This is a genomic window from Sorangium sp. So ce693 (genome assembly GCF_051521375.1).
Lineage (GTDB): Bacteria > Myxococcota_A > Polyangia > Polyangiales > Polyangiaceae > Sorangium > Sorangium atrum.
This window is the reverse complement of record NZ_CP150347.1, coordinates 10,110,198-10,340,883: the sequence shown is the minus strand read 5'-3', so window position 1 is coordinate 10,340,883 and position 230,686 is coordinate 10,110,198. Positions and strand designations below refer to the sequence as shown.

Here is a 230,686-nt window from a genome sequence, read left to right as displayed (position 1 = left end):
CTCCCGCGGCGCCCTGCTCCCGGCACCGCGAGAGCCGGCGCCGCAGCGATGCGCGCCTCCACGCGAGCCGGAGCGTCTGGACCAGCCCGAAGGAGAGCGCCGCGCCGGCCACGGCCAGGAGGAGCTCGGGCGGCATGTCGCGGAAATCCACGCAGCGCGGGTTTGCTCAGGAATCGGGATACCGGGCCAAGTTTTCTGCGCCGGGTCGCCTGCAGCTTGGCTGGCGCGCATGTCGACGCGCTCCTATGACAGGGCTGCAAGAGGCATACCGCCTGCTCGTGCTCTGGTGTGGTGGCGTCGTGTTTCAAGAGCGTGCCCGGCTGATCTGGTCAGGGATGCACACCCATCGTCCGCGAGAGTACCCTCATCCCGGATCCGAGGGTCGTCTGCCTGTGATCGAACACGAGGAGAGGCACCGTTCGCAGGTCCGCGCGCTGACCGAGGCCAGCCGCGCGCTCGCGTCGGCGTGTTCGGCCCGCGCGATTCAAGAGATCGTCCTCTCGGCGGCGACGCGCCTGAGCGGCTCCGGCAGGGCCGTCCTGATCCTGAACGACGAGGACGAGCGCCCGGTCGTGCGAGCGGCGCTGGGGCTGGATCCGGCGCTGCTCGCCGAGCTCTGCGGCCACCCGCTCCCGAGCGTCGACGACGGGATAGCGCGAGCGCTGGACGGGGCGGCCCACGTCGCCGCCGCGCCGCTGATCGTCGACGGCCGTGTCTCTGGCGTGCTCGCGGTCGAGCGGGACACCCCGGCCTCCGGCGGCGATGCCTGGCTGATCGAGGCGCTCGCCGATCAGGCCGCGGTCGCGCTCGCGGGCCCCGCCGCTGGCGCCGCGCACGCAGACGCCCGGGAGCAGCGCGCGCGCCTGGAGGCGGACGTGCAGGACGAGCGCTATCGCCTCCTCGGTCGAGCGATCAAGGACCCGATCTGGGACTGGGATATCCGGACGGACCGGGTCGAGCGCAACGCGACGTTTCATGAGGTCTTCCGCTACAAGCCCGAGCAGACGGCCCCGACCGGCGCGTGGTGGGTGGACCGCGTGCTGCCCGAGGATCGCGACCGCATTGCGCGCGCGCTCGAGGAGCTCATCCACGGGGACGCCGACACCTGGTCGGCGCAGTACCGCGTCTACCGCGGCGACGGCTCCGTCGCCCGCGTGTTCGATCGCGGCACGGTGCTCCGGGACGCGGGAGGCAAGGCGATTCGCATGGTCGGCGCCTCGGTCGACCTGACCGAGCGGTTCCGGATCGAGAGCGCGCTCCAGGACCGGGAGGATCGGCTCCGGCTGGCCACGTGGGCGGCGGACGTTGGCACGTGGCGAGTCGACCTGGTGACTCAGTACGACACGAGGGACGCGAGCCTGAACCGCATCCTGGGCCTGGATGAGCGCGAGACGACGCAGCCCATGGGCGACTGGCTGAGCCGCGTCCACCCGGAGGATCTCGACGCGGTGATCGCCATGCACGAGCGGTGCGTCCGCGAGCGGTGCATCTACGACCTCATCCACCGCATCGTCCGCGCCGACGGGTCGATCCGGTGGGTCCACGATCGCGGGCGCATCGTCGCCGATCGGGACGGCTCTCCGCTGTTCTTGACGGGCGCCGTCGTCGACATCACCGAGCTGAAGCAGCTCGAGCGCGAGCGCACGGAGCTGCTCCGCCGCGAGCAGCAGGCGCTCGCCCAGTCGGAGAAGGACCGCATCCGGGCCGAGGACGCGAACCGCATGAAGGACGAGTTCCTCGCGACGGTCTCCCACGAGCTGCGGACGCCGCTCACGGCGATCCTCGGCTGGGCGCGGCTGATCAAGGACAAGGACCTCGGCCCGGAGCGCGTCAAGCAGGGCATGGCGTCGATCGAGCGCAACGCCCACGCGCAGGCGCAGATCGTCGACGATATCCTGACGGTCTCCCGGATCATCACGGGCAAGCTGCGGCTCCGCACGATCGCCGTGGATCTGGCCTCGGTCATCGACGCCGCCGTGGACACCATCACGCCGACGGCGAAGGCGAAGGAGATCGAGATCCGCATCGAGCCGGGCGAGGGGCTCAGCCACGTGTGCGGCGACCCGGATCGCCTCCAGCAGGTCATGTGGAATCTGCTCTCCAACGCGGTGAAATTCACCCCGAAGCGAGGGCTGGTCACCGTCAGGGTGGGGCGGAGCGACGCGCAGGTCGCGATCTCGGTCACGGACAACGGCAAGGGCATCGCCACGTCGTTCCTGCCGTACGTGTTCGACCGCTTCCGTCAGGGCGACTCCTCGCCGACGAGGGCTCACGGCGGGCTCGGCCTGGGGCTCGCGATCGTCCGCCACCTCGTCGAGCTGCACGGCGGCACGGTGGAGGCGGAGAGCCCGGGCGAGGGGAGAGGAGCGACGTTCACGGTGGCGCTCCCCCTGCCCGCGGCGCCCTCCGCCGCGCACGAGGGGCCGCCGTCTGCGCCGGGGCGCGCCCTGCCGAGGAGCGGGGAGCCGCCGCCGCTCTTTGGCGTTCACGTCCTCGTCGTCGAGGATGAGCCGGACGCCCGGGAGATGCTCGCGTTCTTGCTGGAGGGAGCGGGCGCGCGGGTCACCACGGCCGGCTCGGCGAGCGAGGCCATGAGCATCCTGGAGCGGCTGAGGCCCGATGTCCTGCTCAGCGACATCGGTATGCCGGGGGAGAGCGGCTATGCGCTGATTCACCAGCTGCGCGCGGCGGGTCGGGACGAGATCCGGCGTATCCCCGCCGTGGCCCTGACCGCCTATGCCCGGCTCGAGGACCGGAGGAGAGCGCTGGCGGCCGGCTTCCAGAAGCACGTCGCCAAGCCGATCGACCCTGCCGACCTGGTGCAGGTCGTCGCGGACCTCACGGGCCGCTCGGGCAACGACGAGGCCTCCGTCCAGTCCCGGCGCGGTGCCCTCCTCGGTTGACGCTGCGCGGCGCGCGCCCGCTCTAGGCCAGCTCGACGCCGAGCAGCCACAGCATGAGTGCCTTCTGCACGTGCAGCCGGTTCTCGGCCTGATCCCACACGCGCGAGCGCGGCCCTTCCAGCGTCTCGTCGTCGATCTCCTCGCCGCGGTGCGCCGGCAGGCAGTGAAGCACGATGGAGTGCTGCGCGGCCTTCGCCATCACCTTGGCGTCCACGGTCCAGCCGGCGAACGCGGTGCGGCGCTTCTCCGCCTCGGCCTCGTGTCCCATGCTCGCCCACACGTCCGTGTTCACCACGTCCGCGCCCGCCGCGCCCTCGCGCGGATCGTGCGTGATCGTGACGTGGCCCGTCTTCCGCGCGCGCTCGACCTCGTCCGCGGGCGGCATGTACCCCTCGGGCCCCGCGAGCACGAGGTGGAAATCGAAGAGCTGCGCCGCCTCGAGCCACGAGCGCGCCATGTTGCTCGCGCAGTCGCCGAGGAACGCGATGCGCCGGCCGGCGACGCCGGTCCTGTCCCCGCTCGCCGCGAGCGCCTCCTGGATCGTGAAGATGTCGCTGAGCACCTGCACCGGGTGGCCGTCGTCCGAGAGCGCGTTGATCACCGGCACGCTCGCCTCCGCCATCTCGAGCAGGCGCGCGGTCGACGACGTGCGGAACGCGATCGCGTCGCAGTACCGGGCGAGCACGCGCGCCGTGTCGCGGATCGGCTCGCCGCGGGCGAGCTGGCTGCCCTGGGTGCTCAGCACGACCGGCTGGGCGCCGAGCTGCGCGATGCCGACCTCGAACGACACGCGCGTGCGCGTGCTCGCCTTCTCCAGGACGACCGCGATGGCCCGGCCGGCGAGGATCGTCGTGCGCCGCCCCTTCGGCTCCTCCTTCAGGCGAGCGGCGAGCCTGAGCACCCGGTGCGCTTCGGCCAGGGTCGTGTCCGTGATCTTGAGGTAATCGCGCTTCGCCATTGTCCCGCCTTCCGCGTCGCCGCCGTCCGGGCGCGCCGCCCTGCCGCGGGGCAGCCCGCGACGCAGGGCGCGCCGTACGCTCGTCGTGATGTGGCACAACCGGGACGCCGCCGTCAATCGGCCGTGGATCCGCCGTGGACCGCGCTCAGCGCCAGATCTCGATCTGCCACGCCGCGTCCGAGATCTGCTCGACCGACGCGCGGATCCCGAGGAGATCTCGGAGCAGCCCGAGGTGGGTTGTCGTGTGGGATGACGGGCGCACCGTCCGGAAGGCGCCGCGGCCCGCGAGGGCGATCGGCAAGAGCAGCTGATCGGCCAGGTGCTCGCCCACGGGGACGCCCGCGGCGAGGTAGTCGCGCGCCTCCTCGGCGGCCTTCGTGGCGACGGACTCCGCGCGCACGCCCTTCGCGCCGAACCCGGTGAAGACCTCGGTCACGTGCTCGCTCTCGACGGCGATGGTGAGCACGTTGCCTGGGCCGTTCCCGCCCTTCAGCACGCTGGGCTTGAAGCAGCCCGGCTCCCAGCCGAGCACCGCCGCCGCCGCGTCGAGCTCGCGCACCGCGATGGCGGCCGGGAGGTTCGACACCGTCGCGACCGCTCGCCGGCCGCGGATCTCCCCGCGCTCGAGGAGCTCGAGCGGCGCGAGCGCCGGCGCCGGCGCGATCGAGACGCGGGCCAGCCCGCCGCCGGCGGGGTAGAAGCCGGGCGTCACGAGCGTCGCGGTGACGTCCGGCCCCATCCTCCGCACGAGCGGCAGGTAGGCGAGATCCAGGAAGTCGAACGGCGGCGCCAGGGGGTTGTGCGTGCCGCCCTCGAGCGTGAGCGCCGACGGCGCGGGCGCGCGGAGCAGCGCGGGCAGGACGGTCTGCAGCACGAGCGTCGTGCTCCCCGCGCTCCCGACCTGGAACGAGTGCTCTCCGGGGACTATCGCGGTCGGTCGAAACACGATCTCCTGCGAGCCGAGCGCGGCGCCCGACACCTCGGCGCGGCCGATCTGGGCCGCGGCCCGGACCGAGGTCAGGTGTTGCCGCATCAGGCCCGGGCGCGCGCGGCCCTTGCGGATCGAGGTGATACGGACGGGCGTCTGCGTGATCAGCGAGAGGCCGAGCGTCGTGCGGAGGATCTGGCCCCCTCCCTCTCCGATGGATCCATCGATGGTCAGCATGGCGGTCGGCTCTCCCCTGGATCAGCGATATCACGGCGTCGGGGCGCACGGCTCACCCCTTCACGCAGACGACCTGCCGCAGGGTGTGGACGATCTCGACGAGATCCTTCTGCGCCCTCATCACGTCGTCGATCGGCTTGTAAGCCGCCGGCGTCTCGTCGATCACGTCCTCGTCCTTGCGGCACTCGACGCCTGCGGTCGCGGCCTCGTGGTCCGCGACGGAGAAGCGGCGGCGCGCCTCGCCCCGCGACATGACGCGGCCCGCGCCGTGGCTCGAGCTGCAGAAGCTCTCCGGGTTGCCGAGCCCGCGGACGATGAACGACCGCGCGCCCATGCTGCCCGGGATGATCCCGAGATCGCCCGCCTGCGCGCGGACGGCGCCCTTGCGGGTCACGAGGACGTCCTTCCCGTAGTGGTGCTCGCGCGCCACGTAGTTGTGGTGGCAGTTCACCGCCGCCACGGTCGCGTCGAAGGGCGGCAGCTCGCCCGAGCCGCGGAGCGCCTCGACCACCTGCGCCATCATCAGCTCGCGGTTCACCGCCGCGAAGTCCTGCGCCCACGACACCGCCTGCATGTAATCGTGGAAGTGCCTCGTCCCGTCCGGCAGGTACGCGAGGTCGCTGTCGGGCAGGTTGATGAAGAAGCGCCTCATCTCCTGCTTGGCGAGCTCGATGAAGTAGCTCCCGACCCGGTTGCCGACGCCGCGCGACCCGCTGTGCAGCATCACCCAGACGCGGTCCTCCTCGTCGAGGCAGAGCTCGATGAAGTGGTTGCCGGTCCCGAGCGTGCCGAGGTGCTCGATGGCATAGCCGCGCCCGATGCGCGGGTGCTTCTCGACGATCTGCCGGTACCGCGGCTCGAGCTCGGCCCACGCCGCGACCTGGGCGGGGGGCGGCGAGCGCCACGCGCCGCGGTCGTTCTTCCCGCCGTTGTCGGTGCGGCCGTGCGGCACGGCGCCCTCGATGGCCGTCCGGAGCCCGCGCAGCGCGTCCGGCAGCTGCGACGCGGAGAGGCTCGTGCGCGCCGCCATCATCCCGCAGCCGATGTCGACGCCCACCGCCGCCGGGATGACCGCGCCGCTCGTCGCGACCACGCTCCCCACGGTCGCGCCGATGCCCTGGTGCGCGTCGGGCATCACGGCGATCCACTTGTGGATGAACGGCAGCGCGGCGAGGTTCTTGAGCTGCGCCTCCGCGGCGGTCTCGAACGGCACGCCGACCGTCCACGCCTTGATGGGCACGCCCGAGTCCGTGGGGATGACGTTGTAGCTTCGCTCCATGGCAAGATCTCCGGTGAGGGGTCGAGCCGTCCGGCTCGCGCCGCGACGCTCGTTCTCGGTGGGGTCCGTCGGTCTTCGTCGGTCTCCGTCGGTCCGTCGTTCCTGCGCATCGCACGGCGCGTGCCACTCGAAATCCAGGCGATCGCGGGCCCCTGGCCCTGCGGATTAGACCTGTGTATAAAACGGTTAGAGAATCTTCTATGACACGCAAGACCACCGTGGTCCTCGGCATGCTCGGCCCGACGCTGGACACCGGAAAGACGCCGGAGCGCTGGTCGCGCTGGCGCCCGAGCGTGGCGCTCTGCCAGCACGAGGACCTGATCGTTGATCGGTTCGAGCTGCTCTACCAGCGCCGCTTCGAGGGCCTGGCCGAGACGGTGATGGGCGACGTGCGGCACGCCTCGCCGGAGACGGACATCCGCGCTCACGTGGTCGAGGTGGACGATCCTTGGGACTTCGAGGCGGTGTACGGCGCGCTTCACGACTTCGCGAGGGCGTACCCGTTCGCGCCGGACCGGGAGGACTACCTCGTCCACATCACGACGGGCACGCACGTCGCGCAGATCTGCCTGTTCTTGCTCACGGAGTCGCGGTACTTCCCGGGTCGGCTCATCCAGACGTCGCCGCCGAAGCGCGACCGTGAGGAGCTCGCGGCCGGGTCGTTCACGATCATCGATCTCGATCTCTCGAAGTACGACCGCATCGCGTCGCGCTTCCAGAAGGAGCAGCGCGAGGGGGTGTCGTTCCTGAAGAGCGGCATCGACACGCGCAACGCGGCGTACAACCGGCTGATCGAGCGGATCGAGCACGTGGCGATCGCGTCGCGCGCGCCCATCCTGCTGATGGGCCCGACGGGGGCGGGGAAGTCGCAGCTCGCGCGGAAGATCTACGACCTCAAGAAGGGTCGCCGGCAGGTGGGCGGTGACTTCGTGGATCTGAACTGCGCGACGATCCGCGGCGACGGGGCGATGTCGGCGCTGTTCGGGCACACGAAGGGGTCGTTCACGGGGGCGCTCCAGGACCGCCCGGGGCTCCTGCGCAAGGCGCACGAGGGGGTGCTGTTCCTCGACGAGATCGGCGAGCTCGGCGCGGACGAGCAGGCGATGCTGCTGCGGGCGATCGAGGAGAAGGCGTTCTTGCCGGTCGGCTCGGACAGGGAGGTGAGGAGCGAGTTCCAGCTGCTCGCCGGCACGAACCGGGATCTCGCGCTGGAGGTGGCGGCGGGGCGCTTCCGGGAGGACCTCCTGGCGAGGATCAACCTGTGGACCTTCCGGCTCCCGGGCCTCCGGGAGCGGGTCGAGGACATCGAGCCGAACCTCGATTACGAGCTCGACGCCTCGGCGCGGCTGCTCGGCGTGCGGATCACGATGAGCCGCGACGCGCGCGCGCGGTTCCTCGAGTTCGCGACGTCGCGAGAGGCGGTGTGGCCGGGCAACTTCCGCGACTTCAACGCGGCCGTGACGCGGATGGCGACGCTCGCGCCCGGGGGGAGGATCAGCGTGCCGATCGTGGACGAGGAGATCGGGCGTCTCGTGGAGGCCTGGCGGCGAGCGCCGGCGGCGGGCGGGCGAGCGCTCGCCGCGGGTGGCGCGGCGGGGGAGGGGAGCGATGGGGACGATCTCGTGGTCGCGGCGCTCGGCGCGCGCCGGGCGGCGGCGCTCGACCCGTTCGACCGGGTGCAGCTCGCCGAGGTGCTGCGGGTGCTGAAGGGCGCGCGGTCGCTGTCGGAGGCGGGACGGGCGCTGTTCGCGGCGTCGCGGGCGAAGAAGAAGAGCGTCAACGACGCGGACCGTCTGCGGAAGTACCTGGCGCGGTTCGACATCGACTGGAGCGAGGTGGCGGGGGGCGGGTAGATCCCTGACGTACAGGAGCAGGTGGCTGTCACTTCGTCGCCTTCAGCATCGACCACTGGACGTCGCCGAGGCTCACGAGCTGGTCGTGGAGCAACCGCGGGGGCCCATAGACGGCGACGCCGATCTGGGCGTCAAAGTACCGCGCCGCGGCGCGCTGCAGCTGCTCGGCGCTGATGGCGCGCACCCGGCGCTCCAGCGTCGCCAGGTGGTCGAGCGGCAGCGCATTCAAATAGAGGTCCACGAGAGCGCCGGCCAGACCCGGAGTCGACGACACAGCGGCGGCCGTCTGGCCGAGGAACCGCATCTTCGCCGCTTCTAGCTCGGCCAGCGTCACCGGAGAGCTCTTGACCCGCTGGATCTCCGTCAGGATCTTCTCCAGGCTCTCACCTGCGCGATCGAGATCGGCGCTGAGCTCGATCAAGAATTCGCCAGCGGTCCTGCGTTCATAACACGTGGTGTGCACCCCATAGCTGATTCCCGTGTCGTGCCGGAGCGCGGCTGCAGAGCGCGACACGGTGAGCCCGCCGATCAGCATGGCGATGAGATCGAAGGCGAGGGCGTCCGGGTCTGACAAGCCGGCGCATGGCAAAGCGATGACCAGGCTGGCGTCGGACGTGTCGGCCGCGATCGCGCCGATCTGGATCTTCCGGTCGCCGCGGGGGACGACCGCTGGCGGCGCTGGCTCAGGCGGCACCTGGCCCTGCGCGGGGGACCATGCGCCGAAGTGGCGGCGCGCGAGCGTGAAGATCGCATCGGCTTGCACGGCGCCCACGGCGATGAGGGCGCTGTCGCGCGGGCCGTATTGCCGCGAGTAAAAGCTCCTCACCTGATGTCCCGAGAAGCGCCTGAGATTGCTCCCGAAGGTCTTGAATGGAAGCGCCAGAGGGTGATCGGGGCCATACAGCCCCTCGAGGGCGAGCTCGTTCAGCTGGGAAGAGATACGGAGGGAGCGGCTGAACAGCTGCTGGGACTGCGCGCCGCGCGCGCTCGAGCGCGTCGGCCTCGAAGACGGGGTGCTGGACGAGCCGCGCCAGAAGCCACGCCGCCTTCTCGGCGCCAGACGCCAGCGTCGTGATCGCGATCGCGGTTCCGGCGGAGCCCACGCTCCACCCGGGGAGCTCACCGCTGATGCGGAGCTGGCGCAGGACCTCGCCGTTCTCCAGTCGGGTCCCCTCGTTCAACATCCGGGCCGTGAGCTCCGCGAGCCCGGCGTTGCGCGGCGCTCCATCGTCGCGGGCCGCGCGGTTGACGTAGACCAGCGTCACGAGCGGCAGCTCGGGCTGCTCGACGACGAGCGTCGTCATGCCGTTCTCGAGCTCGGTCGAGCGGACGTCGTGGACCCGCAGCGCTGGCTCCGCCGTGGGCGGCGGCGCGTTCGCGCGGAACTCGGCGTCCGGGGTCGGCGTGAGCGGGAGCAGGGGAGGAGGCAGCTCCACCCGCGAGCCGCAGCCTGCGAGCGCTGCCCCGAAGAGCGCTGCCCATCCCATGCTTGCTCGTCTCATGCGGACACCTCAGCGCGCGTCGACGGTCAACTTGCCCTCAGGGGACGCGAGATCCTCGGGCTCCACGCGGACGAGGCGGGCGACGAGGCGTCGATCCGCCGTGAAGTAGCGGCGCAGGCGCAGCACGTCGTCGGGGGTGACGCCGCCGATCTCAGCGATCCGCCGTGCCACGTTGAAAGGTAGCGACGTGGAGCGCAGCGACTGCAGGTGTCGGAACGCGCGCGCCAGCGGCTTATCATGCGAGATGAGCTCGCGGACGATCGCGGTCTGTTTCACCTCCGGGAGCACGGCGCCCCAGTCCATGCCCCACATCTGGCCGATTTCCCGCTCGATCGCCGCCTCGACGCCGTCGTGGGTCGCGTGCTTCGCCAGGGTCGCCGAGACGGAGAACACCGATCCCAGGTCCAGGTCATCGATGTCCGTATCGACGTGCGACAGGGGCCCCTGATCATCGACGAGGCGCGCCCGGAGCGACTGCGCCAGCGCGTCGGCGACGAGCCCCGCCGCGACCCGCTCGCGCGACGCGGCGAGCGGTGCCGCCCAGCACATCTCGAGCTGCTCACGATACACCGCATGCTCGAAGGTCACTCGCCGCGCCGCGGCGAAGGCGGGCGGGGCCGTCCGCCGGCGCACGAACGGCGCCTTCGGATTGACCACCGGGCCGAAGTACCGCTCCACGAGGGCGCGGGTCGCCTGTGGATCGATGTCGCCGACCAGGATCACGCGCGCGTTGCTCGGACGGTAGCCTTGCTGGAAGAACCACTGCGCGTGCCGGAGCTCGATCGCCTCGAGATCGTCGAGAGGGAGCTCTGCGCCCGAGTAAGGGTGGTCCTGCCCGAAGATGGCGCGCAAGGTGTGGCGCCGGAACATCCCCTCGATGCCATGGCTCTCCAGGAGCTCGTTGCGCACGATCTTCTGCTCGAGCGCGAGCGCCTGCTCGTTGAAGCGCTCGAGCGTGAATGCCATGCGCTCGCTCTCGATCCACAGCGCGAGGGGGAGCGCGGCCGCTGGCACGAGCGCGTAGTAGGCGGTGTAGTCGGGGCCCGTGATCCCGTTCATGCGGTGCACCCCTGCTCGCTCGAGCCGGCTCAGCGCCTCGAGCGGCTTCATGTGACGCGAGCCCCGGTACGTCATGTGCTCGACGAGGTGCGCCAGCTGGTCATAGCCCCGCGGATCATCTCGGCTGCCGATCTCGTACGCGACGACGACGGCCACCGTCGGCTGCCTGTGATCTTCCTCCAGGAGCACCTCGAGGCCGTTGGCCAGGCGGAAGTGGGCGGCGCTCTGCACCAGGCCCTCGATACCTCCCGCCACCGGGCCGGCGCCCGGGGCTCCCGAGGGGTCCGCCGCTGCCGCGAGGGGCGTGGCGACCGCCAAGAGCCCCGCTACCAGCCCGGCCGTCCTCGCTCGTCCCGGCGCCCGCAGTGTCGGCTCTTTCTTGGCGTTCAATGGTTCACCCCTCGCGTGCTGCCTCTTGGCGCATGGACGCTGGAACCGTCGTCGCTGTCAAGCGCGCCGTATCGGGCGGTATCACCGGAGCGCCCCCTGACGGCACCGCTCGTCGCTCGCCTGGCGTCGCGCGTGCTGGCTTGTGTGGGAGCGCCCGACGCGGATACCGTCCGTCGCGAGGTCCTGCCGTCCCGCCGGCGCCGCGGAGAACACCTCCGTATATTTACCGTTTCAGTTGACAATTCTGCCACCCAAAGCATTGTCATGAGCCACTGCGAGCCGTGGTGCAGCGAACTTGTATTTACCGGTTCATCTAATCGGCGTGGATCGATGACGGAGGTCACCTCCGCTGTTGATCGTGGCGCCGAACTGCCCCAGAGTGCCCGGCGCTGGAGGTCAGTTTCGATGGCTTTGCGTTCATTTCACCGGTCACCTTTCCTGGTCCTCACGCTGGGGGCGGTAGTCCTCCTGTCGGCCTGCTCGGATGACGACGGCGGCGGCTCGTCAGCGAGCTCCGGGGGCACGGGCGGCTCGTCCGCGAGCTCCGGGGGCTCCGGGAGCACCACCGCGCAGGGCACGGGCGGCGCGGGCGGCGGTACGAGCGGCGCCGGGGATACGGGTGGCGGCGGGGATACGGGTGGCGGCGGCGGTGGCACCGGCGGTGGCGGCGCCGGCGGGGGTACGGACGCGCAGGGGATCGTGCCCAATCCCATCATCTCTCGCGGCAAGCCGGCCTTCGCCTCGGCGGGGACGGCGTCGGTGATCAACGACGGCAAGTACAGGTCGGCAGGGACCTGGATCGCGGGCAAGCCCACCTCGGCAGCGCCCGCCTGGGTCGCCATCCAGGTCGGCACCGGGTACGAGCGGCTGCTCCTGAGCTGGACGGCCTCGTACAACTACAACTACACGGACGTGCAATACGGGGCGCCGGGCGCCTACCGCGTGGAGACGTCGAGCGACTCCACGAACGGCTCGGACGGCACCTGGACCAAGGTCGCGGAGGTGACCGACAACCCGGTCCGCACGCGCGCCCACAGCTTCGACTTCGGCGGCAAGAGCTGGGTCCGGCTCGTCGTGACCGCGGCCCCCGCGATGACCGACGACACCGGCGTGCAGCTCGACGAGATCGACGTGCACGACATCTCGAAGGGCGCGGAGGACACGTGGTTCTTCCTCGGCGACAGCATCACGGCGTTCGCCTACGACCGCGACACCCCGGCCACGCAGCCGAGCTTCGCCGAGAACGTGCACGCCGCGCACCCGGCCCACTATCCGGCGATGATCAACGGCGGCATCGGGAGCGAGCTCACGAAGAGCAGCGACAAGCCCAGCGCGCTCGATCGCATCGATGACGTCCTGGAGCTGAACCCCGACTTCCACTACTTCGCCATCGGTTACGGCACCAACGACTCCTGGGGCCAGACCGACCCGAGCACCTTCAAGGCGAACCTTCAGCAGATCATCGACAAGATCGAGGCAGCGGGCCGTGTCCCGGTGCTCGCGCACATCCCGTTCTCGCCGGACGGCAACCACGATGCTGTCCCGGTGTTCAACCAGGCGATCGACGAGCTGACGCAGCAGAACGGCCTCCCTCCTGGGCCGGATCTGTATACGTGGTTCAAGGACCACCCCGACCGGTTCACCGACAAGGTGCACCCGGATCCCGCCGGGCGGGTGGCCATGAACAAGCTCTGGGCCGACGCCGTGGACGGCCTCTACCCGGCCCAGCGGTAGCGCGACCAGGCGCCGGGCGACACGCGACCACGCGACCGAGCGCGCTCGCGGCGCCGGCGCGAGCCTTGACTCCACGCGGCCGCGGGGGCTAGCTCGAGCTGGCGCACGAACGGCAGGCCCGGGGAGCGGTGCCCTCGGGTGGGCTCGGCCGGCCCGCGCCCTCCAGGGGGTCTCCGATGAAGCTCATTCCCAAGAAGCTCATGGTCCTGGTCGTCGCCCTCGCGGCCCTCTTCACCTTCGCCGCCGCCGCCCCGGTCAGGGCCGACGACTGGGCCCTGACGGGCACCGGCGTCCGCGTCAAGACGATCGCGTTCATCGACATCGACGTCTACGAGATCAGCCATTTCATGAAGCAGACGCCGGCATCGCGATCGAAGCAGGCGGTGATCGACGCCGACGTCCCGAAGAAGTTCGTCTGGAAGATGCTGCGCGACGTGGACAAGGAGAAGATCCACGACGCGTTGACAGGCGCCTTCGCGATGAACGGGTACAAGGATCAGGCCAAGATCAAGGCGTTCGTGGGCGCGTTCCAGGGAGAGCTGAAGGAAGGGGCGCGCATCACCATCCAGTACGACCCGGAGAAGAAGACCACGACCGTCGCGGTCGGAGGCAGCAGCGCGAGCGTCGCCGGCGTGGACTTCATGAAGGCCGTGTGGAGCATCTGGCTCGGGAAGATCGATCAACCGAACCTGGGCGATCAGCTCATCGGCCGGCTGAAATAGCGGGCGCCGGAGCGGAGCCGTGATGGACGACGATCGGGACGAGCGAGAAGACGAGGACACGAAGCGGGACATCGCGCCCTACGTGCCGCGCCGCCCCGTGATGGCGGTCATCGGCAACGGCCTCGCGGTGGACGCGGCGACCGAGGTTGTGTGCGTCGAGCTCGGGCGGCGCGCCGTGGAGGCGGGGTTCCGGCTGGTCACCGGGGGGCTGGGGGGCGTCATGGCCGCCGTGTCGCGCGGCGGGCGCGCGGCGGCGACGTGGCGTGACGGCGATATCCTGGGGATCCTGCCAGGGTACGAGGCGTCGGCGGCCAACCCGTACGTGGACATCGTCGTCCCGACCGGCATGCAGATCGGGCGCAACATCCTGGTCGTCGCCGCGGCCGACGTGGTCGTGGTCGTCGGCGGAGGCGCGGGCACGCTGAGCGAGGTCGCCGTTGCCTGGCAGCTCGGCAAGCCGCTGCTCGCGCTCGCGACGAGCGGCGGCTGGGCGAGGCAGCTCGCCGGGGGGCGCGTGGACGACCGGCGCTCGGATCGGATCGTGTCGGCCGCGAGCGCGGAAGAGGCGGTGGCGACGGCGTGGGAGATGGCGGGCCGCGGCCGCGGCCGGGGGGCGTGACAAGGCGCCGCGCGGCGTCCGCGGGAGCCGGCCGCGAGGCCGCCCGTGCTAGCCTCCGCGCCGATGTCGGAAGCGGAAGAGGAGGAGATCCAGCGGCTGAAAGCCCGCGTCGGGACGACCCTCCACGGAAAATGGCGGATTGACGCGCTGATCGGGGCGGGGGGGATGGCGGCCGTCTACGCGGCCACGCATCACGTGGGGCACCGCGTGGCCATCAAGATCCTGCACCCGGAGGGCGCGGTGTCTCGCGAGCTCCGCGCCCGCTTCGAGCAGGAGGCGCTCGCCGCCGCGCGGCTCGGGCACCCGGCCGCGGTGCAGGTCCACGACATCGACGTGACCGAGCGGGGAGAGCCGTTCCTTGTCATGGAGCTGCTCGACGGAGAGAGCCTCCGCGAGCGCGTGTTGCGGCTCGGTACGATCTCATTGACCGAGCTCCTGGCCCACATGGACACGCTGCTCGAGGTCATCAAGGCGGCGCACGACGCCGGGATCGTCCATCGGGACATCAAGCCGGACAACCTGTTCGTGACCCGCGATGGGCGGCTCAAGGTGCTCGATTTCGGGATCGCGCGCATGAAGCAGGGCGGCTCGGGGCTGAAGACGCGGACGGGCGCGGTGCTGGGCACGACAAGCTACATGGCGCCCGAGCAGATCCTGGGGAGGAACGTGGACGGGCGGGCCGACCTCTACGCGGTGGGCGCGACGATGTTCACCGTCCTCGCGAACCGTCGAGTCCACGACGACGACGGGCTCACCGAGGGAGAGCTCCTCGTGAAGAGGGGCACGACGCCGGCTCCTCCGCTGTTGACGGTGGCGCCGGGCGTGGATCCGCGGGTCGCGCGCGTCGTGGACCGGGCGCTCGCCTTTCAGGTCGAGCGGCGCTACCCGGACGCGCAAACGATGCTCGCCGACGTGCGCGCCCTGCGCCGGGGCGAGGAGCCTCCCTTCGCGACGGGGGAGCAGGCCAGGATGGACGAGCGCACGCGCGCGTACGGCCGGGCCATCCCCGACGGGCCGCCGGCGGGGGCGCATTATCCGAGCGCGAGCCCGCCGGCCGGGGTGATGCCGGCAGCGGTGGCTGCCTCGACGGGGGCTCATCCGGGCCAGCCTTATCCGGGGGCGGCGGGGGCGGGGGCAGCGCCCCGGGGGCGGGGGCAGCGCGCACCGGGAGCGACGCAGATCGCCGTCGTCGGCGGGGTGGCGGTGCTGCTCTTCTGCGTGGGGGTCGGGATGGTGCTGCTGCTCTGGCCCTCCCGCGACCCGGGCGCCGGCGACGCTGGCGACAGCGGCGCGCCGGTGTCGCTCCAGGATGTCGCGCAGGCCCGGAGCGCTGCGGTGCTCGCGGTCGACCCCGCCGGCTGTCCGCCGGGCGTGCCTTGCACTTGCCCGGGGGGCGGTCCGGGAAAGGCGCCGGCGAGCTGCCTGCTCACGTGCGGCGACGCGCCCGGCTGCAGGCCGAGCTGCTCCGATCGAGAGAGCTGCGCGAGCCACTGCGCCGGCGACTGCCAGTCTTCCTGTGCGAAAAGCAAGGTGTGCAGCACGACGTGCGCAGACGGCTGCTCCACCGACTGCCGCAACGCGGAGACGTGCCAGGTGACCTGCGGCGCGGGGTGCTCGATCACCTGCGAGGACGTCAACAAGTGCGCTCACGTCGTGGGCGACGGGAGCGTCGTGAGGTGCAATCGGGTCGGAGGGTGCCAGGTGATGTGCATGGGCTCGTGCGCGGTGTCTTGCTCCAATACCGGGGGAGGATGCCCGGTGACCTGCGTTGGGCAGGGGCCCGCGGTGAAGTGCGGCGATGGCCGCAAGGCGTGCGGGGACGGCTGCGCGCTGCCGCGGTGAAGTGCGGCGATGGCCGCAAGGCGTGCGGGGACGGCTGCGCGCTGCCGCGGTGAGATGAGGCTGGCCGGGCGTTCGCCGGGGGACGAGCGTGGGACCGCGGTGAGCCGTCCAGGGGCCGACGCTCGGGCGTGCCCGTGTCCACACGTCGATGTACGTGCCTGCGAGCCCTCCCGCGCCTCAGAGCCGGGCCTTGCGCAGCGCGAGCAGCCAGTCGTTGAGCTCTCCGTGGTTGGGCGGCTCCTCCGGCAGCACGGCGTGATCGCGGGCCGCCTCGAGGGTCGTGAAGGCCCGGGCGATCTGCTCGGCCCAGCGCTCGGCGACGTCGGGAGCGAGCGGCGCCTGCTCGCCGGCGCGCTTGGCCTCGATCAACTCGCGCGCGGCGCTGAAGCCGTAGAGATCGAGGAGCGTGGTGACATCGGTTACGATCTCGCCCGTCCGGAGGGCGTGGGCGCCGGTCAACGTGGTCCTGAGGACATAGAGGAGCTTCTTCGCCGACGAGCGGCCTCCCGCCTCCCAAGCGCGGAGCTGGCTCGTGGCGAAGCCGATGTAGTGGCGGAAGATCCGGCGCGAGAGCGCGGCGGCGACGAGCGGGCGAAGCGAGGCCAGGTCGGGATCGACGTGGAGCTGGAGGGGGCCGAGGATCCGCTCGATGTAGTTGCCGTTGCCCTGGAGGACGCCGATGAGGACGGGGTGGAGCTCGTTCGAGGTGTAGTCGATCTCGACGCCGTCGATGACCTGCATCCGCTCGGGGCTCGCGTTGCTGCGGTGGAGGCCGAGCAGCTTCTCGGTCGGCTCGACGTGGACCGCCTTGAGGTCGAGGTCGCTGTCCGGCGAGGGGAAGCCGTACGCGTGGGCGCCGCTCAGGGCGATGACGAGGTGCGAACGCTTGGCCTCTTCCTCGGCGATGACGCGCGCCGCGACCTCCTGCTGCTTTGCTTCGAGCACCTGGGGGTTCATCCGTCGTCCTTTCTCTCCTCGTTTCCGGGCGTGGGGGCCGCGTCTCCGCCGTCCCAGGTTGCGTCTCCGTCGTCCCAGGTTGCGACCGGCGCGGGGGGAGCGTCCTTGCCGAGGGGGCCGGGCTCCGTCGCGAGGTGCCGGCGGGCGATCTCCTCGCGGACCCGCCGGAGGAGCACGTCGGCCCGGGGCACGTCGGGGTGCGGCGGCAGCTTGGTGGCGAGTCGCGCAGCCTCGAGGTCGGGCGTCATCGACTCGGCGAGCTCGATGGTGCGATCGAGCGGCCAGGCGCCGCTCTTGATGGCGAGGAGCGTCTCGCGCAGGTCTCCCTGCACCACGAGATCGACCTCGCCGTCGCGCAGCCAGCGGATGGCGGTCGCGATCAGGCGCACCAAGTTGTAGGCGTTCTTGGGGCGGAGGTCGCGGGCGGGATCGAGCGAGGCCCTGCCCGCGCGCGCGAAGGCCACGAGCGAGGCGAAGTCGCGGGCGGGCAGGAGGCCCTGGTCGTGGAGGGAGCGATAGAGCTGCTTGATGTACTCCTTCGCCTGGAGCTCCCGGTCAACCTGGGTCGGCGCGGCGCGCGGGCTGACGGCGGCGAGCTTGCGGGCGACCTCGGCGAGCGCCAGCGAGGGGTCGTCGGCGAGCCACTCGAGCACCCGTTCCCGGTGCTCGGCGAGGCGGTGCGCCTGCGAGAGCCGCTTCAGCTGGGAGAGCGCGTAGCGGCCGAAGCTGCCGTAGATGGCCGAGGAGACGAACGCACCACGCGCCTCGAGGAGCCACGCGCCGATGTCGTCGCGCGCCTCTGCGGTCCGGACGAAGAGCAGCTCGAGGGTGTTGGGGTCGGCGCGCAGGGCCTGGCGGATCGCCTTCTCGATCTCCCAATAGGAGGAGCTGCCGTCGGTGCTCACGAGGTCCCTGGGCGGCTCGGCGAGGCCTGTGGTCCAGGGGAAGGGGAGAGCGAAGGCGCCGCGCCTGTCGGTGTCGGAGCCCTCGTTCGCGAGCCCCCAAGCGCGCGAGCCCACGACGGCCTCGAGGACCACGGTGGGCCGGAGGGCGTCCCAGGCGGCGCTCCGCCGCTCGGCATGCCGCACCTGGCCGGCCTTACGCGGGACGAGCTCGTCGCGGTTGTAGCGGACGACGCCGACGCCGACGAGCATGACGTCGAGCTCCGCGCCGGCCGAGCCGACGACACGCCCGATGGCGCCCTGCGGGACACGTCGATCGCCGAGGAGGCGGTCGACCCGGGTTGTCACCTCGGTGCCATGGGGCAGAGGGACGGCGAGCGGGTCGAGGTGGGTGAGGCCGCGCAGGCGGAGCTCCATGAGCGGACGCTATCATGACGAGGGCCCGACCCAGGTTGGGGGCGACCGACCGACCGACGGATCCGACCCCGATGGATCCGACCAAGGTTTGGGCGACCGGCGAGCTCACCGGGTCCACCGGCGGGCTCACCGGGTCCGACCCAGAATGGCGGTGGGTCAGGTTGGCAGACCGAGGTTGGCATCCCCACCTGCATGGGACTAACAGCAACCCAGGTCAGGCTGGAGTAGGCAACGGCTCCAGCTCAGGTGGCGGACCGCCAGGCGGCCGTCACCCACGAAGCTTGGTCGAGCAGCGAAATGATTGACGAAAACCCGTGGCACAAAGCTTGTCATGGTGCACCTGTCATGAGCCAGCCCCGCGAGATCGCTGCCGGAGCCACCTACCTCATCACCCGTCGCGTCCTGCGCCGGCACCTGCTCTTCCGCCCGGACGCGGCAATCACCCGGCTCCTCGTCTACGTCCTCGCGGTGTCGACCCGCCGTTACGGCATCGAGGTCCATGCGCTCTGCGCCATGTCAACGCATCTGCACCTGGTCGTGACAGACACGAGGGGCGTCCTGCCGCGGTTCTTGCAATTCTTCCATCGCATCGTCGCGCTCGGCACGAAGGTGCTTCGCGGGTGGGAAGGCCCCGTGTGGGACCATGATGCCACGAGCGTGGTGCGGCTGCTGACGCGCGCGGCGGTGGTGGAGAAGATTGCTTACGTCATGGCGAATCCAGTCGCCGCTGGCCTGGTGCAGCATGCTCGCGAGTGGCCAGGCGCCAAGGTGGATGTGGACGAGCTCGGTCGCGGCGCCCTGCGCGCGGCACGGCCTTCGGTGTATCTCGACCCGGAAAACCCCCAGTGGCCCGAGGAGGTGACCGTCTCGCTCGCGCTTCCGCCAGCCATCGGGCAGGACAGCGCGGAGAGCTTTCGCCAGGATGTCTCTGCCGAGCTCGAGCGACAGGAAGCGCGGGCCCGCGCGGAGGTGCAGCGACGAGGACTTCGCTTCTTGGGCGCCGAGAGGGCCAGCAGGGTGTCCCCTTACGAGCGCGTGACGAGCTTCGAGCCGCTGCGCGACGGCAATCCGACGTTTGCGGTTGGTCGCAATCAGGGGGACGCGTGGCGAATCGCAGGTGCCGCTGTGCGTGCGTTTCGAGCGTCGTACCGTGCGGCACTCGAGCGATGGTGTGCCGGCGTGCGCAGCGCTGTATTCCCCGCAGGGACGTGGTGGATGCGCACGTTTCACGGCGCCAGCGTGGCCGACGTCGTGCTCACGGTGTAGAGCCTTAGCAGCGGCGCGGCAGGGAGGCGGGCAGGACGGGCAAGGGCATCCGCGCCTTGTCGTGGGGCGCGTCCGTCTGGGGCCGGCGGTGCAGCCGGCAGATCGTTGTGCGGTGGTGTACGCAATGGGATGTGCAGGGGCGATGTCGTCCCGAATGCGTAGGAGCGGGTCCGGAGGGGTTGCGATCGGCGTTATGTGAACGAGCGGGAAATTTCGTGCCGGAAGACGAGCGTAGCGAATAGCCCAGCTTGGCATCAAGCTTGTTTAGCCGGGGATCGAGCGTGCCGTGAGATAGCGTTCCGCTCAGCTGAAACTACGACGGTGCCGCAGCTCAACCCCGGTCCGGCGGGTTGGGTAGGGCCGCAACCTGGGTCGGGTCGGGTCGCCGCGCCAGGTCGCCTCAACCTGGGTCGGTCGCCGTCACCGCTCGACCAGCAGCACCGGGCTGCCCGAGAGGGCGAGCGTCACCTTGCCGCCGCTCGCGTCGGCGGAGGTCTTCGCGCCGTCCCATGCATGGACCTCGAACCCCGTTGCCGTCGCTAGCTCGGCGCTCGCGGACGCCTCCTCCGTGCTGCTCGCCGTCACGGCCCAGAGGGCGATCCGGCGCTTGCCGTCCTTCGTGAACACGGCGCCCCGAGCGCCCCCCGGCAGCGCGAGTTCCCTTGTCGTACGGTCATCGTAGGACGCGCCGAAGAGCACCTCGTTGAGGGTGGTGTACGCCTTGCCGAGGTCGGTCTTGGTCGCCTGATCCACGCTGGCGAGGGCGCCGACATCGTTGTAGAGCCCCATGTGCGCGAACACGTCGTCGCTCCCGTCCTCGCCGTTCGATAGAATGAACCAGTCGACGCCGCCGATGCCGTGCGCCTGCGCCATGATCATCATCTTGATGAGGTAATTCCGCGCGTACTCCGGGCTCCCCACCTCCGGGTACTCCGGCGTCGGAGCGAGCGGCGCGCCGTTCTCCGAGACATTCCACCTCTGCACTTCCGCCCCACCGTCGGCGAGCGTCGCGGCGAACGCATCTTTCGACGCGAGGAAATCGTCGACGGACGCATCCGAGCTCTTCGGGCTGAAGATCGGGTAATAGTGAAAATCGAGCACGTCGATGTAGGCGCCGCCCTTCTCCGGGTAATCTGGCGTGACCGCACCGCCGTCGGGGTTGTCGGTGTAGCGCAGGATCGCCGAGAGGAACGAGGGGTATCCGATGCCCCCCGTCGCGATCCGCGCATCCGGATCTGCCTTGCGCGCGGCCTCCTTCGTGACGCGCAGCATTCGTATATAGTCAAATATGGATCCGTTGAACCGGGGGAGATCGGCGGCCTTCGGCGGTTCGGTCTTCCATGTCTCGGTGACGCGCCAGTCGGCCACCCAATCGGGCTCGTTCCATACGTGCCACAGCTTGACCCAGGGCTTGTAGGTGTCGACGGTCCGATACACGTAAGAGGCCCACGCGTTGCCCTGATTCACCGTTCCGTCGGCCGAGAAGATCGGCTCGTAGAGGCTCTTTGGAATATAGTACTCGTTCTGCCAGTCCTCCGCGTCGGCCGGCGCCACCGTCAGATCGACCGACTCGGAGCCGATGAGAAATCCGATGTGATCCCCCATGTCCAGGGACGCATATGATTGAATGTCCCCGACCTCGATCTCGTATCCCCACCTCGCAAAATGGGCGGCGGGCAGCTTGATGCGGAGGCTGCGGACCCCCGCGAGCGCTGCGAGCGTGGCCTCCTTGTCGTCGCCCCAGTCCGCGTTGCGATGGCCGAGGTTGGCGCCATAGCGAAATGCGGGAGGGAGCCCGCCGTTTCCGCCGTTTCCGCCGTTCCCGCCGCTTCCTCCGTGCCCCCCGCTTCCGCCTTCCCCGGAGCTGATGCCGCCGCCGCCCGACGAGTCGTATCCCGGTGAGTCGTCCCCCGAACCACATGCAACGACAGCTGAAGCGCACAGCAGAACGGACCATCGACGCATGAACATTCCTCCTCCAGGCAGATCCCGGGAGGCCAGCGTAAGGGAGTTTCGCGTCCAATTTCAGGAAATTTGCGAATCAGATTGCGCTGCGCTCACCCTGGGGTCGTTCGCCCGTTCTGCAGCGACGGGCACGCCGAGGCCGAGGAGGCGCTCTCGCTGCCGGTCTAAGGGGGCGAGGCGCAAGAGCGCGAGGTGCTCGCCCGTCCGGCTCGCGCCGCGGCGTAGGTCGGCGATCCTGGCTGACGCAAGCGCGTCTCCCACCAAGCGCGCAGCGCATCGGTGACGCTTTGCTCGATCGCGCAGGAGGTTGCGCGTGCTTGCCTTCTGGCTCGCTCCTCGGAATGGCTGGGATGAACGAGCCTGTCGTCTACGCGCTCGCCATCGGTGTTCCCGCCTGATCAGGCCTCGACCGGCGCGAGCAGCGCTGCCCGGTGGCGCGCGAGGTAGCTCCGCACGTCCTCCGCGGGCTTGCCGGTGAGCTCCTCCACCGCCCTCGTGGTCACATCCAGCGTTCCGCGGGCGATCGCCTCGTCGAAGGAGGTGAGCAGCGTGGCCATAGCCGCGGGGATCCCGGCCTTCTGCATGCCTTGCTCCAGCGCGTCACCCGGCACGGGGACGTAGTCGATCGACTTGCCTGTGACGGCCGAGGCGATCTGCGCGAGCTCGCGCTGGGACACGGCCGCAGGTCCAGTGATATCGAGCACGCGCTTGCCGTCGAAATCGGCGGCCAACGCCGCGGCCGCGGCGCGGGCGCAGTCCTCGCGCGTGACATACCCGGCCTTGCCGTCGCCGGCCGCAGCGACGAGCTGGCCCGTCGCCAGCGCGCGCCTCAGCGAGGCCACGAGGAAGTCCGTATAGAGGTTGTTGCGCAGGACGGTCGCGCCGAGCCCGCTCTCCGCGAGGGCGTCCTCGGTGGCCTGGTGGTCGGGCGCGATCGTGATCGGCGAGCCCGGCCCGGGGTTGGTCAGCGACGTGTAGACCACGTGCCGCACACCCGCCTTCGCGGCGGCCTCGAGCGCGCTCCGGTGTTGCGCGATGCGCCGGCCCGGGCGGTCCAGCGCGTCGGTGCTGATGAGCAAGAGACGCGCCGCTCCCGCGAACGCCTCCGCGAGCGAGGCGGGAGCATCGAAGTCTGCGCGCCGCACCTCGACGCCGCGGGCGCGGAGCTCGCCGAGCTTCTCCGGGTGCCGGGTCGTGACGAGGAGCGGCCCTGCGCCCTGCGCGAGCAAGAGATCGACGACGCGCCGCCCGAGCTGGCCGTTGGCGCCGGTGACGAGGAGAGGCTGAGACATGATGAGAGCTCCCTGTGACGAGGTTGAGCGGATGTTTGCCTCTGTCTCGAATCTGGTGCAACACACAGATTTTGGCTACTGTGTGCCGAAATGGGAACAATGGATCTGAACCACCTCTCCGTCTTCGCGGCGGTCGCCGAGACGGCGAGCTTCACGGAGGCGGCGCGCCGGCTCGGGGTGCCCAAGTCGACGATCAGCCGGGGCGTCGCGTCGCTGGAGGCTTCGCTCGGCGTGCGTCTCTTGCAGCGGACGACGCGCAGCGTGGCGCTGACGACGGCCGGGCAGGCGCTGGTGGACCGCCTCGGCTCGCGGCTCAAGGCGCTGACGGAGGCGATCGAGGGGCTCCCGGAGCTCGAGGACGAGCCGTCAGGCACGCTGCGGCTCACGGCGACGGCGGACTTCGCAACCGAGGTGCTGGCGGAGATCCTCGCCGCCTTCTGCCGCCGCTACCCGCGCATCACGGTCGAGATGCACCTGTCGACGCAGCCGGTGGATCTGGTGAAAGAGGGGTACGACGTTGCGTTCCGGTTCTTCGCGAAGAAGCCGCGAGACTCGACGCTGGTCGCGCGCAAGGTGGGCGAGCTGCACCTGCAATTCTACGCCTCGCCCGCGTACCTGGCCGCGCGGGGGACGCCGAGGACGCTGGACGATCTCGCGGGGCACGATTGCGTGGCGCTCATCAAGACGAGCCCGTTCGGGCGAGACGAGGTGTCGCGCGCCCGCGCGCGGCTTCGTGTCCGGTGGCTCGCGAACGACGGGTTCTTCGCGCGCGAGGTGGTGCGCAACGGCGGTGGGATCGGCCTGCTCCCGACCTTCCTCGTTCAGCAGGACGTGCTCGCTGGAGCGCTCGTCCGCGTGCTGCCGCGCTGGACGGCGCCGACGGGCGGCGTCTTCCTCGTGTTCCCGAGCGGCCAGCACTTGCCGAGGAAGACCGTCGCGCTGCGTGATCACGTGGTCGAGGCGCTGCGGATGCAGCTCAAGGCGCGCGCGGGCCGCGTCGGCGAGGGCTAGCCGTTCCATCGGGGGTGGAGCCGGCCGAGCGTCGCCCAGACCATCGTCTCGCTCGGGATCGGGCTTGCTGGGCGCCCCGACCCAGGTTGAGGTTGCCCGACCCAGGTTGAGGTTGCCGCCCCGACCCAGGTTGAGGTCGCCGGACCTAGGTTGAGGTCGCCCGCCCTGCGCACGCGCCTGGCACGGGTCTCGCAATGGACTATCTCCGGAAGGAGGGCCCGCATGGATTACGACCGCTTCGTCGAGGAGGTGCAGCGCCGCGCCGGCTTCGAGGGCCGCGACGAGGCCGAGCGTGCGATCGCCGTGACAGCACGGACGCTCGGCGAGCGGCTGCTCGCGGAGGAGGCGGCCCCGATCGCCGGTAGGCTGCCGGGTCCGGTCGCCGCAGCAGTCCGGGGCGCCACGTACCAGGGCGACTTCGATCGCGACGAGCTCTACGACCGCATCGCCCGCCGCGAGGGCGCGCCACGCGGCTTTGGCATGGAGCACGCCCAGGCCGTGTGCCAGGTCATCGGCGAGGCGCTACCCGAGGCCGAGCGCCTGCGGCTCCAGCGGCACCTGCCGGACTGGGCGGACCTCTTCGCGCCTCGCTCGGCCGGAGCGCCCCCGCCGCGGCCGGCGCACGCGGCGTCTCCACCCGAGATCGGCCAGGGCTCGACGCTCGCAACGGGGCGGCCCGGTAGCCGCCACCCCTTGAGCGAGGCGCGCCCCGAGACGGCCCATGCGGAGTCGGTCGCCCGATCGGACGATCCCCACGCGGATACCAGGCTGTCGAGCAGCCCGGGGCTGACGCAGGAGCGCCTCCGAGAGACGCTGGCTGACGGGCGCCCCGGCCCCGAGCACCCCGTCAGCGAGGCGCAGCGCTGAGCAGCGAACCGCAGCGCCGACGGCCCCACCCGGCGCGGACCCTCCGGCGCCTGCTTGACAGCGGCCGTGCTCCCGCGAACACTTCGCCTCACGGGCCTCTCCGAGCCCGGCACCTCGCTCGCCGCCGGCACGGCTCCGCGAGGGGCGAAGAGGGCGCTGCCCTTCGGCGGTCTCCGCTCGTGATGCTGCCGCTCTTCCGTCGGTGCCGGCCGACAAGGACCGATCTCGGCAGATCACCTGGACAGGGCCGATGGGGAACCGCCACCACCACAAGAAGCTGCGCGCCGACGTCCGCGCCAGGATGTCCCGGACCGGCGAGAGCTACCAGAAGGCGCTCGCGCAGATCCTCGACGAGCGTTCCACGCCGAAGGCGGCGCGGAACGTCGATCTCGTGCCGATCGATTACTTCGGCGCGCCCGCCGCGCTCGCGACCTTCGAGATCGCGGGGCGGCTCGCGTGTCTCGTCGTCTCGAGCCGTCATCGCCTGATGCCGTTCCCCCAGAGCCCCCTCGTCGCCCTGGCGATGCGTGGGCCTCGGGCCATCCATTGAGTGATCTCCGCGATCCCGAGTGTCGCGAGGTCATGATGAGCACGTCAACGAGAGATCGAATCAATGCCTTTCGCGCGCAAGGCCTCTTCATCGCGCGCGCTTTCCTCGACATCGCCGAGCGCGCCGAGCTCCGCCGCGCGTGCGACGCCGCGCTCCTCCGCGCACGAGCGCTTTCCCGGGAGACCGGTCACTCGACCCCCAGGATATCGCTCCTCACGGACGGCGCGACCTGCTTTCAGGACGATCCCTGCGCGCTGGAGCTCATCTCCACGTTCGTCGGCTCCCGGCGCGTCTGCGAGCTGCTCGCCGGCCTCTCGCGTCCGGGAGAGGAAGACACCCCGCGCCTGAAGGACGCGCATTACTACCACGAGCAGACAAGGCGCGACTGGGACGGGGACTGGCACCGAGACAGCCAGTTCGGCCAATCCGATCCAGAGATCGAGCGCGCGATCGTCGCGACGACGACATCGGTCCACTTCAGGGTGGCGCTGGAAGACGACGATCGGCTCGAGATCGTCCCCGGGTCCCACGCCCGCTGGGACACGCCGGACGAGCTCCGGATCCGCAGGGGCGCCGATCGGACCGCGCTGGACATGCCGAACGCCGCGCGCGTCGCCTTGCGCGCCGGAGACGCATGCATCTTCCACGCGTGGTCGATCCACCGCGCGACTTACCGTCGAGCTCCTCCACGTCGCACGATCGACGCCCTTTACACCTTCGCTCGTCCGAGAGTACGTCAGTGGACCCCGCCGGCGACGTGAGGCGCGGCCGTCCGTCGCCCGGCCATCGCGGCGCCCGCCCTCTCGCCTTCTGAGCCCGGACCCGACCTCGGCTCGGGCGGACGTCGCGCGCCCTCGGCCTCGCTTCGCCGCGCCGCCCTCCGGTCACCCGCCGTCGATCTTCTCCGCGAACACCGCCGCGAGCTTCTTCGATCTCCGCCCCATCACGGCCTTCCGCACCCGCTCCACGAGCGGCGCGTCGTGCCGGTGCAGCGCGAGCGCGCTCAGCGCCGCGATCGCGTGCACCTCCGCCCCCTCCTCGACGAGCGCCACGAGCGCGTCGTTCGCCGCGTCCGTGCGCAGCAGCGCCATCCCGAGCAGCACGCTGTCGCGCAGCCGGCCCGCGCGCGCCGCCCCGGCGAGCTCGGCCTGCAAGATCGGCAGCGCCTCGGGCAGGCGCGATTCACCCAGCGCGAGCGCCGCCGCCTCCGCAGCGCCGTCGTCGCCTTGCTGCAGCACCTTGGCCACGAAGCCGAGGTACCGCCCCGGGAGCAGCCGCAGGAGCCCCCTGTAGCAGGCGCCGAGCACGTCCGGCTCCGGATCGCCGGAGAGCGCCTTCACGTGGAGCGCCGCCGCCGCCGCGTCGAGGCCGGAGTTGCCGAGCGCCGCAGCGGCCTCCGCGCGCGTGACCGGCTCGCGATCGGCGAGCAGCGGCGCGACCTCGAGCAGCGCCTCGCGGTGGCCGACGTGGACAAGCGCGTGGGCGCACAGCCCGCGCAGCCCAGCGGCCGTGTCGATCGGCTGCCCGAACGCCGGCTCGAGCTGCACGTGGCGCAGCCCCGCCAGGTAGGTGTCCGGCTCGTGCGCGTCGAACGCGAGCAGCGCCTCGACGATGCGGTTCTTGCCGGAGCAGCCCTTGTCGCTCTTGAGCGGCTCCTCGAGCAGCCGCGGGAACGCCCCCACCAGATCCGGCACGAGCTCCCGCAGCGCGAGGCGCCCCGCCATTGCCGCGGCCTCGCCGACCAGGTACCCGTTCCGGTCCGCGACGAGGCGGCGCAGCTCGGCCGCCGCCTGCGCGGGCGGCGCCTCCGCGAGGGCCGCGATCCTCGCGCGCTTCTCGTCGAACGAGCGGGGGGCTGGCACCCGGGGAGCTTACAGCAGCCGCGCGCGAGGTCGCCTATCCTTGCCGCCCATGGCGCCCCGCCTGCCCCTGCTCCACCGCCTCGCCGGCGGGCTGGAGACCCGCCCCGTCAAGGCCGCGATCTCGCTCCTGATCCTCGTCTCGGTCCTGCCCATCCAGGGCCTCGACGAGCAGCTCCGCCCGTATTTCCTGGCGATCTTCGGCGTCGAGCTCCTCTTCCGGGCCGTCCTCCTCCGCCAGCGCGGGGACGGGCGGTCGCGCCTCGACGTGCTCCTCTTCGCCTTCGACATCATCGCCTGGATCAGCTTCCTGCCGCTCGAGCGGATCCTCGACGCGCACGCCGCCCACGCCCTCCCCATGCTGCGGCTCTCGCGGCTCTTCCTGCTCCTGCGCTTCACGCGCGAGATCGCGATCGACCTCTACGCGATCATGACGCGGCGCGAGCTGCTCGAGCAGTTCGGGCTCGTCACGCTGGCCGTCTGGGGGCTCGCGTTCGGCGCCTCCGTGCTGCTCAGCCACCTCGCGATCACGCACGACTACGATGGCAGCGGCCCGACCCCGGACACCACCTTCGTCGACCGGATCTGGTGGTCTTTCCGGCAGATCGAGAGCGCCGACAACCTCGTCGAGAACCTCCGGGTGCACCCCGTCGTGGCCGTCGTCTCGCTCGGCCTCACCATGGTGGGCGTCTTCATCACGTCGTTCATCATCGGCATCGGCGCCAACGTGGTCGATCAGGTCGTGCGCGCGGCGCGGCGGCGGCCGGTCCGCTACGCGGGCCACGCGCTCGTGATCGGCCCGGTGCACGAGGCGGAGATGCTGGTGCAGGAGTTCGTCCGGCTGTACGAGCGCCACCGCGCGCTCCGGAGCATCCGGCTCTCGGAGCTCTGGCAGTGGCTCATCCGCCGCGGGCCCCCGCCGACCCGCCATGCGCTCCCGCGGATGGCGCTCCTCGGCACCGAGGACGACCCGCCTGCCTACCTCTACGCGCCGGGGATGCGCTGGGTGAGCTACCGCCAGGGGGACAGCGCGCAGCCGGAGGCGCTCGAGCTCGTGGGCGCCGCCGAGGCGAAGCGGGCGCTGATCCTCGCGCGGCCCGACGCGGGGCCCGACGCCGACGCGCTGACGGCCATGGCGCTCTCCTCGTTCCGGGCGCAGAACCCGCACGGCCACGTGTTCGTCGAGGTGCAGGAGAGCAAGAACCGCGACCTCATCCAGGCGGTGGGCGGGCCCGGGACCCATCCGCTCGACATGCAGCGGTTCCTCGGCTTCTTCCTCTGCCAGCACCTGCTCACGCCGGGCGTGGAGTCCCTCTACACCGACCTCATGACCGCGGACGGGTCGGAGTTCTACACGCACATCTTCCTGGGCGACGAGGCGGCCTGCGCCGTCGGCAAGCTCGGCGAGGCGCCGAAGCACGAGCTCTCGTTCTCGGACATGGCGCGCGCTGCCTACGAGAAGCAGGTGCTCCTCGCGGGCGTGTTCCTCGGGAACGAGGCGGCGGTGCCGAAGCGCGAGGAGGGCAGGCTCGTGTCGGTCGAGGGGCTCGTGCCGTGGCTGAATCCGCTGCTCGATCCGCCCGAGGGATCGCCGGCGTGGGCGCTCGGCGCGCGGGCGGGCCGGGTGCCGGCGCAGCGGCTCCGGGGGCTCATCGGCGTATCGGCGACGTATGCGCCGCTCCTGGACTACGGGCGAGAGCTCTACAGGGGGAGGGGGATCGAGCGCGCCGCGGCGTCGGGCGGCGCGACGGCGGCGCAGGCGTGGGCGGCGAAGCTCTCGCTGCACCTCAACGAGATCGAGCGGGTGCTCATCGTCGGGTACAGCGCCGCGCTGCCCTCGCTGCTGCACGCGCTCGCGCGGTTCGTGCCGGGCATCGAGGTGACGCTGGTCCTCGGGGAGCGCGGGGACGAGCGGATGCCGCTCGCCGACCGGCTCGCCTCGCTCGGCGTGACGCCCGGCCCCGGCGGCGCGCCGCCGGGCTCGGACGGGGCGATGCTCTCGCTCCCGCGCGGGGGCAGCGCGACGGTGTACACGCAGCACGGGCACGACCTCGCCTCGCTCGCGGTGCGCTGCGCGGCGCGCGGCGCGCCGCTCTCCGCGGCGGTGTTCCTGAGCGAGCCCGAGGGGCTCGATCGCGACGCGCGCACGGCGATGCGGGTCATCCGGTTCGCGCGGGCGCTGGCGAGCCGGGAGCTCGCGCACGGCAGGGGGCTGCATGTGCTCGCGGAGTTCTCCTCGGTGGCGAAGGGCGAGCACGTCCGGAGCCTCCTTGCCCCCGACAAGTGCGGCTTCGCCGTGCGGGTCAGCCTCGTCAGCACCGAGCGCATCAAGAACTACTTCATGGTCCACAGCGCCTTCGTGCCGGGAGTAACGGCTCTTTACGATGAGCTCCTCGGCGAGGGCGGGCAGGACCTCGTCCGCATCGAGGCGCCGCCGCCCGACGGAGCGGGGCAGGCGGGCGAGGAGCTCCGCTTCGACGAGATCCGGACGGCGCTCGCGCCCCGGGGCGCGATCCCTATCGCGCTGGAGGTCGAGGAGCCGAAGGAGGACCAGCTCGGGGGCGTGAGCCTCGTCGCGCAGCAGGGCGAGCCCCGGGGCGCGAGCCATGTCACGCAGCCGGGCGAGCGCAGGGTCGTGCACCTGAACCCGGCGCCGGAGAGGGCCTTCAAGACCGCGCGCATCCGCGTCGTGTACGCGCTCGCCCGGCGCGAGGATCTCGTGATCCAGGGCGCGCAGCGGCCGAGGCGGGGCGACGGCGGTGAGGCCGCGCTCGGCGAGGAGTCTCCGCGGATCAGCGCCTGATTGCCTCGCCGCCGCGCCTCTTTTTCGCGCCTCGCCCGAAGTCGCGCGATCTTCGCGGCGAGATCTGTATCCTGGAGCCGTGCCCGAGCGCCCGGACCTGGAGTACGTCGTCCCGATCCTCGCGCGCGAGCTCGCCGGCGCGACCGTGTCCGCGGCGCGGGCCGAGAACGCGGTGGTGCTGCACGTCCTGCTCGCGGAGCGCCTCGACGCGCTCTTGCCGGGCGCGGAGATCCGGCGCGTGGCGCGGCGGGCGCACGCCGTGGTCTTCGAGCTCGAAGGGGCGCGCGCGCTCGATCTCGTGATCTCCCCGATGCTGGCCGGGCGGTTCTCGATCACGCGCCCAGGAGAGACGCGGATCCCGACCGATCTCGCGTTCTCGCTGACCCTCGGGGACGGCCGCGAGCTCAGGGTCCGAGACGACGTGCAGATGAGCAAGGTCCACGTGCTCGCGCGGGGCGATTTCGACAAGATCCCCGGGCTCCAGCGCGTCGGCCTCGACGTCCTCGATCCTCGTGTGTTCACGCAGGAGGCGTTCCGCGCCGCCGCGCGCGGGCGGCGCGACCTCGCCAAGGACTTCTTGATGGACGGGACGGCGCTCGACTCCATGGGAGACTCGTACGCCGACGAGGTGCTCTTCGAGGCAAGGATCCACCCGAAGGCGACCGTCCAGAGCCTCTCCGAGGAGGAGACCGACCGCCTGCACACGGCGATCGCTCATGTCCTCGGCGACGCGACCCGGACGATCGCTCGGCGCGCGCCTGCGCTGGACGAGAGGCTGCGCGACTTCCTCAAGGTCCGCGGGCGTCCGGGCCAGCCGTGCCCGCGCTGCGGCGACAAGCTCCGTCGCGCGAGCGTCCACGGGCACGACGCGATCTACTGTCCGGCCTGCCAGCCGGAGGCGCGGAGGACCGCAGCGGGCGATCCGCGCCGCGCCAGGCGGGAGCCGGGCTGAGGCGAGGCCGGCTGCGGCGCCGGCCTGGGCACCTCGCCTGTCGCTGTCACCGCGACACGACGGGTCGACGCGGGAAAGCGCCGTTGCCACGTCGAGCTGCGTCGTGCGGTGTTGCGCTGGCGACCCGGCGCCACAGCGCTTCCGGCAGCGGCTTCGGCGGCGCGAGCCCCGCGCCCTCGGCCCTGCACGGGATGCTCACGCCCTGACAGCCACACTGGTTCTGGCCGCCGTCGGTGATATTTCCCTCTGTGCCGCTCACTCCGCGCCTCTTCTTCGGCGCCTCTGTGGTGCATTTTTCTTCTCACTGCATCGATGCATTTTTCTTCTCACTGCATCGACGTATCTCGCGCCGGCGCAAATCGGACCTTCGTGCGAGACGCGGTGACACCGAGCGGCGTTCTGAGCTACGCTGAGCGCCCCGCAGGAACCGCAGCATGCTTTGCAAATCCCATCTATCTGCACATCGCCTGGCCGGCGTCGCCGTGCTTCTCTTGTCGTTGCCGGGCTGCGCCCTCGAAACGAGAGGCACAGGCGGGTCAGGTGAATTCGAAGCTCAACCCGGAGGACCTGGCGGCGCTCCGGCGGAAGAACCCGGCGGAGCCACCGCAGGACAGCCCGACGGCGCTCCCGTCGAACAGCCGGGCGGCGCTCCCGCCGAAGAGCCTGGCGGCGGTCCGGCGGAAGAACCTGGCGGGGATCCGGCAGAAGAACCCGGCGGCCCTCAGGTCGAAGAACCCGGCGGGGATCCGGCAGAAGAACCCGGCGGCGCTCAGGGCGAAGAGCCCGGTGGCGCTCCCAGGCCGCTGTGCGGGGCGGCAGAGCCATCGCTGATCGCGTGCTTCGCGTTCGAGGGGAACCCCGACGACGCCTCGCAGCATCACTTCACGCCAGAGAAGGTGCGCAGCCTGGAGTACGTGCCTGGCCGGGCCGGCCAGGCGCTCTCGTTGACGATGGGGAGCAAACTCTACTTCCACCACGACGCCGCGTGGACCGCGTCCGCGATGACCATCGATGTCTGGATCAACCCCGCCTCGCTGCCGGAGAAGCGGCGATACACCGTGATCGACAGCGGCGGGAAGCCTTCGCTCTTCCTGATGCCGGGCGGACAGATCCGCTGCACCATGGGCGTCGAGCGGAACGTGGCTTACCCCATCGTTCCCGGGCAGTGGACGCACGTCGCCTGTCTCTCCGATGGCCAGACGCAGAGCCTCTACGTGAACGGCGTCGAGGTCGACAGGAGCCCCTCTGGCCCGGTGATCGCCTCCGGCGAACAGCCCGTCCACATCGGCTCGGACGAGCCGTCGGGGGAAGACGAGTTCAACGGGCTGCTCGACAGCCTCCGCATCTTCGGCCGGACGCTCACGCCCAAGGAGATCTGCGCGGCTGCCGGCGGCGGCTGCTGATCTGGCGCGCACCGAACGGGGGGCTCTGGCCCGCGGGTCGGCTCATGGCCGTCGCCGCGGGCCGGCTTCGTGGCCGTCGCCGCAGATCGGCGGGCGAGCCCCGGCGCGACCGGCCACGGCTGCCCGAAGGAGGCGCGCTCTCGGCGCGCGGAAGGGAAAGCGGAGGGAGGGAAGAGAGCGAGAGAGGAGAGAAACGCCTCAGAAGGGGGCGTCGCGGAGCGTCTCCTTGTACTTCGTCTTGTACAGATCGTGACAGGCCTTGCAGCTCGCCTTGGCACCGTCGATGTCGCCCTTCTTGGCCTTCTCGATGCCCTCGTTCGAGATCGCGGCCCACTTGTCCATGCCCTTCGGCGGCCTCGCCGCCACGTACTTCAGCGCCTCCGCGATCTTCGCGCCGTCGCCGCTCGTCGTCGCCGACTGCATCACCGACTTCATCCAGCCCTGCATCGGACAGGCCTTCTGTCCTTTTGCACCGCAGCCGAAATCCTTCTTCTCGGCGACGGAAGCGGGGAGGTCTGCGGTCCCGCCGGCGGCCCACGCGGCTCCAGCAAAGCCAATGCCGACGGTCATCAACACGGCACTCATCAGCTTCTTGCTCATCGACATCCGACGTCTCCTGTGGGTAAGGGCAAGCGCAGCGAGAGACATTGCAGTTCCGCGGGTGGAAGTCAACAGCCACCTTGGTCGCCGAGCCGGCTCGCGAACGCCGCGGAGTCCGAGACGGCGTCGGGGGACAAAAACTTCATCACAAACACCGCCGAGGCGAAGATAACGTCAGGAGAGAAAAACTTCATTCATGATGTCCGCCCAGCGCTGTCTCCGTCCTCGCTCGCGCCGCGCGGACGCCCTGGCGCGACGCGAGGAGCGGAGGCGCCGGCCCGCCGGCGCGCGCCTCGGGGTCGCCCCTCTGGGCGCGCGCCGCCTCCGCGCCGAAGGAGCGCGCCCACCCCCCGGGCGCCGTCGGCCGGGGGTGGCGATTCCGCGAGCGAAGGACGCGTCGAGCATCGCCTCACCGGGTGGGCTTGGCTCTCTCCCTGGTGCTCGACATGACGCGATTACGCAGGTTCATCGACATGGCATGATGCGCTCTTCGATGCCTTTCAGATGCCTTGAACCGAGCCCGCCGAACACGGCACCCGGCGGCGCCCTCTCCGGCGCCGGAGCCGTTCGCCCGTCACGGACGCCCTCCTCGTCGACGGCTTACCTGCGCTCGGTGCACCACCCGGACGGCCTGCACTCACGCTCGTGTCCGTCGAGATACCCTCGTTCGCACCGGCGGGCTGCCGGCGCGCGGAGCTCGGTCCTCCCAGGGCGCCCCGGGGGGTTCTTCGTGAGACTCCAGCCCTGACGCGTCGCATCGCGCGTTCGATTCGATCGCGGCCGCCGTGGAGGTGAGTCGCCATACCATCCCGGGCCTGTATCCAGACCAGGAGGGCGGCGCGCGTGATATCGCTGGATTCACGGCCGTTGATGCGCGTCGGAGAGATCGTCGACGAGCGGTTCCAGATCGAGGGCCTCGCGGGCTCGGGCGGGATGGGGCACGTCTACCGGGCGCGCGACCGGCGAAGCGGCGACACGGTGGCTCTCAAGGTGATTCGCCGCGCCGACAAGGGCGAGCTGAGCCGCTTCTCCTACGAGGTGGAGGCGCTCTCGGCGCTGCGCGTTCCCGGCGTCGTCCGGTACATCGCGCACGGCGTCGCGGCGGGCGGCAAGCCGTATCTGGTGATGGAGTGGCTCGCCGGGGAGACGCTCGCCGAGCGCATCGCGCGGCGAGCGCTCACCCCCGCCGAGAGCGTCGACGTCGTCGCGCGCATCGCGGAGACGCTCGGCGCCCTCCACGGGCAGGGCGTCGTGCACCGCGACCTCAAGCCGAGCAACCTGCTGCTCGTCGAGGGGCGGCTCGATCGCGCGATGGTGCTCGACTTCGGGATCGCGCGCTTCCGGATCGACCAGCAGCTCACCCTGCCGGGCACCGTCCTCGGGACCCCGGAGTACATGGCGCCCGAGCAGGCGCGCGGCGAGCGGCGCGTCGACGCCCGCGCCGACGTGTTCGCGCTCGGCTGCGTGCTCTTCAAGTGCCTCACCGGGCGCGCCGCCTTCCAGGGCGCCGGGGCGCTCGCCGTGCTGGTCAAGGTGCTCCTCGACGAGCCCCCACGCCTCCGCGAGGTCCGCCTCGACCTGCCGGACGAGCTCGACGCCCTCGTCGCCAGGATGCTCGCGAAGCAGCCGGACGGGCGGCCCCGCGACGGCGCGGCCGTCGCCGAGGAGCTCCGCGCGATCGACCTCAGCCGCGCCGGCGCGGCGGACGGCGCCCACCCTGCCGCGCCGGCGCCGGTCCTGGAGCTCACGAGCAGCGAGCGGCGCGTCACGTGCCTCGTGCTCGCGCACGAGCGCTCGGCGCCCGAGGAGGTGACGCGCTCGCAGGAGGAGGAGCAGGCGCGGGCGACGGGCCGCGCCGAGGAGCTCTACGCGCTCGCCGAGCGCTACCAGGGCCAGATCGAGCTCATCGACGCGAGATCGCCGCTGCTCGTGCTGACGAGCGCCGAGGCGGCCACCGATCTCGCCGCGCAGGCCGCGCGCTGCGCGCTCTCGCTGCGCGGGCTGCTCGGCGGGGCGCAGGTCTCGCTCGTGACCGGCCGGGCCGAGCTCACGTCGCGCATCCCGATGGGCGAGCTCATCGACCGGGCGGTCCAGCTCCTGCCGTCGCGCGGCGACCCGGGCGCGATCGCCGCGGTCCGCATCGACGAGGTGACGGCGGGGCTGCTGGGCGGCAGGTTCGAGACGAGCAGCGAGGGCGGCGCGCGCTTCCTCCACGGGGCCCGGGACGACCTCAAGGTGACGTCGGCGCCGGCGTTGCTCGGCAAGCCGATGGCGTGCTTCGGGCGAGAGCGGGAGCTCGGCGTGCTCGGCGCCGAGCTCGAGCGGAGCATCGACGAGTCGACCTCGGGCGTGCTGCTGGTGGTCGCTGCGGCCGGCATGGGCAAATCGCGGCTGCGGCAGGAGTTCCTCGAGAAGGTGTCGTCGCGCAACGCACGGGCGGCCGACGGCGCGCGCGACGGAGGCGGCGCCGACCTGGCGGACGGCGCCCGCGTGGAGGTGTGGGTCGGCCAGGGCGATCCGATGAGCTCGGGCTCGGCGTTCGGGCTGCTGTCGCGCGCGCTGCGGAGCGCGATGGGCATCGTCGACGGCGAGCCGCTGGAGGAGCGGCGGCGCAAGGTGAGGGCGCGGGTCGAGCGCCACCCCGAGCTCGACGTCGGGCGCGTCAGCGCCTTCCTTGGCGAGCTCCTGGGCGCGCCGTTCCCGGACGACGACATCCGGGTCGGCGCGGCGCGGCGCAACCGGCAGCTGATGGGCGATCAGCTGCGGCTGTCGTGGGAGGAGTTCATCCGGGCCGAGTGCGCGAGGCAGCCGGTGCTGCTGATCCTCGAGGACCTGCAGTGGGGCGACCTGCCCACCCTGACGATGGTCGAGGCGGCGCTCCGGAGCCTCCGGGATCTGCCGTTCCTGGTGCTCGGGCTGGCTCGACCCGAGGTGCACGAGGCCTTTCCGGGGCTGTCTCAGGGGCGCTTCGGCAACCAGATGATGCTGCCGCCGCTCACGCGCCGGGCGAGCGAGCGGCTGGTGCGCGCCGCGCTGGGCGACGAGGCGAGCGCGGAGCTCGTGGCCACGCTGGTGGACCGGGCCGACGGCAACCCGTTCTACCTGGAGGAGCAGGTCCGCGCGGTGGCGGCCGGCCACGGCGCGGACCTGCCGGAGACGGTGCTGGCGATGGTGCAGGCGCGCATCGAGGCGCTCGACGCGGAGGCGCGGCGCGTGCTGCGGGCGGCGAGCGTGTTCGGCCAGGCGTTCTGGCCGAGCGCGGTGAGCGCGCTGCTCGGGGGCGCCGAGGTGACGCGCTGGCTCTCGGAGCTGGAGCGCCGTGAGGTGGTCCACCGGCGCGGCCCCGGCCGGCTGCGGGGCGAGGTCGAGTACCGCTTCCGGCACGCGCTGGTGCGTGAGGCGGCGTACGGGATGCTGACCGAGGCCGACCGGCGGCTGGGCCACGCGCTGGCGGGCGCCTGGCTGGAGGGCGCGGGCGAGCCCGACGCGATGGCGCTCGCGGAGCACTTCGAGCGCGGCGCGGTGCCCGCGCGGGCCGCGGCGGCGTACCTGCGCGCGGCGCAGCACGCCCTGGAGGGCAACGATCTCGGCGCCGCGATCGCGCGGGCCGAGCGCGGGCTCGAGTGTGCGCCGGAGCCCGCGGTGGTGGGGGCGCTCCGGCTGGTCCAGGCCGAGGCGCATGTGTGGCGGGGCGATCTCGCGCTCGCCGAGCAGCGGGGGACCGACGCGGCGCGGCACCTCGCGCCCGGCTCGGCGCCATGGTTCGCGGCCGTCACGCAGGCCGTCGCGGCCGCGAGCAAGCTGGGCGGCTTCGACCGCGTGGAGCGGTGGATGGGCGAGGCGGTCGTCATGGCGGCCTCGCAGGGCGCGGAGAGCGCGAAGAGCACCTGTCTCTCCATGGGCGCCTCGACGCTGGCCTTCACCGGGCGGCTCGCGGTCGTCGACGCGCTCATCGCGGAGGTCGAGCGCGCCATGGGCGACGGGGCGTCGACAGGCGCCGGCACGGGGGCCGAGGTGGTCGCGGGGCTGCACCAGGCGCGCGCTTTCCGCGCCATGAGCGGGGGCGATCCCGGCGCCTGCGTCACCGGCCTGGAGGCCGCGCTCGTGGCGTACGAGCAGGTCGGCGACCGGCGCAACGCGTGCATCACCCGCGCGAACCTGGGCTATTCCTACGGGGAGCTCGGCGATTTCGGCGGCGCCGAGGCGGCGCTCCGCTCCGTGCTGGAGGCCACGGAGCGGATGGGTCTGCACGAGGTGGCGGCGGCGGCGCAGGCCAGCCTCGGGCAGGTCCTCGCCTACGGCGGCAAGCTCGCCGAGGCGCGCGCCGTCGAGGAGGCGGCCCTCGCGTCGAGCCAGCGGCTGGGCGACCCGCGCGCCGAGGTGGTGTCGCGCTCGTACCTCGCGAAGATCGCCCTGCTCGCCGGCGATTTCGCGGGCGCGGAGCGCGAGGCGCGCCTCGCCGAGGCGCTGGACAGCGCGTCGCCGTTCCGCGTAGCGGCCACGGCGATCCGCGCCCGGGCGCTGATCGGGCTGGGGCGCGCCGTCGACGCGCTCGCGGCCGCCGGCGAGGCCCTGGCAGCGCTCGAGTCGCTCGGCGGGATCGAGGAGGGTGAGTCGATGATCCGGCTGGTCCACGCGGAGGCGTTCTCTGCGGTCGGCGACGCGGCCAGGGCCGCTGTCGCCATTTCATCGGCGCGCGACAAGCTGCTCGACCGGGCCGCCAGCGTCCGCGATCCCGAGTGGCGCAGGCGCTTTCTCTCCCACGTCCCGGACAACGCCCGCACACTGGAGCTGGCGGCGCAGTGGGTCGGAATGGGCCCGAGCTGTCGGAACTGAGCGTAGCTGAACGGAATCTGGCGTAACCGGGCGTAACCGGGCGTAACCGGGCGTAACCGGGCGTAATCTGGCGTAACTACGCGCCGTTTTGCTACGGGCGAATCTGCATCGAGCGTCAATTTAAGAGCTGACAGCCGCGGTGAATCACCGTACTCTAGCCTAGACGTGGAGAGTTCCCGGCTGTCGTTGTGCTGAACGACGCACCGGAGGGCGTGCTGCGATCGGGGAGCGTGGGTGCTCCCCTTGGCTCGCTACCGAGGTCTCATCACGTGAAAATCAAGGCTGTACTTGGATGCGCAGGTGTCCTTTTCGTGGCTACTGGCTGCATGGCGCCCGAGCTGGAGCTCGAAGCGCATGCTGAAGAGACAGAGGAGCTCGACACGAGCGCTGACGCGCTCGCGAGCGGCAATGCGCTGAGCGCCAATGCGCTGACGGCCAATGCGCTGAGCGCCAATGCGTTGAGCGCCAACGCGCTCAGCGCGAACGCGCTGGCCCCGGAGGCGGCCTCTGCGCTCACGGATCCTGGCGAGCGGGGCGACCTCTTTCGGACGCTTGTGAAGTATACGGTCAGCTGCGCCCTCAAGGAGTCCCAGTCGTTCCGTTTCTCCTGGACCGACCGCGCGGGCGCGACCCACAAGGAGGTTTATCCCGGACATCTCGGCCTCGCGCCCCGGTGGGACCGGCGCCCGCTCGATAAGGAGGGCAAGCAGATGGTCTCCGCGTGCCTCGCCGCCCACACGAACCGTTATGGCGTCTCGGTCCTTGTCTCGATGCGCTCCCGACAGACCCCGCTCTGCCACGAGGTCGAGGACGATGAGCTCGACGAGTACCCTCATGTCGAAGGGGCCTTCTGGGGGAACCTCTTCACGAAGACGCCGTACCTGCGCGCCTGCTACAACACCGCGAACGTCGATGTCTCGCGCTCGGCGAAGCGCGACTGCGCCGCCGGGCACGTCAATGCGGACGGGGAGATCGAGGGCTGCGGGATGATCGAGATCGTCGGGAGCTGCAAGGAGTCCTGCGGCAAGCTCGACCGCTCCGGGGAGTATTACAAAAGCTGCGATGATCCCGAGCTGGGCAAGACGCGCTACATCATCACCACCGCGCTGCGGTGACTCTCGCCATCCCGAGGAGAGGGGCCGCCGGGCATCTTCTCCCGCAGCAGCCCCGATCGGAGCCGAGCGAGCGCTCCTCCCTCCTTGGCCTCCTTGGCCTCCTTGGCGCGGGCGGCGTCGTCGGGCGAAGATGCGCGGCCATGGAGATGCATCAGGTCCGGTATTTCCTTGCGGTGATCGAGACCCGCAGTTTCACGCGCGCGGCCGAGCGGTGCGCGGTCTCGCAGCCCGCGCTCACGGCCGCCATCAAGAAGCTCGAGGAGGAGCTGGGCGGGCCGCTCGTCCTGCGCGAGCGCGGCGGCGCCAAGCTCACGGCGCTGGGGCAGCGCGTGCTGCCGCGGCTCCAGCGGCTGCGGGACGAGATGCAGGCCGTCCAGGTGATCGCGGACAACCACCGGCGCCTCAAGCAGGTGCCGCTCCGGGTGGGCATCCTCTGCACCATCGGGCCCGCGCGGCTCGCCGGCTCGCTGGCGGCGTTCCGCGCGGAGGCGCCGGGGGTGGAGCTGGAGATCGCGGTGGCCGTGCAGGGCGAGCTCCTGCGGCGGCTGGAGGAGGCCGAGGTCGACGTCATCGTCTCGAACCTCGGTGACGCCGTTCCGGACTGGTGCGTGGTGGCGCCCCTCTACGAGGAGCGCTACGTCGTGGTCCTCCCGCCCGGCCATCGCCTGGCCGCGCGCGAGGGCCTGCGGCTCGAGGATCTGGACGGCGAGCCTTACCTCGATCGGCTCGCCTGCGAGATGCGCGAGCAGGTGACGGGCGCGTGCGCCGCGCGGCGCGTGGACCTGTACGCGGCGTACCGGACCGATCGAGAGGACTGGGTCCAGAGCCTGGTGCACGCGGGGCTGGGTTTTGCGTTCATGCCCGAGCACTCGGTGCTCGTGACGGGCGCGTCGCAGCGCCCGCTCGTCGACCCGGCCCTCCGGCGCACCGTCGCGCTTGTGCGCTCGGGCGATCGCACGCCGGCGCCGGGCTTGCAGCTCTTCTGGGACGCGCTGCTCTCGCGCGCTGCCCGGGCGCGGCCGGTCACCCCTTCGCGGCGATGATGTCCACGTGCTCGATGACGGGCGGCGTGGCGAGCAGCTCCGGCGCCTTTGCCATGAGCGCGGCCGCGATGCGGCCCGCGAGGTGCTCCTTGCGCCCCACCTCGTCCGCGAAGGTATCGAAGATGCCGAACGTCGACGGCCCGATGCGCAGCGCGAACCAGTGAACCGTCCGCGGCTCCTCGGCGGCGAGGCCGACGGCGGAGCGGAGGAGGGCCTCGACCTCGGCCTCCTTGCCGGGCTTGGCCTCGATGCGGGCCAGGAGGGAGAGGGTCACGGCGGTCGGGGAAGCAGCGGTCATGGGATCCTCCTCTTCGGCGGCGCACGGCGCGCCGCGCTTCGGTGAGTAGAGTTGTAACGACGCCCGTCCGGCCGACCATTCGTTGTTCTGGATGGATCCATCAGCGCCGTGGATGGGCGCTTCACAGCAGGGGTAGCTGCCGTTCTTCGCCATGGCGCCGCCACCCCTGAGGTGGAGCTCTCCTCGGGTTCTCCCGTCGTTTCGCGTCGGCATGGGGTGTGCTCGAGGCCGAGCGTCATGCCGACGCTCGAGCACAACGCCCTCGTCGAGATGTTCCGCGAGCACCCCGAGCTCGCGCCCCACTGGCTCGCGACGCTCTTCCACCTCGAGGTGCCGCCGCATACCTCGGTCGGGGTGGTCGAGTCGTCGCTCGATCAGCTCATCCCGGTCGAGTTCCGCGCGGATCTGGTGCTCGAGCTTCGAGACGCGAGCGGCGCGCTCGCGCTGGCGATCGTCATCGAGGTCCAGCGCGACATGGATCCGGACAAGAAGTTCTCGTGGCCGACGTACGTAACGGTCGTGCGCGCCAAGAAGCGCTGCGGCACGGTCGTGCTCGTGATCGCACCGGACGCCGGCGTGGCCGCCTGGGCGGCGAAGAACATCGACCTCGGCCTGGGCCTCGGCCACGTCGAGCCGCTGGTGCTCGGTCCGGCCGTTGTCCCTGAGATCACCGACCCAGCCGAGGCGGAGAAGGACGCCGAGCTGGCCGTGCTCTCGGCGGTGGCGCACGGCAATGGGCCGAACGGGGTTCGCCGTGCTCAAGGCTGCGCTCGTTGCCCTGGGCCGGCTCGACCAGGAGCACGCCATGGTCTACTTTCAGGTCATCTGGAGCGGGTTGCGTGAGCCCATGCGGCGGGCTCTGGAGGCGTTGGTCATGGAACGGCAGATCGAAGACGAGGCGAGGTTTCCGTTCGTGCGAGAGCTCATGGATCGCAGCGAGCTCAAGGGCCTACGTGAGGGCGAGCTCAAGGGCAAGCGGGACACGCTGCTGCGGCTGCTTGCGCGCGCAGGGATCGCGCTGACGGTGAACGAGAGCGCGCGCATTCACGCATGCACGGACATCGCGACCCTCGACCGCTGGATCGATAACGTCCTCGGGGCGAAGACTGCGACCGACGTGCTCTCCTGACTGGAACGCGCTGACCGCGAAGACAGGCGAGGAGGCCCTCTCTGCTACGCGCCGCCGTGGAGGCGGGCACCTGCCAGTTGCTCGCCGTGGACCCGAGGAAGGCGAGCCCGTTCGACCGCGGCCAGCTTGTTCTTGATGAGATCACCGCGACGCTCGAGTGGCTGTTCGACGAAGGCCGACGCTCGATTGCCGCTCTGAGCTGGACCTGAACCGTCCGTATCACGCCGCCATGCCCTGCAGCCGGCGGAGACAGGGCGCGGTCGACGTGCGCCGACGCCGCACCTACCGCCCTCGTCAACGCCGGTGACCTCGTAGGCGGATACGTCGCTCCGTGAAGACGAAGCCATCGGCGCTTACCGCCATAATGATGGCTCGGTTCTCTCCGTCGCTTCCTTCGTACCTCCGCAGGTGTGCCACGCCGGCGTCGACCGCCTCGCCCAGCAAGCAGCGCGTGACTGAACGTCGATGTGAACCACCGGTGGCCGCGCGTGGGAGGAGATCGCAAGATCCCTCGCATCGTGGTTCGCGGCCGGGCGCCTCGCCGGCGTGGGCGCTACGCGACCGTTTCACCCCGCGGCGTCCGCCCGTCCCGCTTCGGCTTGCTACGGCGCTAGCACGACAAGACACGGGCTGAGGCTCCTGGCCCGTTCCCGCGGCGTGCGGCGTCGATCAATGGGGCATCGGCTCGCTGGCGCGATGTCGTGACACGGGCATCGATCCCGGCGTGAGGCCGTCTCGGGCGGAGACGGCCTGATCCTGCGATCCGCGCTCGGAGATTCCGGCTCGACGGCGCGGGGGCCGAGGTTATGGTGCGACCCCGCAGCGCAGTCGGGCCGACCCGTGGAGGGGAAGATGAACCAGGAAGAGCGGCAGGACGTAGCCACCTATCGCGTCGTCGTCGATCACGAGAAGCAGTACACCGTCTGCCCTGTCGAGCGCGCGATCCCCCGTGGGTCGCGGGAGGCCGGCAAGCAGGGATCCATCACGGAGTGCCTCGCTTACATCGAGCAGGCATGGGAGCGCCTGCGCGCCCCGGCGGAGGGATGCGCCCCGGCGGAGGTCGCCCGAGCGCGCGCGGAGTGGCTCTCCTGACGCCGCCATGAGGCGAGGATGGCGGCGACGGCGGGGGCGACGTGGCCATGAAGCGGAGTCCGTGCCGTTCGCCCGGCAGCCTGGTCAGGCCGGACCGGGCTGGCTGGACCTGGAGCACGCTGGCTGGACGGAGGTCCTTGCACCATGGGGGCCTGCCGAAGCGTGCCAACCTGGGCCAGAGGGGAACTCCAGCGCTCGACGTAGCTGCAGGAAGCAAGGCAAGGAGCGCTGCGGAACGCCAGTTGCTGAGGGCAGGCCCGGAGGAGCTGATGCGTCACCTCTCTCTCGTCGGTGTTGCCCTCGCTGTGCCCCTGTTCATCGGCTGTTCCTCGCACGTGGACCTCGACGCGGAGAGCGCTCCAGCGGGGGCGCCGGAGGCGCGCCGCGCGGGGAAGGAGGCGCACCGAGCGGGGAGACGGTGGTCTCGCCTGGGTGCCCGAGCGAGGTGCTGGTCGAGTCGACAGCGTGTCCGGAGATCGGGAAGATCTGCACGTACACGACGGGCGATTGCGCCCTCGTGTTCGAATGCAAACGCAACATGGGCGATCCCGACGATACCCAGAACAGCTGCGCAGCGCGGCCGGCAGCCTGGCTCAAGACGGAGCAATCGGCGTGTGGTGGATGCTCCGGGGCCGACGCGCGCTGCGTCCCGTGTGAGAGCGCCAGCCCAGGCGAACCGTGCGATGCTGTCGGGTATGTTTGCGAGGCCGAGTCTGGGAGCGTCAACTGCGGTCCGGCGCTGCGCTGTCAGGACGACAAGACATGGGCGGTATCACAATTCTACCCCTGGTGCTGCATCTAGGTAACAAGCGCCGGCATACCGCCCCGCAGACGTGTATCCGAGTCACGGTGCGATGAGGCGGATCTGCGTCTCGAGCGGATCGATCCCCCGCAGCACCGCGGCGCCGTGCGGTCCGGCGCGGCGACAGGCTTCCTCGACCGGGAGGCCGTGGGCGAGATAGAAGGTGAGCGCCCCGGCGAAGCTGTCGCCGGCGCCGTACTCGCCGAGGACGCGGGCGGGCGCGGGCGGCGCGTCGACCAGCGCGGCGCCCCCCGGGCGGAGGACGCGGACAGGGCGCGGCCCGTCGGTGAGCACCAGCGCGCCGGGGCAGGGGTCGTACGCGTCGAGCGGGGCGTTCTCGCGCGGATCGGAGGCGCTGCCGATGACCACGTCGGGCGCGATCGCCGCCGCCCGGAGCGCCGCGCCCCTGCGGGCCGTCACCACGAGGCGACGCGCGGCGCGCGCGAGGCGCAGGCTCTCGGGGTCGGCGCCGGTGAAGTAGACGGCGTCGCAGCCGGCGAGGATCGACCACGGGAGCGGATCGATCGCGGCGGGCTGGAGCGGGGCCCCCGTGACGATGATGGTGCGACGGCCCTCGGCGTCCACGACGACGACCACGCGCGGGTGGTCCACGGCGCGCACGGCCGCGTGGACGTGCACGCGCCCCGGCGCGACACGGATGCGCTCCTCGACGGCGCGCGCCGCCGCGTCGCGCCCGAGCGCGGTGAAGAGGTGGATCTCGGCGTCGCTCTGGCAGAGCTGCGCGAAGGCGAGGCCGCCGCCCCCGCCGGGCAGGAAGCGCGCGTCGAGCAGGTGAACGATGTCGCCCGGCTGAGGGATGCCCTCGGTGCGACCGAGCGTCACGTGCTCGACGTGCCCCACGACGGCGATGCGCGGCGCTGCCATGCCGCTCGACATAGCACGGCGGTGCCGCGCCGCGCGGGATTAGCACGGCGGTGCCGCGCCGCGCAGGCACCTCCCGGTCGCCGCCCGGCCGGGGCATGCGCGCCTCCCCAGCCCCCCCCCGCCGCCGGCCATGCCCTGCGGCGCCCCTCGCCGGGCATGGCCGGCGGCGCGCGCGGGAAAAGAGGATCGGTGTCTGTCAGAAGACGGGCGGCCGCGGCGTAGGAACGGGGGTGGCCGGAGAGCCACACCTGATCCGCGTCGCAGCGCGCTCCTGCGCGCCGGTGCCAGCCGCCGTCGCGCGCTGGCGAACGGAGACGCACGCGCGACGGCCGCGCGACACGCGACGCGCGACCCGCGACGGAGCGCTGGCCGAAGGGCTTCGTCTGCCCGGCTTCTCATCAACGATCCATGTCCAGAGGAGATCAACACCGTGCTTCATCACGCATTCGACAGATCCGTCCGGTACCCTGCGCCACGCCCCGCCGCCGCGCTCGTCGCGGGCCGCGGGAGGACGGGCGCATCATGAGGAGGCTTTGCAAAGGCGCGCTCCTCGCGGCGCTCGCGCTCGGGAGCACCATCGCGAGCGCGGGAGACGCGCGGGCTACAGAGGGCGCCACCGCCTTCTGGAGCAACGCCGTCGAGGTCCAGGTGTCGGGCGGCGCCCTCACCCGCGGTCCGGGCTGGGGCTGGAGCGCCGGCGCCTCGTCGGTCCAGCAGATCGAGGCGGGCGACGGGTTCGTCGAGTTCTCCACGAACGAGGCGAACCGGACCAAGATCGCCGGGTTGAGCCACGGCGACGAGAGCCCGTCGTTCTGGGACATCGATTACGGGGTGCTCCTTCGCGCCGACGGGGGCGTGGAGATCCTCGAGCAGGGGTACGGGAAGGGCTACTTCGGGACCTACCAGGCCGGCGACGTCTTCCGCGTCGAGGTGTTCGATGGCCAGGTGCGTTATCGCAAGAACGGAGTCGTATTCTATACGAGCCACACGGGGCCCACCTACCCGCTCGCGCTCGACGCCAGCCTGCACGACGAGGGCGCGACCGTCACCAGCGCCCAGGTCACGAGCTGCGCGGCCGGCGACGAGAGCTGCATGCCGCCGGGGTTCTGGAAGAACGTCCGCTACGCCCCGGCGAACGGGACCTTGCTGACGCGCAGCCCCGGCTGGGGCTGGCACGCCTGGGCCTCGTCGGTCCAGCAGATCGAGGCCGGCGATGGGTTCGTGGAGTTCTCCACGAACGAGGCGAGCCTCGAGAAGATGGCGGGCCTTGGCAACGGCGACGCCGATCAGGGCTTCGGGGACATCGACTATGCGGTCTTTCTGCGCGCCGATGGAGGCCTGGAGATCGTCGAGCAGGGGGTCGGGAAAGGCTACTTCGGGACGTACCAGGCCGGCGACGTCTTCCGCGTGGAGGCGTTCAGCGGCCAGGTGCGTTACCGCAAGAACGGGCTCGTGTTCTACACGAGCGCCACGGCGCCCACCTACCCGCTCGGGCTCGACACCAGCCTGAACCACGAGGGCGCGACCATCACCAGCGCCCAGGTCGCGAGCTGCGCGGCCGGGGACACGAGCTGCATGCCGCCGGGGCTGTGGAGGAACGTCCGCTACGTCACCGCCAACGGAGGCGCGCTGACGCGAAGCGCCGGCTGGGGCTGGCACGCCGGCGCCTCATCGGCCGAGCAGATCGAGGCGGGCGACGGGTTCGTGGAGTTCTCCACGAACGAGGCAAACCTCGAGAAGATGGCCGGCCTCAATCACGGCGACGCCGATCAGGGCTTCGGGGACATCGATTACGCGATCTACCTGCGCGCCGATGGAGGCCTGGAGATCGTCGAGCAGGGGGCTCTACAGGGGTACTTCGGGATGTACCAGCCGGGCGACGTATTCCGCGTCGAGGTGTTCAACGGTCATGTGCGTTACCGGCAGAACGGGATGGTGTTCCACACGAGCAACACGGCGCCCACCTACCCGCTCGGGCTCGACACCAGCCTGAACCACGAGGGCGCGACCGTCACCGGGGCCCAGATCATGAGCTGCGCGGCCGGGGACGAGGCCTGCATGCCGCCGCAGGAGTGGAAGAACGTCCGCTACGCCACGGCGAACGGAAGCCTGCTGACCCGCGACGCCGGCTGGGGCTGGCACGCCGGGGCCTCGTCGGCCGAGCAGATCGAGGCGGGCGACGGCTACGTCGAGTTCTCCACGAACGAGGCGGACCTCCAGAAGATGGCGGGCCTCGGCCACGGCGACACGGACCAGGGCTTCGGAGACATCGATTACGCGATCTACCTGCGCGACGACGGGGGCCTGGAGGTCTACGAGCAGGGCGTTGGACAGGGATACTTCGGGCCCTACGAGGTCGGGGACGTCTTCCGCGTCGAGGTGTTCAATGGCCAGGTGCGCTACCGCAAGAACGGGATGGTGTTCCACACGAGCACCACGGCGCCCACCTACCCGCTCGGGCTCGACACCAGCCTGAACCACGAGGGCGCGACCGTCGCCGGCGCCCAGGTCTTGAGCTGCGCGGCCGGAGACACGAGCTGCATGCCCCCCGGGCTATGGCAGAACGTCCGCTATGCCACCGCCAACGGAGGCGTGCTGACACGAAGCGCCGGCTGGGGCTGGCACGCCGGGGCCTCGTCGGCCGAGCAGATCGAGGCGGGCGACGGCTACGTGGAGTTCTCCACGAACGAGGCGAGCCTCCAGAAGATGGCGGGCCTGAGCCACGGCGATGTCGATCAGGGCTTCGGGGACATCGATTACGCGATCTACCTGCGCGCCGATGGAGGCCTGGAGATCTACGAGCAGGGCGTTGGACAGGGGTACTTCGGGACCTACCAGGCCGGCGACGTCTTCCGTGTCGAGGTGTTCAATGGCCAGGTGCGGTACCGCAAGAACGGGCTGGCGTTCCATACGAGCCTGACGGCGCCCACCTATCCGCTCAGGCTCGATACCAGCCTGAACGACGGGGGCGCGACCGTTACCGGTGCCCAGGTCGTGAGCTGCGCGGCCGGGGACACGAGCTGCATGCCGCCGGGGTTCTGGAAGAACGTCCGCCAGGCGCCGGCGAGCGGGGGCTCGCTGACGCGCGCCGCCGGCTGGGGCTGGTATGCCGGGGCCTCGTCGGTCCAGCAGATCGCGTCGGACGACGGCTACGTGGAGTTCTCCACGAGCGAGACGAACCGGTACAAGATGGCGGGCCTTGGCCACGGCGACGCCGATCAGGGGTACGGAGACATCGATTACGCGATCTACCTGCGCGGCGACGGGGGACTGGAGGTCGTGGAGAACGGCTACGGACAGGGCTACTTCGGGACCTACCAGGCGGGCGACGTCTTCCGCGTCGACGTGCAGAGCGGCCAGGTCCGCTACCTGAAGAACGGGGCCGTGTTCCACACGAGCAGCGCAACGCCCACCTACCCGCTCGAGCTGGACACCAGCCTGTTCGATGAGGGCGCGACCATCACGAACGCGTCGGTCTCGGGCGCTGGCGGCGGGGGGGACCCGACCACCGGCTGCGGCGAGGTGGGGCCCGGCGACGAGCTCAGCGACACGAAGGTGCCCACGTTCTGCAATCACCCCACCACGATGCCGAACGGGGACGCGCCGCCCATGGGGCAGTACTTCGGCCATACGTGCACCTCGGTCGTGCTCCAGACCGTCTATTACACGCACACGTCCGGCAACCACAGCGGGCTCGACTTCTCCGTCCCGGCGCGCAGCCCCTTGTACTCGGTCGGCTATGGAAAGGTCATGTGCGCCGGGCCAGACGCCTGCGTGGGCAGGTACCCCACCGCCCGGGGCGCGCCCGCCCAGATCGATCTGACGATCCGCTATGGCTCGGTCTACGTCATCTACGGGCACGCCGCGTCGACCCTCGTCGCGGAGGGCGATCTCGTCGTCCCGGGGCAGGAGATCGGCGAGTCGTCGGACTGGCCGAACAACGATCACCTGCACTTCGAGGTCCGCCGCGTCGCCGACAACAAGGCGCCGAACCCGGTGCCGTTCTTCTCGCCGGACATCCGGGGCTATCTCGAGGGCACCGTCACCGACGCGCACTTCTGCACGGGGCACTTCGACGATCAAGCGGACGTGGGGTTCACGTCGACTACCCAGCTCGATGAGCGGCCGTGCACGGACGCGAACGACGGGACGACCGGCCCGATCCGCTGCCAGGAGGTGTGCGACTACAGCCCTGCGGACTGCGAGGTAAAAACCTACCCCAACGGGCGCAGGGAGGTGCACGAGTACTGCGGCGTATTCAGCTGCGGCGGCGGCACCTATGCCTGCGGGCTCCGCCGGAATACGGCCGCCCAGGCGTGCCCGTGACGCCCGCGCCGTGACGCCGCCCATCATCGGCGTGCGCCGTTGAGCCGAGCTCGCCGGCGCCGCCGCCGCGCCTGACATCGACATCCATCCCCGCCATGGCGCCGCCACCCCCCGTGGCCGCGGCGCCTGAGCGCGCGCCGCTCGCCGGGACGCCTCCCACCGGCTAGTACACAGCTTCATCCCCCTGTCTCTCCGCGCCTCCAAGGCCGCCGAGGCCAGCCAGCGCTGCCTGCTCCGCGAGCGGCACCTGCGCGGCCACCAGTTCCGCGAGCGCCGTCGCCCGCCGAGGCGCGCCGCTGCCAGCACCACCTCGTGCACGAGATCCCTCCACGCGAGAGGACCCACCCTGGATCGCCGTGTCCAAGGCGTGGACAGCGACCGCCCACCGGCTGGACGCTGGCAGGGCTGAAGCCCAGGGCTCGCGCCTGGATACCCGGTCTCCGGGAGAGGCACCGGTGTTGCTACTCGGTACAGAGAAACAGAGAAAGAGTGAAGGCGGTCGCTCGGTGGGCGGCTGCCCCCCCTCGTCCGGCGCCGGCGGCGGGACATCACGATGGCGAGGAGCTTCGTGACATCGGAGTCGGGCGTTCCCGTGGAGGGCACGACGCCTGACGTGCTGCAGACGCTCGGTCGTCGACACGCTTGCTTGCTGGCTCCGAGAGGGGCCCTGAGGTGGATCTATGGGGATACCCGCTGCACAGGCACAAGGCGTCGTGCGCTCCGTCGCGTGGCGCGACCTCTGTCATCTCACGCCGCGCCAGATCGCGAGCGAGCTCCTCCTGCCGCTGCCCTGGCTGATTGGCTCGCTCGTCGCTTGTCGTGCGGGATGGTTCATCGCCGCCGGTGTCTGCTGGTTCTTCTTCTTTCTCACGGGGCTGCGGGTCGTCCATGGCGCGCAGCACTACAGCCTGGGCCTGCCGCGCTGGGCCCAGGACACGGTGCTCCTCGTGCTGAGCGTCCTGATGGCGGCCAGCATGCACGCGATCCAGGCGACCCACTGGCAGCATCACCGGGCTTGCCTCGACGAGACCGATGTCGAAGCGCGGCCGGCTCGCCTCTCGTGGTGGCGAGCGCTCGTCTCCGGGCCGATGTTCATCCTGACCCTCCACGTGCGTGGCGCCATGCTCGCGCGCCGCCGGCAGCGATGGTGGATCGCGGCGGAGATCCTCCTGATCGCCGCCCTGCTGGCCTCCGCGGCGTTCGGGCCCTGGGTCCTGCGGGTTCACGTCATGGCGATGCTGGCCGGCGAGTGCGCGACCGGCTTCTTCGCGGTATGGACCGTGCATCGCGGCTGCGACGGCGCCGGGCACGTCGCGCGCACGCAGCGCGGGAGATGGAAGCCAGTGCTCGCCTACAGCATGTTCTATCATCGAGAGCATCACTGGTTCCCACAGGTGCCCACCCCCCACCTGCGCGAGCTGGCGAGACGCCTCGATGCTGTCGCGCCCGTCGCTGCCGAGCACGAGGTGTACTGATGCGGTGACCTGACCGGACCCCGCGTCGCGACGGACGGCGGTCCCTATCGTGCTGATCAATTTCTATCGAAAAGGCGAGGGGAGGCTCCGGCCGTCGCGTGCTGCTCGGTTCGGTCCTCGGCAGCTATCAGCAGGCGGCGGCCCGAGCAGCTGACCGATCGCCGCATGGACGACCCGGGCTGCCTCCACATCCCCGAGGGCGACGGCTCGGCTCAGAGTGCCTGCGAGCGAGGCGACGACGGCCGCCCGAGGCGGCGTATGAACCGTCGCGAGCTCCCCGGGCCCGAGGTCCGGCGGCTGGGCCCGGGTTGGGGCCATGCCCTTAGAACCGGTGCGATCCGGGTTCACGGCTCTCGAAAACCTCGGAGAAGCGGCCTGCCGGCGTTGTGAGGAGGTGGCGACCCGCACCTTGTCGTCCCAGACCGACCGCTGGGTCCAGATCCCGAGCGCCTGGCCGCAGCTCGGGTCGAGCCTCGCGGTCTTCTACTCGGGCGTCGCTCGCCTCGGCGGAGACGCGCCGCGCGCGTAGGCGAGCGCGGAGGGCCGCCGCTCGGGGGCGACGGTGCGTCCGAGTTGCCTCGGGCGCAAAATCGGACCAATCGAGACCATGGAATCAGCAGCGGCGCGGCGCCCGTCAGAGCTCGGCTCCTCAGGGCAGGTAAGCCTGAGCACGCTCCTCGGGATCGCGACATTTCTCCTCACGGGCGCGGCGATCGCCGTGGCCGCCGCGCTCATGGTCGCCGCGACGACCATGCAGCAGGCCACCGGGATCCTCGGTGACGCGATCGAGAGCGTCCGCCTGGTGCACAGCCTGCAGATCGACCTCCTCCTCGATGCACATCAGATCAACCGCGACGCCGGGGCCGCCAGCGGCGGGCCGAGCTCCACCTTCCACGAGTGGGAGAGCGAGCTACGGAAGGGCCTTGCGGAGGCTCACCATTACGTGAGCAGCCAGGAAGAGAGCGACGTGCTCATCGACGCGGAGCAGCGCGTCGATGAATACCTGGTCGGGCGTCGAGCCACCGATGCCGGCGGCCCACCCCCCTCGTCGGACGCGCGGGCGCCAGCCATCGATTCGCTCGCCTTCGACGAGGCGTTCAAGGCCCTCGACCGCCTTGTCGAGATCAACCTCCATCAGGCCCGTGCGTCCAAGGCGCTCATCGAGCGTCTGGGCGGGCGCGCGACCGCCGCCGGCGTCGCGGCCGTCATCTTCTTCATGGCCGGCGCGTCCTTGGTCCTCATCAGCGCGCGGCGGCTCGTCTACGGCCCCATCGTCGCGATCCAGGAGGCGATCGGCCGCTACGGCGCGGGGGACCGCGCCGCGCGCGCGCCGCTCGTCGGGCCGCGCGAGCTCGGGGACATCGCGCGGGCCTTCAACAGCACGGCGGAGTCGCTGGAGCGCCAGCGCGAGGCGCAGTTCGCGTTCCTCGGCGGCGTGGCGCACGACCTAAGGAACCCGCTCTCGGCGCTCCGGCTGTCGGTCGGCTTCCTCAACGACGGAGGCCCGCCGTCGGAGCCGCGCGTGCAGCGGACCATGGCGCTCGTCGGACGGCAGGTCGATCGCCTCGAGCGCATGGTCGGGGACCTCCTCGACGCGTCACAGATCGAGGCGTGCAAGCTCGAGCTCCGGGTCGAGGACCGCGATCTGCGCGAGCTCGTGCAGGAGGCGGTCGAGCTCTATCGCCCGGTCTCGCCGGAGCATCCGATCGAGCTCTCGCTCCCCGAAGCGCCGGTGCTCGTCCGCTGCGATGCGACGCGGGTCCTGCAGGTGCTCAACAACCTCCTGTCGAACGCGCTCAAGTACTCTCCCGCCGGAGGCCAGGTCGACGTGACGGTCCACGGCGGCGCGGGCCGCGCCGAGATCGCGGTTCGCGATCGCGGGGTCGGGATCGATGCGGCGGATCTGGCGCACCTCTTCGAGCCGTTCCGGCGCCTCAAGGCGTCGGCGGGCGCGATCCCTGGGACGGGCCTCGGGCTCGCCGTGGCGAAGCGCATCGTCGAGGCGCACGGCGGCCGCCTCCTCGTCGAGAGCGAGCTGGGCGCTGGCTCGGTGTTCCGGGTCGAGCTGCCGCGTGCTTCCTGAGGGGAGACGCGGCGTTCGAGGCGCTCGCTGCTGGAAGTGATACCGCTCCGCCCGACCGTACGGTCAGGCGTCCTTTCCCGCCGCGCGCCGCCAGCGGTCCTCGCGGCGCGCCGCCCGCCCCTCGCGCTCCAGCTTGATCAGGTGAGCCTCGAGGCTCAGCCGCGCGAGCGGCCAGACGAGCGGCGCCGTGTCGGCATAGGCGACCGGCAAGAGCGCCTCGATCGACGTGCCGCTCGCGCCGGCCGCGCTGGCCGCCTCGAGCGCCGCCAGCACCAGCCGCTCCCTCCCCAGCCGGTGCGCGATGTAGCGCCGGAACAGCGCCTCCGGCGCGTCGATCGGCCCGCCGTGCGCCGGCAGCACGACCCGCGCCCCGAGCCCCGCGAGCCGCTCGAGCTGCGCGAGGTACTCCGCCATGTCGCCCTCCCGGGGATCGATCAGGATGGTCCCCTCGCCGGCCACCATGTCGCCGCAGACCAGGGCGCCCTGCGCCTCGTCGAGGAAGCAGAGGTGGTCGGGCGCGTGCCCCGGCGTGTGGAGCACCCGCAGCGCCATCGGCTCCGGCCCGCCGAGCCGCACCACCTCCCCGTCCGCGAGGTGGCGCGCGAGCGGGACGCCCGGAAGGCGCGGGGCCGCCTCGGCGTGCCCCCAGACCGGCAGGCCCAGCTCGGCCGCGAAGAAGCGCGCGCCCCCGACGTGGTCGGCGTGGTGGTGGGTCACCGCGATCGCCGCGATCGAGCGCCCCTGGGACGCGAAGCCGCGCGCCCACGCGAGCCACTCGCGGCGCTCGTCCTCGTACGGCGTGGCCGGCTCGACGAGCAGCACCTCGCCGCCGCCGAGCGCGTAGCTGTTCGTGTGGGTCGCGGGCGGCAGGGTCGGCGTGCGCGCGGGGAAGGCCTCCACGCCGCGCACGCCGGGCCCGACGGGCTGCGGGCGGATCACCGCTCCACGACGACCGCGAGCGCCTCGCCGCCGCCGATGCAGAGGGTGGCCAGGCCGCGCTTCGCGTTCCGGTCCTTCATCGCGAAGAGCAGCGTCGTCAGGATGCGCGCCCCGCTCGCGCCGATGGGGTGGCCGAGCGCGACCGCGCCGCCGCGGACGTTGACCTTCTGGGCGTCGAGCCCGGAGAGCTTGTTCACCGCGAGCGCCACCACCGCGAACGCCTCGTTCACCTCGAAGAGGTCGATCTGGTCCGTCGGGATGCCGAGCTTCTTCGTGGTGTTCGCGATGGCCGCGGCCGGCGCCGTCGTGAACCACTCGGGCGCCTGCGCGGCGCCGCCATAGCCGACGATCCGCGCGAGCGGCGTGAGCTTGTGCTCCTTGACGGCGCGCTCGCTCGCCAGGACGAGCGCGCTCGCGCCGTCGTTGATCGACGACGCGTTGGCCGCGGTGATCGTCCCGTCCTTCTGGAACGCGGGCTTCAGCGACGCGAACTTCTCGGGCTTGCCCGCGGGCGGGCCCTCGTCCTCCTTCACGACCACCGCGTCGCCCTTCTTCTGCGGGACGGAGACGGGCGCGATCTCCGCGGCGAAGAGCCCCTCGCGCTGGGCCGCGACCGCGCGGCGGAAGCTCTCCTTCGCGTACTCGTCCTGCGCCTCCCGCGAGAAGCCGTGCTCCCTGGCGCACGCGTCGCCCGCGGTGCCCATGTGGAAGTTGCCGTACGGGTCCCACAGGCCATCGTGGATCATGCCGTCCACGAGCTTGCCGTCGCCCATGCGGTAGCCGGAGCGCGCCTGCGGGAGGTAGTAGGGCACGTTCGACATCGACTCCATGCCGCCGGCGACGACGACGTCCGCGTCGCCGAGCGCCACCGTCTTCGCGCCGAAGATGACGGCCTGGAGGCCCGAGCCGCAGACCTTGCTCACGGTGGTGGCCGGGACCTTGCTCGGGATGCCGGCGTAGATGGCGGCCTGCCGGGCCGGAGCCTGCCCGATACCCGCGGACAGGACATTGCCGAGGAACACCTCCTCGACGGCCTCCGGAGACAGCTTTGCCCGCTCGAGCGCCGCCCGGATGGCGACCTCGCCCAGGCGGGGGGCGGGCAAGGGCGACAGTGCGCCCTGGAACGCGCCGATCGGCGTCCGGGCCGCTGCGACGATGTACACGGGGACGGGCAGGGTCATGATCTCCTCCAGCAGCGCTGATGCCATGTTATTCGATGACGCCGTCCATGCGCCTTGCGAATAGGCCTTGGGTACCTCGGTTGCCCCGGGGGGGCAAGCCGGCCCCGGGCGCTCCGCTGCCTGCGCGGCGGCGTGCACGGTTGCCTGCGCGGTTCGTTCGGTTCGTTCGGTTCGCGGGTTCACATCGATCGCCCCCTGCCCCGCGCCGCCGGCCGGGCTCTTCGCGACCCGGCTCCTCGCGATTCGCTTCGAGATCGTGTGTCGCCACCCAGCCGCCGCGCGCCGCGCCTCGCGGGACGGACGCTGCGGCCGCGCGCGGGCGCGGGAAACCGGGAGTAGAGCGCAGTCGTCGTGCGGACGCTCTCGGACGGAATCCAAGCTCCGCCCGAGCCGGATCCAGGCTGGCCCTGAGCGCCCTCCGGGCCGAGGCCCCGCCGACTCGTCGCCTCGTCGCCTCGGCGCGCGGCGACGCTGGCGTGGGCCGGCGGGCGCTATGTGGTACGCCGGGGACGTCGCGTGTTACCGTGCGCGCCGATGGGGAAGGGGGGCTGTCCTCCCTGCGCCCGGGCGGACAAGGAGCGAACGAGCGATGGTGAATGCAGGCGATCGTGCCCCCGATTTCTCTCTCGAAAGCGACAGCGGTAAGACGGTGGGCCTCACGGATTTCCCGGGCAAGACGGTCGTCCTCTACTTCTATCCAAAGGACGACACCCCCGGCTGCACGCGGGAGGCCCAGGCCTTCTCCGCGGCCCTGCGCGCCTTCGCCGAGGCCGGCGCCGTCGTGCTCGGCGTCTCCCGCGACTCCGTCGAACGCCACCGGAAGTTCAGGGACAAATACGATCTCGGGGTGACGCTCCTCAGCGATCCGGATCTCGCCGCGCACAACGCCTACGGCGTCTACGGCGAGAAGTCGATGTACGGCAAGAAGGTGATGGGCACGATCCGGAGCACCTTCATCATCGGCCCCGACCGCGCGGTGAAGCACGCCTTCAGCGGCGTGAAGGTCGACGGACACGCGGACGAGGTGCTCGCGCTCGTGCGCGGAGGCGGCAGAGGCGAGGCGCCGCCCGCGCCTTTGGCAGGGGCGACCGCGAAGAGCGCGGCCAAGGCGCCTGCGAAGGGCGCGGCCAAGACGCCTGCGAAGGGCGCGGCCAAGGCGCCTGCGAGGAGCGCGGCCAAGGCGCCTGCGAAGGGCGCGGCCAAGACGCCTGCGAAGACTCGATAAGGCACCGCATGAACCGTCGGACAACGACATAGCCGACTCGCGGCGTGCGGGCTGTCGATCCCCTGATGGATGGCATCGCGAGGGCCTCGGGCGCGTGGACGGCGCGCTCGCCAAGCTGGACGGGCCCCGCGCTTCATGAAAGAATCTGTGCCGTTGCTTGCAAATCGATGAAACTACCACGATACCAGGGCTCATCTCTCGATCCGCTTCGTGTCAGGTGGAGCGATGAGCGCTGGAGCGAGGGAGCGAGGGAGCTGGATTATGATGTTGAAGCATCCGATGCTACGGACTTTTGCTTTGCTGAGCTGCCTCTCCGCGATCGCCGCGTGCGGCGACGACGAGCCGCCGCCCAAGGTGACCGAGGGCGAGGGCGGCGGAGGCGGCGGGGGGGGCGGCAGCGGCGGCACCGGCGGCACCGGGGGCGTGCCGCCCGAGACGTGGGATCTCGACCGCAGCAAGCCGCTGTCGGACGTCGATCCGGAGTTCACGGAGGCGGAGCACCCGCTCGCGCCGGGCGCCGTGCTGGCCGATCTCAAGGCCCCGCTCCCCACGAACGCCACCTGGATGAACTTCGCTCTCGGTGAGGGCGATCAGCGGATCAACGCCGCGCCGTACGACCTCAAGGCGGTCCGACAGGCGCTGTCGATCTCCCGGCCCGCCGTCGTGGTGGAGAGCACGGCCGTCACCTCGGCGGACTTGACGCAGCTCGCGCTCAGCGCGCGCCAGGCCTTCTCCGGCCACACCGTCAAATCGGCCGATCTCCTCTCGGTCACCGTGGAGTGGGCGGCGCCGGGCGGCACGATGACGGCGCCCATCGTGTACGGGATGCCGTACGTGACGGCCACCTACGACGGGCTCGCCCCCTCCGTCCGCGCCGGCGACGGCGTGGCGATCACCGAGGTCAACGGCGAGTCGACGAGCCCCACCACGGTCACGGGCGACCGATTCGAGATCTCGCTCAACAACGGCCAGACGTGGGTGCTCTATGCGTTCCCCGAGATCAGCCTCGAGTGGGACGCCCTCTCCATGACGGCGGACGAGCCGTACGAGGGCTCGCTCCGCCTCGCGCTCGTCCCCGGGCCGAACGCCGCGGCCGAGCTCGACGACCACGCCGCTGTCATCCCGGTCGGCGGCGACATCGAGGCCTCGGTCACCGAGGATGAGGCCACCGTGCGCTTCGTCTGGAAGACCGAGGGCGAGGGCGATCTCCTGACCATGGCGCTGCCGCACCATCTGGATCACCTCAACATGTTCAAGCCGGCGGACGTCTCGTACCCGACCGTGATCGGCCAGATGAAGGGCATGTCCGGCGCGAGCTGGGAGCTCAAGTACCCGCTCAGCACGATCGGCTGGGACGCGCCGCGCCGCGTCTCGGACGAGTGGGGCGATGCCGTCGTCGAGGCTCTCGAGCAGGACAAGGGGTTCATGCCCGACGAGGCGGTCGCCGGATCGGACCCCTATTTCGGGGGCAAGCAGATCGCGAAGCTCGCGCGCCTCGCGCAGATCGCCGAGGTGGTCGGCAAGGCGGACCTCGCGGAGGAGCTCAGGGCGCGGCTCAAGTCGCGCCTCAACCCGTGGCTCAACGGCCAGAACGCCAACCCCCTCGTCTACGACACGACCTGGGGCGGCCTCGTGACGACCAAGGGCCTGGCGGACCAGACCGCCGACTTCGGCCAGGCGTATTACAACGATCACCACTTCCACTACGGCTACTTCCTCTACGCGGCGGCCGTGCTGGCGAAGAGCGATGAGGCGTGGCGCGAGGAGTACGGGGACAAAGCGCTCTGGCTCGTCCGGGACATCGCGAACCCGAGCGCCAAGGACAAGTTCTTCACGCCGTTCCGCAACATGGATTGGTTCAGGGGCCACTCGTGGGCGTCAGGGCTGTTCCCGTTCGCGGATGGCCGCAACCAGGAGTCGACCTCCGAGGCCGTCAACGCCTGGTACAGCATACAGCTCCTCGGCGAGGCGCTCGAGAACAAGGACGTGGAGAACCTCGGTCGGGTGCTCCTCGCCATGGAGACGGCCTCGGCGCAGACGTACTGGCAGGTGACCGCGGACAGCACCGTCTACCCCGAGCCGTTCAAGAACAAGGGCGCTGTCGGCGTGCTCTGGTCCACGAAGGCCGACTTCGGGACGTGGTTCGGCGCCAACCCCGAGTACGTCTATGGGATCCAGCTGCTCCCGATCACGCCGATCTCGGAGTCGCTCATCTCCAAGGACTGGATCCAGGACGCGTGGCCCGTGATCTCGGAGACCACGGCAGACGCGGAGGACCCTTGGAAAGCGTTCCTGATCGCGGCGCACGCGACCGTCGACAAGGAGGCGGCCTGGGAGGACGCGCAGGCGCTCACCGCGCTCGACGACGGCCTCAGCCGGACGGCGCTCCTCTACTGGATCGCCACGCGGCCCTGAGCCGGCCGCCCTCGCAATCGATCGTCCCGCGGCCTGGTGGTGGGGGAATTCCCCCACCCTTCGGGGATGATGGAACCGCCAAGGCGCCATGAGACGCCAAGAATTCTGTGGTTTTCTTGGCGTCCTTGGCGCGCTTGGCGGTTCAAAAGACCCCCACCTTCAGCCAAAGTACCACCCTGCCACCCGCGGCCGTGAGCCGGCGGCCCCTCACTCCTCAATCGATGGGCTCGACCCGCACGTCGACCGCGAGGCGCTCCGCCCCTCCGCCCACGTAGATCGTGCCCGAGGTCGGCGTCGCGTCCACGTAGTTGCGCCCGACCGCGATGCGGATGTGATCGGTCTGCGTCAGGATCCCGTTCGTCGGGTCGAAGCCCTTCCACCCGATCTCCGGCAGGTACACCTGGACCCAGGCGTGCGACGCCTCGCTCTGCCGCTGGTTCTCGTGCTTCGGCCCCGTGTAGATGTACCCGCACACGTAGCGCGACGGCACGCCGAGCAGCCGCGTCAGGCAGATGAACAGGTTCGTGAAGTCCTGGCACACGCCGCGGCGGTTCGCGTACACGTCGAACGCCGTCGTGAACAGGTTCGTCGACCCCTGCTTGTACTCGTACTCCTCGAAGATCGACGCGTTCAGGTCGAGCAGCGTGTCGAGCAGGTCGTAGCCGTTCCGCTCCACGAAGGTCATCGCGTACTCGCTGAGCTCCGCGAGCTCGCTCTCGGGCAGCTCCGGCGGCAGGAGGAACGGCTGCAGGATCTGGCGCTGCCACGGCATCCACACGAGCGGGATCGTCGACCGGGCGCGCAGCGGGCGGAAGCTCAGCGGATCGGTGTCGAGCAGCTCCACCCGCGACCTCGACTCGATGACGAGATCGTTGAAGGGCGTGTCGAGGAGCACCCGCCGCGCGCGGTTGCCGAAGACGTCGTCGTACTCGCGATGCTGGCCCTCGACCGACACCTCGATCTCGTTGTGCAGCAGCGTCTGCATGCGGTCGTGCGCCGGCGTCAGCCGCAGGAGGTGCGTGCTGCGCTCCACCGCGGTCGCATAGTGGTACGACGTGCGGTGCACCACCTGGAAGCGGCGGATCGCCGCGTGCACGGGCCGCCGGACCGGGCGCGACGAGAGCGGCGGCGTGGACGACGACGGCTTGCGCCGGTCGGTGCGCGGGGACGCCGTGGCCCGGAGCGCCCCCTGCCGCAGCACCACGAGGTGCCCCGGGGGTACGCGCTTCCAGGCCGCCGCCCGCCCGCCCGCGTGGACCTTGAGCTCCTCCGACGAGACGATGACGCCCTTGCGGCTCTTGACCCCCCGGCGCGTCAGGTCGACCTCCAGATCGTCGTCGCCGAACGCGAGGCGCTCGTACGGCGGCAGCACCTCCCACAGGAAGGCGTCCCCCTCGCGATCGCGATCGGCGTAGACCACCAGATCACGGCCGTCGGCCAGGACCGACGTCAGGGGGCCGTGCTCGTTCATCTCGTCGAACCAGTCGCGCAGCACCGCCGGATCGACGTCGCCGATGCTCCGGAGGCCCTCGGACGCCATCCAGCGCATGAGCTCGCACAGGATGAGCTCCGTGTCCGTCGAGCCGACCGGCTGGAAGAGCGACTTCGGATCGACCTCGATCCGGTCGACGAGGCTGCCGCTGTGCGCGAACAGCCAGTCACGCCCGCCCCAGCTCCGGCTGAACGGCTGCGTGTTGGCGTCGTTGACGCTGCCCCACGTCGCCGTGCGGATGTGCAGCACGAGCAGCGACGACTCGAGGTGCTCCCACGCCTTCACGAGCTCGCTGCGGATGCTCCCCTGCGGCGGCGCCGGCTCCTTGAGCACCGAGGCGCTCGGCTCCCCGCCGGGGTAGTAACCGATGCCCCAGCCGTCAGGCAGTTTGCGCCCGGGGCGCAGGCAGGTGAGATCGAAGCATGGGGCGAGCTCGCCCTCGAACGACATCGCGAGGAGATTCGGCATGGGTGCGTCGGCGACTGTTGCGGCTACTGGCTCGTGACCGTGGGGTTGCTGTCGGGCGGCCCGTAACCGAGCAGCTCGCGACCGATACCGTCGCAGATCATCGCCGTTTCGTCGACCACATGGGTGAGCGCCGCGTGGACCGCCATCGGGTCGAACGCCTCGGTGGCCCTGTCGGCCACCCACTGGTGCAGGAGCTGGAGCCGCTCGAGGCTCTCGCCGCCAGGGAGCGCCACGCTGTCCGGCGGCCGGATCTCGCAGAGGCGCGCGAACGCCGCGTGGACGCAGTGCCGGATCGAGCGCGGGAAGCGCGGCTCGTACAGGAGGAACTGGGCGACAGCCTGCTCGCTCACCTGACCCTGGTTGAGCTTCATGAACGGCTCGAACCCCGAGCAGGCGCGGAGGAGCGAGAGCCAGAGCGCCGTCTCCACGACCCGGTGCTGCCTGCGCAGCGCGCCCTGCGCCTGGGCGCTCACCTCGGACGGCGGCGGCGGCGGCAGGTTGGTCAGCGCGTGGTGGTGCACGTCGAGCGTGCGCGCGGTCTGCCCGACGCGCTCGAGCAGCACGCCGAGCCAGATGAAATCGAGCGGCGTGTCGTTGAGCATCGTGCTCTGCGTGAGCCCGAGGCAAAGCTGTGTGAGCTGGCGTACGCGCCGGTAGAAGGCGTAGCGGCTCGACCTGAACTCCTCCCGCGCCTCCTCGCTGTTCACCCAGAGGTGGAGCTCGTTGACGGTCTCCCACACCTCGAGGCTGACGACCTCCCGGATCGACCGCGCGTTCCAGCGCGCGGCCGAGATCGAGCTGCGGAGGCTCGTCGGGTTGTCCTCGTCGAAGCTCATGTAGCGTTGCACGAGCTCGCCGTCGGCCGCCGCCTCCTCGCCGTGCTCGGCCCCGAAGTGCGCCTTCTGCCCGGCCACGATGATGACCGGCAGCCAGCACTGCTGCGTCGGGATCTCGGCGTCGAGCGCGAGGTTCTGCGTGACGGCGAGGATGCGGGCCATGTTCTCGGTCCGCTCGAGGTAGCGGCCGAACCAGAAGCAGTGATCGGCGACGCGGGAGATCACGGGGCCTCCGGGGGGTCAGAGCCCGGCGCCGCGCCGGGAGAGTCGTTGTTCACGGCAGCGGGGCCCGCGCCGGGAGCGCCGACCGAGGGGGTGCGCTGCGCGTTCTCCCCTGGGCCCTTCAGGACCCAGGTGTCCTTCGAGCCCCCGCCCTGGCTCGAGTTGACGACGTAGGAGCCGGCCACCAGCGCGACGCGCGTGAGCCCGCCGGGCAGCACCCACGAGCCGTCGCGGCCCGTCAGCACGTAGGGGCGAAGGTCGAGCCTCCTCGGGACCGCGGTCTTGGCGGTCGGGTCCCAGGTGGGGCTCGTCGAGAGCTCGATCCGGTGCTGGGCGATGTAGCGGCGCGGTGTCGCCTGGATGCGCGCCCGGAACTCGTCCCGCTGCGCGGCGGTCGACTGCGGCCCCATCAGCATGCCGTAACCGCCGGCCTCGTCGACCGCCTTGACGACCAGCTGGTCGAGGTGGTCGAGCACATAACGGCGGTCGTCGTCGCGCATGCAGAGGTAGGTGGGGACCTGCTCGAGGACCGGCTCCTCGCCGAGGTAATAGCGGATCATCTCCGGCACGAAGGGGTACACGGCCTTGTCGTCGGCCACGCCGTTGCCGGGCGCGTTCGCGAGCGCGACGTTGCCGGCGGCGTAGGCGCGCATCAGGCCGCGAACGCCGAGCAGGCTGTCGGGGCGAAAGGCCTCGGGGTCGAGGAACGCCTCGTCGATGCGGCGGTAGATGACGTGGACCCGGCGGGGGCCGCGCGTGGTGCGGACGAAGACCTGGTCCTGATCGACGAACAGGTCGGGGGCCTGCACGAGCTCGAGCCCCATCGTGCGCGCGAGGAAGCTGTGCTCGAAATAGGCCGAGTTGTAGGGCCCCGGCGTGAGCACGACGGCGCTCGTGCCGCTCGGGCTCGCGGGCGACACCGAGCGCAGCGTCTCGGCGAGCCGGGCCGGGTAATGGTCGACCCGCTGCACGCGCGCCTTGTCGAGCAGGTGCGGCAGGACACGCTTGCTGATGAGCCGGTTCTCCAGGACATAGGAGACGCCGGACGGCGTGCGGAGGTTGTCCTCGAGGACCCGGAAGGTCCCGGCCGGATCACGGATGATGTCGACGCCCGCGATGTGGATGCGCACGCCGCCCGGGGGCCGCAGGCCGTGGACCTGCTTCAGGTACTGCCCGGAGCCGAGCACGAGGTCCCGGGGGACGCGCTCCTCCTTGAGGATGCGCTGGTCCCCGTAGACGTCGTCGAGGAAGAGGCCGAGCGCGCGGACGCGCTGCTCGAGGCCCCGTTCCATGTGGGCCCAGTCCGCCGCGGAGAGCATCCGGGGGATGAGGCAGAGCGGGAAGATCTTCTCCGCGCCGCGCTGATCCGCGTAGACCGAGAACGTGACGCCCTGGTTGAGCAGGGCGAGCTCCGCGAGGTGCTGCGCGCGCGCGAACTCGTTCGGCGCGAGCGCGCCGAGGAGCGTGGCAGTGCGCAGGAACTCGGGGCGAGGAGCGCCGTCTCGACCAAACAGCTCGTCGTAGGCGCCGGGGAGGGGAGTGTAGCCGGCGAAGAGGCCGGCACCCGGGTTCTCTAACAACACTGGAGTGAAGCTACCGCTGGACGGCCCCCGAGGTCCATGGGCCATTTCCGGTTTCTGCCGTGAGGGAGGCAGTGGCGCGGTCGGCCGATCGACTCGGCCTACTCGGCGTCGAGGATCTGGCGCTCTCTGGAGCGCGTGAGCTCGTCGACCGCGGCGAGGAAGGCGTCGTAGTCGATCGGCTTGGGCAGCACTTTAGCGACACCGAGGCTCGTCGCGTCATGTTTTGAAGACGCGGATGAAACAATGACTGGTATACGGGCCGTCTTCTCGTTGTGCCGGAGCGCCGTGATCAGGCCCCAGCCGTCCATCACCGGCATCATGATGTCGACGACGAGCAGATCCGGCGGCGCGATCTGGTCGAGCAGCGCCAGCGCCTCCTCGCCGTTCGAGGCGCAGCGCACCTCGTAGCCGCCCTCGCTCTCCAAGATCATGCTCACGACCTCCTGGATGTTGGGCTCGTCGTCCACGACGACCACGAGCTTGGCGCGGCTGTTCGGCGCGCTCGATCGTGTTCGTACTTCCGCGTTGCGCCGCACCGTCCGACCTCCGAGCGTATCGACCAGCATGCCGTTCTCCCTCGCGCTCTCCGGACCCCGAATTCCCCGGATGAACGAGAGTATTCCCCACGCGCTCCGTTCCGTCGCTGCGTGGAATCCAAGATTGAAAGCTCAGGAGACTCCCGAAAGCGGTGGGGGCTGCGCGCTTGCGTCATTACGCCCGAACCACGATCGGGCGCGCGGCGCGACCGGGACATCCGCGCGCGGACGCCCGTGACACGCGCGTGTCCGCCGCGCCGCCGCGCAGGCGTCGGAAAGCGGGCCATTCCCGAATTTCCAGGGCGAGCGCGCCATGCGTCCGCCTCGCGCCGTCGTTTGTCGCTTGCTCCGAGAGCCCTACTGACCCGCGCTCTCCAGCTCCGCCGTCGCGTCGTGGTAGGCGCGCGTGACGTCGGATTCGTCCAGGATGCCGACGATCTTGCCCTCGGCGTCGGTGACCAGGAGCTCCCGCACGCGCAGCTCCAGCAGCACCTGGAGCGCGTGGTGCAGGTCCTCGGCCTCGCTGACCGAGGCGGGGCTCGCCATCATGTCGTGCGCGATCGCGAGCCCCGAGAGCTCGGGGCTCGTCGCGGTGGCGCGGAGGATCTCGGCGTCGATGGTGCCGACGACCTTGCCGTCCTCGGAGAGCACGGGGAAGGTGTCCTGCCACTCGCACGCCGCGATGCGCTCGACGACGATCGAGGCGGGGGTCCGCGCCTCGAACGACACGAACGGGCGGCTGCGGATGACGATGTCGGCGACGCGGATGCTGCGGAGCACGTCGACGATGAGCTCGCCCCGGTGCGCCGGGGACTCGCGCTTGGTCGCGACCTGCGCGCGGTACAGGGTGCTGTGCCTGAGCGCCACGAAGGCGATGCCCTCGCAGAGCATGAGCGGCACGAGCAGGTCGTAGCTGCCGGCGAGCTCGCAGACCATGACGAGCGAGGCGATCGGCACGTGCGCGATCCCGCCGTAGAACGTGCCCATCCCGACGAGCGCGAACGCGCCGGGGTCGATGCGCGGGTCGCCGAGGAGGAGCTCCGCGGCGCGCCCGAAGGCCCCGCCCGTGAGCGCGCCGAGCACGAGCGAGGGGCCGAAGTCCCCCGCGCTGCCGCCCGAGCCGACGGTGAGCGAGGTCGCGACGATCTTCGTGGCGAGCAGCACGAGCAGGAGCTGCACCGAGGTCCACCCGCCCGGCAGCCACGCGGCCCCCGTGATCGCGATCTGGGCCGCCCCGTAGCCCGCGCCCAGCATCCCGAACCCCTGCCCCGGCCTGTCGAAGCGCGGCCCGAGGAGCATGAGCAGCGGGGTCACGAGCGCGCCGAGCGCGAGGCCGCCGAGCGCGGGCTTCGCCCATGGCGGCAGCGGGATCCGGTGCACCGTGTGCTCCACGGCGTGCAGCGTCCGGAGGAACACCGTGGCCACGAGCGAGACGACGAGCGCGAGCACGGCGTAGAGGGGGAGGTGGCTCGGGATGAACGGGTAGCGGGGCGCGTGCGCGAAGAGGGTCGACTCGCCGAAGAAGTAAATGAAGACCGAGTACGAGACGACGCTCGCGAGGATGGACGGGATGAGCGCGTCGGCCTCGAAGTCGTCGCGGTGCAGCACCTCGACGGCGAGGAGCGCGGCCCCGAGCGGCGTCCGGAACACGGCCGCCATGCCCGCGGCCGCGCCGGCGATGAGCAGGATCCGCCGCTCGCGCGTGTCCACCCGGAGCGCGCGGCCGATGATCGAGCCGATCGCGCCGCCGATCTGCATCGTCGGCCCCTCGCGCCCGCCGGCGCCGCCGCAGCCGAGCGTGAAGATCGAGGCGATCGCCTTCACCAACGGGACGCGGCGGCGGAAGTTGCCGCCCAGGTGGTGGAACGCCCGGATGAAGGCGTCGCCGCCGCCGCCGCGGGTCTCGGGCGCGAGCTTCGTCGTGAGGACCCCGCCGACGAGGGCGCCGAACGCCGGCAGGAAGAGGACGAGCCACGGCCGGAACGCCCCGATGCGCGCGCTCGCGAGCACCGCCTCGCCCTTGGCGCGGAGCGGCTCGTAGCCGGTGACCGCGACGAAGAGCTCGTGCTCGGCGAGCTCGAGGGCGGCGAAGAACAGCGAGCCGGCGATGCCGGCCGTCACGCCGACGAGGATCGCGTGGAGCAGCACCCGACCGACGAGCTGGAACGGGATCAGCCCCCGCGCGCGAGGGATCGGCGTGCGCGCCGCCCCCGTGCGGCTGGGGCGTGATGGGGAGTACTCGCGAGACGACATCATGATTTCGTGGCCCAGGGCCTCCCCCCTCGAGCGATGGGCCTGGCAGGAGCGGTAGCTTCCCTGATCTTCGGCGGATTGCCGCCTGAAATCGCCGCCGGGATCGACGTCTCCGGAGGCGCCCTCGCGGTGTCGGCTTCCGCTCGGCTTCCGTTCGGCGTTCCTGCGCTCCATAGCGAGGAAGGAAGCCTGGCGCGGGCGCGGCCTCCGGACCCGCCCGAGCCCGGACGAGGTGGAGTCATGACGACCGATCGGAGCACCGTCGAGTACGGCACCCTCATCACCGGAGACGCGAGCGTCACGATGGGCGACGCGGCCGTCCAGACGACGGACGAGAGCGTCCGCACGACCGCCGAGACCGTGGTCACGCCCGTGGTGGCGCTCGACCTGGCCGCCGAGATCCTGGCGAGCTCGCTCGGCACGCTGATCGACGAGGATTACGTGCAGGGCAAGACCCGGTTCCGGGACGTGCTCTGCGACCGGATCGATATCTCGCAGCTCGAGGCGGAGGAGCTTGTCGACGATATGGAGCGGTCGGGGCGGATCCGTTTCATCGGCGTGGCAGAGGGCCGGGGGTGGCACATCCAGCAGGGACCCGGTGTGCGTTGATCGCCGCTGTCTCGCCCAGAAAGACCGGCTCGCCAGTCGTGCCTGACGAAACAATTCCCTTGCCGGCGTACTCAACTCATGGCCTACGTTGAGGCGCCCATGGAGGACGGTACGAAGCCCCGCAAGGCCGTGGTCCCGAACGCTCCGCCCGCTCCGCTCGTGATCGTGGCCGGTTGTCCTGCCGAGCTCGTCGCCGTGTGCCGGGAGGCGGGGGCCAGGCTCGGGGTGGTGGTGCGTGAGTGCGATCTGCGCTCGCTCCGGGCGACGAGCGCGGCGTCGCAGCCGTACGCCGTGATCGTGATGGAGGAGCTGTACCGGTTCGATCGGGAGGCGTTCGACTCGATCACCCGTCAGGCGCCGGCGTCGCTGGTGCGCGTCGATCGCCGGGAAGCGGACGACGAGTTGGCGCGGCGGCTGCTCGTCGATGCCGTCTTCGAGTCGGCGGCGACCGAGCCGAGCAGCGGGATCCGGTCCATCCTTACGTGAAGCGGCGTGAAGCGGCCCGACGCGACGGCGTCAGGGCTTGCGCTTCATGCCGGGGAGGGTCGCCTTCTCGGGCGGCGGCTCGAGGAACTCGATCTGCTCCGCGGACATGATGCCGTACTTCGGGTTGGCCGCCGCGCCGCCGGTCGACTTCGTGAACGTCACGCCGTAGGTGCCGGTGACCTTCACCTTCGCGCCGACGGCCGGGATCGGGTTCGGCAGCTCCTGGCCCCAGAACTCGTCCGTGAGCTTCGCCTCGCCCTCCTTGCCGCGCGGCGCTTTGTCGATCGCCTCGATCATGCTGTAGATCTGCGCGAAGTTCGAGGCCCAGCCCATGACGTCGATCATGTCCTTGGTCTCGCCCTTCTCGTCGGCGATCGCGAAGCTCGGGACCGGCGCCTTGCAGTCCGGCGGGTCACCCTTGCCCGTCTTGTGCACGGCACAGGCGGGGGCCTCGGCGAGGTTCGTCTTGACGATGTAGCCGACGATCGAGATCTTCTTGCCGTTCACGTCCTCGAAGTGGACGCGGCTCCGGAGGTCGTGCGTGACGCCCCAGACCGTGTATGCGTCGCCCTGCTTCTTGTTCTTTGCGGGCAGCGTCGGCACCGCGGGCAGGGTCGCTTTGCGGCCGCTGAAGGCGGGCTTTGCCTGGTAGGGCTGCTCGTCCGTTCCGCACCCTGAAGTGCCCGCGACGAGGAGGATGGCGGCGAGGAGGGTTCGACCGAATCGGGCGTTCATGGCATCTCCAAGGTCAGCGTGACGGGCACCTCCAGCAGGAAAGATCCAGCGCTGGAATAGCCCTCGGACAGCGGTGCGCCGCGTGCGGGTCAGGCGCCTCTCGCATGCGCGCGCGACGGCGGAAACGGCTAACACGGCCGCGACTCGATCGTAAAGAGAAACGGCGACGTCCCCCTCTCTTCATCGATCATCGTCGCGCATCGTCGCGCATCGACGCGCGGCAGCGCACCGCGGCGGAGGGCGGGCGGAGGGGCGGAGGGCGGCAGAGCGCGACGGGCCGCTGCCGGCGCCGCCCATCGCGGGGCAGGAGGGCACGAGAGGCGCGCTCGGCGAGGCCCGCAGCGCGCCCCGCCCGGCTGGGCTCGGCGCCGCCAGGCCGGGTTGCGCGGCTCTCCGCGGCGTTCTCCCGGTCCCGGGTTGCCTCGAATACGCGAAGGACGCGTTTCCGCTCTTCGCGATGGCAACATCGATCGAGTACCCTCTCCGTCCCATGCGCGAGACGAACCTGCGCGCCGCTTTCGAAGCGTCGAAGGTCTTGGTGATGATCCTTGCTGGCGGCGAGGGCCGCCGGCTCGGCCCGTTGACGCACGACCGGGCGAAGCCGGCCGTGCCGTTCGGCGGCCGGTACCGGATCATCGACATCGTCCTCTCGAACTTCGTCAACTCCGGCCTGCACCGCATCAAGATCCTCACGCAGTACAAGAGCGCGTCGCTAGACGAGCACATCGCCCGAGCTTGGCGCCTCTCGCCGATGCTCGACAGCTTCATCGAGACCGTCCCTGCGCAGCAGCGCACGGGCAAGAGCTGGTTCAAGGGGTCGGCGGACGCCGTCTACCAGACCCAGCACGTCATCACGGACGAGTCGCCCGAGCACCTCTGCATCTTCGGCGGCGACCACGTCTACAAGATGGACGTGCGCCAGATGCTGCACGATCACCTGTCGCGCGACGCGGAGGTGACCGTCGCCGCCATCCCGGTGACGAAGGAGGAGGCCCGGTCCTTCGGCGTCATCGAGTGCGACGAGTCGGGGCGCATCCTCGCCTTCCACGAGAAGGTGCAGGATCCCCCGAGCATGCCCGGCAGGCCGGGCATGTGCCTCGCGTCGATGGGCAACTACATCTTCAAGACGAAGGCGCTGCTCGACGTCCTCGAGCACGACGCCGCGACGGAGGACAGCGCGCACGATTTCGGGCGCGACATCATCCCGCGCATGGTCCAGAGCGGCAGCCGCGTCTACGTCTACGATTTCCACGAGAACCGCGTCCCCGGCGAGGACGAGGGCGCCGGGTACTGGCGCGACATCGGGACGATCGACGCGTACTGGGCGGCCCAGATGGATCTGGTCAGCATCCAGCCGGCGTTCAATTTCTACAACCCGCGCTGGCCGATCCGGACCGGGATCAGCCACGACCCGCCCGCCAAGTTCGTGTTCCGCGACGAGGCGAACGCGCGCGTCGGCATCGCCACGGACAGCCTGGTCTCGCTCGGGTGCATCATCTCCGGCGGCAGGATCCACCGCAGCGTGCTCTCGAACCGGGTCCGCGTGAACTCCTTCAGCCACATCGAGGAGTGCGTGCTGTTCGAGGACGTCAAGATCGGGCGCCACGTCAAGCTCCGTCGCTGCATCATCGACAAGGACGTCGAGATCCCCGCCGGCGCCGAGATCGGCTTCAACCTCGAGGAGGACCGCAAGAAGTGGTTCGTCAGCGAGGGCGGGATCGTCGTGATCCCGAAGCGCGCGAAGATCGACTCCCCGTAGTGCGCCTGACCGAGGCCCGGCGCGGCGCCGTCCAGGTGGCTCGCGTGCAAAACTCCTGAATTGCATGTAAAATTCCGATCGCGGTGCGCGGAGGCGCGGGGCGGCGCGTGGTGGCAACCGCGCACTCGCCGGCGGGGCCGCGCGGTTCTGCCGTGCCCGGGGGGACGGGCCTGGGCGCCCCCCATGGAACGGGCGTCCCTGCTACGTTGGGTGTGAGATGCCGCGCACGATCATCATCGGTGACGTTCACGGCTGCCGGGATGAGCTGGCGCGGCTGATCGAGCACGTGGGCCTCGCATCGGGCGATCGGGTCGTCATGGTCGGCGATCTGATCGTGCGCGGCCCCGATCCGTGCGGAACGCTCGATCTGCTCCGGGAGGTCGGCGCGATCTCCGTGCGGGGCAACCACGAGGATCGGCTGCTCCGCTGGCGTGCAGGGCGGAGCGATCCTCGCGGCGAGCCGCTGGGGGAGCTCTCGAAGGAGACCGCGCAGCAGCTCCGCAAGCGGGACTGGGCGTGGCTCGAGACGCTGCCGTACTGGCTGGATCTGCCGGAGCACGGGCTCCGTGTCGTCCATGCGGGGCTGATCCCGGGGTTGCCGATCGAGCGACAGGATCCGCACACGTTGATGTACGTGCGCTGCCTCGGCCGCTACGGCGAGCCGGTCGAGCGCCGCGGGGGCAAGACGCTGTGGGGCCAGACGTACCAGGGCCCGCCGCACGTGGTGTTCGGCCACAACGCGCGGAGCGAGCCGCAGATGCACGCGTGGGCGACCGGGATCGACACGGGCGCGGTCTACGGGGGGCGGCTCACCGCGATGGTGCTCCACGACGGCGAGCGCGTGCCGCCGCCGGCGTCGCGCTCCGAGGTGCTCGTCTCGGTTCCGGCGCGGCGCCGCTACGTGGGACGTTAAAAATGCTCCGCGTGTTCCAGCGGTTCCGCGCGATCGGCCGCGCCTCTCTGCGGGAATTTCGTTAGGCTCCCGTCCGCGCCGCGGCCGCTCTTTAGGCCGGCGGCCCGTCACGGAGCAAGCCAGGTGGAGCCTCGATACCCGTTCGTTGCAGTCGATGTCCCGGAGCCGGAGGCCGACGAGATCGGCGCCCTGCTCTTCGAGCTGGGCGCCAGCGGCGTCGAGCAGCGCGACGAGCAGACGCTCGTCCGCGGCGCGCGCTCGGGCCAGGTGACGCTCGTCGCCAGCTTCGAGGATCACGGCGAGGCGATGGAGGCCATCGCGGCGCTCGGGGAGCTCTCGCCGCCGTTCGCCGCGCGGCTCGAGGAGGTGGTGGGCGACGCCTGGCGCGACGCGTGGAAGGAGCACTTCGCGCCGTTCGCGCTGACGCCCACGATCACAGTCGTGCCGCCGTGGGCGGAGCGCGCGCCCGAGCGCGAGGGTGAGCGGGTGCTCCTGCTCGAGCCGGGCAGGGCGTTCGGCACGGGGCTCCACGCGACGACGGCGCTCGTGGCGGAGCTCCTCGACGAGCACGCGGCGGAGCTCCGCGGCCGCGAGATCCTCGACGTGGGCACGGGCAGCGGCATCCTCGCGCTCGTCGCGCTGCTGCTCGGCGCGGAGCGGGCGGTCGCGATCGACAACGACGAGGATGTGATCGAGGTGGTCCTCGAGAACGCGGCGCGCAACGGCCTCGAGGGCCGCATCGAGGCGAGCGCCGGCGTGGTCGAGGGGGTGACGCGGCGGTTCCCGTGGGTCGTCGCGAACATCGAGGCGCGGGTGCTCCGGCCTCTGGCGCCGGAGCTCGCGCGTGTGCTCGAGCCGGGCGGCTGGCTGATCTTGTCGGGCATCCTCGAGAGCGAACGCGACGATCTGATCGCGCGGTACACGTCGTTGCCGCGCCCGCTCGAGCACGTCGCGACCCGGCCGGATCCGGCGTCGCCGAGCGGCGATCGCAGGGCCGGGCGGGGCGACGCGGGCGGCGAGGGCTGGGTGGCGCTCCTGTTCCGCGGGCCGGGCGGCGCGGCGTCCTCGCCCGGATGAGCGGGCAGGGGCTCTTGCGGGTGCCGCTCGGCGCGATCGCGGCCGGCGTGATCGCGCTGCCGCCCGAGGCGGCGAGCTACGTCGTGCGGGTGCACCGCCTCCGGGAGGGGGATCGGTTCGTCGTGTTCGATCCGGAGCTCGGCGTCGAGGCGGAGGCCACGCTCGAGTCGATCGGTCGCCGCGGGGCGGAGGCGCGCATCGACGCGCCCCGCCCGGCCGCGCTGCGGCCTGGCCGGCGCGTGACGTGGATCCAGGCGGTGGGCAAGGGCGACAAGATGGACGCGGTGGTGCGCGACGCGACCGAGCTCGGGGCGACGCGGATCATCCCGGCGATCTCGGCGCGGAGCGTGGCGCGGCCCGCCGAGGACAGGAGCCAGCGCTGGCGCCGCATCGCGGTGGAGGCGGCGCGGCAGTGCGGCCGCGGGGATGCGCCCCGGGTGGAGGCGCCGATGAGCCTCGCGGCGGCGCTCGCCGAGGCGCGGGCGGCGCCGTCGACGGAGGGCGGCGCGCTGGGGATGTGCCTGGATCCCTACGCGGAGACGCCGCTCGGCGCGCGGCTGGCCGCGCTGTCGCCGGGCATGGAGGCGGCGTTCGCTGTCGGACCGGAGGGCGGGTTCACGCCGGAGGAGCTCGGCATGTGCGCGGCGCTCGGGTTCGAGCGGGTGCGCCTCGGCGCGCTGACGTTGCGCACGGAGACGGTGTGCGCAGCGGCGCTCGGGGCGCTGATCGCGGTGAGCGACGCGCGCGCAGGGTGATGGGGCGGCGAGCGAGCGGCGAGCTGGTAGCGAGCGGCGAGCTGGTAGCGAGCGGCGAGCTGGTAGCGAGCGGCGAGCTGGTAGCGAGCGGCGAGCTGGTAGCGAGCGGCGAGCTGGCCGGCCCTGGGCGTCGCGTCATGGGGTCCTCCTCCGGAGGCGCGGCGCGGTGGATCGCGGCGTTGCTCGGCGCGCTCGCGGTCGCGCTCTGCGCATGCAGCAACACGGCAGACGCTCCGAGGAGAGCACGCGCGCCGGCGCCCGACGGGGCCGCGCTCGATGCAGCGGATGCCGGCCTCGTGGCTGCGGCTCCGACCCCGGCCGTCACCGCGGCCGCGACTGCGCCGCCCGAGCCGGCGCCGTGGCCCCGAGCGCGCCCGCCGCGCGTCGAGACGGACTGGTGCATCGACGGCGTCGGCGCGCTCGACGAGGAGACATGCTACGTGCTGCCCGACGCGCCGACCCGGACGCTGCTGCTCTATCTCCACGGGATCGTCCCGCCGGGGAAGGAGAGCGAGCAGAAGACCAACGTCGAGACGGTCGTGTCCCACGCCGCCCGGCGCGCGGGCGTCGCCGCGCTGATCCCGCGCGGCAAGGTCGGCCTCGCGCCGAAGGGCTACGCGAGCTGGCGGGGCTGGCCGACGGGAGAGCGGGCGTACGAGGAGCACGCCGCCGCGCTCGTCGCGACGTTCGTGGAGAAGCGGAGAACGCTCGAGGAGATCACCGGCGTCTCGTTCTCGCGGGTGTACGTCGCCGGCTCGTCGTCGGGCGCGTACTTCGCCGCGGCGCTCGCGCTGCGCGGCGGGATCGACGCCGACGGGTTCGGCGCGATGTCCGGCGGGGGAGGCCACGCGACGCCCCAGCTCGCGACGCTCGCGCCGAGGCCGTTCTACATCGGCTTCGGGGCCCACGACACGGTGGGCGGCTCGGCCCGCGCCCTCGCCGGCGTGCTGCGCGGCGCGGGCTGGCCCGTGCGCGTCGCCGAGCACCCGTTCGGCCACGGCGCGAAGGAGGTGTACCTGGACGAGGCGTTCGCCTTCTGGCGCGAGCACGAGATGCGCTAGAGCCCCTCGCCGGTGCCCCGCATCCCCGCGGGTGAGACGAACCCGTCCCTCACATTCGCCCGGGTCTCGCGGTAGAACGCCAGGTACGTCAGGTAAGACAGCATGATCTACAGGTTCCCAAGCTATGTGCCCGGCATTGCGATCGCCATCGCGGTGCTCGCTGCGTCGATCGGCGCGCTCCTGCTGTGGAAGCGTCAGCCGATGATAATCGCCTTGATCGCATTTGGAGTTTCTGCGGTAGCCGGCGGCCTCTTCGCGCCGATGCTGGCGATGGATCGGGTCGTCCTCGACGACCAGAAGCTGGAGCAGACTACGGGGTTCTGGTTCGCGCCGACCGTGAAGGGATTTCGTCTCGCGGAGGTCGCATCCATCGCGATTGGCACCGCCAGGAATAGAAAGAATCGCGAATACGAGGTGTGGATTGTGAAGAGGAGGGACGGCCAGGTGGAAGAGATCGACCCTGGTGACCTCTGGGAGATGAACGGTCAGGACATCATCCGGCGCCTAAGAGAAAAAGGAATCGACGTCAGGCGATGAGGAGAGGCTTGTTTACCTCGCGCTCGGTGTCGGCGACCGTCGCCGAGGCGCTGAGGTTGCGCGGCGCCTGAGGCCTCAGCCGAGCCGCGCCTCCGCGAGCGCCAGCAGCCGCGGGGTGGCCTGTTCGGGCCTCCCTCCGGTACTCGCGGCCGAACGCCGATGCGTTGGGCTAGCGTACCAAGGCGTGAGGGGGTCGCTGCCACTCTCCGCCATGGCGCCGCCACCCCTGAGGTGGAGCTCTCCTCGGATTCTCCCGTCGTCTCCCGTCGGCATGGGGTGTGCTCGAGGGCATGGCGGGCGGCCAGCAGCGCGCCGTCGCGCCCGCCGAGCTCCGTGCACCACACGGCGGCTCTGGCCCTCCGCGGCACCAGCCCTCCGCGGCACCACGGCACGGCCGCAGCCCGGGCGGCACCGGTGGCGGAGGCAGCGGTGAGCCCCTCGTCGCGGTCGCCTTCACAGCGACGTCGGTGTTTGAGGAAGGGCACCGGGTGGCGGTCATCGGCGCAGGGTCACGACCGCGATCGCCAGGGCCAGCCCGAGCGCGTGCGCGTGCGGATGCGGCGGCTCGATGACGTCGGCCGCAGGGTACGGATCCGAGGTGATTGCCTCCACGCCGGGCCTGGTCGGTGTCATGCGTGTAGGCGCGACAAGACGATTCGCATCCTCACCTCGCACCACTCGAGGGGCATCCCACGCTAACCACGCGCACATCATCCGATGACCGTCGAGTGTCAACGGATGGGAGCGTTGTCGACGTGGTCGATCCGCTCCCAGCGGCTGCCCTCGAGGCGCACGATGTCCTTCGAGCCGACGACCCAGAGCGCGCCGCCGACGCTGTCGACCGTGTGCGCGTCCTCGATCTCGGGCACGAGCCCGGTCGAGACTCGCCGGAGGCTGCCGCGCTCGTAGGTGAAGAGGCCGCGCGGATTGGCGCCGCTTGCCAGGTAGATCCGGCCGTCGTGCCTGGTGATCGACGTGAACATCTGGCGCCGGCCCGAGACCGCGACCGCGCGGAAGCCTTCGCGCCGGTTGCCGCGGAGGAGCGTGCCTTCGCGCCCGCAGATCCAGATGCGCTTCTCGTCCTCGACGAAGATGCTCACCAGCGCCGCGGCCGTGACGGGCGGGAGAGCGGTGAACGTGGCGCCGTCCCAGACGAGGATCGTGCCGCGCGTCCCGGTGACGTAGATCTCGTCCTCGCGTGGACCGTCGACGCAGTAAAAGACCTTGTGCTCCGCGGCCGGCGAGCTCGGCGCGCGCAGGAGCGCCCGGGCCCGCTCCTCGGGATCTTGCAAGAGCGAGCGATCGAGGTGCTCCCAGCGGCCGGCGCCGAAGTCTCCGCCGACACGGCGATAGACCTGCCCCCCGTCGCCGCAGGCGTAGAGGTGGTCGCCGACAGGGCGGAGGCGCGCGAGGCGCCCCCAGCGCTCGGCGTCGGGCGAGGTGATGCCGGCGCCGGGGATCTTCTCGCGCGGGAACGGTGGCCGCACGAGCACGACGTCTCCCTCGGCGGAGAGCACGCAGGACGAGGTCGGCGCGCCGGGCGCGGGGGTGAAGCGGGCGATCGAGGTGACCGCGACCTGGAGGTCGTCGTAGAACCACTTCACCGGCCCCGGATCGCCGGCATCGTAACGGCAGAGCCGGGTGAACGGCGTGAAGGGCTCCTGGCCGTCTGGCACGCCGGCGACACAGAGGAAGTCCGCGGCAGCGGCCTTGGCGCGGGTGAAGGTGAGCGGCGTCGTCATGGTGATGTCTCCCTCGACCTCAGTAGCGACCGCCCGGGCGCATGCCGGTGCTGAGCGCCTCGTACTGCGGGCTCCCGGCCACGGTCGGCATGATGGTGGTGCGGCCGAGCTGCGCGCGGTCAACCCCGGCGAAGCCCGCCTGCACCGCGGCGCGGATCTGCGCCTCGCACTCCCGGCGGAGGTTGACGACCTGATTCTCCGAGAGGTCGATGATGCTGCCGATGGCGGTCGTCCCCGGCGGCGTGCCGTTCACGCCCAGCTGGGCGATGCTCGCGTCCACGCCGTGCGCCTCCCAGTGCTCCGAGCCGTCGTCGCCGGCGTTGCCCTGGAGGCAGATGGCGGGCCCGTCGTCGAATGACGGGAAGTTGGGGATGCGCTTCATCCCCGCCTCGCCCTCGGCCCTCGTGCCATAACGAAGGGTGTAGTCGGGCACGATGTGGTGCGCCTGGTAGCCGGGTTCGCACGTGCCGCGGATAGTGCTGTATGGGCCGACGTTGCAAGGCCGGTCTCGCTCGCGCGTCACGCGCACGTTGCCCGCTGCGGCGGCGAGCCGCGCATTTTCCTCCTGTCGCGCGCGCTGCGCCCGCAGGCGCTCGGCGTTCTGCCGGATCTTCTCGGCCGAGGGCCACGGCTGCCTCACGAGCTGCTCGAGCTGCTCGGGCGTCATCTGGCGGAAGTCGACGAGGGTGCCCGCCTTGAGCGAGAGCTGATTGTTGGTGCTATCTACCTGGTTCCAGTACCAGCCGCTCGATCCATACGCGGCGCTCCGCTGGTCGGCGCTCATCTGGCCATAAAGGTGCTGATCGATGCTCCGGGCGAACATGCCTTCATTGCCGATGTAATACTGACCGGCCATCTCCCCGAGGCCTGCTCCCAGCGCACCGAGGCCGAGCAGCGCGTTGAGCCTGGCGGCCGCCCCCATGGGCCCCGCGGCGGGCGCGCTCCCCGGCGTCGTGGCCGTGCCCGTGCCCGTGTAGGCCCCCGTCGTGTCGAGAAAGGCGACCTGGACCGGGCGGTCGCTGGCGCTCATCACCCGCGTGTCCCGCACGAAGATGAGCTTCCCCTCGGTGTTGCGGTCGTTCATCCACCAGGCGTCGTCGTGGCGGATCGCGTTCCTGCCCTCGATGCGCACGGTGGGCGAGTAGGTCTTGGGCTCGCAGACGCTGCCCACCGTGCCCGATTTGACCCCGAGCCCGCTGCCCGGCTCGTCACCCTGGCACGTCGTCACCTTCGATCCCATGTTGTGTGACCGATCGCCGGTCTGCAGCACGGTGGTCGCGGTGTCCACGGCCGCCTGGTTCTGCCTTGCGTAGATCGAATAAGGGATGGGGACGAGCGCCGGGCCGACCGGCGTCTTGCAGACATCCGGGCAGGTCGAGACGATGATGCCTTCGCCTATGTCGCGGCTGCCCTCGCGCGGGATGCTCATGCGTCGCTCCCCGGGCTCACGAGCCCTCGCTCGTCACACCACGGCAGCGCCGCGGCCTCTTCGAGGCTCGCGGCAGCGAGATCGATACGATCGAAGCCCTGCGACATGGCCACCCAGGCGCGCCAGGTGAGCTGGACAGACCAAGGCGGCTCGCCGCGGACATCGATGTGCATGCCATCGAGGTGGAGGCGCACCGGGACGCGGCGCCCCCGCTCCCACTTGAACCAGGCCCAGAGCGAGTGGCCGGGCAGCGTGAACGCGAGCGCGCCGCCCCCCGGCGTGAGGCCCTGGAGCTCGACGCGCTCGTCGCCGCGGAGATGGCCGGGCAAGACCAGGCCGGGGTGCGCGGTCTGGTAGAAGCGATAGTCGAAATCGGCGGGGAGCTGAGGGTGGCGAGTCGCCAGCCAGGCGTCGTCGTAGGTGCCGGCAAAGCGGCTGCGAAACTGCCACCAGGGCGGCACGGGCCCGAAGCCCTGCGGTTCTGGCCGCGCCGCCGGGTCGCCCACAGGCTCGGCTTCGCTGTCGATGGTGGGCGCGGGGTAGGCGCGATCGGCCGGCGTGTGGCGGCGATCGAGGACGCCCCGGCCGATGGGGTTGCGCGCGTCGACGTTGCCCTCGGGATCGCCGATGACGATGCCGCCGGCGGCCGATCGGTAGTCGATGGACGCGCGGGCCGCCGGCTCTCCCGTGGAAAGCCGAAACCCGCCGGCGTCCGGCTCGAACGCGCGCGGCGCATACGCCCTCAGGAAGCGCGTGTATTCCCCGACGCGCGCGCCCACCTGCCAGACGTGCGCGGCCACGCCCCCGGGGGCGTGGCCATCAGCGAGGAGGGTGACGTCGGCCGCGGGCTTGAAAGGGATGAGCAGGCCGACCCGGAGCATCGGTGTCGCATGCGGATCACCCTCGTACTCGTCGGCGAGGATCAAGGATTGATCGGGGGCGATCGACAGCCGGCCTTCGGGCGAGAGTAGAAGCGTGCCCCTTGCCGCGACGACGGCCATGGCTGCGCCGTCACGGTGCTTCTGCTCGAACCCTAGCGCGGCGAAGGGGGTCGCGTTGGCGGCCAACATGGCTAGCGGCGGTGGACGGCGACGCGGGTGCCGTCGATGAGGTGCGTCGCAGCAAAGGCGGTTCGATTCACGGCCAGCATGGCACTGCTCACGTAGGATCGATGACGAACTCGATCTTGGTCCCTGCATGGACACCAAGAAGGACGACACCGGACGGGACGCCGCGGGATGTGGCTCGGCGTGAAGCTCCGGGCTCGAACCGCTTTCTGCGACCGCATTCAGGGCTAGTTGAGATCGATCGGATCGCCGAAGACCTGGACATGCTCGCTCCCATCGACCAGGATCCTAACGCCCTTGAGCGTGATGTTGCCGTCCTTGTCCATCACGAACTTCGATTTGCCGCACGTGATTTCGATCTTCTCCCCGACGTCGATGGTCTGATTCCGGCCAATCTGCACTACCTCGTCGACACCCACGGCGCGGGCGCGGATCATCCCCACCGCTTCGCGCAGGCTATTCAGCACGCTCTTCGTGGCGTTGTTGCCGACCGTGACGTCCTCGTTGTGGCCGATCCCCGTCGTCCGGTCGCGGCCGATCGTCGTCTCCTGATCGTTCTTGACCAGCTTGTGGAGGTCCTTCTCGGCTTGCATCCTGACGAGCTCGCTACCGGCCTTGTCCTCGAACATGATCTCGTTGTAGCCGTACGTGGACGGGCTCGAGTTGCTCTTCCAGCCGCTCTGCGTCTTGTTCATGGGCAGCGAGTAGGGCGTCTTCTGGAGGTTGGTGTACACGCGGCCGACGATGATGGGCCGGTCGGGATCGCCGCCGAGGAAGTCCACGATGACCTCCTGTCCGATGCGCGGCAGGTTGGTCCCGCCGAAGCCGGCGCCGCCCCAGGGCTGGCTGACGTGGATCCAGCACGACGAGTCGTTGTTCATCTTGCTCTCGCGGTCCCAGTGGAAGTGGGCGCGCACGCGGCCGAACTCGTCGACGTGGATCTCCTCGCCGGGCGGACCGACCACCGTGGCGCTCTCGACGCCCTGCGCGCGGGGCTTGCGCGTGCGCAGCGGCGGTCGGTAGGGCGCGTCGGCGCTCACGGCGACGCAGGAGTGCTCCCACTCGGCCGGTACCTCGCCGGAGAGCTGGGACTCGAGGACGAGCAGCTTCTTGTCGGGACCGAGCTCGCTCTTCGGGTGCTCGAGGAACGAGAGGACGGCGCCCGGTGCGGGATCGATGACGTTGGTCTTGAACACGATCTCCCGTGCCGAGGCGCGCTTCGCCTCCAGCCGACGCTGAGCGAGCGCCTCGCCCTCGGACTCGTCCGCGCGGTACTTGCCCTGATCGTCGGCTGTCGGCGAGCTCTCGCCCTTTTGACTTTCGAACAGGAACGCGCCAGGCACATAATGGAAGCGCTCCAGCTGATCTTCCACGGGGCCGGCGCCGGAGGCGGAGGCCAGGAGCTTGTAGTTCGCGGGCCTCCGGTGGTCGTGGTCGCGCACCGTGTACTTGCCGGGTCGCAGGCGGCGGCCGACGACGACCTTGGTGACGTGCTCGCGGTCGGCGTCGGTCGGGTGATCGCGGTAAGTGATGGGCACGCGGGCGACGTTCGCCTGGGGGCGGTCGTCGAGGACGAGCCGGCTCTCTCCGCCGTTGTCGAAGTAGAAGCTCACCCCGGCGTCCTCCAGCATGCGGCTGATGAAGGTGTAGTCGCTCTCGCCGTACTGGACGCGGTACTTGCGCTTCTTGTACTCGCCGGCAAGCTGCCGCGTGGGGGAGATGCCCCACTCGCCGAGGAGCTGCAGCACGATGTCGACCTCCGACTTGTGCTGGAACATGCGGTAGTTGCGGCGCTGGGTGGCGAGCCAGAGCCGCGGGACCAGGGTCAGCTCGTAGGTGGAGAGGTAGCGCTCCTCGACGGCCACCTGCTGGAGGTGACTGCACAGTCCGGACCAGACGCGGGTCTGATTCGCGTGCGCGGTGAAGGTCATGGGCTGGCCGATGACGGCTTCGAAGTCGATATCCGGGTTGTCCGATACGGCGACGATCTGGACCTCGAAGAGCGAGGACATCCGCTCGGTGACATGGAAGCGACGCACATCGAGCATGTCGCCCGACGCGATCTGCGCCTCGACTCGGTAGACCCCCGAGCTCAGTCCGGTTCCCTTGTTTCGCATGCTCGGGTGCGTGTCGGCCATGGGCATTCCTAGCCCGGTCTACCCTGCGCTTGTAGAGCGGACAGCCGATGCTATCCGTCAGCCATCCCTGTCCGCAAGAGGGGCCCGCGCGCATTGTACGCTCAGGGCTCCGCCAGTGCGGCCGTTCAGATGGTCGAACGCCCACACATTGACGCCTCGTGTTGATGGTTGCAGTATCGCCGGCGGAGTGAAGGTCGTCTCCCTTTCGCAGCTCCCCGTTGGCCTGGTCGTGTGGCAACCCCATCCAGGCGCCTGGATGCAGACGTTCGTCTGTAAAAGCACGTTCAAGCTGTACCCCGGTGTGTGTGCCCTCGCGGCCGAGCAGGAGCCGCTCCACCTATCCGACCGCCACTGGCGCGACGACGCGTGCTGGAGTCTCTATGCGGCCTCCGACTTCGTCCCCCACCGCGCCCGGGCGGACGTCGTCCTCGTTGGCCACGCCTTCTCGCCCAACGGCACGGCAGTCCGATCCCTCACTGCCCGCGTGATCGTGAATGACATCGACAAGGCCATCGAGGTCTACGGAACTCGCAGCTTCACGCAGCACGGCGTCCTCGATCAGAGCTCGCGTTTCACCAGGATGCCGCTGCTCTGGGAGTATGCGGGCGGCGGCCCCGGCACCTCCAACCCCGTCGGCATGCCCCCCCATGCTCGCGACATCCACGGGCGACGCAACCTCCCCAACCTCCAGCGTCCAGGCGTTGTCGTCATCGGGCCGGACGACGTCATCGAGCCCGTGGGATTTGGACCCGTTGCCTCCGGATGGCCCACCCGCCGGCAGAAGCTGGGGCGCTACGCGGCCACGTTCCCCGGCAACGACTGGCACCGTCAGCCCCTGCCCCCGGACCTCGACATCAGCTACTTCAACGCCGCGCCGGTCGACCAGCAGACCACCGCGCTCCGCAATGACGAGCGGCTCATCCTCGAGCATCTCCACCCCGAGCACCCGCACCTCGTCACGAGCCTCCCGGGGCTCCACCCCCGCGCCTACGTCGACCGCCCCGGCGAGCCCTCGCAGGGCGTCGCCATGTGGCCCGATCTGCTCTGGATCAACACCGACCGCTGCATCTGCACGGTGACCTGGCGCGGCCAGGTCCCGCTCCGAGAGCCGCAAGAGGCCGGGCAGATCCTGGTCGCGCTGGCGGGGCCTTATCCGACCCTCGTAAGTAACGACGGCGAGGGCGTGGCCAGCAGTTCTGGAGTGGGGCTCGCGAGCGGCCGGGCCGGCGGCGGCGCGATGAGCGAGATCGGGCTCCAAGCGCTCTACGACCAGGCGCACGATGGCGATAGTGCCGTGCACAACGAGGATGACCCTGAGGTCTGCACCCTGCCGTTGGACGTGAATCAGGATCTCGCCGTCTCCCGGCTGGCCCTACCGTTCGCCACAGTGCCCGCGGGCCAACCTGCTCCCCCGTCGAGCCCGGCGCAGCGCCTCGCAGTCCCCCCCTTCGTGCAGTCCGCGCCGCCGGCGGCCGCGGTACCCCCGTCGAGTCGGGCCCAGCACCTCGAGGCCGCGGCCGCTGCGTTCGTTCAGGCCGCGCCACGAGCAGCCGCGGTACCCACTCCGGCAGCCGCGGCGCAGCCGCCCGCCGATGCGCCCACTGCCACCAGCGCGGCTTCACTGGTCGCCGCGAAACCCGCGTTGCCATTCGTGCAGGGCGAGCGAGCTGAGCCTGCGCTACGTCATCAAGCAGAGTCTTCGCCGCGAGGGGCGGAGCCAGCAGAGGCTCCTGACAAGGTGCTGCGTCCGCCGCTTGTCGCGATCCCTCCAGCGCTGTCGCCTGCGCTGCGCGCGCCGCCTGCGCCTGAGCGCGATGCGAGGTCTCCGCCCCTGACGGCAAAGGAGCCCGCCCCTCCTGCCATGCTCGGCCCACTGGCGAGGCCAGACATGGGGGCGATGGAGCCCTCGGCAGAGGAGGCGCCCGAGCCTGACACCCAGGCGAAAAAGCCTGGTCCGCTCCCCGCGCCGGAGGAGCCCGCACCGCCTCTCGCGGCCTACCCCATCGAGCGTTGCGCAGTCATTGCGGCCAAGCTCGCGCAGCGGCCGGCGGACTGCGACACCATCCTCAAAGCGGAGAAGCTCACGCCGAAAAATTGGCAGTCGCTGCACGAACAGTGGCTTGACGAGATCCAGGACGAGATCGCGCGCCGGAAGAAGAAGCTCCTGTCAGCGTACGACGCGGCCTACGTGGCGGCACTCGAGAAGGAGCGCGGGCCGATCACAGCGGGCGAGTACGCACAGCTTGTGATCTCGGCCGAGCAGGGGCAGGGCCAGGCGGCACTGGCCGAGCTGGGCCTGCCGGATGAGTCGATGATGCGGATCCGGCGGGTGTGGCTGGAGAGGATCGTGAAAGACAAGAAGGCGGCGGCAGCGGTGCGGGCTGCAATGCGGAAGGCGGACGAAGCTTGAAGGCGGGCGCGCTGAGCGGCGGGAGCTTCTAAGATAGGCACAACCGCATGGGCCTGGGCCCTCCGGCTCGACCGGAGCCCATCGTACCCATCAAGAGCACGTTATGCCTCTCCGCGGCGGTGATGTTGGGGTGGCCTTCGCCGCGTCGCAGGGCTTCTCGGACCTCGCGAGGTCGTTGATCGAGCGCGGCGCGTCGTCGGCCCGTTGCGCTGCCAGGGGTCGGCGGTACCCAGGCCCCGGCAGAGCCAGGACGAAGCGGACCGTGCCGACGTGGCTCGGCCTCCGCGGCTCTCCGCGTCTGTCCTACCTCGGTGCCTCGTCTATGCAGCCTGCTACTGTCGGCGCGACCTTGCTCGCCCCTTCGATGCCGCCGACAGCCCGAGCAGCCGACCGATCGCCTCGTGAACCACCCGGGCGGCCTCTATATCACCGAGCGCGACAGCGCGGCTCAGCGTGCGGGCGAGCGAGTCAACCAGCGCAGATCGAGGTGACGGGTCGGCCGGCGCGAGCTCAACACGTCCCAGGCTCGCCGGCTGGGCCCACGTTGGGCCTGCGCCTTCCGAGGGGCTGCGATCCGTCGTCACGCTCCCCCGAAATCTCGACGAAAGTGACGGATCGCGACGGTTCGCCACCGCATATTCGTTCCGCGAGCACCCCGAGCTCGCGCCCCACTGGCTCGCGACGCTCTTCCACCTCGAGGTGCCGTCACACGCCTCGGTCGGGGTGGTCGAGTCGTCGCTCGATCAGCTCATCCCGGTCGAGTTCCGCGCGGATCTGGTGCTCGAGCTTCGAGACGCGAGCGGCGCGCTCGTGCTGGCGATCGTCATCGAGGTCCAGCGCGACATGGATCCGGACAAGAAGTTCTCGTGGCCGACGTACGTAACGGTCGTGCGCGCCAAGAAGCGCTGCGGCACGGTCGTGCTCGTGATCGCACCGGACGCCGGCGTGGCCGCCTGGGCGGCGGAGAGCATCGACCTCGGCCTGGGCCTCGGCCATGTCGAGCCGCTGGTGCTCGGTCCGGCTGTCGTCCCCGAGATCACCGACCCAGCGGACGCGGAGAAGGACGCCGAGCTGGCCGTGCTCTCGGCGGTGGCGCACGGCAATGGGCCGAACGGGTTCGCCGTGCTCCAGGCTGCGCTCGTTGCGCTGGGTCGGCTCGACCAGGAGCACGCCATGGTCTACTTTCAGGTCATCTGGAGCGGGTTGCGTGAGCCCATGCGGCGGGCTCTGGAGGCGTTGGTCATGGAGCGGCAGATCGAAGACGAGGCGAGGTTTCCGTTCGTGCGGGAGCTCATGGATCGCAGCAAGCTCGCGGGCCTACGTGAGGGCGAGCTCAAGGGCCTACGTGAGGGCGAGCTCAAGGGCAAGAGGGATACGCTGCTGCGGCTGCTTGCGCGCGCAGGGATCCCGATGACGATCTCGTGCTGCCCAGCGCATCGGAGGGAGACGGCTGTGACTCTGAGTCGCGGCTGATGACTGACGAATGCTGCCAATCCCTCTGTTGAGCGGCGGAGACAGGCGTGATCCGATGTCGCTCGGATGGGCTTTGAAGTCAGTCTTCGCGGGGGCGCATCGCCGGTAGCCCTTGTTGGGTCGGTGATTGTTGCGTTAGGAGGCGAAAGACCACGGCTGCCAGCGAGCGCGAGCCGCAGCGCGCGGAGCTACGCCTTCCCCGCGACGGGCGCCTCGTGGAGAGCACCTCGGCGGTTTTGTCGCAGGTTGATGGCGGTGGTGGGCGCGAGCTCGTCGATACCGGGGCCGGCGATGCGCGCGGTCGTCGAGCCTTCGACGACGCTGTCCCCGATGACGTAGATGGGAACGAGTGTGGACCGTCGAGCAGCTGACAGCTCCCGCTCCCGTCGCCTCCCTGGTGGAGCGGCGCCTCCCTCTGCGCGGGGCGCGTGCGGGGGTCGCCCGCTCGTCGTTTTATGAGCCACCGGGACCCGCTCGCGACCACCTATTCCAGCTCCCGTGGTCTTGCCCAGCGCAGCCCTCGCCCCCCGGCTCACCCTCGTCCGCGCCAGCCCCCTGGCCGATCTGGACGACGCCGGCCTCGCCCGCGCGGCAGCCGAGGGCCAGCCAGGCGCCGCCGGCGCCGTCTGGGACCGCTACGGCGCCCTGGTGCACGGCCTGCTCCGCCGCGTGCTCGGGCCCGGCGGCGACGTCGAGGACCACGCCCAGGAGACGTTCCTGCAGTTCTTCCGGGAGGTGAAGAACCTGCGGGATCCCGGGGCGCTGCGGCCGTTCCTCCTCGGCATCGCCGTGCGCGTCGCGCGGTCGGCGCTGCGGCGCCGGCGGTTCCGGCGCTGGTTCTCGCTCACCGACAGCGGCGTGCTGCCGGACGAGCCGGCCGAGGGCGTCGACGAGGGCGCGCGCGAGGCGGTCGCGCGGCTCTACGCGCTGCTCGACAGGCTGGACGACAGGGCGCGGCTCCTCTTCGTGCTGCGGCACATCGAGGGGCTGGAGCTCGCGGAGACCGCGCAGGCGAGCGGGATGTCCCTGGCCACGGCCAAGCGCCACCTGGCCAAGGTGACCGCGCGCGTCCACGCGATGGCCGAGCGGGATCCGCTCCTCGCGGCCTACGTCGAGCCGGTGGAGGAGGCGAGCGATGGCTGATCCGAAGCCCGGGGTGTCGCCGGAGGTCGCCCTGCGGCGGCTCGCGGCGCTGGCGCGCGAGGCGGGGGCGGCCTCGCCGGCGGACCGCGCGCTCGCCCGCGGCCGCGCGCGGCTGATCGACGAGGTCGAGCGCCCCGTGTTGCCGCTCGCGCCGCGGCGGCGCTGGCTCCTGCCGGCGGCGCTCGCGCCGCTGCTCGTGATCCTGGGCCTCTGGGCGCTGCGTCCGGCGGCGCGCCTGTCGTACCAGGTCGACGGTGTCGCGCCGGGAGAACGCGCCGACGGCGCGGCGCTCGCGGACACCTACGTGCGCGGGGGGACCAGCGGGGCGACGGCGCGCTTCAGCGAGGGGACGACCGTCCGCTTCGCGCCGGGGGCGCGCGGGCGCATCACCGCCGTGACGGCGCGCGGCGCGCAGATCCACATCGAGGGCGGCGCCGCGCACTTCCGGGTCGCGCACCTGCCCGAGGCCGAGTGGGTCGCGGCGGCAGGGCCGTTCACCGTCAGGGTGACGGGCACGGAGTTCGACCTGAGCTGGGAGCGCGAGCGGCTCGAGCTGACCATGCAGAGCGGCTCGGTCGCGGTCCGCGGCCCGCTCGCCTCGGGCGGCGTGGCGCTCCAGGGCGGCCAGCGCCTGGTCGCCGACGTGGTCCGCGGCGAGCTCACGATCGCGGACCTGAGCGCCGCCGGCGCGCGTGCGCCAGAAGGAGGCGGGCTGCGCGAAGCCGACGCGCCGGCGAGGACCGACGTGCTGGAGGACGCCAGGGCGCCGGCCGAGATGGGCATGCTGGAGGACGCCGGGGCGCCGGCCGAGATGGGCGGGGCAGCCACGGCGGGAGCGCCGGTCGCGGTGGGAGCGCCGGTCGCGGTGGGAGCGCCCGTCGCGGCGGGAGCGCCCGTCGCGGCGGGAGCGCCGGCCGCGGCGGGAGCGCCGGTCGCGGCGGGAGCGCCGGCCGCGGCGGGAGCGCCGGTCGCGGCGGGAGCGCCGGTAGCGACCGATCCGATGGCGACGCTCGCGCCAGCTTCGGCTGCGGTCCGCGCGCCCGCGGCGCCTGCGCCCGCCTCGGGGAGCTGCAGCGAGCATGTTGCCCGCGGCGACTTCGCCGGGGCGATCGCGGTGGCGGAGGCGCGGGGCATCGACGCGACGATCGCCGCGAGCCCGCTCCCGGAGATCGCCGCGCTGGCCGATGCTGCGCGCTACACGGGGCGGAACGACCTCGCGCGGCGCGCGCTGCTCGCCGAGCGCTCGCGCTTCCCCGGCTCGCCCGAGGCGCGCTCGGCGGCGTTCCTCCTCGGTCGCATCGCGGAGGCGGGCTCGCCCGCGGCGGCCATCGACTGGTACGATCGGTACCTCGCCGAGTCGCCGGCCGGCTCGCTCGCAGCCGAGGCGCTCGGGCGGAAGATGATCGTGCTGCGCGCCTCCCAGGGCGACGGCGCGGCCCGGCCGATCGCCGAGCAGTACCTCGCGCGCCACCCGCGCGGGGCGTTCGCGGCCGCCGCGGCGGCGATCCTCCGCCGCCCATGAGGCGCAGCGGGTTCGGGCTTGCCCTTGCGCTGTGCGCCGCGCTCTTCGTGTCCCGGGAGGCGAGCGCCGCGGAGGAGATCGGCGTGATCGTGGTGCGCGCGCCGCACGCAGGGAAGGTCGTCGAGGAGGCCACGGTGCGCCTCGCGGGCGAGCTGCGCGCCGTGGGCTTCTCGGTCCGCTCGCTCGAGGGCGCGCCGGGCGTCGACGGGCGCGCGCAGATCGAGGGCGCGGACGGCGTGTTCGCGGCCATCGCCATCCTCGAGACCGACCGCGGCGCCGTCGCCGACGCGTGGATCGCGGATCACGCGACGAAGGAGACGCTGGTCCGCCGCGTCGAGCTCGGCGTCCCCGGTGCCAGCAACGCGGCGAGCGATCTCGCCGTGCGGTCGGCGGAGCTGCTCCGGGCCAGCCTGCTCGAGCTGAGCGGCGAGCAGCGGCGCGAGCTGCCCGAACGGGTGGCGCAATGGATCGCCGACGCGGCCGCGCCGGCGGGGCGCGAGGCCATCGCGCTCGACGCGGCGCTGCTGCAGCCGCGAGCGGCCGTCGCGCCCACGGATCGAGCCACGGCGGCGAGCGGGGCGGCCGCGCCTGCGGGCGGATCCCGGGCCGCGCGCGGGTCGGCCGCGCCCGGGCGGCTCGACCCCGGGAGCGCCGCGCCCCGGGCGCCCACGGCGCCCACGTCCGACGAGCACCGGCTGAGCGTCGAGGCGGGGCTGGCAGCGCTCGCCGGCGACGTCGGGGTCGTCCCCGGGCCCTACTTCCGCGTGGGATACGATCTGGCGGCCGGCGTCTCCCTGCGTGGGACCCTCGTGCCGGCCGTCGTGGCCAGGAACCTCGACGCTCCCGGCGGGCGCGTGGCGCTGCGGCAGACCGCGGCCATGATCGGCCTGGCGTACGCCGCCGGCCCCGAGGCGTGGCGGATCCAGCCGGTGATCTCGCTCGGCGCGGGCGTCTATCATGTGACGGTTGCCGGCCGGGCGAACCCTCCTTATCGCGACCGGCGTCAGGACTGGCTCACCGCCGGCGTCTCCGCAGGGGCCGGCGTCGGCGCCCGCGTCCTGCCGTACCTCGCCGCCCACGCGGCGCTCGACGTCCTCGTGCTCGCAAGACAGCCTGTCTTCACCATCGCTGGTGTGGAGGTGGGCCGCACCGGGCGCCCGGCGCTGCTCCCGAGCCTCGGCCTGCAGGTGAGCTTCTGAGTCGCCGGATCCTTCTGAATCGTTGATTTTGGTGAGCCACGGAGGGGAGCTCGCGTCCACTTACCAGAGCGAGGCACAACTCGGCTTCGCTTCGAGAGGGAGAGTCATGCGTCATCATCTTCTTTCGCGCCGTCCGCTGCTCGCCGTCGCAGGGCTGTTCTTGATGCAGGCCGCGTGCGAGGTGCGCTTCATCGAAGGAGTCGACTCGCCAGAGGAGAGCTCGGGCACGGGGGCGTGTGTCGAATGTTGTTCCTCCTCGACAGACTGCGCGGCCGGAGGCAGCGCCGTGGGCGGGGCGAGCGCCGGCTCGGTGTGCGGAGACGGCGTGGTGGACCTGGAGTGGGAGCAATGCGACGACGGCAACACGGCGGATGGAGATGCGTGCTCGAGCGACTGCCAGCTACGCGCAGCGGGGGGCGCGGGCGGGGCGAGCGCCGGCGCGGTGTGCGGAGACGGCGTGGTGGACCCGGAGTGGGAGCAATGCGACGACGGCAACACGGCGGATGGAGATGCGTGCTCGAGCGACTGCCAGCTACGCGCAGCGGGGGGCGAGGGGGGCGCGAGCGCCGGCGCGGTGTGCGGAGACGGCGTGGTGGACCCGGAGTGGGAGCAATGCGACGACGGCAACACGGCTGACGACGACGGGTGTACGAGCGACTGCCAGCTACGCGCAGCGGGGGGCGAGGGGGGCGCGAGCGCCGGCGCGGTGTGCGGAGACGGCGTTGTGGACCCGGAGTGGGAGCAATGTGACGACGGCAACACGGCTGACGACGACGGGTGTACGAGCGCCTGTCAGCTCGGCCCGGCATAGCGCCGTGCTTGAAAAGGAGAGGCGGTAAAGCGAAGCGGGGCGCGATCGGCGCAGCCCTCCGCCTTCACCCGATCAGGGCAGCACGGCGCGCCTCGGGCACTCTCCGTCACCCTGGAAGTCGCCGAGCGTGCGCGCCTGCGCGACCACGTAGTCGTACGCCGTCTCGATCGGGCCGCCGGACGCGCCGGCGAGGTTGTACTCGTCGCCGAAGACATCGGCGGCGTTCACCTGCTTGAGCTCGTCGATCGTCGTCTCCCCGTCGCCGTCGAGATCGCTGTCCGCGATGTACTGCGCGTAGCGCTTGGTCAGCTCCACGCCCGCGGTGATGTTGTCGAAGAACCAGTGGTCGCCGTGGATGGTCGGCTTCACCGCGACCGTGCCGCTGGTCGGCACGCTGAACCCGTTGATCCCGTCCTCGGTCGCGCAATCGTCGAACGACGTCCCGGCCGAGAGGCCCCAGCTGAAGCGCACCCGAGCCGCGGGGACGCACGCGCCGCCGGGCGGCGGGCACGACTCGCCGTCCGCCTTCTCGATGGATCCCTCGAAGAACAGCGAATAGCCGCCCTCGACCATGAGGTCGACGTCGGCCGCCGTGGTGGGCGGCAGCGTCTTCACCCCCGCCTTCGCGTTCGGGAGGTCGAACCCGAAGCGGTCCCAGCGCACCGCGCTCACGTCCTGGAAATTCGCGATCACGTACCTCGTCGCCGGGGCGTTCTTGAGGTCGAGCACGAACACCGATGCATCGCCGAGCGTCTCCTCGGCATCCGAGCGCGCCGCGCGCACGTTGCCGATCGTCACGAGGAACCGGTCGTACGTGACCTTCCAGCCGTCCGCGATGTTCTCCTCCCCCGTGCCCGGCTCCAGGCCCTCGGGGATGGTGTCCTCCGGCTCCACGAAGATCTGCACGGCGCCGGTCTCGGACGTCGCGCCGCTTTCATCGCCGCACCCGGCGACGGGCGCGAGCGCGCACGCCGCCACCATGAACCCTGTCACCTTCAGTCTCTGCATCATGATCAAGCTCCTGAGTCGTCTCGAAATCCCGACGAGCGCGCACGAACGCGCCCGGCGAGCGCAGGCCCGCGCTCCTCGCGCGCCCAGCGCCCGCATCACCCTCTGGCCTCGTGAGATGCTCAGGCCGCCGGCGGGGAGCTCTTCGGCGCCAGGATCAGCAAGGGGATGGGTCGGACCTCGGGCGAGGGCCGGATCGAGGCGAGGCGGACGACCTCGAGCAGCGTGGCCTCTGCCACGCGGTGCGCGGGCGCGCCGAGCTGGCCGCGCAGCGCGAACGCGTCGCAGTGCTCGTCGCCCTCGTGGCGCGGGGCGAGCGCGTCGCACAGGTCGTCACCCCCGCCGGGCCGCGCTCCGGGCGCGCCGGGCTGGTCGCTGGGAGGACGGCGCTCGGCGTGAAGCGTCGCCGCGGCGGCTGCGATCGTCGCCGCGTGGACGAGCTCGCCGTGCTCGCAGCGGGCGTGCCGGACGAGCAACGCGTGCGTCAGGCTGCACAGCTGCGCCGCGAGCGCGAGCGCCACGAGCCAGCGCGCTCGCCACCTGCAGGCGGGGCTCCGGCCAGGCCGTCGCCGCGCTGCGGCCGTCGCGCGGGCCGGACGGCGGCTCACGGAGACCGCCTCATGGCGACGTCGACCAGAGGAACTGCGGCCGGTGCACCGCGATCATGTCGTAGCGCAGCCGCTGGTGCGCGGGCGACCCCGGCGCGATGGCGACCCGGGTCGCTCCTCCCTCGGCCAGGGCGTCGAAATCGACGCTCGCGAGCCACTCGTCCACGACGTCGAAGCGGACCGCGAGGCGGACCGGCGCGGCGCCGACGCTCGCGGCGACCGCGAGGCTCGGCACCGCGAGCAGCCCCTGGCGCTGCGGCACGGCGTCGACGTCGGCCTCGAAGTCGAGCGCCTCCGCGCCCCGCGTCGCGCGCCCGCGCAGGTGGACGGAGCTGACGCCGGGAGCCTCCGGCGCCGGCGTGGGCGACGACTCGGTCGAGAACCAGTGGATGCCGTAGTTGAACGACACGCTCCGGATCTCGCCCTCGAAGCCGTGGACCAGGCCGAGCGGCTGCGGCGCGGGGTCGAGCAGGTTCACGCGCGTGATCGTGGTCAGTTCGGCGATCGCGGTCTCGCACAGCGTCGACGCGCCGGAGTCCGCTGCGCAGAAGTAGGCCGGGCCGAAGGCGACCGTCGCCTCGTCGAGCGCGATCGTCCACGCGCCCGCGGCGATCTCCCCGGGGACGTCGGCCTCGGCGTGCGCCGCGTACGTGACCTCGGGCTGGCCGGTGCCGGCGCAGGCGGATGCGGACAACGCGGGCGACCCCAGGAGGACAGCGGCGAGGAGGCGGCGCGCGCCAGGGGAGAGGTTCGGGGCGTTCATAGCGAGAGCGTCACGTTCGCGAGGATCGAGCGCGGCGACCCGGCGCTGATGTGCCGGGCCGGCAGCTCCGAGGGGATCGACGGCTGCGACGCGCCCCCGGCGCCGGGCCAGGTCGACTTGAACGAGTACTCGGCGTCGGCGTACTCGGCGTCGAGCAGGTTCTGCGCCTCGACCCCGACCTCGATCCAGGGGCCGCCCTGCGCGGCGTCGCGGCCGACGCGCAGGCTCCGCCGGAGAGAGAGGGACGCGTCCACCACGAAGACCGGCGCGGCGGTCTGCGCGTACGGCAGCGGCCGCGGGGAGAGGAACGTCGCGCCGTAGCCGAGCCGACCCTCGACGGGCGCGCCGGCGATCGTGAAGACGGGCCGCTTCAGCGCGAGGTCGGCCCGCACCACGACGGGCGGCACGAACGGGAGCTGCTGTCCCTTCACGTACGGCGGCGACGGGTTCTCTGGCGTGGGCGGGGGCGGCTCGTCCAGCGTGGCGTGGACGAGCGTCGCGCTCACGCCCGCCGTGAGCGTGGGGCTCGGCGCGGCCTGCAGGTAGGCGACGAGCCCGCGGCGGGTCGTCCGGCCGATGCGCACGAGCGCGCCCTCCGCCGCGTCGAACGCGAGGTCGTAGGAGAGGCGCGTCTCGTACGCGGCCGCGGTCACGCTGAGGCCACCGCCGGGGCGCAGCGTGGCGCCGGCCTCGTAGCTCCTCACGGTCGCGAACGGCGCGTTGTCCCCGTCCTCGAGCAGCCGCGCCTGCGGCGAGCGGTAGCCGTGCCCGTACGAGGCGGAGACGCGCAGGGCGGGCAGCGGATCGAGCTCCAGCGTCACCCGCGGGCCGGCGGCCAGGCCCGCCGCCGTGCGACGGAACCCCTCGATGTGCGTCTCCTTCTGCGCCGCCGGGATGAAGTTGCCGATGCGGTCGTCCACGTCGAAGACGAGCAGGTCGGCGCGCAGGCCGCCGCGGAGGCGCGCGTAATGCGACAGCTCGAGCAGCGCGTCGGCGTGGGCGCCGATCCCGGTCAGCTGGATCGACGCGTCGACGCGCTGATCCCACGTCTCGTTCTGCGGCGGCTGGAGCAGGTTCTGCGCCTGGTCGATGCCGTCGGTCTGCACCTCGGCGCCGACGGCGACCTGGCCGGAGAGCCAGGACGCGAGCGGGATCCGCGGCGTGCGGTAAGCGATGCCGCCGCCGAGCGCCGCGTCCTGGTTCGCCTGCTCGATGAGGTCGCCCCTGCCGACCCACTCGGGCCGCCGGCGCGAGCGCTGCGTGTAGCCGGTGAAGTTCATCCGGCTCCGGTACCCGGTCGTCGCCGCCCAGAGCCAGGCGCTCTTCTGAGAGCCGTCGTCGTCGGACCGCTCGACGCTCAGCGCGAGCTGAAGCCGCGTCGACGCGGCCGACTGCGCGCGGGCCGCGAGATCCGGGTAGGCGTCGTGGAAGCCGACGCGCCCCGCCTCGATGTCGTCGCGCCGGAGCACGCCCGCGAGGTTCGCGCGGCCGCCGTGGGCCGCGACGTGCAGCAGCGCCGAGTACTCGTCCGGCAGCGGCACGCGGTACTGGCCGACGGCGCCCCCGGAGATCGCCCCGCGCGTCCCGTCGCCGAAGCCGTCGGTCGTGCGCACCACGGCGGCCCCGAACGTGTCCTCCGACTGGCCCTCCGGCGCCCAGAGCGCGAGCAGCCGCCGCGTGCCGAACGAGCCGAGCGTGCCCTTGAGCAGCAGCCCGCGCTCCTCGACGCCGAGGTCGAAGTACGCGCTGCCCGCGACCGCGAAGTCGCCCTGCTGCGGGTCGTAGACGCCCTCGACGACGCGGAGCGACCGCACCACCTCCGGGATGATCACGCTGAGATCCGCGTAGCCCTGGCCATGGAGGTGCGAGCGCTGGTTCAGCGGGATCTGCCCGACGCGGAGCTCGACGTCCTGGCCGTGCTCCGCGTCGAACCCGCGGAGGAAGATGCGCTGCGCGACCGCCTCGCCCTCGGGGTGCGCGACGTGGACGCCGGGCGCCGTGCGGAGCAGATCCGCGGCGGTCGCGTGCGGCGCGGCGGAGAGCGCCGCGCGGCCGATCCGGAAGTCGCTCGCGGCGCGGCGCGGCGGGTTCGGGCGGCCCTGCACGTGGATCTCGATCGGCTTGCCGGGCTCGGCGACGGCGTGCGGGCCCGCGACGCCCCCGGCGAACTCCACCGGCTTCGGCGCCGCCGGCCGGGGCGGCGGGGGCGCCGCCGGGCGATCCGCCGCCTTCGGCGCCTCGGTCTGCGTCGGCGCGGGTTGCTGCTCGTGGGGGCCCGGCGCGAAGTGGAACGGCACCCGGATCCGCGCCCGCAGCGGCGTGCCGCCGCGCATGGCCGGCGAGAAACGCCACCTCCGCACGGCCTTCATGGCCGCGTCATCGAACGCCGCGCCCCCGGACTCGGCCACGACCGCGTCGCTGACCGTGCCGTCCTTCTCGACCGTGACGAACAGCGTGACCGTCGTGTCGACGCCCTCCGCGAGCCGCTCGGGCGGGTACTCCGGGTCCACGTGCTCGAGGATCTGCGGCGCCACGGGCGCCTCGGCGCGCGGCTCAGGCTGCCCGAGCGCCGCAGGCGCGGCGAGGGCAATCGCGGAGAGGCAACAGAGGGACGACCAGCGCATGGGCAACCGAGCTCAACGCGACTACCACGCCGTACAGCGGCCGCAAGCGCCGCTTTGCCGGGCGCCGCGCGCGCAGACGACGGTGACGGAAGCGCGCGACGTCCACGCGCGCGGCTTTTCGGCGACACGCCGCGCCGGCGCAGCGGCGGTCTCGCCGCGGGGCGCGGGGCCGTGTATCGTCTCGTCATGCCGAATGAGACGCTCGTCCAGGCGGTCAAGACCATCGTCGCCCTCGCGCGCGGTGGCGACCTCGACGCGGCCTACCGGGGGTACCGCGATCTCTTCCAGAAGCCGGAGTTCCTCAAGCAGCGCCCCGAGGATCAGCGCCAGGTGCTGCGGCTCATGATCCTCGCCAAGGGCGTCCCGTCGACGCCGACCGAGGCGATGATCGACGCCCACCGCGCCGCGGTCCCCGCGCTGACCGAGCTCGTGTCGATCCACGGCGATCCCGGCGATCACGAGCTCCTCGGGCTCTGCCACGTCGTGCTCGGCAACGTCGAGAGCGCCGACAAGATCTTCCGCGCCGGCCTCAAGATCGAGCGCGAGCGCAACCCCCAGAGCGATCTGTGCGGCACGCTGATGAAGCGGATCTCGCTGCTCTAGTTCGCGCTCGTCAGGGACGGGACTAGTTCTCAGCCGCACCCGTCCTGTTAGGATGGCCCCCGGGCGCCATGACAGCGCGCCGGCAGGGAGTCCATGCACGTCATCGCGGTCGCGAGCCAGAAGGGCGGCGTCGGAAAGACCACGATTTCCCTCAACCTCGGGCTCGCCCTTGGGCGCGCGGGCAACCGCGCGTTGATCCTGGAGCTCGACGCGCAGGGGAGCCTCGGGCTGTCGCTCGGCCTCGCCGACCGCGCGCGGCCGGGCGTCGCGGAGCTGCTCACGGGCGCCGAGCGGCTCGAGTCCGTGCTGCTCCGGACGCGCGAGCCGCAGCTCCAGGTGCTCACCGTCGGCCGGGTCGATCCCACGACCGTCGCGGGCTTCGAGGACGCGCTCGCCCGCGGGCCGGTGCTCCCGAGCGTTCTCGCGCGGCTCTCGCCCGACTTCGACATCGTGGTCGTCGATTGCCCCGCGGGGCTCGGCAAGGTCACGACGCGGGCGCTCGAGGTGGCGACGCACGCGCTCCTGCCGCTCCAGGCCGAGCCGCTCGCGCTCCGCTCGATCGGCCAGCTGCTCGCGGTGATCGATCGCGTCCGCGCCGAGAAGAACCCGCACCTGTCGCTGCTCGGCATGGTGCTGTCGATGTTCGACCGGCAGGCGTCCGCGTCGCTCGACGTGGCCGAGACGCTCTGGACGAAGTTCCCCGACGGGATCATCCTCGATACGGTCATCCCGCGCGACGAGGCGTTCCTCGAGGCGTCTCTCCGCGGGGCGCCGCTCCTGCTCATGCAGAAGCGCCCTCCGCCGCTCGCGCGTGTCTTCGATCAGCTCGCGAACGACGTGCTGGTTCGCCTGGACCCCACCTCGCCGGACGACGACGATGGCCCGATCTCGCTCCTCCTTTGATGTCGACGGCGCCGTCGTCACCGCGGCGGCGCTGGTCAAGCGGTCGAAGTCGCGGAGGCCGCGGGCCGCGTCGGTCGCGCCCGCAGTCGAGCCGCTCGTGTCGTTCGAGTCGCGGCCGCCGCCCTCGCGGGCGGAGCCCGAGCCGATGTCCTCGTCGCCGCTCTCGCCGTCGTTCGAGGAGCTCGCGCCCTCGAGCGACCTCCTGCCCCTGTCGAGCCCCCTGTCGAGCCCCGGCGTGGGCGGCGAGCTCGGGCTCCGGGGCGCGCTGCCCTCGTCCGCCGACGACGTCGACTCGCGCCGCGGCGCGCCGCTCGACCTGCGGCCTCTGGGCTCGCCGCCCTCGTTCGCGGCGGCGCGCGAGCCCCTCGAGGAGCGGCTCGACGGCGCCATCGAGGCGCTCTCGGCGGGCCGCGCGCCGCGCTTCCCGGACCTCGCCGCGGCGGGCGGGCCGGTCGCGCGCTGCGAGCGGGTGATCGAGTGGATCGCCGAGGCGACGGGCGCCACGGACGTGTTCCTCGCGGACGCGGCCGGGCTCCCGTTCGCCGGCGCGATCCGCGACACGGAGGCGAGGCTCGCCGCCTCGGGCCTCATCGCGTCGGCGATCGGCTCGCTCGTCGCGGCGCTGCCCGGCGCCCCGTCGCAGCGCTTCGAGCTCTGCGTCGGCGACGGGCCGTTCTTCCAGCTCATCGGCTTCCAGGTGCGCTCCGCCGCGTACATCGTCGGCCTGATGCGCCCGGGCCCGCTCACGCCGCGCGAGGCGCACGCCGTCCGGATCGCGTGCCGGCACGCGCTCGACGCCGCGGTCGGGGTCGTCGGGTGAGCGCGGAGCACGGCGAGCCCTCGTTCGGTCGTGGCGTCGCGGCCGTCGCGGGCGCGCTGGACGACGACGACCCGCTCGCGCCGATCGCGCTCGACGGCCTCGGCTACGGCGTCGGCGGCCTCGACGCCATCGTCGTGTTCCACCTCGGCGACGCGCGCGTCCACGCCGTGTTCGTCCGGGAGGGCGCGGCCCTCTCTCCGAGCGACGTGGCCGCGGGGCTGCGCGACGCGTACCTCGGCAGCCAGCTCGCCGCGCAGCGGCTCGTCCCGGAGCGGGAGGGCTCGATCCGGCCCGCCCGGAGCCGCGGCGCGCGATCGTCGAGCAAGCCGCCGCGCTCGCAGGGCCGCGGGGAGGAGCTCCCGGACCCGGTGGTCACGCTGGAGCTGAGCGGCCGGACCGTCCTGCTGCGCCGCGTCCGCGCGTGCGTCGTCGCGAGCCTGTTCGACGCCACGATGCCGCTCGGCATGGCGCGGCTCGTGGCGCAGCGGCTCGCCGCGACGCTCGCGCCCGAGCTGCCGCTCGAGGAGCCGCCCGAGGAGATGCTGAGCGACCCGTCGGGGCTCTTCGAGGAGCCGCTCAGCGCGGACACGGTCGACGATCTCGTGCGGGGCGTCGCGCGGTCTGCGCCGCCGAGGGGCTCGTCCAGCATCCCGGCGCGCCGGACCGGCGGGACGCCGCCGCCCGTCGATCCGCCGTCGGCCGAGGTCGCGCGGATCCAGCGGCTGCTCGCGCTGCTCGAGGCGCGCGCGCCGGAGCCTCACGTGGCGCGGCTCCGGCTCGCCCTGCGCGCCGGGCTGACGCCGCTCGCGCTCGAGCACCCCGACGGGCTCGGCGCGGAGGCGATGGTGCTCGTCGAGACGGCGGTCGCGGACATCCTCGGCCTGGAGCGCGCCGCGCTCCGGAGGCTCCTGTGACGGCGCTCCGGCACGGCCTGCGGGGCCGCATCGAGGGCCCGCTCGGCGATCTGGTCGGCCCGATCCTCCCGCACGGCCTGCTCCACGTGGCCGATCAGCTGGTGGTCGCGCACTCGCACCACTTCGCGCTCTTCCTGGAGCAGACGATCTTCGACGCGCTCGGCGGGGAGAGCCGCGGCGTGCGCCGGCAGGCGGCGTTCGAGGCGGCGCACGCGCTGCTCGAGCCGCTGTACGAGGACCGCCACGGGGCGTCGCCGCGGGAGAAGCTCGAGCTCGCGGGCGAGCTGTTCGCCGCGATGGGGCAGGGGCGGCTACGGTTCGAGGTGAGCGCGGAGGGCGGCGTGGTGCACGCGGACTCGCTCTTCCACGGGACGAGCTTCCTCGCGAAGTACGGCGGTCGCGTCCAGAACCGGCTGGCGGTGGACGCGTTCGCCTCGGGCTACTGCGCGGCCGCGGCGAGCCTCGCGTTCCCGTCCGACTGGGGGCGGCTCGACGCCGACGAGGTGACGTGCGTCGCGCGGGGCGACGCGGCCTGCACCTTCCTGCTGACGCGGCGGTCGGAGCGGCCGCGCTTCGGCGAGGCGCTGACGCGCAAGCAGATCGAGTCGGCGCGGGTGCGCTGGGAGCCCGACGGCGGGCCGCTCTCGCGTGCGCAGCGCGTCGAGGGCGCGATGCTCGAGGAGCTCGGGGCGCTGCGGTCCGACGAGCGCGGGCTCATCTCGGCGTACGGGGTGAACCTGGCGCTCGTGCCGGTGGGGTACATCGATCAGAAGACGTTCGACACGGTGCACCTCATCGAGCGGCGGTCTCCCGAGCTCGTCCCTGTGTTCGAGGCGCTCGTGCGGGAGGCGGCGCAGACGGGCGCGTTCCACCTGCTCGGGGGGATGCTCTCGTCCTCGTCGTTCGAGGCGGCGTGCGGTCCGGTGGGCAGGGATCAGCACGAGCGCCTCGAGCAGCTGCTCGGGCTCGCCCGCGCGCTCGGCTGGGGGGCGCTCTCCGCGCCGGAGTTCCAGCCGGGCCGGGCGCTGGTGCTGCGGGCGCCGATCACGCACGAGAGCGCGTATTACGCCATGAAGCATGGGTCCACGGCGCGGGGGCGGCTCCTGTTTCAACAGGGGACGGCGCTCGCGATCATGCAGCTCCTGCACCGCGTCGATTTCGGGACGGCGCGGCCGATCGACGCCGAGACGTATGGCGGGCTGTTCAAGATGGGGACGCGGTTCCGCGCGCAAGAGACGAAGTCGCCGCTCAGGGGCGATGGCGCCTGCGAGGTGCGGGTGGAGGCGGTCGAGGACAGGTGGTGATGACGTTCGCCGAGTACGGCGCGCGCAGCGAGTCCTCCGTTGTCCTCTGGTCCAGCCCTCGAGGAGCACCTCTGGCGGAGCACGGTAAGAGTTAGAGCGCGCTCGAAGTCGAGGGGGCGCGGTCGGTGAGGCCGCGCGCTCAGAGCGCCGCGCGGCGCAGCTCATCGAGGAGGATCGCGTCGGCCAGCAGATCCCTGGCGAACTCTTCGTGCTCGCCGCGCGCGATGGCCTCGAAGACGCTGCGGAAGAACTCCGCGAAGCTGTCCGCCGTGGAGACATCGACCGTCCGCCGATGGTTGCGCTCGCTCACGCCGAGCTGGATGGGTTGATCGGCGGGGGGCGAGAACGCACGGTCGATGGTCACGACCACGTCCGGGCCGAGGACCTCCAGGCGGTTCTGGTATCCGGTGGTCATCCCGTAATGGCCGACCATGGAGCGGCCGCCCGGAAAGGTCATGAGCACGCTGAAAGACGACTCGACCTCGCCGGCGCGCTCGACGACGCGGCAAGCGATCGACTCCGGCGCCGCGGAGGCGAAGAAGAGCCGCCCGAGGGTGACCGCGTACGGCCCGAGATCGAGCAGCGATCCGCCGCCGAGCGCGGCGCGGTAACGGTAGTTGTCCGCCGGCAGAGGAGGAAAGCTGAACGTCGCCGTGAGCCGCGTGGGCGAGCGGCCGGTGTCGCCGAAGATCCGGCGGACCTCGCGGTAGAGCGGGTGATACCCGTAGACCGTGGCCTCCGCGAGGCACCGCCCCTGCTTGCGGGCGAGCCGCACGAGGCGGCGAGAGGCCTCGGCCGACAGGCAAGCCGGCTTGTCGACGACGACGTGAAAGCCCCTCTGGAGGGCGCGCTCGGCGAGCTCCTCGTGGGTGGAGTTGATCGTCGACACGTACACGAGCGCGGCGTCGCTGCGCGCAAGCGCCGCGCGGTAGTCGTCGTAGCAGCGGCCCGCCGCGCCGGGCGGCAAGGCGACGTCGGCGCTCCGGGAGACCGACGCGACATCGATGTCGCGCACGCCGAGGCGCGCGAGAGCCGGCAGCACGCGTCTCCGCGCAAGGCTGGAGTTGCCGAGGAGCAGGACCTTCATTCGACGCTCTCCTCGCCGGTGCGCCGCCCGAGCCGCTCGCGGCGCAGGGCGCCGCGAGCGCCGCCCTGCGGCCGCGTCGCGCGCGCCGTCACGCTCCCCTCACCTCCTGCACGTACTCCTCCCAGGACCGGATCGAGCGGGACTTGTCGTAATGGGTATTCGCCAGAACGAGGACGACGGTGCCGGGCGCGAAGTCGAGCAACCGGATGAAGAGCATGGGCACGATGTGGACCCCTCGCGTGGGGGAGTCGAGCGCGAACCGCCGGCTCTCCACCCCGTCCGAGAGCTCGAGGACGAAGCGCCCCGCGAGCGGGACGATGACCTGCTGCGTGTCGCGGTGGGCGTGCCCTCCCCGGTCCTGGCGGACGTCGTACAGGTAATAGGCCCGCTTGATCTCGAACGGGATGTCCTTCATCCCTTCGATGAACGTCAGCGCTCCGCGCTCATCCACCACGGAGCGGAAATCGATCCAGCGTACGATATCGAGCCGACTCATCTCCAACCTTCCCGCTGTTTCACGCAGGCTCAACCGGTGCGGTGCCCCAGCGGCGCACGGGGTGTTCTCTCAAGAGATTGCGCAGATAATCCGAATACTCGCCTGGCAGCTCGTCCGCGAGCGCGGCCAGCGCCTCCCGGCCGATGAAGCCCATGCGGTAGGCGACCTCCTCGGGGCAGGCGATCATCAGCCCCTGGCGCAGCTCGACCGTCTGCACGAAATTGGACGCCTGGAGCAGCGACTCGTGCGTGCCCGCGTCGAGCCAGGCGGTGCCCCGCCCGAGCATCTCGACCCTGAGCTCCCGGCGCGCGAGGTACACGCAGTTGAGATCGGTGATCTCGTACTCGCCGCGGGCCGAAGGCTTGAGCGACGCCGCGATGTCGCACACCTTGCCGTCGTAAAAGTACATCCCCGGCACGGCGAAGTGGCTGCGCGGCTCGCGCGGCTTCTCCTCCAGGCTGATCACGCGCCCTGATGCGTCGAGCTCGACGATCCCGTGCCGGTGCGGATCGCTCACGGGGTACGCGAAGGCGACCGCGCCCACGTCGAGCCGCGCCGCGCGGCGGAGCGTCTCCGGGAACCCAGTGCCATAGAAGATATTGTCCCCGAGCACGAGCGCGACGGGCTGGCCGCCCACGAAGTCGCGGCCGATGCGGAATGCGTCGGCGAGCCCGCGCGGCTGGTCCTGCTCGGCATAGGCGAGCGTGAGGCCCCACTGCCGGCCATCGCCGAGGAGCCGCTGGTAGAGCGGCAGGTCCTCCGGCGTGCTGATCACGAGGATCTCCCGGATGCCCGCGAGCATCAGTATCGAGAGGGGGTAATAGACCATCGGCTTGTTGTAGACCGGCAGGAGCTGCTTGCTCACGGCCCGGGTCACCGGGTGGAGGCGCGTGCCGCGGCCCCCGGCGAGAATGATTCCCTTCACTGGTCCACTCCTCGCTTCGTGTAGTTCCGCTCGATCCAGCCGTGGTAATCGTCGCGCCGCCCGATCGCGGACAGCCACTCCGGGTTGGCGAGGTACCACTCAATGGTCTCGCGCAGCCCCTCTTCCAGGGAGAAGCGCGGCTGCCAGCCGAGCTCGCGCTCGATCTTCCGGAAGTCGACCGCGTACCGCCGATCGTGCCCGGGCCGGTCCGGGACGAACCGGAGGAGCCTGCTGTACGGCCGATAAGGCGATTCGGGGAAGCGGGTGTCGAGGTACGCGCAGATCTGATGGACGATCTCGAGGTTGGTCGGCTGATTGCCGCCGCCGATGTTGTAGCTCTGTCCGGCGCGGCCGCGCTCGAGGACGCGCAGGATGGCCTCGCAGCCGTCGATGACGTAGAGCCAGTCGCGCACCTGGGCGCCGTCGCCGTACACGGGCAGCGGCTTGCCCGTCAGCGCGTTCAGGATCATCAGCGGAATGAGCTTCTCGGGGAACTGCCGCGGGCCGTAGTTGTTGGAGCAGTTCGTGATGGTCGCCGGCAGGCCGTAGGTGTGGACGTAGGCGTTGACCAGGTGATCGCTGGCGGCCTTCGACGCGGCGTAGGGCGAGTTCGGCGAGTAGGGTGTACCCTCGTGGAACGCGGCGTCGGTCGGCCCGAGGGAGCCGAACACCTCGTCGGTGGAGATGTGGTGAAAGCGCTTGCCTTCCGCGGCGCCGCGGCCGAGCCACGCGGTGCGCGCGGCCTCCAGGAGGCGCAACGTGCCGACGACGTTCGTCTCGATGAACGCCTCCGGGCCGGCGATCGATCGGTCCACGTGGGACTCCGCAGCAAAATGAACGATGGTGTCGATCCGCCGCTCGGACAGGAGGCGCTCGACGAGCTCCCTGTCGCGTATATCGCCGTGCACGAAGGCGTGCCGCTGCTCCGGCAGCCCGGTCAGGCTCTCGCGGCGCCCCGCATAGGTCAAGGCGTCGAGGGTGACCACCTGCACCCCGGGCCTCTCCGCCAGCACATACCGGATGAAGTTCGAGCCGATGAAGCCCGCGCCCCCCGTGACAAGGATGTTCTTCATGTCTGCACCTGGCGCGCGAGCGCCTTCCACGACACCTGAAAGCCAGCGAGGGCCCGCATCGCCCGGCCGCAGACCAGCCAATTCGGGACTGCGATCGGGCGTACGGATTCTGGTTCGGATGCAAAGTCTGTCAACCCTCGATCACCTCGACCCGGCGTTTCACGGTCGCGGCGATCTCGCCGTGTCCCGGATCCCGCAGTCGGACAGCGAAACACTCTCGTGCGCGGGCATGACGCTTTGGCTTATCCATTGTGAAGTATTGTAAAGCTTCCGGGAGGTTTCGTCGCGCCATTAGCCATGAAACAGAAGATATCTCGCATACTTACATGCTCACACAGCAAAAATTGCGCGAGGGGCCCCGCGGCGAATCCCTGCGTCCAGATCACTTCTCGCCTTGCGATGGAGATCGTTTTCGGGGAGACTCCGCGCGCGCTGGGCCTGGGCGGTCATTCCGCGGCCCGGACGCATCGAGGCAAGGGAGCCAGTTGACACGAGTGGCATCCATCGCAGAGGAGGCGCGCGGCGCGGAGGCCCCTGGGGCGCATTCGGCCCCTGTCGCGCCTGCTCGCGACACGGCGGAGCTGTTCCTCCTGTCCTCCTCTGACGGCGCGGGCTTGACGCGCGCGATCGACGCGCTCATCTCCCGCGCGGAGGCGGAGCCCTCGGTCTCCCTGCGCCGGCTGGCGCGCGACCATGCGCGCCAGCCGGTCGCCGAGCGCCGCCTCGCGGTCATCGCGCTCGATCGCCGCGATCTCGCGAACAAGCTCCGGCGCGGCAAGGCCGCGCTCGCGCGCTCGGGGGAGGGCCGCCTTCGCGTGCGGAGCGGCATTTATGGTGGGAGCGGCGCTCCGGCAGGCCAGGTAGCGCTCCTCTTCCCGGGGCAAGGCTCCCAGTACGAGGGGATGCTGGAGCAGCTCTACTGCCACTGGCCGGCCTCCCGCGCGTGGTTCGACGCCCTCGACGCAGCGTATGCGAGCGCGCGGGAGACGCCGCCGAGCGAGATCGTGTTTCCGCGCGAGCCCGCGGCGAGCGAGGGCGAGCGGCTCGCCCGGGAGCGCCGGCTCGTCGACATGGAGCGCGGGGCGCAGGTGGGTTTGATCGCCAGCCTGGCCTCCCACGAGATGCTCCTCTCGCTCGGCGTGCGCGCCGACGTCATGGTGGGCAACAGCAACGGTGAGCACGCCGCGCTCATCGCGGCGGGCGCGATCCAGGTGTCGACCCGGCGCGCGCTCTGCGACGTCATCGCTCACATCGGCCTCAGCGGCCGGGCCGTGCCCGCGCCGCCGCTCCCCGAGCGCATGGTCGCGGTCAACGCCTTCGACCGGGGCCTCCTCGACGCGCTGCTGGCGCGCCACGAGGGCCAGCTGTTCATCGCGATGGACAATTGCCCGAGCCAGGTCGTGATCGCCGGGACCCTGCCTGCGGTGGAGGCGGCGGTGGACGCGATGGGCGGCGCCGGCGCCGTCTGCATACGGATGCCCTTCGAGCGCGCCTATCACACACCGCTGTTCGGCGAGTGGCAGCGCGCGCTGCGCGTCCATTACGATCGCTTCAAGACGGGCGTGCCCCATACGCCGGTGCGGTGCTGCGCCACCTGCAGCCCGGTGCCGGACGAGCCGTCTGCGGCCCTCGATCTCCTGGCCGCGCAATGGTCCTCCCCGGTGCGTTTTCGCCAGATGATCGAGGACCTGTACGACGGCGGGACACGGACGTTCATCGAGGCCGGCCCGAACAACCGGCTCACCGCGTTCGTGGAGGACACCCTGCGCGGGAAGCCGCACCTGGCCGTCCCCGCCTCATCCCAGCACAGGGGCGATACCCTGCAGCTGAAGCACCTCGTGGGCGAGCTGTACGCCCATGGCCTCGCCATCCGGGTCGAGCCGCTCGATCTGCTGTGCGACGCGGTGCTGCGGGGCACCCCCGCGCCGGTCGAGCCCGGCGGCCGCGAGGCGAGCCGCGGGCGAGCCCCCGCCCTGGAGCCGCGCGGCGGGGGCGCCGCGCAGGCCGCGGATCCTGCGCGCCGCGCGCTCACGATCCGCGCGCTCCATGCTGCGCTCATGGCCGAGGCTGGGGAGCGCGAGGCGCGCGTCCTCACGGCGGCCCGGCGTGTGACGCGGTTCGCCCGCGCCGCCCCGGCGCCGCTGTCGGCCGCGCGGCCCAGTGAACCGGCGGCGGCGGAGGCCGCGGCGCAGGCGGGCTGCCCCCTGCTCGGCGATGTCTTGCGGTTCGACAGCCGCGAGCTGCACGCCGAGCGGCGCTTCGACTGGCGGCGCGACCCGTTCGTGCTCGATCACAGCCTCGGGCCGCCTTCACCGCAGCGCCGGGCGGGCGGGGCTCACTTGCCCGTGCTTCCGTTCACGCTCAGCCTGGAGATCCTCGCAGAGGCAGCCTGGCGGCTCACCGGCGTGCCGCCCGCGTCCTTCTCGGACATCCGCGCGGGGCGATGGCTGGCGCTCGACCGAGGGAGGCTCACGGTGGCGGTCCACGCCGAGCGCATGCCCGAGGACGGGCGCGATGCCCGGGTGAGGGTGAGGCTGTTCGAGGTCGGCGGCCCGCGGCGGCACCTGGCGTTCGAGGGCACGGTACACGTCTCCGCCGCTCCTCTGCCCGCCCCGCCGCCTTCGCTCCCGCCCGACCCAGGCGCGCTGCCGCCCCGCGCGTGGTCGGCGGAGCGCTTCTATTCGGGCTTCGCCTTTCACGGGCGCTCCTACCGCGGGATCGAGCGCGTCCTCGCGGTCGGAGAGCGCAGCATCGAGGCCGAGCTGGCGATCACCGCGCTGCCCGGGCTCGACGCCCTGGAGCTCCGGCTCGACCCGGCGCTCCTCGACTGCACGGGTCAGCTCGTCGCGTTCTGGCTCCTCGAGCGGGGGGAACGCCAGTTCGGGGTGTTTCCGTTCGAGGCCCGGCGCGTCGTCTGGTATCGGCGGTCGCTGCCGCGGGGCGGGCGCGTGCGCTGCCGCGGGCACGTCCGCCTCGAGCGCTCGGGCACCACGGAGGCGACGTTCGAGATGGTCGACGGCAGCGGGGCGCAGGTGGCCCGCGTCGAGGGCTTCCAGCAGCGGTTCGTGCGCTTCCCCGGGGCGATCCATCGCCTGCTGTTCGGCGGCGGGCCGCCGGAGAGCGGCGCACCGCGGGAGGCGGAGGCGACGGCCGGCGCCGTCGACGCGGTCGATCGCTCCTTCCTGAGCGCGAGCTGGGGTATCTGGGCGCGGGCGCTCGCGCACGTGATGCTCGACCAGCGTGAGCTCGACGCCTGGTATCGTCTCGGCGACGACGGCGAGCGCCGCGTCGCGAGCCTGCTGTCCCGCGTGGCAGCAAAGGACGCCCGCGCGCCGCGGCCGCGGCTCTCCGGTGGGCGTCCGATCCATGAACATCCCGAGCAAGGGTTGGAAGCAAAGGAGCGAGAATGAAGGTACGTACGAAGGCGGACGTGTGGCGTTGCGTTATCGAGACCGTCGAGGAGCTCATGGCGGATCTCGACCAGGAGCCCGGCGAGCTCACGCCTGACGTCACGTTGATGGGCGACCTGGGGATCAAGTCGATGGACGTGATCCACCTCGTGCTCTTGCTCAAGGACCGCATCGGCCGGTCGCTCACCTACAAGGACGTCTTCGGAGAGGACCAGCAACCCCCGAGCGACCTGTCCCTCGCGCAGCTCTCCGATCTCGTGTGCAGGGGACTTCGAATCACGGCGTAGCCTGCTGGATCGGCCCGGCGCGCCCCTCTCGACTCGCCGCTCTCCCGGAGGGGAGCGGAGGGCGGAGCTGTCACGCGCCGCCGGGCCACGTCGGGAGAGGGGCCGCTCGAAGGAGACGGCCAGGAGAATTACGATGCATTACACGGTAGTCGCGAGCGGTTCACGAGGAGACGTCCAGCCGCTCGTCGCGCTCGCAGCCGGTATCAAGGCTGCCGGACACGAGGTGCGGTTCGCCACACAGGTGGATTTCGAGCCGTTCGTCCGCAAGTGCGGGCTGGAGTATGTACAGCTCGGCGGCAGCGCGGAGGAGTTCTACTCCAGCCGCCTCGCCGTCGCCCTGCGCGAGCAGTCCGGTCACGCGGGCGAGTTCAGCAAGTTTCTCAGTGAAAATCTGCAAACGTACGTCGTCAACCACCTGCGCGAGTGCTGGAACGCTGTCCGGGGCACCGACGTGTTCCTGTGCTGGCCCTGGCTGCAGGTCGGCCCATCGATCGCCGAGAAGATGGGCATTCCTTACGTCGTCGTCAGCCCGAATCCGGTCCCGCATATCCCGACGTGGGGATTTCCGAACCCGTTCCACGCGCCGGTGTGGAAGCTGGGGCCGCTCTACAACCGCCTGACCTGGCTCCTCGCCGAGTCCGTCTCGCGCACGGGCTCGGACCAGATCAACCGGTGGCGAAAGGAGGAGCTCGGCCTGCCCCCGAGGCACTGGCGGGACGAGCTGCGGACGATCCGGAACACGAGCCACCTGTTCGGGTACAGCCCCGAGGTCCTCCCCAAGCCGCGGGACTGGGCGGACTGGATGCACGTCACGGGCTACTGGATCTTCGATGAAGGGCGCGACTACCAGCCTCCCGAGGAGCTGAAGGAGTTCCTCGCGGCCGGGGACCCGCCGGTGGCCATCGGCTTCGGCAGCATCGTCGGGCGCAATCCGAAGCAGCTGACGCAGGAGGTCGTCGCCGCGCTGGAGCGCGCCGGGCAGCGCGGCATCCTGATCGCCGGGTGGGGAGGGCTCAAGGACATCAAGCTCCCGAACACCATCCTGAAGGTGAAGACGGTGCCCTACGACTGGCTGCTCCCGCGCGTGGCGGCGATGGTGCATCACGGCGGCTCCGGCTCGTCGGCGGCCGCGATGCGCGCGGGGATCCCATCGATGGCCGTGCCGTTCGGCTACGATCAGCCGCTCTGGGGGCAGCGGATCGCCGACCTCGGCGTGGGCGTCGCGCCGCTGCCGATCAAGAAGCTCACCACCGACAGGCTCGCCAAGGCCATCTCACGCCTCGCGCGCGACGGCGCGATGCGCGAGCGGGCGCAGCGGCTCGGGGAGAAGCTCCGCGCCGAGGACGGCGTCGGGCGCGCCGTGGCGGCCCTGGAGAAGACGGTCGCCGAGGCTCGCAAGCGCGCGCCGGGCCCGCGTCGGTAGGGCGGGGCGCGCGGCCAGGCGGGCAGGGGGCGCCCGCGCGAAGCCGCCGCGAAGCGGCGCCGAAGTCCGGCCATCCCCTGGCCGGACTTCGGGCGGGCGGAACTAGACGCTCGAGGCGCGCGGCGGCGCCGCCACGAGCGTCTAGCCGGCGGCTACCCGGCGTCGGAGGCGCTGCTCGTCGCGTGACCTGCCCGCGGCTCGGCCGGCAGCGCGGCGTCCTGGCCCGAGGGCGAGGTGCCGGCCGCGTCGCCGCCGTGACGCCACGGCCCCTCGCCGGCGACGACCACGACGTCGCCCTTGGGACCATACGAGAGCTCCTCCGAGAAGAAGCCGCACCCGGACTCCACGTCGACGGGCACGATCCCCTGCGCCGAAAGCCGCCGGATGACGCCCTCGCCGGCCATCCCGACCTCGCGCCAAGGCCCCCATCCGATCGAGACCACCCGCGTCGCGGGCCAGCGCGCGTCGAGCTGAGCCGCGAGGCGGCTCATGACCTCGTTGGCGGCCGCGTAATCGGATTGACCGCGGTTCCCGAACCGCCCGGAGATCGAGCTGAACAGGACGCACCATTTGAGCTCGTCCGGGCGCAGCGCCTGCCCGAGGAGGAAGGTGCTGTCGGCCTTGGTGTCGAAGACCCGGTCGAACGAGTCGGGGCGCTTGTCGGCGAGGAGCTGGTCCTCGATGACACCGGCGCCGTGGACGACCGCATCGATCCGGCCGAAACGGCGATACACGCCGGTGAGCAGGTCCTGGAAGCGATCCTCGTCGCGCACGTCGATCGCGTGGTACTCCACGGCGGCGCCGCGCCGGCGCAGGGAATCGAGCGTGGCGCGGCGCTCCCTCGCCTGCCGCTTGCTCCTGATCTCGGCCTCGATCGCGGCGGGCAGCAGGTCGCGCCCCGCGCTCCGCATGTCGAGGATGGCGCGCCGGCGCAGCGCCTCGACATCATCGCTGCCTTCGTCCTGGAGATCCCCCTCGGGGATCTCGGACCGCCCGACAAGGATCAGCCGGACGTCCGGACGGGCAAGCCGGGCCGCGATCGCCGCGGTAATGCCGCGCGCTCCGCCGGTCACCAGGACGACCCAGCCGGGGCCCGGCTCCCAGTCGCGGCGCTCCCCGGCGAGCTCGAGCGGCGCGGGCGCGGTGGACACGACCGTCCGCTGGCCGTTCAGATAGCTCACCTCGAGATCGTCCGGCGCGCGCGACAGCTCGTCGAGGATGCGGCTCGCCATGGCGTCGCGCGGCAGCGCGTCGTCGAGCCCGACCACCTTGGCGACGGTGCGGGGGTGCTCGTGCGCCACGCACCGCAGGACGCCGTGGCAACCGGCGCTGGACGCAGATCCGTCGAGGCTGCCCTGCTCGATGCTGCCCCCGATCAGCGTTGCAGCCACGATCCGCAGGGGCTCGCCCCGCGCCTCGGCCAGCTCGCCGGCGCAGGCTTGCGCGGTGTAGAACAGGCTCTTCACCTGTACCCGGTTGCCGCGCCGGAACGCGGCGAGCCCGTCTACGGCGCCGCGGTGGAGGGACGCGACGTGTACGATCCCGCGCACCGCGCCGTGCTCGTGGCGCGCGGCGGCGACATGGCGCGCGATGCGCTCGGGCTCCTCGAGCGCATCGCGCGGGATCACGACCGGTCTGGCCCCGCGCTGCGCCAGCTGGGCGCACAGGCGCGCGCCGACGCCCAGGTCGTCCTCGGTCACCAGGAAGAGCCCCTCGAGCTGCGCCGGCGGATCGTCGGGCAGCGCCTTGCGCTCGGCGCGCATGACAAAACGAGGGCACGCCCCCGCCCGCGCGCCGCCGGGTGAGGCGGAGCCCGGGAGGGGCACACCACCGTCGGCGCCCTCACCGGCCTGGCCCGGGCCGGGGCCGACGGCCTGCGCCGCCGCACCGAGGTCCGCGCCGGCAGCGCCTGCGCCGTTGCGCGGCCGCGCCGGTGCGCCCTCGCCCGTCTCGCCGGCGGGCAGCGCCGCAGCTTCGCTCGACACGACGTCGACGAGGCCGTTCATCGACCGGATCCGGGAGAGCCGGTCCATCGACGACCGGAGCCGCGCGGCCACCGGCTGCGGGAGCTCGCGCAGCAGCGTCTCCAGGATCTCGATCCGCTTGATGGAGTCGATCCCGAGCTCCCCCTCCATGTCCTGGTCAAGGCCGAGCATGTCCTCCGGGTAGCCCGTCCGGCGGCTGACCAGGGTGGTGAGCGTCTTTCGCAGCGCCGCCGGCTTGAGCATCGCGGGCGCCAGGTCCCGCTCCTCCGCGCCCGCCGCCGCGAGCGCCGCGGGCGACGGCGTGGGGCCACCGAGCGCTGCGGACGGCGGCGGAGGCGGCGACGCACCGGGCGCCGCGAGCGGGGCGGCCTGGCCGTCCAGCCGCGGGGCCGGAGGCGGAGCGAGCGCAGCCCCGTCCCCGTCGCCGCCGAGCCGGAGGAGGAACTCCGTGGTGATCCGCTCCTGCATCGTCAGGAACCGGCGCATCGTCTCCTGGTGCTCGCGGTAGGCGAGGAGCGGGATGTCCCCGGCGCCGGGGCCGGCCTCCGGAAGCAGGTCGTCGACCTCGACCACGGGGGCGGTGTCGTGATCGAGGAACGGGCGCTCACCGAGAAGGCCCACGGGCTCGTCGGCGCGGCGGAGGCGCCCGCCGTCGATGCGCCACGCGGGGAGCGGAGCCTCGGGACGGTCGGCCGCGAGCGCGCGGAGGTCGAGCCGACCGCAGGGCCGCCCGGCGAACAGCGCCGGTAGGTCGAGCCCGACACCAGCGACGCCGAGCGACGCGATCGCCTGCAAGAGACCCTTCAGGCCGCCCCCGGCGCCGTCGAAGCTGACGGCCAGGTGCGGCTGCCCGTCGAGGATCCGCCGGACGAGGCCGGTCAGCGTGGCCTTCGGCCCGAGCTCGACGAAGGTCCGCGCGCCGTCCTCGTACATCCGCCGGACCTGCGCGACGAAGTCGACGGGGGCCTCGAGCTGCGCCGCGAGGAGCGCGCGGACGCCCGAGGGATCGCGCGGATACGGGCGGCCGGTCGCGTTGGCGTGGACCTCGATCTGCGGCGGCGCGATCGCCGTGCGCTCGAGGGCGGCGGTGAACGGGGCCCGGACGGCGCGCATGAGGGGCGAGTGGAACGCGCTCGACACCGGGAGCCACTGCGCGCGGATCCCCTTCGCGGTCAGCGCGTCGACGGCGGCGCGCATCGCGCCCAGCTCGCCCGAGACGACGCACTGCTCGGGCGCGTTGTGGTTGGCGATGCAGACCGCCGGGAACGCCTCGAGGAGGGGCTCGAGCTCGGCCCGGGAGAGCATCACCGCCGCCATCGTGCCCGGCTCCGAGGGCACCTCTTCCATGAGCCGCCCGCGCGTCTCGGAGAGCGCGAGCCAGTCCTCGCGCGACAGGGCGCCCGCCGCGCGCAGCGCGGTCAGCTCGCCATAGCTGTGGCCGGCGAGCACGTCGGGGCGAAGTCCGACGCGAAGCGCGATATGCAGCATCCCGTCGCTGATCGCCCCGATGGCTGGCTGCGCGATCCGCGTGGCCGTGAGCTCGCGGCGCTGCCGCTCCTTTGCTTCCTCGGAGAACGCGGCCGGCGGCAGGATGAAGCGGCTCAGGCGAGCGGGCAGGAGGCCCTCGAGGCGAAGGTCGGCGAGCTCGATGGCGCCCCGCATCTCGGAGAAGTACAGGGCGACCTCGCGGCCCATCGAGGGGTACTGCGAGCCCTGCCCGGGGAAGAGGAACGCGGTCTTGCCAGCCTCCGGGCAGGGCGCGATCCGGAGGTGGATGTGGGCCGGCAACGAGCCTTCTGGCTCGCGCGCGGACTCGAGGTGGAGACGGAGACGCGAGAGCACCTGCTCGACCGCGCCGAGGAGGTGCTCGCGGTCGTCCGCGACGATGTAGACGGCCGCGCGCGCCGCGTTCGAGGCGCGTCGCGCGCGTCCATCGAGCGCCGCCAGCGCGCAGGTGAAGGCGACGTCGCGGAGGCTCACGGCGTCGCGCCCCGGCCGGAGCGCGCGCTGCAGCTGCTCCAGCTCGGCGACCAGCGACGGCGCGTCGGGGGCCTCGACGGCGACCAGCTCGTGAGGCCAATCGGCGGCCCCGAGGGCGGGCGCCGCGAAGTCGCCCTGGTACTCCTCCAGGACTGCGTGGAAGTTCGTCCCTCCGAAGCCGAACGCGCTCACGCCGACGCGTCGAGGCGCCGGCCCCGCGAGCCAGGGCTGCGGCTCGTCCAGCAGGTACATCGGGCAGTCCTCGGACGTGAGCGGATCCATCGGGGTGTCCACGCCGGCGTGGGGCGGCAGGACGCGGTGCCGGAGCGCGAGGAGCCCCTTGAGCACGCCGACCAGGCCCGCGGCGTTCCTTGTGTGGCCGAGGAGAGACTTCACGGACCCGATGGCGCAACGCTGGGGCGGCGCCCCGGCGGCGCGGAGGACGCCCGCGATCGTCTCGATCTCGGCGCGATCGCCGACGGCCGTGCCGGTGCCGTGCGCCTCGTACATCCCGAGCGTGGCCGGATCGATGCCCGCCCGCCCGTAGGCCCTCTCGAGCGCGATGCGCTGGCCGGCGGGCTTGGGCGCGGTGAGCCCCATCCCCTTGCCGTCGCTCGATCCGGCGACGGCCTGGATCACGGCGTCGATGCGGTCTCCGTCGCGCTCCGCGTCCGCGAGCCGCTTCAGGATCAGGACGCCGATGCCCTCGCTGATCACGATGCCGTCGGCCTTAGCGTCGAACACGCTCGCGCGGCCTCGCGGGGAGAAGGCCCTCGTCTTGCTGAAGGCCAGGTACCCATGCGGGGTCTGCTCGATCTCGACGGCGCCGACGACGGCGACGTTGGACCGACCGGAGACGAGCTCCGTGACCGCGAGATCGAGCGCCGCGAGGGACGAGCCGCAGGCCGCGTCGACGGTCATGTTGGGGCCGCGCAGATCGAACGAGTTGGCGACCCGCCCGGCGATGACGTTCGCGAGGATGCCGGCGTAGCTCTCCTCCGACCACGTGGGGAGTCGCGCGAGGGCCGCCTGCGCTGGGCGGCCCACGCTCAGCGGGAGGAGGCCGCGCGCCACGTACGCCTGCTCGAGATCGGCCGTGCCGTTGGCCGCGAAGATCACGGCGGTGTTCTCGCGATCGAAGCCCCCCGAGGTGTACCCCGCGTCCGCGAGCGCGCGTCGGGTCACCTCCAGGGCGAGGAGCTGGGCCACGCTGATCGATCTCAGCGAGACGGGCGGGATCCCGTAGCGCAGCGGGTCGAAGGGGAGCTCGTCGATGAAGCCGCCCCACTTCGAGTAGATCTTGTCCTCCGCCCGCGGGTCGGGGTCGTAGTAAAGGCGATAGTCCCAGCGTTGCGGGGGGATCTCGCGGATGGCGTCGACCTTGCCGAGGACGTTCCGCCAGAGCTCCTCCGGACGTTGCGCCTTCGGCAGCAGGCACGCCGCGCCGATCACGGCGATGCGCGCGGGCTCCGCCGCGCGGCGCGGCACGTGCTCCACCGAGGCCTGGACGAGGCCGCCGAGCGCCCTCCGGCTGCCCGAGGACACCTCCTCGTGCAGCGACGAGATCTCGACGATGTCCGAGCGCAGCGACGCGACGTCGCCCATCATGTAGAGGCCGCGGGCCGTCTGCCGCTCGTCGTCGGCCGCGTCGAGCTGGCCGCCCTCGCCGCGCTCGATCCCCTTGGACGCGATCCGCAGGCGGCCCAGCGTCAGTTGCTCGAGCGACGCGCTGATCGCGGCCGCGGCCTGCCCCTCCCGCCGCATCCGGTCGTGGGCGGCCTGGAACTCGCCCACGAAGGGTGTGGGCGCGCAGCGGATGACGTGCCCCGGCCCCGTCTCGATCGTGACGGTGCCATCGCAGGCGAGCGCCTCTCGCTGGAACCTCGGCGCGATCGCGCCGCTCGCGACCGCCTGCGCGGTGAAGAGATACGCGGTCCCCATCAGCACGCCGACGCGGAGCCCGGCGGCCGCGAGGGGAGCGGCCATCGCCGACACCATCGCGGCCGAGCGCGCGTCGTGGATGCCGCCCGCGAACAGCACGTGAACGGCCTCCGCGTCGGGCGTCTTCTCGTCGAGCAGCGCGTCGATCATCGCATCCCACAGGGCGAAGCTGCTCAGCGGGCCGACGTGACCGCCGCACTCGGCGCCCTCGAACACGAACCGCCGCGCGCCGCGCTCGAGGAAGGTGCGCAGGAGCGCGGGCGTCGGCGCGTGGAGGTAGGTGGGGATCCCCTGCGCCTCGAGCTCGGCGGCCTGGTCCGGCCTGCCCCCCGCGATGAGCGCATGGCGGGGCCGGACCTCCGCGACGGCGGCGAGCTGCTCTTGTCGGATCTCCGGCGGAACGAAGCCGAGGATCCCGACGCCCCATGGCCGGTCGCCGAGCCGCTCCTGGGTCGCCCGGAGCAGCTCGTCCACCTGGGGGCGGCGCAACAGCGCCAGCGCGAGCAGCGGGAGCGCGCCGCCGTCGGCCACCGCCGCCGCGAACTCGGCCCGATCGCTGACCCGCGTCATGGGGCCTTGCACGATGGGATAACGGGTGCCGTGCGAGCGGGCGAGCGGGCCGTCCTGCGCGAGCACGTCGTGCTTTCGCGCGAGCTCGAGGTGCCCGGACGCGGCGTCTCGCAGCGCGCGGAAAAAGCGCCCGGTCGTCGCGTACTTGCGGGCGTACTCGGCCCCCCTGCCGGCGGCATGGCCGAGCGGCAAGGCGCAGCGGTCAGGCCGATCCCACCCGAGGAGCGCGCGCGCCCCGGCGACCCAGGCGCGGCGTCGCGCCTCGGGGTCGAGCTCCTTCCGCTCGAGCTCCTCCGCGAGCCGCACGACCTCCTGGCTGCCCGGCAGATCGGGGCGCGCTGCGATGCGGAGCGGCGCGCCCAGGCGCTCGCCCACGATCACGGTATCGGTGCTGCCCAGGCCGGACAGGCTCGCGCGGGCGCGCTCCGGCAGCGGCGATTCACGCAGCAGGAGGAGCTGGTCGTCGACGACGACGCCCGCCGCGCCGGCGGCGCGGCAGGCGGCGGCGCTGTGCAGGCCGATCCCGCCCTGGACAAGGAACGGGCGCGGCTGCCGGGCCAGCCGCTGCGCGAGCAGGAACGCCGATTCCTTGCCGATGAAGCCGCCGCTCTCGCGCCCCTTCGCGAGCCAGCCGTCGAACGAGAGCGCGCCTGCGGCATCGAGCCCCTCGCGGTCCCGGATCTCGAGCCACAGCTTGCGTCCGCGGCACGGCGGCAGGGCGGCGAGCGCCGCGCGTGCGGAGGCGTCCTGCCAGTCGCAGATCACGAGCCAGTGCGGGCGCGGCTCCAGCGCTGAGAGGAGCTCCGCGCTCGCGGCGATCTGGTCCGAGCGGAGGCGGAGCCCGACGGGGCAGCCCGGGGGCGCGTGGTCGACGAGGAGGCGGAGGTTCTCGCGCGCCAGCGGGAGCTCCGGCTCGCCGCACAGCTCGCGATCCAGCACCGCAACGCCGCCGGCGCGCGCCGTGGCGACCGCGACGCCGGGATGGGGCCAATGGACTGGTGACAGCGATACGCAATAAAAATCACTCATGGAAGTCATGCAACGTCCACCAACGTCTGCCGAGGAACGGTAACGAATGAGGCAGCTCCGCTGCCTGGCGGGTCGTCAGCCTGCCTCCTCGGGACACAGCGACCCGCGGCGCCGCAACTCTAGCGGACCTGGTGTATCGGGCCACTCCAAGTCCACGCCGTGCCGCGCGGATCGCTGGCGCTGCAGCTGTATTAAGAAACATGAAGAAGGCGACGCGCTCCCTTCACAAATGGGAAACATTGCGGTATGCCGCATGCGGGTGCGCGCCGGTGCCGGTGCCGGTGGACGATTGACCGCGCCGCCCCGGTAGCGCGCTTGACATGCCGGTTCGCGCCAGCCAAATAGAGCGAATCGTCGCCTCGGGGTGCCCGGGCACATGAGTGCGCGACGTCCCCGGTCGAGCGCGATAGCACCGGAAGGTTTCACGAGGTCGACATTCATGCTCACTGATCAGATCCAAACGGTCGAGTTGTTGGATCATGCGCCTCCGTACTCGGAGGCCTTCCTTGCGGCGCGGGGGCTCGTGGGCCTCAACGTCGGGTGCGCCTTCTGGAACCTCAGGCCTGCCTGCGTGAACATCGATCTCCTGAAGGTGGAGACGCACAGGGGCCAGGCCACCGAGTATGGCCGGATCGCGATCCTCGATGGCCGTGCCCACTACCTGGAGTACGACGTCACGACGCCCATCCCCCTGCCCGACGCGTCCTTCGAGTGGCTCCACTCGGAGCACCTCATCGAGCACATCTCGCAGGAAGGCGCGATCCGGTTCTTGAAGGAGGCGCACCGCCTGCTGAAGCCCGGCGGGGTGCTCCGCATCTCCACGCCCGACCTCGCGATCTACGTCGAGGGCTACCGGGACCCGGCGCGGACGTTCTTCAACAAACACGCACGGATCATCGAGCAGCTCGGAAGGATGTACCCCGAGGCGGGCAGCGATGCTTTCCCCGAGGTGCAGCGCCGGCCGGCGTGGATGGTGAACCAGATCTTCAAGTACTGGGGTCACCAGTGGATCTACGACTTCGAGGAGATGGTGTACGTGCTCCGCGAGGCAGGGTTCGACGAGAAGTCGATCGAGCGGTGCTCCTTCCGGCGCGGGAGGGCCCCGAAGGTGGCCGAGATCGATCTCGTCATGCACCGTGACGAGACGCTGTACGTGGAGGCGATCCGGACCTGACCGCCCGCGGCGCCTCTCCCCCGAGCGTGCGCCGCGCGCGCCGCCGGTCAGGCCCCCTCGGCGCCGCGCGCCCTGGCTGTTCTCATCGAACCAGGAGAACCATGCCTCAGAAGGTCTCGTTTCCTGCGATCCTCGGAGGGCAGGGCATGGGAGAGATCGCGCTGCCGGAGCGGGAGGACAAGGCGCCGGCGGTCGTCCTCCTTCACGAGTGGTGGGGGCTCAACGATCATGTCCGCGCCACCATGGAGCGGCTCGCCGAGGCGGGCTTCGTCGCGCTCGCGCTCGACCTCTACCACGGCAAGGTCACGGACGATCCGAGCGAGGCAAGCCAGCTGATCCATGCGCTCGACTGGTCGCGCGCCCTCCTCGAGATCTCCGGCGCGGTCTATTATTTCCTGGCCGAGCACGAGCGCGTCAACGGCAAGATCGGCGCTGTCGGCTTCTCCATGGGCGGCGCGTTCTGCTTCTCCGCGGCCGCCACCATCCCGAGGCTCGCGGCAGCGGTGCCTTTCTACGGCATTCCTGGCCAGGAGACCGACTATACCAGGGTGAAGGCCCCGATCCTCGCCCACTTCGCGGCGCGGGACACGTGGGCGAAGCCTGCCCTCGCCAGGGCGATCCAGAAGGAGCTCACGGCGTGCGGGCAGCCGATGGAGCTCCACGTCTACGACGCGGACCACGCCTTCATGAACGACACGCGCCCCGAGGCCTACCACCCGCAGGCGGCCCACCTCGCGTGGGCTCGGACGATCGAGTTTCTCCGCAGGCACCTCGGCTCGGCGGAGTGATCGTCCGAGCGAACTGCTCACCCCCCCGTGAACGCCTTCTGAAGATCGATCGCCTGGAGGACCCGCTCACCCCCCACAGGCGGCAGCTCGAAGCGCTCGAATCGCGTGTCGACCCACGTGACCCATACGAACCCCGGATCGTCGAGCGGCCGATCGAAGCGGAACTCGACCCGCTGGGGCCGTCTGCCGTCCGGGGTGAGCGAGAGGACGGTCGCCGTCATCCCGGCGAGCTCGACCCGCTCGCCTGCTCGCATGGGAGACCGCGCGGTCCGGTGGATCGTGCTCATCGAGTTATGGAAGAACCCCTCCGAGAGCGTCACGACGAGCGTTCGCTCATCGCTCCGCAGGAGGTGCATCGTCCCGAGGCTCGTCACCGCGAGCTGGCGAATGGTGGCCGGCATGCGCTCGCCCAGGATGAAGCGGGTGGTCACGCCGAGGCCCGCGGCGATGGTATCCGGCGCGTTCACGACGACGAGCGTGCGGTCCGCCATCTCCGCTGCGGGCGGCAGGCTCGCGGCGGCCCGCCGGACGAGGCCGTCGAGCATGCGCGCGTTCGAGAGCGATCGAGGAACCACGAGGAGCGGCGCGAGGACGAGGTGGAAGGCGATCATCGCCGCCGCCCCGCCGCGGGCGAGCCTGCGCGCGCCGCGGCCGAGCCCCTCCCGGGGCGCCGTGATGAGGCTCGCGATGAGCCCGAACGCCCCGAGGCTCGAGAAGAGCAGCAGCCGGTCGTTCGGCCAGGTGGCGCAGGCGGGCAGGAGCGAGAGCACGGCTCCGGTGGCGAAGAAGCCGGACATGCGCGCTCGCGGGACGCCGGCCCAGAGGGCGGCGGCGACGAGGCCGACCAGGACGACGACAACGGCGACCGCGGCGGCGATATGCTGATCGGGGACGAAGATCCAGAGGCTGGACGTCACGAGGGTGAACTGGGCGAGCAGGAGCACGGGAAGCCGCTCGCCGACAGCCGCGATGTACGCGGTCGGCTCGTGGACGGGATCGACATACAGCCCCCCGGCCGCCGCTCCATAGCCGAGCGCTCGATAGGCGATGGCCCACACGATCGCGATCGCGGCGTAAGGCAAGAGGACGCGCGCCCTCGAGAGGAGGGTGCCGCGCTCGATCCAGACGGCGTGGGCGAAGAGGTACGCGAGCGTCGCCGCCGCGGCCTCCGCGGAGAGCATGCCGAGCGCGTAGGCGGCCGGGCCGAGGACGGCGCCGGGCGTCCAGCCGTCGCGCCTCCACCGGTCGTGTGCAAGGAGGGCGGCGAAGCCGAAGACGGCGGCCCAGAGGGCGTTCCGGTTGGCGATCCAGGCGACGGTGAACGCGTGGGCGTCGTCGAGCGCGAACATCAGCGCGGCGAGGCCGGCGCAGACCGTGGCGCCGAGGGAACGGCGGTAAATGGCCGCCGCGAGGAGCGCCAGGATCGCGTAGAGGGCGAGGTTCTCGGCATGCATCACGACGGAGGCGTCCGGCCACAGGCGATAATCGAGGGCGTGGTTGAGGGACGCGATGGGCCGCAGGAACGCGAGGCGAAAATCCGGCGCGGTCCACCAGGGGGTCGTGCCCCGATCCATGGACTGGTGGAGATGGCCGCGATCGGCGTCCTGGAAGCGGAAGATATCCCAATCCCCCCACGGGCCGCCCTGCGCGCGGAGCTCGGGGTCGAAGGAGATACGGTGGATGTAGTCGTCCATCATGTACCCCGTGCCGAGCGTGGGCGCGAAGAGGACAGCCGCGAGCAAGGCGACCACGAGGGGGGCGTGGCGCGAGGAGAGGAGGCGCCTCAGCCGATCGATCATCGGCTGGCACCAGGGCGAGAGGATGTGCCGACGACGCGAGGCGAGACGACGACATCGAAAGAAAGGGCTCTTTCAGCAAGCCAGCTCATGCGCCTATAGAATGCATCTGTAATCGATGTGTCAAGTTCGATCCTCGCAAAAATACGAGGTCGAACTCCCGAGCAGGCGAGATCGCCACATCGCCGCTGAGCCCGACGCCGCGCCGGTACGTCGTGGCGGGCGCGGGGCCGTGTCCGCGCCGGGATCAGCGAGGCGCGCGCCGCTCCCGGATTACATCTGCTGCGATGAGCGGGGGCGATCTGGCGCTATGATGAGAACAACGATGTGCTCGATGTCGCCCCGGGCATGCCGCGGGTCTTCCTGGAGCGCGTCGCCTCCAGGAACACCTCTGGCGGGAGCTCGGTCACTGAGTGCCGGTCCTGTGCCTCGCGGGGATGGCTGCCTGCATGTCTCCGAGTTACTCCTATCGGCCAGCCGAGCAGGGGACCGCCATCGTCTCGGGGCACCCGGCGGCGCGTTATGGTATCCCGCCGGAGCGGCCGGCCGGCGATGTCCGCGTGGCGACGTTCGGTGTCGCCACGCTGCGCCTCGGTGAACGGGAGTCGTTCCCCGCGCTGCACGCTCGCCTGATCGTGTCCAACAGCGGCGGGGAGGCGAGGTGGACGCTCGACACGCGCGATGTGCGCGTCGAGATCGCAGGTGCGAGGCGGAGCGGTCCTGCGTTCTCGAGCGCCAGCGCGCCGGGGCTGCCCGTTGTCCAGATCCCACCCGGGGAGCAGCGGACCGTTGATCTCTACTTCCAACTCCTGAGGCCCCTTTGCGCCCGTCACCGCGCCGCGGCGCGCCGCTCAGGCCGAGCGTTCCACACGCGCGTCGCCAGCGCGAAGCCGACGAGCGCGACCGGGAGCATGGCCGCGGGCCATGGCATCCAGTTCCCCGGGTGCTTCGCCGCGTCCCCCGACGGCAGGATGCTCCCGTAGAGGAACGACTGCGCGGCGGTGCCCAGGTAGACGAAGCCGTCGATGATGCCCGTCGCGACGCCGGCGTTCTTCCTCCCGCCGAAATCCATGCTCGCGGTCCCGGACAGCATGCCGTGGACGCCGATCACGCAGAGGGACATGAACACGACGGTCCACCCGGCGATGGGGAAGCTCAGCGTAAATAGCACGATGACCGCGCCGAACACGAGGCCTGCGTAGAGCACCGAGGCCACCGGGCCGCGGCGCGAATCGAAGACATGATCGGAGATGAAGCCGGCGAACACGCCGCCCAGGATGCCGGCGATGCAGAGGAGCACGCCCCAGTGCGCCGACACGAAGCCCTTGAGCCCGGTCTTGTCGGCGAAGATGAGGTACCACTTCATGACGGCGTTGCGGAGGAAGCCGCTGCAGAACTCGATGGCGACGATGATCCAGATGACCCGCTGTGAGAACATGCGCCGCGCGACCTCGATGGCCCCCAAGCGCTCGCCTGTGTCGCCCGAGGACGCGTCGGCGGTGTCGAAGTCCCGGAACCCCGCCTGGCCCGGCGTGTCGCGGATGAGGAAGACATCGAGCGCCAAAAAAACGAGCAGCAGCAGCGCGGGGACGTGGAACACCCACGGCATCGGCAGGTGTTTGGCGATGAATCGACTCCAGTCGTAGGCGAAGTAGAGCCCGAGCGAGATCAGGATGCCAAAGATGCCGCCGAGCATCCCGCGCTCGCGGACGTGGAACCATGGCGCGTTCACCTTGACGATGGATACGGCGCCGAAGCTCTGGAAATACATGTTGGCGGAGAAGAGCGCCGTCATCGCGGTGATGGCGGTGCTGTGGTCGAGCTGCCCTTCCTGAGCGAACCGGACGGCCACGCCCATCAGGACGTTCATGAGCGCGGATCCGCCCGCGGCGAGCAGGATGGTGGCGCGCCCGCCCCACCGGTCGGTGAGCGGCCCGTTCAGCAGGAAGGCGACCCCATAAACGGCCGAGCCCCAGCCGTCGATGTTCCCGAACTCCTGCTTGCTGACGAGGTGCAGCGCTCCGAGCTCCGGCGCGTTGGCGGAGAGGTTGTACCGTCCCATGTAGAGGAAGGCGTACGTGAGCCCGAGCGGAAACCAGTTGAAGAACCGCCGGCGCCGGAACTCCTCCGAGTGCCCGAGATCGATCTTCGGCAGCCGCCGCATGACGATCGCGATGGTCGTGAGCAGGAGCAGGATCGGCAGCAGCTGATTGAGCCACGCAGGCATGGACGCCCATCGACGATAACGGCCCACCGCACGAGCGGCCATGCCTTCGCGCTTCCCCCGCTCGCCCGCTCGCTCGAACTCCGTCCGTGAGGTCGCGGCGCGCTCAGTGACGTGTCGCTGTCCTGAGTTCCACCAGCGTGAGCCGCGGTCATCTGCCGTGGAGCATCGGCCCGCTGTCCTGAGAGCTGCCGGAGGGGGCAGGGAGCGCGTGCGGCGCGCGTGGGGACGGGCCGTGTCTGAGCATGGTCGGTGAATCGCCCGTCAAGGGCGATTCACCGGCCATGCGAGTTCGGCGGGGCCCCACGCGCGCCGCACGCGCTCCCTGCCCCCTCCGGCAGCCCCTGCAGTCTCCAGGGGCCCCCTTCCGACCCCCTCCAGGATCACCCCCCCCGCCCGCGGAAGATCGCGTGGCGGAAGAAGTTGATCTGGCTCTTGGCGAACTCCTTCGCCGCGTCCAGGCGGTCCCCTTCGCGCGACGAGCTGCGGATCAGCAGCTCCCCGTTCTCGTAGAGCTCCCGCGTCTTGCTCCGCTGGAGCTTCCCGCTCGAGGTCTTCGGCAGGATGCCCGACCCGACCGCCACCACGTCATCGACGGTGAGCCCCATGGCCTGCTGGACGACGCGGCGCACCTCGCCCTTCAGCGCCTGCTTCTCCTGCTCGTCCGACGCCGGCGTCTCGAAGACGATGACCACGCGCTCGCGGTCGTTGTGCGGCTTCATCGTCCCGAACGCGATCACGTTGCCCTTCCGGACCCCGGAGACGCGGCTCGCCTCCCACTCGAGATCCTGCGGGTAGTAGTTGCGCCCGTTGACGATGATGACCTCCTTCGAGCGCCCGCAGATATAGACCTTGCCCTCCGCGAGGTACCCGAGATCGCCGGTCCGCAGCCAGCCGCCCGCGAACGCTTCCTTCGTGAGATCCGGGTCGTTGAAATAGCCGGGCATCACGCTCGGGCCCCGCAGGCGGAGCTCCCCGACCTCGCGATCGCCGAGCGGGCGCGCGCTCTCCGCGTCGTCCGACGCGAAGACCCCGATCTCGTGCCCCTCGAACGCCGACCCGCACTGCACGAGCGACGACGCGCCCTCGCCGTCGGCCGGGACGGGCGTCGCCTTGCCCTCCTTCCAGAGCGTCTCGCCGTCCACCGCGTCGGTCTGCAGCCCGGCCCCGAGCGCGCTGAACGACACCGCCAGCGTGCTCTCGGCCATCCCGTACGAGCAGACGAACGCCTTCTCGTCGAAGCCGACCGGCGCGAACTTCTCGGCGAACGCGCGCAGGTTGTCGGCCCGGATCGGCTCGGCGCCGCACCCGGCGACCCGCCACGTCGAGAGATCCAGCCCCGCCATCTCCTGCTCTCGGATCCGCTTCACGCAGAGCGCGTAGGCGAAGTTCGGGCCGAACGACACGTTGCCCCGGTGGCGCGTGATCGTCTCCAGCCAGCGCACCGGGCGCTTCAGGAACAGCAGCGGCGGCAGGAACGTGATCGTGTTGACGTAGTACAGCGGCGCGATCACGAAGCCGATGAGCCCCATGTCGTGGTAGAGCGGCAGCCACGACACGCCCGTATCGACCGACTCCCGCACCCCCAGGCCGAGATCCACGATCGCCCGCACGTTCGCCGCCAGGTTCGCGTGCGTGAGCACCACGCCCTTCGGGCGCGACGTCGAGCCGCTCGTGAACTGGAGGAAGCACACGTCGTCGAGCTCGACCTTGACCGGCTTGAGCTCCTCGCGGGCGCCCCGGAGGCCCTCCACCGCCACGATCTGCTCGAGCGCCGGCGCCTGCGCCTGGATCGTGCCGAGCATCCGCTTGATCTCGGCGCTCGTGAGCAGGACCTTGGCGCCGCTCTTCGCGACGATGTGCAGCGTGTTCTCGAGGTAGCCGGTCAGCTTGCCGAGGCCGGTCGGCGGGTAGATGGGCACCGGGATGACGCCCGCGCGGATCGCGCCCAGGAAGGCGAAGATGAAATCGGCGTTGTCCGGCAGGATCAACGCGACGCGATCGCCCTTGCCGAGCCCGAGCGCCTGGAGCGCGCCGCCGAAGCGCGCGCTGGCCCGCTCGATGCCCCCGTGCGTGAAGAACGGCTCGTTCTCGCTCGACTCCTCGATGAAGCGATAGCCCGTCTTCGTGCTCGCCGCTGCGTCCTCGATCGCCTGAGCGACCGTCCGCGGTTTCCAAACAGCCGTCATCCCGAGAGCCTTCCTTCGTTCTTGAGCCGGAGCTCGATGGCCTTGACGACGTCGGCGACCGTGTCGACCTCGCGCAACATGTCGTCGGGGATCGAGAGGTCGAACTTATCCTCCATATCCGCGACGATCTCCATCACTCCCAGCGAGTCGAGGCTGAGGTCGGCGACGAGGTGGCTCGACTCCTCGATCTTTACCTCGCCGGCCGTGTGTCCCTCCAGGAGCTGGATGATCTCTGCCCGCAACGTCTCCCGTGTCCACGTCATCCTACGTTCCTACCCCAACTGCGGCGTGGCGAGGAGGGGCTTGCTCGGCCGCAAGGCCGCGGGAATTCGGCGTCGCACCCCCTGACCCGACGGCCGCGCGTGCATCAGGGACGGGCGGCATCGACGATCTCGCGCAGCCGACTGAGCCCCTCGAGCGCCCGCGCGCCGTACCACATGAGGTCCTTGCCGTCGCACCTGATCACGTGGCCACGGCGGGCAGCGGGGATGTCGAGGGAGCGAAATATTGCCGCGTCGGCGTCGGTGAAGGCGTGCGGCTCATCGGGCAGCAGGACGAGCTCGGGGGCGCGGGCGATCACCTCGTCGAGGGTCACGCGGGGGTAGCGCAGGTCGCGGCCCTGGACGCGCTCGGGGGGCAGCGGCGGCGCCTTGCCCAGGTCGGCCGCGAGCGGGTAGCGCCGGGGCCGATCCTCGAAGACGTTCTGCGCGCCCACGAGGTCGAGCACGTCGGAGATGAACGTGTCGCCGTGGACGGTCATCAGCGGGGCCATCCAGATCGGGATGAAGGCGCGGATCGGCGGGCGCTCGCGGCGCCGCGCCTCGGCCGCGGCGTGGACGCGGTAGGCGGCCGCGACCAGCTCGCGCGCGGCGGCCGGCGGCGGCTGGCCCGGGGCGCCGTGCTCCACGTTCGCCGAGGGCGCGGGCGCGCCGGGCTTCGTCGCGACGTGCCCGAGCAGGCGCGCCAGCCGGGCGAGGTGCGCCACGCCGTCGGCGACCCGCTTCGGGAACGAGACGAGCACCCGGAGCCCCGCGGCGTCGAGGCGCTCGATGTCGCGCTTGCTGTTCTCCTCCTGGTTCGCGACGACGACGTCGGGCTCTAGCGCGGCGATGCGGTCGACGTCGGCGTCCTTCGTGCCACCGACGAGCTCGATGCCATCGACGTCCCCCGCCGGCGCGACACAGTAGCGGGTGCGGCCGACGAGCTGATCCCGGGCGCCGAGCCGGAGGAGCGAGTAGGTGTCGCTCGGGACGAGCGAGACGATGCGCCGCGGAGGGGAGCGCCACTCGTGCTTGCGCCCCCGGTCGTCGACGATGCGGATGAACGACCCGGCAAAGGCCGGTCCCCAGCCTGCGCTGAACGCCATGCGCCGGATGTAGCCCGCCGCCGCGCGCGCCGCACGTGAACTGCGCGGCCCGCGCGCGCTGCGCGTGAACTGACGTGGACCGACGTGGACCGACGTGGACTGCGCGGCGCAGGGCCTGAACGGCGCGGTGTCCACTTAGTTGGCCCGCCCGGGCGAAGTCTGCGACGACGGCTCGTGCAGATCGATCGCCTCGATGTGCGTCGCGGAGGCACGCTCCCGTACCCGCCTTCCGGCCTGCCCGCTCTCCCCCTCGGCGCCGCGCGCGAGGAAGCCCCGCGCCGTCGGGCGGCGCCCCGCGGAGGGCGGCTGCTGCCGTGCCAGATCGGCCGCTACACGCTGTTCGATCACATCGGCCAGGGAGGGATGGCCGATCTTTACCTGGCCCGGGTGCGCACGGACCTCGGCGCCGCGCGCCTCGTCGCCATCAAGGAGGTCGCCCCGAGGTTCGCGCACGACCCGCGCTTCGTCGAGATGCTCGCGGGCGAGGCCAGGCTCGCGGCGGGGCTGCGCCACGCGTCCATCGTGCAGGTCGAGGACCTCTGCCGCGAGGACGGCTCGCTCTTCATCGCGATGGAGTACGTCGAGGGCCTCGACCTGCGCGAGCTGCTCCGCCGCTGCGCGCGCCAGAAGGTGAAGTTCCCGGTCGCGTTCTCGCTGCTGATCATCGCCGAGGCGCTCCAGGCGCTCGCGTACGCCCACCGGAAGGGCGTCGTGCACCGCGACGTCTCGCCGTCGAACGTGCTCCTGAGCTTCGATGGCGAGATCAAGCTCTGCGACTTCGGCATCGCCCGCGCGCACGAGCGCTGCGGCGCCATGGACGAGGCGCTGCAGGGCAAGGCCGGCTACATGAGCCCCGAGCAGGCCCGGGGCGACGCGGTCGACGCGCGATCCGACGTCTTCGCGGCGGGCATCCTGCTCTGGGAGCTGCTCGCCGGCCGGCGCATGTACAGCGCGGGCCCCGGCGCCGCGCTCTCCAAGGAGGCGGCGCGGGGCGATCTTCTCGAGCTCGCGCGGCGCGCGTCGATCCCGCCGCTCGTGGAGCGCGGGCTCCCCGACGAGGCGGCGCTCCACGCGATCGTGGCGCGGGCGCTCGCGGTCGCGCCCGACGAGCGCTACCCGAGCGCGGCGGCGATGCTCCAGGACATCGTCGCCTACGCGGCGGCGGCCGAGCTGACGGCCAGCCCGCTGCGCTTCGGGGCGTGGCTGCGAGACAACTTCGGCACGGAGCTGGTCGCGCCCCGCCGGGCGCGCGAGCGTGCGGTGCGCGCGCTGGAGCTCGGTCCGCCTGTGGTGATCGAGCCGATCGCGACCGTGGCTATCGCGCCGAGCGCGGTGGAGGGCGGCGCGCAAGGCGCGATGGCTGCGGCAGCGCCGCTGGCGATGGCAGCGCCGCCGGCGACGGAGGCCGCCGCGCGGCTCACGAGGGCGGCCGGCGCGCAGGGCGCAGAGCCCGCCGCGCGGGCCGTGGCCGAGCCGCCGCCCTGGGCCAGGACGCAGCCCTCGCTCGCCCGCCCGCAGCAGCGCAGGCTCGTGCCATTGCTCCTGCTCGGCGCGCTGCTGTTCGCCCTCGCCGCGCTCGTCATCGCGGGCCGCTATCTCGCGGCGCGCTAGCGCCCGCCCGGGCGAGGAGAACGTATCTCGCTCCCGTCGGGCGCGCCGGCGCTCGTCGCGGTCACCCCGCGTCGGCGATCGGCGCTTCGGGCACGGGCACCTGCATCTCCGGCTTCCGCGCGCACGCGTCGTTGCCGATGCCGACGCCGTAGCGGTAGATGAGCTCTCCGCCGAGCCAGCCGCTCGCCCCCGCGAGGCCGAACCCCGCGGTCGACAGCGCGATCCCGAGCGGCCGCAGGCCGATCGCCCGGGAGGCGAGCGAGGCGCCGTACAGGCCAGCGATCGCGAGGTTCAAGGCGCCGTGGACGAAGCCGATCCGCTTCGCGGGGCCGAGGGTGGTGCTCCAGTCGGCGAGCCCGGCGAAGGTGGCCACGAGCGCCCCGCCGAGGCCGATGGCCACGGTCGCGTCCGCTCCCCGATGGAAGCGCCGCCTGCGCCCGATGCCGGCGAGATCGAGCACCAGCGCGCAGGACCAGGCGCCGATGGGGATGGTCACAAGCACCGGGTGCAAGGGGTGCCCGAGGAACTCGCCATGCAGCACCTTGGCGACCGTGGGCGCTCGCCTCAGCACGGACTGGATCCCGCGCTGAAGCGGGTCGGCGATCTGGTCGATCCAGTCCTGCTCCTCGATTCCCCCCAAGACTGCGGTTCCGATCATGTCCCCTCCTCCGAGGCGCGTGGCTGCGCAGATTTCCAGCGCATGGCGCCCGCCCCGCCGACCGTCCAGCGGTGAACCCCTGACCGGATCCCGAGCAATCGGCGGACCCCGCGGAGCGGGTAGGGCGTTCCCATCCCCTCCCGCGGTGCGTGCGTCTGCGACGCGCGAGCTGGCCACACAGTTCGCTTCTGCAAGGGTGCTCTACTGAAATTTCAGGTTCGAAATCAGCGAGCGACCCATCTGGAGCGAAATACGTTCGAATCGCGAATCTCGCGGATGGCATGGACGGTGCTCTATGTCCGGCCAGCGCTGCCGGCGCGGCCTTCCCCCCCCGAGGCCCCGGCGGCGCTTTTTTTTTGGACTCTTTCCTTTCCGGGCCCAGCGCGGGTGCCCGCGCGCATGCCCTGCGTTCCTCGTCCTGGGCGGCGTTCTCTGGTATCTCGCCCGTGCCGCGCCGCGCGCGGCCCTCCCGGAGCGATGCCCCTCCTCGCCGACGTCGCGGTGCCCGTCCCGCTCTCGCAGGCCTTCACCTACGAGGTCCCCGCCGCGCTCGCCGGCGAGGTGCGACCGGGGGCGCGCGTCCTCTGCGAGTTCCATCGGCGCAAGCTGCTCGGCGTGGTGCTCGCCGTCAGCGAGCGCAGCGCGGCCATCGATCCGTCGAAGATCAAGCCGCTCGCGGCGCTCGTCGACGCGCGCCCGGCGCTGCCAGCGGAGCTGCTCGCCTTCCTGCAGGAGCTCGCCGCCTACTACTTCGCGCCGATCGGCGAGGTGCTCCGCCTCGCGCTGCCGGCGATCGAGCGCGAGCAGGTGCGCGCGCTCAAGGCCCAGGGGGAGCTCGACGGCGTCCTCGACCTCGGCCGCGCCAAGCAGGTCGGCGGCCGCAAGGTCGCGTACGCGAGCGCGACCGACGTGGTCGAGGAGCCCGGCACGCTCCGCGGGCAGGCCGCGGCGGTGCTCGCGCTGCTCCGCGCGAACGGCGAGCAGCCGGTCGCGCGGATCGAGGAGCGCTTCGGCAACGCGCGCAGCGCACTGAAGAAGCTCGCCGAGCGCAACCTCGTCACCCTGGACGAGCGCGAGCCGCCGCGCGATCCGTTCTTCCGCCGCGCCGAGGAGCGCGACGTGCCCCCCGAGCTCAACGCGGCGCAGGCCGAGGCCGCGGAGCGCATCGACGCGGCGCTCGCGGCGCTGTCCGCGCCGCCCGGGGGAGGGGAGCACCCCGCGAGCACCCACCAGGAGCCGCGGCCCGTCGGGCAGGAGGCGCGGCGCATCACCCAGGAGCCGCGGCCGAGCGCGTTCCTCCTCTTCGGCGTGACCGGCTCCGGCAAGACCGAGGTGTACCTGCGCGCCATCAAGAGCTGCCTCGAGCGGGGCCGCGGCGCGCTCGTCATGGTGCCGGAGATCGCCCTCACCCCGCAGCTCGTCGCGCGCTTCCGCGCCCGCTTCGGCGACGAGCTCGCCGTGCTGCACAGCGGGCTGAGCGACGCCGACCGCCACGCGATGTGGGCGAGCCTCCACGTCGGCAAGGTGCGCGTCGCCATCGGGGCGCGCTCCGCGCTGTTCGCGCCGGTGCCGGACCTCGGCCTCATCCTCGTCGATGAGGAGCACGACGGCTCGTTCAAGCAGGAGGAGGGCGTGCGCTACCACGCGCGCGACATGGCGCTGCTCCGCGCCCACCGCGCGGGGGCGGTGTGCGTGCTCGGCTCCGCGACGCCTTCCATCGAGTCCGTCGCGCTCGTGCGCCGCGGCAAGCTCGCCGAGCTGCGCCTGCCGGACCGCGCGCACCGCGAGGCCAGCCTCCCCGAGGTCTCCCTCGTCGATCTCCGCCGCTTCGGCGCCGGCCCCTCGGGCGATCCGCTGATCTCCCTGCCGCTGCACCGCGCGCTCGAGAAGACGCTCGCGGCGAAGGAGCAGGCGATCCTCTTCCTGAACCGCCGCGGCTTCGCCCCGAGCGTCGTCTGCGGCTCGTGCGGGACGCTGACCACGTGCGACGCCTGCTCGGTCGCGCTGACGTACCACCGCGGGCGGCGCCGCGACGCGCGCCCGCCTTCGCCGGCCGGCGCGCCCGCGCCGGCGGCGCCGCTCGAGGAGCGGCCGGAGGGGGGGCGGCTGCGCTGCCACTACTGCGACTATGCGGGGCCGCTGCCGGACCGCTGCGGCTCGTGCGGCGCGCGGAACCTGCTGCTCGAGGGGCTCGGCACCGAGCGGCTCGAGGCCACGATCGCGGGCTCGTTCCCGGAGGCGCGCGTGGCGCGCCTCGATCGCGACGTCGCCGGCAAGGATCGCTCGCAGGCGATCCTCGCGAGGATGCGCGAGGGCAAGATCGACATCCTGGTCGGCACGCAGATGGTCACGAAGGGCCATGACCTGCCCAACGTGACCCTGGTCGGCGTGGTGAACGCCGACGCCGCGCTCGGGCTGCCCGACTTCCGCGCGGCCGAGCGCGGCTTCCAGCTGCTCGTGCAGGTGGCCGGGCGCGCGGGGCGGCGCGACCGCCCCGGCCGGGTGCTCATCCAGACGCGCAACCCCGAGCACCCGGCCATCGCGTTCGCCGCGGCGCACGACGTGCCTGGCTTCCTCGAGCGGGAGATCCGCGACCGCGAGGAGGTGGGTTATCCGCCCGCCACGCGCCTCGCGCTGCTCCGGATCGACGCGGTCGACGAGGGCGTGGGGCGCGGCGCTGCGGCGAAGCTCGCGGCCCACGCCCGCACCTGCCCCGAAGGGGTCGCCCGGCGCGTCGAGGTGCTCGGCCCGTCGGCGGCGCCGATCGCGCGCCTGCGCGGGCGCTACCGGTTCCGCGTGCTCCTGAGGGCGCGCGAGCGCGGTCCGCTCCGGGGGGCGCTCGCGGCGCTGGCCGGGCTGATAAGGGATGGCCTTGATCGGAACGCCCGGGTGATGATCGACGTGGATCCGGTCGCCATGCTGTGACGGGTGATCCGCGGGGAAACGGGCGCGCTCGCTGCGCCTGAGGCGCTCTCTATCCAGGCGGGGTGACGTCGGGCGGGGTGACGCCAGGCGCGGTGAGGCCGGGCGCGGTGACGCCGGGCGCGGTGAGGCCAGGCGCGGTGAGCTCGCCGAGCTCGTCGCGCGACGCGCGCGAGAGCCGCTCGAACTCCGCGCCCAGCCAGTCGAGGAACGCCGCGTCCCACGTCGGCCCTTCCGGGCGGGATGCGACCGCCTCGGCGAGCTCACGGTCCCAGCGGCCGTAGACGTCCCGGAGGAGCGCGTGCGCCCGGCGGCTCTCGGCGGACGCAGGATCCGTCTGGCCGTCCGTGCGCTCGGCGAAGGCGTCCTCGCAGAGGAAGTAATTGCATGTCGCGGCCCGCCGCTCGGCGGGGACGGTGCAGCTGCGCGCGCCGTGATAGACGCACTTCGACTGCCGCGGGGCCGTGCGCTCCTCCCGCTTCCGCACGCGCCGGAGATCGAGTCCGCGGCTCACGGGGAGCAGGTTGCCGGCGGCGATCTGCTCGAGCAGCCAGGCACGGCCCTCGAGGGAGACGATGCGCCCGATGTCCGTCCAGTCGAGCTCGGGCGGGCTGACGCAGCACCCCGCGGGGCCTTGCGGGCACTGGGCGCACAGCGTCGAGTGCAGCCGGGTGTGCTCTCCTGAAAGCTCCAGACGGATCATCGAACCCCTTGCCGTCCCCCGAAGGGGCCGAGACACGCGCTCGATACAGCGCACATCCTGCCAGCGAACGCGCCAGGAATGACAGAAGCGCCCAGCGGCTGCAACCGACGCGACCGACGCGACCGACGCAACCGACGCAACCGACGCAACCGACGCAACCATCGCATCGCTGACCGCGCCTCGATCCGAGCAGCGGCCAAGCGCCCCTCCTCACCGACATAGCGATCGAGAAGCGCGAGAACTCGCACTCCCGGGCGCTCTTGGAGGAGCTGAATCAGTTATAGTAAGTAACGGTCAACGACGCGCGTCCCGCGTGAATGCAGGGAGAAACGTGCGATCGTCCTTTTCCGGCCGCGGCGGGAGTTGATAGGCTGCGCCGGCCATGAGCGATGAGCTTCCCAAGGAGGTCGGTCGGGCCATTCGCGTGCTCCGGCAGCTGCACGGGCTCACTTACGCCGAGTTCGCCGAGAAAGCGCGCCTCTCGGCGACCTACCTGCGGCAGGTCGAGCGCGGCGAACGCGATCTCGGGCTCGGCGCGCTGGCGCTCATCGCACAGGGGCTCGACTGCGACGCTCGGCTCCTCCTGCCCGGCGACGGGAGGAGCCCGGTCTCCGCGGTCGTCGCCGATCGCTTCGATCGCGCGCCCGAGGCCCTCCAGGAGGCGCTCCTCTTCCTGTTGATCGAGCCCGACGACTCGCCGAAGAAGCAGGCCATCCTCGCGCTCATCAACGAGGATCCGGAGCGCGCGCGGCTCCGCTCGCGGCCTCGGTCGGAGGAGCGCGGGTCGCGCGGCTCCACCCCCTCGTCATCGAGCCGGCGCGGGCGATGAGCCCCTGCTGAGCCCTCACGTCCTCGCGGACCAGCCCGTGACGCGAGGTGGCCCGGCGCCGGACTCCTGCCGGCCACCGCCCCGCGTCTCTGCGCCGGGCATCGACGCGAGGCGCCGCGTGGCCAGCTGCTGAAATGCGGCGAGCGCTCGGCTCCGCCGCTTGTACGCCGTCGAGAGGGGGATTCCGGCCCGGCTCGCGAAGTCCGCCATCGGGACGCCCTCGATGTCGTGGGCCATGAGGATCGCGCCGAACTCGGCGTCGAGCTCGCGCAGGACCGCGAGCACGAACAGGCGATCGCACTCCGAGATGATCTGCTCCTCGGCCGAGGGCTCGTCGAGCTCTGCGTCGAAGTCGTCCGGCAACGGCTCCTCCCTCCGGCGCCGCTCGCGCAGCCCGTAGTGGGACGCGGCGTGGACCGCGATCTTGTTCAGCCAGCGATCGGACGGCCCGAGCTCCGGATCGTAGTTCCCGAAGCTCTCGTGCGCCGCGAGCATCACGTTCTGCGCGATGTCCCAGCGATCCCGGCGCGGAACCCCCAGGAGGCGGAGCCATCGCCGCACGAGCACGATCGTTTTCTTGTTGAAGATCCGCCAATAGGCGCCTTCTCTGTCGTTCGGCGGCCCTGAACCGTGGCCTCGACGCCCCGTTCCCGACATCGCGTAACGATCGTTATCACAAGAAACGGAACTTGCAAAAACTGGTCGGGGCGATCACAGGCGAAATTTGATCGAAAAAGTGGTCAGGTGTATGCGCATGTGGTTAACGCTTGCGCCACCCTCCGCGTGCGCATTCGCGCGCATGCAGGCCGAATCGCTCGGGAAAGCGTCGTTCGACGATGGTTCTCGCGATGTAACGATCGTTCCTCATCCGAACTGCTCCAGGGTACCTTCGGGCATCGTCGAGCACGATGGTGCTCCGCCTGGCAGCTGCGGCGCGATCGCCGCGCGGGCGGGCTCGGCGGCGGCCTGGTGCACCGCGGCGGCGGGCGCCTCCACGCGCAGGCAGGCAGGCAGGCGAGGCGCCGCCGCTTTCCTCGCTGGACTCCGCCGCATCGCGCCGGTAGACAGGCGGCGCTCGATGTACAGCTTCCATCGAAGGATGCCGGCCCCAGGGCGGAGCGGCGCGCCCTGCTCGGGGCGTGTCGCGACCGTCCGCGCGGGCTCGGGCGGGGCGCTCATCGCTCATGTCGGCTGACGCGGGGAAGCCAGGGACGGCGCGCGGCGACGGCGCGGCGCCCGCGGCGAGCGACGCGGCGGAGGTCCCGGCGCCGCGCCAGCGGGTCGCCTACTTCGGGCGGCCCGGGACGTTCAGCCACGAGGTCGCGTCCCGGCGCTTCGGCGCGAGCGCGGACCTCACGCCCCGGCGCACGATCTCGGAGGTGTTCGACGCCGTGGCCGGCGGCGCGACGACCTACGGCGTCGTGCCGATCGAGAACGCGCTGGGCGGCCCGATCTACGACACCGTCGATCAGCTGATCCGCCGCGAGGGCACCGGCGCCGCGCTCGCCGTGTGCGAGGAGCTCTCGCTGCACGTCACGCTGTCGCTCCTCGGCAGGGCGGGCGTGGCGCCGAAGCGCATCTATTCGCACTTCGTCCCGCTCAAGCACTGCGGCGACTGGCTGCGCGAGACCTACCCAGACGCGCAGATCCTCGAGGCCGAGAGCACCGCCGAGGCCGTCGAACGCGCGGCGCAGGACGGCGAGGCCTGCGCGATCGGCAACAAGGGCGCGGCGGCCATCTACAAGCTGGAGATCCTCGTGCCGAAGCTCGGCGCGAAGGGCGAGAACATCACGCGCTTCTTCATCGTCGGGAAGACCGCGGAGCCGCCGGCGTCGGGGGGGCGGACGCTGCTCCTGTTCGGGCTGGACCACCGCCCGGGCGCCCTGGTCGCGGCGCTCTCCGCGCTCGGGAGACACCACATCAACCTCACGCGCATCGTCTCTCGCGCGCTGCCCGACAGCCCTGAAGAGTACCTCTTCCTCGTCGAGTGCGAGGGCAGCACGGAGGAGCCTGCGTTCAAGGAGGCCCTCGCGCTGCTCGAGCAGCACGCGACGGGCGTACGCTCGCTCGGCTCGTTCCGCGTCAGCCAGAAGTACGAGTAGAGCGCCCCGGGTCGACCCGCTGACGATCGCCTAGCCGCGCAAGCCCTGGCCGCGCGGCGCGGCCGGTACGTCCGATGACCGCGAGTCCGCCGCGGCGGGCGTGCGCCTGCCGCTCATCGCGTAGGCGCCCCCACGCGCGGGGACGACAACACCGCTGCGAAGCTGGGAATATCTTCGCGCGGGGTATCCCGCGTGACTCATGCGCTCTTTTCAATAACCAGTTACCCCTCGCCTGTGACTAGAACGCTCGCCAGGTGCGGTCTCGCACTTCTCAATAGGCAGGGTGACATGGATCTGCATTGGCGATGGCTCTTCGTTGTGGTGCCGGCGCTCATGGGTTCTCTGGAAGCGTGTGATGTGGACCCATGGGAATCGGAGTTGACGGGCGACAGTAAGCTGCAGAGCGGCGGAGCGGGCCAGAAGCACCGGCCCGTCGGCGCGAGCTGCAGCTGCGATGCGGACTGCGACGGCGAGGCGGCCGTCTGCATGCTCGGCATCTGCATGCAGCGCGCGGCGGGGCTGTGTACGGCGCCGAACAGCGAGCAGGGCTGCGCGCCCGGCTCTCGCTGCTTCAACACGGACATCCTCTCCGACTCGGGGGTGTGTTATCCCCTCTATGATCCAGCGACCTGCGATGGCGTGCAGAACCGTCATGGCCTGTGCTCTCCTCGGCGCGGCGACGGGTGCAACGCGGCCTGCGGCGCGGCGTGCGCGGAGGATACGGTCGGCGCCGGGGAGGTCGGCGCGGCCTGCGACGACGAGGAGGCGTGCTCGCTGCGCGGCGGGACCTGTTATCGCGACGAGGATCCCTCGGCGCCGAACGGCTGGGTGGAGGGGTACTGCCTCGCCTTCGACTGCGAGAGCGACGACCAGTGCGGGCCGGGCGCGGGCTGCTTCCCCGCGGCGGAGGGCGGCTCGCCCGTGTGCATGAACACCTGCGGCAGCGATCTCGACTGCCGGCCTGGCTACGTGTGTCACACCGTCGACGGCGAGGACAGGTCGGCCTGCTACGCTGGCTGCGACGCCGCGTCGACCTGCCCGGAGGGCACGACCTGCCTCGGGGAGCTCTGCGTATCGGACGATGTCGCGTGCTCACCCGACGTCCCGTCCGGCTGGTGTCCGGAGGGCAGCTCCTGCGATGGCGGCGAGTGCCGCAAGGGCCCCTCCGGCTGCGGCGCCGAGGGCGACGCCCTCGAGCCCAACGACGATCTGGGAGCAGCGGCGACCGCGCCCACGGGCGTCACGAACGAGCTCACCCTCTGCGAGGGGGACGAGGACTGGTTCAAGATCGTCGTGCCGGAGCGGACCATCGTCCGCGTGGGCATCCGGTTCCGTCAGGCCGCCGGGGACATCGATCTGGTGGTCTATGACGGCGTGGGCCGCCTGCTCGGCTCGCGCGACGGCGCGCAGTACCCGTACTCGTACCGCGATCAAGAGACGGACACCGAGTTCTATGGATTCTACTCCGAGCGGGGTGGTGCCGAGTACTTCGTCCGGGTCGTCGGCCATGACGGCGCGCAGAACGCCTATGGCCTGGACGTGACATCGACTCCGTATGTCGATGGCCCAAGCTGCGTGGACGCCGGCTTCTCGTTCGACGAGTGCGCCGGCTTCGGCGAGGGCGGCGGCGGGCTCTTGCCGTTCCCGTTCCCCGACCCCGACGACTCGGTGGTCGGCGGCGGTTACGTCTGGGAGACGTTCGGCAATTACCGCTTTGCCAGGCGCGAGCTCATCATGCTCGTCCGGGACGCCCTCGCCGAGACGATGCGGGCGTTCCCGGGCACGACGCCGCTCTCGCTGATCGACGTCTGCCAGATGAACGGCGTCACGCCCGGCTACGACGTCGACAGCCCGCGTCACCCCCAGTCGACGCACGACCAGGGTGGCAACATCGACATCGCCTATTTCCAGACCGACGGATCGAACGATGGGCAGATCATCTGCGGAGACGGGTCGAAGCACGAGGACGGGTACTGCTCTTCGGCGGCGAAGCGGAAGCACATCGTCGACCTCGAGCGGGAGGCGTTCTTCATGGCCCGGCTGTTCCGCTCGCCCCGCACGCGCGTCGTCGGCGTGGACAAGGTGATCGCGCCGTTCCTCTCGAGGACGGCGGCCAGGCTGAACGCTCTTCCGGCCCGGGATCGGCGGAAGATCACCGACGACGAGCTCGCGAGCTTCTCGGACCGGATGGCGTACGGCGAGGGGTGGCCATATCACCATCACCACATCCACCTCAGCATGGACTGGTGGCCGAGGGACGCCGCGGCCGGCGGCACGCCGGAGGCGTCGTTCGCGGCGCCGCCCGCCATCCATCGTTCGCCCGCGCTCGCGGCCGGGCAGCGGATGGTGTGGCCACCGCTGCCCGATCATGGTCGTGCGGTGAACGACTAGCGCCCCCCGTTCGGCCGCGCTGCCCGCCAACGGCGGAGTCGCGCGACGCTCGACATCCAGTACGCCCGGATCGTGAAGACTCCCATTGAAACCGCGTTCTCGCAGCTCTGTCTGGGCTGCAAGCACGTCGACCACGTCGGGTGCTGGCATCGCTTGTGGTAGAGCCCGCCTCCCTGGCGTCTCGGGCGACAGAAGGTCCCTTGTCGACTCGCATCCATTCTGCAAAAGTGCGCCGTATCCACAACGCACTCGTGCATCGAAGGGGCCTCGTCCTACTCCACAGCCGCTGGCCGCGGGGCCTCCTGCCAGGGGACATGCAACAAGCGACCGATGCCGGCCCGGACCACGGGATTCCCAGCGGCGATCGAGGTTCTTCGCACGTGGATCCAGGGTGGCGCGCAGGCCTCCGTCACCCTCGATCCATGACGCGCCGAAGCGCGTGAAACAGCGGAGGATAACTACATGAGGGCGGGAATGTGGGATTAGCTCGAGTCCCGCCTTCCACGCTCCGCGCCGCCATGCTTTACTGTCGCCGTTCTTGGGAAGATGCTGTCGCCTTTTCGGCGCCTTGTCCGCCGGACGGACAGGTCATCGGACCACCTGAGGAGAGTTTCTTATGAGCAAGGAACGAGATACCGAGACCCAGGGCCCGTCGTTCAAGGTCGTTGACCGGCGCCAGGCGCTCCTGGGGCTGGGGGTGATTGCCGTCACCGTGTCGTGCGGAGATGGCGGCGAGTCGGAGGAGCCCGGAGGCACCGGCGGCGGAAGCTCCACGAGCTCCGGGAGCAGCGGGTCCACGGGCTCGGCTTCGGGCTCGGGCACGGGAGGCGGGGGGTCCGACCCTGGCACCACCACGGCGGGCTCGGGCGGCGCGGAACCGGGCAGCACCAGCGCCACGGCGGGCTCGGGCGGCTCAGGCGAGGGAGGCTCCGAGCCGGGCACGGGAGGTGGTGGGGGTAGCGGCAGCGGTGACGGCCTCACGGCGCCGCCGTTCGACAATGTGCCGACGTGCAGGGCGCTCAACAAGACGGACGGAGCCGGCCAGGGCCCCTTCTTCATTCACGAGCTCGAGAAGAACGACGACATCTCCCTGGTCCGACAGGACATTCGTGGTCGCTACAATGAGAGCGCGCCGCCCGGCGTGGAGATGCATCTCCACCTGCGCGTGCTCGACATGAGCAAGCCCGATTGCGACGGCAATGGCGTGGGCTTGGCCGGCGTGGAGGTCTACATCTGGCACACGGACGGGCAGGGGTTCTACAGCGGCTTCGGGACGAGGGGTGGCGCCAACGAGCAGAAGCCCGACGCGCCGTACACGGGCAGGCCGGGGCAGAACGATCTCAACAACACGGACCGTTTCTGTCGCGGCGTGCAGACCACGGACGCGAACGGCGTCGTCTCGTTCCGGAGCATCTTCCCCGGCTGGTACAACGGCCGCGACGTTCACATCCACTTCGTCTGCTTCAAGAAGGGGTCGATGTCGAAGGGGCGCACCACGTACCAGGGTGGAGATCACATTTTCACGACGCAGTTCTACTTCGACCCCGCCTTCACCGACTCCGTTCATACCAAGTACGATCCGTACAAGGCGCGCACCACCGGCAGCCTGGCGAATTACTACCAGGGCGCCATCAAGGCCGACGAAGCCGGCAACAGCGGGCTTCGTGCCAAGGCCGTGCTGGAAGGGGACATCGTGATCGCCCAGATGCAGATCGCGGTGAATCCGGCCTGAGGGAGCGGGCTCGCTTCCTTCCCACAGCTGCGTCGACCGACCGCCGGGCGCGTTCGAGCCGCGCCGGCGGGCGCCCCTCGCCGGTCGACGCTGTCCGCTCGATGAGACCCCGCTCATGAGAATGTCTTGATGCCACGGGGATCCCGCGCGCGCCTCCTTGAAGTAGCATCACGCGTCCTACGCAAGACAGCACTCCCCGGACTCGCTCGGCGTGACCGACCGGAGCTGTCATGATGATCGCCTGTCGCCGGGAGCTCGGAGTCGTCCTCCGAGGAGGGCCGATCAACGGGGATCCGGCGGGCGCGGTGCGGATCCCGTTGGTCTCCGCGCGCGGGCAGGAAGAGGGGCAGCGGGCATGCTAGGCTCGGGGCCATGCGACGCGACAGCCCTGACGCCGCTCCCTCGTCCATGGCCAGCGAGGTCGGCGGCTACTTGCTACGGCAGTTCGAGATAGCCTGGCAGCTCACCAGTTTTCACCTCGACGGGCTTTCCACCGAAGAGTGCTTGTGGCGCCCTGCTGACCAGGGATTGCACGTTCGTCAAACCCCCGATGGCCGGTGGCGCGCCGACTGGCCGGAGCACGAGGGATACGATCTCGGCCCGCCGAGCGTCGCGTGGCTGACGTGGCATCTCGGCTTCTGGTGGTCCATGGTGCTCGACCACGCCTTCGGCGACGGCGCTCTCGCTCGCGAGGACGTGACGTGGCCTGGCAACGCCGACGACGTGCGCGCGTGGCTCGGAAGGCTTCAAGGCCAGTGGCGAGCGGTGATCGAGCAGGCGACCGACGACGACCTGCGCTCGACACGACGGACGCGATGGCCTTTTCAGGACCGTCCGTTCGGTGATGTCGTCGCGTGGGCCAACGTCGAGCTCACGAAGAACGCCGCCGAGATCGGCTATGCACGCTTCCTCTACGCACGAAGGCCGCGCAGCTAGGGGGGCGAGCCTGCGTGCCTGGAGGGCTGGTGGGCGCCGCAGGTAGGCACGGCGTTCCAGGGGAAGACGGGCTGCGTCGAGGCGAACGACTCGGCCTGCGAGCCGCTCCTGGGCTTGAAGATCGACGGCAAGCTGACGCTGGGGTGAGAACAGAACATTCTTCTACGCGATCCGCCATCTGCTGGAAGAGCCAGCTCGTCCACGGGTGACGAGGCACCCGAGACGTGAACGACCGATCCAGGGGGCCGATCAGGGCACGACCGTGATCCGATCGAGCACGGGCGGGGAGACGGGCGAGTTCGCCGCGAAATAGTCCCGCAGCGCGTCCAGATCCAGCGCGCCGCCGAGCCGATCGGTCCCGTCGTTGAGCACGGTGAAGCCGTCGCCGCCCGTCGCCAGGAAGCTGTTCACCGTCACCCGGTAGGTCCGCGCCGCCTCGATCGGGACGCCGTTGATCCGGATCGAGGCGATGTCGACCTTCGCGCCGATGGGCGCGCTCTGGCTGTACGTGTACGTGAAGCCGTCCGAGATCTGAAGGATCAGGCTCTGCCTTACGCCCCCCGCGTCCAGCCGGAACTGCTGCTCCAGCAGCGTGTCGATCTGCGCCCCCGTGAGGGTCATCACGACCAGGCTGTTGCCGAAGGGCTGCACCGTGAACACCTCGCCGAACGTGACCACCCCGTCAGTGGGCTCGGTGGCAGAGGCCGCGTACGTGATGTCCGCGCGGATGCCTCCCGGGTTCATGAACGCGATCTCGGCTCCGCCGGTCCTCGCGTCGCGCGTGGCGGCGAGCTGGGCGTCGGCGATCACCGCGCCCATCGTGAACAGCCCGGCGCCCATGGCCGGGACCGCGCGGTCGAGCGTCGCGGTGATGGTGCCGATCTGCGTGTTGGCGAGCGGTGCCGCGAGGTCCTTGTAGCGCGTCACCAGGGTGCTCACGCCCGCGTCGGGCGCTTCGCGCGTCACGATGACGTTGTTCGCCGTCTTTGCCGTCACGTCGCCCGTGCTCTTGCTGATCTCCAGATCGATGTCAGTCACCAGGCGGCCGAACGACGCCGCGCTCGTCACGATTTTGTCGCCGAGGATGCAGTTGTACGCCTGATGGGTGTGCCCTGAGACGATCACGTCCACGGCGGGGTCGATGTTCGTGGCGATGTCGACGATGGGGCCAGAGATGCCCGGGCACTCGTTGAAGAGGCCGGTGGGGAGCCCTCCCTCGTGGAGCACCACGACGATCGCCTCGATTCCCTGGGCCTGGAGCTCCGGGACGATGTCGTTCACCGTGTCGACCTCATCCATGAACGACAGCCCCGCGACGCCGATCGGCGTCACGATGGACGGCGTGTCCTCGAGCGTCATGCCGATGAAGGCGATCTTCACGCCGTCGAACTCGCGGATGTCGTAGCGCGGGAAGAGCGTCCTGCCGGTCGTCGTGTCGACGACGACGTTGGCGGCGAGGAACTTGAAGTTCGCGCCCGGGAAGAAGGTGCCGTCCGTGCAGCCGTCGGCCGGGCTGCACCCGCCGTACTGCATCCGGAGGAGCTCCGCTGTGCCCTTGTCGAACTCGTGGTTACCGACACCGTTGATGTCGAGGCCGAGGAGGTTCATGGCCTCGATCGTGGGCTCATCGTGGAACAGCGCCGACACGAGCGGGCTCGCGCCGATGAGGTCGCCGGCCGAGACCACCACGGTGTTCGGGTTCGTGGCGCGGAGCGCGGCGACGCGCGACGCCAGGTAAGTGACGCCGCCGGCGTCCACGGTGGTGTTGGTGGGTGTGGCAGGCACGGTGATCCTGCCGCTGCTGCCGGTCGGGGGCTCCAGGTTGCCGTGGAAGTCGTTGAAGGCGATGATCTGCACGCTCACGGTGTCGCCGCCGGAGCCGCCAGCGCCGCCGGTGCCATCCGAGCCACCGGAGCCGCCGGAGCCGGCAGCGCCGCTGCCGCCGGAGCCGCCCGAGCCGGCAGCGTCGCTTCCGCCGGAGCCGCCGGAGCCGGCAGCGCCGCTGCCGCCGGAGCCGCCCGAGCCCGCAGCGTCGCTCCCGCCGGAGCCGCCGGAGCCGGCAGCGCCGCTGCCGCCGGAGCCACCGGAGCCTCCAGCGCCGCCTCCGCCCGAGGTGGTGCCCGCCGCGCCGCCGCTGCCGCTGGACACCGCGGCGGGGGTCGTCACATCGTCGTCTCCGCAGCCCGCGCTCGCGACCGGCGGCACGCACAGCGCGGCTCCCAGGAGCGTGACCCGCCACGCTCGTGCGCATCGCCCGAAGACCCACGAAGCTCCGCTCGATCTCATCTCAGCTCCTCCACGCCGCAGCGCTCGCCGCTCCATGCTGCCACATGCTGGATTCCCGTGGAAACGTCCGTGTGAACGCCGCGCGGCGGGCTCATGGCCGGCCGCGGCCGCGGCTCCAGAACGCGACGACGTCCTCTGGCATCTCGCGCTCGCGCAGGACCCGGATGTCGTCGGCGTCGACGCCGAGCACAGCAGGGATGCCGCGGCTGCAGTGGCGAGACCACATGCTCAGCGTGTAAGCCCCCGTGTCGCGGATGAGCACGAGATCGCCGGGCGACAGCTCCGGAAACGCGAGCTCGCGGGCCAGCACGTCGCCGCCGAAACAGAGCGGGCCGCCGAGGGTGCACGGCGAGAGCGGCCCCTCCTTGGGCTCGGCCTCGGGATCGAGCGCCATGAAGTCATGGTGCCAGTCGTCCGGGTGATACGCGCGGCGCAGCAGGAAGTCGGCCCCGAGGTGGAGGATCGCTGTGCGCCCGGCCGAGTCCTTCTTCACGTACTCCACCCGCGAGACAGCGAAGCCGCAGCCCGCCTGGACCCAGCGCCCGAACTCGGTGATCAGCGCGGTCCCCTCCTCGAAGAGCGTCGGCACCTCGCGCCGCAGCGCGGCCGCGTAGTCCTCGAGCGCCGGGGGGCGGTCCGTGCTCCGGTAGGCGACGGGCAGACCGCCGCCGATATCCATGGTGCCGGCGGCGAGCGGCCCCATCGCGCGCCGGAGCTCCTGGCGCAGCGCCTCGACGCGGCCGATCCCGTCGACGAGCTGCGAGAGCGCGCACCCCTGCGAGCCGACGTGCACGTGCAGCCCGGCGAGCCACGGGTACCGCGCGAAGGCGGCGCGCACGGCGTCGGCCTGTTCGAGGGGGACCCCGAACTTGGAGCGCCGATCCGCGACGCTGGTCAGGGCGATGCTGGAAGCCCCGACCTGCGGGTTGATGCGCAGCCCGATGCGGCTGGCCGCCCCCTCGTGACGGACGAGCTCGTCGATGCGAGCGAGCTCATCGAGGTTGTCGGCGTTGAGCCGCACGCCCAGGCCGAGGGCCTCCGCGATGTCGGCGCGGGACTTCGCGGGAGAGTCGTAGACGATGCGGTCCGGAGGGCAGCCGGCGGCGAGCGCGAGCTTCACTTCCTCGAGCGAGGCCGCCTCGAGCCCAGCGCCGCAGTCGACCGCCGCCCGCAGGACCTCGACGAGGGGGTTCGCCTTGATCGCCACGGTGTGGAGGGCGCCCGGCGGGAACGCCGCGTCGATCCGTCCGATGCGCGCCCGCATGCGCCCCAGGTCGTGGAACAGGACCGCCGGCTCCACATCCATCCCGCGGCGCCGCGCCTCGCGGAACGCGCGCGCCATGCTCCCGGGATCCAGCCGATCCGTGTCGCTCATGGAACCTCCCTACCGCAGTCTGGCGCCCCGGAGCGAGATTGTCCGCCGCGCGGGCGCCGCGAAGGGGAGAGGTGCCCTGTTTCCTCGAAATTTCGTGTCGTTCGGCCGGCAGCGGGCAGGCGCCGTTCCGGCTTGCCGACGGGTGGCCCGGGTCGAGCTGGGGGCGGTGACGCACTGGCCCCCGGGCGCCCTGGGAGGATTCCCACGCGCTCAGGCATCGACGATGATGTTGAGAATGCTGGTGACCAGCCCCGAGGTGTACGTCGCCGGCATGACCACGCTTTCTGGCGGCGGATTGAGGCTGGACACCGGGATGTTCGTCGAGCGAGCCGCGTAGGCGGGCTCCTTCTTGAAGACCTCCGCGCCGAGGTCCGCTTCGAAATAGAGCTGCGTCGCGATCCGGCTGGTCGTGGCTCCGTTGATGCGAGCGACCATGTGGACGTGGACCGGCCGCCCTGCGTCCGACCCGGGATAGATCGACTTGAAGCCCACGATCCCGTTGCGGTCGGAGAGCTGCACGCCGCGGCAGAAGCGATCCTGGCTCTCCGGCGTACGCTCGGCCGCGCCCGTGGACGGCGTGGAGGGGTCCTGATGCTCGAAGCCGCTGGTGTGCCCCTCCGCGTCACAGTGCCAGATGTAGACCTCGGCATCGGGGATGGGCTCGTGGTTGTTCCGGGCGTCGAGCAGGCGGACATAGAGCCTGAGCTCGCAGCCGGGGTGGTCGTCCCGGATGTCGTTGCGAAACAGGCTGATGTCGTTCGGGATCTCGCTGTCGTCGATGAAGGACGACCCCCCGATGTCGGTGGCGGTCAATCGGCAGCTGCCGGCGCCCTTGAAGATCGACGGATCCAGCGCGTCGGCGCCTCCTGCGCTCACGCCGCCGCCCGCGCTGCTCGGGCTGGTGGCGAAGGGGCCCGCGGTGCTGCTGCCCGTGCTACCAGGGCCGTTCCATGCGCCTCCTCCGCCGCCGGTGCCGCTCCCGCGCAGGTCGCCGCCGATCTCGTCGTCCTCTCTGCAGGAAACGAGTACGGGCTTGGTGATGGCGAACGCCCCGAGCTTGACGAGGGGCTGCCGACGGTTGAAGACCCAGTCGATCAGATCTCGCGGCACGGCTCCTTGCCTGTTACCCATACAACGGTCTCCTTCGATGAGTCGCCGATCTGACCCGTGCAATCACCCTGGTTTGACCGGACACGGAGCGGCGCCTCGCCCGTGCGCCAGCGTCGGGGCCAGCGCCGGCGCTGCCCAGGCTCGCGCCGCGGCCGGCGGTAGGGCCGCGGTCGACGCCGCCAGCGCCGCTCGTCCCCGAGGAGGCGCTCGTCGGCGCCGCGTCATCCGGGGCGTCATCGCCGTTCCCGGTCTCGGACTGGCACGCCACCATGACGAGCGACGGGATGAGCGCGCCGAGGATGGGTCGGGGAGCACGGGTACCGAAGCCGCCCGAGGACAGGCTGCCCCACCCGCTGTTCACGGTGAGACAGTGCTTCAAGGACATACGGGCTTGGCCCTCCTAAGTAAGAACCGGGCGACGCGCCGAGGTGCGCGATCGCGGAGCGACGGACCACAGATGGGATATCGTCGCTCGCTCTCGTCGTCAAAAGGATCGATTGATTTCTGGACCGAGGGAGAAGTGGACATTCCGATGCTGAGGCCGAGTCGACTCGCGGGCGGCTGGTGAGGACAGGACCGACCTCCCCGGGAGGATCTCACGCCAACCTGCTGAGCACGGACCGTGCCTTGGCTGCCGGGCTCGTTGCATCTCGTCTCTCTCTCGCCTCGTCCAGATACCTAGTGGAAGAGCCAGGGCTCTCCTCGAAGCAGCCCTGGCGAAGAAGTGCAGCGCGCGCGGTGCGCACAAGGTTTCCTGTGTGACTCAGACGAATTCCCGGAACGGGCCGATGTGATCACGCCGCGGGCGCGAGGAGGGGCCGTGCCGGTCCTCGGAGGCCGCCGCGGGGCAGCTGACCAGCGCGGATCCCGTTGTTTGGAGCGGCTGCCAGCGGGGGCGGCGACGGTTCGGGGCCTGGCGGCCGCCTGTACAGGTCGACTCGAGCCGGAGGATGAGCCCGCTCGCCCGAGGACCAGGCGGGCCTTGTCCGAGGGAGGCGAGGCACGATCGCCGTGCTCCCGCTCGGCGTGGGACCCTCCGGGCGATGACGGTGCAGGCGTAGCCGGACGTGGAGGGGCCCAGGGGCGCCGCTGGGGCCCTCGCCTGTCGGAAAGCCGACGGACGCTTCTGATTTTGTCGGTTTTGGTGTACTAGGCGCCCCCTCGAGAGCTCGAACCGGACCCCCGCATGACCCGCATCCTCCTCATCGACGACTCCGCCGCGATGCGGGCGCACATGCGAGCCGCGCTCGAGGGGGCGCCACAGCTCGGGCCGGCGGTGGAGATCGACGAGACGGCGAGCGGGTTCGAGGCGCTCCGGCGGATGCACGGGGGCGCCTATGACGCGGTGATCATCGACATCCACCTTCCGGACATCGATGGCCTCGAGCTCATCCGTTTCATCCGGCAGAGCCGGCACCATCGCGACGTCGCGGTCGTCATCGTCTCGTCGATGTCCTCGCCGCGCGAGCGCGAGCGGGCGTTCCGGCTCGGCGCGCATGCGTTCGTCGCGAAGCCGTTCGCCCCGGATACGCTGGCGTCTGCGGTCCGGCGGGGCGTCGCGTCGAGCCAGCTGCGCCTGCGCGTCGCGACGTAGGCGGGCGCGACGCCTCGCGGCGAGGCTTCCGGCGCACCGCTCCGAGCTGGTAGGGTGCGGGCCATGACGCTCCTGGCCCACCTCCGCCGCCTCCGCTTGGCTGCGCCGCTGGCGCTGCTCGTCGCGACCGCCTGCTCTGCCTCGTCTCCCACGCCCCGCGTCGAGTCGCCGACCGGGGCCGCGGCGCCGGCGCCGGCGTCGTCCGGCGCCGCGGATAGCCCGACCGGGCTGCTCTCGGAGGAGGACTTCAAGGCCCTCCACCAGCTCAGGGCGGACAAGGCCCCGCCCGCGCGAGGACAGACGGTCGAGGTGGCCGGCACGAAGGCGTACCTGAGCCTGCCGCGGGACGCGAAGCCGCCGATCGCGGGCGTCGTCGTCATCCACGAGTGGTGGGGCCTGAACGAGCACATCAAGCACTGGACCGATCGCCTCGCGGAGGACGGGTATGCGGCGCTCGCCGTGGACCTCTACGGCGGCAAGGTCGCGACCACGCCGGACGACGCGATGGCGGCGATGAAGGCGGTCGACGAGGCGAAGGGGATCGAGATCGTGCGCGCGGCGCACCGCTTCCTCACGACGGACGCGCGCGTCCTCGCGCCCCGCACGGCCTCGATCGGGTGGTGCTTCGGCGGCGCGTGGTCGCTCAAGCTCGCGCTGAACGAGCCCGAGCTCGACGCGGCCGTCATCTACTACGGCCGGCTCGTCACCGACCCCGCGCAGCTCAAGGCGATCAAGGCGCCCGTGCTCGGCATCTTCGGCAACCAGGACAAGGGCATCCCGCCCGAGGTCGTCAACGACTTCGACAAGGCGCTCCACGACGCGGGCATCGAGCACGAGGTGCTCCGGTACGACGCCGACCACGCCTTCGCGAACCCGTCGGGAGAGCGGTACAACACCAAGGCCGCGGCGGACGCGTGGGAGAAGGCGCGGCGGTTCCTGGCGGCGAAGCTGAAGGGCTGATGAGCGGCGCGGCGGCGGGGCTGGCGAGGAGGACTCAAGCGGCCATCCCCCTCGCCGGCCAGGCGCTCAGCGCGACGTGAGCCGCTCTATCTCCGCGCGCGCCTGCGCAAGCTGTTTCTCTGTCTCCTCGCGCAGGCGCTGCTCCTCCTCGCGCAGGTGCCGCTCCCTGTCGAGCTCCGCGGCCAGCTCCTCGGCGACGCGCTGCGCGTCCTCCTGGTGGGAGATGACCTGATCGAGCATCCCGCCAAGGCGGGCGATCATCTCGTCCGCGTCCTCGAGGGGGGCGTTGCCCGCGAAGAAGCGGGGGCGAGGGCCGTCGAGCAGCAGATCGAGGCCGAGCACCTCGGAGGCGAACCGGCCAGCCTGAGGCACGATGCGCTGGTAGGCGCGCGGGCGTGAGGGATCGCTCTCCTGGGCCGCGGGCAGCCTGTAGGCGTGCAGGCGCAGGCGGGCGCGGTCGAAGAGGAAGTACTCGCGGATGCCGAGCCGGGCGTAGCGGTCGACGTTGAGCTTGTGATCCTTCGTGCGGCTGCCAGCGACGTGGACCTCGATCACGAGATCGAGCCCCTTGCCCTCGTGGTCGACCGCCCACCGCATGCGCTCGTGGGGCTCGACGTCGACAACGGCGAGCAGGTCGGGCGCGAACCGCGGCTCGCCGGGATAGAAGACGGCGAGCTCGGAAGAGAGGTAGATCTTGCGGGCGGTGCGGCGAAAGAAGCCGTCCAGGGCGTCGAGCGCATCGCGCTTCGCCTTGCGGTGCGCGTCTCCCTCGGGGGGCATGAGCTCCAGCGGGACCTCGGCAGGGAGCATGTCGACGACGCGCGCGCGCTCGGCCGGGGTCATCCGCGCCCACTGCTCGCTCGTCGGCGCGCGCGGGTCCGCAGGGTCGAAGAGATAACCGGCAGGGAGGGCCTGAACCACACGCAAAGCCTAGCTCAACCGACCTCGCTCGGGGAGGCTCCCAGGGCGCCGCGCGCCAAGGGCACTCCTTGCACCCCTTACGGCCAGGCATCGTTTTCCGTTCGATTTTCAGGGGCGGTCGTCGCTCCTCGCTTCAGCGGAGCTCGCGCAGCGCTGCGATGAGCTCCGACAGCGACGTCGCGTCGCTCCGATCGAGCGCCGCCGAGCCCGCGGCGAGCGCCTCGGCGAGCGCGCGCGAGCCCCCGGCCTCCGGCGCGGCGGCGGCGACGGCCGACTCGGCGCGCGCTATCTCCGTCACGAGCGCGCCGATCGCCGCCGGATCGATCGCCGCCGCCCTCGCCGTCGCGGAGAGCGCGCCCGCGGCGCTCTCGACCTGCTCGACAGAGGCGCGCGTCGAAGCGTGGAGCTCCGCCAGGCGCAGCCGCTCCAGCAGCGCGCCGTACGCCGACTCCATCGCGGCGAGCTCGCGCAACGCGAGCGCCGCCGGACCCTCCGCGGCCTCTGGACCGGCCGCACTGTCGACGGCACCGAGCGCGCCCGGCGCGCGCCGTCCTGCGATCTCCATGACCTCGGCGCGCGCCGCCCGCACCTCGCCGAGGAACGCCTCGAGCGACGTCGCCGCCGGCGCGAGCGCGCCCGCGCCCAGGGTCGCGAGCGCCTGCGTGGCCTCGCGCGGCCGCCGCCGCAGCAGCCGCCGGAGGGGCGCGTTGCACGCGATCCGCAGCGCCGCGGCCTCCGCGGCGGCGAGCACCCGCTGGCCCATCGACAGCTTCAGCGCGGCCTCGTCGCACGCGCGCGCGAGGTCCTCAGCGAGCGCGCTCGCCTCCGGTCGCGTCTCCGATCGTGGCCCGTCCTGCGCGCCGGCGCGCTTCGCCTCGAGCGCGGCGCGCGCGTCGGCCAGCACGCCGACCGCGGCGCGCAGCCGCGCGACGGCGTCGTCGGCCGAGGCCGTCTCGGCGGCGAGGTCGTCTCCCTCGGCGTACGCGCGCTGGCTCGCCGCGAGCAGCCGGCGCCGCTCGTCGCCGGCCCGCAGCGCCGCGGCGCTCCGGCGGGCCCGCGCCGCCCCGAGCGCAGCCGCGCCGCGCGCGCCGAAGGTCCACGCGCACGCCGCGGTCGCCCCGATCGCGGCCGCGGCGGCGATCCCCACGGCGGCCGTCGGGACGGCCGCGCCCGCGCCCGCGCCCACGCGCAGCCCGATCATCCCGGCCGCGAGCGCGCAGGCCGCCGCGCCCGTGCCGACCGCGCGCGCGCCGCGCTGGCGGGGCGCGGCCTCGAGCGCCGTCACGCCGAGGTAGGCCACCGAGCCGAGCGCCACGAGCAGCAGGACGAGCGACAGCGGCGAGGTCAGCGTGATGAGGAGCCAGCCGAGCAGCGAGACGTCGATCATGGCAGCGCGCCGCTCGCCAGCGCGACCTCCCGGTCCTTCGCGCCGATCGACCCCGGCGCGCTCGTCACCTGGAACGACGCGCCGTCCCACACGATCGTCGTCACCACGAAGCGCACGTCCCTGCCCGGCGGATCGCTGCGGAACCGGACGCGCCACTCGAGGCGCGCGAGCTCCGAGGCGGGCAGCTGCACCGCCGCGAGCCCGACCGCCGGCGCGAAGGTGCCGTCGCCGAGCGCCGCGTCCACCTGGCCGTCCCGCGCCGCGAGGGCGAGCTCCGCGGCGTAGTCCTCCCAGAGCACGACGCGCAGCGCCCCGGGGCCGCTGAAGAGCTGGAGCTCCTTCAGCTTGCGGGCGAGGCTCTCGGCCTCGGCGCCGGGGGCGGCGCCCCCGGCGAGCAGCCGGCCGATGCGCGCCGCCGACAGGAGCCGCGCCCACGCGCGCGGATCGTCGGCCCCCGGCGTGCCCTCCGCGGCGGCGACCTTGCGCTGGATGCGGAGCGCCTCGTCGACGCGCCCGCTGCCCGCGGCCGCCGCGGCGAGCCTCAGCCAGCCCTGGGGCTCGGCCGGCGCGAGGTCCGTGAGCGTCGTGTACTGGCGGTACGCCGCCGCGTACCAGCCGTGCCGGAGGTAGACGTCGCCGAGCATCGCGCGCGACGCGGGGCTCGCCGGATCGAACTCGACGACCTCCGAGTACGTGCGCAGCGCGTCCGCCTCGAAGCCGCTCGACGCGAGCACGTCGCCGAGATCGAGCGCGAGCGCCGGGCTCATGAAGCCGCGGTCGCGCAGCCGCCGCCCGTAGGCGAGCGCCTCGTCCTTCCGGCCCGCCTCCGCGAGCAGGCGCACCCGCCGGATCTCCCCCTCCGGATCGTCGGGCCGGTCGGTGAGCGCCTGCCGCACCAGCGCGAGCCGCTCGTCCACCGTCGGGAGCGCCGCGAGCCGCTCGTCGAGGAGCGCCCAGCTCGCCCTCGGATCGACGCCCCCGAAGAGCGTGCGCCGCACCGCCGCGGAGATCGCGGGATCCACGCTCCGCCGGAGGAGCGCGTGCGCGATGAACCGCTGCGCCTCGGGCTCGCCGGCGAACCGGGCGAGCAGCGCCTCGGCGCCGCCCTCGGTGGACACCTTCGCCTGGAGGAGCGAGAGGAGCGCGGCCCTCGAACGCCAGTCCGGCAGCTCGCAGGTCGTGAGCGCGCCCTCATAGCGCGCGATGAGCTCCTCCGCCGCCGTGGCGCGGGCGAGGCGCTTCGACCAGACGACGATGCGCTCGGCGAGCGGCCGCCGCGCGGTGTCGCTGCACGGCGCCATCGCGACCTGCGGGCGCCTCGGCGGCGGGGAGGTCCGGGGAGCGGGGCGCACCGCCGCGGGCGCTGCCTTGCGGGCCTTCTCCAGGCGCAGGATGGCGTCGGACGGCGTGATCGCACCGCCGCCGCCCACCGCGCCTTTGAACCCGAGCGCGCCGGCCGCGCGCCGCGCGGGCGGCTCGCCGGCCGCCGGTGCGCTCATGGGCGCATCCAGCGGGCGGGGGGCGTCCGCCTGGTTCGCCGGGGCCTCCTGCTTCAGCCGCGCGGGCTCTTGCTTCACCTCCGCCTCCTCTGCCGGGGGCGCCGCCGTCGCGGTGGGCGCAGGGGGTGGGGCCGCCTGCGCGGCGCCGGGCGAGGCGACATCCCCCCGGGCGCTCTGGTCCCGCTCGTTGCCCTGCTCCGCAATCGCCGGCGCCATCGCCGGCGCTGGCGCCGCCGCCTGCGCCCTCGCGCCGTAGCCGCCTTCTTTCGCCGGGCTCTCCTCGTAGCTCGCGCTCGGCTCGCTCCTCCCGCACCCGGCGGCGACGGCCGCGGAGGGCGGCGCGAGCAGCGCCGCGAGCTCGCGCTCTCGCTGGGGCGTGAGCGACGTCAGCCGCTCGCCCCGGAGCGGCGAGCGCCGCCGCCGGATCCCCTGGTTCATGTAGGCCTGCTCGCTCTCGAGCGCCAGCGTGCTCGTGAACGGCGTGATCAGCCCGTAGTCGAGCCCGAGCTCCACCACCTTGCCCCGGTGCGCCTCGATGTCGTCGCCGTCCGCGAGCAGCCGCCGCATCTTCTCGGCGGCCCAGAAGCGCGGCACCAGCGCCGCGCCGACGCCCCGATCGAGCTCGATGGGGTGCTCGCGGGTGTACTCCTTCCCCGCGAGCCGCCCCTTCACGATCGCCTTCGTGGGCAGCGCGTGGTGCGTGCGCGCGAGCAGCACCACCTCCTCGCCGCGCGACACCTTGCCGCTCGCGGTGAGCATCGGCTCGTCGAGCCCTGCGCCGAGGTCGATCGCGAGATCGGTGATGGTCGGCGTCTTGATCGCGCCGGCGAGGCGCAGCACCTCGGATGTCGAGCCCTCGGCCTCGTCGATCCGGAACGCCTGTCCTCCCCCGGCGCGCGCGAGCTCGCGGAGCAGCGCGTGGTTCGAGTTCTCGCCGACGCCGACGGTGAAGAAGCGCGCGCGCGAGCCCGTGAGCGAGCGCCGGAGGCGCTCCGCGAGGCGCGCGCCCGTCACCTCGCCGCTCGTCGCGAGCCCGTCGCCGATGTAGATGACCGCCGGCTGCTCCTTGCCGTGCACCCGCCCGAGCGCCGACTCGAACAGCGCGCCGAGGTCGGTCGCGCCCCCCGTCGCGTGCTCGGCCAGCCGCGTGAGCGCGGCGGAGATCTCCTTGTCCGACGCCTCGGCCAGCCCGTCCTTCGGGTGCAGGACGGCCGGCGCCGAGTCGAGCGCGATCAGCGCGAAGTGGTCCGACGGCGACATCGCCCGCAGGATCGCCTCGGCGGCCGCCGCCTTCTGCTGCCGCGCCGAATCGTCGGCCGACGCCGACGTGTCCACCACGACGACCAGGTCGGCGGGCAGCTCCTTGAGCTCGGCCCAGTCCACGTCGGGCACGTACCTGGCCATCACGTAGTCCGCGCGGTCCTCGCCCGCGGCGAAGCGCGACACCCGCAGCGGCGACGGCTTGGCCTTGACGGAGGCCTCGAGCTGGAAGTCCGCGCGCGGCTCGTAGCCGCTCCGCCGCATGCTCACCCGCCGCCCGCCGTCCTCGATCACCGCGTCGGCGAGCGTCGCGATCTGCAGCCCCTGGCCGGCCTGACCGAGATCCACGGAGAGGGAGAACTCGCCGATCTGCACGGGCTCGCTCGCCCGCATCGGGTAAACGTAAGCAAGCTTACCTGATGGCGCGCTGAGCAACTCCACGTAGCGCAGCACGACGCGCCGGGAGCCGCTGGCGGGCACGGGGAAGATGCGGGCGCGGTAGCTGTGCCCGTCGACCCACTCGAGCAGCGCCGGCTCGTGCCCGGTCTGCACGGCGGTCTGGTACCGCTGCGCCGCTTCCTTCCGCTCGATGACCTCGCCCTCGACGAGCACGCCGTTGGTCTCGACGGCGAACGAGCTCACGATCGCCCGCTCGGGCACGGTGAACCAGTACCAGCCCTCGACCTGGCGTCCGCCCGGGTTCGAGAAGGTCTGGTCCACCTCGGTCTCGGCGATGCCGTCGCGCAGGACGGCCCGCACGGATTGCCGGCTGATCTCGAGCGTGCGCGCCTGCGCCCCTGGGGCGCCCTGCAGGTCGACGCCGTAGATCCGGCCCGATCCGCTGCCTTCGCCTGCGAGCGGCCGGTGGTCGCCCATGCCTCCGGTCCAGTCCTCCCAGTAGGCGAGGGGCGCCACCTTGGGCGCGGCGCTGCCGGCGACCGTCGCCTGCTCCCCTGCGTGCACCTCGACGCGCCCGCCGGGGGCCGCGACGACGGCGAGCCCGCGCGCCACGTACACGCTCACGGCGTCGCCCGAGCGCCTCATCGACAGGCCGGCGTCGGCCGCCGAGACGTTGACGTCCCCGAGCGCGTGCGAGAGCCCGCCGCGCCCTTCGGGCGGCGCGTCGAGCCAGACCTCGCCCTGGGCGATCGAGAGCCCCTCTGCGCGGAGCGCGATCTCCGAGTCTGCGCGGAGGAACACCGCCGAGCCGTCGGCGAGGCGGACGAGCGCCCGCGCGCCCTTTCCTGTCGCGAGCTTCGCCCCGACCGGGACCGGTATACCGGACACCACGGTCGACTTCCTGTCGTCCTGCGCGCTCGCCGCCAGCGTGACCTCCCCCGACGACAGCTCGAGCCGCGCGCCGATCGCGCGGGTCTTCTCGGGCTTCGTCTCGTGGCTCAGGACGAGCGCGGTCACGCTGGCGGCGAGCGCGAGCGCCCCGAGCGCGAGCCGGAAGCGCAGGCCGCGCCTGCGGCGCGCGAGCTCGGCCCCCGCCCTCGCTGCGCCCTCTTCTGCCGGCGTGTCGGCCGGCTCTACCTGTTCATGCGACGACATCCAAGACCTCCTCGCCGCGGTGGCCCTCGCCCCCGGGAGCCCAGCGCGGGGCCGCATGCAGACGTCCCATGCCCCCCGGCGATCTACCGAAGCGATCGCGCTGGTCATCGTAACGGCAAAGCGCGGAGGAAGCGTAGCCCCAAGCCGGAGCGGGACGGCGAGCGGCGCTCCTCCGGCTGCCGCCTGGTGTGGGCACGAGCTGCGAGCCGCCCAGACGTCAAGAGAAGAAGAATTGAACGCAAAGGCGCAAAGGCGCAAAGACGCCAAGAGAGGAGAGAGAAGCTCGTGAAGGCGCAGGAAGATCGCAACGCCAGCGCTCCAAGAGAGCGAGGGAGGCTAATGTTCCCTCTTGTCTTTTAGCGCCTTTGCGCCTTTGCGCCTTTGCGGGTCCGGGTCGCCCCAACCTGGGTTGGGGGGCGGGGCGACCCCGCGCGGCGGGTCGCGTTGTGCTCCGCATGGAAGCTCTCTATGCTCTGTCGATGCAATGGACACATCGATTGCTTGTGATTTCCGTCGTGAGCTGTCTCGGCTGTGAAGCGAGCGACCCGGAGGCAGGCGTCAGCGCCGGCGGCACGGGTGTTCCGGACGTCTCGGGCGGCACTGGAGGCCAGGGCGGCGCCCCGGACCGGAGTTTCGGTGGGATCATCGATTCGGAGGGAGAGTTCGATCCCATCCCGCTCGAGGGCCTCACGCCCTGCGCAGAGCGCCCGGTGTTCTGCGAAGCTGGAGACACCTCCGCCGACGTTGCGACGGAGCACCTGCTGGAGATCGGCGAGGATTGCGTCATCGCTATGAACTTTCCGTGCGGCGCTGGGATCGCGGTCAAGTTCGATGAGAGGGGCTGCGCCGTCGGGACACAGGATCCTGACATCGACGCGAGAGCAATGTCCTGCTTCATCGAGGCCATCACGGCGGAGCGATGGGCTTGCGCCGCGGGCATGATCGTGCGCGCGGGCGCCTGGACTTGTGAATAACCGGCGCTCGCCTCGACACGCCGTGCAGGCCCACGCGTTGGCAACTTCACCCTGGCAATGAGCACGCCGGACCGAGGACGGCGCTCTCCTGCTCATGCATCCCCGGCGCTGCTCCCCTGGGATGGCGCCGGCGCCCGTCCGGCAGAATCGCCGCCCCGAGCGGCCGCTCCCGGGCTAACCTCGAGCGATGACCACCGCGGACCACGGGGAGCACATCCCGGCGATGCGGCCGCAGCAATGAGCGAGGACGCTCCCGGCGCGGCTTCGCCGGAGCGATCTTGCAAGGTCGAGGTGCAGGACGTCCGCCGCGACAAGCGCCTCCTCGGGTCCCTGGTCGTCGCATCGCTCGTCGGCACGTTCGCCGCTCCGTGGGGGCTGGCCGTGCTCGGGATGGAGAATGCCTCGCTCTTCGCAGCGCTGATCGGCCTTGGCAGCTACTTCGTCAGCGCTCTGTCGTTCGCCGGCGCGGACCGCGGACCGGGCGAGCGCCGCCTCCGCGACGGCAGCGTGAGGATCGAGGGTGAGCGGCTGCTGATCGCGGAGGGAGCGAAGGAGAGCCGTCTGCCGCTCGCGCGCCTCACCGGCGGCTGGACGGAGCGGACGCCGAACGGCCACGCCGCCGTGCTGTCGTTCTCGGATGGGCGCGTCGCCGCCGTCGAGCAAGCCTCGGAAGAGGAGGCGGTCGACCTCTTGTCGCGGGCCGGGGCGGGGGCGCAGGCGCGCGCGGTGCGGATGCGCACGTACCGCGAGGACTCCAGCGGTCGCAAGATAGCGGGCTGTCTCCTGGCCGTCTTCGTCCTGATCCTCGCCCCGTGTGTGCTGGCGCTGCTGATCCTGCTGTTCACGGCCATCGCGAAATGGTCAATCGCGCCCCTCGCTCCGATGACGGCAACGGGCGGGCTCGCGCCGCTCCTGGGCGTCGCGGCCTGGCTCTGGGCCAAGGTGACGCCGACCTGGGTGCATATCGGCACCGACGGAGTGATGGTCAAGAGCGCGTTCCGGCGGCGGTTCTTCCCTCACAGGACCATCGTCCAGGTCACTCTCACCCACGGGGGAGTTGGCGGCGTCTATCATTTCGTGAAAGTCGGCCTGCGGGACGGCAAGTCGATCACCGTCCCGGCGGCCAGCCGCGCCGAGGCCACGGCGCTGATCGAGCGTATTCAGGCCGCTCAGTCCGTCGCCGCGACGCAGGATAGGGCGCGGCTGCTGGAGGTCATCGCGCGCAATGGCCGGCCGCTGGCCGAGTGGAAGAAATCGCTGGAGTCGCTGGTGGCCAGGACCGGATACCGGACGGCGGGGAACGACCTCGAAGAGGTGCTGCGCATCGTCGAGGACGGTTCTGCGCCGCCGGAGCAGCGCGTCGCTGCGGCGCTCGCGGCGCGCCCGCACGGGGGCGAAGCGGTGGAGAGACGGATCCGCGTCGCCGCCGAGGCGAGCGCCGAGCCGAAGCTGAGGCTGGCGCTGGAGAAGGTGTCCGCCGGGGAGGACGAGGATGATTTGCTGGAGGAGATCGGCGCCGGCGAGGCCCGGAAGGCGGTGGGATGAACGGTGCTATAGGAGAGGAAGAATTGAACGCCAAAAGACGCTAAAAGACGCCAAAAGAAGAGAAAAAAGCTCGTGAAGGCGCCAGAAGAAGATTGGGACGCCAGCGCGCCAGGGAGCGAAGGACGAAAATAGTTCTCTCTTGTCTTCTGGCGCCTTTGCGCCTTGGCGTTCCAATCTCCCTCTCCATCCGACCGGCGCTTCAGGCCACCTCAGGTCCCGCGGGTCAGGCGCGGCGAGCGCTTTCCTAGGGCCAGGGCCCTCTCTATATCTTCATGGAACAGGCCGCCTGGGCAGGGCGAAAGTCCGCGCGATGCGCGGACGGCGGTTTCTGTGGGGCTATCCATCATAGGAGGGGGCGATGGCAGGATTGCTTCCGGAGTTCCGGAGGTTCATCGACTACGTGTCTCTTGTCTCCCGGAGGCGGGGGCTGCGCCGGGAGCTGCCGGGCGACAGCTTCGTCGCCGAGGTGGTGAGGACGGTCGACGGCGACACGCTCCGCGTGCGCGACGAGCGCGGCGTGACCCATCCTGTCCGGATGCTCTCGATCGATACGCCGGAGACGCACTTCCTCGGCGCCTCGCAAGGTCACTGGGCCGAGGTGGCCGCAGAGCGGCTCTCCGAGCTGCTCCCTGACGGCGCCGAGGTCGAGATCCAGACGGACGAACAGCCGTTCGACGCCTACGGCCGCGTGCTCGGATACGTCCTTTCGCGAGGTCGGCTCATCAATCGGCAGATGCTCGAGGAGGGCCTGGCGACGACCTACATCGTCGCCCCGAACCTCCGTCATGCCCGGGAGCTCTCCGAGGCCGCGCGGCGGAGCTTCGCCGAGCGCCGCGGCATGTTCAGCGACCCCAGCGTCCTGCTCCCGTACGAGTTCCGGTGGAGGATGCGAGGCCATTCGAGCGCGAAGCTCGTCGGCAGCCTGTCCCGAGGCGAGGTGTACGATCTGGCGGAGCGGGAGCGGGTCCCCGTCTGGGATCGGGTATTCTTCTTCAACGCGAAGGACGTCAAGGCGCCGTTCTTCCGCGTCACGCCGGAGCGGCGCGGACGGGACGGCTGAACCGACCGCCGTGGGGGGCGCGCGCCCGCCGCGGCGCCCCGGTCGCGCACGCGGAGTGGGCCATGATGCCACGCATCGTGGCAGTTTGCCTCGCGCCACCCCCGCTCCTCGGCTGGACGGAGCGCGCTCGTGAGGTCCGTGGGCAGGGCGACCCGCGATGGCGCGAGGCGTGCTCGTTTGCCGATCCGAGCGAGGAGGCACGATCTGCCGCGCAATTTGCCCCGCTCCGCGCCTGATCAGGAACGGAGCGCACGGCGGGCGCGCCCCTGGCACAGGAGTCGCCTGCGGGCGGAACTGCTCATGGCGCCTCGGCAGTGTGCCCGGCGAGCCGCCATTCGTGTGCACCGGGCGGGAGCTCCGCGCGCCGAGAGGCGGGGCGCTCGGCCGGCCATTTCTGACGACGTACCCCTCGTGAAGGAGCCTCTCTTATGCCTGTGAAGAGAATGGATGTCACGTGCATGGTCGCGTGCACTGCGGCCCTCTCCCTCGGCCTCGTGCACTGCGCCTCGACGCCGGGGGCGGGACCTCTGGAGCCCGTCAGCACGCGCGACGCGCCGCCGGGGACGCCCGAGGCGGTCGCGCCGACGGGCCCGAGGGCGCCCATGAACGCGAATCCGCCGCCCGGCCCCGCCACGCCGCGCACGAGCTACCTGCCGGTCGTCGACAAGGAGCCTTTCGCCGAGCTGGTCGCCCGGATGAAGGCCGACAAGCCCGCGGTGATGAAGCGCCACCAGACGCTGCTCGAAGCGCGGTACGACCTCGCCAACCGCCCTGCGCCGGGGGTCACCATGTCGCGCGGCAAGCCCGTCCAGGGCGGCGTCCGGGTGAAGCTCGAGAAGGGGACGACGTGGGAGTCGCTGGCGGCGCTCACGCCCGACGCCATCCGGGACCAGGGGCTCTGGCCGCAGGGCTTCCTGCCGCTGCCCCACCCGAACCAGCCGGAAGGCGGGATGGTCTTCCCGAAGCTCCAGATCGACGAGCTGAAGCGCCAGACCGGGCGCGATCTCACGCGCTTCGATCTCGACTTCGATCTTCCGGATCACCTCATCTCCGAGTTCCCGGCGCCGATCTACCTCACGACGCGGCCTGATCTCGGCGACGTCTCCAAGGGGCAGCTCGTCACCATCGACAACTTCTACGAGCTCTTCAACGGCATCCTGAACCCGAAGCAGCTCGAGGGGCTCCGCCTGCTCGTCACGCCGTTCCCGCAGATGCAGTTCAACGCGACCTCGGACCGGCGCTCGGAGAAGGCGAGCCTCGGCGTCGCCTGCTTCGATTGCCACGCGAACGGGCACACGAACAACGCGACCCACCTCGTGGGCGACATCAGGCCGCAGGAGTTCCGTCACCGCGTCGACACCCCCACGCTGCGCGGCGTGAACATCCAGCGCCTCTTCGGCTCGCAGCGCGCGCTCAAGACCGTCGAGGACTTCACCGAGTTCGAGCAGCGCGCGGCGTACTTCGACGGCGACATCGTCATCGCCGTGAAGAAGGGCATCAACATCCTGGACCGAGGCCACCAGGTGCACGCGATGTCCGAGTTCCAGGAGATCCTCGACTTCCCCCCGGCGCCGAAGCTCGCGTTGAACGGGCGCCTCGACCCCGCGAAGGCCACGCCGGAGGAGCTCCGCGGAGAGGCCGTCTTCAACGGCAAGGGCCAGTGCGCGACGTGCCATGTCGCGCCGTACTACACGGACAACCTGATGCACAACCTGCGGGCGGAGCGCTTCTTCAAGCCCGTGCTCATCAACGGACGGATGGCGACCGCGGACGGCCCCATCAAGACGTTCCCGCTGCGCGGCATCAAGGACAGCCCTCCTTACCTGCACGACGGGCGCCTGCTCACGCTGGAGGACACCGTGGAGTTCTTCAACCTCGTGCTCGGCACGAAGCTGACAGCGCAGGAGAAGGCCGACCTCACGGCGTTCCTCCGAGTACTTTAGAGCGGGGGTCACCCGCTTCGGATACGGGTCCACCTCGACGTTTTCGGTGCTCAGCGCACTGAAGTGCGCTTGCGCGCCGAAAACGCCGATCTGGGCCCGTCTCCTGTGCGGGTGACCGCCGCTCTGCTCGGCATGGTGCAGAGGGGGGCGGAAATCGCGCGGCGCAGCGCCCGCAGGGCGTTGGCGTCAGCGCTGGAAGACTATGTAAATGTAATCCCCGCCTGCTCCGGAGTTCAGATCCCCCTGAAGGAGCTGCCATCCGGGCGGGATGAGAGAGGCCACATTCTCCCGAGCGGCGATGACACCCACGTTCGTGATGGGGGCTCCGAGGTTGGGAGCCCTCGAATAAGATAGATAGACGTAATCTCCACCCGCGCCGGCGTTCAGATCCAGCGGGATCTTGTAATATCCCGCAGGCGGGGGATTTGTGCCGATGGACACATAAAGCGACGTGATGGCGTAGCGGATGTCTCCCCTCAGAGAGTACAGCCAGATATAGTCGCCCTTCGCTCCCCGGTTCAGGTCGACATCGAGCCTCTCCCAGGGAGCCGGCGGCTGCGGGTCCTGCCCCCTGACCGCGACCAGATCCACGATGTACAACCCTGCCATGGTCATCCCTCCCGACGAGGAACCCTGAAATCTGCCGACCGGTGGGAGCAGCATCTTCCGTCCCGTCACGATGAACTTATGGGGCAGGCTGTGCACGTCAAGGAGACTCAACTCCCTCGAACGGCACGTTATGCCGGGAGAGGAGCGACAGCGCCGTCGTTTGCGCCTGCGCTTCAGCGCTTGAGGAAGGCCAGCAGCTCGGCGTTGAACTCTCCCGCACGCGTCTGGGCCAGGCCGTGGTCAGCTCCCGGAAAGATCCTCAGCGTCGCGTTCGGCACGAGCTTGGCCGCCTTCAGCGCAGCAGCCTGGATCGGCACGATCTGGTCGTCGTCGCCGTGGACGATGAGCGTCGGCACGTCGATCTTCTTCAGGTCCTCGGTGTAGTCGACCTCGGAGAACTCGTGGATGCAGTCGAGCTGGCCCTTGATACCGCCCATCATGCCCTGCAGCCAGAAGGCCTCGCGCAGCCCCTCGGAGATCTGCGCCCCTTGGCGGTTGTAGCCGTAGAAGGGTATCGTCAGGTCCTTGAAGAACTGCGAGCGATTCTCGAACGTACCCTTGCGGATGCCGTCGAACGCGTCGATCGGCGTGCCCTCGGGGTTACCCGCGGTCTTCAGCATCAGCGGCGGGACGGCGCCGACCAGGACGACCTTGGCGACGCGACTCGTGCCGTGGCGGCCGACGTAGTGGGTGATCTCGCCTCCGCCCGTCGAGTGGCCGACGAGCACGAGGTCGCGAAGATCGAGCGCCTCGATCAGCTCTGCCAGGTCGTCGGCGTACTGGTCCATGTGGTTGCCGTCCCAGGTCTGGTCCGAGCGACCATGGCTGCGCCGGTCATGGGCGATGACGCGATAACCCTGCTGGCCGAAATAGGCCATCTGGACATCCCAAGCGTCCGCGCTGAGGGGCCAGCCGTGCGAGAACAGGATGGGCTGACCTTTGCCCCAGTCCTTGTAGAAGATCTTCGTGCCATCGCGGGTGGTGATCGTCGCCATCGTTCGTTCCTTGTCCGGTTGGATCGTGGTGGTGGGAATCGGGGGGAAGGCCGCGGCTTACCGCCGCTCGCGGAGACCTCTTCCCGCCGCCGCTCCGCAGGAGAGGCGTGACGCGATGCCGTCGAGCACGCAGTCGAGACCCCTGTCGAACGCGGCGTCGGCGGGCGGGTGGGTGGCGTCCTCGACCACCTTGGCGAGCGTCGGGAAGCGGCCGGTGGCGATCATCCGGCGGATGTACGCCTCCGACGCCCGCTGCCATTCGGTCTGATCCATGCCGCTCGCGAGCTCGGCGCGCAGCTCGTTGGCCTCGGCGCGGATGGCGCCCATCACATAGGCGTTGACGGTCCCGACCGCCATCATGACGGCGTCGATGTCCTCGAAGCCCGGAGCGCCGCTCAGCGCGGCGAGCGAGGCCTCGAGGTGCGCGAGGGCGTTCGGGCCCAGATGGGGGCGGCCGCCCAGCAGATCGATGAACCACCCGTGCTCCCTGGCGGCCCGACGGGTGCGGTGGGCGATCGTCCGGAGGGCCTCGCGCCAGTCGCCGGGGATAGGCCCCGCGGACGCCATCTCCCCGTACACCGCGTCCACCATGAGCTCGAGCAGCTCCTCCTTGGTGTCCAGGTAGCCGTAGAGGCGCATCGGGCCGGCGTCGAGCGAGGCCCCGATCCTGCGCAGGGACACCGCGGCGAGGCCTTCCGCGTCGGCGAGCGCGATAGCGGCGCGCACGATCCGGTCTCTGCTCAGCGGCCCGGGAGCGGGACGGAGCGCCGGCTCCGGGCGTTCCCAGATGAGGGAGGCGTCGGTCGCGTGCGGTTTCTTCTGCCGTGCGGTCATCGCTCGTCTCGTCTTGTCCGCATCGGCGCCCGGTTGACAACAAATCCGGATCGATACACTGTATCGTAGTAATACACTGTATCAAAGGACGGTTTTCATGCACGTAGAATCGACGTCGGTGCTCGTGGTCGGGGGCAGCCTGGTCGGCCTGTCGGCCGCTGTGTTCCTGGCCTGGCGAGGGGTGCGCACGGTGCTGGTCGAGCGGCACGCTGGCAGCTCGCCGCATCCACGCGCGATCGGCTACACGCCGAGGACGCTGGAGCTCTATCGCGCGGTCGGGCTTGGACCGCACATCCCGCAGGTGCCGCCCGGCTTCCGGCTGCGCCGGGCTCGGGTCGAGAGCCTCGCGGGGAAGTGGTTCGAGGAGGTCCCGTGGACGCCCGGGGAGCAGGCGGCGCCCGCGATCGAGCGTTCGCCGTGCGCTGGCGCCGCGATCTCCCAGGATCGCCTCGAGCCGAGGCTTCGAGACAGGGCGGTCGAGCTGGGCGCCGACGTGAGGCTCGAGACCGAGCTCACCCGCTTCGAGCAGGACCCGGGCGGCGTGACCGCCTGGCTGCGCGGGCGCGACGGGCGAGAGGTCGCGCTGCGCGCTTCCTACCTGGTGGCGGCGGACGGCCACCGCAGCGCGATCCGCGAGGCGCTCGGGATCGGCCGCGCCGGGCGAGGGCACATCAGGACGGCGCGCAGCGTCCTCTTCCGGGCTCCGCTCGAGGAGTACCTTCGGACGGGGGTCACGCAGTTCGCGATCGAGCAGCCGGGCTTCAGCGCGTTCCTCACCACGTACGGCGATGGCCGCTGGGTGCTGATCTTCTGGGATGACGAGGAGCGCGACGCGGCGACGTTGAGAGCGCTGATATGCAGGGCGATCGGCAGGACGGACCTGGAAGTCGAGATCGTCACCACCGGGCGCTGGGAGATCAGCGCCCTCGTCGCGGATCGATTCACGTCCGGCAGGGTGTTCCTCGCCGGGGATGCCGCGCACACGCTGCCGCCCAACCGGGGTGGTTATGGCGCGAACACGGGCATCGAGGACGCCCACAACCTCGCGTGGAAGCTCTCTGCGGTCCTCTCCGGCGCGTCGACGCCGGAGCTGCTCGACACGTATGACACCGAGCGGCGCCCGATCGCGTGGCTACGGCACGATCAGATCTTCGCCCGGGATGACTACAAGGCGCACGCGGGCGGGACGGCCGGAGGCGTGCCGATCATCGACGACGACGCCATGGAGCTCGGACAGCTGTACCGATCGACGGCGGTGCTCGGCGCCGGCGACGGGCTCCCGCCGGCGTTGCGGCCCGAGCAATGGGCGGGTCAGCCCGGCACGCGCGCGCCGCACGCGTGGGTGGTGAGGGGCGGCGAGCGGCTTTCGACGCTCGATCTGCTCCAGCGACGCTGGGTGCTGCTCACCGAGGACGCGCGGTGGTGCGCCGCCGCAACGCAGGTCGGCGAGCAGCTGGGCATCGAGCTCGAATGCGTCCGCATCGGCGCGGATGTGCTGCCATCCGATGAAGGAGCGTTCTGCAGGGCGTTTGGCCTCGGGGCCGGGGGAGCGTCGCTGGTCCGCCCGGACGGCTACGTCGCGTGGCGCTCGCTCGACCTGCCGGAGGATCCGCGCGGCGCGCTCGCCGATGCCCTCGGGCGGGTGTCGTCCGCCGCGCGCCGCACCGGCAAGCTCGCCGCCCTCAAGTAGGTGTTCGTCGCCAGCGGGGTCGACCGACGAGGATGGTCACGATCGATTGGCCCGGAGCACCAGGCACCTAGAGCGACAAACGGGTTGAAGCCGCCCGAAATGCGCAGAATTTCGAACCACCAAGACGCCATGAGACGCCAAGATATTATTTTTTTGGGGGCGTCTTGGCGTCTTATGGTGTCTTGGCGGTTCATTTCTCACTAGAACAACGCGATCGTTGTTCTAGACGGTGAACCCGTCACTTGACGTAGAAGGCTCGCACCGGCGCGGCCACGCCCTTCAGCCGGAGCTCGCCAGCGGCTTCCAGCGGTACGGCGCCGTCCAGCAGCTTCGCCGTGCTCTCGCCAATGAGGATACGGCCAGGCTCACTCGCCGTCTCGAGCCGCGCGGCGATGTTCACAGCAGGCCCGATGACTGTGTAGTCCGAGCGCGCCAGCGATCCGAAATTGCCCACGACGGCGTCACCCGTGTTGATGCCAGCGCGGGCGACGAGGCGAACACCATCGCCCAGGCTCGGCAGCGTGCTTTGAAGGTCGCGCGCGAGCGCGACGCAGCGGCGCGCCTGCTCGGCCGGGTCGAGGGGATCGGGGGCTCCGAACACGATCATGACGGCATCCCCGACGAACTTGTCGACCGTGGCGCCGTGCGCGTGCGCCACGTCAGCCGCCGTCGACAGGTACTGGTTGAGCAGCCGCCCGACGGCCTCGGCGCCGAGCCGCTCCGACAGCGATGTGAACCCCACGAGGTCGGTGAACATCACGGTCACCACCCGCCGTTCGGGCTCGGCGTCCATCCGCAGCTCTCCGTGCGCGGCGCGCTCGACGAGCGACGGCGGCAGGTAGCGTCGGAGGACGGACTCCGTGAGGTAGCGATGGAGCTTGGCGGTCTGGTTCACTGCGTAGTTCGACGCGAAGAAAACCAGGAAGATCCCGGCGGACATGTCGGCCATCACGGCCGCCGCGGCCGCGGGCTCAGCATAGAAGAGGTGTGGAAAAGGCGGGCTGAACGATGGTGGCGACGGGATCACGCCGGTGAGCTCGAGGGTGCCCACGCCACAGTACAGACAGGAGCCGAGGACCGCAGTGAAGAGGCCGAACCGAAAGCCGAGGAAGATCCGGTACAGCGCGACGAACATGACGATGTACAGGGCCGCCGGCGACACCAGCGTTCCGGTGGCATGCATGACGAGCTGGTTCGACGCGAGCTCGGCGGTCAGCGTGGCATACGTCAGCGCGCGAGCGATGAACGAGGCGTCCCGCCCCGAGTCCCGCGTGACCGCCAACAAGGCCCCGTTCGCGACGATGAAGACCGCCAGCATGGCGAACCAGGCGGCCACGATGAAGCGCGCGTGCGCCGGGTGAGGCGCGCGCTCCGCAAATGTCGATAACGCCAGCCCCGACGGCACCAGGATGGGTGCAGCGACGAGGAGCCTCACGCCAGCGGCGGTCCGGATCCGCTGGCGCGCAGCGCGCTGCGCGCCCGTGTCCGTCAGGAATTCGCGAAAGAACACGCGCACAGACGCGCCGAGGTGGCCGGCCCCGCCGTGCTCCTGCATCTCACCGACCGAGGCGCGCACCGGACGAGCGTACACATCGCGCGCCGGCGCACGCAAGCGTGGTCGTCAATCGGCCGCTGCTGCGCCGTGCTCCGCGCGCGGGGAGGAAATGCTCATGATGTCGGGCAATCGCGCCGCCGTGCTCCGAGCGGGGCGGCGGTCGCTCGATCGGGCCGGCGCCCGGCTCACCTCAGGTAGTCGGAGATCGCGTCGTACCAGACGCCCGCCATCCGGGCGTAGCCGGCCTTGTTGGGATGGACCCCGTCGCCGAGCTCGGACGTGGGGAAATCCTTGAACTGATCGACGAAGATGACGTGCGCGCCCTTGTTGGCGCGCTCCTGGACCACCCCGGGGACCTTGGCGTTGTACGTGCTGACCGCGTTTGCGCCGCTCGGGAAAGGAATGATGTTGCTCACGACGATCAGCGCGTCGGGCGCGCCGGCGATCAGCTCGTCGATGAGGGCGCCCAGGCGGGTGTCGGCGCCGTTCGGGCTTTGATACATGTCATTGGTGCCGGCGTGGAGCAGCACGATGTGCGGCACGTCGCGGAGCGCCGGGGTCGGCACTCGGTTGGCGATCTGCTGGATGGTCTCTCCGCTGATGCCCTCGTGATTGCGGGGGAACGGCTTGCCATCGACCATCGCGGGGCCGTTCATCTGCTGCGTGCCCGTGAACGTGACATCGTGGCCGTCTTGCGTGGCAAGGTGGAAGAGCTCGACCCGGTACCCGCCGTCGAAGCCGAGACCGAAGGTGATTGAGTCCCCGAGGGGCAGGATCTTGCAAGGGCCCGTCGCAGGGCAGGGCTGGAACCCTGTTTCGGGCGAGCCCCCGCTGCCGCTCGAGGTCTCCGCAGCGCTGCTGCTGCTCGCGCCCCCGGCCCCTCCGGCGCTGCTCGAGCTGCTGGATGAATCCCCACCGCCCGAGCCGCTGGTCGCCGCCGTCGTCGTGCTGCCAGCTCCGCTCGTGGTCGAGGAGACGCCCGAGCCCTCACCCGCGCTCGTCGTCGTCTGGGTGCCGCCGGAGGAAGAAGAAGCATCTCCTCCGGAGCCAGTCGAGTCATCCGACGATCCATCAGAAGCGCTGGAGCAGGCCATAGAGCCGACCAAGAGAAGGCCCACGAGCGGAATCCCGCGAGCAACCGTGCCGAATGCGCCACGGCGGACGAGCAGCGTAGAGGTCGAGGTAGACATGTGAGCAGAGCTCCCGGTCAGCGACCGAAGAAAATTGTGTTGTAATCAGAAGGAGCGAGGGTTCGGCGCAGTGCCACACCACCCGCGCAGCCTCTGCGAGGAAGTGAAGGGAAGGGTACGGAGCGCTCGCAGAGACGTCGTTCAAATTCCCGGCGAACGTTTTCAGGATCCCGACGCGCGGGACCCGATCCGCCCAGCGCCAGCGAGTAGCGGTGTGTGTACGCTCACATGCCCAGCGCACGAGGGGCTTGACCCCCGTCTTGCTCGACGCCGACGATGCTCCTGGGCGACCCCACGCATGACCGCGGAGTTTTCAGCGAAGTACGGCGCGGCTCTCACCGGATCGGACTGGGTGGGGCTGCCCCTCCGGATCGGGCACGTGCCCGAGAGCGGCCGGCTCGAGGGACTCTCGGCACAGAGCGATGCGATCCTGGTCTGGACGGGAGGCCCCTCGCGGGTCGACATTCGCTTCGCGGAGCCGACCTCGGGCGAGGTCCGGGAGCACTCCTTCGAGCGGCTCTCGGGAATGATGGACCTCTTGCCGCGGCGGACCAGGCTGTACAGCGTCGAGTGGCGGGGGCGCCCCTCCGTGTGCACGTCGGTGAACTTCCCCGAAGCATCCATGTTGGCGCTCTGTGCGTCTCCGTCCGGCGTGCTGGTTCCGGAGCGGGAGCCGCGGTTCGGTCTGGTGGACGCCCATGTCGTCGACCTGGTTCATCGCCTGCAGGCGCAGGCCGAGGGCCAGGAGTACTTCGGGGCCGTCTACGTGCAGTCGCTCTGCCTGGCGCTGGCCTCCTACCTATCCGCGCGGTACGGCGCGGGATCAGGGACGGAGATCTCGCTGCGCAACGCGAGCCTCTCGAGGAGCCAGCGCACCCAGATCGAAAAATTCGTGGATAGCGAGCTCTCCTCGAACTTCGGGCTCGTCGACCTGGCGGGGCTGGTGGGCTACTCGCCGGACCATTTCTCGCGCTTGTTCAAGAACGCCTTTCACCAGACTCCGCACCAGTACGTCATTTCACGCCGCATCGAGAAGGCGATGACCATGCTCCAGGACGAGCGGCTGTCCATCGCGGAGATCGCCCTGGAGTGCGGCTTCTCCAATCAGGGGCACCTCACGACGGCGTTCAAGCGCCGCACGGGAACGACGCCCGGCGCGTATCGTAAGAAGTGAGCGCCCGGCCGGGCTCCTCGGGCGCACGCGATCCGCTCGCGGCGAGCAGCGCGTGGCGCCCCGGCGCACGCCGGCGGGGCTGCGCCGTCCGCGACCGCATGAGCGGCCGCGCGCGAGCTCCACGATCACTCGACCGGCGAGGCCGACGGGCGCTGGGCTTCGTCCTGAGATCCATCGAGCGTCGGGCCCGGATCGACCGGCGCCGCCGCGCCTCGCAGGGCGAGCTGCCGCTGCAGCACGTGCTTGGTCCGCAGGACGCCCGACACCGAGCGGATGAAGCTCCGGTGATCCGCGCCGAAGTCGATCCGGGGCACCGAGAACGGCGCGTCCGCGGAGCTACGGAATCCGTCGACGGTCGCATAGTCGCCAGGCCAGTTGGTCACGGCTCCCAGGAAGCCGAGCCGGCGAAGCGTCGCGCACTCGCGAGGACCGAAGTCCGTCCCCACGTGCCCGTTCGGATAACAGAAGACGGGGACCGGGCGCCTGGCCTCGGCGCGCAGGCGCGTCCAGGACACGTGGATCTCGTGCTTCGATTGCGCGTCGCTCGTCCTGGAGAGCACCGGATGGGTGACGGTGTGCGGACCGAACGTGATGCCGCGCGCCTCGCACGCGCGGACGTCATCCCACGACATGGGCGCGTAACGCGCGGGAGGGCGCGCCGGGAGATCGACCTCGGCCGCGGCGGCGAGCCGCTCGATGGCGCGGAGCTTCTCGGTCTCGGGTACGCGCTTGCACCGCTCCATGAAGCGCCGCGCGAGCAGCGCCCGCGGGACGCCGTCGTCCAGGCGGATGACGTGGCGGAGGCCGTCCATCGTCACGCTGAGCTCGCGGCGCCGCGTCGTCTCGAACACGTGCTCCACGCGGTGCCACCAGCACCACAGATCGCCGTCCAGATAGCCGCTCACCACGAAGATGGTGGCCGGGCAATCGAACTCCGCGAAGATCGGCGCGGCGACCGTCGCCTGGTCGATCGTGCCGTCATCCATCGTGAAGGCGACGCCCCGGTCGATGGGCGGCTCCTCGCCCGCGAGGCTCCGGAACACCCGCTCGAGCGACACGATCGGATACCGCTCGCGCCTCAGGAACTGCAGCGCGCGCCGGAGGGCCCGCGGATCGAGGCCCTCGATCCCGCGATCCGGGTCCGCGAGCCGATGCATCACGATGATGGTCGAATGTCCGTGCATCATCGGTGTGAATGGTCTCGTCGCCCACGGCGCGGCGAGGAGATCGGAGAGCCATCGCATTGCGTTCGACATGAGTCATCCCCCCTCGAGAGCGTTTGACAGCAGCGTCCGGTGACGGCGGCGCTCCGCCGCCTGATCAGCTCGCGGGCGGCGCCGGCGAGCGCGACGTCGGGTGCTCGTCGAGAGCTCGCCTGTCGTCGCGGCGCGGGGCGGCGGTGGTCGCGCGCGGCGCCTGGTTCGCGCCCCAGATCCGGGCGAGCACGGCGCTCGGGCGGACAGCGGCGACACGCTGCGAGCGCCGCAGGAGAAGCAGCGCGTACAGATCCATGTAGCGCTCGGCCATCCGGATGGCGGAGTGGCGCCGGAGCGCGAGCATCCGGCCGCACCGGCCCATCTGCGCGGCGCGGGCCGGATTGGCGTGGAGCTCCGAGAGCCTTGCAGCGAGCGGCGCTACCTCGTCGGACGGCACGAGGTAGCCCGTCTCCCCGTGGACGAGCACGGTCGATACGCCGCCCACGTCGGTCGCAACGGCCGGAAGCCCAGCGGCCATCGCCTCGAGGAGCGCGAGCGGCAGGCCCTCCGACAGGGACGGCAGCGCGAACACGTCGAGCGCGGCGAGGAGCGCCGGCACGTCGTGGCGCTCCCCTGCGAACAGCACGCGCTCGGACACCCCGAGCTCGCGCGCGAGGGCGTCGAGCCGCCCGCGCTCGGCGCCCTCGCCGACGAGGAGCACCCGTCCGTTCCGGGGCAGCGACGTCGCGGCGGCGCGCACGAGCAACGCGTGGTTCTTCACGGGAGAGAGGCGCCCCACGCTCCCGACGACCCAGGCGTCTCGCGGAATCGCGAGCTCGGCCCGCACCCGCGCCCTGGCCGCAGGATCCGGCGCGAACCGCGATAGATCGACGCCGTTCACCACGACATGCAGCTTCGGCGGGTCGACCTCGCGCCGGCCGAGGACGACCGCGGCGGTCGGCTGCGACACCGCGACATGGGCATCGACGAACGCAGACGCGGCGCGGCGCAGCCAGCGCCGTCCATGCATGTCCTGGGACACGCCGTGCTTCGTGTGGATGACCGGGACCCGGTGCAGCCATCCGGCGGGCGCCGCGTAGATGAGCGAAAGGTGGTTGTGCGCGTGGACGAGCATGACGCCCTTCGTCGCGAACAGCGCGGCGAGGCGGGCGGTGAGCGTCGCGTCGAACCCCGGGCATTTCGGCACGAGGCGCACCTCGACCCCGCGCCGCCGGAGCTGCTCCGCGCGCGGGCCGTCTGGATCCTCCGCGATCGCGACCGCCAGCACGTCATGGCCCGCGGCGCGCTGGGACGCGGCGAGATCGACGACCACCTGCTCGGCGCCGCCGGTCTGGAAGCTGCTCACCACGTGCGCGATGGCGAGCCGCCGCGAGGTCCGTGGATCCTTGAGAACACGAGCCTCGATACCGCGATAGGTCCGTACCTCCATACCCCGCTCCCCCCATCGAGTAGACTGTCAATCTTTCGACTCGGCCGCTCATCGAGCGCCAGGCATGCCCCGCTGTCCTCCCGTCGCGCCGTGTTTCTCCGGTACGGAACACACCGTCCAAAACATCGCCGGAGCGAACCTGGGACGGATGGAGCCTCGACCTGGCGGAGCGACACGAGCGCTGCAACACGCCGCATGACTGCATTGCGGACGGCAGGGGCGCGACTCGAATCTACTATACGGCCAATTCGCGAACTGACAAGCACATCCCACAGCAAACGAGAAAACCGAAGTACAGGGGCTGTACAACCGCGAGAAGGACATGGCTCGCGGCGTCCAGGAGAGGTGATCCGTCCCTGTCTTCGACTGGCCACGTCCCTCGAGTGCGATACCTCACCGGCCCAGGAGGTCGCCGGGAGCCCGCGTGGGCGGCGCGGTCGCTGGCCCACAAAGTCGTTCGTTTTCGATGAGTTACAAAAATCGTCGCCGGCTGGTCACGAAAGGTGAGCCGTGTCTGGCTCGCCTGAGCACTGTAGAGGGCGTGCCGTGGCCCGCGCCGGGGGGCGATCTGGGATGGAGCATGGTTGGCAGCGGTGCGCCCTGCGGCGGCGCCGCGGGTGACTTCGGATCATCGTCTCCTCACGGAACATGCGACACCGCGATGGATATCGCCGGACGGAGGACACTTCGATGCAGATCGCAGACGGCGCAGCTGCGCGCCTCCTGGGGGGCTGCGCCGATCGCGACCCGCATCAACGGACGCGCGCCGGTGCTTCGCGGAGGTAGTCGAGCAGCCGGGCTTCGTCGCTGCCGATCATCCGATCGATGCCGTCCTCGCGGACATGGCGCTGGATCTGCAGCGCCCCCGCGGTCGTGCGCACGAGGATGGCGATGCGCCGGAAGCCGCCCATCACGACCGGCCGAATCCGCTGCATCGCCGCCTCGAACTGGGGATCATTCCGCCCCGCCGCCGCGCGCAGATCGATGAGCAGACACAGCCGATGGCGGTCGACCCGGTCGAGCGCGCGCCCCACCTCCGTCCACAGCGCCTCGAACTGCGCGGCAGACTCGGACGGCAGCGGGCTCCGCGTGACCCGCGCGATCTGCAAGACCGGGTCGATCGTCACCGTGTGGTGCGCGTTGCGGAGGAGCTCGAGCATGGCCAACGACCATTCTATCAGACCCGGAGCAGCGGAGCGAGCGAGCGGGCCGAGCACCCCGGGTGGAGCTGTCGAGTTCGCCGGCGTGGCCTGGTTGTTCCCTCGACGCCGCCGGAAGAGACGCCTTGGACACGTCCTGGAAACCTGCGGGGCGAGCCCAATCGCGTGAATCGCTCTGACGCGCAGTGGCAAATCCCGGACAGGAGCGGCAAGGGATGCGCTCGGCCGGCGGAATCAGCTGTACGATACCCGCTCAAGCTGCCCCTGGCCGAGGGATGGAACCGGGTCCTGCGTCCGCCTCGGCGTGGAGCGCGAGCCCACACTGTGCGATGCAAGGTCGGGTCGCGATGCGCCGGCAGGCGGACGAAGCGAAAGCCCTCGCCGAGCCCATCAGAACACTCTTCACGCGACAGACCATCCCCCGAGAATGACGCCATATCAACCGTCTATCCACGCCGTTGATTGCGCGCATGCAAGCACCTGCGGTACCTCTAGATCCATGCGGCGAGGGGAGGTCGTCGGCGAGCGGATCGAGGTTGAGGAGCTACACGCACGGTTTGAAAGGGGCCTTGCCCTTCATCGACCAGCTGCACGGCCGGGCAGGCGAAAGTAGGATCTACCGATGACCGACCTGCTCGTCGCCCTGCGGCCGCTCGATGCCACCGAGCTCGATGCGTTCGTCGAGCTCGTGATCTCTTCGTACGCGGGCGAGCGCGCGAGCGCCGTGGACGCCCGACCTCCGGACGCGCAGCGCAACGCGCGCTCCCAGGTGGAGGCGCTCCTGCCGCAAGGGCTCGGCACCCCCGACCACCACCTCTATTTGGTGCTGGAAGGGAATGCCGTGGTCGGGCACCTCTGGATCGGGATCACCAGCGTGGACGGGTTTCGAAGCGCGTTCATCTACGATATTCATCTGCGTGAGGACGCCCGCGGCCGGGGCCTCGGGCGCCGGGTCATGGTCCTCGCCGAGGAGGCCGCCTGCGGGCTGGGCGCGCGGGATATCGAGCTCCACGTCTTCGCGCAGAACACGCGGGCGCGGCGGCTCTATGAGTCGCTCGGCTACCGGATCACGAGCCTGAGCATGAGAAAGCGCCTCGGTTGACGTCTGCGGGGCGTGGCTGAGGGCGCTTCTGGCCCCCTGAAGAGAGAGCTCGAACGACAGAGGCCCAGAGGAGACTGGCGACACCGGGGCGCGCGCGGCCCCGGCGCGCCGATCCGCTCACCGGATCGCGAGCGGCATCCCCGGTGAGCCGGACGCGCCCCGGAGGGGCAGCGGGCTGTAGACGTAGAAGAACTCGTAGGGGCTCTTGTGGCCGTGGGGATGCTGCTGGAGCTCCGCGGCCAGATCCGCGGCCAGCTCCGAGAGCACCATCACCTCGTGCATGAAGATTCCGCTCTTCACCAGCAGGTGATGGTGCACCGGGAAGACCACCCCCGGCGCCACCGGAGGCTTCGGCGGGGTGACCTCGATGCCGAAATTGTCCGACCCGACGCAGGCGATGCCCTTCGATGAGAGCCACTTCGCGACCTCGAGCCCGATCCCCGGCTGGGCCAACCCCACGCCCGGCTGCGTGTAATACCCCTCGGTGCCGAGCTCCCAGTTCTCCTCCCAGCCCGTGAAGATCAGCACGACGTCGCCGACGCCGATGTCGCGCGCGTCCATTTTCTGCGCGCGCAGCGTCTGCATCACCATGGACAACGTGATCTCCTGGCCGAACGCGAGCGTCTGCCCGCCGTTCGCGTAGCGCTTGACGTCGAGGAGCACGCCGCGCGTGACGAGCGGCTTCACATGCTCGACGCCGAGGTGCGCGAGCCCGTCTTCCGTGAGGATCTCGGCGCCAGTGAACTGGTTGTAGAAGAGCGCGTCGGCCGGGTCCGTGCTCCCGGGCGGGATGTAGCCGAAATGGCCCAGCGCGTCGAACTCCGTCCCCATCTGGCCGAACTCCCCGTGCATCACCTCGGAGTTCGTGACCTGCTGCTGGATCACCGCGGTCGGCCCGGCCTCCATCGAGAGCCCCTGGTTGCCCGGGAACGTCGGCATCCCCGGCTCGTAGACGTGACCCAGGCGGTAGACCTTGCCCTCCTTGATCAGGCGCTTGCCCTCCAGGACCTTGTCCGGCGTCTGCGTGTTGGAGGCGCCCGCCTCGTCGTCAGGGCCCCACGGCGAGGGACCGGGCATCGGATCGTAACTCTGCAGCATCGGCACGCCGCGGGCCAGCGCCGCCCCCGCGACCAGGCTGACGGCCATGGTCACCACGATCGCGCCACGTAACGGCATCACTCCAGGCTTCATAGGCAACCTCCTGGGTCACATCGCACGTTGTACCGACAGCGCCCCGCGCTCCGTTATGGGCGCGGGCGCACGTCATCACTAGAGTACACCGTCAGGGGCGCCAGAAACCTGCTCTCACGAGGTCGTCGCGAGATTCGCCAATGCCGTGAAGGCCTTGTGTGTAGCCGCGTACACCCGGCCTCTCGGTGGGAGCGCGCTCAGTTACCGGCGGAGCCGGCGTCCGAGCGCGTAGGCAATGCCGCTCTCCAGGGTCCCTGTGGTCACGATGCCGCTCAGATCGGCGCCCATCGTCGTGAGCGTCTGCGCGATCTGCGGCTTGATCCCGGTGAGCACGACCCGGGTGCCGAGCAGCCCCGCGGCCCGGGCCGCGTCGACCAAGGATTGCGCCACCCGCTCGTCGACGACCTTCACCCCGGTGATGTCGAGGATGGCGATCTTGGCCTGCCGGTCGGCGATCCCTTCAAGCAACGTCGTCAGGATCTGCTCGGCGCGCGCGGGGTCGACGCTCCCGACGATCGGCATCGCGACGACGCCACGCGCCAGCGGCAGGAGCGGCGTGATGAGCTCCTGGATCGTCGCCTGCTGTATCTCGATGAGCTGACGCTGCATCTCCGCGCGCTCGGCCTCGGCCTGCTTCGTTCGGCTGATGTCCACCGAGACCGTCCCGACCGCGTAGATCTTCCCCTCGGCGTCGCGGATGGGGAACTTGGTCGACAGGTAGGTGCGCGGACCGCTCGGGAAGACGAGCACGTGCTCGGATGCGCCCGGGCGTCCGGCGGCCGCCACCTCTTCATTGGCTTTTCGTATCGAGGCGGCCGCCGGCGCCGGGAGAATGTCGTAGACGACCCGCCCGAGCAATTCCTCGCGGCTCATCCTGTAAAAGGACTCGATCTCGCGATTCACGAGGAGGAGGCGGCCCGCGGCGTCCACCGCGACCATCATCGACGGCGTGTATTCGAGGAACGCATGGAGCAGGCTCTCACTCCGCTCGAGCATCTGCTCCGTATGCTTGTGCGCGGTGATATCGTGCGCCGATCCCAGCATCCGGCGCCCCGGTCCCTCGGGATCGCGGCCGAGCGCGACGCCTCGCTCGAGGAACCATCGCCAGCCGCCGTCACGACCGCGCACACGGTACTCCACCGTCGCCTGCTCCCCGCTCTCCGAGGCGGCCACGCGAGCCCTGTACTCCTCGATGCGACCGATATCGTCCGGATGGACTGTCGGGGACAGGCCGTCACCGCGGGGCGGGCCTTCGGCCGCTCCGCAGCCCCCTCCGACGAGGTCCGCGAGCTCCCGGTTACGATAGATGTACCGCCCCTCATCGAGATCGAGCACGTAAACGAGGCTGGGCAGCGCGTCGAGCAAGCGCTCCGGGAAGCTGCGGTCGGCCCCCTCCAGCTCGGCGACCCGGGAGCGCAGGCGCTGCACTTCCTTCTGCAATGCGTCCAGCTCCGCCTCGAGCGCCACGGTCTTCTGCGCGTCCATCGGTGTCCCAGGGGATGTTATCCCAGCCGCAGGCTGAGGTGCGTCACAATTTTCCTGTGTATCCAATGTCTGCCCGTCAGCGCCCCTGGCGCGCAGGGCGCACGGCCCCCTGAGCTTCTCTCCGGGCCGGCGCTGCGCTAGTGGGACAGCATGCAGAGCGTCTTGGAAGCGTTCAAGGCCTGCGGGTGGGCAGCGTGGCTCGCCCTCCTGGCCGGGACGGCCGGCATCGCGACCGGCCTTGTGGGGGCGGCGATGCTGGCGACGAAGGCGCGCGGCTTGGCCTGGATCCCGGGCGCTGTCGCCGTGCTGCTGGGGCTCAGCGCCGTGTCGGTCGGGCTGCTCGGCCGCTCCATGGGGCTCGCCCGCGTGGACGAGGCGCTCGGCTATCCCGGCGTCGAGATCGACGCCACGCAGCGCGAGATGATCCGGCGCGTCGGCACGGAGGAGGCCAATCAGTGCGTGACGATCGGCGCCTCGATGGGCGCCCTGCCGTTCGTGATCGGCGCGGCCGCGGTCGGGATCGGGCTCGCGCTCGGCAAGAAGCCGGCTTGATGGATTCAGGGCGCCAAGCAGATTGGCTCACGCGCCTGTGCTGGTGGGACTACTCTTCGCTCTCGAAGGGGCCGAGATCCGGCGCGGATCCGCTGTACTCCACGCCTACGTCGATGCCCGCATCGCGGAGATCGCTGCCAGGCACCAGCTTCAGGTAGTCGATGTCCGGCAAGCTGCCATCGGCCTTGCGGGGGCCCTTGAGCAGGCTCGTGTCGACGCTCACGAAGTCGCCGCTCGTGGCGGACAGTCCGCCTTGCCAGCTGTTGTTGGTGATGTTCGTGGTCGTCGCCGACAGTGACCCGTTCGTCCCCAGAGAGATCGTGTTTCTGATGGTCAACGAGGCCGCGATGTTGGAGGTGCTGAAGTTGATGTTGCTGCCATTGGCGTGCGCCGCGCTGTTCAGGATCGTGACGCTGCCGCGATTGCTGTTGTGGTCGAAGCCGTCGTTGACGTTCCCCGCGGCGATGCACCGCGTGTAGACGGCGTTGTGGTGCAGATCTTTGCCGTCGCTGCCGCCGGACTTGAAGCCGTTGCCGTCGCCCGCGCCGACCGAGCCATTCTTGAGCTTCCCGTTGTCGATGGCCCAGCAGTCGTCGTAGGTCGTCGTGACGTTGTCTGCAGGGCGCAGGTAGCCGTCCCAGCCGTCATCGAGGTTGTTCCAGGCGCGGCAGCCCACGAACTTGTTGCCCGTGCCGACGTCGAGCTTGGCGGCGAAGCCGTCGGCGTTCTCCAGGCTGGAATCGGCGTTGAAATACGAGTCGCAGTTGAGCACCAGGTTGTCGGCCGCCCCTCCGCCCAGCTGGAGTCCAGTGTCGGCGCATTCGACGAACGTGGAGTATTCGATCACGTTGTGCGAACCGCTGACGAACATGCCGTTGTCGCCGGCTCGGAGAACATCGATGCCGTAGATGTGCCAGTAGTCGCCGGACAAGACGAGCCCGCGATTGCTGGAGCTCTCCGCCATGGCGGAAAAGTCGAGCAAGGGGCGTTCGCTGTCCAGGGGATAGGCGCGCAGCTCGATGGTTGCGCCGCTCATGCCGTCCTTGGTCAGGCTGAGGGTCGTCTTGAGCGCGTAGGTGCCCCCGCGCAGGTAAATGGTGTCGCCCGCATCCGCCTGAAGGAGGGCGGCGGCCAAGGTCATGGGATCGCTCATCGTTCCCGACGCGTCCGCCGAGCCATCCGGAGCCGCGAAGATCGCATCGGGGTCGATCGTGGGCGCTCCGCCGCTTCCCGATCCGCCGCCCGTCCCCGTGGTGGCGCCCCCAGCTCCGTCGCTGCCCGTCCCCGTGGTGGCGCCCCCGCTGGCGCCCCCAGCTCCGTCGCCGCCCGAGCCCGTGGCGCCTCCGCCGGACGCCGTCGTGCCACCCGTCGCGACGTTGCCGCCTGCACCCGAACTGCCGGCGCTCGTCTGAGCCCCGCCGCTCCCTGGAGTGTCTGTGTCAGCCGCGCCGCCGTCAGAACAGGCCGCAATCGCCAACAACACGCTCGGGGCCAACAGGAGCGGCCACAGATGGCCGCGTCGGATCTGGAGCGGGGGCTTGGAGCTCGGGGTCATGCGATGGAAGCATTACCACGCCGGCAACAGGCCGTCTAGCGCGACAAACGGGTTGAAACTGCCCGAAATGCGCAGAATTTCGAACCGCCAAGACGCCATAAGACGCCAAGAGACGCCAAGGTATTGTTTTATTTTATGACGTCTTGGCGTCTCATGGCGTCTGGCGGTTCATTTCTCGCTAGAACAACGTGATGGTTGTTCCAACGCGCTTCGTACGAAATTCAAGAGAGCGGCGAAGGGCTGCGACACGCGGGCCGCGGCAGCGCTCATGCGCTGGCTGAGGCTCGGCGCTTCCGGCGCATTCTCAAGGTCCACAGCACGAGGTTGAGGAGCGCGAGGCTCGCTGCGCCCGGCCGGTGGCCGCCAGGCATACTGCACGCGCAGCCGGCTGAATCGTCGGCGCTGCTCGGACTGGTGCCACCGCCGCCCGTGCCCGAGGTTCCGCCGCCACCGACGCTCGTCGTGCCGCCGCTGGTTGCGTCGCCGCTCGTCGCTCCTCCGCTCGTGGCTCCTTCGCTAGCGCTTGCGCCGCCCGACCCCGTATCCGCGGTACCGCCGCTGCCCGCGCCGGCGCCCCCCGCTCCGCCAGCGCCTGAGGCCCCCGCGGTCTCGACCAGCCCCGCCTCGAAGCAGCCAAGATCCGGAGCGGAGCCTGCGTAGGGCAGCCCGACGTCGACGCCCTTGTCGATGGCGTCGCTGTCTGGCGCGAGGCGGAAATTCGTGAGGACGGGCAAGCTTCCGTCGGCCTGTCGCGGAGCTTCCAGCCCCATCTCGGACGGGTTTTGGAAGTCCGCGTTCGAGACCGTGACACCCCCCGCCGTCCAGGAGTTGTTCGCGTCGTCGGCGCCGTTGCGGTTCGAAAACAGCGTCCCGCCGAACGCCAGGTTGTTCCGGTAAACCCCGACGGTGATGTCCTTCCCGTTCGAATCCATCCCGAGCATGTTGAAGTCGGGGCGATTGCCGTACGAAGTGTTGTTGTAGAAGTAGAGCGTGCTCGGGTGGTGGTTCGCGTAAAACCCTGCCGCCCTGTTGAAGGCGGCGAGGCAGTTTTGCACCGTGTGCGCCGCGGGCTCGGCCGGAAATTTCGCCGGATCGGCGCCGTAGCCGCCGCCCTTGAAGCCGTTGCCGTTGCCGATGCCGGTCTGCGTCCCCGGCTTGTAGCCGTTGTACCAGGCCCACGAGTTCTCGACGAGGCAGGCTGCGCCGGAGTTGATGAAATCGTAGCCGTCGTCCGCGTTCCACCAGGCGCGGCAGCCTCGAAATACGTTGCCCGTCTCCCGGGCGCCGACGTGACAGCCGAAGCCGTCCGCGCTCTCGCCCGCGCCGTTCGACGTGAGCTCGTCGAAGTTGTCGTGCGAGTCGCAGTTGAGCACGAGGTTGTTGCTGCCGCGCTGGATGAAGATGCCGGCGCCCATGATGTGGTGGACGTCGAGCGCCTCGAAGATGTTGTTGCTCCCCTGGTTCCACACTCCCCAGGACTCGTGGTTCAGGTTGTTGTTCTGGCGAACGCCTTTGATCTCGAGCCCCTTGAGGTGAATGTAATTGCCGGACACGAGGATGCCCTTGATACGGCAGGAATCCCTGATGCCGTCGAAATCGAAGACGGGCTTCTCGCCGGGCGCGGCCCAGTACCTGATGGGATTGCCGGCGCTCCCGCTCTTGTTCAGCACCACACCGCTGATGGTCGCCGTCCCGCTCGAGCAGGTGGTGGTGCCCTCCCTGTACGCGTACGTGCCGCCCTTGAAGTAGAAGACGTCGCCGGCCATGGCCACGCTCTGCGCTTTGGCCATCGACGCGAACGGCGCGTCTTCGCTGCCGGCGTTCGCGTCGTTGCCGGCGGGCGCCGGGGCCACGTAGTAGTCCTTTGCCCAGCCGCTCGTCGCAAAAAGCAGCGGAGCGCCCAGCGCAGACAGCGAGAGGAGGAGCCGCACGTTCATCCTTGCACCAGCCCGAGGTCGTCGAGGTTGAAGCCCGCCGAAACCGTGGGAAAGCACACCCAAACGTCCTGGAGACGTCAAGCCCAAACTGCAGGACCTCCGGGTTGACAGAACCAACGTCTGTGCGATATCGGCTGCAGGTGCGCCGCTCGCGCACATGGGGAGTGGATCCATGCGACGATTCGCGATCTCTCGTTGGCTGATAGCGTGCTTGGCGAGCTGTACCTCCGCGCCGCCGTCCATGCCGGGGGACGGGGTCGTCGAGGGGCCTCCGCCCCCTGCGCCGTCGTGCCCGACCCAGAAGCTCGCGTTCACCAGGGACACGGGGTGCGTGAACGATGGATCCCTGGAGTTCTGCCTGCCGTCGGGCGACGCGGCGCTCCTAGCGCGCGTGCGGGGCATCGCGCCCACGATCCGGGCCGGCTCGTCGGGCGGGCGCGCCAGGTGCGATGTGTCGAAAGAGACCCTGTACTTCTTCCCCACGGGAGACGCCGAGTGCACCGCGCGCCATGGCGCGCTCGAGGACGCGGCATGGGACCAGGTCTGTCGTATCGCCGCGCTGCCCGAGGTGCGGGAGATCGTGCCGACGTGGTACGAGTGAGCGCGGGCGGGCGCTCCTGCGTTGGCTCGCCGGCCGAGCGGCCCGGCCGCGCCGATTCTTGGTAGAACCACGCCGCGGAGAGGGCCGTCCGCCATCGCCTGGGCGCGCGGGGGGTGAGCAACCCGATCACGGGAGCGCGAGACCGGCCGCTCTGGGGTCACTTGACACCGCTCGGGGACGGCACCTTGTTCGCCGTGGTCCGACCCCTGCCGTGCCCCCCCGGCTCATGCGCTCTCGGCGGAGCGCGTGGCGCTCGCTGCGGCGGGCAGGCGCGCCGGTGAGGCGCTGGGCTTCCATTCACGGTTCACGATTACGGCGAAACTCCAGCTCCGGGAAGAGGAGGGTACACACATGGCTGATCGCTGGGAGGACCCTGTTCACACGACGAGCTTCGGGTTGCAACTGGTCGAGCCCCATACCTTGCGGGAGAACCGCGGCTCGTTCATCGGGCTCGGCATTGCCCTTCTGGTGCTTGGCGCTCTCGCGATCCTCATGCCCGTGATCGCCTCGCTGGTCACGGCGGTCGCCATCGGGGGCGTGCTCGTGGCGAGCGGCCTCTTTCAGGGCGTCCACGCCGTCCAGCACCGGCGATGGGCCAACTCCGCCTGGTCGCTCGCGGGCGCCCTGATCCAGCTCGCCGCGGGCGTCCTGATCGTGGCCTTCCCGGTGACGGGCACGGTCACGCTGACCTTGATCCTCGCGGCGTTCTTCTTCGCGGAAGGCTTCCTCAAGATCGTCCGCGCTCTCCAGCACCGCGAGATGCCCAGCTGGGGTTGGCTCCTGTTCGACGGGCTGCTCGCGCTGGCGCTCGGGGTCCTGATCTGGTGGCGCTGGCCGAGCACCGCGGCGTGGGCGATCGGGCTGCTCGTCGGCGTCAACATCCTCGTCAGCGGCATGTCGATGCTGCTGATCGGGTCCAGCGCGCGACAGCGGCCGGTGGCCAGCATGTGACAGGCGCCCCGTGCCGGAGACCGCGCCTGACGCTCGTCCCTCACTGGCCACCACCGCTCGTGGCGAGCAGCCAGGTCTCGACGGCGTGCGCGAAGCCCTCGTCGGCGTTCGACAGCGTGATGAAGTCGGCTTGTCGCTGCACGACGGCGCGCGCCTGCCCCATGGCGATGCTGAGCCCGCTCTCCCGGAACATGAGCACATGGTCGGGCAGCTCGCCGATCGTGGCCATGGCTGCGCCGGGGACGCCGAGGCGCGCCGAGAGGGCCCTCGCGACCTCTCCGGAGTTGGCCCGCGGGTGCATCACCTCGATGCAATGAGGCACGGGGCGTGACGCCGAGAAGAACGCGCAGGCCCCCCGGAGGTCCGACTCGCCGCGCTCCAGCACCTCGGCGTCGTCGCTGACGCCGACGATCTTGACCGCGCTGTCCACGACGCCTTCCCAGCGCTCGACGACCCTGGGGACACACTGCACGACCGCCTGCTCGCGCGCGACGTGCGGCGCGTCGGCGCGGCGCACCAGCCAGTCGTCACCCTGGTAGACCCAGACCGCGGCGCCGTGTCGCTCCAGGGTCGCGATGACGACCGCGGCCGCGCCGTTGTCCATCGGGTGCTGCTCGATCAGGGAGAGATCCGGCCGCACCAGCATGGCGCCGCCGAACGCGGCGACCGGCGTCGCGATCCCCAGCCGTCCGAGCAGGCCGCGCAGGCCGCGCGGCGAGCGCCTGCTCATCAGCGCGAGGTCGACGCCGGCGTCGCGGAGCCGACTCACCGCCTGCTCCGCCCTGGGGGTGAGCGCGCCCTCGGGCGTGAGGAGCGCGCCGTCCACGTCGGCGAGCAGCACGCGAATCCCGGTCATGCGGCTCTCCTCGCCAGCGGGGTGGCCACGGTCGGTGTACGCCACCCGCCGAGGTCGGCGACGAGGCGGTCGGCCTCGGCTGGGCCCCAGCTGCCCGGCTCATAGGGCGAGAGCGGAGTCGCCTGGTCCAGGACCGGATCGACAACGGCCCATTGCGCCTCCACTTCGGCCTGGCTCGCGAACAGGGTCGGATCGCCTGCGAGCGCATCGCCGAGGAGCCGCTCGTAGGGCGCCAGCGCCTCGGACAGGTCGCTTGTCACGAGCAGCTCGGTCGCCTGTCCGGCCATCAGCTCGCCGGGCGCCTTGATCCGCACGCCGACGGCGAGCTCCGGCGCCGGAGCGAGCCGGATGCGCACGTAGTCTGGAGCCCCGCGCCCGACGTCCTCGAACACGGCGTGCGGAGGCCGCCGCAGCAGGACGAGCACCTCGGTCGCCGTGACGGCGAGGCGCTTGCCAGCGCGGATGCAGAACGGCACGCCCGCCCAGCGCCATGTGTGGATGCGGAGCCGCGCGGCGCAGAACGTCTCGACCTGCGACCCCGGCGCGACGCCCGGCTCGCCGCGGTACCCGTTGTATTGACCGCGGACGACGTGCGCCGGATCGAGCGGCGTGATGGCCCGCAGCAGCCGGACGCGCTCCGCACGCACGGCGTCGGCGTCGCCGGACGGGGGTGGATCCATGGCGAGGCACGCGAGCACCTGCAGGAGATGGTTTTGCAGGACGTCGCGGATGCACCCGGTCGCGTCGTAGAACCGGCCGCGGCCCTCGATGCCGAACCTCTCGGCCATGGTGATCTGGACGCTCTCGACATGGTGGGAGTTCCAGACCGGCTCGAGCAGCGCGTTCGCGAAGCGAAAGTAAACGATGTTCTGGACCGGCTCTTTGCCGAGGAAGTGGTCGATCCGGTAGATCTCCTCTTCCGGAAAGACGCTCGCGAGCGTGCGGTAGAGCGCGCGAGCGGACTCCAGATCCTGGCCGAACGGCTTCTCGACGACGAGCCGCCCTCGCCGCACGCACCCGGAGCGGTCGAGCGCCTTGACGACCTCTTCGAACAGGGCGGGCGGCACGGCCATGTAGTGGAGCGGCCGCTGGGCGGTGCCGAGCCGCTCGCGGAGGCGGTGGAACGTCGCCGGATCGGCGTAATCCCCGCTCACGTACGAGAGCCGCGCGCACAGCTCGCGATGGACGCCGGCCTCGAACACGCCCGCCCGCTCGAGGCTCTCGCGGACGCGGGCGTAGAGCTGCTCGATGCTCCACGGGCTCTTGGCCACGCCGATGATGGGCACGTCCAGCTTGTGGCGGCGGATCAGCCCGGCCAGCGCCGGGAAGATCTTCTTGAAGGCCAGGTCGCCTGTCGCTCCGAAGAGCACGAGCGCGTCGGCGGCCTTCATGCCGCCTGCTTGGCGGCGCCGGACCTCACGCGCCGCGTGCCCGAGCTCTCCTCGCCTTCACCATCCATCCATCCAGCGCGCATGAGCTTGGCTCCTCTCGTCATGGCCCTGGAGGCCCCGGTCCCGCTCCGGCATCGCGTGTGCCACGCCAAATCGGCACGAGCGCGCCTCGCCGAACGCGGCAGCGGGAGGCTCACCGGGGCTCCTGCCGCCGCGGTCCTGAGCGCAGCTCCGCACCACGCCTGTGCAGCCTGCGCATGCGGCGGGTCCGAGCGGCTCACCGAGCGCGGGCGCGCTTTTGCGCCATGCCTTGGAGCCTCTTCACGAGCTCGACAGCCTCGTCCTCGCGGCCGAGATCGTGCAATGCCCTGGCTCGAATGAGGAGCGACTCGGGGAGCGCGTCCTTGCGGCTGGTCTCGGGCTCGAGCAGGCGGGCCGCTTCTGCCGGGTCACCGCTGCGAAGCGCGACGGTCGCCAGGTTGTGGGTGATCTGGCGCTTCTCCCGATCGTCGCCGGAGCGATCGAGCGCGGACGTCCACGCAGCGCGAGCGTCGGCCCATCGCTCTTGAGCGAAGCGCACAGCGCCGAGGTTCTGGAGCGCCGCGAGCTCATCGGCGTACGAGAGATGGTCGGCGTCGGGCGCCGCGGCTCGCTCGTACCGCGACGCGGCCGCCTCCCAGTCGCGGGCGTCCCGAGCCACCTCGCCGAGGAAGAACTGCCCCTCGCGGCACGCGGGCTCGCGGCTCACCTCCGGCGCCCAGAGGCGCTCATCGCTCGCATACCTTCGTCCTTCGCGCAGCGAGAGCGCCGTGAACGGCACGCCGAGGACAAGGACCAGCGCCCACAGGCGCCGGCCGTGGCGGTCGGCTGCGTGGGCGAGGAGCATCGCGCCGAACGCAAGCGGCACATAGAGGTAATGGGGCGACCACCAGCGCATGATCGGCACGAGCTGCAGCGACGGCAGGAGAGAGAGCGCGAAGAGCCATGCAACGCCCCGCCGTCGTGACGCGAGCAGGGCGACGCCACCGAGCACGGCGGCGCCGAAGAGGGCCGAAAGGCTCGCCGTGCGGGTGATCCGGAACGCATCGCAGATGCTCTGGTCGAGCGGCACGACCAGCGCCAGGGCGCTCTTCCCGAGCGCAGCGAGCCTCGTGCCGACGCTCTCGTCGAGCGGCAGCGCGGGATGCTGGGCCCGGAAGCGGGGCGCGTACAGCAGGCGGAGGCCGGTCGCGGCCGCGAACGCGGCGCCTTCCGCTGCGAGCAGGCGCAGGCGCGTCGCGCCGTCAGCGGAGGATGCCTGTGGGCGCGGCCCCGCGTGCAGGGCGGCTCCCCCATGGGCCGGGGAGCCGCCCTCCCGATGTCGTTCAGCGGAGAGCGCCAGGACGAACAGCGGACCAAGCAGCCACGCCGTCTCCTTCGTGAGCGCGCCGGCGAAGAGCGCCGCGGCTGCGAGAGCGGGCTTTTGCGCCTGGTGCGCGGCGACGAGCGCAAGGAGGAAGACCGCTATCATCGCCTCCGAGCGGAACGCGATCGCGGAAGCGACCAGGGATGTCGTCGGATGCACCGCGAAGAGCAGCCCGGCCGCCAGCGCCGCGCGGGGCGAGAGGCCGAGGGCCCGCGCCGCCACGGTGGTCATGACCGACGCGAGCGCGTGCCAGCCGAGCGTGACCGCGTGGAAGAAGCCGGGCGTCTTCGACACGGCCGCGTCGATGGAGAGCGACAGCGCCATGAGCGGCCGGTAGAAGCTGGTATCCGCGAAGCCCCGGGTGAACAGCCCGAGCCAGCCGGAGGGCGCCGCGAGCGCGCGCCCCTCCCGGAGGTGCGCGTGATCGAGCCAGACGTAGCCGCCGCCGAGGGCCGTCGCGTGGGAAGCGGCGGCCAGCGCGGCGACGGCCATGAGCCCGCGGCGGCCGGGGGAGAGCTCGCGCAACATGCACCCCTGCTACGATCGGGAGGCTCGCCAGGAACGCTCAGTCATGGGTGATCGAGAACGTCTCGGCGGTCGTCCCGCTGATGGTCTTGAAGTAACCCGTGGCCGCCTTGGGGTTGCCGCCGACGTTGAAGGTGATGAACTGAGCACCGTAGTTCGCGCTCTGGTTCGAGGTGTAGATGAACCCCCACGTGTTGCTGCACCCGTACGGAAACGTCGTCGGTGTGCAGCGCGTCTGGGTGCGGATGCTGTTCCCGCCGAGGCCGGCGACCGTCACGAACGTCCGCCCGTTCGTCCCATCTCCCCCGACGCAGAGGACCCCTGCGCCGTTGCACGTGGGGTCGACGGTCTGCGAGGTCATGTTGGTGAGCGTCCTCGTCCGCTCGTAGCTGTGCTCGTGTCCCGTCTGGATGATCGCGCCCTGCTTCCGGCACGTCTCGTAGACGTCCCAGCCCATCTCGTCGCCCTTCCCGCCCACCTGCATGGCCGCCTGATTCTGGTGCCACTGGCAGATCTTCCAGATGTGCGTGTCCGTGTCGAGGAACGGCGTGATGTGCGTCGCCCCGTTGTCGCCCTTCTTGGCGGTCACGAGCACGAGGCCGCGGAAGGTGGTCTTGTAGTTGGCGTCGTGCGCGCCGGCGACCCGGGTCGCGCCGCCGAGGTGATTCGCCGCCTTGGGCAGATAGCCGCTCCAGGAGGAGTCATCGTGGTTGCCGCGGGAGATGAACACGGGGAACGTCGTGCCGAGGACCGACTCGACCTGGTTCCACCACGTGGTCGGGTTGGCGGAGTACGACATGTCGCCGTTGACGACGACCGCCGCCGCGCCCTCGCTGAGCACGAGGTTCAGCACGCTCGTGAAGCTGCTCCCCGTGCCCGTGTCCCCGATGAAGGCGATCTTGAGGTTCGGATCCGTCGAGACCGTTCCGTTGAGCGCGGCCGAGGTCGTCTCGCTCGGCTCGAGGGCGCCTTCCTCCTCCTGCCCGTCGTAAACCCCCTGCGGATCGTCGTTCGCGCGCTCGTCGCCGCCCGCGCCGGCGCACGCCGAAACCCCGGTCCCCACCGATAGCGCCAGCACGATGGCGCCGATCACGAGGCCGAACATCCGCGCGAGCGGAGCCTTACGAGGCTCCCTCTGCTGATCCCTATCTCCTTGTGTCACCATGGAATACGTTCCTTCTCCACCAGGCGCACGGCGCTCCGTGCTCACGGCGTTCCCGTCGAGATCGAGAGATCTGTCCCCTGGATGGAAAATCTACCCTATTGCAAGGGCTCTTGTTTTTGTGATGGAGATTTTGTTGCGCTATCGTTGCATAGGAATTCAAGTTGGTCGACGAGCACGACGCCGGGGCCAGATCATCGCCGAAGTACAGCAGCTCAGCTCGTCACTCAATCTCCACACCGCTGCCCTCGTCGCTGCCGGTAGAAGAGCCTGTCGACTCGAACCTCTCCTCGTTGACAGGCTCGACGCGGTAGATCTGCGGGCGGACAGGAGAACCTGATATGAATCTGTCCATGTGCATGGATGTGGCCCGAGGGCTCCTGTGGTTGAGCTCTGCGCTGGCGCTCGTCGGATGTGGAGCCGATGACGCCGGAGGCGGACCGAGCCCCGCAGAGGCGGCGCTGTGCAGCGGGACGATCTGCGCCGAAGACGAGTTCTGTTACTATCCGCCGGGGGCATGTGGAGGGAAGGACGGAGCATGCCTGTTGCGACCGACGACGTGTCAGAGCGACACGCAGGTCTGCGCCTGCGACGGTCGCGCCTACGCGAGCGCCTGCGAGGCGGAGCGGGCAGGACAGAGCATCGGCGCGGCCGAGACGTGCGCCCCTGCGGCCGCGCCTCCAGGGACCTTCGCCTGCGGCAGCTACTTCTGCAGATCGGCCGATCAGTACTGCGAGATCCTCGACGAGCCCCACGAAGAGCCGTTCAAGCCGCCGCCGCAGCTCTTCTGTCACACGATCCCTGTCCCCTGCATGCCGGAGCCCTCGTGCGACTGCGTCGGCGATGCCGCCGAATCCATGAGCGTGGGAAACTGCTACAGCCCGCCGGTCTGCACGCAGGACGCGGGGAAGCTCACCATCGAGTGCAACGCCGAGGTGTATGACCCGTGAGGACCCGGTGAGCGCGCGACGAGGCGCCCTCCTGCGGATGATCCTGACCGCCGCTCCGCTCGCGGGCTGCGCCGGCGGCTCCGACGCGCCCGGCGGGACGCCGACGTTCCACGCCGATATCGAGCCGCTCCTTCAGCGTAGCTGCGTGAGCTGCCACTCCACGGGTGGGATCGCCCCGTTCGGTCTGGGCAGCTACGAGGACGCCAAGAGCGTCGCCGAGCTGATCGCCGAGGTCACGAGGGAGCGCACGATGCCCCCCTGGGGCGCGTTCGAGACGGACGAGTGCAGGCCTCGTCATGGCTGGAAGGCCGATCTCCGGCTCAGCGGCGAGGAGATCGCGAGGTTCGAGGCGTGGAGCGCAGGAGGGGCGCCGGAAGGGGAGCGCGCCCTCGCGCCGGCTCCCCTCGCGTCGGGTGCGGACGAGCTCCGCGGCGCGGAGCAGGAGCTGGCGCCGATGGCGCCGTTCGTCGCGAGCGGCGAGTCGGATCAGTTTCGCTGCTTCGTCCTGGATCCGAAGCTCTCCGACACCAGGTACCTGAACGGGTGGAGCTTCCTGGTCGGAAATGCGAAGATCGTGCACCACGCGTTGATGTTCCTCGACGAGCGTGGCGAGAGCGAGGCGCTCGCCGGCCCTGACGGCAGCTACGAGTGCTTCGGAGGCCCACGGGTCGAGGGCGGCGTCGTCGCGGCCTGGGCGCCCGGCGGCCGGCCTTTCGACGGTGGACCGAACGTGGGCGCCCCGATACCGGCGGGCTCACGGCTCGTGATGCAGATCCATTACCACCCGGCCGGGGCGACGGCGGCCCCGGACAGCACACGCTTTCAGATGCGCTTCACGCCGTCGCGCCCCGAGTACGAGCTGCTCTTCGCGCTCGTCGGCAACTACGCTCGCCAGTTCGCGGACGGCGACGGCTTGCAGCCCGGTCCGGACGACGAGCGAGGCGCCGCCTTCCGCATCCCGTCAGGCGCTCACGATCACGTCGAGCGCATGCGCTTCACGCTGCCTGCCACGATGGACGGTCACCCGACGCCGGACCTCCACGTCTACGGCGTCGGCCCGCACATGCACTACATCGGCACCGACGTGAAGATCGGCATCGAGCACGCGGGCGGGGCCTCCGGCCAGGAGACGGAGGAGTGCTTGCTGCAGATCCCGTCCTGGGATCTCACATGGCAGCGCCTCTACCAGGTAGACGCCGCGATTGACGACCTGCCGCGGCTCGCGCCGGGCGACGCGCTGAAGATCAGGTGCACGTACGACAATTCTCTGGAAAACCCCCATCTGCGGGCGGCGCTGAGCGAGCGACACACGACGAGCCCGGTCGACGTGTCCCTCGGGGATACGGCGTTCGACGAGATGTGCCTCGCGAGGATGGCGTTCATTTACAAGGCTCGTTGAGGAGGCGCTGTTCGACTCTGTGCGCTCCTCCCCAGCGCCCCAAGACAGGAGCTCTTCCCCATGGTCATACATCGCGCGCGTCTTCCCCTCTGCCTTGCCGTCGCCGCCTCGTCCGCGCTCGCCGCGTGCGGGAGCGAAGGCGAGGAGCCGCTCGCCGCCCCTGGCTACGAGGAGCAGGCCGTGCTCGACGTGAAGGCGTTCATCCAGACGAACCTCGACGACCTCGCCTCCGCGGCGGCGGCGCTGCAGGCCGCTGCGCCCGAGCCGGACGAGGACGGGTGGAGCGCGGCGGCCGACAAGGACGCCGTCGACGCGATGAAGGCCGAGTGGAAGAAGGCGCGGTGGGCCTATGAGCACGTCGAGGGCGCGATCGCGGTCCTCTTCCGCGATCTCGATGTGTCCACCGACGCCCGGTATGACGCGTTCATCGAGGCGGCCGCCGACGCCGATCCGTTCGACGGCGAAGGGGTGACCGGCGTCCACGCCATCGAGCGGATCCTCTGGTCCGACGCCATCCCGCCTGCGGTCGTCGAGTTCGAGTCGGGCCTCGGAGCCAGGTACCGCGCCGCGGCGTTCCCCGCGACCGAGGCGGAGGCCAAGGCGTTCAAGCGCGGCCTCTGCGCCCGCCTGGTGGCGGACACGAGGAAGATGCAATCCGACTTTCGCGGGCTGGCGCTCGACGCGCCGTCGGCGTTTCGGGGGGTCATCGGCTCGCTCGGCGAGCAGGTCGAGAAGGTGGCGAAGGCCGCCACGGGCGAGGAGGAGTCCCGCTATGCGCAGTACACCCTCGCCGACATGCGCGCGAACGTCGCGGCCGGGAGGCTGACCTACGCTGCGTTCCAGCGCTGGCTCCTCTCGAAGGAGGGCGACGCCGCCGCGGTCGATCAGGCGATCCTCGATGGCTTCGAGCGGCTCGAGGATGCCTACGCCGCGCTCCCCGGCGACGCGCTGCCGCCGGTGCCCGACCTGTGGAGCTCCGAGGATCCGACGGCGGCGCAGCTCGAGACCCCGTTCGGCCAGCTCTTCTCGCTCGTTCAGCGCGAGAGCGATGACGCGGTGGAGGGCTCCCTGGTCCGCAGCATGGGCGAGTCCGCCGATCTGCTCGGCATCCCGGAGCTATGATCCACGAACGGCGACACCCACCTCAGGGGGCCTCTGTCATGCGCGCTGTGACGCCGGGCGCCTGAGCTTGCCTGCCCTGACGACCCGCCTCTTGAGTCTCTTGAAGAGGTCGAGAGGGAAGCTCTCGATCACGTCGACCCGATCCGCGATGAACAGCGCGACCCAGTGGGAGAGCCGGTGATCCGGGACCTTGTAGGCGGCGCGGCGCAGCGCCCCGCTCGCTCCTCTCGGCGGCAAGGCCGTGCTGAACACCGGCGTCGGACGGGCGCGCCCTGGGTGCCTGAGCACCAGCCCCTCGATCGGTTGCTGCTCGGGCTCGAGCCAGTGCGCGCTCTCCAGGAGGCGCGGCGGCACCTCCCTCGGGACGCCGGGCCTGTCCTCGGGGCAAAGATCGACTCCCCAGTACGGCAGCTCCCTCGGCACTACGATCTCGGCTTCCATGATCGCCTCCCCCTCGATGACCGAGCTCACTTGGCCCCCCGCGGAACGAGCACGCATTTGAGGATCCCGTCGGTCCTCGCCGCGAACACCCGGTACATCTCCGCGGCCGCATCGAGCGGAGCGCGGTGGGTGATGAGCGCCCTCGGGTCGAGGTTCCCGTTGCGGATGTGCTCGAGCAGGCGGGGCATGTACCGCTTCACGTCGCACTGCCCGGCCTTGATCGTCAGGCCCTTGTTCATGGCCGCGCCAACGTCGACGAGGTTCCACGGCGGCCCGTAGACGCCGATGATCGAGACCCTCCCGCCGCGGCGGACCGACTGGATCGCCCAGTTGAGGGCGACGGGCGATCCGGCCTCGAGCTTGAGCGCCTTGCCCAGCACGTCGTGCAGCGCCGAGCCGTTCGCCTCGAGGCCGACCGCCTCGACGCAGACGTCCGGCCCGCGGCCGTCGGTCATGTCCCGGAGCGTGGACACGACGTCAGGGGTCTTGCTGAAATCGAGCGTCTCTGCCTTGTTGTGCCGGCGCGCGAAATCGAGGCGGTAACCGACCGAATCGACGGCGATGACCCGGCGCGCGCCGAGGAGCCATGCGCACCGCTGGGCCACGAGGCCGACGGGCCCGCAGCCGAAGACGGCCACCGTGTCGGCGGGGCCGATGTCCCCCATCTCCGCGGCCTGGTACCCCGTGGGGAGGATATCCGAGAGAAAGAGAGCGTCCTCGTCCGAGAGGTCGTCGGGGATCTTCATGGGGCCGACGTCGGCGAAGGGGACGCGGACGCGCTCGGCCTGGCCGCCCTGGTAGCCGCCGGTGGTGTGCGAATAGCCGAAGATCCCGCTGGCGAGCGTGGTGAGCGGGTTCGTGTTCTCGCAGGCGGAGGTGCGCTCTCGCTGGCAGAAGAAGCACGTCCCGCAGGCGATGTTGAAGGGCACGACGACCCGGTCGCCGCGCTTCAGGGTCTGCACCGAGGCCCCGAGCTCCTCCACGACGCCGGTGAACTCATGGCCGAAGATGGTCCCCACGCGCGTGTCAGGCACGTATCCATGATAGAGGTGCAGATCAGAGCCGCAGATCGTGGCGCGACTCACGCGCAGGACCACGTCGTTCGGATGTTGAACCCGGGGCTCCGGGTTTTCCTCGACGCGGACGTTCCTCGGCCCATGGTATGTGAGCGCCAGCATTCGCACTACCTCCCACGCTGCTCGATGGAGCAATGCAAGGGGTGAACCAGGCGCGCGCGCTCGTGGGTGCACCTGGCGTAGGCATCGCCCTCCGGCCTTCGGGCGCACGTCCTCAGGACATCGAGGACATCGCTGCTGACGCCGACGGCGCGGGCGCCGTTCGCCCTTTCATCGGTCGTTCGTCGTCTTCTTCTCTTTCTTCGGTAACGGCGGCGGCTTCAGCTTCTTCGGGTCCTCGCCTCTCACGGCCTCGCGCGGCGCGTCGTCCTTGCGGAGGTGATACGCCGCCATCTTGCGCTTGAGGGTGTTCCTGTCGATGCCGAGCGTGCGCGCCGCGCGGGAGAGGTTGCCCTGATGCACCGCGAGCGCGCGCCCGATCGCGGCGCGCTCGGCCGACGCCACGGCCTCCGCGAGCGGCGCGACCTCCTGGCCGCCTACCTCCGACTCCGTCGCTCGCGCGAACCCGCCTGCGCCGCCGCTCGCCGGCCGTGCCGCCGGCGACGCGAGCTCCGGCGCGAGGTCGCCGACGTCGACCGTGTGTTCGCAGAACACGCCCCACCGCTGCACCTCCGCGCGCAGCTCGCGCACGTTGCCCGGCCAGGGGTGCTGGTAAAGGCTCCTCAGCGCATCGCGCGTCACCTCGAGCCCGCGCCCCTTGCGCCGCGACTGCACCTCGTCGAGGAACGCGTCGACGAGCACCTCGATGTCTCCACCCCGCGCGCGGAGCGGGGGAACCTCGATGATCGCGCCGCGGAGCCGGTAATACAGATCCTCGCGGAACGTCCCCTGCTCGACCATCGCCGCGAGGTCTCGGTGGGTGGCCGCGAGGACGCGGACGTCCAGCTCGATCTTCGCCTCGCCGCCCACCCGCCGCAGCGTCCCGTCCTGGAGCACGCGCAGCAGCGACGCCTGCACCCGCGGGGACAGCTCGCCGATCTCGTCGAGGAACAGCGTGCCGCCGTGCGCCTGCTCGAAGACGCCGCGCCGCCGCCCCGCGGCTCCGGTGAAGGCCCCCGCCTCGTGTCCGAACAGCTCGCTCGCGAGCACGCCCTCGGCGAAGACGCTGCAGTTCTCCGCGATGAACGGCCCTCTCGCCCGCGGGCTGTGCTCGTGGATCGCCCTGGCCGCGAGCTCCTTTCCGGTCCCGGTCTCGCCGACGATCAGCACAGGCACGTCGGTCGCGGCGACCCGGGCGATGCGGGCGCGGAGGAAGCGCATCGGCTCGCTCTCGCCCACGAGCACCGTGTCGCGCGCGCGCGCCTCGGCCCGCAGGCGCACGACCTCCTCGCGCAGCGCGCGGATCTCCGGGAAGCCCTCGATGTCGAGCCGGACCTCCCGCACCGGCCGCGGGTGCGGGTGCGGCACGAACGCCGCCGGGATCACCTGGAGCATGCGCGCCGGCAGGATCCCCGCCTGCACCAGGATGACCCAGAGCGTCTGCGCCTGCGGCGTGCCGGCCGAGAGCAGGACGTCCGTCGCCCACGCCGCCGGCGGGAAGGCGCGCTTGAGCTGCGCCGAGAGCTTCCCGAGCGCCCGGAAGAGCTTCGCGTGGTCCGACGGATCGTCGACGTCCACGACCCGGAGCTCGATCCGCGGCGCGCGGGCCCGCGCCCGCTCGACGAGCGCCCGCGACGGCGCCTCGCCCGCCGGGATGGTGAGGACCACGATCGCGTCGTAGCGGCTCTCTTCCTGGTCGAGGAGCCGCAGCACGGGCCCGCGATCGCCCTCGGGCCGGCGGCCGTGGTGCGCCGGCGCCGGCCCGAGCGTGCCCGCGTCCGACCACGTGAGGAGGAGGCGATTCACTGGTGCACTGTACACCAGGTGTGGTGCAATATGTACCACTTTATCTGGTGCGCAGCGCACCATGTAGAAGCGTTTTGCCGGCGTCGGGGCGGGCCGCGCGCTGGCACGGAAGCCGCAAGTCTCCTCCGCATGCCCATGGGCATTCCCATCCGCGTTTGCGCCTGCGTTTGCCGTATTGGCCGCTTGCCCCGGAGATCTCGATGAAAGCCCCCGCCGACAGCGCAGTCCTGCCTGCCCACGCCCGCCTCGTCGTCCGCGACGACGTCTGGCTCGAGGGCAACGCCGTCCAGCAGCTCGCGCGCGTCGCCGCGCTGCCCGGCTGCGTCCGCGCCGTGGGCATGCCGGACCTTCACGCAGGGCGGGGCATCCCCATCGGCGCGGCGTTCGCCTTCGCGGACCGGGTCGTCCCGGAGCTCATCGGCGGCGACGCCGGCTGCGGCGTGCGGCTCGTCGCGACGTCGATCGGCCGCATGGCGCCGGACGTCCTCGAGCGGCGCGCCCGGCAGGCCATGGACGACGATCCGCTCGCCGAGTGCGATCCGCGGGAGGTGTTCGAGCGAGTCTGGGAGCGCGGCGCGCGCGGCCTCGCCGAGCTCGACGGCGTGCCAGAGGCGCTCGCGCGGCTCGCGGCGGCGGAGCCCGAGGACGGCCTGCGCCCGAGCGGGGACGCCTCGCCGTACCGCGCGGGCTACGAGGGCGCGCTCGGCTCGGTCGGCGGCGGGAACCACTTCCTCGAGGTCGCCCGGGTCGGCGCGCTGCGGGACCCTGCGTCGGCGAAGGCCCTCGGCCTCTCCGCGGGGGAGCTCGTCGTCGTGGCGCACTCCGGCTCGCGCGGGCTCGGCGGCGCGCTCGGGCAGCGCTGGGGCGGCGCGGTGCTCGAGGGGGACGCGGCCGAGCCCTACCTCGGCGAGCTCGCCGGCGCGTGCCGCTTCGCGCGGGCGAACCGGCTCCTGCTCGCGTACCGGATGCTGCGCGCGCTCGGCGCCTCGCGGGCGTCGACGATCACGGGCGGGCTCGACCTCACCCACAACGACGTCGCGCGCGAGGCCGTGGGCGGCGAGCTGGCCTGGGTGCACCGCAAGGGCGCGGCGCCCGCCCGGGGCAGCGACTTCACCGTGGTGCTCGGGTCGCGAGGAGCGCCGTCGTGGGTGATGCGCTCGTGCGATGCGGAGGCCGGGCTGCGCTCCGTCGCGCACGGCGCGGGCCGCAAGATGGGGCGCAGCGAGGCACGCGAGAAGATCGCGGCCAGGTACCGGCGGCGCGAGCTCGCCCGCACGGAGCTCGGCGGCCGCGTCGTGTGCGACGACCCGGCGCTGCTGCTCGAGGAGCACCCCGACGCGTACAAGCCGATCGAACCGGTGATCGAGAGCCTTGTCGAGGCCGGCCTGGCGACGCCGGTCGCGCCGCTCGTGCCGGTGCTCACGGTGAAGCGATGAGCCGGTCGTGGGTGCAGATCAGCGCGGGGCGGGGGCCTGTCGAGGTGCGGCGCTTCGTGGCGCGGCTCGCCGAGCGCATGGAGGCGATCTGCCACGAGCGCGGGCTCGTGGTGGTCGACGTCACGGTGCACGGCGACGAGGACGCGCCGGCCTCGGTCGAGATCCTGGTGGAGGGCGACGCGCGGCGCTGCCTGGACGGGGAGCTCGGGACGCACGCGCTGGTCGAGCGGAGCGCGGCGCGGGGGAAGGCGGCGCGCAAGCGGTGGTTCGCGGGGGTGGCGATCCACGCTGCGGGGGCGGACGCCGTGGCGGGCGCGGGCGAGGGCGTCGACCTGAGCGAGCTCGAGATCTCGGCCTGCCGGGCGGGCGGGCCGGGAGGGCAGCACGTGAACAAGACCCTGTCGGCGGTCCGGATCCACCACCGGCCGAGCGGGATCACGGTGCGCGTGGCCGACGAGCGCTCGCAGCGCGCGAACGTCCGCCGCGGGGTGGAGCGCATCGCCGAGCGGCTCGCGGAGCGCGCCGCCCGGCGCGTTGCGGAAGGGGAGGCCGCGCGCTGGAGCGAGCACGACCGGATCGTCCGGGGAGAGCCGGTGAGGACGTACCGGGTAGGGCGGAAGAGCGTGCTCGTGGTGGCAGGGGCGCGGGAGGCGACCTGAGAGCGAGTCGGCCCCCCGCCTCATCGGTTCCCTCGGCTCTACCCGTTTAATCGTCGCGACGAACAGCCGATGAATCCTCCGTCGCCCGGCCGGTATCCTACTCCGCACGTCGACCCGACGGCTACAGCTGCCGCATGAAGGCGGTGAGATCGCTCTTCTCGTCGCGCGAGAGGTTCAAGCCGAGCACGATGTTGAAGAACTCCACCGTGTCCTCGAGCGTCAGGCAACGTCCGTCGTGCAGGTACGGCGGGCTGTCCTTGATGCCGCGCAGCGTGAACGTCTTGATCGGGCCGTCCCCCGGCTCGTCCTTGAGGAAGCGCTCGAGATGCAAGTCATGCTGCTGGTTGTCCAGATAGAAGGGCGCCGTGTGGCAGCTTCCGCATTGACCCTTGCCGAAGAAGATCTGCTCGCCTCGCAGCTCGCTCGGGGTCGCCTTCGTGCGGTCGAGGCGGCCGGTCGCCGGGTCGAGCTTGGGCGTCGGCGGGAAATCGAGCATGTTCTGCAGCTGCGCCATGTGGCTGACCTGGATGCGGTCGAGGATATTCATGCCCTTCTTCATGGCGTGGATGGCATCGCCGTTGAAGTAGGCCGTGCGCTGCTCGAACTCCGTGAAGTCTTCGACGGATCGCAGGCTCCGCTTCGAGCCGTGGATCTGCTGGTTGAACACCCCTCGCAAGCTCACCGTGTCGAGGCGGAGGCGCCGCTCCTGGGGGCGCATGTCCGGGTTCAGGTGAAACTGCCCCGTCGTATGGCCGTTGATGTGGCAGTCGAGGCACGTCACGCCGAGGCTCGGCTCACGCGACTTGCGATCGTCGGTCGGGTTGAACTCCTCCTGCGGGAACGAGGTCAGGAGGAGCCGGAGCCCGTCGAGCTGCACCGGCGTGAGGATGTCCTTGAAGAGCCGGTAGTAGTTGTTGATCGACACCACCTCCCCGCGCGAGACGTCGCCGAGCTCCGGCCGGTTGCTCAGGAACATCGCGGGCGGGAACTCGGGCAGGAACGCCTCCGGCAGATCGAAGTCCACGTCGAAGCGCTCGAGCCGCGGGAACATCTCGATCTGCATCTTCGGGAAGACCTGGCCGCCGTTCGCCTGCAGGGGATGGGGCAGCGACGGATACGGGAAGACGCCCTGCCGCTTGATCTCCAGGGGAGGCATGGCGGCCAGCTTCTCCCAGGTCAACCCGCTCTGGAGGCGCGCCGTCGGGCCCACGCAGAGCGGCTTGCCGCGCGACATCCTGGCGACGGGGTCGAATCTGGGCGTGAGATCGTAGCGCTGCTCGAGGAGCTTCTGCTGAGCGCGCATGACGTTGGGTTTGTTCGCGATCTCCCGCTTCATGATGGCGGTGGGATCCTCGTTCGGCTTGTCCGAGTTCAGCGGATCCCGGTAGAAGTCGAACCCCGAGACCCTGCCCTGCTTCGGTTGGCTCAGGAACACGGGAGAGGACGGCTCGGCGTTCCGCGCGTTGAAGATGTCGGAGAGGTCGTGGGCCGTCTTCCTCTGCTCCGGCCGCTGCACCGCGACCTGGCAAGCCTCCTGGGCGCGGGCGATCGCGTCGGGAGGCGGGGTCGGACAGCTCGTCTGTGCCCACACGCTGGCGATGCCGCAACCGACCAGCGATGTCGTGACGAGCGCGACGACGCCGCGGCAAATCGGCCTCTCTGAGAGCGCGACAGTCGCCCTTGACGAGGCTGGTCGGTTCTTGCTCATGCTCGTCCGTTTGCAATCGCTAGACCGATCCTCGAGCGGTCCTCGGACAGCGCGACATACCTCGCGGGCACAATCAAATACTGCAGGACCCGACAAACCGCGGGAATTTGAACAGCCCGGCCGAGTCTCGGACGGGCCGCTCCCAGACTACTGCTACCTGCCCGTCTTTACGTGGGCAAACCCGATCCTCCGGTCGCTGGAAGAGCAGGCGCGTGTGCCCATCTTCGGTGACTTTCCAATCGAGCTCGGCGCCACGGGCAACGAGGAGATGATCCTCGCCCGCTTCCGAGGCGATCCGCGCTACCAGGAGCTGTTTCGCGAGGCCTACCCCAAGGACGACGACCCGTTCACCTTTCTACGCATCGTCGAGGCGCTCGCGAGCTTCGAGCGTATGCTCGTCTCTGGCGACTCCCCGTTCGATCGGTACGTCCAGGGGCTCGACGACGACGCGCTCTCTCGCGTACGGGTCCGTGTCGAGCGCCTTCTCCCTGCACGAGGCGAGCTGCTCCTCGATCGGGCCGCCGACCCTGGCGAGCTTGCCGTCGGCGAGGACCCGCTTCCCGCGAAACTACATGCGCCGGATGCGGCCCGAGACCGCGATGGGCAGGTGAGGAAGTCTGCCCGGCGCTGCCTCCTCCAGGGCGAAGCCGGGAGGGGGCAGCGCGGGGACACGTCGGCGCGACGAAACGCCGCGGTGACTTGGTCCACTTCCTGCGGTACTAGCATCCCATGAGCGTCCTCATGCGGGTCGGCCGCTTGGATGCGGCCGCTCCCACGACAGCAGGTTCCGCGGCTCCCATCGTGGCACGGCGCAGGAAGGCCGCGCCTGCCGAAGAAGAAACGGAGCTTCAGCTCGGGCTGTCCTGGTTGCTCAAGCTGCGCTGGGGCGCGATCGCCGGACAGCTCATGGCCCTGGTGTTGGTCCGGGTGATCCTCGCGCTCGACTTGCCCTATGTGCCGCTTCTCGGCTTGGTGACGTTCACCGCCGCGACGAACGCTGGCCTCCTGCTGTGGGGACAGCCGTCTACCAGCACCTGGAGACTCCCTGCGGTCCTCGCGATCGATGTCGTCGTCCTCACGCTGATGCTGGCAGCCTCTGGAGGGGCGAGCAATCCCTTCACGGTCTTCTTTCTTGTGCATGTGGCGCTCGCCGCGCTGTTGCTCGAGGCCCAGCTGGCCTGGACGGTCGTCGTCCTCACCGTCGCGGGTTTCGCCGCGCTCTTCTTCATCCCGTCACAACACCTGGCGTCCCATGATCACGTGCCTTGGTCGACGCACCTGGTCGGGATGTGGATCGCCTATGTCCTCGCAGCAGGGTTCGTGGCGTACTTCGTCGGGCGTGTGTCGCGAGCGATCCGGGGTCGGGATCAGCGCTTAGCAGAGATTGCAAGCCTCGCAGCGCAGAACGAGCGCCTCGCCACGCTCTCGAGCTTCTCCGCAAACGCGGCGCACGAGCTCGGCTCACCGCTCGCCACCATCGGCCTCGCCGCGAAGGAGCTGGCGATCGGGCTTCGACGCGAGCCTCCGAGCAGCGGGCTGGCCGCGGACGCCGACCTGGTGTGTCGCGAGGTGGCTCGTTGTCGCGAGATCCTCGCCGACATCTCCGCGCGCGCGGGCGAATCCGTCGGCGAGATGCCGGTTCACGCGACGCCTGAACGGGTAGTTGCGGAGCTCCTTCGTCTCATGTCCCCGGCGCTCATCCCGCATCTTCGCCTCACGTACGACAACGACGCCAGCAGCCTTGCCGCGCTCGTGGCCCCGGTCAAGACCCTCGCGCAGATGCTCCACAACCTGATCCGCAACGCGTTCGACGCCCAGGAGGACGCCGATGTCGAAGCGCCTGTCGAGCTGCGAATCGTCGCGGGCGAGCGCCTCTGCTTCCATGTGCTGGACCGGGGGAACGGGCTCCCGGCACACATCCAGGCGAAGCTAGGTGAGCCCTTCGTGACGACGAAGGCGGACCGCGGCGGCCTGGGGCTCGGAGTCTATCTCGCGCGGGCCTACGCGGAGCGCACCGGCGGATACTTACTCTTCCAGGCTCGGCCAGGCGGAGGCTCCGACGTGGAGCTCTGCCTCGCTCCCGATGCCCTGCGGGGGGAAGCATGAGCCAGACCGCGCATCGTGAGCACGCCCATGAGAACGAGGGCCGCTCCGTTCTCGTCGTCGACGATGAGGACGCCTTTCGTGACCGTCTCGTACGCGCGCTTGCAGAGCGAGGCTTCGAGGCGTTCGGAGTGCCATCTGCCGCGGAGGCAATTCGCCACGCTCAGCTCGAAACTCCTGAGTGCGCAGTCGTCGATCTTCGCATGCCGCGCGCGTCGGGCCTCCATGCCGTGCGGAAGCTCCACGAGCTCGACCCCACCACCCGCATCGTGGTCTTGACCGGCTACGGCAGCATCGCGACGGCCCTGGACGCAGTTCGATCGGGGGCCGTCCACTATCTGACGAAACCCGCCGACATTGACGAGATTGTCGCGGCGTTCGACCACGACGGGTCGCCCGCTGACGAGCCGCCGCCGACCTCGGTCCCGTCGCTTGAACGTGTTGAGTGGGAACACATCGACCGGGTGCTAGTCAGCTGCGGTGGCAACATCACCCAGGCGGCGGCGCTCCTCGGGCTGCATCGTCGCTCACTGCAGCGCAAGCTCGGTAAGCGCCCAAGCCCGTGATGATCGAGCGCCGGCTCGCGAAGGCCGCGCGCTCGGGGCGAGGGGCCGCGCCGCGCGGAGGCCCGGGAGCGCCTTCGGGATGAGCCTGCCGCGATAATACGCGCCGCGCTCGACGGCACGCGGCCGCCGACGCCGCGACGCGGCGGGCAAGCGTCGCGGCTGGAGCCACGCGGCATTTCGTCGCGCGACCCTTGGCCACGCTGAAAAGCCGGCCGAGCTCGTGCACATAGGTGAGGCATGGACCTGCCTGTATTCCACCTCGACTTCCTCAACAACCGCATGCTCATCGCGATCATCGCGGTGCTGCACGTGGTCATCAACCATGGGATGGCAGTCGGTGGCATTCCGCTGGTGGCTTACCTCGAACGACGGGGCGTCCAGACCGGCGATGAGTCCTGGGACGCTCTGGCGCACCGCCTCCTCTCCTTCTTCTTCATCGTCACGACGACCGTCGGCGCGCTCACCGGCGTGGGCATCTGGCTCTCCGCGTCGCTCGTGAACCCGTACGCCATCGGGAGCCTGATCCGGGTCTTCTTCTGGACGTGGTTCACCGAATGGCTCGTGTTCGTGACCGAGGTCGTTCTCATCTTGGCCTACTACCTGAGCTGGAAGAGGTGGACCGGGCCGCGCAAGCGGGCGCACGTCAAGCTGGGCGCTGCGCTCTCCATCGCCTCATGGATCACGATGGCGCTGATCGTGTCCATCCTCGGATTCATGATGGACCCCGGCTCGTGGCGCACCGACCGAACGCTCTTTAGCGGGATGTTCAACCCGATCTACCTGCCGCAGCTCGCGTTCCGCACCCCCCTCGCCATGGTCATGGCAGGCGCGTTCGGCCTCGCCGCGTTGCTGTGGGTCACCAAGCGCGGATCGGCGCTTCGCGCGCAAGCGGTCAGGTCGATCGCCCACTGGTCCCTGCTCTGGACGCTCCCGTGCGTCGCGGGCGGCTGGTGGTATGCGCGCGTCGTCCCCGCGGCGATGCAGGCGAACATCCCCGTCGCGCTCCTCACGCAGCTGCTCGAGGGATGGGCGCGCACTGCGCTGTGGGTGCTAGGTGGCGCCTGCATCGCTATCGCGCTCGTGATGGCCTGGGGGGCCGCTCGTCCGGCTAGCCTCCGTCGCTGGGCGTTCGTCGTGCCCGCGGTGCTAACCGTCCTGCTCCTCGGCACGTTCGAGCGCGTGCGCGAGTTCGTTCGAAAGCCGTACGCGATCGCCGGGTATCTGTACGCGAACGGGCTCCGCGAGGAAGACTATCCGCTGCTGCAGCGCGACGGGCTCCTCGCGCACGCGACGTACACGGCGGTCCGCCGGATCACGCCGGAGAATGAGCTCGAGGCCGGGCGCGAGATCTTCAACCTCGCATGCACGAGATGTCACACGGTCGACGGTGTGAACGGCATCCGCGGGCTCCTCGAAGGCATGTACAGCAACCGCGATTCGTGGGACTACGCGGAGCCCTGGCGGCGTGATGCCATCGCCAGCTACATCGGGGCGATGCACAACGCGCGGCCCTTTATGCCGCCATTCCCCGGGAACGAACAGGAGAAGCAGGCTCTCGCAGCGTGGCTCGAGAGCCTTCAGACCCAGCGCGACGTCATCGAAGGAGCGCAGGTCACGGGGGTCGCGGCACCACCGCGGCCGAAGCGACGAAGCGACGGAACGCTCGCCGTCGACCCGTGACCGCTCCCGTCAAGAATTCAAGGATTCGCAGGACATGAACCCGACACCGATCCCGAGAGACATTCCCCTCCCGCTCCCAGCAAGTCAGGGACTGCTGGAGGGGCTGCTCGTCATTGCCTTCATCGCCCACATTCTCTTCGTCAACCTGATGGTGGGCGGCTCGCTTCTCGTGCTCGGCTTCGAGATCCGCGGCCTTCGTGACCGCGACTTCGACAAGCTCGCGCGCGCGCTCGCGGCGACCGTCACGGTCAACAAGAGCCTCGCCGTGGTGCTCGGCGTTGCGCCGCTCCTCCTCATCAACGTTCTGTACACGATCCACTTCTACACCGCGAACGCGCTCACGGGTACGGCGTGGATCCTGTTGATCCCGGCGATCGCGACGACGTTCCTTCTCCTCTACCTCCACAAGTACACGTGGGATCGGCTCGAGACACAGAAGGGGCTTCATATCGCGATCCTCGGACTCGCGGTAGCGCTTTTTCTCGTCATCCCGCTCGTGTTCTTGGCGAACGTGAACCTGATGATGTTCCCGGAGCGCTGGACTGGGGTTCGAGGTTTTCTCAGCTCGCTTCTGCTGCCGAACGTCTTCCCTCGATATTTTCACTTCCTCTGCGCGTCACTCATCCTGACGAGCCTCTTCGGAGTCTGGTACTTCGGCCGGAGCAAGTTTCCAGCCGAGGAGACCTTCGAGCGGCTCACGCGACCGCGGCTTCGGCGCATCTTCTACTCCGTCGCGTTCGCCGTCTCTCTGGCGCAGTTCATCGTCGGGCCGCTCGTGCTGTTCACGCTCCCTTCGAAGGGCTTCCACGTGTCGGTCGTAACCCCCATCCTGATCGGCGCTGGCGTTGCGGTCCCCGCGGTCTGGATGATGTGGAAAGAGCTGTCGGTCTCCGAGCCGCACGGCAAACGTCTGCCGCTCATCGTCGGGTACATCTCGCTCACCGTGTTTTGCATGGCCTTCGGTCGACACATGTACCGGGGCGTCGCTCTCGCCGAGCATCGAGCTGAAATGCAGGAGGTGACTCGCCGGTGGGTCGATGACTCGGCCCAAGGGGCGTACGATCTTCGCGTGGGACGTGAGCGCGCCGCCGCGGGCGTCAGCGATGGGCAACATCTCTTCCACAACACCTGCGGCGCCTGTCACGGCGTCGACCGTCGGATCGTCGGGCCGTCGCTCACCGAGATCGCTCAGATCTACGCAGGCAACCCGAACGGCATCGTGACGTGGGCCCGGGCACCCGGGAAGAAGCGCGCTGATGCGCCTCAGATGCCACCGTTCGCCTCGCTCGGAGACGAGCGCCTCCGGCAGATCGCCGAGTACATGCTGGAGACCGGGGCAGCGGCGCATTGAGCGCTACCGCGCTGAAGAGCTCCTGACGCCACGCTCGTGCATGGCGCCGGCGTCCAGTCCTCTGGGCCTGAACCTGCGTAGGCGGATCGGATCGGGCGCCGACTTCTCTGACGCGGGCGGAGAACCGCTGCATCGATGACGTTTCGTTTGCCGGGGCGATGAGCGCGCGCCCTGGCCCTGCTCGTGGGGTGCGGAGACGACGAGCGCAGCGGAGGCTCCACGGGCACGACGAGCCCGACGCGCGGGTCTCTGAGGCCCCAGCGCCGTGCGGGGCTGAGGCGGCGCGCGGTCTGCGCCGCTTCAGCGCCTTGCGGAGCTGCCGCTGAGGAGCTGCTCGACCTCTGCCTCGTGGTCGGGGCATCCGCGAGCGAGGAGCACGAGCAACGAGGAGCCGTCGTCCCGCGCCTCACGCGCGAGCACGAACTGGGCGGAGGTCTCGAGCCGCGCGCCGCGCGCGCTCGGGTCCTCGGGCGTCACGCGCACCCGCGCGGCCATGAGCAACCCCTCATGAAACTCGAAGCGAGCAGAGAGGGGCGCCCTGGCGGCCGCCGCATCGCCCCGCGACCACTCCATCGAAGGCCCGGCGCAGCCCGTGGCCTCGCTCCAGCGTCCGGTCGGCCCAGCGTCGAAGCGCCGGACGACCTCGCTCGCCGTCATCCCGAGCTCGATCCCGTGAATGGCGAAGGCGCCGTTCGCCGACGGAGCGAAGGAGAGCGCCGTGAGCGTGACGATTCCCAGCCCCGCGGCGACGAACGCGGCGCCGATCGCGCGGCCCCCCATCCACGCTCGCCGCCCGGCAGTCGGCTCACCTGCGCTTTTCGACCCGCGTAAGGACACGGCGGGCGTCCTCCGTCTCGTAGAAATCGAACGCGATACGGTCGCCGACCTCGATACCGTCGAGCTGCGACGGGCCCTGGGGCTCGAACGACATCGTCATCGCGCTCATGTAGCCCGGGATGTCGTCGTGCGCGATGTTGACATAGGCGCGCCCAGGGCCGAGCGAGCGGACGGCGCCCGTCGCGTGGTGGACACGCGGAGCGGCGGTGGACGCTTTCGAGCACGCGACCGTGAGGCTCGTTGCGATCGCCGCCCCGAGCAGCAGGGACCGCGCGAGATGAACGGCGCCGAGGCGAGAGCACATCGATCGGCTCATGTCAGCTCCTTCGAGGCCAATCGCTCCGCGTCGCGGACGAGCTCGTTCATTCGTTCTTCATCGCCGATTTGATAGTAGCCACGAATGCGACCGAGCCCATCGACCAGGACGAACCATTCGCCGTGCATGATCGCGCCGAGCCCGGCCGAAGGGTCGGCTCGCTCGAAGCGGATCTTGAACCCCTTCACCACCACGCGATTCAGCTCCTCGCTCCGACCGGAGAGGAACGACCAGGCACCACGGCCGCTGCTGTAGCGCGCCGCGTACGAGCGCAGCACGTCGGGTGTGTCGTTCTCCGGGTCCAGCGTGATCGAGATGAGGTGGATGGGGAGCGCCTGTCCGCGCGCCGCGCTGCGCTGGGCGATCCGCTCCTGGAACGCCGCCATCTGCGCCGACAGCCTCGGGCAGGACACGGGGCAGCTCGCATAGAAGAAGTCGACGATCAGCGTCTGCTCGCGGAGCGACTCCCGCGTGACGGGGCGAGCGTCCTGATCCGTCATCGAGAACGCCGGCATCTCGCCGAGCACGGGCGGCGAGGCGGGCGCCTCGCGCACGCGCGACCGCACGCCGAGGAGCGCGATCCCCGCGAGCGCAGAGACGCAGAGCCCGATCTGCACCGGGCGCAGGCGGCCGCGCCGGCGAACCGGCGCTCCGACACCTGCCAGCGATGGCCGCGAAGATGAAGATGTGGAGGGGGAGAGAACCTCGTGCGGCATGCGCGCGACATTAGGTCGCGCCGTGCAGGTCGAGCAATGCGTCACGGTGTCGCATCCCGTCGAACGATGCTGCCCTATCGCGGCCTCCGGCGCGCATCTGGCCGCGTGGTGACCAGCGCGACATCGTGTCGCAGGGCCGTGGAGGCCGGCAGCGGTAGTCTGCTTCGCCATGAGCCAGCGAGAGCACCGCGGCGCTGCGAACGACTCGGTCCGTTCCCCTCACGGCGCGCGCGACGTGAGTTCGCCTCTGCGTGTCCGATCGCCGCGGAGTCGGCGCTGGCGCCGCGCGGTGGCGCTGGCCGCCGCCGTCGCGGGCGTGGCGCTCAGCGCTAGGGCCGAGCCCGCGCCGCCCAGCCAGGCCGCCTCCGAGCTCGTCGACTCGACCCCGGCGCCTGGCGAGAGGGCGCTCGCAGCGCGTCTGCTCGCGCCTTGTTGCTGGGATCAGACGCTCGATGTCCACGAATCGGAGGTGGCACGCGATCTTCGTCGCGAGATCCACGCGCGCCTCCGTCGGGGCGAGGCGGCCGATGCCATCGAGCAGGACCTCGTTGTGCGTTACGGCGAACGCCTCCGCGCGGCGCCCTCGTCGGGCACGCTCGGCCAGGTCGCGCTGGGATTGATGCTGGGCATCGCGGTGACCTTCCTCGGGCTCTTTGCCCTGCTGCGATCGTGGCGGAGCAACGCAGCGCAGGCCGCTCCGTCCGGAGGCACCCTTGCGGCTGCGCGCGACGAGTACGACGAGCGCCTCGACGACGAGCTCCGGGAGCGCGACGCGTGAGTGCCCACGCCATTCCGGTTGATTGGAGAGGAGGCTCAACAGGGACATCTCGTTATGACCGCGGCGCAGTGGCCGCGTCGGAAAGCTCTTCTCCCGGATTCGGCCCGCTGCCCTTGAAGGATGGCCACGAGCTGCGACAAATTGCTGCACCCAGGAGCGACGAATTTCGAGTAGGCTCCGCTCCGGTGCGGTGGTGACGCCGTTGTGGCTTCGTAGCTTGAAAGGTTGCCCGATGGTTTGTTCAATGGCTCGTGTCACGCTCCTCGTCGTGGCCTGTCTCGCGGCTCTGAGCGGGTGCGGCGGGAGCGATGAGGACGTCGTCTCGAAGACGTTCGCGCTGCGCTTCGCCGCCAAGGTCGGCGACAGGCCGTTCGCCTGCACCGACACATTCGATGGAGTCGGCACGACCGGATCGTCGATCAATGCGCTCGATTTTCGCATGTACGTCTACGACGTGCGGCTCGTTCACGGGGACGGGTCCGAGGAGCCCCTCTCGCTCGAGCAGGATGGCCAGTGGCAGCGCGACAAGATCGCGTTCCTCGACTTCGAGGATGGCACGGGCTCCTGCGAGACCGGCAGCCCGGAGACGAGGACCGAGGTCGTCGGCACTGCCCCCGCCGGCGATTACGCTGGTGTCAGGTTCAACGTGGGCTTGCCCCCGGAGATGAACCACCTGGACGCGGCGACGGCCCCGGCGCCACTGAACATTCCCGGTATGTGGTGGTCGTGGAAGGGCGGCTACAAGTTCGTGCGCCTCGACCTCATCTCGACGATGAACCCGACCTACTTCTTCCACCTCGGGGGTACGAAGTGCGAGGGGACCGTGAGCGAGGGTTACTCGTGCGCCGCTGACAACCTCGCCGAGATACGTATCGACGGGGTCGACCCGGATTCGAGCACCATCGTCTTCGACATCGCCAGGTTCTATGCTGAGTCCGACCTCGACCACCAGATCGACGGCGAGACGGATCGCACCTCCGGTTGCATGTCGTTCGAGGGTGACCCAGAATGCCCGCCCGTCTTCAAGGCGCTTGGAATGGGCTTCGATGGCGTGAACCCGTCCGCTGCGCAGACCGCCTTCCGGGTGGAGTGAGATGTACATCCTTGGAACAGGGACCTGCCTGCTCGCGCCGCTCTTGGTCTGTGCGCTTGCCGGCTGCGGTGCCTCCGACGAGGGCATGGATGGCCCGAGCGACGCAGAGATCCTCCCGGGCGACCCTCGCTTCGAGCGCGATCCGGCGCTCGACGTGGAGAACATCAGCGCCGCTGCGGAGAAGCGCAGCCACAACATGGGGCAGAACTGCTTCGGCTGCCATCAGCCCCATGGGCCTGGCAAGGGGCTCTTCACCACGGCCGGGACGGTGTACGCGCCGTCGGGCGCGCCGGTGACGGGCGGAGCGGTCGAGCTCCGCACGGCCGGGGGAGGCGAGGGAGATCTCGTGCTCTCCGTTGCCATCGACGGGAACGGGAACTTCTTCACGACCGAGCCGCTGCCCTTCCCGGACCAAGCGCTGTTCTTCTTCGTGCGGTCCCAGGACGGCGAGGGGACGAACGAGATGCCGTTTCCATCCATCTCTGGAGCGTGTAATCTGTGTCACAACGAACAGCGCCGCATTCTGCTGGAGTGATCCGCGCGAGCACGTCGGCGGCGCTCGTCGCGCTCGCGGCGGCGTCATGTGGGAGCGAGACGGAAGCGACCTTGCCGGTCGACAGCTACGAGCTCGCCTTGCCCGTCGGCTTCCCGAAGCCGTGGGTGCCGCCCGACAACCCGATGAGCGAGGCGAAGGTCGCGCTCGGGCGCGCCCTGTTCTTCGACGAGCGCCTGTCGGGCAACGGCACCATGGCGTGCGCCTCGTGTCACGAGCGCGACAGGGGGTTTGCCGACGGCAAGCCTACCCCGACAGGCTCGACAGGGGACGCGATCCCGCGCAACGCGATGGGGCTGGCCAATGTCGCCTATTTCCCGCTGCTCACGTGGGGCAACCCCACGCTGTCGTCGCTCGAGGAGCAGGCGCTCGTCCCGATGTTCGGCGAGAACCCGGTCGAGCTCGGGATCACCGGGGCCGAGGACGTCGTGCTCGGCCGGCTCCGCGACGATGAGGCGTACAAGGCCGCGTTCGTCGCCGCGTTCCCCGGCGAGAGCGAGCCGATCACGTTCGATACCGTCGTGAAGGCGATCGCGACGTTCGAGAGGACGCTCCTCTCCGGGCGCTCCGCGTACGATCGTTACACGTACGGCGGAGAGGCGGGAGCGATGTCCGACGCGGCGTTGCGCGGGATGGACCTCTTCTTCTCCGAGCGGCTCGAGTGTTATCACTGCCACAGCGGGATCAACCTCACGACCGCCTTCCGGAGCGCCGAGACGAAGCAGGCGGAGATGGATTTCCACAACACCGGCCTCTACAACCTCGGCTCGGACGGGGACTATCCGCCCGGCGGAGAGGGGCTGTTCGAGTTCACCGGCGACCCGGCGGACAAGGGGAAATTCCGCGTGCCTTCGCTGCGCAACGTGGAGCTGACGGCGCCTTACATGCACGACGGGAGCGTGGCCACCCTGGACGAGGTCGTCGACCACTATGCCGCAGGAGGCAGGACCATCGACGACGGGCCGTTCGCGGGTGTGGGCAGCGAGAACCCGAACAAGAGCACGCTCGTCAGGGCTTTCACCATCACGCCGGAGGAGAAGGCGGACGTCGTGGCCTTCATGAAGAGCTTGACCGATCCGGAGTTCGCAGCCGTGGTGGACAGCGCGCCGGCGCCGTAGCCGGGTGGGTGGCAGTTACATCGGTCACATCGGCCGGCCCCCGCTCGCGCGGACGATCTCCCCCGTGACCGCGGTGTTCGCCGCCGAGCACAGGAACACGATCGTTGACGCCACCTCCTCCGGCCGCAGCAGCCGCCCCACGGGATACGCCTTCCCGCGCTGCGCGACGAACTCCGGTGATACATGCGCGCTCACCTTGTCGGTCAGCGTGAAGCCCGGCGCCACCACGTTGGCCAAGATCCCGTGCGGCCCGAGCTCGCGCGCGAGCACGGACGTGAGCCCGTGGAGCGCCGCCTTGGCGGCGGCGTACGGCCCTGCGCCCACCACCCCGTCGAGCGCCACGCCCGAGGAGATGTTGACGATCCGCCCCCATCCGCGCGCGCGCATCGAGGGCACCGCGGCCTGGATCGCGGCGAAGGCGCCGTCGATGTTGTCGTGGATGACGCCCTGCCACTCCGCGAGCGGGATGTCCTCGAAGCGCGGCGCTTCCCAGGGCAGGCGCTCGCTCCAGCGGACCGCGTTGTTGACGAGCACATCGATCTGCCCGAAGCGCGCCAGCGTGGCCGCGACCGCTCCCTTGGCGGACTCGACCGATCCGAGGTCGAGCTCCAGCGCGAGCGCCTCGCCGCCTCGCCGCTCGATCTCCTGCACGACCTCTCGGGCCTTCTCCCGCTCGCTCCGGTAGGTGAGCGCCACGCGGGCCCCCTCGGCCGCGAGCTGCAACGCCACCTCCTTGCCGATCCCCTGCGAGCCACCGGTCACCAGCGCGGCTCTCTTCTCCAGCCCCAGATCCATGTGACACCTCGCTTTCGACAGGAAGGTAAACAAAATGGAAGAAACTTCCAAGATAAATTGGAAGAATCTTCCAGTTGGGCCTGCTGGTCAGCGGTGCGCGGCTGGGGTAGGGGAGGGCCATGGCCGTGGCTCGACAGAACGGCGTGGCCCGCCGGGAGGCGCTGCTGGACGCGGCGCTCCGCTGCTTCGAGCAGCGGGGCCTCTTGCGCACAGGCATCGAGGACGTCCGCAAGGAGGCGGGCGCGAGCCCTTCGAGCGTGTACCACCTCTTCGAGGACTTCCCGGCGCTGGTGGCGGCGCTGCTGGAGCGGACCTTCGAGCGGCTGGTGGGGTACGTGACCGCGCGCGTGCTCGACGCGAGGACGGCGCGCTCGGCGGTGCGGGCGCTTGTGGAGGCGCACTTGACCTGGGTGTTCGACCACGAGGCCGAGGCGCGCTTCATGTACCAGGCGCTCGCGCTGGAGCTCGACGGGCATCACCGCGCCGCGCTCCGGGAGACCAAGGCGCGGCTCAAGGCGGAGACGGTCGCGCACCTCTCGGAGCTCGGCGTCCTCTCCGGGGCGTGCTCGTCCGAGGCGATGGTCGACGTCGTGCTGCTCGGGCCGGCGCATCAGGCCTGCCGCGCCTACCTCTCCGGTTCAGGCGCCGTGGACCCCACGTGGATGAAGGAGACCCTGCCCGAGCTCGCATGCGCAGCGATGGGCAAGGTCGACCCGGCGCAACCGGCGGCACGGACAGGGCGGCGCGCCGCTGGCGGGGAGCCGAGTCAGCGGGCCGGCGGGAGACGGAGAGGCAAGCCCGAGATCGACTAGCCTCATCCGCCGAATGAGCATCGAGGATGACGCCCCCTGTGCTTCCGGCGCGGGATCGGCAATATCGATCAAATCCACGAGCTCCTCCCTGCGGTGCTGCAACCGCTCGTGATAGTGCGAGGCAACGTGTACGGTGATCGCGTTCAACCAGCGCTCCGGCCTGCCGCGCTTCGGATCGTTCCCGCCCGTTCAGACGGGCTTGACACGATCCACGCGAGTCGTGCTACGGTGCCCCCGAAGCCACCCGACGTTGCGATGGCGGCCCGGCCTGCGTCGGTCCGTAGCGCGTCCCTGGTGGCCTGCGCGACCCGAGACCACCGGGACGACCGTTGTGGTCGCTGAGGCTCGGCGAAACATGGCTGAGACGGATTCGGGGGCCACGACGCTGCCCCTCCTCACGTTTGTTCTCCGCAACTACAAGAATTTCAACGCCCGCGCGACGCGCGACGCGCTCCTCGCCTACTGGCAGCACATCGAGCGAGGGGGGAAGATGTTCTGGGCCGTGGCCGGAGCCATGTCTTCGGCCCAGCTCGGCATCACGCTGGCGCCGGCCATCCGTGCCGGCCTGATCCATGGCATGTCCGTGACCGGCGCCAACCTGGAGGAGTCGCTGTTTCGCCTCGTGGCGCACGACGGCTACCGTGACTTCCCCGACTACCGTTACTTCACCAAGCAGGACGACACGCGGATCCTCGACAACCGGATGCGGCGCGTGACCGACACAAGCATCCCCGAGGACGAGGCCTTCCGCGCGGTGGAAAAGCACATCGTCCCCAGGTGGGAGCGGGCGACGGCGAGCGGCGAGCGCCGCTTCTGGCACGAGTACTTCTACGAGCTGGTCCGGGCGGTCGAGCCCGCGCTCCACCGTGGACCGCCCGAGGAGTGCTGGTTGCTCGCCGCCGCGGAGGCCGGGCTGCCGCTGGTCGTCCCGGGCCACGAGGACTCGACCTTCGGCAATATCTTCGCGTCCTACGTGAAGCGGGGCGAGTGCAGCGCGAGCATCGTGAAGTCAGGCATCGAGTACATGGCCGAGCTCTACGATCAGTACCGCGCGCTCAGCGCAGGCGCGGGCGTGGGGTTCTTCCAGATCGGCGGGGGGATCGCGGGAGACTTCCCCATCTGCGTTGTGCCGTCGCTCAAGTACGATCTCGACGAACCGGCCCGGCCCTGGGCCTACTTCTGCCAGATCTCCGACTCGACAACGTCCTACGGATCGTACTCCGGCGCCACGCCCAACGAGAAGATCACCTGGGACAAGCTGACCGCGGACACGCCCATGTTCGTGATCGAGTCGGACGCCACCATCGTGGCGCCGCTCCTGCTCGGAGCGCTGCTCGAGTGCAAGCGCCACCCGGCCGAGGCTCGGGCCATCATCGAGGCGCGCGGCGCGTGAGCGTCGGCGGCTCTCCTCATTCCTGAAGCGAGGTTGCAAGACGATGAGCAAGAAGAAGGTCCTGATCACGGGCGGCGCGGGCTTCCTCGGGATCAATCTGGTACGGCACCTGCTCGAGCGCGGCTATGAAGTCACTTCGCTCGATCTCCTGGACTTCGACTATCCCGAGCGGTCGAGCATCCGCGAGGTGCGCGGGGATATCCGTGACGCGGCGGCCGTCGACGCGGCGGTGAAGGGGCACGACTTTGTCGTGCACACCGCGGCCGCGCTGCCCCTGTACACGGCGGAGGAGATCTACACGACCGACGTGATCGGCACGCGCGTGGTCATGAGCGCCGCGCGCCGCCACGGCGTCGAGCGCGCGGTGCACATCTCCTCCACGGCCGTGTACGGCATCCCCGACCACCACCCGCTCTGCGAGGACGACCGGCTCGACGGCGTGGGTCCGTACGGACAGGCCAAGATCCAGGCCGAGGTCGTGTGCCTGGAGGAGCGCGGCCGGGGGCTCGTCGTGCCCATCATCCGGCCCAAGTCCTTCATCGGCCCGGAGCGGCTCGGGGTCTTCGCCCTGCTCTATGACTGGGCGCTCGACGGCAAGGGCTTCCCCATGATCGGCGACGGCAAGAACCGCTACCAGCTCCTCGACGTGGCCGATCTCTGCGAGGCCATCTATCTGTGCATGACGAAGGATGCGTCGGTCGCCAACGACACGTTCAATATCGGCGCGAAGGAGTTCACCACCATGGGTGAAGACTACCAGGCGGTGCTCGACGCGGTGGGCAAGGGCAAGAAGATCGTGCCCTTCCCGGCGGCGCCGGCGGTGCTCGGCCTGCGCGCGCTCGAGGCGATGGGCGTGTCGCCGCTCTACAAGTGGGTCTACGAGACGGCATCGAAGGACTCGTTCGTGTCGATCGAGAAGGCCGAGCGGGTGCTCGGCTACGCGCCGAAGTACTCGAACAAGGACGCGCTGGTGCGCAACCTCGAGTGGTACCGGGCGCACCGGAGCGAGTTCGAGAGCCGTTCGGGTGTGACCCATCGCGTGCCCTGGAAGCAGGGCGCGATCGGCCTGTTGAAGACGTTCTTCTGACGGGCGCGCGGCGTGGTGAACGCCGTCCTCTCGATCTCAGGGCGCGGGCTCCCGAAGGTCGTCGAGCCGCCGGACTGGACGGCTGGGAGCTCGCGCGTTGCGGACATCGCAAAGGCGCGGAGGCTGCTAGGGTGGGCCCCGGAATGAGCATCGAGGACGACGCCCCTCTGCTGCAGGTGATGAGCCATCTCGGCCTGACCCGGGATGCGCTGCTCGGCACCGGCGGTGAAGCCTGCGTGTTCGCGCTGGACGGCGAGCGGGTCGTGCGCGTCCACCATCCCGGGACCGTCCGGGAGACGGTCGTTCGACGAGCCCAGCTGCTCGAGGACTTCCACGAGCCCGCGAGCGCGGTGCCGTTCTCGATCCCCCGTGTCCTGGAGACGACCGAGCTGCACGGCCGCCTCATCACATTCGAGCCGCGGTTCCCCGGGCGACCCCTCTTGCAGGTGCTCGGCGAGGCGGCCGGCGCCGAGCGTGAACGTCTCATCACCTGCTATCTCGAGGCCTCGACGCACCTTCGAGCCCTGCGGGTGAGCGCTGCGTGGTACGGCGATCTCTGCGAAGCCGAGCCGATCCGGACGCCCTCTTACCGCTCTTACCTCGAGCTCAGCGCAAGGAGGAGCCTGACCTGCGCCGGGAGCGCGTTCGACGGCATCGATCCGGCGCGTCTGGCCGCCGCGCTGCCCGAGCCGGAGCGACCGAGCTTCGTGCACATGGACTTCTATCCAGGCAATGTGCTGGTCGAAGGCCAGGAGGTGAGCGCCGTGATCGACTTCGGGGGCCTACCCATCGTGGGAGACGCTCGGCTCGATCCCCTGTCGGCCGTCATCTACCTCACGCCGTTCATCACCACGACCGCCACGGATCGCGACCGACGCCTCGCCCGGGAGTGGCTGCTGGCCCAGCACCTCGACGCGCTGTTCGCGCCTGCAGAGCGATGGCTCGCGGCCCGCTGGTCGTTCGCGACCGACGACGTGCGCCTGCATCGATGGTGTCGACGCGTGTTGCTCGGACACCAGGGGGATCCGTGAAGCGAACCCGTGGACCCACGCGGCGGGCGGTTCCTCTGGCCGTCACCACGGGGCCGCCCGTCTGCTTTGCCGATCGTCCAGGCGGGTTGGAATACACCTGGCGAGTCAGGGGGACAGCGCTGCACATGAGGCCGACGCGAAGCCCGGTACGCTCCGGCAGTCGCCGCGCCGCTAGAAGAATACGGCGGAGCGCTCCGACGCGGCTCTCGCTACTTTCGGTAACATCTGAGCCGCTCGCTACTTTTGGTAACACGCGGGCCGCTCGCCACGTTTGGTGACGTGAGCCGCTCGCTACTTTTGGTAACATGTGAGCCATTCGTGCGATGCGTCGAGCCGCGTGCGTCGTGCATAATCCTTTGAGCGCCTTCCGGGAATTTGTATCCTCACCTCATGCCGAACTCTTTGCGATTCCTCCACTTCGAAAATTTTCCTGCGTCATCGTCCTTGGCGCTCGGTGCGATGTTGTTGCTGGGCACGCTGCACGTCAGCGGCTGCGGCGGTGATGACGGGGAGGATACCTCCAGCGGCACCACCGGTGGCCAGCAGACGACGAGCAGCAACAGCAGCAGCAGCAGCGGCGGCACGCCGGGAAGCTCCTCCTCCAGCGGCGGGGAGCCCAGCACGACCTCGGCGTCGACCGGGGGCGACGGCGGCGCGGACCCGGCCGGCACCGGCGGCGCGGACCCGGCCGGCACCGGCGGCTCGGACCCGGCTGGCACCGGCGGAGCGGGTGCGGGTGGAGGTGGGACGGGCGGTGGCGGTGATGGGGGATCGCTGCCCGACTCCGGCATTCCGCCGGCGCCCGGCGGTGGCAATGTGCCGAAGCCGGCCGGCGGGGCGGGCGGGTTCAAGGTCATCGACTGGGCCGGCTTCGCGGGCGCCGTGACGTACAGCTTCGACGACGTGAACCAGACCCAGATCCAGCACTTCGATGAGATGATGGCGCTCGACGTGCCGTTCACCTTCTACGTCTGGACCGGTAAGCAGGAAGCGAACAACGCGGTCTGGAAACAGGCGCTGACGCGCGGGCACGAGCTCGCCAACCACACGAGGAGCCACTCGAGCAACGACAACGGCTCCGATACGGACGCCGCGACGAAGGACATGAAGGACAAGTACGACGTCACTCCGTACACGATGGCGGCCCCGAACGGCGCGGGTGTCTACGAGGGCATCGCCCGGACGCGCTTCATGATCAATCGCGGCGTGTCCAACGCCCTGATCGGCCCGAACGACAACAGCAATCCGTTCGTTCTGCCCACCTACATTCCCCCGACCAACGCCTCCAAGGCGCAGATGGACTCGGAGGTCTCGAGCGCGCGAAGCGGCAAGAAGTGGCGGACCTTCTGCATCCACGGCTTCACCGGCGGCAACGACGGCGCCTATCAGCCCATCCCGTTCCAGGCCTGGGTCGATCACGTCAAGGCCGTCAAGGCATACGGCGACGTGTGGATCGGCACCATGGAGACCATCGGTGCCTACTGGCGCGGCCAGAAGGCGATCACCGACGGCACCAACACCAAGAACGGGAACGACACGACCTACAACTGGACGCTCCCCACCAACTTCCCGCCGGGCAAGTACGTGCGCGTGACGGTCACCGGCGGCACGCTCAAGCAGAACGGCGCCCCGCTCAAGTGGGATCCGCACGGCTACTACGAAGTGGCGCTCGACGCGAAGTCCGTCACGCTCTCGCCGTGACGCGAGCCGCCCGAAGCCCCGCGCCGTCACCGGCGCGGCTTCGGGCGTAGCCGCCCCAACCAGGGCAGATCCCTCGGTTGGGGCTTGACGTATTCTAAGCGTTTGGGTCTCCTCTCCCCCGGCGAGAGCGCGTCCCATGCCTGACATCAGCGGTAATACCATGGGGAGCTTCGCTCGGTTGCTCCGCGAACCAGTCATTCATTTCCTCTTCATCGGCGCGCTCTTGTTCCTCGGCCACCGGCTCGTCGCCGGCGATCCCAGGGAGATCGTCGTCAGCACGGGGCTGAAGGCGGACCTGGAACGGCAGTTCCGCGACAACATGGGGCGGGCGCCGACGGCGGCGGAGCTTGCGGAGGCGCTCGACGGGTGGAAGCGGGACGAGGTGCTCTACCGTGAGGCGCTGCGGGAGGGGCTCGATCGGCAGGATGCGACGGTGCGGGTCGCGCTGGCCGAGAAGCTGCGGACACGGGCGGCTCAGCCGGTGGCGGCGCGGGAGCCGACGGATGCAGAGCTGGACGCGTGGCTGGCTTCTCACCGGAGCAAGTATGAGACGCCGCTGCGGTACGATTTCGAGGTCGTGACCTTTCCCAGGAGCGATCCGGCGGCAGAGGAGCAGCGGTCGACGTATCGACGGGCGCTGGCCGACGGTGCGGACCCGAGGACGCTCGGTCGTCCGATCGTGGGTGGCAACCTCACCCGCGATTCACTCGCAGACAAGTTCGGACCGGCGGTCTCCGAGAGCATTGGCAGCTCGCCGCTCGCGACGTGGCAGCCCCTGGAGACCCAGGACAGCCTGCTGCTCGTGCGGGTCAACCAGGTAAGCGGGGGGCTGCCCACCCGCGAGGCGATCCGCGCGATCCTCACCACCGACTGGGCCGCCGCAAGGAAGAAGGAAGCCGTCGACGAGTTCGTCAAGAGCCTCCTCGCGCAGTACAGATTCAAGGAGAATCCTTGAGTCGTTCGCGTCTGCTCCGGCTGGCTCGGTCCCTGCCATTCTTGCTGGCCCTGCTCCTGGCGCCCGCCCCCGCGGCTGGCCACGCGCTCAACTCGGCGCTTCTTTCGCTGACGGAGGTGGAAGGTCACGACGGGCGGTTCCTCGTGCGCTGGCAGGCGAGCTCGTCAGCGCTGGAGGCCGAGCTCGCGACGCCCGCCGTGTTCCCTCCGGCCTGCAAGGTCGAGGGAGCGTATCTCGACTGCGGTCACGACGGCCTGGTCGGCACCATCGAGCTCCCCTGGCTCGAGGGGACCGAGACCAACGTGATGGTCGTTGTCGAGTGGCGGAATGGAAGCCGGCTTGTCCGGGTGTTGACAGGCAACGACCCGAGCCTGGTGGTCTACGGTATCCCCGCCTCCGCCGGGCTCCGCGCGCTCCGGCCGATCATGGTCGATTACACGTGGCTCGGCGTCGAGCACATCCTGACCGGGTTCGACCATCTCCTCTTCGTCATCGCGCTCACGCTCCTCGTGCGCGGCCGCCGGAAGCTTCTCGGCGCTGTCACGGCCTTCACGGTCGCGCACAGCCTGACGCTCGCCTGCGCCGTGTTCGGCTGGTTGACGCTGCCTGCCCCGCCGGTCGAAGCGGCCATCGCGCTCTCGATCGTGCTGGTCTGCGGCGAGTGCCTACGGTCGACCGACTCGCTCGCGCGCCGGGCCCCCTGGGCCGTCACGTTCGCCTTCGGGCTGCTTCACGGGCTCGGGTTCGCTTCGTCGCTGCTCGACATCGGGCTGCCGGAGCGGCATGTGCCGATCGCGCTCCTGTTCTTCAACGTGGGCGTGGAGATCGGCCAGCTCGGCGTGATCGCGCTGGTGGTCGCGCTGCGCCTCCTGGCCGCGCGGGTCCCCACGCAGCCGGCGACGGTGAGGCGCGGCGTTGTGTATGCGATGGGCGCAATGGCAGGCTACTGGTCGATCGAGCGCGTCGTGGCGATGCTGACGGACGCCCGGATGTAGCGGATCCCGCAGGCTGCGGCGTGGAGGCGGCCCCTTCGCGCTGCACTGCAGCGCCCGACAGGCGCCTCGCCGCTCACCGCTTCTCGCCGTTCCCCGGCGCAGCGGGCGCCCCGCCCCCCGGCGTCGCGTCCACCGCGCCCGGCCCGAGCAGCGTGCCGCACATCGTCTTGCACAGGATGTCGGTCGCCTTGCACTCGCACTTGCCCTGCTGCTTGAGCTCGAGCTTCCCGCGCATCTCCTCGACCGTGAACTGCGCCATCCGCTCGACGCGAGCCATGTCCCACCCCTCCTGGACCTGGCGGGGCGTCCGCGGCTCGGTGGCCTTGCCGTCGGGCTCGGCGCAGCAGCGGAAGCTCAGGAAGTAATAATAGAACCCCTCGTCGTGGGTGTAGATCTTCGGCCGGCACTGGTTGCGCACGCCCTTGTACCAGGGGCCGCCGGTGTGGACGCTGTCGAACTTGCCGCGCCAGCCGCCGCTCGTCTCGCTCGCCACCACCTCGTCGGTGTTCGCGGGCATGTCGGCGACGCCATAGTCGCTGATGCACTGGGGCTGCGATCCGCTCCGCACCCCCTTCCAGAGGCGGGCCAGCTCGGTCGGGTCGCGCTTCGCGACCTTCTTCATGTCGGGATCGTCCCACATGTGGTCGCCGTTGCACTTCGTCGCGTCGCGCGAGTACCCGTAAGGGAACGGCTTCATCTCGGGGCCCTCGCAGGCGAGCGTCCACTCCGACTCGGTGCAGAGGCGCTTGCCGACGGCGGCGCATTTGACCTGCGCCTGGTGGAAGCGGTTCATCACCTCGGGCCGCTCCCCCTTCTTGTTCGGCCACTCGTACGTATCGATGCAATAGCGCTTCTTCGTCTTGTCGCCCGTGCAGCGGGCCGGGGTGGGGGCGAACTCCTCGCAGATCGTCTTCTTGTTCGACTTGTCGTACCAGCTGCGGAGGCAGCTGTGCTCGACCTCGCTGCAGTACTCGCCCTCGACGAGCTTCATGTCGGCCGGGCACGCCTGCTCCTCGGCGGCGGCGGTCTCCCCGCCGGCCGTCCCCGTCTGGGCTGGGGGCGCGCCGGCCTCCGGGGCGGGAGGCGCCGCGGTTCCGGGCTCGGCGGGGGACGGCGCGGGCGCGGGCGATCGGCCGTCGTGCGCGCGCGGGGAGGGCACCGACTGGGCGGGCTCCGGGGGCGCGCCGGAGCAGGCGGCGGCGAGCGTCAGGGCGGGGAGGGAGAGGGGGAGCAGGAGGCGTCGCATGCCCGGCGTCATAGTCGAGATCGCGGCGAGGGGAACCAGGCGTCGCGCCCCCGGATCGACGCCGCGCGCCCCGGCCGGGCCGGAGGCGGTCCGGCGGGGGCCGCGCGCGCTCCAGGCGGCGGGCGCGCCGGGAGCCCCGGCTCCACGATGTGGCGCTCCGGATCTCGCCCTCTGCTCCGGCAGGCTATCGACGCGCACAGTTCGCCGTTCCCGCCGAAGGCGCGTGATATCGTGCGCCCGAAGGCAGAAGGAGTATCGCTGATGATGCGTACGGCTCGTTTCGGTTCGCTGGTTCTTGCGTTCGTCTTTGCCGCTTCGGCGGCCGCCGTTTCGTGCGGCGACGACGGCGAAGCCCCGTCCAGCGCGGCAAGTGGCAATGGCGGTGAAGGCGGCGGAGGAGCAGCGGGTGGCGGGGGCGCAGCGGGCGGCGGCGCCGGGGGATCGGACGCCGGCGGCGTGACGATTCCCGATCTCGACGGGGATGTCCGGGCGGTGACCGACGAGCTCGGGGTCCTCCACCTCGAGTGCGCGTCCGACGACGACTGCTTCGCCGCGCTCGGTTACTTCCACGCTCAGAACCGCTTCTTCTTCATGGATTTCATCCGCAACCTCGTCGAGGGGTCGCTCGGCGGGCTGGTGAAGGCGGGCGCGCAGGTGCTCGAGCAGGACTATCATAACCGCCATTTCTTCACGACACGCGAGGGCGAGCCGCTCGAGAGGGCGCTCTACGAGCAGGCGAGCCCGGAGGTGAAAGGGCATCTGGACGCGTATGCGCGCGGCGTGAACGCCTGGCTCACCGACATGCGGAACAAGAGGAACGGCGCGACGCTGACCGTCGAGTACAACCTCGCGCTCATGGTGAAGGAGGCGATCCGCGACTGGAGGCCGGAAGACAGCACCGCCGTCGGCCTCTACGTGCTCAACGACCTCTCGAACAACAGCGGGCAAGAGCTCGAGCTCGCGGCGCAGATACCGCTGTTCGACGCGGCGCTCGCCGCCGATCTGTTCTCGCCCGCGCCTGTGTTCGACGCGTCCACCGTGCCCGCCGCGCAGACGGCGGACCTCGTGCGGCCCTTCGCGCCGGTGGCCGTGTCGCGGCTCTCGCCGCACCGGGCGCTCCTCACGGGCGCGGCGAATCGCGCGGCGAAGGTCGGCGACGGCCGGCGCAAGATGGCGGGCGACGCCGGGTCGAACAACTGGGTTGTCGGCCCGGGCCGCACCGAGAGCGGCCACGCCCTCCTGGCGAACGATCCGCACCTGTTGCTCGGCAATCCCAGCATCTGGTTCCCCGTCGAGCTCGACGCCAAGAGCAGGGGCGATGGCGAATACCACGTCGCCGGCGCCACGATTCCGGGCATGCCGGGCGTGATAGTCGGACAGAACGAGTCCATCGGCTGGGGCGTGACCACCGCGTACTACGACCTCGCCGACGTCTACCTGGAGACGCTCACCGGGGACGGCGCGTCGGTCGATTTCAAGGGGAAAGACGTGGCGATCGTCGAGAAGAAGTTCTCGTTCAAGGACGCGGCTTCCGGCGAGACGATCGAGAAGACCTTCCGCTGGGTCCCGCACCACGGGCCCATCGTGAGCGAGGACGCGGACGCCGGCACCGCCGTGACCATCCGGTGGCGCGGGCACGACGGCGGGACGGACCTCGACGCGTTCTTCGCCCTCGGGCGCGCTGGAAGCGTCGCCGAAGCCAGGACGGGGCTCGAGGCGACCAGCACCGTCAGCCAGAATTTCGTCGTCGTCGACACCGAGGGGAACATCGGATGGTTCCCGTACAGCAAGGTGCCGGCGCGGCCCTGGGCGTCGCCCGAGGTGCCCGCGTGGCTCCCGCTCCCGGGTGACGGGAGCGCCGAGTGGGGCGACCCGATCCCGTTCGCCGAGCTGCCGCAGCTCCTCAACCCGCCTCGGGCCGCGATCGCGACGGCGAACGGCGACATGACGGGCGCGACGGCCGACGGCGATCCCACGAACGACGGGCAGGGCGCGCTCCAGGCGTGGGGCAAGGCCGACGGGACGCGCGAGCAGCGGATCCTCGATCTGCTCGACGGAGGCGGCGACGCGCATTCGCCCGACACCATGACGGCGATGCAAGGCGACACGTACTCGCTCTATGGCAGCTTCGTCGTGCCTGCCGTGCTCTCGGCGGCGGAGCTGGCGACGTTGACAGACGCTGAGCAGGCCGTCGTCGACGCGCTCGCCGCCTGGGACTATACGTGTCCGACAGGGCTCGACGGGCACGATCCGGCGCGCGCGGGGAAGGTGGAGGACGCGACGCTCGCCGCCGAGTCGATCGGCTGCACGGCGTTCCACGCGACGTTCTATGCGATCGTCAGCGAGGCGCTGGGCGACGAGGCAGCGGCGGCGGGCGTCGATGAGCCCGGGTTCGGGCTGGCCTTCGTGGCGCGCGCGCTGCGCGATCCGGCGCGCCTGAGCTCGGGCCCCCTGCTCTGGGACGACGTGACCACCGAGGGCGTGGCGGAGACGCAGGACGACATCGTGCTCCGGGCGCTCACGAAGGCGGCCGCCTCGCTCGCGGTCATCGGCCCGGCGGACGACTGGCGCTGGGGCCGCGTCCACACCCTCTCGCTCCGCAGCATCTTCGATAACTTCGGCCTCGCGGTGTACAACGCGGGGCCTTACGCCGCGCCGGGCGGGCTCTTCACCGTCAACGTCGCCAGCCCGAGATCGCGCGCGCTCCCGCCGGACGGCAAGAAGCCCAGCTTCGCCTTCGCCAACGGGCCGTCGATCCGCCTCGTCATCGACGCGGATCCGGAGGGCCCGAAGATGCGCTTCGGCCTCCCCGGCGGGTCGGACCTCCACCGCGAGAGCGCGTTCTACAACAACCTCCTTCCGCAATGGCTCGACAACGAGCCGCTCGAGTTCCACTTCGGGCCGGACGCGGTGACGGATCCGGCGAGCGTGGTGGACGTCTCGCCGGCGCGCTGACCCTGCGCGATCGCGCGGCGCCATGTCGCCGGGCGCCGCCGGCGTGAGCCCGCGGGTCACCGCGGCCGCCGCCCGCGCGGGCGCGTGATCCAGACTCCCAGGATCCATCGACTCCGCAGGTTCTTGGGACACCGATGATTCCATTCGAACGCACAGAGAACGCCGTTGCGCCTAGGGCTATCCCCTGCTCGTATCGGGGCGCGCCTGGCGCGCTTCTCCTGCGCTGCGATGAGGCGCGAATGAGCATTGGCCGTGAAGCGATCCCTGATTCGTGACCTGCGCCGCAGTCTGAATTACCTATCTCCCCACCGTGGCCGGCTTTCCGTGTGCCTCGCGCTCACCCTCGTCTCGGGCGGCCTGCCCGCGCTCGAGCCGCTCGCGCACCGCGCGATCTTCGACCAGATCTCGGCGAGCGCCGGTGTCTTCGGCCCCGGGAGCGGGCCGGCCGCGCCCGGGGAGCAGGGCGCCCGGACCCTCGCCGGCATGACGCTCGCCCTGTGCGCGCTCGTCGTCCTCCGGCAGATCGCGGAGGGCCTGGGGGCGCTCTCCGTCTGGCGGGTGCGGCTCCGCATCAACCGGGACCTGCTCGACGAGACCACCGCGCGGCTGCACGCGCTGCCCCTCTCGTACCATCAGGAGAGGGGCGTCGGAGAGACCATGACGCGGGTCGATCGCGGCATCACGTCGCTCATGGACTGCCTCTCTTCTGTCGCGTTCCAGCTCTTCCCGGCGCTCGTCTACCTCGTGGTCTCGCTCGGGATCATGCTCCGGCTGAGCCCGCTGCTCGCGCTGGTCGCGGTCGGGTTCATCGTGCCTCCGCTGCTCTTCGGCAGGGCGACCACCGCGCGCCTCGTGGAGCGCGAGCGCGAGGTGCTCGATCGCTGGTGCGGTATCTACAACCGCTTTCAGCAGGTGCTCTCGGGCATCAAGACGGTCAAGGCGTTCGCGCGCGAGGCGGACGAGCACGCCCGGTTCATCGGCTCCGTCGAGGAGGCGCAAAGCGAGGTGCTCCGGAGCATCGGGCTCCAGACGCGGCTCTCCGCGGGCCGGAGCGTGTGCGTCAACATCGGCCGCGTGGTGCTGCTCGGCGTGGGGGGCCTGCTCGTCCTCCGCGGGGAGCTCGGCGTCGGCACGCTCGTCGCGTTCCTCGGCTATGTCGGCGGCCTCTATGGCCCTGCGCAGACGCTCCTCGGCGTCTACGAGACGGCGCGCCGCGCCGAGGTCGGCCTGGCGGCGATCTTCGGCGTGCTCGACGCCGAGGTCGCGGTCGCCGATCCGGAGCGCGCCGTGAGCCCGGAGCACATCCGCGGCGACCTCGAGCTCGACAAGGTGAGCTTCCGCTATCAGCGCGCCGCCGGGCGGGCGGTCATCGACGGGATCTCGCTCTCGATCCGCGCCGGCGAGTTCGTGGCGGTCGTGGGCCCGAGCGGCGCCGGGAAGAGCACGCTCGCCGACCTGCTCCTGCGGCTCCACGATCCGACCTCCGGGGCGATCCGCATCGACGGGCACGATCTCCGGGCGCTGTCGCAGCGCGCGCTCCGGCGGAAGCTCGGGATCGTCACGCAGGAGCCGTTCCTCTTCGAGGACACCATCGAGGCGAACCTCCGGTATGGCTCGCCCGACGCGACGAGCGAGGCGCTCCGCGCCGCGGCGCGCGCCGCCTGCGCGGACGGGTTCATCGAGCGGCTCCCTCTGGGGTACCAGACCCTCGTCGGTCGCGGCGGCGTGGCGCTCTCCGGCGGGGAGCGGCAACGCCTCGCGATCGCGCGCACGTTGCTCAAGGACCCGTCGGTCGTCATCCTCGACGAGCCCACGAGCAGCCTCGATATCGCGAGCGAGACGGCGGTGCAGCGGGCCATCGAGGGGCTCTCGCGGGGCCGCACCACGCTGCTCATCGCGCACCGCCTCTCCACCACCACGCGCGCGGACCGCGTCGTCGTCATCGACGGCGGGCGCGTCGTCGAGCAGGGCCCGCCCGCGGCGCTCCTCCGCCGCGGCGGGGCGTACCGCCGGATGATGGATCTCTGGCGGGCGCACGAGCCCTCCGGGGCGAGAGGCCTCGGCCGCCGAGCGGGTGCGCTGGAGCTGCTCGAGGCCGCGGCCGTGCCCGGCGCGTGAGCGGATCCCGAGGCGCCGGGTCGAAGCATGATCCAGGAGCGGAGGCGCAGGGCGACGCCGCACGCCCGATCTGAGCCGTCGCGGCGGGGGCCGGCCATCTAGAGGCTACCCGATGTCCGCGCACCTCCGCGTCGTTCGAAAGCCCCGTCCGCCGGACGGCCCTGCCGGCGCGCAGCTCACCTCAGCCGACATCCTGCGCGGCCTGCACGCTCGGAACCCCGCGGCGGAGCGCCGCCTGCTCGACGCTTACGCGGGCCTCGTCGAGCGGATGCTGTTTCGCATCCTTGGCGACGTCCGGAGCCTCGAGGATCTGGTCCAGGACGTGTTCGCCCGGGTGTTCTCCCGCATCGACGACGTGCGCGAGCCCGAGGCGCTGAAGGCCTTCATCACCAGCGTCACCGTGTTCGTCGCGCGCGAGGCGCTCCGCAAGAAGCGCAGGCACCGCTGGCTCGCGTTCTTCGCGAGCGACGAGATGCCGGAGGTGGCGGCCAGCGCCGACCCGGAGGCCCGGCAGGGCGTGCGTGCCTTCTACCGCGCCCTGGAGACGCTCGACGCCGACGATCGGCTGGCCTTCACGCTGCGCATCGTCGAGGGCCAGGAGCTCACCGAGGTGGCCGCCGCGTGCAAGGTGTCGCTGGCCACCGTCAAGCGCCGGATCCAGCGCGCGGAGCTCGCGTTCGTCGAGCGCTGCAAGAAGGACGAAGTTCTCTCTACCTGGCTCGCGGAGGGCGACCGATGGACGTGAGGACCAAAGACGTCGCGGCCGTGGGGCGCCGGGTCGCCGCGCACCAGGACGCCGCGCTCGAGCGGCTGGTGCGGCCGTCGACCGCGGATCGACTCCAGGCGATCTACCGGAAGGAGGCCGCGCTCTCGCTGAACGCCGGGGCGGCTCCCCTCTCACGGCGGCTCGGCGTCGCGCTCGCCGCGGCGTGCGTCGCCGCTTCGGTCCTCTGGTTCGTGCTGTTCCGGCCGGGCGACCCGCTGACCTACCGGGTCGCAGGGGCGCCCGGCGCCGTCGGCCGGTGGGTGGCGGCGGACGCGTCGCAGGTCGGGCTCGACTTCTCCGACGGGTCGCGCGTGGACCTCGCGCCCGGGACGCGCGCCCGCGTGACCGAGGTCGGCCCCCGGGGCGCGAGCGTCCTCCTCGAGCGCGGCTCGCTGCACGTGCGCGTCGTGCATCGCGACGACACCCGGTGGGTCGTGGCCGGGGGGCCTTTCGAGGTCCACGTGATCGGCACCGAGTTCGACGTCACGTGGAACACGGAGGCCGAGGAGCTCTCGGTCTCGATGATCACCGGCCGCGTGCGCATCCTGGGCCCGTGCGTCGACCCATCGGGGCGCGCGGTCGCCGCCCCCGAAGCGACGCGGCTGACGTGCGCGGCTCCTCGACCCGTTGCGCCGCAGGCGTCGTCGCCGGCGCCTGATCCGGAGGCAACCCCGTCCGCTCAGCCTCCCGCCCCCCTCCCGAGCCCGAGCGCCGCCGCGCCCGCGCCCGCGCCGCCATCCCTTGGCTCGCCGCGGGCCCGCGCGGGCGAGCCCCTGGCCGACTCCCCCGCCGAGCGGTGGCGCGCGCACCTCGCCGCGGGCAAGCTCGGTGAGGCGCTCGCGGACGTGGAGCTCCTCGGCATCGACACGGTGCTCGGGCGCGCCGGCGGCGCGGAGCTCGTCGATCTCGGCTCCGCGGCGCGGCTGTCGCGCAAGCCGAGCGTCGCGGCCCGGTTCTACGAGGCCGCGCGCCAGCGGTTTGCCGGGAGCGACGCCGCGGCTGCAGCGGCGTACCACCTCGGTCGCATGGCGTTCGACGGGCGCGGCGCCTGGGCGGAGGCCGAGCGCTGGTTCGCCGTGTACCTCGCGGAGAGGCCGCGCGGCGCGCTCGCGCCGGAGGCGCTCGGCCGCTCGATCGAGTGCGCGAGGAACCTCCAGCTCCGCGCGCGCGCCAGCGAGCTCGCCGCGCGCTACCTCGCGGCGTACCCGAACGGCGCCCACGCCGGGCTCGCGGCGACGCTCGTCCATGGGGCCGATTGAGGTCTCCGCTCGGCAGCCTGCACGCTGGATCGAGCCTGCGCCCGCGGAGGTCGCGGCCGCCACGCCGGCGCCGCCTGCGCTCGCCGGGAGTGCGCGCCGTGGCGAGCTCGATCTGCTGCGCGCTCGTCGCTTCGCTGGCGTTCGCGGCCCCGTGCTCCGCCGACGAGGCGCCGCCGATCACGGTCGTCGCCGGCGCGCGCGGGGCGCTGGCGTACCGCCTCTCGCAGGAGCTCGAAGCGGCGGGCCTGCAGGTACGGGTTGAAGCGAGCCCGGCGGCGGCTGGTTCCGGCGGGCTGCTCATCGTCATCCCTGAAGGCGAGCAGGGAGCCATCGAGATCTGGTCGGACTCGAGCGGGCGCGCGGACCTGGTCGCGAGCGTGGCGCCCGACGGCCCGCTCGACACCCGGGTGCTCCGCGCGGCGGAGCTGGTGCGGGCGCTCCGGTCGACGGCCGGGGCCCCCGCCGGAGCCGCCGGACCAGCGGCGGCGGCCGTCGGACCAGCGGCGGCGGCCGTCGCGCCGGCTCCGGCTCCGGTCCAGCCCTCTCCCGTCGCGCCTCCTGCCGCGTTGCCCGGCGAGGCGTGGGGAAGCCCGCCGCTCCGCGCGTGGGCGCCGCCCTCGCCGCCGTTCGCGGTGCCCGCGGCGCCCAGGGCCCCGCTCGTCGAGGTCGGTGTCGCGATCGCCCTGGGATGGCAGGCGCCTGGCGCCTCGCTGGCGCTCGATGCCTCGCTCCGCATCTGGCCCTCGGCCCGGATCGGCGCCGGGCTCCTGGCGGACCTGTCGATCATCGGTCCGGAGATCGAGGCGGCGGAAGGCAAGGTTCGCTTTCGCCGCTCGCTCTTCGGCGCCGAGCTCGCCCTCGCGCCCATCGAGAGGAGCCGTCGCTTCGGACTCGTCCTCTCCCCCGGCGTGGGTCTCAGCTACGTGAGCGCGTCCGGCGATGCGAGACCGCCCTATATCGACAGCGACGAGTCCACGTTCACCGCCCTCGTGTACGGGCGAGGCGAGGCGCGTTTCCGGCTCATCGACTCCGTGGTTCTCACGGCGGGCGCGCTCGGCGGCGCGGCGATCCCGCCTGTCGATATCCGGTTCGCAGGACGGGTGATCTCGACGTTCAGCCCGCTCGCGTCGTTCTCGTTCGGCGTCGTCGTCCAGAGGTGAGCCGCCGCCGCGACAGGCGGCCATTCATAGGAGCAAGCCACGCGCACTTCTTCAATCGAGATAGGAGAGACCTCCTTGAAACAGCTCCTCGTACCTGGATGCACCGTGCTCATGACGCTTGTCGCCGCATGCGACAGAATCCCGCTCGATCCCATACGCGATGATGGCGCCGGAGGTGGCGCGACGGGAGCGGGCGGGGCCGGCGGCAGCGGCGGCGCAGGCGGCAACGGTGGGGCCGGCGGCAGCGGCGGCGCAGGCGGCAGCGGCGGCGCAGGCGGCAGCGACGCCGTCGCCGGCAGCGGCGGCGCAGGCGCCGGCGGCGCCGTCGGCAGCGGCGATCCTCTGTGGAGCCGGCACTTCGCCGCGAACCCACGCCAACCCCACGTATGGGTGGGCAGCCGCATCGCCGTGGACGAACCCGGCAACCTCGTCGTCGCGACGGCGGTCGCCGATGGCGTCGACTTCGGCGACGGTCCGCTCTCGACAGGGGGCAGTCTGGTCTTCTCCCTCGCGAGGTTCGACGGCGAAGGAGAACCCCTCTGGCACAAGGAATTCCCTGGTTCCGCCTACCCGCGTGACGTCGCGGTCAACCAGGCGGGGCTCATTGCCACGGCGGGGACGTATTACGGGACCGGCGTCGACTTCGGAGGTGGTTTGCTCGTGGGGCAGGAGTCGGATGGCGACGCCTTCGTGGCCGTCTTCACGGCAGACGGAGATCACGTCTGGTCGGCTCGAATCGGCGTCGATGGTGATCAATGGGCGGACAGCCTTGCCATGGATGCAGCCGGGAACGTCGTCGTGGCAGGGACGTTCATGGGCCAGATCAGCCTCTGCGGCGCCTCGCTGACCAGCGTCGGTGACATCGACTCGTTCATCGCGAAATTCGACCCTGCGGGGAGCTGCCTCTGGAGCAAGCAGCTCGGCTACACGGAGATCCACAACGTCGCCCTCGACGCGTCGGGCAGCGTCGTCCTCGCCGGTAGCTTCGGCGACTATTACGCCGAGGCGATCGATCTCGGCGGCGGGCCGCTGACCACCGCGGGCAGCGAGGATATCTTCGTGGCGAAGCTCGATGCTGCCGGTGAGCACGTCTGGAGCAAACGGTTCGGCGACGAGGCGCTCCAGAGGGCGTACGGCGTCGCGGTCGACGGCGCTGGAAACGTCGTCATCAGCGGGACGTTCCTCGGGAGCGTGGATTTCGGCGCAGGTCCGCTGGTGAGCGCGGGAGGGTACGGTCCTCTCGAACCCGGCTCCGTCACGTGGGGCGGCAACGCCTTCGTGACCAAGCTGAACCCGGCAGGTGAGCTCCTCTGGGCCAAGCGCCTCGGGCAGTATGGGCCGCAGACGGCACTCGACGCCGCGGCGACCGTGGACGGCGACATCGCGATCACCGGCTTGATGTACGGCGACGTCGACTTCGGCACGGGCCCGATGGACTGCACCTACGGCGATGCCTTCGTCGCGAAGCTCGATGCGACGGGCACAGTCCGCTGGGTGAGGCACACAGGCGGCAGGGAGCAACAGTACGGCTATTCCACGGCCATGGACGCGACCGGCGACGTGTACGCCGCCGGGCCGTTCCTCGGCACCATCGACTTTGGCACGGGGCCGCTGGTGACTCCGACGTCTACCCGGGCGATTTTCCTCGCGAAGTTCGGCCCCTGAGGCCGCGGGCGGCGGTCCGCGAGATGGCCCTCAGCGCAGGCAGGCGCCGAGCCATCGCGCGGCGTTCCCTCCGAGGGCGGGGCCGAGGAGCTCGGGGGGCAGGTGAAGGCCCTGATAGGTGCCGATGGTGCGGGCCGATTGATCGGCGGTTTGACGAAAGAAGCGAAACTTGTCCTCTTTCAAGAGACCCATGTTCGACTCCGCCTGCAGGTCCCACAGCCCCATGGACATGGGGTCCAGCCCGCTGGTCACAAGGTCGGTCCCGAACAGGAAGCGCTCGGGCCAGCGAGAGAACAGCCCGAGGAGCTGGGCGCGATCCCGCTCGAGGCTCGCGAACCCCTCTGTCGCCGGGCCGGCAGAGCCATGGCTCGTATCGACGAGGAGGCGTGGAAACGCCTGCATCAGCGACTCCATGCGCGCGAGGTCGGTGCGGCTGCCGCAGAGGTGCGCGCACACGAGCTGCAGGTCGGGGAAGGCGCGCAGGACCGCCTCGAGCTCGCTCCTGTAACGGACGGTGTTGGCATGAAGGAGAACCGGAATCGCCTGATCCGAGAGCGCCCGCCACATCGCCTGGTGCGAGGGGTCGTCGAGGGGACGCTCGTGGAAGAGGTTGTGCCCCTGGTAAAGCTTCACGCCGCAGGCGCCTCGGCTGCGCAGCTCGGCGAGGTACGCGAGGTCGTCGTGACCCAGATCCAGGGTGACGAAGGGAATGAGCTTTCCACGGTGAGCCGCCGCGGCGTCGAGGACGAGCTCATTGCCTGCCCGGTAGCCCGAGAGGCCCGAGCCGCCGCGGCCGCTTGTCAGGTCCGGGCTCGCCAGGACGACGGCGCGATCGATGTGATGCTTGGCCATGTGCGCGAGCAATGGTGCCACCGCGTTGGCCTCCGTCAGGTGCACATGGATGTCGATGACCTCCTGACGGGCGGGCGGAGCCGGCGACGAACGGCACCCCAGGGCGGCGGCGAGCGCGGCGCCCCACGCGATGCTCCGGAAGCGAGCTCCGCGATCGGCGCGCGAGCGCATCGAATGAGGGCGATGAGGACGGCGGCGATCACGAGAGCGATGAGGGACGATCGAACGATGCGGATCCATCGCCGATAAGGATACGCGGTGACAGGGATGGCGCCATGAAAAAGGAAGGAGTCGCGAGAATATGAAAATGGCATGAGCTGGTGATTCGCTTCTGGACCTGCTTTGTGCGAACGCTCGGTGTTTGCGCCTCCAGGGCGAAGCTTCGCCCTGGAGTTGGTTATTCATTTGTGCCCAATGGAGTTATCATGTCGCTCATTCACAGCTCGGTTCGTCTCATGGGGTTCGCAGCGCTCTACGCGTCATTGTTTGCAACGACGTCTTGCTCGCGCTGGCTGGACGATGCCGTAGGCCCAGGCGCCGAAGGAGGCGGCGGCAGCGATGCCAGCGGCAGCGGCGGTACCGGCATCAGCGGCAGCGCCATCAGCGGCAGCGGCGGCAGCGGCAGCGGCAGCGGCGGCAGCGGCAGCGGCGGCAGCGGCAGCGGCGGCACTGGTGGGTCTGGTGTAGGCGGGGCCGCGACCGGGAGCGGCGGAGCGTCTGTTTGCGCGGACGACGCCTACGAGGCGAACGACGCGTCCACCTCTGCGGCGCCGCTCGCCTATGACCACACCGACGACAGCCTCGGTCCCAGCGCGTGGTTTTCGAAGCTCGGTCTCGTCCTCTGCCAGGGCAACGAGGACTGGTACCTGCTCGACACCACCTCTCTCGGCATCGAGGAGGTCAACTGGAGCCTTCGCGTCCTGGCCTCCGGGGCAGGGCTGTGCGGCGAGGGTTGTGAGCAGTATACTCCGCCCCCCGGTCCAGAGAACACGTTGATCGTGGAGGTCTACAGCGCTGCCACGATGGAGCTCCTCGGGGCCGAGGAGAGCGATCATGGACGGGTATGGCTCGATGGAGGGGGCGCGGATTCGGCGAACGATCTGCTGCTCCGCGTCTATGGGCCGCCCGAGGCGAACTACCCGTACGACATGAGCTTCGTCGCCAAGTCCTATGAAGGGGAGGACGAGTGCGAGTGCTGAGCTTCGCCTGGCGCCGCGGCGCCCGCTCTACGACCTCGTCGTGCGGATTGCCTCCTGCAAAATAAAAGCAGCCCCGCTCGGCCCGTCGGACGCGCCGCTCGAATCTCGCATGGATCGCCGTGTCAGCGCGTCGATCTGCGCGTGAGCGAGCTTTACTTATCGCATTCGAAGGCTACCCTCCATGCATGCGAATCCTTGGAATCAGCGGGGGTCACGAGCCGGACCATCTCGGTTATCCGAGACCAGCATTCAACGCGGCGACGTCGCATGACGGCGCCGCCGTCCTCCTCGAGGACGGAGAGGTCGTCGCGGCGATCGAGCAGGAGCGGCTGAACCGCCTCAAGCACTCGAACAAAGCCCCGTTCCAGGCGGCCCGCTTCTGCCTGGAGAGCCGGGGGCTCCGCGTCGACGAGGTCGACTACCTCTGCTTCTACATCAGCGAAGAATGGTGCGACGCCCAGGTGAAGCGCGGGCTCTTCTCCAAAGGCCCCGAGCTGCGCACGGCGAACGACGTCATGAGGCGCCTCGTGCTCGCCGAGTTCGGCGTCGACGTGGGGCCCGAGCGCATCCAGTTCGTCAAGCATCACACGGCCCACGCGATGAGCGCCCTGATCGGCTCGGGGTACGAGAGCAGCCTCGTCTTGACGCTCGACGGCTGCGGCGACGGCGAGTCGGGATCCGTCTCCATCGGCTCCGGCGGAGAGCTTCGCTCGTTGAGAGACATCCCGGAGCGGGACTCGCTCGGCAATTTCTACGTCCAGGTGATACGGTTCCTCGGGTTCTCGCCGTTCGACGAGTACAAGGTCATGGGGCTCGCCCCGTACGGCGATCCGCGCAGGTACCGGGCGCTGTTCCAGGCGATGGTCGCGCTGCTCCCGGAGGGCGCATGGGCCATCGACTTCGACAAGATCGCCGATCTCCACGGCGCGATCCGGCCGCGCGCGCCGCGGGAGCCGATCACGCAGGACCACAAGGACATCGCCGCCTCGCTCCAGGAGGCGCTCGAGACCATCGTCTTCCATTGCCTGCGGCACTTCCAGCGCGAGACCGGGCAGGGGAGCCTCTGCTTCGCGGGCGGCGTCGCGCACAACTGCACCTTGAACGGGAAGATCCTCCGCTCCGGGCTGTTCGAGCGGGTGTTCGTCCAGCCGGCCGCGCACGACGCCGGCTGTGCGCTCGGCTCCGCCATGGCCGTGCACGCGCGAAAGGCCCCGGCGCGGCGGATGCCCGCGATGAGCCACCTGTACTGGGGGAGGCACATCGGCGAGCGGGGCGAGATCCGGAGAGCGCTCGACGCGTGGCGCGATTTCATCCGCGTGGAGGAGCTCGCCGACGCGCCGAAGGCCGCCGCCGAGCTGCTCGCGGCGGGCAGCGTGATCGGGTGGGCGCAGGGTCGGTCCGAGTTCGGCCCGCGCGCGCTCGGCAACCGCAGCATCCTGGCGGATCCCAGGCCGGCGGCGAACAAGGACATCATCAACGCCATGGTGAAGAAGCGCGAGGAGTTCCGGCCCTTCGCGCCCGCGGTGACGGAGGAGGACGCGCGCGACTATTTCGATCTCGGCGGTGCGGAGACCATGCCCTTCATGATCTTCACCGTGCCCGTCCACGAACAGAAGCGACAGCTGCTCGGCGCCGTCACGCACGTGGACGGGACCGCGCGGGTCCAGACGGTCTCCAGGCGCACGAACCCGCACTTCTGGCAGCTCATCCGGGCCTTCGGCGACATCACCGGCGTGCCGGTGGTGCTCAACACCTCCTTCAACAACAACGCCGAGCCGATCGTCGATTCGGTCGACGACTGCGTGACCTGCTTTCTGACGACGCGGCTCGACAAGCTCGTCGTCGGCGACCACCTCGTCCACAAGAAGCCCGCGCCGCTCTCGGCCTATGCGGAGCTCGTCCCCTCGTTCCCGACCTTCGTGAAGCTGCTCTCGCTGCGAGGGCCCACTCCGGGCGGCTACGAGGTCGAGCGCGCGATCGTCACGACCTACAATGACGCACGAACCCCGGTCTCCGCCGAGGCGTTCGAGGTCCTCTGGCGGGCCGACGGCCGGAAGCGGCTCCGCGAGCTGCTCGACGGCGTGGAGGATCGGGAGGCGGTGATCGCCGAGCTGATCGAGCTGTGGTCGCAGCGCGTGGTGCGCCTGCTGCCGGCCAACGGCGATTGACGGCGGAGGAGGGGGGGAGCCGCCGAGCACCCCGCGGACGGCGCTCCCCCGCATTCTCATAGGCGTTACCACCATCGGTCACCAACCTGAACGTTTACGTGGTCGTGAACGTTTACGTGGTCGTGAACGTGAACGTTTACGTGGTCGTGAACGTTTACGTGGTCGTGGTCGTGGTCGTGGTCGTGGTCGTTCACGGCCTATCGTTGACGACCACGACCACGACCACGACCACGACTACGACCACGACTGCGACTACGTAAACGTTCGGATGTAGGAAAACGCGGCGCGAAGCTTGGTTGACGTCGACGCTCCCGCACTCTACCGGTACCCCGCCATGGTGATGATCACGTCCTCTGGGCAGATCTGGTCGGTCTCCACCTCGAACCCGTGATCGCGCAGCATCCGCCGGACGCGCTCCCCTCTCCCGCCGAAGTCGTGCAGCTCGAGGACGACGGCCCGGATCCTCCCCCAGTCATCGGGGCGAATGCCCTCCAGCACGTCGATCTCGGCCTTCTCGGCGTCGATCTTGAGCAGGTCGATCTGCCCGATCTGCTCCCGCTCGATGAGCTCGGACAGCGTCGCGAGCTCGCACTCCACTCGCCTCATTCCACGCCTCATCCACCAGGCATGACAGTCGATGAGCACCGAGTTCACCGCGCGCGGGAGGTGCTTCATATAGGCCGGCAGATCCGCGTGGTGCTTCTCACGGATCCGCTCGTCGTAGATGGCCGCGAGCGTGGCCTGTTTGTCGTCGCTCGCCATCATGTCGTACATGCTCGAGATAGCGCCCTGGCGTGGAGCGTAGTGGAACGTCGCCGTGCCCGCGGCCCGACCCAGGCCCGCGCGGTGCAGGCGCACGCGCTCCGAGCCGGACGATCCCAGGTTCATCCGGAGGAGCTCGAAGGTCTCGGGGATCGGCTCGAAGCAGTGGATCCGCGCTCGCCCGCCGGTGCGCTTCAGCACCTCGAGCGCGAAGAGTCCGATGTTCGCGCCGACGTCGATCACGGTCACCTCTCCGCTGGTCAGGAGGCTCTGCACGCGGGGCCGGAAGTAACCCTGCACCTGGAGATGCAGCGTCCTCGCCATGTCGGGGACGCGATCGTGAACGACCCTCTGGTCTGGCAACTCGATTGCGAACGTCTTCATATGGGCTCATCCAAACGTAGTGTGTCCATCCCTCGCCCCGCCGCGCGCACGCGCGCGGGCTCCGCTCACCCGCAAGCGCGCGCGATCGCCTGCAGATCGTCGATGACGTCACCGGCGACCCGCTGCGCGGTCGCCGGCGCATGCACGTTCGCGCTGTAGCGCCACCGGAACGTCAGGGCCCCTCCGCGGACGAGGACGTGGCACTCGAACAGGTTGAACCTCAGGTTCGTCGCCGCCTCGTCGTACCCCGTGGACTCGCTCGCCACGCGGAGGATCGAGCCCTGCGCAGGCGGCTCGACGCGCCCCTGGTAGTTGAAAAGGATCCCCGGTCGCTTCCGGAGCCGCCCGAGCTCCGCGCTGAGCCCGGCGTCGCCGCCCAGGTACTTGAGGAGGTTGTA

General features: G+C 70.9%; 180 protein-coding genes (2 of these 180 only partly in view). 101 read left to right on the top strand and 79 right to left on the bottom strand.

The genetic code is table 11. From position 1 onward, the window contains the following. Positions 1–136, bottom strand: partial view of a hypothetical protein gene (locus WMF14_RS38625; RefSeq protein ID WP_437794642.1) — the start only. It extends 410 nt beyond the left edge of the window; only the first 136 of its 546 coding nucleotides appear in the window; its start codon is at positions 134–136; its stop codon lies off the left edge, out of view. 256 nt (positions 137–392) lie between these two features. Here WMF14_RS38625 and WMF14_RS38620 point away from each other — a divergent pair, with 256 nt between their 5' ends. Then, positions 393–2,903 carry a hybrid sensor histidine kinase/response regulator gene (locus WMF14_RS38620; protein ID WP_437794639.1) on the top strand — a complete coding sequence of 837 codons (2,511 nt, stop codon included), beginning with the start codon at positions 393–395 and terminating at the stop codon, positions 2,901–2,903. Between the two features lie 22 nt (positions 2,904–2,925). Here the strand turns inward: WMF14_RS38620 and argF are convergent, their stop codons facing one another. The 3 genes from argF to WMF14_RS38605 form a co-directional block, all read right to left on the bottom strand. Continuing rightward, a complete protein-coding gene (argF, locus tag WMF14_RS38615) occupies positions 2,926–3,861 on the bottom strand; it encodes an ornithine carbamoyltransferase (RefSeq protein WP_437325005.1) in 936 nt (311 codons plus the stop codon). 145 nt (positions 3,862–4,006) lie between these two features. Next, a complete protein-coding gene (rtcA, locus tag WMF14_RS38610; protein WP_437794636.1) occupies positions 4,007–5,026 on the bottom strand; it encodes an RNA 3'-terminal phosphate cyclase in 1,020 nt (339 codons plus the stop codon). Between the two features lie 52 nt (positions 5,027–5,078). Next, positions 5,079–6,305 carry an RtcB family protein gene (locus tag WMF14_RS38605; protein WP_437794633.1) on the bottom strand — a complete coding sequence of 409 codons (1,227 nt, stop codon included), beginning with the start codon at positions 6,303–6,305 and terminating at the stop codon, positions 5,079–5,081. A gap of 200 nt (positions 6,306–6,505) precedes the next feature. Here WMF14_RS38605 and rtcR point away from each other — a divergent pair, with 200 nt between their 5' ends. Then, the gene (gene rtcR / locus WMF14_RS38600; RefSeq protein ID WP_437794631.1) at positions 6,506–8,158 is read left to right on the top strand and encodes an RNA repair transcriptional activator RtcR; all 1,653 of its coding nucleotides are present in this window, start codon (positions 6,506–6,508) and stop codon (positions 8,156–8,158) included. 28 nt (positions 8,159–8,186) lie between these two features. Here rtcR and WMF14_RS38595 read toward each other — a convergent pair whose 3' ends face one another. Both WMF14_RS38595 and WMF14_RS38590 read right to left on the bottom strand, forming a co-directional pair. Then, the gene (locus WMF14_RS38595; RefSeq protein WP_437794627.1) at positions 8,187–8,984 is read right to left on the bottom strand and encodes a M16 family metallopeptidase; all 798 of its coding nucleotides are present in this window, start codon (positions 8,982–8,984) and stop codon (positions 8,187–8,189) included. 685 nt (positions 8,985–9,669) lie between these two features. Further along, positions 9,670–11,109: a M16 family metallopeptidase gene (locus WMF14_RS38590; RefSeq protein WP_437794625.1), complete on the bottom strand. Its 1,440-nt coding sequence runs from the start codon at positions 11,107–11,109 to the stop codon at positions 9,670–9,672. Between the two features lie 405 nt (positions 11,110–11,514). Between WMF14_RS38590 and WMF14_RS38585 the strand changes: the two genes are divergently transcribed. From WMF14_RS38585 to WMF14_RS38570, 4 genes are all read left to right on the top strand, one after another. Beyond that, positions 11,515–12,843, top strand: a complete 1,329-nt coding sequence (locus WMF14_RS38585) for a GDSL-type esterase/lipase family protein (RefSeq protein WP_437794623.1) — start codon at positions 11,515–11,517, stop codon at positions 12,841–12,843. Positions 12,844–13,019: 176 nt separating this feature from the next. Beyond that, a complete protein-coding gene (locus WMF14_RS38580; protein ID WP_272103947.1) occupies positions 13,020–13,565 on the top strand; it encodes a chalcone isomerase family protein in 546 nt (181 codons plus the stop codon). Between the two features lie 22 nt (positions 13,566–13,587). After that, positions 13,588–14,184, top strand: a complete 597-nt coding sequence (locus WMF14_RS38575) for a TIGR00725 family protein (protein WP_272103949.1) — start codon at positions 13,588–13,590, stop codon at positions 14,182–14,184. 63 nt (positions 14,185–14,247) lie between these two features. Then, a complete protein-coding gene (locus tag WMF14_RS38570) occupies positions 14,248–16,026 on the top strand; it encodes a serine/threonine protein kinase (RefSeq protein WP_437794621.1) in 1,779 nt (592 codons plus the stop codon). Positions 16,027–16,203: 177 nt separating this feature from the next. On the opposite strand, the gene WMF14_RS38565 is transcribed toward WMF14_RS38570, so the two are convergent. Beyond that, the gene (locus WMF14_RS38565) at positions 16,204–16,983 is read right to left on the bottom strand and encodes a nucleotidyltransferase domain-containing protein (RefSeq protein WP_272103952.1); all 780 of its coding nucleotides are present in this window, start codon (positions 16,981–16,983) and stop codon (positions 16,204–16,206) included. Next, positions 16,980–18,302: a DNA polymerase beta superfamily protein gene (locus tag WMF14_RS38560; RefSeq protein ID WP_437794618.1), complete on the bottom strand. Its 1,323-nt coding sequence runs from the start codon at positions 18,300–18,302 to the stop codon at positions 16,980–16,982. The genes WMF14_RS38565 and WMF14_RS38560 overlap by 4 nt, the downstream gene beginning before the upstream one ends. 345 nt (positions 18,303–18,647) lie before the next feature. Between WMF14_RS38560 and WMF14_RS38555 the strand changes: the two genes are divergently transcribed. Continuing rightward, positions 18,648–19,568, top strand: a complete 921-nt coding sequence (locus tag WMF14_RS38555) for a transposase (protein WP_437794615.1) — start codon at positions 18,648–18,650, stop codon at positions 19,566–19,568. Between the two features lie 420 nt (positions 19,569–19,988). Here the strand turns inward: WMF14_RS38555 and WMF14_RS38550 are convergent, their stop codons facing one another. Both WMF14_RS38550 and WMF14_RS38545 read right to left on the bottom strand, forming a co-directional pair. After that, a complete protein-coding gene (locus WMF14_RS38550; RefSeq protein ID WP_437794613.1) occupies positions 19,989–21,533 on the bottom strand; it encodes a hypothetical protein in 1,545 nt (514 codons plus the stop codon). Positions 21,534–21,931: 398 nt separating this feature from the next. Then, complete coding sequence (locus WMF14_RS38545; protein WP_437794610.1) at positions 21,932–22,825, bottom strand: SDR family oxidoreductase; 894 nt, start codon at positions 22,823–22,825, stop codon at positions 21,932–21,934. A 90-nt stretch (positions 22,826–22,915) separates the two neighbouring features. Between WMF14_RS38545 and WMF14_RS38540 the strand changes: the two genes are divergently transcribed. From WMF14_RS38540 to WMF14_RS38525, 4 genes are all read left to right on the top strand, one after another. Beyond that, on the top strand, positions 22,916–23,836 hold the full coding sequence (locus WMF14_RS38540; protein ID WP_437794607.1) for a LysR substrate-binding domain-containing protein: 921 nt from the start codon (positions 22,916–22,918) through the stop codon (positions 23,834–23,836). Positions 23,837–24,058: 222 nt separating this feature from the next. After that, positions 24,059–24,703 carry a DUF2267 domain-containing protein gene (locus tag WMF14_RS38535; RefSeq protein ID WP_437794604.1) on the top strand — a complete coding sequence of 215 codons (645 nt, stop codon included), beginning with the start codon at positions 24,059–24,061 and terminating at the stop codon, positions 24,701–24,703. 250 nt (positions 24,704–24,953) lie between these two features. Continuing rightward, on the top strand, positions 24,954–25,253 hold the full coding sequence (locus WMF14_RS38530; RefSeq protein ID WP_272103960.1) for a hypothetical protein: 300 nt from the start codon (positions 24,954–24,956) through the stop codon (positions 25,251–25,253). A 32-nt stretch (positions 25,254–25,285) separates the two neighbouring features. Beyond that, complete coding sequence (locus WMF14_RS38525; RefSeq protein ID WP_437794601.1) at positions 25,286–26,014, top strand: phytanoyl-CoA dioxygenase family protein; 729 nt, start codon at positions 25,286–25,288, stop codon at positions 26,012–26,014. A 123-nt stretch (positions 26,015–26,137) separates the two neighbouring features. On the opposite strand, the gene WMF14_RS38520 is transcribed toward WMF14_RS38525, so the two are convergent. Further along, complete coding sequence (locus tag WMF14_RS38520) at positions 26,138–27,115, bottom strand: hypothetical protein (RefSeq protein WP_437794598.1); 978 nt, start codon at positions 27,113–27,115, stop codon at positions 26,138–26,140. 49 nt (positions 27,116–27,164) lie between these two features. Between WMF14_RS38520 and WMF14_RS38515 the strand changes: the two genes are divergently transcribed. From WMF14_RS38515 to WMF14_RS38500, 4 genes are all read left to right on the top strand, one after another. Next, positions 27,165–29,915, top strand: coding sequence for a hypothetical protein (locus tag WMF14_RS38515; RefSeq protein WP_437794596.1), 2,751 nt, complete (start codon positions 27,165–27,167; stop codon positions 29,913–29,915). A gap of 79 nt (positions 29,916–29,994) precedes the next feature. Next, positions 29,995–30,867 carry a DNA-formamidopyrimidine glycosylase family protein gene (locus WMF14_RS38510; protein WP_272103966.1) on the top strand — a complete coding sequence of 291 codons (873 nt, stop codon included), beginning with the start codon at positions 29,995–29,997 and terminating at the stop codon, positions 30,865–30,867. Positions 30,868–31,407: 540 nt separating this feature from the next. Continuing rightward, positions 31,408–31,698, top strand: a complete 291-nt coding sequence (locus tag WMF14_RS38505; RefSeq protein WP_437794593.1) for a hypothetical protein — start codon at positions 31,408–31,410, stop codon at positions 31,696–31,698. A 65-nt stretch (positions 31,699–31,763) separates the two neighbouring features. Next, complete coding sequence (locus tag WMF14_RS38500) at positions 31,764–32,270, top strand: LamG domain-containing protein (protein ID WP_437794592.1); 507 nt, start codon at positions 31,764–31,766, stop codon at positions 32,268–32,270. A gap of 198 nt (positions 32,271–32,468) precedes the next feature. Here the strand turns inward: WMF14_RS38500 and WMF14_RS38495 are convergent, their stop codons facing one another. Beyond that, positions 32,469–32,870 (bottom strand): hypothetical protein, encoded by a 402-nt coding sequence (locus WMF14_RS38495; protein WP_437794590.1) that lies wholly within the window; start codon positions 32,868–32,870, stop codon positions 32,469–32,471. Between the two features lie 870 nt (positions 32,871–33,740). Here WMF14_RS38495 and WMF14_RS38490 point away from each other — a divergent pair. The 3 genes from WMF14_RS38490 (at position 33,741) to WMF14_RS38480 (ending at position 39,864) form a co-directional block, all read left to right on the top strand. Further along, complete coding sequence (locus WMF14_RS38490) at positions 33,741–37,706, top strand: protein kinase domain-containing protein (RefSeq protein ID WP_437794587.1); 3,966 nt, start codon at positions 33,741–33,743, stop codon at positions 37,704–37,706. 311 nt (positions 37,707–38,017) lie between these two features. Continuing rightward, the gene (locus tag WMF14_RS38485; protein WP_272103974.1) at positions 38,018–38,821 is read left to right on the top strand and encodes a hypothetical protein; all 804 of its coding nucleotides are present in this window, start codon (positions 38,018–38,020) and stop codon (positions 38,819–38,821) included. Positions 38,822–38,961: 140 nt separating this feature from the next. Next, positions 38,962–39,864 (top strand): LysR family transcriptional regulator, encoded by a 903-nt coding sequence (locus WMF14_RS38480; RefSeq protein ID WP_437794584.1) that lies wholly within the window; start codon positions 38,962–38,964, stop codon positions 39,862–39,864. Here WMF14_RS38480 and WMF14_RS38475 read toward each other — a convergent pair. Next, the gene (locus tag WMF14_RS38475) at positions 39,845–40,162 is read right to left on the bottom strand and encodes a putative quinol monooxygenase (protein WP_272103977.1); all 318 of its coding nucleotides are present in this window, start codon (positions 40,160–40,162) and stop codon (positions 39,845–39,847) included. The two genes, WMF14_RS38480 and WMF14_RS38475, sit on opposite strands and share 20 nt — an antisense overlap. 237 nt (positions 40,163–40,399) lie before the next feature. Between WMF14_RS38475 and WMF14_RS38470 the strand changes: the two genes are divergently transcribed. The 4 genes from WMF14_RS38470 to WMF14_RS38455 all read left to right on the top strand — a co-directional run bounded on the left by WMF14_RS38470 (position 40,400) and on the right by WMF14_RS38455 (position 42,383). Beyond that, positions 40,400–41,005: a hypothetical protein gene (locus tag WMF14_RS38470; RefSeq protein WP_437794581.1), complete on the top strand. Its 606-nt coding sequence runs from the start codon at positions 40,400–40,402 to the stop codon at positions 41,003–41,005. 31 nt (positions 41,006–41,036) lie between these two features. Further along, positions 41,037–41,291 (top strand): hypothetical protein, encoded by a 255-nt coding sequence (locus tag WMF14_RS38465; protein ID WP_437794580.1) that lies wholly within the window; start codon positions 41,037–41,039, stop codon positions 41,289–41,291. A 56-nt stretch (positions 41,292–41,347) separates the two neighbouring features. Continuing rightward, the gene (locus WMF14_RS38460; RefSeq protein ID WP_437794577.1) at positions 41,348–41,500 is read left to right on the top strand and encodes a hypothetical protein; all 153 of its coding nucleotides are present in this window, start codon (positions 41,348–41,350) and stop codon (positions 41,498–41,500) included. 643 nt (positions 41,501–42,143) lie between these two features. Beyond that, on the top strand, positions 42,144–42,383 hold the full coding sequence (locus WMF14_RS38455) for an MbtH family protein (RefSeq protein WP_437794575.1): 240 nt from the start codon (positions 42,144–42,146) through the stop codon (positions 42,381–42,383). Positions 42,384–43,227: 844 nt separating this feature from the next. Here WMF14_RS38455 and WMF14_RS38450 read toward each other — a convergent pair. After that, a complete protein-coding gene (locus WMF14_RS38450; protein WP_437794573.1) occupies positions 43,228–44,070 on the bottom strand; it encodes a PfkB family carbohydrate kinase in 843 nt (280 codons plus the stop codon). A gap of 522 nt (positions 44,071–44,592) precedes the next feature. Between WMF14_RS38450 and WMF14_RS38445 the strand changes: the two genes are divergently transcribed. The 3 genes from WMF14_RS38445 to WMF14_RS38435 all read left to right on the top strand — a co-directional run bounded on the left by WMF14_RS38445 (position 44,593) and on the right by WMF14_RS38435 (position 51,954). Further along, entirely contained in the window at positions 44,593–48,396 is a 3,804-nt protein-coding gene (locus WMF14_RS38445) for a M23 family metallopeptidase (RefSeq protein ID WP_437794571.1), read from the top strand. Between the two features lie 713 nt (positions 48,397–49,109). Further along, positions 49,110–49,871: a fatty acid desaturase gene (locus WMF14_RS38440; protein ID WP_272104041.1), complete on the top strand. Its 762-nt coding sequence runs from the start codon at positions 49,110–49,112 to the stop codon at positions 49,869–49,871. A 607-nt stretch (positions 49,872–50,478) separates the two neighbouring features. Further along, positions 50,479–51,954, top strand: a complete 1,476-nt coding sequence (locus WMF14_RS38435) for an ATP-binding protein (protein ID WP_437794568.1) — start codon at positions 50,479–50,481, stop codon at positions 51,952–51,954. A gap of 63 nt (positions 51,955–52,017) precedes the next feature. Here the strand turns inward: WMF14_RS38435 and WMF14_RS38430 are convergent, their stop codons facing one another. Beyond that, entirely contained in the window at positions 52,018–52,893 is an 876-nt protein-coding gene (locus WMF14_RS38430) for an MBL fold metallo-hydrolase (protein WP_437794565.1), read from the bottom strand. Then, complete coding sequence (locus WMF14_RS38425) at positions 52,890–54,074, bottom strand: thiolase family protein (RefSeq protein ID WP_437804381.1); 1,185 nt, start codon at positions 54,072–54,074, stop codon at positions 52,890–52,892. The genes WMF14_RS38430 and WMF14_RS38425 overlap by 4 nt, the downstream gene beginning before the upstream one ends. 589 nt (positions 54,075–54,663) lie before the next feature. On the opposite strand from WMF14_RS38425, the gene WMF14_RS38420 reads away from it, so the two are divergent. Beyond that, the gene (locus WMF14_RS38420; RefSeq protein WP_437794563.1) at positions 54,664–55,299 is read left to right on the top strand and encodes a peroxiredoxin; all 636 of its coding nucleotides are present in this window, start codon (positions 54,664–54,666) and stop codon (positions 55,297–55,299) included. A gap of 279 nt (positions 55,300–55,578) precedes the next feature. After that, positions 55,579–57,714 (top strand): glycosyl hydrolase, encoded by a 2,136-nt coding sequence (locus tag WMF14_RS38415; RefSeq protein WP_437794560.1) that lies wholly within the window; start codon positions 55,579–55,581, stop codon positions 57,712–57,714. A gap of 214 nt (positions 57,715–57,928) precedes the next feature. On the opposite strand, the gene WMF14_RS38410 is transcribed toward WMF14_RS38415, so the two are convergent. From WMF14_RS38410 to WMF14_RS38390, 5 genes are all read right to left on the bottom strand, one after another. Then, positions 57,929–59,674 carry a class II glutamine amidotransferase gene (locus WMF14_RS38410; RefSeq protein ID WP_437794557.1) on the bottom strand — a complete coding sequence of 582 codons (1,746 nt, stop codon included), beginning with the start codon at positions 59,672–59,674 and terminating at the stop codon, positions 57,929–57,931. Between the two features lie 23 nt (positions 59,675–59,697). Beyond that, positions 59,698–60,735, bottom strand: coding sequence for an alpha-E domain-containing protein (locus tag WMF14_RS38405; RefSeq protein ID WP_437794555.1), 1,038 nt, complete (start codon positions 60,733–60,735; stop codon positions 59,698–59,700). Further along, positions 60,732–62,360 carry a circularly permuted type 2 ATP-grasp protein gene (locus WMF14_RS38400; RefSeq protein ID WP_437794552.1) on the bottom strand — a complete coding sequence of 543 codons (1,629 nt, stop codon included), beginning with the start codon at positions 62,358–62,360 and terminating at the stop codon, positions 60,732–60,734. Before WMF14_RS38400 ends, WMF14_RS38405 begins: the two co-directional genes overlap by 4 nt. A gap of 53 nt (positions 62,361–62,413) precedes the next feature. Next, positions 62,414–62,881 (bottom strand): response regulator, encoded by a 468-nt coding sequence (locus tag WMF14_RS38395; RefSeq protein ID WP_272104054.1) that lies wholly within the window; start codon positions 62,879–62,881, stop codon positions 62,414–62,416. A gap of 327 nt (positions 62,882–63,208) precedes the next feature. Beyond that, on the bottom strand, positions 63,209–65,107 hold the full coding sequence (locus WMF14_RS38390; RefSeq protein ID WP_437794549.1) for a chloride channel protein: 1,899 nt from the start codon (positions 65,105–65,107) through the stop codon (positions 63,209–63,211). Between the two features lie 237 nt (positions 65,108–65,344). Between WMF14_RS38390 and WMF14_RS38385 the strand changes: the two genes are divergently transcribed. Beyond that, the gene (locus tag WMF14_RS38385; RefSeq protein WP_272104056.1) at positions 65,345–65,713 is read left to right on the top strand and encodes a hypothetical protein; all 369 of its coding nucleotides are present in this window, start codon (positions 65,345–65,347) and stop codon (positions 65,711–65,713) included. Between the two features lie 99 nt (positions 65,714–65,812). Next, positions 65,813–66,199 (top strand): hypothetical protein, encoded by a 387-nt coding sequence (locus tag WMF14_RS38380; protein ID WP_437794546.1) that lies wholly within the window; start codon positions 65,813–65,815, stop codon positions 66,197–66,199. Between the two features lie 30 nt (positions 66,200–66,229). Here WMF14_RS38380 and WMF14_RS38375 read toward each other — a convergent pair whose 3' ends face one another. Next, the gene (locus WMF14_RS38375) at positions 66,230–66,934 is read right to left on the bottom strand and encodes a hypothetical protein (protein ID WP_272104060.1); all 705 of its coding nucleotides are present in this window, start codon (positions 66,932–66,934) and stop codon (positions 66,230–66,232) included. 490 nt (positions 66,935–67,424) lie between these two features. Between WMF14_RS38375 and glgC the strand changes: the two genes are divergently transcribed. The 6 genes from glgC to WMF14_RS38345 all read left to right on the top strand — a co-directional run bounded on the left by glgC (position 67,425) and on the right by WMF14_RS38345 (position 73,036). Beyond that, the gene (gene glgC / locus WMF14_RS38370; RefSeq protein ID WP_272104545.1) at positions 67,425–68,693 is read left to right on the top strand and encodes a glucose-1-phosphate adenylyltransferase; all 1,269 of its coding nucleotides are present in this window, start codon (positions 67,425–67,427) and stop codon (positions 68,691–68,693) included. Positions 68,694–68,910: 217 nt separating this feature from the next. After that, a complete protein-coding gene (locus WMF14_RS38365) occupies positions 68,911–69,606 on the top strand; it encodes a metallophosphoesterase (RefSeq protein ID WP_272104061.1) in 696 nt (231 codons plus the stop codon). Positions 69,607–69,729: 123 nt separating this feature from the next. After that, a complete protein-coding gene (locus WMF14_RS38360) occupies positions 69,730–70,683 on the top strand; it encodes a 50S ribosomal protein L11 methyltransferase (protein WP_437794542.1) in 954 nt (317 codons plus the stop codon). Beyond that, positions 70,680–71,438, top strand: a complete 759-nt coding sequence (locus WMF14_RS38355; protein WP_272104065.1) for an RsmE family RNA methyltransferase — start codon at positions 70,680–70,682, stop codon at positions 71,436–71,438. The genes WMF14_RS38360 and WMF14_RS38355 overlap by 4 nt, the downstream gene beginning before the upstream one ends. A gap of 137 nt (positions 71,439–71,575) precedes the next feature. Further along, complete coding sequence (locus tag WMF14_RS38350; RefSeq protein WP_437794540.1) at positions 71,576–72,499, top strand: alpha/beta hydrolase; 924 nt, start codon at positions 71,576–71,578, stop codon at positions 72,497–72,499. A 102-nt stretch (positions 72,500–72,601) separates the two neighbouring features. Continuing rightward, positions 72,602–73,036, top strand: coding sequence for a hypothetical protein (locus tag WMF14_RS38345; RefSeq protein ID WP_272104067.1), 435 nt, complete (start codon positions 72,602–72,604; stop codon positions 73,034–73,036). A gap of 495 nt (positions 73,037–73,531) precedes the next feature. Here the strand turns inward: WMF14_RS38345 and WMF14_RS38340 are convergent, their stop codons facing one another. The 5 genes from WMF14_RS38340 to WMF14_RS38320 all read right to left on the bottom strand — a co-directional run bounded on the left by WMF14_RS38340 (position 73,532) and on the right by WMF14_RS38320 (position 79,412). After that, a complete protein-coding gene (locus tag WMF14_RS38340) occupies positions 73,532–73,669 on the bottom strand; it encodes a hypothetical protein (protein WP_437794537.1) in 138 nt (45 codons plus the stop codon). Between the two features lie 98 nt (positions 73,670–73,767). Further along, complete coding sequence (locus WMF14_RS38335) at positions 73,768–74,778, bottom strand: hypothetical protein (RefSeq protein WP_437794535.1); 1,011 nt, start codon at positions 74,776–74,778, stop codon at positions 73,768–73,770. 19 nt (positions 74,779–74,797) lie between these two features. Further along, positions 74,798–76,207 (bottom strand): DUF4150 domain-containing protein, encoded by a 1,410-nt coding sequence (locus tag WMF14_RS38330; protein WP_437794532.1) that lies wholly within the window; start codon positions 76,205–76,207, stop codon positions 74,798–74,800. Beyond that, complete coding sequence (locus WMF14_RS38325) at positions 76,204–77,277, bottom strand: DUF2169 family type VI secretion system accessory protein (RefSeq protein ID WP_437323556.1); 1,074 nt, start codon at positions 77,275–77,277, stop codon at positions 76,204–76,206. The genes WMF14_RS38330 and WMF14_RS38325 overlap by 4 nt, the downstream gene beginning before the upstream one ends. Before the next feature lie 224 nt (positions 77,278–77,501). Beyond that, positions 77,502–79,412 carry a type VI secretion system Vgr family protein gene (locus WMF14_RS38320; protein ID WP_437794529.1) on the bottom strand — a complete coding sequence of 637 codons (1,911 nt, stop codon included), beginning with the start codon at positions 79,410–79,412 and terminating at the stop codon, positions 77,502–77,504. A 256-nt stretch (positions 79,413–79,668) separates the two neighbouring features. Between WMF14_RS38320 and WMF14_RS38315 the strand changes: the two genes are divergently transcribed. The 6 genes from WMF14_RS38315 to WMF14_RS38290 all read left to right on the top strand — a co-directional run bounded on the left by WMF14_RS38315 (position 79,669) and on the right by WMF14_RS38290 (position 87,970). Next, positions 79,669–81,822: a DUF2169 family type VI secretion system accessory protein gene (locus WMF14_RS38315; RefSeq protein ID WP_437794527.1), complete on the top strand. Its 2,154-nt coding sequence runs from the start codon at positions 79,669–79,671 to the stop codon at positions 81,820–81,822. A 699-nt stretch (positions 81,823–82,521) separates the two neighbouring features. Further along, entirely contained in the window at positions 82,522–83,295 is a 774-nt protein-coding gene (locus WMF14_RS38310) for a hypothetical protein (RefSeq protein WP_437794525.1), read from the top strand. A 498-nt stretch (positions 83,296–83,793) separates the two neighbouring features. Beyond that, the gene (locus WMF14_RS38305; RefSeq protein WP_437794522.1) at positions 83,794–84,438 is read left to right on the top strand and encodes an RNA polymerase sigma factor; all 645 of its coding nucleotides are present in this window, start codon (positions 83,794–83,796) and stop codon (positions 84,436–84,438) included. Next, on the top strand, positions 84,431–85,960 hold the full coding sequence (locus WMF14_RS38300) for a tetratricopeptide repeat protein (RefSeq protein WP_437794520.1): 1,530 nt from the start codon (positions 84,431–84,433) through the stop codon (positions 85,958–85,960). Before WMF14_RS38305 ends, WMF14_RS38300 begins: the two co-directional genes overlap by 8 nt. Then, the gene (locus tag WMF14_RS38295; protein WP_437794517.1) at positions 85,957–87,159 is read left to right on the top strand and encodes a hypothetical protein; all 1,203 of its coding nucleotides are present in this window, start codon (positions 85,957–85,959) and stop codon (positions 87,157–87,159) included. Before WMF14_RS38300 ends, WMF14_RS38295 begins: the two co-directional genes overlap by 4 nt. Before the next feature lie 286 nt (positions 87,160–87,445). Further along, entirely contained in the window at positions 87,446–87,970 is a 525-nt protein-coding gene (locus WMF14_RS38290) for a DUF4215 domain-containing protein (protein ID WP_437794515.1), read from the top strand. Between the two features lie 72 nt (positions 87,971–88,042). Here WMF14_RS38290 and WMF14_RS38285 read toward each other — a convergent pair whose 3' ends face one another. The 4 genes from WMF14_RS38285 to WMF14_RS38270 all read right to left on the bottom strand — a co-directional run bounded on the left by WMF14_RS38285 (position 88,043) and on the right by WMF14_RS38270 (position 92,973). Beyond that, positions 88,043–88,981: a hypothetical protein gene (locus tag WMF14_RS38285; protein WP_437794513.1), complete on the bottom strand. Its 939-nt coding sequence runs from the start codon at positions 88,979–88,981 to the stop codon at positions 88,043–88,045. A gap of 119 nt (positions 88,982–89,100) precedes the next feature. Then, positions 89,101–89,586 (bottom strand): hypothetical protein, encoded by a 486-nt coding sequence (locus tag WMF14_RS38280; protein WP_437794510.1) that lies wholly within the window; start codon positions 89,584–89,586, stop codon positions 89,101–89,103. 10 nt (positions 89,587–89,596) lie between these two features. Beyond that, positions 89,597–90,349 (bottom strand): hypothetical protein, encoded by a 753-nt coding sequence (locus WMF14_RS38275; RefSeq protein ID WP_272104081.1) that lies wholly within the window; start codon positions 90,347–90,349, stop codon positions 89,597–89,599. Further along, positions 90,346–92,973 (bottom strand): TonB family protein, encoded by a 2,628-nt coding sequence (locus WMF14_RS38270; protein ID WP_437794507.1) that lies wholly within the window; start codon positions 92,971–92,973, stop codon positions 90,346–90,348. The genes WMF14_RS38275 and WMF14_RS38270 overlap by 4 nt, the downstream gene beginning before the upstream one ends. A 186-nt stretch (positions 92,974–93,159) precedes the next feature. Between WMF14_RS38270 and WMF14_RS38265 the strand changes: the two genes are divergently transcribed. The 5 genes from WMF14_RS38265 to WMF14_RS38245 all read left to right on the top strand — a co-directional run bounded on the left by WMF14_RS38265 (position 93,160) and on the right by WMF14_RS38245 (position 97,517). Then, positions 93,160–93,576, top strand: a complete 417-nt coding sequence (locus WMF14_RS38265) for a hypothetical protein (protein WP_272104084.1) — start codon at positions 93,160–93,162, stop codon at positions 93,574–93,576. Between the two features lie 93 nt (positions 93,577–93,669). Then, a complete protein-coding gene (locus WMF14_RS38260) occupies positions 93,670–94,479 on the top strand; it encodes a ParA family protein (RefSeq protein WP_272104085.1) in 810 nt (269 codons plus the stop codon). Next, positions 94,454–95,299: a hypothetical protein gene (locus WMF14_RS38255; protein WP_437794505.1), complete on the top strand. Its 846-nt coding sequence runs from the start codon at positions 94,454–94,456 to the stop codon at positions 95,297–95,299. Before WMF14_RS38260 ends, WMF14_RS38255 begins: the two co-directional genes overlap by 26 nt. After that, complete coding sequence (locus tag WMF14_RS38250) at positions 95,296–96,213, top strand: hypothetical protein (RefSeq protein WP_437794503.1); 918 nt, start codon at positions 95,296–95,298, stop codon at positions 96,211–96,213. Before WMF14_RS38255 ends, WMF14_RS38250 begins: the two co-directional genes overlap by 4 nt. After that, positions 96,210–97,517 carry a hypothetical protein gene (locus WMF14_RS38245; protein WP_272104089.1) on the top strand — a complete coding sequence of 436 codons (1,308 nt, stop codon included), beginning with the start codon at positions 96,210–96,212 and terminating at the stop codon, positions 97,515–97,517. Before WMF14_RS38250 ends, WMF14_RS38245 begins: the two co-directional genes overlap by 4 nt. Before the next feature lie 139 nt (positions 97,518–97,656). On the opposite strand, the gene WMF14_RS38240 is transcribed toward WMF14_RS38245, so the two are convergent. From WMF14_RS38240 to rfbB, 4 genes are all read right to left on the bottom strand, one after another. Next, a complete protein-coding gene (locus WMF14_RS38240; protein ID WP_272104091.1) occupies positions 97,657–98,604 on the bottom strand; it encodes a Gfo/Idh/MocA family protein in 948 nt (315 codons plus the stop codon). Between the two features lie 88 nt (positions 98,605–98,692). Further along, positions 98,693–99,100: a sugar 3,4-ketoisomerase gene (locus WMF14_RS38235; RefSeq protein WP_272104092.1), complete on the bottom strand. Its 408-nt coding sequence runs from the start codon at positions 99,098–99,100 to the stop codon at positions 98,693–98,695. A gap of 19 nt (positions 99,101–99,119) precedes the next feature. After that, positions 99,120–100,025, bottom strand: a complete 906-nt coding sequence (gene rfbA / locus WMF14_RS38230) for a glucose-1-phosphate thymidylyltransferase RfbA (RefSeq protein WP_437794498.1) — start codon at positions 100,023–100,025, stop codon at positions 99,120–99,122. Further along, a complete protein-coding gene (gene rfbB / locus WMF14_RS38225) occupies positions 100,022–101,098 on the bottom strand; it encodes a dTDP-glucose 4,6-dehydratase (protein ID WP_272104095.1) in 1,077 nt (358 codons plus the stop codon). Before rfbB ends, rfbA begins: the two co-directional genes overlap by 4 nt. A 494-nt stretch (positions 101,099–101,592) precedes the next feature. On the opposite strand from rfbB, the gene WMF14_RS38220 reads away from it, so the two are divergent. The 3 genes from WMF14_RS38220 (at position 101,593) to WMF14_RS38210 (ending at position 106,218) form a co-directional block, all read left to right on the top strand. Further along, the gene (locus tag WMF14_RS38220) at positions 101,593–104,508 is read left to right on the top strand and encodes an acyltransferase domain-containing protein (protein WP_437794495.1); all 2,916 of its coding nucleotides are present in this window, start codon (positions 101,593–101,595) and stop codon (positions 104,506–104,508) included. Then, a complete protein-coding gene (locus tag WMF14_RS38215; protein WP_272104098.1) occupies positions 104,505–104,795 on the top strand; it encodes an acyl carrier protein in 291 nt (96 codons plus the stop codon). The genes WMF14_RS38220 and WMF14_RS38215 overlap by 4 nt, the downstream gene beginning before the upstream one ends. 133 nt (positions 104,796–104,928) lie before the next feature. Further along, complete coding sequence (locus WMF14_RS38210; RefSeq protein ID WP_437794492.1) at positions 104,929–106,218, top strand: glycosyltransferase; 1,290 nt, start codon at positions 104,929–104,931, stop codon at positions 106,216–106,218. A gap of 152 nt (positions 106,219–106,370) precedes the next feature. Here the strand turns inward: WMF14_RS38210 and WMF14_RS38205 are convergent, their stop codons facing one another. Continuing rightward, entirely contained in the window at positions 106,371–113,723 is a 7,353-nt protein-coding gene (locus tag WMF14_RS38205; RefSeq protein WP_437794489.1) for an SDR family NAD(P)-dependent oxidoreductase, read from the bottom strand. Between the two features lie 439 nt (positions 113,724–114,162). Here WMF14_RS38205 and WMF14_RS38200 point away from each other — a divergent pair, with 439 nt between their 5' ends. Together WMF14_RS38200 and WMF14_RS38195 are read left to right on the top strand one after the other, a co-directional pair. Then, the gene (locus WMF14_RS38200) at positions 114,163–114,897 is read left to right on the top strand and encodes a class I SAM-dependent methyltransferase (protein ID WP_272104103.1); all 735 of its coding nucleotides are present in this window, start codon (positions 114,163–114,165) and stop codon (positions 114,895–114,897) included. 101 nt (positions 114,898–114,998) lie between these two features. Further along, complete coding sequence (locus tag WMF14_RS38195) at positions 114,999–115,685, top strand: dienelactone hydrolase family protein (RefSeq protein ID WP_437794485.1); 687 nt, start codon at positions 114,999–115,001, stop codon at positions 115,683–115,685. 17 nt (positions 115,686–115,702) lie between these two features. Here the strand turns inward: WMF14_RS38195 and WMF14_RS38190 are convergent, their stop codons facing one another. From WMF14_RS38190 to WMF14_RS38170, 5 genes are all read right to left on the bottom strand, one after another. Further along, a complete protein-coding gene (locus tag WMF14_RS38190; RefSeq protein WP_437794483.1) occupies positions 115,703–117,484 on the bottom strand; it encodes a hypothetical protein in 1,782 nt (593 codons plus the stop codon). A gap of 826 nt (positions 117,485–118,310) precedes the next feature. Then, complete coding sequence (locus WMF14_RS38185; protein WP_437794480.1) at positions 118,311–119,708, bottom strand: MFS transporter; 1,398 nt, start codon at positions 119,706–119,708, stop codon at positions 118,311–118,313. 380 nt (positions 119,709–120,088) lie between these two features. Beyond that, positions 120,089–121,894, bottom strand: coding sequence for a fatty acyl-AMP ligase (locus tag WMF14_RS38180; protein ID WP_272104110.1), 1,806 nt, complete (start codon positions 121,892–121,894; stop codon positions 120,089–120,091). Further along, a complete protein-coding gene (locus WMF14_RS38175; protein WP_012239660.1) occupies positions 121,891–122,157 on the bottom strand; it encodes an acyl carrier protein in 267 nt (88 codons plus the stop codon). The genes WMF14_RS38180 and WMF14_RS38175 overlap by 4 nt, the downstream gene beginning before the upstream one ends. 104 nt (positions 122,158–122,261) lie before the next feature. Beyond that, positions 122,262–123,260 carry a helical backbone metal receptor gene (locus WMF14_RS38170; RefSeq protein WP_437794476.1) on the bottom strand — a complete coding sequence of 333 codons (999 nt, stop codon included), beginning with the start codon at positions 123,258–123,260 and terminating at the stop codon, positions 122,262–122,264. Between the two features lie 174 nt (positions 123,261–123,434). On the opposite strand from WMF14_RS38170, the gene WMF14_RS38165 reads away from it, so the two are divergent. Continuing rightward, the gene (locus tag WMF14_RS38165) at positions 123,435–124,871 is read left to right on the top strand and encodes a serine/threonine-protein kinase (RefSeq protein WP_437794473.1); all 1,437 of its coding nucleotides are present in this window, start codon (positions 123,435–123,437) and stop codon (positions 124,869–124,871) included. A 61-nt stretch (positions 124,872–124,932) separates the two neighbouring features. On the opposite strand, the gene WMF14_RS38160 is transcribed toward WMF14_RS38165, so the two are convergent. Next, positions 124,933–125,529 (bottom strand): DUF2231 domain-containing protein, encoded by a 597-nt coding sequence (locus WMF14_RS38160; RefSeq protein WP_272104118.1) that lies wholly within the window; start codon positions 125,527–125,529, stop codon positions 124,933–124,935. A 477-nt stretch (positions 125,530–126,006) separates the two neighbouring features. On the opposite strand from WMF14_RS38160, the gene priA reads away from it, so the two are divergent. Then, positions 126,007–128,454, top strand: coding sequence for a replication restart helicase PriA (gene priA, locus WMF14_RS38155; protein WP_437794470.1), 2,448 nt, complete (start codon positions 126,007–126,009; stop codon positions 128,452–128,454). Positions 128,455–128,503: 49 nt separating this feature from the next. Here the strand turns inward: priA and WMF14_RS38150 are convergent, their stop codons facing one another. Further along, a complete protein-coding gene (locus WMF14_RS38150) occupies positions 128,504–129,154 on the bottom strand; it encodes a hypothetical protein (RefSeq protein ID WP_437794467.1) in 651 nt (216 codons plus the stop codon). Between the two features lie 382 nt (positions 129,155–129,536). On the opposite strand from WMF14_RS38150, the gene WMF14_RS38145 reads away from it, so the two are divergent. Next, on the top strand, positions 129,537–129,983 hold the full coding sequence (locus tag WMF14_RS38145; RefSeq protein WP_437794465.1) for a helix-turn-helix domain-containing protein: 447 nt from the start codon (positions 129,537–129,539) through the stop codon (positions 129,981–129,983). A gap of 15 nt (positions 129,984–129,998) precedes the next feature. Here the strand turns inward: WMF14_RS38145 and WMF14_RS38140 are convergent, their stop codons facing one another. Further along, positions 129,999–130,550, bottom strand: a complete 552-nt coding sequence (locus WMF14_RS38140) for a sigma-70 family RNA polymerase sigma factor (protein ID WP_272104125.1) — start codon at positions 130,548–130,550, stop codon at positions 129,999–130,001. 297 nt (positions 130,551–130,847) lie between these two features. Then, positions 130,848–131,162 carry a hypothetical protein gene (locus WMF14_RS38135; protein ID WP_437794462.1) on the bottom strand — a complete coding sequence of 105 codons (315 nt, stop codon included), beginning with the start codon at positions 131,160–131,162 and terminating at the stop codon, positions 130,848–130,850. A 5-nt stretch (positions 131,163–131,167) separates the two neighbouring features. Between WMF14_RS38135 and WMF14_RS38130 the strand changes: the two genes are divergently transcribed. The 4 genes from WMF14_RS38130 to WMF14_RS38115 all read left to right on the top strand — a co-directional run bounded on the left by WMF14_RS38130 (position 131,168) and on the right by WMF14_RS38115 (position 137,144). Beyond that, on the top strand, positions 131,168–132,085 hold the full coding sequence (locus tag WMF14_RS38130) for a prephenate dehydratase (protein WP_437794460.1): 918 nt from the start codon (positions 131,168–131,170) through the stop codon (positions 132,083–132,085). A gap of 378 nt (positions 132,086–132,463) precedes the next feature. Beyond that, a complete protein-coding gene (locus tag WMF14_RS38125) occupies positions 132,464–134,476 on the top strand; it encodes a PPC domain-containing protein (protein ID WP_437794458.1) in 2,013 nt (670 codons plus the stop codon). Positions 134,477–135,092: 616 nt separating this feature from the next. Continuing rightward, complete coding sequence (locus WMF14_RS38120) at positions 135,093–136,208, top strand: hypothetical protein (RefSeq protein ID WP_437794457.1); 1,116 nt, start codon at positions 135,093–135,095, stop codon at positions 136,206–136,208. 408 nt (positions 136,209–136,616) lie between these two features. Then, a complete protein-coding gene (locus tag WMF14_RS38115; RefSeq protein WP_437794454.1) occupies positions 136,617–137,144 on the top strand; it encodes a DinB family protein in 528 nt (175 codons plus the stop codon). Between the two features lie 249 nt (positions 137,145–137,393). Here the strand turns inward: WMF14_RS38115 and WMF14_RS38110 are convergent, their stop codons facing one another. The 3 genes from WMF14_RS38110 to WMF14_RS38100 form a co-directional block, all read right to left on the bottom strand. Then, on the bottom strand, positions 137,394–139,430 hold the full coding sequence (locus WMF14_RS38110; protein ID WP_437794452.1) for a bifunctional metallophosphatase/5'-nucleotidase: 2,037 nt from the start codon (positions 139,428–139,430) through the stop codon (positions 137,394–137,396). A gap of 91 nt (positions 139,431–139,521) precedes the next feature. After that, on the bottom strand, positions 139,522–140,805 hold the full coding sequence (locus WMF14_RS38105; protein WP_437794450.1) for a diaminopimelate decarboxylase: 1,284 nt from the start codon (positions 140,803–140,805) through the stop codon (positions 139,522–139,524). A 210-nt stretch (positions 140,806–141,015) separates the two neighbouring features. Beyond that, complete coding sequence (locus tag WMF14_RS38100; protein WP_437794447.1) at positions 141,016–141,936, bottom strand: protocatechuate 3,4-dioxygenase; 921 nt, start codon at positions 141,934–141,936, stop codon at positions 141,016–141,018. Between the two features lie 1,165 nt (positions 141,937–143,101). Between WMF14_RS38100 and WMF14_RS38095 the strand changes: the two genes are divergently transcribed. Together WMF14_RS38095 and WMF14_RS38090 are read left to right on the top strand one after the other, a co-directional pair. Continuing rightward, positions 143,102–143,509 (top strand): response regulator, encoded by a 408-nt coding sequence (locus WMF14_RS38095; RefSeq protein ID WP_437794444.1) that lies wholly within the window; start codon positions 143,102–143,104, stop codon positions 143,507–143,509. A 63-nt stretch (positions 143,510–143,572) separates the two neighbouring features. Continuing rightward, complete coding sequence (locus tag WMF14_RS38090; protein WP_437794441.1) at positions 143,573–144,469, top strand: dienelactone hydrolase family protein; 897 nt, start codon at positions 143,573–143,575, stop codon at positions 144,467–144,469. Between the two features lie 66 nt (positions 144,470–144,535). Here WMF14_RS38090 and WMF14_RS38085 read toward each other — a convergent pair whose 3' ends face one another. The 3 genes from WMF14_RS38085 to WMF14_RS38075 all read right to left on the bottom strand — a co-directional run bounded on the left by WMF14_RS38085 (position 144,536) and on the right by WMF14_RS38075 (position 151,090). After that, the gene (locus WMF14_RS38085; protein ID WP_437794439.1) at positions 144,536–145,390 is read right to left on the bottom strand and encodes a Uma2 family endonuclease; all 855 of its coding nucleotides are present in this window, start codon (positions 145,388–145,390) and stop codon (positions 144,536–144,538) included. 133 nt (positions 145,391–145,523) lie between these two features. Further along, complete coding sequence (locus tag WMF14_RS38080; protein ID WP_437794437.1) at positions 145,524–146,777, bottom strand: hypothetical protein; 1,254 nt, start codon at positions 146,775–146,777, stop codon at positions 145,524–145,526. Then, the gene (locus WMF14_RS38075) at positions 146,774–151,090 is read right to left on the bottom strand and encodes a VIT domain-containing protein (protein ID WP_437794435.1); all 4,317 of its coding nucleotides are present in this window, start codon (positions 151,088–151,090) and stop codon (positions 146,774–146,776) included. The genes WMF14_RS38080 and WMF14_RS38075 overlap by 4 nt, the downstream gene beginning before the upstream one ends. A 455-nt stretch (positions 151,091–151,545) precedes the next feature. Between WMF14_RS38075 and WMF14_RS38070 the strand changes: the two genes are divergently transcribed. The 4 genes from WMF14_RS38070 (at position 151,546) to WMF14_RS38055 (ending at position 156,612) form a co-directional block, all read left to right on the top strand. Continuing rightward, the gene (locus WMF14_RS38070) at positions 151,546–152,064 is read left to right on the top strand and encodes a hypothetical protein (protein WP_437794433.1); all 519 of its coding nucleotides are present in this window, start codon (positions 151,546–151,548) and stop codon (positions 152,062–152,064) included. Between the two features lie 237 nt (positions 152,065–152,301). Next, positions 152,302–153,609, top strand: a complete 1,308-nt coding sequence (locus WMF14_RS38065; RefSeq protein WP_437794431.1) for a hypothetical protein — start codon at positions 152,302–152,304, stop codon at positions 153,607–153,609. Positions 153,610–153,967: 358 nt separating this feature from the next. Next, positions 153,968–154,669 (top strand): thermonuclease family protein, encoded by a 702-nt coding sequence (locus tag WMF14_RS38060; RefSeq protein ID WP_437794429.1) that lies wholly within the window; start codon positions 153,968–153,970, stop codon positions 154,667–154,669. Positions 154,670–155,271: 602 nt separating this feature from the next. After that, positions 155,272–156,612: a cytochrome B6 gene (locus tag WMF14_RS38055; protein ID WP_373372342.1), complete on the top strand. Its 1,341-nt coding sequence runs from the start codon at positions 155,272–155,274 to the stop codon at positions 156,610–156,612. 186 nt (positions 156,613–156,798) lie between these two features. Here WMF14_RS38055 and WMF14_RS38050 read toward each other — a convergent pair whose 3' ends face one another. The 3 genes from WMF14_RS38050 to WMF14_RS38040 form a co-directional block, all read right to left on the bottom strand. After that, complete coding sequence (locus tag WMF14_RS38050; protein WP_437794426.1) at positions 156,799–157,290, bottom strand: hypothetical protein; 492 nt, start codon at positions 157,288–157,290, stop codon at positions 156,799–156,801. Between the two features lie 104 nt (positions 157,291–157,394). Beyond that, positions 157,395–158,216 carry an alpha/beta fold hydrolase gene (locus tag WMF14_RS38045; RefSeq protein ID WP_437794424.1) on the bottom strand — a complete coding sequence of 274 codons (822 nt, stop codon included), beginning with the start codon at positions 158,214–158,216 and terminating at the stop codon, positions 157,395–157,397. A gap of 57 nt (positions 158,217–158,273) precedes the next feature. Continuing rightward, positions 158,274–158,942 carry a TetR/AcrR family transcriptional regulator gene (locus tag WMF14_RS38040; protein ID WP_437794421.1) on the bottom strand — a complete coding sequence of 223 codons (669 nt, stop codon included), beginning with the start codon at positions 158,940–158,942 and terminating at the stop codon, positions 158,274–158,276. Positions 158,943–159,147: 205 nt separating this feature from the next. Between WMF14_RS38040 and WMF14_RS38035 the strand changes: the two genes are divergently transcribed. Continuing rightward, entirely contained in the window at positions 159,148–160,740 is a 1,593-nt protein-coding gene (locus WMF14_RS38035) for an FAD-dependent monooxygenase (RefSeq protein WP_437794418.1), read from the top strand. A gap of 238 nt (positions 160,741–160,978) precedes the next feature. On the opposite strand, the gene WMF14_RS38030 is transcribed toward WMF14_RS38035, so the two are convergent. Both WMF14_RS38030 and WMF14_RS38025 read right to left on the bottom strand, forming a co-directional pair. Continuing rightward, a complete protein-coding gene (locus tag WMF14_RS38030; RefSeq protein ID WP_437794416.1) occupies positions 160,979–162,316 on the bottom strand; it encodes an adenylate/guanylate cyclase domain-containing protein in 1,338 nt (445 codons plus the stop codon). A 164-nt stretch (positions 162,317–162,480) separates the two neighbouring features. After that, entirely contained in the window at positions 162,481–163,389 is a 909-nt protein-coding gene (locus WMF14_RS38025; protein ID WP_437794413.1) for an SGNH/GDSL hydrolase family protein, read from the bottom strand. A 394-nt stretch (positions 163,390–163,783) separates the two neighbouring features. Here WMF14_RS38025 and WMF14_RS38020 point away from each other — a divergent pair, with 394 nt between their 5' ends. Next, complete coding sequence (locus tag WMF14_RS38020) at positions 163,784–164,659, top strand: helix-turn-helix domain-containing protein (RefSeq protein ID WP_437794410.1); 876 nt, start codon at positions 163,784–163,786, stop codon at positions 164,657–164,659. A gap of 125 nt (positions 164,660–164,784) precedes the next feature. On the opposite strand, the gene WMF14_RS38015 is transcribed toward WMF14_RS38020, so the two are convergent. The 3 genes from WMF14_RS38015 to WMF14_RS38005 form a co-directional block, all read right to left on the bottom strand. Further along, positions 164,785–165,846, bottom strand: coding sequence for a polysaccharide deacetylase family protein (locus WMF14_RS38015; protein WP_437794407.1), 1,062 nt, complete (start codon positions 165,844–165,846; stop codon positions 164,785–164,787). 133 nt (positions 165,847–165,979) lie between these two features. Beyond that, positions 165,980–167,305 carry a glycosyltransferase gene (locus tag WMF14_RS38010; RefSeq protein WP_437794404.1) on the bottom strand — a complete coding sequence of 442 codons (1,326 nt, stop codon included), beginning with the start codon at positions 167,303–167,305 and terminating at the stop codon, positions 165,980–165,982. Between the two features lie 752 nt (positions 167,306–168,057). Then, positions 168,058–168,465: a hypothetical protein gene (locus WMF14_RS38005; protein WP_437794401.1), complete on the bottom strand. Its 408-nt coding sequence runs from the start codon at positions 168,463–168,465 to the stop codon at positions 168,058–168,060. A gap of 622 nt (positions 168,466–169,087) precedes the next feature. Between WMF14_RS38005 and WMF14_RS38000 the strand changes: the two genes are divergently transcribed. Next, positions 169,088–169,567: an N-acetyltransferase family protein gene (locus WMF14_RS38000; protein WP_437794399.1), complete on the top strand. Its 480-nt coding sequence runs from the start codon at positions 169,088–169,090 to the stop codon at positions 169,565–169,567. A gap of 117 nt (positions 169,568–169,684) precedes the next feature. Here the strand turns inward: WMF14_RS38000 and WMF14_RS37995 are convergent, their stop codons facing one another. Both WMF14_RS37995 and WMF14_RS37990 read right to left on the bottom strand, forming a co-directional pair. Beyond that, positions 169,685–170,758, bottom strand: coding sequence for a cyclase family protein (locus tag WMF14_RS37995; protein ID WP_437794396.1), 1,074 nt, complete (start codon positions 170,756–170,758; stop codon positions 169,685–169,687). Positions 170,759–170,959: 201 nt separating this feature from the next. Further along, positions 170,960–172,309 (bottom strand): PAS domain-containing protein, encoded by a 1,350-nt coding sequence (locus WMF14_RS37990; protein ID WP_437794394.1) that lies wholly within the window; start codon positions 172,307–172,309, stop codon positions 170,960–170,962. Positions 172,310–172,393: 84 nt separating this feature from the next. On the opposite strand from WMF14_RS37990, the gene WMF14_RS37985 reads away from it, so the two are divergent. After that, the gene (locus WMF14_RS37985; protein WP_437794391.1) at positions 172,394–172,795 is read left to right on the top strand and encodes a hypothetical protein; all 402 of its coding nucleotides are present in this window, start codon (positions 172,394–172,396) and stop codon (positions 172,793–172,795) included. A 49-nt stretch (positions 172,796–172,844) separates the two neighbouring features. Here WMF14_RS37985 and WMF14_RS37980 read toward each other — a convergent pair whose 3' ends face one another. Beyond that, the gene (locus tag WMF14_RS37980) at positions 172,845–173,936 is read right to left on the bottom strand and encodes a right-handed parallel beta-helix repeat-containing protein (RefSeq protein ID WP_437794388.1); all 1,092 of its coding nucleotides are present in this window, start codon (positions 173,934–173,936) and stop codon (positions 172,845–172,847) included. Between WMF14_RS37980 and WMF14_RS37975 the strand changes: the two genes are divergently transcribed. Beyond that, positions 173,935–174,207: a hypothetical protein gene (locus WMF14_RS37975; RefSeq protein ID WP_437794386.1), complete on the top strand. Its 273-nt coding sequence runs from the start codon at positions 173,935–173,937 to the stop codon at positions 174,205–174,207. The genes WMF14_RS37980 and WMF14_RS37975 overlap by 2 nt on opposite strands. Positions 174,208–174,616: 409 nt before the next feature. On the opposite strand, the gene WMF14_RS37970 is transcribed toward WMF14_RS37975, so the two are convergent. Beyond that, positions 174,617–176,281, bottom strand: a complete 1,665-nt coding sequence (locus WMF14_RS37970; RefSeq protein WP_437794383.1) for a right-handed parallel beta-helix repeat-containing protein — start codon at positions 176,279–176,281, stop codon at positions 174,617–174,619. Between the two features lie 217 nt (positions 176,282–176,498). Here WMF14_RS37970 and WMF14_RS37965 point away from each other — a divergent pair, with 217 nt between their 5' ends. Together WMF14_RS37965 and WMF14_RS37960 are read left to right on the top strand one after the other, a co-directional pair. After that, positions 176,499–176,888 (top strand): hypothetical protein, encoded by a 390-nt coding sequence (locus tag WMF14_RS37965; protein ID WP_272104191.1) that lies wholly within the window; start codon positions 176,499–176,501, stop codon positions 176,886–176,888. A 351-nt stretch (positions 176,889–177,239) separates the two neighbouring features. Beyond that, on the top strand, positions 177,240–177,839 hold the full coding sequence (locus tag WMF14_RS37960) for an HdeD family acid-resistance protein (RefSeq protein WP_437794380.1): 600 nt from the start codon (positions 177,240–177,242) through the stop codon (positions 177,837–177,839). A 40-nt stretch (positions 177,840–177,879) separates the two neighbouring features. On the opposite strand, the gene WMF14_RS37955 is transcribed toward WMF14_RS37960, so the two are convergent. From WMF14_RS37955 to WMF14_RS37940, 4 genes are all read right to left on the bottom strand, one after another. Further along, on the bottom strand, positions 177,880–178,695 hold the full coding sequence (locus WMF14_RS37955; RefSeq protein WP_437794378.1) for an HAD hydrolase family protein: 816 nt from the start codon (positions 178,693–178,695) through the stop codon (positions 177,880–177,882). Continuing rightward, positions 178,692–180,086, bottom strand: coding sequence for a glucose-6-phosphate dehydrogenase (gene zwf / locus WMF14_RS37950; protein ID WP_272104196.1), 1,395 nt, complete (start codon positions 180,084–180,086; stop codon positions 178,692–178,694). Before zwf ends, WMF14_RS37955 begins: the two co-directional genes overlap by 4 nt. A 277-nt stretch (positions 180,087–180,363) precedes the next feature. Further along, the gene (locus tag WMF14_RS37945; RefSeq protein WP_437794375.1) at positions 180,364–182,019 is read right to left on the bottom strand and encodes a tetratricopeptide repeat protein; all 1,656 of its coding nucleotides are present in this window, start codon (positions 182,017–182,019) and stop codon (positions 180,364–180,366) included. Between the two features lie 37 nt (positions 182,020–182,056). Beyond that, positions 182,057–183,121 (bottom strand): metallophosphoesterase, encoded by a 1,065-nt coding sequence (locus WMF14_RS37940; RefSeq protein ID WP_437794374.1) that lies wholly within the window; start codon positions 183,119–183,121, stop codon positions 182,057–182,059. A gap of 398 nt (positions 183,122–183,519) precedes the next feature. Between WMF14_RS37940 and WMF14_RS37935 the strand changes: the two genes are divergently transcribed. Genes WMF14_RS37935 through WMF14_RS37925 form a run of 3 tightly spaced genes read left to right on the top strand, consistent with a single transcriptional unit; the run spans position 183,520 to position 186,649 of the window. Continuing rightward, the gene (locus tag WMF14_RS37935) at positions 183,520–184,128 is read left to right on the top strand and encodes a hypothetical protein (protein ID WP_437794372.1); all 609 of its coding nucleotides are present in this window, start codon (positions 183,520–183,522) and stop codon (positions 184,126–184,128) included. 7 nt (positions 184,129–184,135) lie between these two features. Further along, on the top strand, positions 184,136–185,527 hold the full coding sequence (locus WMF14_RS37930) for a hypothetical protein (RefSeq protein ID WP_437794370.1): 1,392 nt from the start codon (positions 184,136–184,138) through the stop codon (positions 185,525–185,527). A 60-nt stretch (positions 185,528–185,587) separates the two neighbouring features. Beyond that, positions 185,588–186,649, top strand: a complete 1,062-nt coding sequence (locus WMF14_RS37925) for an imelysin family protein (RefSeq protein ID WP_437794369.1) — start codon at positions 185,588–185,590, stop codon at positions 186,647–186,649. A 36-nt stretch (positions 186,650–186,685) separates the two neighbouring features. Here the strand turns inward: WMF14_RS37925 and WMF14_RS37920 are convergent, their stop codons facing one another. From WMF14_RS37920 to WMF14_RS37910, 3 genes are all read right to left on the bottom strand, one after another. Continuing rightward, complete coding sequence (locus tag WMF14_RS37920) at positions 186,686–187,120, bottom strand: hypothetical protein (RefSeq protein ID WP_437794366.1); 435 nt, start codon at positions 187,118–187,120, stop codon at positions 186,686–186,688. Beyond that, positions 187,117–188,268, bottom strand: coding sequence for a zinc-dependent alcohol dehydrogenase (locus WMF14_RS37915; RefSeq protein WP_437794364.1), 1,152 nt, complete (start codon positions 188,266–188,268; stop codon positions 187,117–187,119). The genes WMF14_RS37920 and WMF14_RS37915 overlap by 4 nt, the downstream gene beginning before the upstream one ends. Positions 188,269–188,436: 168 nt before the next feature. Further along, entirely contained in the window at positions 188,437–190,071 is a 1,635-nt protein-coding gene (locus tag WMF14_RS37910; protein WP_437794362.1) for a sigma-54 interaction domain-containing protein, read from the bottom strand. 200 nt (positions 190,072–190,271) lie between these two features. Here WMF14_RS37910 and WMF14_RS37905 point away from each other — a divergent pair, with 200 nt between their 5' ends. Beyond that, positions 190,272–191,507 (top strand): RtcB family protein, encoded by a 1,236-nt coding sequence (locus WMF14_RS37905; protein ID WP_437794360.1) that lies wholly within the window; start codon positions 190,272–190,274, stop codon positions 191,505–191,507. Further along, positions 191,504–192,166 (top strand): peptide chain release factor-like protein, encoded by a 663-nt coding sequence (locus WMF14_RS37900; RefSeq protein ID WP_437794358.1) that lies wholly within the window; start codon positions 191,504–191,506, stop codon positions 192,164–192,166. Before WMF14_RS37905 ends, WMF14_RS37900 begins: the two co-directional genes overlap by 4 nt. Positions 192,167–192,287: 121 nt before the next feature. On the opposite strand, the gene WMF14_RS37895 is transcribed toward WMF14_RS37900, so the two are convergent. Beyond that, positions 192,288–193,874: a cytochrome B6 gene (locus tag WMF14_RS37895; protein ID WP_437794356.1), complete on the bottom strand. Its 1,587-nt coding sequence runs from the start codon at positions 193,872–193,874 to the stop codon at positions 192,288–192,290. Between WMF14_RS37895 and WMF14_RS37890 the strand changes: the two genes are divergently transcribed. The 5 genes from WMF14_RS37890 to WMF14_RS37870 all read left to right on the top strand — a co-directional run bounded on the left by WMF14_RS37890 (position 193,765) and on the right by WMF14_RS37870 (position 199,574). Next, the gene (locus WMF14_RS37890; RefSeq protein ID WP_437794353.1) at positions 193,765–194,607 is read left to right on the top strand and encodes a cytochrome c peroxidase; all 843 of its coding nucleotides are present in this window, start codon (positions 193,765–193,767) and stop codon (positions 194,605–194,607) included. The two genes, WMF14_RS37895 and WMF14_RS37890, sit on opposite strands and share 110 nt — an antisense overlap. Before the next feature lie 68 nt (positions 194,608–194,675). Beyond that, entirely contained in the window at positions 194,676–195,980 is a 1,305-nt protein-coding gene (locus WMF14_RS37885) for a sensor histidine kinase (protein WP_437794350.1), read from the top strand. Further along, entirely contained in the window at positions 195,977–196,543 is a 567-nt protein-coding gene (locus WMF14_RS37880) for a response regulator transcription factor (RefSeq protein ID WP_437794348.1), read from the top strand. Before WMF14_RS37885 ends, WMF14_RS37880 begins: the two co-directional genes overlap by 4 nt. 237 nt (positions 196,544–196,780) lie before the next feature. Beyond that, positions 196,781–198,223, top strand: coding sequence for a c-type cytochrome (locus WMF14_RS37875; protein WP_437794345.1), 1,443 nt, complete (start codon positions 196,781–196,783; stop codon positions 198,221–198,223). A gap of 34 nt (positions 198,224–198,257) precedes the next feature. Further along, on the top strand, positions 198,258–199,574 hold the full coding sequence (locus WMF14_RS37870) for a c-type cytochrome (protein WP_437794342.1): 1,317 nt from the start codon (positions 198,258–198,260) through the stop codon (positions 199,572–199,574). A 300-nt stretch (positions 199,575–199,874) separates the two neighbouring features. Here the strand turns inward: WMF14_RS37870 and WMF14_RS37865 are convergent, their stop codons facing one another. The 3 genes from WMF14_RS37865 to WMF14_RS37855 are packed head-to-tail and all read right to left on the bottom strand — an operon-like array spanning position 199,875 to position 201,344. Next, positions 199,875–200,354: a hypothetical protein gene (locus WMF14_RS37865; RefSeq protein WP_437794339.1), complete on the bottom strand. Its 480-nt coding sequence runs from the start codon at positions 200,352–200,354 to the stop codon at positions 199,875–199,877. A gap of 25 nt (positions 200,355–200,379) precedes the next feature. Then, positions 200,380–200,727, bottom strand: a complete 348-nt coding sequence (locus tag WMF14_RS37860) for a copper-binding protein (protein WP_272104224.1) — start codon at positions 200,725–200,727, stop codon at positions 200,380–200,382. Further along, positions 200,724–201,344, bottom strand: a complete 621-nt coding sequence (locus tag WMF14_RS37855) for an SCO family protein (protein WP_437794337.1) — start codon at positions 201,342–201,344, stop codon at positions 200,724–200,726. Before WMF14_RS37855 ends, WMF14_RS37860 begins: the two co-directional genes overlap by 4 nt. Before the next feature lie 268 nt (positions 201,345–201,612). On the opposite strand from WMF14_RS37855, the gene WMF14_RS37850 reads away from it, so the two are divergent. The 4 genes from WMF14_RS37850 to WMF14_RS37835 all read left to right on the top strand — a co-directional run bounded on the left by WMF14_RS37850 (position 201,613) and on the right by WMF14_RS37835 (position 204,985). Then, positions 201,613–202,221: a cytochrome c-type biogenesis protein gene (locus WMF14_RS37850; protein ID WP_437794334.1), complete on the top strand. Its 609-nt coding sequence runs from the start codon at positions 201,613–201,615 to the stop codon at positions 202,219–202,221. A 244-nt stretch (positions 202,222–202,465) separates the two neighbouring features. Then, positions 202,466–203,314 (top strand): MbnP family copper-binding protein, encoded by an 849-nt coding sequence (locus WMF14_RS37845; protein WP_437794331.1) that lies wholly within the window; start codon positions 202,466–202,468, stop codon positions 203,312–203,314. A 1-nt stretch (position 203,315) separates the two neighbouring features. Further along, positions 203,316–203,849, top strand: coding sequence for a carboxypeptidase-like regulatory domain-containing protein (locus WMF14_RS37840; protein WP_437794328.1), 534 nt, complete (start codon positions 203,316–203,318; stop codon positions 203,847–203,849). Next, on the top strand, positions 203,846–204,985 hold the full coding sequence (locus tag WMF14_RS37835) for an MbnH family di-heme enzyme (protein ID WP_437794325.1): 1,140 nt from the start codon (positions 203,846–203,848) through the stop codon (positions 204,983–204,985). The genes WMF14_RS37840 and WMF14_RS37835 overlap by 4 nt, the downstream gene beginning before the upstream one ends. 24 nt (positions 204,986–205,009) lie before the next feature. On the opposite strand, the gene WMF14_RS37830 is transcribed toward WMF14_RS37835, so the two are convergent. Further along, positions 205,010–205,780: an SDR family NAD(P)-dependent oxidoreductase gene (locus tag WMF14_RS37830; protein ID WP_437794322.1), complete on the bottom strand. Its 771-nt coding sequence runs from the start codon at positions 205,778–205,780 to the stop codon at positions 205,010–205,012. 119 nt (positions 205,781–205,899) lie between these two features. On the opposite strand from WMF14_RS37830, the gene WMF14_RS37825 reads away from it, so the two are divergent. From WMF14_RS37825 to WMF14_RS37795, 7 genes are all read left to right on the top strand, one after another. Beyond that, the gene (locus WMF14_RS37825; RefSeq protein WP_437794320.1) at positions 205,900–206,592 is read left to right on the top strand and encodes a TetR/AcrR family transcriptional regulator; all 693 of its coding nucleotides are present in this window, start codon (positions 205,900–205,902) and stop codon (positions 206,590–206,592) included. A gap of 355 nt (positions 206,593–206,947) precedes the next feature. Next, positions 206,948–207,985, top strand: coding sequence for a deoxyhypusine synthase family protein (locus WMF14_RS37820; RefSeq protein ID WP_437794317.1), 1,038 nt, complete (start codon positions 206,948–206,950; stop codon positions 207,983–207,985). 43 nt (positions 207,986–208,028) lie between these two features. Continuing rightward, the gene (locus WMF14_RS37815) at positions 208,029–209,072 is read left to right on the top strand and encodes an NAD-dependent epimerase/dehydratase family protein (RefSeq protein WP_272104250.1); all 1,044 of its coding nucleotides are present in this window, start codon (positions 208,029–208,031) and stop codon (positions 209,070–209,072) included. Positions 209,073–209,215: 143 nt separating this feature from the next. Further along, positions 209,216–210,103, top strand: a complete 888-nt coding sequence (locus tag WMF14_RS37810) for a phosphotransferase family protein (protein WP_437794313.1) — start codon at positions 209,216–209,218, stop codon at positions 210,101–210,103. A gap of 459 nt (positions 210,104–210,562) precedes the next feature. Next, the gene (locus tag WMF14_RS37805; RefSeq protein WP_437794310.1) at positions 210,563–211,804 is read left to right on the top strand and encodes a polysaccharide deacetylase family protein; all 1,242 of its coding nucleotides are present in this window, start codon (positions 210,563–210,565) and stop codon (positions 211,802–211,804) included. A gap of 136 nt (positions 211,805–211,940) precedes the next feature. After that, entirely contained in the window at positions 211,941–212,759 is an 819-nt protein-coding gene (locus WMF14_RS37800) for a peptidyl-prolyl cis-trans isomerase (protein WP_437794307.1), read from the top strand. Beyond that, positions 212,756–213,754, top strand: coding sequence for a HupE/UreJ family protein (locus tag WMF14_RS37795; RefSeq protein ID WP_437794305.1), 999 nt, complete (start codon positions 212,756–212,758; stop codon positions 213,752–213,754). The genes WMF14_RS37800 and WMF14_RS37795 overlap by 4 nt, the downstream gene beginning before the upstream one ends. 73 nt (positions 213,755–213,827) lie before the next feature. Here WMF14_RS37795 and WMF14_RS37790 read toward each other — a convergent pair whose 3' ends face one another. Further along, positions 213,828–215,000: an SUMF1/EgtB/PvdO family nonheme iron enzyme gene (locus WMF14_RS37790; RefSeq protein WP_437794302.1), complete on the bottom strand. Its 1,173-nt coding sequence runs from the start codon at positions 214,998–215,000 to the stop codon at positions 213,828–213,830. 456 nt (positions 215,001–215,456) lie between these two features. Here WMF14_RS37790 and WMF14_RS37785 point away from each other — a divergent pair, with 456 nt between their 5' ends. The 6 genes from WMF14_RS37785 to WMF14_RS37760 all read left to right on the top strand — a co-directional run bounded on the left by WMF14_RS37785 (position 215,457) and on the right by WMF14_RS37760 (position 224,923). Next, positions 215,457–217,955 (top strand): penicillin acylase family protein, encoded by a 2,499-nt coding sequence (locus WMF14_RS37785; protein WP_437794299.1) that lies wholly within the window; start codon positions 215,457–215,459, stop codon positions 217,953–217,955. A 252-nt stretch (positions 217,956–218,207) separates the two neighbouring features. Further along, a complete protein-coding gene (locus WMF14_RS37780; protein ID WP_437794296.1) occupies positions 218,208–220,073 on the top strand; it encodes an ABC transporter ATP-binding protein in 1,866 nt (621 codons plus the stop codon). A 112-nt stretch (positions 220,074–220,185) separates the two neighbouring features. Next, entirely contained in the window at positions 220,186–220,818 is a 633-nt protein-coding gene (locus tag WMF14_RS37775; RefSeq protein ID WP_437794294.1) for an RNA polymerase sigma factor, read from the top strand. Continuing rightward, positions 220,809–222,098 (top strand): FecR domain-containing protein, encoded by a 1,290-nt coding sequence (locus WMF14_RS37770; protein ID WP_437794291.1) that lies wholly within the window; start codon positions 220,809–220,811, stop codon positions 222,096–222,098. Before WMF14_RS37775 ends, WMF14_RS37770 begins: the two co-directional genes overlap by 10 nt. Before the next feature lie 98 nt (positions 222,099–222,196). After that, positions 222,197–223,258 (top strand): hypothetical protein, encoded by a 1,062-nt coding sequence (locus WMF14_RS37765; protein WP_437794288.1) that lies wholly within the window; start codon positions 222,197–222,199, stop codon positions 223,256–223,258. Positions 223,259–223,333: 75 nt separating this feature from the next. Further along, positions 223,334–224,923: a hypothetical protein gene (locus WMF14_RS37760; RefSeq protein ID WP_437794285.1), complete on the top strand. Its 1,590-nt coding sequence runs from the start codon at positions 223,334–223,336 to the stop codon at positions 224,921–224,923. Positions 224,924–224,953: 30 nt separating this feature from the next. Here WMF14_RS37760 and WMF14_RS37755 read toward each other — a convergent pair whose 3' ends face one another. Continuing rightward, on the bottom strand, positions 224,954–225,946 hold the full coding sequence (locus WMF14_RS37755; protein WP_437794283.1) for an amidohydrolase family protein: 993 nt from the start codon (positions 225,944–225,946) through the stop codon (positions 224,954–224,956). A gap of 254 nt (positions 225,947–226,200) precedes the next feature. Between WMF14_RS37755 and WMF14_RS37750 the strand changes: the two genes are divergently transcribed. The 3 genes from WMF14_RS37750 (at position 226,201) to WMF14_RS37740 (ending at position 229,402) form a co-directional block, all read left to right on the top strand. Then, positions 226,201–226,974 (top strand): hypothetical protein, encoded by a 774-nt coding sequence (locus WMF14_RS37750; RefSeq protein ID WP_437794280.1) that lies wholly within the window; start codon positions 226,201–226,203, stop codon positions 226,972–226,974. Positions 226,975–227,159: 185 nt separating this feature from the next. Next, positions 227,160–229,142: a carbamoyltransferase family protein gene (locus WMF14_RS37745; protein WP_437794279.1), complete on the top strand. Its 1,983-nt coding sequence runs from the start codon at positions 227,160–227,162 to the stop codon at positions 229,140–229,142. A 104-nt stretch (positions 229,143–229,246) separates the two neighbouring features. Beyond that, positions 229,247–229,402 carry a hypothetical protein gene (locus WMF14_RS37740; protein ID WP_437794277.1) on the top strand — a complete coding sequence of 52 codons (156 nt, stop codon included), beginning with the start codon at positions 229,247–229,249 and terminating at the stop codon, positions 229,400–229,402. Between the two features lie 58 nt (positions 229,403–229,460). Here WMF14_RS37740 and WMF14_RS37735 read toward each other — a convergent pair whose 3' ends face one another. Both WMF14_RS37735 and WMF14_RS37730 read right to left on the bottom strand, forming a co-directional pair. After that, positions 229,461–230,288, bottom strand: a complete 828-nt coding sequence (locus tag WMF14_RS37735) for an FkbM family methyltransferase (protein WP_437794275.1) — start codon at positions 230,286–230,288, stop codon at positions 229,461–229,463. Between the two features lie 65 nt (positions 230,289–230,353). Continuing rightward, positions 230,354–230,686, bottom strand: partial view of an amino acid adenylation domain-containing protein gene (locus WMF14_RS37730; protein ID WP_437794273.1) — the 3' portion only. Its footprint extends 8,130 nt past the window's final position; only the last 333 of its 8,463 coding nucleotides appear in the window; its start codon lies beyond the right edge, outside the window; its stop codon occupies positions 230,354–230,356.

Bases quoted from the DNA above. Each gene is read 5' to 3' on its own strand.
- WMF14_RS38210 (WP_437794492.1), top strand. From the start codon at position 104,929: ATGCATTACACGGTAGTCGCGAGCGGTTCACGAGGAGACGTCCAGCCG.
- WMF14_RS38035 (WP_437794418.1), top strand. From the start codon at position 159,148: ATGCACGTAGAATCGACGTCGGTGCTCGTGGTCGGGGGCAGCCTGGTC.
- WMF14_RS38240 (WP_272104091.1), bottom strand. From the start codon at position 98,604: ATGAAGGTCCTGCTCCTCGGCAACTCCAGCCTTGCGCGGAGACGCGTG.
- WMF14_RS38110 (WP_437794452.1), bottom strand. From the start codon at position 139,430: ATGAGATCGAGCGGAGCTTCGTGGGTCTTCGGGCGATGCGCACGAGCG.
- WMF14_RS37960 (WP_437794380.1), top strand. From the start codon at position 177,240: ATGGCTGATCGCTGGGAGGACCCTGTTCACACGACGAGCTTCGGGTTG.
- WMF14_RS38080 (WP_437794437.1), bottom strand. From the start codon at position 146,777: ATGATCGACGTCTCGCTGCTCGGCTGGCTCCTCATCACGCTGACCTCG.
- WMF14_RS38340 (WP_437794537.1), bottom strand. From the start codon at position 73,669: ATGACACCGACCAGGCCCGGCGTGGAGGCAATCACCTCGGATCCGTAC.
- WMF14_RS38530 (WP_272103960.1), top strand. From the start codon at position 24,954: ATGGGGAACCGCCACCACCACAAGAAGCTGCGCGCCGACGTCCGCGCC.
- WMF14_RS38570 (WP_437794621.1), top strand. From the start codon at position 14,248: ATGTCGGAAGCGGAAGAGGAGGAGATCCAGCGGCTGAAAGCCCGCGTC.
- WMF14_RS38295 (WP_437794517.1), top strand. From the start codon at position 85,957: ATGAGGCGCAGCGGGTTCGGGCTTGCCCTTGCGCTGTGCGCCGCGCTC.
- WMF14_RS38070 (WP_437794433.1), top strand. From the start codon at position 151,546: ATGGAAGCTCTCTATGCTCTGTCGATGCAATGGACACATCGATTGCTT.
- WMF14_RS38185 (WP_437794480.1), bottom strand. From the start codon at position 119,708: ATGCCTGCGTGGCTCAATCAGCTGCTGCCGATCCTGCTCCTGCTCACG.
- WMF14_RS37775 (WP_437794294.1), top strand. From the start codon at position 220,186: ATGTCCGCGCACCTCCGCGTCGTTCGAAAGCCCCGTCCGCCGGACGGC.
- WMF14_RS38390 (WP_437794549.1), bottom strand. From the start codon at position 65,107: ATGATGTCGTCTCGCGAGTACTCCCCATCACGCCCCAGCCGCACGGGG.
- WMF14_RS38435 (WP_437794568.1), top strand. From the start codon at position 50,479: ATGGAATCAGCAGCGGCGCGGCGCCCGTCAGAGCTCGGCTCCTCAGGG.
- WMF14_RS38580 (WP_272103947.1), top strand. From the start codon at position 13,020: ATGAAGCTCATTCCCAAGAAGCTCATGGTCCTGGTCGTCGCCCTCGCG.
- WMF14_RS38355 (WP_272104065.1), top strand. From the start codon at position 70,680: ATGAGCGGGCAGGGGCTCTTGCGGGTGCCGCTCGGCGCGATCGCGGCC.
- WMF14_RS38135 (WP_437794462.1), bottom strand. From the start codon at position 131,162: ATGAGCGCCCCGCCCGAGCCCGCGCGGACGGTCGCGACACGCCCCGAG.
- WMF14_RS38200 (WP_272104103.1), top strand. From the start codon at position 114,163: ATGCTCACTGATCAGATCCAAACGGTCGAGTTGTTGGATCATGCGCCT.
- WMF14_RS38420 (WP_437794563.1), top strand. From the start codon at position 54,664: ATGGTGAATGCAGGCGATCGTGCCCCCGATTTCTCTCTCGAAAGCGAC.
- WMF14_RS37975 (WP_437794386.1), top strand. From the start codon at position 173,935: ATGGGATCGCTCATCGTTCCCGACGCGTCCGCCGAGCCATCCGGAGCC.
- WMF14_RS38385 (WP_272104056.1), top strand. From the start codon at position 65,345: ATGACGACCGATCGGAGCACCGTCGAGTACGGCACCCTCATCACCGGA.
- WMF14_RS38545 (WP_437794610.1), bottom strand. From the start codon at position 22,825: ATGTCTCAGCCTCTCCTCGTCACCGGCGCCAACGGCCAGCTCGGGCGG.
- WMF14_RS37800 (WP_437794307.1), top strand. From the start codon at position 211,941: ATGCCTGACATCAGCGGTAATACCATGGGGAGCTTCGCTCGGTTGCTC.
- WMF14_RS37980 (WP_437794388.1), bottom strand. From the start codon at position 173,936: ATGACCTTGGCCGCCGCCCTCCTTCAGGCGGATGCGGGCGACACCATT.
- WMF14_RS38565 (WP_272103952.1), bottom strand. From the start codon at position 16,983: ATGAACCCCCAGGTGCTCGAAGCAAAGCAGCAGGAGGTCGCGGCGCGC.
- WMF14_RS38060 (WP_437794429.1), top strand. From the start codon at position 153,968: ATGGCAGGATTGCTTCCGGAGTTCCGGAGGTTCATCGACTACGTGTCT.
- WMF14_RS38315 (WP_437794527.1), top strand. From the start codon at position 79,669: ATGCAGACGTTCGTCTGTAAAAGCACGTTCAAGCTGTACCCCGGTGTG.
- WMF14_RS38445 (WP_437794571.1), top strand. From the start codon at position 44,593: ATGAGGAGGCTTTGCAAAGGCGCGCTCCTCGCGGCGCTCGCGCTCGGG.
- glgC (WP_272104545.1), top strand. From the start codon at position 67,425: ATGCGCGAGACGAACCTGCGCGCCGCTTTCGAAGCGTCGAAGGTCTTG.
- WMF14_RS38275 (WP_272104081.1), bottom strand. From the start codon at position 90,349: ATGAACGCCCCGAACCTCTCCCCTGGCGCGCGCCGCCTCCTCGCCGCT.
- WMF14_RS38235 (WP_272104092.1), bottom strand. From the start codon at position 99,100: ATGAGTCGGCTCGATATCGTACGCTGGATCGATTTCCGCTCCGTGGTG.
- WMF14_RS38190 (WP_437794483.1), bottom strand. From the start codon at position 117,484: ATGATCGATCGGCTGAGGCGCCTCCTCTCCTCGCGCCACGCCCCCCTC.
- WMF14_RS38115 (WP_437794454.1), top strand. From the start codon at position 136,617: ATGGCCAGCGAGGTCGGCGGCTACTTGCTACGGCAGTTCGAGATAGCC.
- WMF14_RS38415 (WP_437794560.1), top strand. From the start codon at position 55,579: ATGCTACGGACTTTTGCTTTGCTGAGCTGCCTCTCCGCGATCGCCGCG.
- WMF14_RS38560 (WP_437794618.1), bottom strand. From the start codon at position 18,302: ATGGAGCTCCGCCTGCGCGGCCTCACCCACCTCGACCCGCTCGCCGTC.
- WMF14_RS37915 (WP_437794364.1), bottom strand. From the start codon at position 188,268: ATGCTGGCGCTCACATACCATGGGCCGAGGAACGTCCGCGTCGAGGAA.
- WMF14_RS38345 (WP_272104067.1), top strand. From the start codon at position 72,602: ATGATCTACAGGTTCCCAAGCTATGTGCCCGGCATTGCGATCGCCATC.
- WMF14_RS37935 (WP_437794372.1), top strand. From the start codon at position 183,520: ATGAATCTGTCCATGTGCATGGATGTGGCCCGAGGGCTCCTGTGGTTG.
- zwf (WP_272104196.1), bottom strand. From the start codon at position 180,086: ATGAAGGCCGCCGACGCGCTCGTGCTCTTCGGAGCGACAGGCGACCTG.
- rtcA (WP_437794636.1), bottom strand. From the start codon at position 5,026: ATGCTGACCATCGATGGATCCATCGGAGAGGGAGGGGGCCAGATCCTC.
- WMF14_RS38410 (WP_437794557.1), bottom strand. From the start codon at position 59,674: ATGCCGAATCTCCTCGCGATGTCGTTCGAGGGCGAGCTCGCCCCATGC.
- WMF14_RS37790 (WP_437794302.1), bottom strand. From the start codon at position 215,000: ATGCGACGCCTCCTGCTCCCCCTCTCCCTCCCCGCCCTGACGCTCGCC.
- rfbB (WP_272104095.1), bottom strand. From the start codon at position 101,098: ATGAAGAACATCCTTGTCACGGGGGGCGCGGGCTTCATCGGCTCGAAC.
- WMF14_RS38150 (WP_437794467.1), bottom strand. From the start codon at position 129,154: ATGATCCGTCTGGAGCTTTCAGGAGAGCACACCCGGCTGCACTCGACG.
- WMF14_RS38540 (WP_437794607.1), top strand. From the start codon at position 22,916: ATGGGAACAATGGATCTGAACCACCTCTCCGTCTTCGCGGCGGTCGCC.
- WMF14_RS38550 (WP_437794613.1), bottom strand. From the start codon at position 21,533: ATGCGTCGATGGTCCGTTCTGCTGTGCGCTTCAGCTGTCGTTGCATGT.
- WMF14_RS38260 (WP_272104085.1), top strand. From the start codon at position 93,670: ATGCACGTCATCGCGGTCGCGAGCCAGAAGGGCGGCGTCGGAAAGACC.
- WMF14_RS38175 (WP_012239660.1), bottom strand. From the start codon at position 122,157: ATGACGTGGACACGGGAGACGTTGCGGGCAGAGATCATCCAGCTCCTG.
- WMF14_RS38020 (WP_437794410.1), top strand. From the start codon at position 163,784: ATGACCGCGGAGTTTTCAGCGAAGTACGGCGCGGCTCTCACCGGATCG.
- WMF14_RS37845 (WP_437794331.1), top strand. From the start codon at position 202,466: ATGGCTCGTGTCACGCTCCTCGTCGTGGCCTGTCTCGCGGCTCTGAGC.
- WMF14_RS38065 (WP_437794431.1), top strand. From the start codon at position 152,302: ATGAGCGAGGACGCTCCCGGCGCGGCTTCGCCGGAGCGATCTTGCAAG.
- WMF14_RS38330 (WP_437794532.1), bottom strand. From the start codon at position 76,207: ATGAGCATCCCGCGCGAGGGCAGCCGCGACATAGGCGAAGGCATCATC.
- WMF14_RS38255 (WP_437794505.1), top strand. From the start codon at position 94,454: ATGGCCCGATCTCGCTCCTCCTTTGATGTCGACGGCGCCGTCGTCACC.
- WMF14_RS37895 (WP_437794356.1), bottom strand. From the start codon at position 193,874: ATGAGCAAGAACCGACCAGCCTCGTCAAGGGCGACTGTCGCGCTCTCA.
- WMF14_RS37815 (WP_272104250.1), top strand. From the start codon at position 208,029: ATGAGCAAGAAGAAGGTCCTGATCACGGGCGGCGCGGGCTTCCTCGGG.
- WMF14_RS38195 (WP_437794485.1), top strand. From the start codon at position 114,999: ATGCCTCAGAAGGTCTCGTTTCCTGCGATCCTCGGAGGGCAGGGCATG.
- WMF14_RS37925 (WP_437794369.1), top strand. From the start codon at position 185,588: ATGGTCATACATCGCGCGCGTCTTCCCCTCTGCCTTGCCGTCGCCGCC.
- WMF14_RS38325 (WP_437323556.1), bottom strand. From the start codon at position 77,277: ATGTTGGCCGCCAACGCGACCCCCTTCGCCGCGCTAGGGTTCGAGCAG.
- WMF14_RS37820 (WP_437794317.1), top strand. From the start codon at position 206,948: ATGGCTGAGACGGATTCGGGGGCCACGACGCTGCCCCTCCTCACGTTT.
- WMF14_RS37825 (WP_437794320.1), top strand. From the start codon at position 205,900: ATGGCCGTGGCTCGACAGAACGGCGTGGCCCGCCGGGAGGCGCTGCTG.
- WMF14_RS38270 (WP_437794507.1), bottom strand. From the start codon at position 92,973: ATGCGCTGGTCGTCCCTCTGTTGCCTCTCCGCGATTGCCCTCGCCGCG.
- WMF14_RS38005 (WP_437794401.1), bottom strand. From the start codon at position 168,465: ATGCTCGAGCTCCTCCGCAACGCGCACCACACGGTGACGATCGACCCG.
- WMF14_RS38180 (WP_272104110.1), bottom strand. From the start codon at position 121,894: ATGACGGCTGTTTGGAAACCGCGGACGGTCGCTCAGGCGATCGAGGAC.
- WMF14_RS38480 (WP_437794584.1), top strand. From the start codon at position 38,962: ATGGAGATGCATCAGGTCCGGTATTTCCTTGCGGTGATCGAGACCCGC.
- WMF14_RS38475 (WP_272103977.1), bottom strand. From the start codon at position 40,162: ATGACCGCTGCTTCCCCGACCGCCGTGACCCTCTCCCTCCTGGCCCGC.
- WMF14_RS37830 (WP_437794322.1), bottom strand. From the start codon at position 205,780: ATGGATCTGGGGCTGGAGAAGAGAGCCGCGCTGGTGACCGGTGGCTCG.
- WMF14_RS38055 (WP_373372342.1), top strand. From the start codon at position 155,272: ATGAACGCGAATCCGCCGCCCGGCCCCGCCACGCCGCGCACGAGCTAC.
- WMF14_RS38395 (WP_272104054.1), bottom strand. From the start codon at position 62,881: ATGCTGGTCGATACGCTCGGAGGTCGGACGGTGCGGCGCAACGCGGAA.
- WMF14_RS38555 (WP_437794615.1), top strand. From the start codon at position 18,648: ATGAGCCAGCCCCGCGAGATCGCTGCCGGAGCCACCTACCTCATCACC.
- WMF14_RS38000 (WP_437794399.1), top strand. From the start codon at position 169,088: ATGACCGACCTGCTCGTCGCCCTGCGGCCGCTCGATGCCACCGAGCTC.
- WMF14_RS38335 (WP_437794535.1), bottom strand. From the start codon at position 74,778: ATGACGACGCCGCTCACCTTCACCCGCGCCAAGGCCGCTGCCGCGGAC.
- WMF14_RS37905 (WP_437794360.1), top strand. From the start codon at position 190,272: ATGAAAGCCCCCGCCGACAGCGCAGTCCTGCCTGCCCACGCCCGCCTC.
- WMF14_RS38525 (WP_437794601.1), top strand. From the start codon at position 25,286: ATGATGAGCACGTCAACGAGAGATCGAATCAATGCCTTTCGCGCGCAA.
- WMF14_RS37945 (WP_437794375.1), bottom strand. From the start codon at position 182,019: ATGTTGCGCGAGCTCTCCCCCGGCCGCCGCGGGCTCATGGCCGTCGCC.
- WMF14_RS38010 (WP_437794404.1), bottom strand. From the start codon at position 167,305: ATGGAGGTACGGACCTATCGCGGTATCGAGGCTCGTGTTCTCAAGGAT.
- WMF14_RS37940 (WP_437794374.1), bottom strand. From the start codon at position 183,121: ATGTTCGGCCTCGTGATCGGCGCCATCGTGCTGGCGCTATCGGTGGGG.
- WMF14_RS38535 (WP_437794604.1), top strand. From the start codon at position 24,059: ATGGATTACGACCGCTTCGTCGAGGAGGTGCAGCGCCGCGCCGGCTTC.
- WMF14_RS37770 (WP_437794291.1), top strand. From the start codon at position 220,809: ATGGACGTGAGGACCAAAGACGTCGCGGCCGTGGGGCGCCGGGTCGCC.
- WMF14_RS38170 (WP_437794476.1), bottom strand. From the start codon at position 123,260: ATGGCGTTCAGCGCAGGCTGGGGACCGGCCTTTGCCGGGTCGTTCATC.
- WMF14_RS37755 (WP_437794283.1), bottom strand. From the start codon at position 225,946: ATGCGCTCGCGCGCCGATCGCGGAGCTCGCTTCCGGAGCATCGCGTGG.
- WMF14_RS38605 (WP_437794633.1), bottom strand. From the start codon at position 6,305: ATGGAGCGAAGCTACAACGTCATCCCCACGGACTCGGGCGTGCCCATC.
- WMF14_RS38015 (WP_437794407.1), bottom strand. From the start codon at position 165,846: ATGATGCACGGACATTCGACCATCATCGTGATGCATCGGCTCGCGGAC.
- WMF14_RS38400 (WP_437794552.1), bottom strand. From the start codon at position 62,360: ATGGCCCATGGACCTCGGGGGCCGTCCAGCGGTAGCTTCACTCCAGTG.
- WMF14_RS37870 (WP_437794342.1), top strand. From the start codon at position 198,258: ATGAACCCGACACCGATCCCGAGAGACATTCCCCTCCCGCTCCCAGCA.
- WMF14_RS37850 (WP_437794334.1), top strand. From the start codon at position 201,613: ATGAGCCAGCGAGAGCACCGCGGCGCTGCGAACGACTCGGTCCGTTCC.
- argF (WP_437325005.1), bottom strand. From the start codon at position 3,861: ATGGCGAAGCGCGATTACCTCAAGATCACGGACACGACCCTGGCCGAA.
- WMF14_RS38515 (WP_437794596.1), top strand. From the start codon at position 27,165: ATGGCGCCCCGCCTGCCCCTGCTCCACCGCCTCGCCGGCGGGCTGGAG.
- WMF14_RS38105 (WP_437794450.1), bottom strand. From the start codon at position 140,805: ATGAGCGACACGGATCGGCTGGATCCCGGGAGCATGGCGCGCGCGTTC.
- WMF14_RS38470 (WP_437794581.1), top strand. From the start codon at position 40,400: ATGCCGACGCTCGAGCACAACGCCCTCGTCGAGATGTTCCGCGAGCAC.
- WMF14_RS37860 (WP_272104224.1), bottom strand. From the start codon at position 200,727: ATGAGCCGATCGATGTGCTCTCGCCTCGGCGCCGTTCATCTCGCGCGG.
- priA (WP_437794470.1), top strand. From the start codon at position 126,007: ATGCCCCTCCTCGCCGACGTCGCGGTGCCCGTCCCGCTCTCGCAGGCC.
- WMF14_RS38425 (WP_437804381.1), bottom strand. From the start codon at position 54,074: ATGACCCTGCCCGTCCCCGTGTACATCGTCGCAGCGGCCCGGACGCCG.
- WMF14_RS37995 (WP_437794396.1), bottom strand. From the start codon at position 170,758: ATGAAGCCTGGAGTGATGCCGTTACGTGGCGCGATCGTGGTGACCATG.
- WMF14_RS38375 (WP_272104060.1), bottom strand. From the start codon at position 66,934: ATGAACGCCCGATTCGGTCGAACCCTCCTCGCCGCCATCCTCCTCGTC.
- WMF14_RS38160 (WP_272104118.1), bottom strand. From the start codon at position 125,529: ATGATCGGAACCGCAGTCTTGGGGGGAATCGAGGAGCAGGACTGGATC.
- WMF14_RS38145 (WP_437794465.1), top strand. From the start codon at position 129,537: ATGAGCGATGAGCTTCCCAAGGAGGTCGGTCGGGCCATTCGCGTGCTC.
- WMF14_RS38265 (WP_272104084.1), top strand. From the start codon at position 93,160: ATGCCGAATGAGACGCTCGTCCAGGCGGTCAAGACCATCGTCGCCCTC.
- WMF14_RS37865 (WP_437794339.1), bottom strand. From the start codon at position 200,354: ATGGGGGGCCGCGCGATCGGCGCCGCGTTCGTCGCCGCGGGGCTGGGA.
- WMF14_RS38465 (WP_437794580.1), top strand. From the start codon at position 41,037: ATGGAACGGCAGATCGAAGACGAGGCGAGGTTTCCGTTCGTGCGAGAG.
- rtcR (WP_437794631.1), top strand. From the start codon at position 6,506: ATGACACGCAAGACCACCGTGGTCCTCGGCATGCTCGGCCCGACGCTG.
- WMF14_RS38130 (WP_437794460.1), top strand. From the start codon at position 131,168: ATGTCGGCTGACGCGGGGAAGCCAGGGACGGCGCGCGGCGACGGCGCG.
- WMF14_RS38205 (WP_437794489.1), bottom strand. From the start codon at position 113,723: ATGAGTGATTTTTATTGCGTATCGCTGTCACCAGTCCATTGGCCCCAT.
- WMF14_RS37890 (WP_437794353.1), top strand. From the start codon at position 193,765: ATGCCGCAACCGACCAGCGATGTCGTGACGAGCGCGACGACGCCGCGG.
- WMF14_RS38455 (WP_437794575.1), top strand. From the start codon at position 42,144: ATGAACCAGGAAGAGCGGCAGGACGTAGCCACCTATCGCGTCGTCGTC.
- WMF14_RS38045 (WP_437794424.1), bottom strand. From the start codon at position 158,216: ATGGCGACGATCACCACCCGCGATGGCACGAAGATCTTCTACAAGGAC.
- WMF14_RS38100 (WP_437794447.1), bottom strand. From the start codon at position 141,936: ATGGGTAACAGGCAAGGAGCCGTGCCGCGAGATCTGATCGACTGGGTC.
- WMF14_RS38320 (WP_437794529.1), bottom strand. From the start codon at position 79,412: ATGGCCGACACGCACCCGAGCATGCGAAACAAGGGAACCGGACTGAGC.
- WMF14_RS38285 (WP_437794513.1), bottom strand. From the start codon at position 88,981: ATGATGCAGAGACTGAAGGTGACAGGGTTCATGGTGGCGGCGTGCGCG.
- WMF14_RS37955 (WP_437794378.1), bottom strand. From the start codon at position 178,695: ATGACCGGGATTCGCGTGCTGCTCGCCGACGTGGACGGCGCGCTCCTC.
- WMF14_RS37745 (WP_437794279.1), top strand. From the start codon at position 227,160: ATGCGAATCCTTGGAATCAGCGGGGGTCACGAGCCGGACCATCTCGGT.
- WMF14_RS38300 (WP_437794520.1), top strand. From the start codon at position 84,431: ATGGCTGATCCGAAGCCCGGGGTGTCGCCGGAGGTCGCCCTGCGGCGG.
- WMF14_RS38365 (WP_272104061.1), top strand. From the start codon at position 68,911: ATGCCGCGCACGATCATCATCGGTGACGTTCACGGCTGCCGGGATGAG.
- WMF14_RS38495 (WP_437794590.1), bottom strand. From the start codon at position 32,870: ATGAGCAAGAAGCTGATGAGTGCCGTGTTGATGACCGTCGGCATTGGC.
- WMF14_RS38585 (WP_437794623.1), top strand. From the start codon at position 11,515: ATGGCTTTGCGTTCATTTCACCGGTCACCTTTCCTGGTCCTCACGCTG.
- WMF14_RS38095 (WP_437794444.1), top strand. From the start codon at position 143,102: ATGACCCGCATCCTCCTCATCGACGACTCCGCCGCGATGCGGGCGCAC.
- WMF14_RS38380 (WP_437794546.1), top strand. From the start codon at position 65,813: ATGGAGGACGGTACGAAGCCCCGCAAGGCCGTGGTCCCGAACGCTCCG.
- WMF14_RS37805 (WP_437794310.1), top strand. From the start codon at position 210,563: ATGTTGTTGCTGGGCACGCTGCACGTCAGCGGCTGCGGCGGTGATGAC.
- WMF14_RS37840 (WP_437794328.1), top strand. From the start codon at position 203,316: ATGTACATCCTTGGAACAGGGACCTGCCTGCTCGCGCCGCTCTTGGTC.
- WMF14_RS37735 (WP_437794275.1), bottom strand. From the start codon at position 230,288: ATGAAGACGTTCGCAATCGAGTTGCCAGACCAGAGGGTCGTTCACGAT.
- WMF14_RS37880 (WP_437794348.1), top strand. From the start codon at position 195,977: ATGAGCCAGACCGCGCATCGTGAGCACGCCCATGAGAACGAGGGCCGC.
- WMF14_RS38120 (WP_437794457.1), top strand. From the start codon at position 135,093: ATGAGCAAGGAACGAGATACCGAGACCCAGGGCCCGTCGTTCAAGGTC.
- WMF14_RS37900 (WP_437794358.1), top strand. From the start codon at position 191,504: ATGAGCCGGTCGTGGGTGCAGATCAGCGCGGGGCGGGGGCCTGTCGAG.
- WMF14_RS37750 (WP_437794280.1), top strand. From the start codon at position 226,201: ATGTCGCTCATTCACAGCTCGGTTCGTCTCATGGGGTTCGCAGCGCTC.
- WMF14_RS38215 (WP_272104098.1), top strand. From the start codon at position 104,505: ATGAAGGTACGTACGAAGGCGGACGTGTGGCGTTGCGTTATCGAGACC.
- WMF14_RS38090 (WP_437794441.1), top strand. From the start codon at position 143,573: ATGACGCTCCTGGCCCACCTCCGCCGCCTCCGCTTGGCTGCGCCGCTG.
- WMF14_RS38575 (WP_272103949.1), top strand. From the start codon at position 13,588: ATGGACGACGATCGGGACGAGCGAGAAGACGAGGACACGAAGCGGGAC.
- WMF14_RS37985 (WP_437794391.1), top strand. From the start codon at position 172,394: ATGCAGAGCGTCTTGGAAGCGTTCAAGGCCTGCGGGTGGGCAGCGTGG.
- WMF14_RS38350 (WP_437794540.1), top strand. From the start codon at position 71,576: ATGGGGTCCTCCTCCGGAGGCGCGGCGCGGTGGATCGCGGCGTTGCTC.
- WMF14_RS37810 (WP_437794313.1), top strand. From the start codon at position 209,216: ATGAGCATCGAGGACGACGCCCCTCTGCTGCAGGTGATGAGCCATCTC.
- WMF14_RS38075 (WP_437794435.1), bottom strand. From the start codon at position 151,090: ATGTCGTCGCATGAACAGGTAGAGCCGGCCGACACGCCGGCAGAAGAG.
- WMF14_RS37875 (WP_437794345.1), top strand. From the start codon at position 196,781: ATGGACCTGCCTGTATTCCACCTCGACTTCCTCAACAACCGCATGCTC.
- WMF14_RS38450 (WP_437794573.1), bottom strand. From the start codon at position 44,070: ATGGCAGCGCCGCGCATCGCCGTCGTGGGGCACGTCGAGCACGTGACG.
- WMF14_RS38025 (WP_437794413.1), bottom strand. From the start codon at position 163,389: ATGGCCTGCTCCAGCGCTTCTGATGGATCGTCGGATGACTCGACTGGC.
- WMF14_RS38490 (WP_437794587.1), top strand. From the start codon at position 33,741: ATGCGCGTCGGAGAGATCGTCGACGAGCGGTTCCAGATCGAGGGCCTC.